The 230,686-nt window shown below is 62.4% G+C and carries 212 protein-coding genes, 5 tRNA genes, 4 pseudogenes and 1 riboswitch (2 of these 222 only partly in view); of the genes and pseudogenes, 80 read left to right on the top strand and 141 right to left on the bottom strand.

Annotation, left to right across the window (positions count from 1 at the left end; translation table 11 throughout):
• The 7 genes from puuE to BV82_RS08575 form a co-directional block, all read left to right on the top strand.
• Positions 1-639 carry the 3' portion of an allantoinase PuuE gene (puuE, locus tag BV82_RS08605; RefSeq protein WP_036994363.1) on the top strand. Its footprint begins 291 nt before the window's first position, so 639 of the gene's 930 nt are visible here — the last part of the coding sequence; the start codon falls outside the window, past its left edge; it ends in the stop codon at positions 637-639.
• Positions 636-1,151 (top strand): 2-oxo-4-hydroxy-4-carboxy-5-ureidoimidazoline decarboxylase, encoded by a 516-nt coding sequence (gene uraD / locus BV82_RS08600; RefSeq protein ID WP_010225129.1) that lies wholly within the window; start codon positions 636-638, stop codon positions 1,149-1,151. Before puuE ends, uraD begins: the two co-directional genes overlap by 4 nt.
• A gap of 104 nt (positions 1,152-1,255) precedes the next feature.
• A complete protein-coding gene (locus tag BV82_RS08595) occupies positions 1,256-1,759 on the top strand; it encodes an ureidoglycolate lyase (protein WP_010225127.1) in 504 nt (167 codons plus the stop codon).
• 50 nt (positions 1,760-1,809) lie between these two features.
• Positions 1,810-3,135, top strand: a complete 1,326-nt coding sequence (locus BV82_RS08590) for a urate hydroxylase PuuD (RefSeq protein WP_036994362.1) — start codon at positions 1,810-1,812, stop codon at positions 3,133-3,135.
• Positions 3,136-3,265: 130 nt separating this feature from the next.
• Entirely contained in the window at positions 3,266-4,621 is a 1,356-nt protein-coding gene (locus BV82_RS08585) for a nucleobase:cation symporter-2 family protein (RefSeq protein ID WP_036994361.1), read from the top strand.
• Positions 4,622-4,755: 134 nt separating this feature from the next.
• Positions 4,756-5,541, top strand: a complete 786-nt coding sequence (locus tag BV82_RS08580; protein ID WP_036994359.1) for an outer membrane protein OmpK — start codon at positions 4,756-4,758, stop codon at positions 5,539-5,541.
• 361 nt (positions 5,542-5,902) lie between these two features.
• On the top strand, positions 5,903-6,691 hold the full coding sequence (locus tag BV82_RS08575) for an outer membrane protein OmpK (RefSeq protein WP_010225111.1): 789 nt from the start codon (positions 5,903-5,905) through the stop codon (positions 6,689-6,691).
• Between the two features lie 107 nt (positions 6,692-6,798).
• Here the strand turns inward: BV82_RS08575 and BV82_RS08570 are convergent, their stop codons facing one another.
• On the bottom strand, positions 6,799-7,707 hold the full coding sequence (locus tag BV82_RS08570) for a DUF808 domain-containing protein (protein ID WP_036994357.1): 909 nt from the start codon (positions 7,705-7,707) through the stop codon (positions 6,799-6,801).
• Positions 7,708-7,853: 146 nt separating this feature from the next.
• Between BV82_RS08570 and BV82_RS08565 the strand changes: the two genes are divergently transcribed.
• Positions 7,854-8,462: a TetR/AcrR family transcriptional regulator gene (locus BV82_RS08565; RefSeq protein ID WP_010225109.1), complete on the top strand. Its 609-nt coding sequence runs from the start codon at positions 7,854-7,856 to the stop codon at positions 8,460-8,462.
• A gap of 108 nt (positions 8,463-8,570) precedes the next feature.
• Here the strand turns inward: BV82_RS08565 and BV82_RS08560 are convergent, their stop codons facing one another.
• Positions 8,571-9,011: a GlcG/HbpS family heme-binding protein gene (locus BV82_RS08560; protein ID WP_036994355.1), complete on the bottom strand. Its 441-nt coding sequence runs from the start codon at positions 9,009-9,011 to the stop codon at positions 8,571-8,573.
• 257 nt (positions 9,012-9,268) lie between these two features.
• On the opposite strand from BV82_RS08560, the gene gcl reads away from it, so the two are divergent.
• The 11 genes from gcl to BV82_RS08505 all read left to right on the top strand — a co-directional run bounded on the left by gcl (position 9,269) and on the right by BV82_RS08505 (position 23,073).
• Positions 9,269-11,044, top strand: a complete 1,776-nt coding sequence (gcl, locus tag BV82_RS08555) for a glyoxylate carboligase (RefSeq protein WP_010225104.1) — start codon at positions 9,269-9,271, stop codon at positions 11,042-11,044.
• A 57-nt stretch (positions 11,045-11,101) separates the two neighbouring features.
• Positions 11,102-11,884, top strand: coding sequence for a hydroxypyruvate isomerase (hyi, locus tag BV82_RS08550; protein ID WP_010225103.1), 783 nt, complete (start codon positions 11,102-11,104; stop codon positions 11,882-11,884).
• A 153-nt stretch (positions 11,885-12,037) separates the two neighbouring features.
• Positions 12,038-12,931, top strand: a complete 894-nt coding sequence (locus tag BV82_RS08545) for a 2-hydroxy-3-oxopropionate reductase (protein WP_036994351.1) — start codon at positions 12,038-12,040, stop codon at positions 12,929-12,931.
• A 172-nt stretch (positions 12,932-13,103) separates the two neighbouring features.
• Positions 13,104-14,384 carry a glycerate kinase type-2 family protein gene (locus BV82_RS08540; RefSeq protein ID WP_036994350.1) on the top strand — a complete coding sequence of 427 codons (1,281 nt, stop codon included), beginning with the start codon at positions 13,104-13,106 and terminating at the stop codon, positions 14,382-14,384.
• A complete protein-coding gene (gene pyk / locus BV82_RS08535; RefSeq protein WP_010225100.1) occupies positions 14,374-15,789 on the top strand; it encodes a pyruvate kinase in 1,416 nt (471 codons plus the stop codon). Before BV82_RS08540 ends, pyk begins: the two co-directional genes overlap by 11 nt.
• A gap of 141 nt (positions 15,790-15,930) precedes the next feature.
• Positions 15,931-16,818 carry an urea transporter gene (locus BV82_RS08530; protein ID WP_036994349.1) on the top strand — a complete coding sequence of 296 codons (888 nt, stop codon included), beginning with the start codon at positions 15,931-15,933 and terminating at the stop codon, positions 16,816-16,818.
• A gap of 44 nt (positions 16,819-16,862) precedes the next feature.
• On the top strand, positions 16,863-17,687 hold the full coding sequence (locus BV82_RS08525) for an ion transporter (RefSeq protein WP_010225098.1): 825 nt from the start codon (positions 16,863-16,865) through the stop codon (positions 17,685-17,687).
• A 93-nt stretch (positions 17,688-17,780) separates the two neighbouring features.
• Entirely contained in the window at positions 17,781-18,782 is a 1,002-nt protein-coding gene (locus tag BV82_RS08520) for a sulfate ABC transporter substrate-binding protein (protein WP_010225096.1), read from the top strand.
• Between the two features lie 159 nt (positions 18,783-18,941).
• A complete protein-coding gene (locus BV82_RS08515) occupies positions 18,942-19,328 on the top strand; it encodes a DUF2946 domain-containing protein (protein WP_036994348.1) in 387 nt (128 codons plus the stop codon).
• A 102-nt stretch (positions 19,329-19,430) separates the two neighbouring features.
• Positions 19,431-21,599 (top strand): TonB-dependent receptor, encoded by a 2,169-nt coding sequence (locus BV82_RS08510; RefSeq protein WP_036994347.1) that lies wholly within the window; start codon positions 19,431-19,433, stop codon positions 21,597-21,599.
• 10 nt (positions 21,600-21,609) lie between these two features.
• On the top strand, positions 21,610-23,073 hold the full coding sequence (locus BV82_RS08505; protein ID WP_010225090.1) for a PepSY domain-containing protein: 1,464 nt from the start codon (positions 21,610-21,612) through the stop codon (positions 23,071-23,073).
• A gap of 62 nt (positions 23,074-23,135) precedes the next feature.
• Here BV82_RS08505 and BV82_RS08500 read toward each other — a convergent pair whose 3' ends face one another.
• Entirely contained in the window at positions 23,136-24,065 is a 930-nt protein-coding gene (locus BV82_RS08500; protein ID WP_036994346.1) for a class I SAM-dependent methyltransferase, read from the bottom strand.
• 167 nt (positions 24,066-24,232) lie between these two features.
• Between BV82_RS08500 and BV82_RS08495 the strand changes: the two genes are divergently transcribed.
• Positions 24,233-24,886 carry a DsbA family oxidoreductase gene (locus tag BV82_RS08495; RefSeq protein WP_036994345.1) on the top strand — a complete coding sequence of 218 codons (654 nt, stop codon included), beginning with the start codon at positions 24,233-24,235 and terminating at the stop codon, positions 24,884-24,886.
• Here the strand turns inward: BV82_RS08495 and BV82_RS08490 are convergent.
• Both BV82_RS08490 and BV82_RS08485 read right to left on the bottom strand, forming a co-directional pair.
• A complete protein-coding gene (locus BV82_RS08490; RefSeq protein ID WP_036994344.1) occupies positions 24,883-25,788 on the bottom strand; it encodes a LysR family transcriptional regulator in 906 nt (301 codons plus the stop codon). The genes BV82_RS08495 and BV82_RS08490 overlap by 4 nt on opposite strands.
• Before the next feature lie 22 nt (positions 25,789-25,810).
• Positions 25,811-26,124: pseudogene (locus BV82_RS08485) on the bottom strand (methyltransferase domain-containing protein); the annotation flags it as partial.
• A 123-nt stretch (positions 26,125-26,247) separates the two neighbouring features.
• Here BV82_RS08485 and BV82_RS08480 point away from each other — a divergent pair.
• Positions 26,248-26,940 carry an alpha/beta hydrolase gene (locus BV82_RS08480; RefSeq protein WP_036994342.1) on the top strand — a complete coding sequence of 231 codons (693 nt, stop codon included), beginning with the start codon at positions 26,248-26,250 and terminating at the stop codon, positions 26,938-26,940.
• On the opposite strand, the gene BV82_RS08475 is transcribed toward BV82_RS08480, so the two are convergent.
• Positions 26,927-27,832, bottom strand: coding sequence for a DMT family transporter (locus BV82_RS08475; RefSeq protein ID WP_010225081.1), 906 nt, complete (start codon positions 27,830-27,832; stop codon positions 26,927-26,929). The genes BV82_RS08480 and BV82_RS08475 overlap by 14 nt on opposite strands.
• A gap of 131 nt (positions 27,833-27,963) precedes the next feature.
• Here BV82_RS08475 and BV82_RS08470 point away from each other — a divergent pair, with 131 nt between their 5' ends.
• Positions 27,964-28,401 (top strand): Lrp/AsnC family transcriptional regulator, encoded by a 438-nt coding sequence (locus tag BV82_RS08470; protein ID WP_010225080.1) that lies wholly within the window; start codon positions 27,964-27,966, stop codon positions 28,399-28,401.
• Positions 28,402-28,500: 99 nt separating this feature from the next.
• On the opposite strand, the gene BV82_RS08465 is transcribed toward BV82_RS08470, so the two are convergent.
• Positions 28,501-29,412 (bottom strand): transporter substrate-binding domain-containing protein, encoded by a 912-nt coding sequence (locus tag BV82_RS08465; protein ID WP_010225079.1) that lies wholly within the window; start codon positions 29,410-29,412, stop codon positions 28,501-28,503.
• A 35-nt stretch (positions 29,413-29,447) separates the two neighbouring features.
• Positions 29,448-30,689, bottom strand: coding sequence for a D-amino acid dehydrogenase (locus BV82_RS08460; protein WP_036994341.1), 1,242 nt, complete (start codon positions 30,687-30,689; stop codon positions 29,448-29,450).
• Positions 30,690-30,794: 105 nt separating this feature from the next.
• Here BV82_RS08460 and BV82_RS08455 point away from each other — a divergent pair, with 105 nt between their 5' ends.
• From BV82_RS08455 to BV82_RS08445, 3 genes are all read left to right on the top strand, one after another.
• Complete coding sequence (locus BV82_RS08455; protein WP_026001418.1) at positions 30,795-31,697, top strand: LysR family transcriptional regulator; 903 nt, start codon at positions 30,795-30,797, stop codon at positions 31,695-31,697.
• A 65-nt stretch (positions 31,698-31,762) separates the two neighbouring features.
• Entirely contained in the window at positions 31,763-32,512 is a 750-nt protein-coding gene (locus BV82_RS08450; RefSeq protein WP_051636714.1) for a hypothetical protein, read from the top strand.
• Positions 32,509-33,195: a hypothetical protein gene (locus tag BV82_RS08445; RefSeq protein WP_036994340.1), complete on the top strand. Its 687-nt coding sequence runs from the start codon at positions 32,509-32,511 to the stop codon at positions 33,193-33,195. Before BV82_RS08450 ends, BV82_RS08445 begins: the two co-directional genes overlap by 4 nt.
• Before the next feature lie 3 nt (positions 33,196-33,198).
• On the opposite strand, the gene BV82_RS08440 is transcribed toward BV82_RS08445, so the two are convergent.
• From BV82_RS08440 to BV82_RS08425, 4 genes are all read right to left on the bottom strand, one after another.
• Positions 33,199-33,861, bottom strand: a complete 663-nt coding sequence (locus BV82_RS08440; RefSeq protein WP_010225066.1) for a hypothetical protein — start codon at positions 33,859-33,861, stop codon at positions 33,199-33,201.
• A gap of 205 nt (positions 33,862-34,066) precedes the next feature.
• On the bottom strand, positions 34,067-34,477 hold the full coding sequence (locus tag BV82_RS08435) for a hypothetical protein (protein WP_010225064.1): 411 nt from the start codon (positions 34,475-34,477) through the stop codon (positions 34,067-34,069).
• A gap of 16 nt (positions 34,478-34,493) precedes the next feature.
• On the bottom strand, positions 34,494-34,832 hold the full coding sequence (locus tag BV82_RS08430) for an FKBP-type peptidyl-prolyl cis-trans isomerase (RefSeq protein WP_036994339.1): 339 nt from the start codon (positions 34,830-34,832) through the stop codon (positions 34,494-34,496).
• 120 nt (positions 34,833-34,952) lie between these two features.
• The gene (locus BV82_RS08425; protein ID WP_010225060.1) at positions 34,953-35,885 is read right to left on the bottom strand and encodes a DMT family transporter; all 933 of its coding nucleotides are present in this window, start codon (positions 35,883-35,885) and stop codon (positions 34,953-34,955) included.
• Between the two features lie 153 nt (positions 35,886-36,038).
• Here BV82_RS08425 and BV82_RS08420 point away from each other — a divergent pair, with 153 nt between their 5' ends.
• The gene (locus tag BV82_RS08420) at positions 36,039-36,932 is read left to right on the top strand and encodes a LysR substrate-binding domain-containing protein (protein WP_010225059.1); all 894 of its coding nucleotides are present in this window, start codon (positions 36,039-36,041) and stop codon (positions 36,930-36,932) included.
• Here BV82_RS08420 and BV82_RS08415 read toward each other — a convergent pair.
• From BV82_RS08415 to ccmA, 12 genes are read right to left on the bottom strand one after another with little or no spacing between them, the layout of a single operon-like run.
• On the bottom strand, positions 36,925-37,332 hold the full coding sequence (locus tag BV82_RS08415; protein ID WP_036994338.1) for a GFA family protein: 408 nt from the start codon (positions 37,330-37,332) through the stop codon (positions 36,925-36,927). The two genes, BV82_RS08420 and BV82_RS08415, sit on opposite strands and share 8 nt — an antisense overlap.
• Before the next feature lie 47 nt (positions 37,333-37,379).
• Positions 37,380-38,318, bottom strand: a complete 939-nt coding sequence (locus BV82_RS08410; RefSeq protein WP_036994337.1) for a 2-hydroxyacid dehydrogenase — start codon at positions 38,316-38,318, stop codon at positions 37,380-37,382.
• A 47-nt stretch (positions 38,319-38,365) separates the two neighbouring features.
• Complete coding sequence (locus tag BV82_RS08405) at positions 38,366-38,779, bottom strand: hypothetical protein (protein ID WP_010225056.1); 414 nt, start codon at positions 38,777-38,779, stop codon at positions 38,366-38,368.
• Between the two features lie 10 nt (positions 38,780-38,789).
• Entirely contained in the window at positions 38,790-39,992 is a 1,203-nt protein-coding gene (gene ccmI / locus BV82_RS08400) for a c-type cytochrome biogenesis protein CcmI (protein WP_010225055.1), read from the bottom strand.
• Entirely contained in the window at positions 39,985-40,461 is a 477-nt protein-coding gene (locus tag BV82_RS08395; protein ID WP_010225054.1) for a cytochrome c-type biogenesis protein, read from the bottom strand. Before BV82_RS08395 ends, ccmI begins: the two co-directional genes overlap by 8 nt.
• A complete protein-coding gene (locus tag BV82_RS08390; protein ID WP_010225053.1) occupies positions 40,458-40,991 on the bottom strand; it encodes a DsbE family thiol:disulfide interchange protein in 534 nt (177 codons plus the stop codon). Before BV82_RS08390 ends, BV82_RS08395 begins: the two co-directional genes overlap by 4 nt.
• Positions 40,988-42,961: a heme lyase CcmF/NrfE family subunit gene (locus BV82_RS08385; protein ID WP_174242323.1), complete on the bottom strand. Its 1,974-nt coding sequence runs from the start codon at positions 42,959-42,961 to the stop codon at positions 40,988-40,990. Before BV82_RS08385 ends, BV82_RS08390 begins: the two co-directional genes overlap by 4 nt.
• A gap of 11 nt (positions 42,962-42,972) precedes the next feature.
• Positions 42,973-43,431 carry a cytochrome c maturation protein CcmE gene (gene ccmE / locus BV82_RS08380; protein ID WP_010225051.1) on the bottom strand — a complete coding sequence of 153 codons (459 nt, stop codon included), beginning with the start codon at positions 43,429-43,431 and terminating at the stop codon, positions 42,973-42,975.
• Positions 43,428-43,604, bottom strand: a complete 177-nt coding sequence (gene ccmD, locus BV82_RS08375) for a heme exporter protein CcmD (protein ID WP_010225050.1) — start codon at positions 43,602-43,604, stop codon at positions 43,428-43,430. Before ccmD ends, ccmE begins: the two co-directional genes overlap by 4 nt.
• Positions 43,601-44,377 carry a heme ABC transporter permease gene (locus tag BV82_RS08370; protein ID WP_010225049.1) on the bottom strand — a complete coding sequence of 259 codons (777 nt, stop codon included), beginning with the start codon at positions 44,375-44,377 and terminating at the stop codon, positions 43,601-43,603. Before BV82_RS08370 ends, ccmD begins: the two co-directional genes overlap by 4 nt.
• Before the next feature lie 43 nt (positions 44,378-44,420).
• Positions 44,421-45,089, bottom strand: a complete 669-nt coding sequence (gene ccmB / locus BV82_RS08365; RefSeq protein ID WP_026001415.1) for a heme exporter protein CcmB — start codon at positions 45,087-45,089, stop codon at positions 44,421-44,423.
• Positions 45,086-45,718, bottom strand: coding sequence for a cytochrome c biogenesis heme-transporting ATPase CcmA (gene ccmA / locus BV82_RS08360; protein WP_010225047.1), 633 nt, complete (start codon positions 45,716-45,718; stop codon positions 45,086-45,088). The genes ccmB and ccmA overlap by 4 nt, the downstream gene beginning before the upstream one ends.
• A 163-nt stretch (positions 45,719-45,881) precedes the next feature.
• On the opposite strand from ccmA, the gene fliK reads away from it, so the two are divergent.
• Both fliK and BV82_RS08350 read left to right on the top strand, forming a co-directional pair.
• Positions 45,882-47,450, top strand: coding sequence for a flagellar hook-length control protein FliK (gene fliK, locus BV82_RS08355; RefSeq protein WP_036994336.1), 1,569 nt, complete (start codon positions 45,882-45,884; stop codon positions 47,448-47,450).
• Positions 47,447-47,779, top strand: coding sequence for an EscU/YscU/HrcU family type III secretion system export apparatus switch protein (locus tag BV82_RS08350; RefSeq protein ID WP_010225044.1), 333 nt, complete (start codon positions 47,447-47,449; stop codon positions 47,777-47,779). Before fliK ends, BV82_RS08350 begins: the two co-directional genes overlap by 4 nt.
• Positions 47,780-47,855: 76 nt before the next feature.
• Here BV82_RS08350 and BV82_RS08345 read toward each other — a convergent pair whose 3' ends face one another.
• From BV82_RS08345 to BV82_RS08065, 57 genes are all read right to left on the bottom strand, one after another.
• Positions 47,856-48,248 carry a DUF2802 domain-containing protein gene (locus BV82_RS08345; RefSeq protein WP_010225042.1) on the bottom strand — a complete coding sequence of 131 codons (393 nt, stop codon included), beginning with the start codon at positions 48,246-48,248 and terminating at the stop codon, positions 47,856-47,858.
• A 1-nt stretch (position 48,249) separates the two neighbouring features.
• Positions 48,250-48,729, bottom strand: coding sequence for a chemotaxis protein CheW (locus BV82_RS08340; protein WP_010225041.1), 480 nt, complete (start codon positions 48,727-48,729; stop codon positions 48,250-48,252).
• 64 nt (positions 48,730-48,793) lie between these two features.
• On the bottom strand, positions 48,794-49,663 hold the full coding sequence (locus tag BV82_RS08335) for a CheW domain-containing protein (protein WP_036994334.1): 870 nt from the start codon (positions 49,661-49,663) through the stop codon (positions 48,794-48,796).
• Positions 49,663-50,451 carry a ParA family protein gene (locus BV82_RS08330; RefSeq protein ID WP_036994332.1) on the bottom strand — a complete coding sequence of 263 codons (789 nt, stop codon included), beginning with the start codon at positions 50,449-50,451 and terminating at the stop codon, positions 49,663-49,665. The genes BV82_RS08335 and BV82_RS08330 overlap by 1 nt, the downstream gene beginning before the upstream one ends.
• Before the next feature lie 45 nt (positions 50,452-50,496).
• On the bottom strand, positions 50,497-51,384 hold the full coding sequence (gene motD, locus BV82_RS08325) for a flagellar motor protein MotD (RefSeq protein ID WP_010225033.1): 888 nt from the start codon (positions 51,382-51,384) through the stop codon (positions 50,497-50,499).
• 3 nt (positions 51,385-51,387) lie between these two features.
• Positions 51,388-52,128, bottom strand: a complete 741-nt coding sequence (locus BV82_RS08320) for a flagellar motor protein (RefSeq protein ID WP_010225031.1) — start codon at positions 52,126-52,128, stop codon at positions 51,388-51,390.
• Entirely contained in the window at positions 52,128-53,243 is a 1,116-nt protein-coding gene (locus tag BV82_RS08315; RefSeq protein ID WP_036994331.1) for a protein-glutamate methylesterase/protein-glutamine glutaminase, read from the bottom strand. The genes BV82_RS08320 and BV82_RS08315 overlap by 1 nt, the downstream gene beginning before the upstream one ends.
• Before the next feature lie 45 nt (positions 53,244-53,288).
• Positions 53,289-55,523: a chemotaxis protein CheA gene (locus tag BV82_RS08310; protein WP_036994329.1), complete on the bottom strand. Its 2,235-nt coding sequence runs from the start codon at positions 55,521-55,523 to the stop codon at positions 53,289-53,291.
• A gap of 12 nt (positions 55,524-55,535) precedes the next feature.
• Complete coding sequence (locus BV82_RS08305; RefSeq protein ID WP_010225027.1) at positions 55,536-56,324, bottom strand: protein phosphatase CheZ; 789 nt, start codon at positions 56,322-56,324, stop codon at positions 55,536-55,538.
• Positions 56,325-56,343: 19 nt separating this feature from the next.
• On the bottom strand, positions 56,344-56,718 hold the full coding sequence (locus tag BV82_RS08300) for a chemotaxis response regulator CheY (RefSeq protein ID WP_036990294.1): 375 nt from the start codon (positions 56,716-56,718) through the stop codon (positions 56,344-56,346).
• 103 nt (positions 56,719-56,821) lie between these two features.
• Positions 56,822-57,562, bottom strand: a complete 741-nt coding sequence (fliA, locus tag BV82_RS08295) for an RNA polymerase sigma factor FliA (RefSeq protein WP_010225024.1) — start codon at positions 57,560-57,562, stop codon at positions 56,822-56,824.
• Positions 57,559-58,392, bottom strand: a complete 834-nt coding sequence (gene fleN, locus BV82_RS08290; protein WP_016393812.1) for a flagellar synthesis regulator FleN — start codon at positions 58,390-58,392, stop codon at positions 57,559-57,561. Before fleN ends, fliA begins: the two co-directional genes overlap by 4 nt.
• 120 nt (positions 58,393-58,512) lie before the next feature.
• Positions 58,513-59,823 (bottom strand): flagellar biosynthesis GTPase FlhF, encoded by a 1,311-nt coding sequence (gene flhF / locus BV82_RS08285; protein WP_036994326.1) that lies wholly within the window; start codon positions 59,821-59,823, stop codon positions 58,513-58,515.
• An 11-nt stretch (positions 59,824-59,834) separates the two neighbouring features.
• Positions 59,835-61,964, bottom strand: a complete 2,130-nt coding sequence (gene flhA, locus BV82_RS08280) for a flagellar biosynthesis protein FlhA (protein ID WP_010225019.1) — start codon at positions 61,962-61,964, stop codon at positions 59,835-59,837.
• 169 nt (positions 61,965-62,133) lie between these two features.
• On the bottom strand, positions 62,134-63,270 hold the full coding sequence (gene flhB / locus BV82_RS08275) for a flagellar biosynthesis protein FlhB (RefSeq protein WP_036994325.1): 1,137 nt from the start codon (positions 63,268-63,270) through the stop codon (positions 62,134-62,136).
• Positions 63,271-63,272: 2 nt separating this feature from the next.
• Positions 63,273-64,055, bottom strand: a complete 783-nt coding sequence (gene fliR / locus BV82_RS08270) for a flagellar biosynthetic protein FliR (protein ID WP_036994465.1) — start codon at positions 64,053-64,055, stop codon at positions 63,273-63,275.
• A gap of 1 nt (position 64,056) precedes the next feature.
• Positions 64,057-64,326 carry a flagellar biosynthesis protein FliQ gene (gene fliQ / locus BV82_RS08265; protein ID WP_010225013.1) on the bottom strand — a complete coding sequence of 90 codons (270 nt, stop codon included), beginning with the start codon at positions 64,324-64,326 and terminating at the stop codon, positions 64,057-64,059.
• A gap of 21 nt (positions 64,327-64,347) precedes the next feature.
• Positions 64,348-65,100, bottom strand: a complete 753-nt coding sequence (fliP, locus tag BV82_RS08260) for a flagellar type III secretion system pore protein FliP (protein WP_010225011.1) — start codon at positions 65,098-65,100, stop codon at positions 64,348-64,350.
• Positions 65,100-65,543, bottom strand: coding sequence for a flagellar biosynthetic protein FliO (fliO, locus tag BV82_RS08255; RefSeq protein ID WP_420831748.1), 444 nt, complete (start codon positions 65,541-65,543; stop codon positions 65,100-65,102). The genes fliP and fliO overlap by 1 nt, the downstream gene beginning before the upstream one ends.
• 12 nt (positions 65,544-65,555) lie before the next feature.
• A complete protein-coding gene (fliN, locus tag BV82_RS08250; protein WP_010225007.1) occupies positions 65,556-66,020 on the bottom strand; it encodes a flagellar motor switch protein FliN in 465 nt (154 codons plus the stop codon).
• Between the two features lie 46 nt (positions 66,021-66,066).
• The gene (fliM, locus tag BV82_RS08245; protein WP_010225006.1) at positions 66,067-67,035 is read right to left on the bottom strand and encodes a flagellar motor switch protein FliM; all 969 of its coding nucleotides are present in this window, start codon (positions 67,033-67,035) and stop codon (positions 66,067-66,069) included.
• 9 nt (positions 67,036-67,044) lie between these two features.
• The gene (fliL, locus tag BV82_RS08240) at positions 67,045-67,539 is read right to left on the bottom strand and encodes a flagellar basal body-associated protein FliL (protein WP_010225005.1); all 495 of its coding nucleotides are present in this window, start codon (positions 67,537-67,539) and stop codon (positions 67,045-67,047) included.
• A 131-nt stretch (positions 67,540-67,670) separates the two neighbouring features.
• On the bottom strand, positions 67,671-68,981 hold the full coding sequence (locus BV82_RS08235) for a flagellar hook-length control protein FliK (protein ID WP_036994324.1): 1,311 nt from the start codon (positions 68,979-68,981) through the stop codon (positions 67,671-67,673).
• 91 nt (positions 68,982-69,072) lie between these two features.
• Complete coding sequence (locus tag BV82_RS08230; protein ID WP_010225003.1) at positions 69,073-69,420, bottom strand: Hpt domain-containing protein; 348 nt, start codon at positions 69,418-69,420, stop codon at positions 69,073-69,075.
• A gap of 25 nt (positions 69,421-69,445) precedes the next feature.
• The gene (locus BV82_RS08225; protein ID WP_036994323.1) at positions 69,446-71,161 is read right to left on the bottom strand and encodes an ATP-binding SpoIIE family protein phosphatase; all 1,716 of its coding nucleotides are present in this window, start codon (positions 71,159-71,161) and stop codon (positions 69,446-69,448) included.
• Positions 71,158-71,463 (bottom strand): STAS domain-containing protein, encoded by a 306-nt coding sequence (locus BV82_RS08220; RefSeq protein ID WP_036994322.1) that lies wholly within the window; start codon positions 71,461-71,463, stop codon positions 71,158-71,160. The genes BV82_RS08225 and BV82_RS08220 overlap by 4 nt, the downstream gene beginning before the upstream one ends.
• A 93-nt stretch (positions 71,464-71,556) precedes the next feature.
• Positions 71,557-72,009 (bottom strand): flagellar export protein FliJ, encoded by a 453-nt coding sequence (fliJ, locus tag BV82_RS08215; RefSeq protein ID WP_036994321.1) that lies wholly within the window; start codon positions 72,007-72,009, stop codon positions 71,557-71,559.
• 6 nt (positions 72,010-72,015) lie between these two features.
• Positions 72,016-73,377, bottom strand: a complete 1,362-nt coding sequence (gene fliI, locus BV82_RS08210) for a flagellar protein export ATPase FliI (protein ID WP_036994320.1) — start codon at positions 73,375-73,377, stop codon at positions 72,016-72,018.
• A complete protein-coding gene (fliH, locus tag BV82_RS08205) occupies positions 73,367-74,128 on the bottom strand; it encodes a flagellar assembly protein FliH (RefSeq protein WP_010224998.1) in 762 nt (253 codons plus the stop codon). Before fliH ends, fliI begins: the two co-directional genes overlap by 11 nt.
• 84 nt (positions 74,129-74,212) lie before the next feature.
• Positions 74,213-75,232, bottom strand: coding sequence for a flagellar motor switch protein FliG (gene fliG, locus BV82_RS08200; protein WP_010224997.1), 1,020 nt, complete (start codon positions 75,230-75,232; stop codon positions 74,213-74,215).
• Complete coding sequence (gene fliF / locus BV82_RS08195; protein WP_010224996.1) at positions 75,225-77,006, bottom strand: flagellar basal-body MS-ring/collar protein FliF; 1,782 nt, start codon at positions 77,004-77,006, stop codon at positions 75,225-75,227. Before fliF ends, fliG begins: the two co-directional genes overlap by 8 nt.
• 15 nt (positions 77,007-77,021) lie before the next feature.
• A complete protein-coding gene (fliE, locus tag BV82_RS08190; protein WP_010224994.1) occupies positions 77,022-77,348 on the bottom strand; it encodes a flagellar hook-basal body complex protein FliE in 327 nt (108 codons plus the stop codon).
• Positions 77,349-77,468: 120 nt separating this feature from the next.
• Positions 77,469-78,851, bottom strand: coding sequence for a sigma-54-dependent transcriptional regulator (locus BV82_RS08185; RefSeq protein ID WP_036994318.1), 1,383 nt, complete (start codon positions 78,849-78,851; stop codon positions 77,469-77,471).
• Complete coding sequence (locus BV82_RS08180; protein WP_010224991.1) at positions 78,851-80,062, bottom strand: sensor histidine kinase; 1,212 nt, start codon at positions 80,060-80,062, stop codon at positions 78,851-78,853. The genes BV82_RS08185 and BV82_RS08180 overlap by 1 nt, the downstream gene beginning before the upstream one ends.
• 204 nt (positions 80,063-80,266) lie before the next feature.
• Complete coding sequence (fleQ, locus tag BV82_RS08175; RefSeq protein ID WP_010224990.1) at positions 80,267-81,742, bottom strand: transcriptional regulator FleQ; 1,476 nt, start codon at positions 81,740-81,742, stop codon at positions 80,267-80,269.
• A 170-nt stretch (positions 81,743-81,912) separates the two neighbouring features.
• Positions 81,913-82,209 (bottom strand): flagellar protein FliT, encoded by a 297-nt coding sequence (gene fliT / locus BV82_RS08170; RefSeq protein WP_010224989.1) that lies wholly within the window; start codon positions 82,207-82,209, stop codon positions 81,913-81,915.
• Positions 82,210-82,222: 13 nt separating this feature from the next.
• Positions 82,223-82,618 carry a flagellar export chaperone FliS gene (gene fliS / locus BV82_RS08165; RefSeq protein ID WP_010224988.1) on the bottom strand — a complete coding sequence of 132 codons (396 nt, stop codon included), beginning with the start codon at positions 82,616-82,618 and terminating at the stop codon, positions 82,223-82,225.
• A gap of 133 nt (positions 82,619-82,751) precedes the next feature.
• Positions 82,752-84,158 carry a flagellar filament capping protein FliD gene (gene fliD, locus BV82_RS08160; RefSeq protein ID WP_010224987.1) on the bottom strand — a complete coding sequence of 469 codons (1,407 nt, stop codon included), beginning with the start codon at positions 84,156-84,158 and terminating at the stop codon, positions 82,752-82,754.
• A gap of 76 nt (positions 84,159-84,234) precedes the next feature.
• Positions 84,235-84,600, bottom strand: coding sequence for a flagellar protein FlaG (locus BV82_RS08155; RefSeq protein WP_026001413.1), 366 nt, complete (start codon positions 84,598-84,600; stop codon positions 84,235-84,237).
• Positions 84,601-84,671: 71 nt separating this feature from the next.
• Entirely contained in the window at positions 84,672-85,520 is an 849-nt protein-coding gene (locus tag BV82_RS08150; RefSeq protein WP_010224985.1) for a flagellin domain-containing protein, read from the bottom strand.
• Positions 85,521-85,962: 442 nt separating this feature from the next.
• A complete protein-coding gene (locus tag BV82_RS08145) occupies positions 85,963-86,892 on the bottom strand; it encodes a ketoacyl-ACP synthase III (protein ID WP_010224984.1) in 930 nt (309 codons plus the stop codon).
• 352 nt (positions 86,893-87,244) lie between these two features.
• On the bottom strand, positions 87,245-90,031 hold the full coding sequence (locus BV82_RS08140; RefSeq protein ID WP_081839630.1) for a glycosyltransferase: 2,787 nt from the start codon (positions 90,029-90,031) through the stop codon (positions 87,245-87,247).
• Positions 90,032-90,102: 71 nt separating this feature from the next.
• The gene (locus tag BV82_RS08135) at positions 90,103-93,657 is read right to left on the bottom strand and encodes a glycosyltransferase (protein ID WP_010224982.1); all 3,555 of its coding nucleotides are present in this window, start codon (positions 93,655-93,657) and stop codon (positions 90,103-90,105) included.
• Positions 93,658-93,728: 71 nt separating this feature from the next.
• Complete coding sequence (locus BV82_RS08130; RefSeq protein WP_036994316.1) at positions 93,729-95,297, bottom strand: flagellar hook-associated protein 3; 1,569 nt, start codon at positions 95,295-95,297, stop codon at positions 93,729-93,731.
• Between the two features lie 13 nt (positions 95,298-95,310).
• Positions 95,311-97,347, bottom strand: coding sequence for a flagellar hook-associated protein FlgK (flgK, locus tag BV82_RS08125; protein ID WP_036994314.1), 2,037 nt, complete (start codon positions 97,345-97,347; stop codon positions 95,311-95,313).
• Between the two features lie 10 nt (positions 97,348-97,357).
• The gene (gene flgJ / locus BV82_RS08120; RefSeq protein ID WP_036994312.1) at positions 97,358-98,557 is read right to left on the bottom strand and encodes a flagellar assembly peptidoglycan hydrolase FlgJ; all 1,200 of its coding nucleotides are present in this window, start codon (positions 98,555-98,557) and stop codon (positions 97,358-97,360) included.
• Between the two features lie 11 nt (positions 98,558-98,568).
• On the bottom strand, positions 98,569-99,678 hold the full coding sequence (locus tag BV82_RS08115) for a flagellar basal body P-ring protein FlgI (protein ID WP_010224970.1): 1,110 nt from the start codon (positions 99,676-99,678) through the stop codon (positions 98,569-98,571).
• 12 nt (positions 99,679-99,690) lie between these two features.
• Entirely contained in the window at positions 99,691-100,386 is a 696-nt protein-coding gene (gene flgH, locus BV82_RS08110) for a flagellar basal body L-ring protein FlgH (RefSeq protein ID WP_010224969.1), read from the bottom strand.
• Positions 100,387-100,440: 54 nt separating this feature from the next.
• Positions 100,441-101,226 carry a flagellar basal-body rod protein FlgG gene (gene flgG, locus BV82_RS08105; RefSeq protein ID WP_010224968.1) on the bottom strand — a complete coding sequence of 262 codons (786 nt, stop codon included), beginning with the start codon at positions 101,224-101,226 and terminating at the stop codon, positions 100,441-100,443.
• A gap of 45 nt (positions 101,227-101,271) precedes the next feature.
• Positions 101,272-102,012 (bottom strand): flagellar basal body rod protein FlgF, encoded by a 741-nt coding sequence (locus tag BV82_RS08100; RefSeq protein ID WP_010224966.1) that lies wholly within the window; start codon positions 102,010-102,012, stop codon positions 101,272-101,274.
• 190 nt (positions 102,013-102,202) lie between these two features.
• Positions 102,203-102,394 carry a hypothetical protein gene (locus BV82_RS08095; RefSeq protein ID WP_010224963.1) on the bottom strand — a complete coding sequence of 64 codons (192 nt, stop codon included), beginning with the start codon at positions 102,392-102,394 and terminating at the stop codon, positions 102,203-102,205.
• 72 nt (positions 102,395-102,466) lie between these two features.
• Positions 102,467-103,840, bottom strand: coding sequence for a flagellar hook protein FlgE (flgE, locus tag BV82_RS08090; RefSeq protein ID WP_010224962.1), 1,374 nt, complete (start codon positions 103,838-103,840; stop codon positions 102,467-102,469).
• A 31-nt stretch (positions 103,841-103,871) separates the two neighbouring features.
• Positions 103,872-104,594, bottom strand: coding sequence for a flagellar hook assembly protein FlgD (flgD, locus tag BV82_RS08085; RefSeq protein WP_010224961.1), 723 nt, complete (start codon positions 104,592-104,594; stop codon positions 103,872-103,874).
• A 15-nt stretch (positions 104,595-104,609) separates the two neighbouring features.
• Positions 104,610-105,053 (bottom strand): flagellar basal body rod protein FlgC, encoded by a 444-nt coding sequence (gene flgC / locus BV82_RS08080; RefSeq protein ID WP_010224960.1) that lies wholly within the window; start codon positions 105,051-105,053, stop codon positions 104,610-104,612.
• Positions 105,054-105,056: 3 nt separating this feature from the next.
• Positions 105,057-105,464 carry a flagellar basal body rod protein FlgB gene (gene flgB / locus BV82_RS08075; protein WP_010224959.1) on the bottom strand — a complete coding sequence of 136 codons (408 nt, stop codon included), beginning with the start codon at positions 105,462-105,464 and terminating at the stop codon, positions 105,057-105,059.
• Positions 105,465-105,689: 225 nt separating this feature from the next.
• Complete coding sequence (gene cheR / locus BV82_RS08070; RefSeq protein ID WP_010224957.1) at positions 105,690-106,517, bottom strand: protein-glutamate O-methyltransferase CheR; 828 nt, start codon at positions 106,515-106,517, stop codon at positions 105,690-105,692.
• Positions 106,518-106,569: 52 nt separating this feature from the next.
• Entirely contained in the window at positions 106,570-107,499 is a 930-nt protein-coding gene (locus tag BV82_RS08065) for a chemotaxis protein CheV (protein WP_010224956.1), read from the bottom strand.
• Between the two features lie 69 nt (positions 107,500-107,568).
• Here BV82_RS08065 and flgA point away from each other — a divergent pair, with 69 nt between their 5' ends.
• The 4 genes from flgA to BV82_RS08045 all read left to right on the top strand — a co-directional run bounded on the left by flgA (position 107,569) and on the right by BV82_RS08045 (position 110,144).
• Complete coding sequence (flgA, locus tag BV82_RS08060) at positions 107,569-108,321, top strand: flagellar basal body P-ring formation chaperone FlgA (protein ID WP_036994311.1); 753 nt, start codon at positions 107,569-107,571, stop codon at positions 108,319-108,321.
• 168 nt (positions 108,322-108,489) lie between these two features.
• Entirely contained in the window at positions 108,490-108,807 is a 318-nt protein-coding gene (gene flgM, locus BV82_RS08055) for a flagellar biosynthesis anti-sigma factor FlgM (protein WP_010224952.1), read from the top strand.
• A 45-nt stretch (positions 108,808-108,852) separates the two neighbouring features.
• Positions 108,853-109,320 (top strand): flagella synthesis protein FlgN, encoded by a 468-nt coding sequence (locus tag BV82_RS08050; RefSeq protein WP_010224951.1) that lies wholly within the window; start codon positions 108,853-108,855, stop codon positions 109,318-109,320.
• Positions 109,321-109,400: 80 nt separating this feature from the next.
• Positions 109,401-110,144 (top strand): flagellar brake protein, encoded by a 744-nt coding sequence (locus tag BV82_RS08045; protein ID WP_010224950.1) that lies wholly within the window; start codon positions 109,401-109,403, stop codon positions 110,142-110,144.
• A 64-nt stretch (positions 110,145-110,208) separates the two neighbouring features.
• Here BV82_RS08045 and BV82_RS08040 read toward each other — a convergent pair whose 3' ends face one another.
• The 4 genes from BV82_RS08040 to bkdR all read right to left on the bottom strand — a co-directional run bounded on the left by BV82_RS08040 (position 110,209) and on the right by bkdR (position 117,236).
• Entirely contained in the window at positions 110,209-111,546 is a 1,338-nt protein-coding gene (locus tag BV82_RS08040) for an MFS transporter (protein WP_036994460.1), read from the bottom strand.
• Between the two features lie 137 nt (positions 111,547-111,683).
• Positions 111,684-112,925, bottom strand: a complete 1,242-nt coding sequence (locus BV82_RS08035; RefSeq protein WP_174242322.1) for a glutamine synthetase family protein — start codon at positions 112,923-112,925, stop codon at positions 111,684-111,686.
• A gap of 227 nt (positions 112,926-113,152) precedes the next feature.
• Positions 113,153-116,623 (bottom strand): glycosyltransferase, encoded by a 3,471-nt coding sequence (locus BV82_RS08030; protein WP_036994309.1) that lies wholly within the window; start codon positions 116,621-116,623, stop codon positions 113,153-113,155.
• A 121-nt stretch (positions 116,624-116,744) separates the two neighbouring features.
• Positions 116,745-117,236 carry a Bkd operon transcriptional regulator BkdR gene (gene bkdR / locus BV82_RS08025; protein WP_010224946.1) on the bottom strand — a complete coding sequence of 164 codons (492 nt, stop codon included), beginning with the start codon at positions 117,234-117,236 and terminating at the stop codon, positions 116,745-116,747.
• 201 nt (positions 117,237-117,437) lie between these two features.
• Here bkdR and BV82_RS08020 point away from each other — a divergent pair, with 201 nt between their 5' ends.
• From BV82_RS08020 to vioA, 6 genes are all read left to right on the top strand, one after another.
• A complete protein-coding gene (locus BV82_RS08020) occupies positions 117,438-118,670 on the top strand; it encodes a 3-methyl-2-oxobutanoate dehydrogenase (2-methylpropanoyl-transferring) subunit alpha (protein ID WP_010224945.1) in 1,233 nt (410 codons plus the stop codon).
• A gap of 1 nt (position 118,671) precedes the next feature.
• Complete coding sequence (locus BV82_RS08015) at positions 118,672-119,730, top strand: alpha-ketoacid dehydrogenase subunit beta (protein ID WP_010224942.1); 1,059 nt, start codon at positions 118,672-118,674, stop codon at positions 119,728-119,730.
• Positions 119,731-121,002 carry a dihydrolipoamide acetyltransferase family protein gene (locus BV82_RS08010; protein WP_036994307.1) on the top strand — a complete coding sequence of 424 codons (1,272 nt, stop codon included), beginning with the start codon at positions 119,731-119,733 and terminating at the stop codon, positions 121,000-121,002.
• A gap of 2 nt (positions 121,003-121,004) precedes the next feature.
• Positions 121,005-122,390, top strand: coding sequence for a dihydrolipoyl dehydrogenase (lpdA, locus tag BV82_RS08005; RefSeq protein ID WP_036994305.1), 1,386 nt, complete (start codon positions 121,005-121,007; stop codon positions 122,388-122,390).
• Between the two features lie 259 nt (positions 122,391-122,649).
• Entirely contained in the window at positions 122,650-123,228 is a 579-nt protein-coding gene (locus tag BV82_RS08000) for a hypothetical protein (protein WP_145997586.1), read from the top strand.
• A 202-nt stretch (positions 123,229-123,430) separates the two neighbouring features.
• Positions 123,431-124,582 (top strand): dTDP-4-amino-4,6-dideoxy-D-glucose aminotransferase VioA, encoded by a 1,152-nt coding sequence (gene vioA, locus BV82_RS07995; protein WP_010224931.1) that lies wholly within the window; start codon positions 123,431-123,433, stop codon positions 124,580-124,582.
• Here vioA and BV82_RS07990 read toward each other — a convergent pair.
• Positions 124,559-125,338, bottom strand: a complete 780-nt coding sequence (locus tag BV82_RS07990; RefSeq protein ID WP_420831709.1) for a LysR substrate-binding domain-containing protein — start codon at positions 125,336-125,338, stop codon at positions 124,559-124,561. The genes vioA and BV82_RS07990 overlap by 24 nt on opposite strands.
• 118 nt (positions 125,339-125,456) lie before the next feature.
• Between BV82_RS07990 and BV82_RS07985 the strand changes: the two genes are divergently transcribed.
• Positions 125,457-126,083, top strand: a complete 627-nt coding sequence (locus tag BV82_RS07985) for a glutathione S-transferase family protein (protein WP_010224928.1) — start codon at positions 125,457-125,459, stop codon at positions 126,081-126,083.
• Positions 126,084-126,155: 72 nt separating this feature from the next.
• Here BV82_RS07985 and BV82_RS07980 read toward each other — a convergent pair whose 3' ends face one another.
• Entirely contained in the window at positions 126,156-126,611 is a 456-nt protein-coding gene (locus BV82_RS07980; protein WP_010224927.1) for a VOC family protein, read from the bottom strand.
• 286 nt (positions 126,612-126,897) lie between these two features.
• Here BV82_RS07980 and BV82_RS07975 point away from each other — a divergent pair, with 286 nt between their 5' ends.
• The 3 genes and pseudogenes from BV82_RS07975 (at position 126,898) to BV82_RS07970 (ending at position 137,505) form a co-directional block, all read left to right on the top strand.
• Entirely contained in the window at positions 126,898-127,113 is a 216-nt protein-coding gene (locus BV82_RS07975; RefSeq protein WP_010224926.1) for an Arm DNA-binding domain-containing protein, read from the top strand.
• A 96-nt stretch (positions 127,114-127,209) separates the two neighbouring features.
• Positions 127,210-127,300, top strand: a pseudogene (locus BV82_RS26685) (chemotaxis protein CheB); the annotation flags it as partial.
• A 638-nt stretch (positions 127,301-127,938) separates the two neighbouring features.
• Complete coding sequence (locus BV82_RS07970) at positions 127,939-137,505, top strand: VCBS domain-containing protein (RefSeq protein WP_215444973.1); 9,567 nt, start codon at positions 127,939-127,941, stop codon at positions 137,503-137,505.
• 83 nt (positions 137,506-137,588) lie between these two features.
• Here the strand turns inward: BV82_RS07970 and BV82_RS07965 are convergent.
• A tRNA-Arg gene (locus BV82_RS07965) sits at positions 137,589-137,665 on the bottom strand.
• 304 nt (positions 137,666-137,969) lie between these two features.
• Between BV82_RS07965 and BV82_RS07960 the strand changes: the two genes are divergently transcribed.
• Positions 137,970-138,161, top strand: a complete 192-nt coding sequence (locus BV82_RS07960; protein WP_010226675.1) for a hypothetical protein — start codon at positions 137,970-137,972, stop codon at positions 138,159-138,161.
• A gap of 3 nt (positions 138,162-138,164) precedes the next feature.
• Here BV82_RS07960 and phnN read toward each other — a convergent pair whose 3' ends face one another.
• Together phnN and BV82_RS07950 are read right to left on the bottom strand one after the other, a co-directional pair.
• Positions 138,165-138,761, bottom strand: coding sequence for a phosphonate metabolism protein/1,5-bisphosphokinase (PRPP-forming) PhnN (phnN, locus tag BV82_RS07955; RefSeq protein ID WP_010226673.1), 597 nt, complete (start codon positions 138,759-138,761; stop codon positions 138,165-138,167).
• 36 nt (positions 138,762-138,797) lie between these two features.
• Positions 138,798-138,989, bottom strand: coding sequence for a hypothetical protein (locus tag BV82_RS07950; protein ID WP_081492854.1), 192 nt, complete (start codon positions 138,987-138,989; stop codon positions 138,798-138,800).
• Between the two features lie 115 nt (positions 138,990-139,104).
• On the opposite strand from BV82_RS07950, the gene BV82_RS07945 reads away from it, so the two are divergent.
• Positions 139,105-139,431: an Arc family DNA-binding protein gene (locus tag BV82_RS07945; protein ID WP_010226671.1), complete on the top strand. Its 327-nt coding sequence runs from the start codon at positions 139,105-139,107 to the stop codon at positions 139,429-139,431.
• Positions 139,432-139,590: 159 nt separating this feature from the next.
• Here the strand turns inward: BV82_RS07945 and mgtE are convergent, their stop codons facing one another.
• The 8 genes from mgtE to alaS all read right to left on the bottom strand — a co-directional run bounded on the left by mgtE (position 139,591) and on the right by alaS (position 146,392).
• Entirely contained in the window at positions 139,591-141,033 is a 1,443-nt protein-coding gene (gene mgtE / locus BV82_RS07940; protein WP_010226669.1) for a magnesium transporter, read from the bottom strand.
• 388 nt (positions 141,034-141,421) lie between these two features.
• A tRNA-Arg gene (locus BV82_RS07935) sits at positions 141,422-141,498 on the bottom strand.
• Positions 141,499-141,574: 76 nt separating this feature from the next.
• Positions 141,575-141,651: transfer RNA gene (locus tag BV82_RS07930), tRNA-Arg, on the bottom strand.
• A gap of 77 nt (positions 141,652-141,728) precedes the next feature.
• Positions 141,729-141,805, bottom strand: a tRNA-Arg gene (locus BV82_RS07925).
• A 108-nt stretch (positions 141,806-141,913) separates the two neighbouring features.
• Positions 141,914-142,004, bottom strand: a tRNA-Ser gene (locus BV82_RS07920).
• 72 nt (positions 142,005-142,076) lie between these two features.
• Positions 142,077-142,265: a carbon storage regulator CsrA gene (gene csrA / locus BV82_RS07915; RefSeq protein ID WP_010226667.1), complete on the bottom strand. Its 189-nt coding sequence runs from the start codon at positions 142,263-142,265 to the stop codon at positions 142,077-142,079.
• 184 nt (positions 142,266-142,449) lie between these two features.
• A complete protein-coding gene (locus BV82_RS07910; protein ID WP_010226665.1) occupies positions 142,450-143,685 on the bottom strand; it encodes an aspartate kinase in 1,236 nt (411 codons plus the stop codon).
• An 88-nt stretch (positions 143,686-143,773) separates the two neighbouring features.
• Entirely contained in the window at positions 143,774-146,392 is a 2,619-nt protein-coding gene (alaS, locus tag BV82_RS07905; protein WP_036994269.1) for an alanine--tRNA ligase, read from the bottom strand.
• Between the two features lie 353 nt (positions 146,393-146,745).
• A riboswitch (FMN riboswitch) is annotated at positions 146,746-146,897 on the top strand.
• A gap of 92 nt (positions 146,898-146,989) precedes the next feature.
• On the opposite strand from alaS, the gene BV82_RS07900 reads away from it, so the two are divergent.
• Entirely contained in the window at positions 146,990-147,496 is a 507-nt protein-coding gene (locus BV82_RS07900) for a 6,7-dimethyl-8-ribityllumazine synthase (protein ID WP_010226662.1), read from the top strand.
• Between the two features lie 84 nt (positions 147,497-147,580).
• Here the strand turns inward: BV82_RS07900 and astE are convergent, their stop codons facing one another.
• The 13 genes from astE to acs all read right to left on the bottom strand — a co-directional run bounded on the left by astE (position 147,581) and on the right by acs (position 162,227).
• On the bottom strand, positions 147,581-148,588 hold the full coding sequence (gene astE / locus BV82_RS07895) for a succinylglutamate desuccinylase (protein ID WP_010226661.1): 1,008 nt from the start codon (positions 148,586-148,588) through the stop codon (positions 147,581-147,583).
• A 10-nt stretch (positions 148,589-148,598) separates the two neighbouring features.
• A complete protein-coding gene (locus BV82_RS07890; protein ID WP_010226660.1) occupies positions 148,599-148,889 on the bottom strand; it encodes a topoisomerase II in 291 nt (96 codons plus the stop codon).
• Positions 148,890-148,903: 14 nt separating this feature from the next.
• Entirely contained in the window at positions 148,904-150,253 is a 1,350-nt protein-coding gene (gene astB / locus BV82_RS07885; RefSeq protein ID WP_010226659.1) for an N-succinylarginine dihydrolase, read from the bottom strand.
• Positions 150,254-150,277: 24 nt separating this feature from the next.
• On the bottom strand, positions 150,278-151,744 hold the full coding sequence (gene astD / locus BV82_RS07880; RefSeq protein WP_162835454.1) for a succinylglutamate-semialdehyde dehydrogenase: 1,467 nt from the start codon (positions 151,742-151,744) through the stop codon (positions 150,278-150,280).
• Entirely contained in the window at positions 151,741-152,766 is a 1,026-nt protein-coding gene (astA, locus tag BV82_RS07875; protein ID WP_010226656.1) for an arginine N-succinyltransferase, read from the bottom strand. The genes astD and astA overlap by 4 nt, the downstream gene beginning before the upstream one ends.
• A gap of 74 nt (positions 152,767-152,840) precedes the next feature.
• Positions 152,841-153,860: an arginine/ornithine succinyltransferase subunit alpha gene (gene aruF, locus BV82_RS07870; RefSeq protein WP_010226655.1), complete on the bottom strand. Its 1,020-nt coding sequence runs from the start codon at positions 153,858-153,860 to the stop codon at positions 152,841-152,843.
• 132 nt (positions 153,861-153,992) lie between these two features.
• Entirely contained in the window at positions 153,993-155,213 is a 1,221-nt protein-coding gene (locus tag BV82_RS07865) for an aspartate aminotransferase family protein (RefSeq protein ID WP_036994263.1), read from the bottom strand.
• A gap of 305 nt (positions 155,214-155,518) precedes the next feature.
• Positions 155,519-156,499 carry a transcriptional regulator ArgR gene (argR, locus tag BV82_RS07860; RefSeq protein ID WP_036994261.1) on the bottom strand — a complete coding sequence of 327 codons (981 nt, stop codon included), beginning with the start codon at positions 156,497-156,499 and terminating at the stop codon, positions 155,519-155,521.
• Positions 156,500-156,597: 98 nt separating this feature from the next.
• Entirely contained in the window at positions 156,598-157,362 is a 765-nt protein-coding gene (locus tag BV82_RS07855) for an ABC transporter ATP-binding protein (RefSeq protein WP_010226650.1), read from the bottom strand.
• A gap of 66 nt (positions 157,363-157,428) precedes the next feature.
• Positions 157,429-158,127 carry an ABC transporter permease gene (locus BV82_RS07850; RefSeq protein WP_010226648.1) on the bottom strand — a complete coding sequence of 233 codons (699 nt, stop codon included), beginning with the start codon at positions 158,125-158,127 and terminating at the stop codon, positions 157,429-157,431.
• Entirely contained in the window at positions 158,124-158,813 is a 690-nt protein-coding gene (locus BV82_RS07845; protein ID WP_010226646.1) for an ABC transporter permease, read from the bottom strand. The genes BV82_RS07850 and BV82_RS07845 overlap by 4 nt, the downstream gene beginning before the upstream one ends.
• Before the next feature lie 90 nt (positions 158,814-158,903).
• Positions 158,904-159,689, bottom strand: a complete 786-nt coding sequence (locus tag BV82_RS07840) for an ABC transporter substrate-binding protein (protein WP_036994260.1) — start codon at positions 159,687-159,689, stop codon at positions 158,904-158,906.
• Between the two features lie 576 nt (positions 159,690-160,265).
• The gene (gene acs, locus BV82_RS07835) at positions 160,266-162,227 is read right to left on the bottom strand and encodes an acetate--CoA ligase (protein WP_036994259.1); all 1,962 of its coding nucleotides are present in this window, start codon (positions 162,225-162,227) and stop codon (positions 160,266-160,268) included.
• Positions 162,228-162,631: 404 nt separating this feature from the next.
• On the opposite strand from acs, the gene BV82_RS07830 reads away from it, so the two are divergent.
• Positions 162,632-162,892, top strand: coding sequence for a DUF2790 domain-containing protein (locus BV82_RS07830; RefSeq protein WP_036994258.1), 261 nt, complete (start codon positions 162,632-162,634; stop codon positions 162,890-162,892).
• A 125-nt stretch (positions 162,893-163,017) separates the two neighbouring features.
• Here the strand turns inward: BV82_RS07830 and BV82_RS07825 are convergent, their stop codons facing one another.
• Positions 163,018-164,574, bottom strand: a complete 1,557-nt coding sequence (locus BV82_RS07825) for a sigma-54-dependent phenylalanine hydroxylase transcriptional regulator PhhR (protein ID WP_010226638.1) — start codon at positions 164,572-164,574, stop codon at positions 163,018-163,020.
• A 281-nt stretch (positions 164,575-164,855) separates the two neighbouring features.
• On the opposite strand from BV82_RS07825, the gene phhA reads away from it, so the two are divergent.
• The 5 genes from phhA (at position 164,856) to BV82_RS07805 (ending at position 168,888) form a co-directional block, all read left to right on the top strand.
• Positions 164,856-165,644: a phenylalanine 4-monooxygenase gene (phhA, locus tag BV82_RS07820; RefSeq protein ID WP_010226636.1), complete on the top strand. Its 789-nt coding sequence runs from the start codon at positions 164,856-164,858 to the stop codon at positions 165,642-165,644.
• A 41-nt stretch (positions 165,645-165,685) separates the two neighbouring features.
• Positions 165,686-166,042 (top strand): 4a-hydroxytetrahydrobiopterin dehydratase, encoded by a 357-nt coding sequence (locus BV82_RS07815; protein ID WP_036994257.1) that lies wholly within the window; start codon positions 165,686-165,688, stop codon positions 166,040-166,042.
• A complete protein-coding gene (locus BV82_RS07810; RefSeq protein ID WP_036994256.1) occupies positions 166,042-167,235 on the top strand; it encodes an amino acid aminotransferase in 1,194 nt (397 codons plus the stop codon). The genes BV82_RS07815 and BV82_RS07810 overlap by 1 nt, the downstream gene beginning before the upstream one ends.
• A 227-nt stretch (positions 167,236-167,462) precedes the next feature.
• Positions 167,463-167,591, top strand: coding sequence for a hypothetical protein (locus BV82_RS26505; RefSeq protein WP_010226630.1), 129 nt, complete (start codon positions 167,463-167,465; stop codon positions 167,589-167,591).
• Between the two features lie 100 nt (positions 167,592-167,691).
• On the top strand, positions 167,692-168,888 hold the full coding sequence (locus BV82_RS07805; RefSeq protein WP_036994255.1) for an MFS transporter: 1,197 nt from the start codon (positions 167,692-167,694) through the stop codon (positions 168,886-168,888).
• Here BV82_RS07805 and arfB read toward each other — a convergent pair.
• The 3 genes from arfB to BV82_RS26560 all read right to left on the bottom strand — a co-directional run bounded on the left by arfB (position 168,885) and on the right by BV82_RS26560 (position 170,291).
• Positions 168,885-169,298 (bottom strand): alternative ribosome rescue aminoacyl-tRNA hydrolase ArfB, encoded by a 414-nt coding sequence (arfB, locus tag BV82_RS07800; protein WP_010226628.1) that lies wholly within the window; start codon positions 169,296-169,298, stop codon positions 168,885-168,887. The two genes, BV82_RS07805 and arfB, sit on opposite strands and share 4 nt — an antisense overlap.
• Positions 169,299-169,320: 22 nt before the next feature.
• Positions 169,321-169,527: a hypothetical protein gene (locus BV82_RS07795; RefSeq protein WP_010226627.1), complete on the bottom strand. Its 207-nt coding sequence runs from the start codon at positions 169,525-169,527 to the stop codon at positions 169,321-169,323.
• Positions 169,528-169,631: 104 nt separating this feature from the next.
• Complete coding sequence (locus BV82_RS26560; RefSeq protein WP_309475845.1) at positions 169,632-170,291, bottom strand: helix-turn-helix domain-containing protein; 660 nt, start codon at positions 170,289-170,291, stop codon at positions 169,632-169,634.
• 21 nt (positions 170,292-170,312) lie between these two features.
• Between BV82_RS26560 and BV82_RS07785 the strand changes: the two genes are divergently transcribed.
• From BV82_RS07785 to BV82_RS07760, 6 genes are all read left to right on the top strand, one after another.
• Complete coding sequence (locus BV82_RS07785) at positions 170,313-170,966, top strand: DUF1120 domain-containing protein (protein ID WP_036994252.1); 654 nt, start codon at positions 170,313-170,315, stop codon at positions 170,964-170,966.
• 276 nt (positions 170,967-171,242) lie between these two features.
• Complete coding sequence (locus BV82_RS07780; RefSeq protein ID WP_036994250.1) at positions 171,243-171,878, top strand: DUF1120 domain-containing protein; 636 nt, start codon at positions 171,243-171,245, stop codon at positions 171,876-171,878.
• 97 nt (positions 171,879-171,975) lie between these two features.
• Positions 171,976-172,614: a DUF1120 domain-containing protein gene (locus BV82_RS07775; RefSeq protein ID WP_051636705.1), complete on the top strand. Its 639-nt coding sequence runs from the start codon at positions 171,976-171,978 to the stop codon at positions 172,612-172,614.
• 325 nt (positions 172,615-172,939) lie between these two features.
• Complete coding sequence (locus BV82_RS07770; RefSeq protein ID WP_244993533.1) at positions 172,940-173,467, top strand: fimbria/pilus periplasmic chaperone; 528 nt, start codon at positions 172,940-172,942, stop codon at positions 173,465-173,467.
• On the top strand, positions 173,464-175,926 hold the full coding sequence (locus tag BV82_RS07765) for a fimbria/pilus outer membrane usher protein (RefSeq protein WP_051636704.1): 2,463 nt from the start codon (positions 173,464-173,466) through the stop codon (positions 175,924-175,926). Before BV82_RS07770 ends, BV82_RS07765 begins: the two co-directional genes overlap by 4 nt.
• An 80-nt stretch (positions 175,927-176,006) precedes the next feature.
• Entirely contained in the window at positions 176,007-177,125 is a 1,119-nt protein-coding gene (locus BV82_RS07760; protein WP_010226618.1) for a DUF1120 domain-containing protein, read from the top strand.
• 44 nt (positions 177,126-177,169) lie between these two features.
• Here the strand turns inward: BV82_RS07760 and BV82_RS07755 are convergent, their stop codons facing one another.
• The 6 genes from BV82_RS07755 to BV82_RS07730 form a co-directional block, all read right to left on the bottom strand.
• On the bottom strand, positions 177,170-178,591 hold the full coding sequence (locus BV82_RS07755; RefSeq protein ID WP_010226617.1) for an amino acid permease: 1,422 nt from the start codon (positions 178,589-178,591) through the stop codon (positions 177,170-177,172).
• Positions 178,592-179,291: 700 nt separating this feature from the next.
• Positions 179,292-180,422 carry a 23S rRNA pseudouridine(2605) synthase RluB gene (gene rluB, locus BV82_RS07750; protein WP_010223021.1) on the bottom strand — a complete coding sequence of 377 codons (1,131 nt, stop codon included), beginning with the start codon at positions 180,420-180,422 and terminating at the stop codon, positions 179,292-179,294.
• 150 nt (positions 180,423-180,572) lie between these two features.
• Complete coding sequence (gene scpB / locus BV82_RS07745; protein ID WP_036994248.1) at positions 180,573-181,352, bottom strand: SMC-Scp complex subunit ScpB; 780 nt, start codon at positions 181,350-181,352, stop codon at positions 180,573-180,575.
• Between the two features lie 15 nt (positions 181,353-181,367).
• On the bottom strand, positions 181,368-182,066 hold the full coding sequence (locus BV82_RS07740) for a segregation and condensation protein A (protein ID WP_162471132.1): 699 nt from the start codon (positions 182,064-182,066) through the stop codon (positions 181,368-181,370).
• A gap of 128 nt (positions 182,067-182,194) precedes the next feature.
• Positions 182,195-182,824 carry an L-threonylcarbamoyladenylate synthase gene (locus BV82_RS07735; protein ID WP_010223024.1) on the bottom strand — a complete coding sequence of 210 codons (630 nt, stop codon included), beginning with the start codon at positions 182,822-182,824 and terminating at the stop codon, positions 182,195-182,197.
• Positions 182,825-182,837: 13 nt separating this feature from the next.
• Positions 182,838-183,701 carry a PHP domain-containing protein gene (locus tag BV82_RS07730; RefSeq protein ID WP_010223025.1) on the bottom strand — a complete coding sequence of 288 codons (864 nt, stop codon included), beginning with the start codon at positions 183,699-183,701 and terminating at the stop codon, positions 182,838-182,840.
• 66 nt (positions 183,702-183,767) lie between these two features.
• Between BV82_RS07730 and BV82_RS07725 the strand changes: the two genes are divergently transcribed.
• The 6 genes from BV82_RS07725 (at position 183,768) to BV82_RS07700 (ending at position 187,867) form a co-directional block, all read left to right on the top strand.
• Positions 183,768-184,376, top strand: a complete 609-nt coding sequence (locus BV82_RS07725) for a septation protein A (protein WP_036994247.1) — start codon at positions 183,768-183,770, stop codon at positions 184,374-184,376.
• Between the two features lies 1 nt (position 184,377).
• On the top strand, positions 184,378-184,677 hold the full coding sequence (locus BV82_RS07720; protein WP_010223027.1) for a YciI family protein: 300 nt from the start codon (positions 184,378-184,380) through the stop codon (positions 184,675-184,677).
• 121 nt (positions 184,678-184,798) lie between these two features.
• The gene (locus BV82_RS07715) at positions 184,799-185,203 is read left to right on the top strand and encodes an SH3 domain-containing protein (protein WP_010223028.1); all 405 of its coding nucleotides are present in this window, start codon (positions 184,799-184,801) and stop codon (positions 185,201-185,203) included.
• A 7-nt stretch (positions 185,204-185,210) separates the two neighbouring features.
• The gene (locus tag BV82_RS07710; RefSeq protein ID WP_010223029.1) at positions 185,211-185,888 is read left to right on the top strand and encodes a response regulator transcription factor; all 678 of its coding nucleotides are present in this window, start codon (positions 185,211-185,213) and stop codon (positions 185,886-185,888) included.
• A gap of 119 nt (positions 185,889-186,007) precedes the next feature.
• Positions 186,008-186,469 (top strand): Spy/CpxP family protein refolding chaperone, encoded by a 462-nt coding sequence (locus tag BV82_RS07705; protein WP_010223030.1) that lies wholly within the window; start codon positions 186,008-186,010, stop codon positions 186,467-186,469.
• Between the two features lie 63 nt (positions 186,470-186,532).
• The gene (locus tag BV82_RS07700) at positions 186,533-187,867 is read left to right on the top strand and encodes a sensor histidine kinase (RefSeq protein ID WP_036994246.1); all 1,335 of its coding nucleotides are present in this window, start codon (positions 186,533-186,535) and stop codon (positions 187,865-187,867) included.
• 123 nt (positions 187,868-187,990) lie between these two features.
• Here BV82_RS07700 and BV82_RS07695 read toward each other — a convergent pair whose 3' ends face one another.
• Positions 187,991-188,545: an NAD(P)H nitroreductase gene (locus BV82_RS07695; RefSeq protein ID WP_010223032.1), complete on the bottom strand. Its 555-nt coding sequence runs from the start codon at positions 188,543-188,545 to the stop codon at positions 187,991-187,993.
• 100 nt (positions 188,546-188,645) lie between these two features.
• Here BV82_RS07695 and BV82_RS07690 point away from each other — a divergent pair, with 100 nt between their 5' ends.
• Positions 188,646-190,100 carry a TrkH family potassium uptake protein gene (locus BV82_RS07690; protein ID WP_010223033.1) on the top strand — a complete coding sequence of 485 codons (1,455 nt, stop codon included), beginning with the start codon at positions 188,646-188,648 and terminating at the stop codon, positions 190,098-190,100.
• On the opposite strand, the gene BV82_RS07685 is transcribed toward BV82_RS07690, so the two are convergent.
• Positions 190,057-191,136 carry an AraC family transcriptional regulator gene (locus BV82_RS07685; RefSeq protein ID WP_010223034.1) on the bottom strand — a complete coding sequence of 360 codons (1,080 nt, stop codon included), beginning with the start codon at positions 191,134-191,136 and terminating at the stop codon, positions 190,057-190,059. The genes BV82_RS07690 and BV82_RS07685 overlap by 44 nt on opposite strands.
• 161 nt (positions 191,137-191,297) lie before the next feature.
• Here BV82_RS07685 and BV82_RS07680 point away from each other — a divergent pair, with 161 nt between their 5' ends.
• Together BV82_RS07680 and BV82_RS07675 are read left to right on the top strand one after the other, a co-directional pair.
• Complete coding sequence (locus tag BV82_RS07680) at positions 191,298-191,609, top strand: Mpo1-like protein (protein WP_010223035.1); 312 nt, start codon at positions 191,298-191,300, stop codon at positions 191,607-191,609.
• A 96-nt stretch (positions 191,610-191,705) separates the two neighbouring features.
• Positions 191,706-192,302, top strand: coding sequence for an HD domain-containing protein (locus BV82_RS07675; protein ID WP_010223036.1), 597 nt, complete (start codon positions 191,706-191,708; stop codon positions 192,300-192,302).
• Here BV82_RS07675 and BV82_RS07670 read toward each other — a convergent pair.
• Complete coding sequence (locus BV82_RS07670) at positions 192,273-193,115, bottom strand: UDP-2,3-diacylglucosamine diphosphatase (protein WP_036994245.1); 843 nt, start codon at positions 193,113-193,115, stop codon at positions 192,273-192,275. The two genes, BV82_RS07675 and BV82_RS07670, sit on opposite strands and share 30 nt — an antisense overlap.
• A gap of 135 nt (positions 193,116-193,250) precedes the next feature.
• Here BV82_RS07670 and BV82_RS07665 point away from each other — a divergent pair, with 135 nt between their 5' ends.
• Positions 193,251-194,015, top strand: a complete 765-nt coding sequence (locus tag BV82_RS07665; protein ID WP_010223038.1) for an AraC family transcriptional regulator — start codon at positions 193,251-193,253, stop codon at positions 194,013-194,015.
• A 78-nt stretch (positions 194,016-194,093) separates the two neighbouring features.
• A complete protein-coding gene (locus tag BV82_RS07660) occupies positions 194,094-194,978 on the top strand; it encodes a DMT family transporter (protein ID WP_036994243.1) in 885 nt (294 codons plus the stop codon).
• Between the two features lie 3 nt (positions 194,979-194,981).
• Here the strand turns inward: BV82_RS07660 and BV82_RS07655 are convergent, their stop codons facing one another.
• On the bottom strand, positions 194,982-195,266 hold the full coding sequence (locus tag BV82_RS07655; RefSeq protein WP_010223040.1) for an Rdx family protein: 285 nt from the start codon (positions 195,264-195,266) through the stop codon (positions 194,982-194,984).
• A 70-nt stretch (positions 195,267-195,336) separates the two neighbouring features.
• On the opposite strand from BV82_RS07655, the gene BV82_RS07650 reads away from it, so the two are divergent.
• Positions 195,337-197,526, top strand: a complete 2,190-nt coding sequence (locus tag BV82_RS07650; protein ID WP_036994240.1) for a patatin-like phospholipase family protein — start codon at positions 195,337-195,339, stop codon at positions 197,524-197,526.
• A 6-nt stretch (positions 197,527-197,532) separates the two neighbouring features.
• On the opposite strand, the gene BV82_RS07645 is transcribed toward BV82_RS07650, so the two are convergent.
• Positions 197,533-197,967 carry a MarR family transcriptional regulator gene (locus BV82_RS07645; protein WP_010223043.1) on the bottom strand — a complete coding sequence of 145 codons (435 nt, stop codon included), beginning with the start codon at positions 197,965-197,967 and terminating at the stop codon, positions 197,533-197,535.
• Between the two features lie 118 nt (positions 197,968-198,085).
• Positions 198,086-200,224, bottom strand: coding sequence for a DNA helicase RecQ (gene recQ, locus BV82_RS07640; protein WP_010223044.1), 2,139 nt, complete (start codon positions 200,222-200,224; stop codon positions 198,086-198,088).
• A 245-nt stretch (positions 200,225-200,469) separates the two neighbouring features.
• On the opposite strand from recQ, the gene BV82_RS07635 reads away from it, so the two are divergent.
• Together BV82_RS07635 and BV82_RS07630 are read left to right on the top strand one after the other, a co-directional pair.
• Positions 200,470-201,057 (top strand): UPF0149 family protein, encoded by a 588-nt coding sequence (locus BV82_RS07635; protein ID WP_010223045.1) that lies wholly within the window; start codon positions 200,470-200,472, stop codon positions 201,055-201,057.
• Between the two features lie 10 nt (positions 201,058-201,067).
• Complete coding sequence (locus BV82_RS07630) at positions 201,068-201,433, top strand: YbaN family protein (RefSeq protein ID WP_010223046.1); 366 nt, start codon at positions 201,068-201,070, stop codon at positions 201,431-201,433.
• A 24-nt stretch (positions 201,434-201,457) separates the two neighbouring features.
• On the opposite strand, the gene BV82_RS07625 is transcribed toward BV82_RS07630, so the two are convergent.
• Positions 201,458-209,314: a retention module-containing protein gene (locus BV82_RS07625; protein WP_036994237.1), complete on the bottom strand. Its 7,857-nt coding sequence runs from the start codon at positions 209,312-209,314 to the stop codon at positions 201,458-201,460.
• A 379-nt stretch (positions 209,315-209,693) separates the two neighbouring features.
• Positions 209,694-209,876, bottom strand: coding sequence for a hypothetical protein (locus BV82_RS07620; RefSeq protein ID WP_162471131.1), 183 nt, complete (start codon positions 209,874-209,876; stop codon positions 209,694-209,696).
• Between BV82_RS07620 and BV82_RS07615 the strand changes: the two genes are divergently transcribed.
• Genes BV82_RS07615 through BV82_RS07605 form a run of 3 tightly spaced genes read left to right on the top strand, consistent with a single transcriptional unit; the run spans position 209,833 to position 214,761 of the window.
• Entirely contained in the window at positions 209,833-211,206 is a 1,374-nt protein-coding gene (locus BV82_RS07615) for a TolC family outer membrane protein (protein WP_010223049.1), read from the top strand. The genes BV82_RS07620 and BV82_RS07615 overlap by 44 nt on opposite strands.
• 40 nt (positions 211,207-211,246) lie before the next feature.
• Positions 211,247-213,394 (top strand): type I secretion system permease/ATPase, encoded by a 2,148-nt coding sequence (locus BV82_RS07610; RefSeq protein WP_249684610.1) that lies wholly within the window; start codon positions 211,247-211,249, stop codon positions 213,392-213,394.
• A gap of 11 nt (positions 213,395-213,405) precedes the next feature.
• Positions 213,406-214,761 (top strand): HlyD family type I secretion periplasmic adaptor subunit, encoded by a 1,356-nt coding sequence (locus BV82_RS07605; RefSeq protein ID WP_010223051.1) that lies wholly within the window; start codon positions 213,406-213,408, stop codon positions 214,759-214,761.
• A gap of 122 nt (positions 214,762-214,883) precedes the next feature.
• Here the strand turns inward: BV82_RS07605 and BV82_RS07600 are convergent, their stop codons facing one another.
• From BV82_RS07600 to BV82_RS07590, 4 genes and pseudogenes are all read right to left on the bottom strand, one after another.
• Positions 214,884-215,483: a tRNA-uridine aminocarboxypropyltransferase gene (locus BV82_RS07600; protein ID WP_010223052.1), complete on the bottom strand. Its 600-nt coding sequence runs from the start codon at positions 215,481-215,483 to the stop codon at positions 214,884-214,886.
• A gap of 78 nt (positions 215,484-215,561) precedes the next feature.
• Positions 215,562-216,536, bottom strand: a pseudogene (locus BV82_RS26680) (methyl-accepting chemotaxis protein); the annotation flags it as partial.
• 279 nt (positions 216,537-216,815) lie between these two features.
• Positions 216,816-217,121, bottom strand: a pseudogene (locus BV82_RS26675) (PAS domain-containing protein); the annotation flags it as partial.
• Positions 217,122-217,263: 142 nt separating this feature from the next.
• Entirely contained in the window at positions 217,264-218,157 is an 894-nt protein-coding gene (locus BV82_RS07590; protein ID WP_010223054.1) for a LysR family transcriptional regulator, read from the bottom strand.
• Positions 218,158-218,379: 222 nt separating this feature from the next.
• On the opposite strand from BV82_RS07590, the gene speB reads away from it, so the two are divergent.
• The gene (gene speB, locus BV82_RS07585; RefSeq protein ID WP_036994231.1) at positions 218,380-219,330 is read left to right on the top strand and encodes an agmatinase; all 951 of its coding nucleotides are present in this window, start codon (positions 218,380-218,382) and stop codon (positions 219,328-219,330) included.
• A gap of 145 nt (positions 219,331-219,475) precedes the next feature.
• Complete coding sequence (locus BV82_RS07580) at positions 219,476-220,855, top strand: sodium:solute symporter family protein (RefSeq protein WP_010223056.1); 1,380 nt, start codon at positions 219,476-219,478, stop codon at positions 220,853-220,855.
• Between the two features lie 54 nt (positions 220,856-220,909).
• On the opposite strand, the gene BV82_RS26500 is transcribed toward BV82_RS07580, so the two are convergent.
• Positions 220,910-221,035 (bottom strand): PA1414 family protein, encoded by a 126-nt coding sequence (locus BV82_RS26500; RefSeq protein ID WP_010223057.1) that lies wholly within the window; start codon positions 221,033-221,035, stop codon positions 220,910-220,912.
• Between the two features lie 123 nt (positions 221,036-221,158).
• Complete coding sequence (gene ptrR / locus BV82_RS07575) at positions 221,159-222,052, bottom strand: putrescine utilization regulator PtrR (protein ID WP_010223058.1); 894 nt, start codon at positions 222,050-222,052, stop codon at positions 221,159-221,161.
• Between the two features lie 106 nt (positions 222,053-222,158).
• Here ptrR and BV82_RS07570 point away from each other — a divergent pair, with 106 nt between their 5' ends.
• Positions 222,159-223,340, top strand: coding sequence for a YbfB/YjiJ family MFS transporter (locus BV82_RS07570; protein WP_036994229.1), 1,182 nt, complete (start codon positions 222,159-222,161; stop codon positions 223,338-223,340).
• Here BV82_RS07570 and BV82_RS07565 read toward each other — a convergent pair.
• Positions 223,291-224,217: a DMT family transporter gene (locus BV82_RS07565; RefSeq protein ID WP_010223060.1), complete on the bottom strand. Its 927-nt coding sequence runs from the start codon at positions 224,215-224,217 to the stop codon at positions 223,291-223,293. The genes BV82_RS07570 and BV82_RS07565 overlap by 50 nt on opposite strands.
• 109 nt (positions 224,218-224,326) lie before the next feature.
• The gene (locus tag BV82_RS07560; RefSeq protein WP_010223061.1) at positions 224,327-224,719 is read right to left on the bottom strand and encodes a hypothetical protein; all 393 of its coding nucleotides are present in this window, start codon (positions 224,717-224,719) and stop codon (positions 224,327-224,329) included.
• Positions 224,720-224,845: 126 nt separating this feature from the next.
• Here BV82_RS07560 and BV82_RS07555 point away from each other — a divergent pair, with 126 nt between their 5' ends.
• A complete protein-coding gene (locus BV82_RS07555; RefSeq protein WP_036994226.1) occupies positions 224,846-225,115 on the top strand; it encodes a hypothetical protein in 270 nt (89 codons plus the stop codon).
• Between the two features lie 91 nt (positions 225,116-225,206).
• Here BV82_RS07555 and BV82_RS07550 read toward each other — a convergent pair whose 3' ends face one another.
• A complete protein-coding gene (locus BV82_RS07550; RefSeq protein ID WP_036994224.1) occupies positions 225,207-226,532 on the bottom strand; it encodes a DEAD/DEAH box helicase in 1,326 nt (441 codons plus the stop codon).
• Positions 226,533-226,676: 144 nt separating this feature from the next.
• Between BV82_RS07550 and BV82_RS07545 the strand changes: the two genes are divergently transcribed.
• Positions 226,677-227,978 carry a mechanosensitive ion channel family protein gene (locus BV82_RS07545; RefSeq protein WP_036994223.1) on the top strand — a complete coding sequence of 434 codons (1,302 nt, stop codon included), beginning with the start codon at positions 226,677-226,679 and terminating at the stop codon, positions 227,976-227,978.
• On the opposite strand, the gene BV82_RS07540 is transcribed toward BV82_RS07545, so the two are convergent.
• The 3 genes from BV82_RS07540 to BV82_RS07530 form a co-directional block, all read right to left on the bottom strand.
• Entirely contained in the window at positions 227,919-228,797 is an 879-nt protein-coding gene (locus BV82_RS07540) for a carboxylate/amino acid/amine transporter (RefSeq protein ID WP_010223064.1), read from the bottom strand. The two genes, BV82_RS07545 and BV82_RS07540, sit on opposite strands and share 60 nt — an antisense overlap.
• 213 nt (positions 228,798-229,010) lie before the next feature.
• On the bottom strand, positions 229,011-229,610 hold the full coding sequence (locus tag BV82_RS07535) for an FMN-dependent NADH-azoreductase (RefSeq protein ID WP_036994222.1): 600 nt from the start codon (positions 229,608-229,610) through the stop codon (positions 229,011-229,013).
• Between the two features lie 109 nt (positions 229,611-229,719).
• Positions 229,720-230,034, bottom strand: coding sequence for a hypothetical protein (locus BV82_RS07530; RefSeq protein ID WP_010223066.1), 315 nt, complete (start codon positions 230,032-230,034; stop codon positions 229,720-229,722).
• Positions 230,035-230,083: 49 nt separating this feature from the next.
• On the opposite strand from BV82_RS07530, the gene BV82_RS07525 reads away from it, so the two are divergent.
• A protein-coding gene (locus tag BV82_RS07525; protein ID WP_010223067.1) for a PA3225 family LysR-type transcriptional regulator crosses the window boundary here: on the top strand, positions 230,084-230,686 show its 5' portion. 321 nt of this gene lie beyond the right edge of the window; the window shows 603 of its 924 coding nt (coding positions 1-603); its start codon is at positions 230,084-230,086; the stop codon falls past the right edge of the window.

The following is a 230,686-nucleotide window of genomic DNA, read 5'->3' as shown; positions in this document are numbered from 1 at the left end:
ACCATCTTCGCCGTGGCCATGGCCGCCCAGCGTCATCCGGACGTGATCCGCGCCATGGTCGAAGCCAGTCACGAGATCTGCAGCCACGGCTACCGCTGGATCGATTACCAATACATGGACGAGGCCCAGGAGCGCGAGCACATGCTCGAAGCCATCCGCATCCTCACCGAACTCACCGGCGAGCGTCCGCTGGGCTGGTACACCGGCCGCACCGGGCCGAATACCCGCCGCCTGGTGATGGAGGAAGGCGGCTTCCTCTACGACAGCGACACCTACGACGACGACCTGCCCTACTGGGAACAGAACAACCCGACCGGCAAGCCGCACCTGGTGATCCCCTACACCCTGGACACCAACGACATGCGCTTTACCCAGGTGCAGGGTTTCAACTGCGGCGAGCAGTTCTTCCAGTACCTCAAGGACGCTTTCGATGTGCTCTACGAAGAAGGCGCCGAGGCCCCGAAGATGCTCTCGATCGGCCTGCACTGCCGCTTGATCGGCCGCCCGGCGCGCCTGGCCGCGCTCAAGCGCTTCGTCGAGTACGCCAAGAGCCATGACCAGGTCTGGTTCGCCCGGCGCGTGGACATCGCCCGTCACTGGCATGCCACCCACCCTTTCCAAGCCGAGAAAGCACAATGACCGCATTCAAGACCCTGAAGCCTTCGAGCCTGGATCGCACAGCGTTCGTCGAAGCCTTCGCCGACATCTACGAACACTCGCCATGGGTTGCCGAGAAGGCCTACGACCTGGGCCAGTTGCAGGAAATCGAGCAGATCGAAGCCCTCCACCAGCGCATGAGCGACATCCTCCTGAGCGCCGACCACGCCGCTCAGCTGGCGCTGATCAACGCGCACCCGGACCTCGCCGGCAAGGCCGCGATCCAGGGTGAACTGACCGAATCGAGCACCCATGAACAGGCCGGCGCCGGTATCCACCAGTGCACCGCGCAAGAGTTCGAGCGCTTCACCGAACTCAACGATGCCTACAAAGAGAAATTCAAGTTCCCGTTCATCATGGCGGTCAAAGGCAGCAACCGGCACCAGATCCTCGCCGCCTTTGAGAAGCGCATCCACAACTCGGTCGAGGCCGAGTTCAAGGAAGCGCTGGCGCAGATCAACCTGATCGCCCTGTTCCGCCTGCTGCAGCTTTAAGGGCGTCGACCGCCGGGCTGGCCCGAGTGCGCTACGCGAGCGTACCCAGGGCCTGACCGGCGCAACAACGACACCCTCCACAACACAGAATAAAGAGAATCCGCATGCGCACTTTAGTGATTGAGCCCCTGAGCAAAGAAGCCTTCGCCCCTTTCGGTGACGTGATCGAAACCGACGGCAGCGACCACTTCATGATCAACAACGGCTCGACCATGCGCTTCCATCGTCTGGCCACGGTCGAAACCGCACAACCCGACGACAAGGCGATCATCAGCATTTTCCGCGCCGACGCGCTGGACATGCCCCTGACCGTACGCATGCTGGAGCGCCATCCGCAGGGCAGCCAGGCTTTCATTCCGCTGCTCGGCAACCCCTTTCTGATCGTGGTCGCGCCACTTGGCGATGTACCTGTATCGGGCCTGGTCCGTGCCTTCATCAGTAATGGAAGGCAGGGCATCAATTACCATCGCGGCGTCTGGCACCACCCGGTGCTGACGATCGAAAAGCGGGATGACTTCCTGGTGGTTGATCGCAGTGGCACTGGCAACAACTGCGATGAGCATTTTTTCAATGAGGATGAGCAATTGATCCTCGCCCCCCACCAATAAGAGAAGACCTGAGCACCCGGCTACAGGGTGCCAGGGTAGAGGTAAAGACTGTGGAAGCACATCTGTTGGAATGGCTGAACCTGAGCGTGCGTTGGGTTCACATGATCACTGGCGTGGCATGGATTGGCGCGTCGTTCTACTTTGTCTGGCTGGAAAACAACCTCAACCGGGCCAACCCGCGCGACGGTCTGTCCGGCGATCTCTGGGCCATTCACGGTGGCGGGATCTACCACCTGGAGAAGTACAAGCTGGCTCCGCCAAAAATGCCGGAGAACCTGCACTGGTTCAAATGGGAAGCCTACTTCACCTGGATGTCGGGTATCGCCCTGCTGTGCCTGGTGTTCTACTGGAACCCGACCCTCTACCTGCTGGCCCCTGGCAGCACCCTGAGCGGCGGTGAAGGCATTGCCATCGGTGTCGGTTCGCTGATCGCCGGCTGGTTCATCTATGACTTCCTCTGCGACTCGCCGCTGGGCAAGCGCCCTGGCCTGCTCGGCCTGGTGCTGTTCGTGCTGGTCATCGCCGCCTGCTACGGTTTCAGCCAGGTGTTCAGCGGCCGTGGCGCGTACCTGCACACTGGCGCGATCATCGGCACCATCATGGTCGGCAACGTGTTCCGCATCATCATGCCGGCCCAACGTCAGCTGGTAGCCGCCATCGAAGCCAACCAGACGCCGGACCCGCTGCTGCCGGCCAAGGGCCTGCTGCGCTCGCGGCACAACAACTACTTCACCCTGCCGGTGCTGTTCATCATGATCAGCAACCACTTCCCGAGCACCTATGGCAGCCAGTACAACTGGTTGATCCTGGCCGGTATCGCGGTGGCTGCGGTGTTGGTGCGTCACTACTTCAACACCCGTCATGACAGCAACAAATACGCCTGGACCCTGCCGGTCGGCGCCCTGGCGATGATCTGCCTGGCGTACGTCACCGGCCCAGCGCCGATGCCAAGCGCCCCTGAGCAGGCCGCCGCCAAGGTCGAGTACCAGCCGTTGCCGGAAACCGCCCTGGGTGGCAAGACCGCTGCCGAGAAAGCGGCTGAACAGGCCGCCGCCCCAGCCCAGCCTGCGGCATCTGCGCAAGCGCCCGCCGGTGCCACCGCCAAGCTCGACGATGCCGGTTTCGACAAGATCCACAGCGTCATCCAGGAACGTTGCACCGTGTGCCACTCGGCCAAGCCGACCAGCCCGCTGTTCAGCGCCGCGCCTGCCGGGGTGATGCTCGATACCCCGCAGCAGATCCAGCAACAGGCCGCGCGCATCCAGGCGCAAGCCGTGGCGACGCAGATCATGCCGCTGGGCAACATCACCCAGATGACCCAGCAGGAACGTGACCTGATTGGCGCCTGGGTCGCCAAGGGAGCACCGACCCACTGAGGCAGCCACACGCTGCCAGCTGTAAGCGACAAGCAAAAAGCTGCAAGCCAAGCGCAACCTCCTGCTTCTCCTTGAAGCTTGGCGCTTGAAGCTTGCAGCTCCAAGAATAAAAACAAAACCGAGGTGTTGCATGTCCGAGTCACGCAAGGCGTACATCCCTGTTGCGCCCCCACGACAGCCACTGCCCCTGTTCCAACTGTTCCTGGTGGGTCTGCAGCATGTGTTGCTGATGTACGGAGGCGCGATTGCCGTGCCGCTGATCATCGGTCAAGCCGCCGGACTTTCTCGTGAAGAAGTCGCTTTCCTGATCAATGCCGACCTGCTGGTCGCTGGTGTCGCCACCATCGTCCAGTCGTTCGGCATTGGCGCAGTCGGCATCCGCATGCCGGTGATGATGGGTGCAAGCTTTGCCGCGGTCGGCAGTATGGTGGCCATGGCCGGCATGCCTGGCGTCGGCCTGCAGGGGATTTTCGGTGCGACCATCGCCGCCGGCTTCTTCGGCATGGTCATTGCGCCGTTCATGTCCAAGGTCGTGCGTTTCTTCCCGCCGCTGGTGACCGGCACGGTCATCACCTCGATCGGCCTGTCACTGTTCCCGGTTGCGGTCAACTGGGCCGGCGGCGGTGCCGATGCCGCGCCCTTCGGCTCCCCCGTCTACCTGATCGTCGCCGGCCTGGTGCTGGCCACCATCCTGCTGATCAACCGCTTCATGCGTGGTTTCTGGGTCAATGTCTCGGTACTGATCGGCATGGGCCTGGGCTACATCCTTGCAGGTTCCATCGGCATGGTCGACCTCTCGGGCCTGAGTGAAGCGCCATGGGTGCAGGTGGTGACCCCGCTGCATTTCGGCATGCCGACCTTCAGCCTGGCGCCGATCCTGTCGATGTGCCTGGTGGTGGTGATCATCTTCGTCGAGTCCACCGGCATGTTCCTCGCCCTGGGCAAGGTCACCGACCGCGAAGTCACCCCCGGCATGCTGCGCCGCGGCCTGATGTGCGATGCCGGTGCGTCGTTCGTGGCCGGCTTTTTCAACACCTTCACCCACTCATCCTTCGCCCAGAACATCGGCCTGGTGCAGATGACCGGCGTGCGCTGCCGCTACGTCACCGTGGTCGCCGGCGGCTTTCTGATCCTGCTCAGCCTGCTGCCCAAAGCGGCGTTCCTGATTGCCTCGATTCCGCCTGCGGTGCTGGGCGGTGCGTCGATCGCGATGTTCGGCATGGTCGCCGCCACTGGCATCAAGATCCTCCAGGAAGCCGACATCGCCGACCGCCGCAACCAGTTGCTGGTGGCCGTCAGCGTCGGCATGGGCCTGATCCCGGTGGTGCGTCCGGAGTTCTTTGCCCAGATGCCACAGTGGATGGAGCCGATCACTCACAGCGGCATTGCCATGGCCACGGTCAGCGCCTTGATCCTCAACCTGCTGTTCAACATCCTCGGTGGCGCCGAACGCGCCGCCCACAACGATACCGTCCACCAGCACTGAGCCTTTGGGCGGCGCTTGCCGCCCGGCATCACCGAAGCATAGGCAAGGCCGTCGACCCGTGGGAGCGGGTCGGCCGGGGCGCTTCGCGCCAAAAAAAACCGAAAACCAACAATAACAAAGCCGGGAATCACAACATGAAAGGCATCACCACTTCCCTCCTGTTGGGTACCAGTCTGCTGGCCACCTTGCCAGCTGCCGCAGGGGACTTGCTGCTCTGGCACACCAACAGCCTCACCTACCTCTACGGCAAGGACTTCCAGGTCAACCCCGCGATCCAGCAGACGGTGACCTTCGAACATGCCAACAAGTGGAAGTACGGCGACACCTTCCTGTTCATCGACAAGATCTTCTACAACGGCGGCACCGACCGCAACAAAGGCAACAACACCTACTACGGTGAGTTCAGCCCGCGCCTGTCGTTCGGCAAGATCTTCGATCGCAAATTCGAGTTCGGTCCGATCAAGGACGTGTTGCTGGCCATGACCTACGAGTCTGGCGAAGGCGACAACGAGGCCTACCTGATCGGCCCCGGCTTTGACCTGGCGATCCCCGGCTTCAACTACTTCACCCTCAACATCATGCAGCGCAACACCGAAGGCAGCCGCCCGGGTGATCGCGTCTGGCAGATTACCCCGACCTTTTCCTACACCATCCCTGTGGGCAAATCCGACGTCCTGATCGACGGCTACATGGACTGGGTGGTGGACAACGACCAAAGCCGGCGCGGCACCTATCACGCCAACCTGCAGTTCAACCCGCAGGTCAAATACGACCTGGGCAAGGCCCTGAACCTTGGGGCCAAGCAGTTGTACGTGGGTATCGAGTACAGCTACTGGAAAGACAAATACGGCATCGAGAACAGTGGCCGGCTGGACACCAATCAGAGTGTTACCAGCGCTCTGGTTAAGGTTCACTTCTAAAAGCTGACCAAACGCACAGTTTTTGCCTCACCCGCTCCAGGACGGAGCACTTGAGGACCGGCGCGCAAGCCAGTAATCTGCGCGCCCCCTCGATCAGGGCAGGACGGATCCTGCCTGCGTTTGCTGACCGCTCAGTCAATGAATTCGGGCGGTTGGCAAGCGTCACGCCAACCTGAAATACCCTTTTCAACTGTTCAGAAAGACGTCGAGCAGGATTGCTTGTGACTGACCCGGAAGGTTGGTCCAGCTCTTGCCAAACGTCTGTGGCCAATCGAAAAAAACTGACCCGAAAGACAAGTATTTACCCAAAAGGTGCCACACCAGAGCACCACGAAGAATCCATCAAGGGAGCAACTACGCGATGCGTATTACCAACAGCCTGATCCTTGCCAGCGGCCTGCTGGCGGCCAGCACCGCCGCCACTGCCGGTGATCTGCTGCAATGGCAGAACAACAGCCTGACTTACCTGTGGGGCAAGAACTTTGCCGTCAACCCGTCGATCCAGCAGACCGTGACCTTCGAGCACGCCGATGCCTGGAAGTACGGCGACAACTTCATCTTCGTCGACAAGATCTTCTACAACGGTGGCAAGGACTTCAACAACGGCCCCAACACCTACTACGGCGAGATCAGCCCACGCCTGTCGTTCGGCAAGATCTTCGACCAGAAGCTGGCCTTCGGCCCGGTCAAGGACGTGCTGCTGGCGATGACCTACGAGTTTGGCGAAGGCGACACCGAGTCCTACCTGATCGGCCCGGGTTTCGACCTGGACATCCCAGGCTTCGACTACTTCCAGCTGAACTTCTACCAGCGCAACACCGAGGGCAGCCGTGCCGGTGACAACGTCTGGCAGATCACCCCGGTCTGGTCCTACACCATTCCTGTGGGCAAGTCCGACATCCTCATCGATGGCTTCATGGACTGGGTCGTGGACAACGACGCCACCAGCCGTCGTGGCACCTACCACGCCAACCTGCACTTCAACCCGCAGGTCAAGTACGACCTGGGCAAGGCGCTGAACTGGGGCGAGAAGCAGCTGTATGTCGGTTTCGAATACGACTACTGGAAGAACAAGTACGGCATCAAGGACAGCGACGCCTTCGATACCGATCAGAACACTGCCAGCTTCCTGGTCAAAGCGCACTTCTGATCAAAGAGGCAAAGCCCTTCGGGCTTTGATCGCCGGCAAGGCCGGCTCCCACAGGAGCGGTTCAACACCTGACCCTGTGGGAGCTGGCGTTGCCAGCGATGAGGCCATCAGCTTCTGACAGCACGCCAGAGCTTGCCGATCAGCGCAACCACTGCCAACACTGCAGCACCGGCGACAATCCCCACCCCGGCATTGAGCAGCGTACTGGTCAGCACCCCGCCGCGCCCTTCGCTGAAGGCTTCAATGGCATGGTGCAGTGGCGCCACGCCGTGGACCAGAATCCCGCCGCCGACCAGAAACATCGCCGCAGTGCCAATCACCGACAGGCTTTTCATCATGTATGGCGCCGCGCGCAGGATGCCGTTGCCGGTCGCCTTGGCCGCACTCGAGGCCTTCTGGGTCAGCCACAGGCCCAGGTCATCGAGCTTGACGATGCCGGCCACCAGGCCATAGACACCGATGGTCATGACAATGGCGATGCCCGAGAGCACGATGATTTGTTGAGTCAGCGGCGCATCGGCAACCGTGCCCAGGGTGATGGCGATGATCTCGGCCGACAGGATGAAGTCGGTGCGCACCGCGCCCTTGATCTTGTCTTGCTCGAAAGCCACCAGATCGACCGCAGGATCGGCCACCGCTTCCGTCAGCGCCACATGCTCGGCCTGGTCTTCTTCCTTGCTGTGGAGGAACTTGTGCGCGAGCTTCTCGAAGCCTTCAAAGCACAGGAATGCACCGCCGACCATCAGCAGCGGTGTCACCGCCCAGGGAATGAAGGCGCTGATCAGCAGCGCCGCCGGCACCAGGATCAGCTTGTTGAGGAACGAGCCCTTGGCCACCGCCCAGACCACCGGGATTTCCCGCTCGGCGCGCACGCCGGTAACCTGCTGGGCGTTGAGCGCCAGGTCGTCGCCCAGCACCCCCGCGGTCTTTTTTGCCGCGACCTTGGTCATTACCGAGACATCGTCGAGTACCGTGGCGATATCGTCGATCAATACCAGAAGACTGCTTCCTGCCATGTTTGCCTGATTCCAGCGGGTTGAGAGGGCCACAGTCTAGCTCAAAGTCGCCACCTTGAGCCGCTTGCGAACGCGGTGCTACCATGCGCAACCGCCCTCCCAGGCCCGGTGCCGCCAGCGGCCAGACACGAGGAACAGCGTCAACCATGAGCAGCATTCGCGAGCGCAACAAAGAACTGATCCTGCGCGCGGCCAGTGAAGAGTTTGCCGACAAGGGCTTCGCCGCCACCAAGACCAGCGACATCGCGGCCAAGGCCGGCCTGCCCAAGCCCAACGTCTATTACTACTTCAAGTCCAAGGAAAACCTCTATCGCGAGGTCCTGGAAAGCATCATCGAACCGATCATGCAGGCGTCGACGCCGTTCAATGCCGACGGCGACCCCAAAGAGGTATTGAGCGCCTACATCCGCTCCAAGGTACGCATCTCCCGCGACCTGCCGTTTGCGTCCAAGGTGTTCGCCAGCGAAATCATGCACGGCGCCCCGCACCTGAGCCCGAGCCAGGTCGAGCAGCTCAACGACCAGGCCCGGCACAACATCGAGTGCATCCAGGCCTGGATCGACCGCGGCCAGATCGCCCCGCTCGACCCGCATCACCTGATGTTCAGCATCTGGGCGGCGACCCAGACCTACGCTGACTTCGACTGGCAGATCTCGGTGGTCACCGGCAAGGCCAAGCTCGATGACAGCGATTATGAAGCGGCGGCGCAGACCATCATTCGCCTGGTGCTCAAGGGGTGTGAGCCGGACGCTTAGGCAAATTTGCCGAGATCCCTGTGGGAGCTGGCTTGCCAGCGATGAGGCCAGCGAGCGCTTTGCGCTCGATCGCTGGCAAGCCAGCTCCCACAGGTTCCGCGATAGGCCTTAAGCCGCTACACCGGCATCCGCCGTCAACCCCGCCTCCTCGACCGCACTGATCGCGCACTGCTCGTCGATATCCGAGGTATCGCCACTGATACCGATCGCCCCCAGCACCACGCCCTGCTGATTCCGAATCAGCACCCCACCCGGCGCCGGCACCACCGGGCTCTGGCCCAGGCCATTGAGCGCGGCAAAGAATGCCGGACGCTGTTGCGCGTCCAGCGCCAGCAGGCGCGACCCCTTGCCCAGGGCAATCGCGCCCCAGGCCTTGCCCATCGCCACTTGCGGGCGCAACAGGCTGGCGCCGTCTTCACGCTGCAGGGCCAGCAGATGCCCACCGTTATCCAGCACCGCCACGGTCAACGGCGCGGAGGAGATCTTGCGCCCGGCCACCAGCGCAGCGTTCACCAGGCTGACAGCGACTTTCAAGGTCAAAGCGTTCATGAAAAGGTCCTCTTGTTGTTAGAAGCCCTGAGGGCAGGTGTAAAAATCAATAGAACAAATAGAACACAATGGCGAACTTATTTGTATACAATATTTTCAGTGCGATGAACCAATTCTGACGAAATGCCATTTTTAAAGGCTTCCCGACGAAAGCACCGATCGCCGATGAAAATGGATTGACCAGAGTCGCTTGGCGTGAATACACTCTGGTGAAAAGCAATTTGTATACAATTACAAAATCAAAGAGGCACAAAACCATGAGCAAAATGAGAGCAATCGATGCAGCCGTTCTGGTGATGCGCCGCGAAGGTGTGGAAACCGCGTTTGGCATCCCGGGTGCAGCCATCAACCCCCTGTACTCGGCCCTGAAGAAAGTCGGCGGTATCGATCACGTCCTCGCTCGTCACGTTGAAGGCGCCTCGCACATGGCCGAGGGCTACACCCGCACCAAGGCCGGCAACATCGGCGTGTGCATCGGCACTTCCGGCCCTGCCGGCACCGACATGGTCACCGGCCTGTACAGTGCCTCGGCCGACTCCATCCCGATCCTGTGCATCACAGGGCAAGCGCCACGTGCGCGTATGCACAAGGAAGATTTCCAGGCCGTCGACATCACCAGCATCGTCAAGCCGGTGACCAAGTGGGCGACCACCGTTCTGGAGCCCGGCCAGGTGCCGTATGCGTTCCAGAAGGCGTTCTATGAAATGCGCTCCGGCCGCCCAGGCCCGGTGCTGATCGACCTGCCGTTCGACGTGCAGATGGCGGAAATCGAATTCGACATCGACGCCTACCAGCCGCTGCCCGTACAAAAGCCTGCGGCCAACCGCGTCCAGGTCGAGAAAGCCCTGGCCATGCTCGACAGCGCCGAACGCCCATTGCTGGTTGCCGGTGGCGGCATCATCAATGCCGATGCCTGCGACAAGCTGGTGGAATTCGCCGAGCTGACCGGTATTCCAGTAATCCCGACCCTGATGGGCTGGGGCATCATCCCCGACGATCACCCGCTGATGGTGGGCATGGTCGGCCTGCAGACGTCGCACCGCTACGGCAACGCCACCATGCTCAAGTCCGACGTGGTACTGGGTATCGGCAACCGTTGGGCCAACCGTCACACCGGCTCCGTTGACGTCTACACCGAAGGCCGTCGCTTCATCCACGTCGATATCGAACCGACCCAGATCGGCCGCGTCTTCACCCCGGACCTGGGTATCGTTTCCGACGCCGGCGCCGCCCTGGATGTATTCCTCGAAGTGGCCCGCGAGTGGAAAGCCGCCGGCAAGCTCAAGGACCGCAGCGCCTGGCTGGAAGATTGCCAACAGCGCAAATCGAGCCTGCAACGCAAGACCCATTTCGACAACGTGCCGGTCAAGCCACAGCGCGTTTACCAGGAAATGAACCAGGTATTCGGCAAGGACACCTGCTACGTCAGCACCATCGGCCTGTCGCAGATCGCCGGCGCGCAGTTCCTCCACGTCTACAAGCCGCGTCACTGGATCAACTGCGGCCAGGCCGGCCCGCTGGGCTGGACCATTCCTGCTGCGCTGGGCGTGGTCAAGGCTGACCCGACTCGCAAGGTCGTGGCGCTGTCCGGCGACTATGACTTCCAGTTCATGATCGAAGAGCTGGCGGTGGGCGCGCAGTTCAACCTGCCCTACGTCCACGTGCTGGTGAACAACTCCTACCTGGGCCTGATCCGCCAGGCCCAGCGCGGCTTCGAGATGGACTACTGCGTGCAACTGGCGTTCGAGAACGTCAACGCACCGGAACTCAATGGTTATGGTGTCGATCACGTCGCCGTGGTCGAAGGCCTGGGCTGCAAGGCCCTGCGCGTGACCGAGCCTGGCGAGATCGCCCCGGCCCTGCTCAAGGCGCAGAAACTGGCCGAAGAGTTCCGGGTACCGGTGGTGGTCGAGGTTATCCTCGAGCGCGTGACCAACATTTCCATGGGCACCGAAATCAACGCGGTCAACGAGTTCGAAGACCTGGCGCTGGTCGGCAACGACGCGCCAACCGCGATTTCCCTGCTCGACTGATCGCTGCGAAGGCCCTGATGCCGGGTGCACAGGGCCCCTTTTTGCAAGGAGACAACCATGCCACGTTTCGCCGCCAACCTGTCCATGCTGTTCACCGAGCAGGACTTCCTCGCCCGTTTCAAGGCCGCTGCCGACGCCGGCTTCAGCGGGGTCGAGTACCTGTTCCCATACGACTTCAGCTCGGCTGAAATCAAGCAGCAGCTCGATGCCCACGGCCTGACCCAGGTGCTGTTCAACCTGCCGGCCGGCGACTGGGCCAAGGGTGATCGCGGCATCGCCTGCGACCCGGCCCGCGTTGCAGAATTCCGCGCCGGTGTCGATCTTGCCATCGCCTATGCCCAGGTACTGGGCAACACCCAGGTCAACTGCCTGGCCGGCATCCGCCCGCAAGGCCCGGACTGCGCCACGGTGCGCACGACCTTCGTCGACAACCTCAAGTTTGCCGCCGACAAGCTGCAGGCCGCCGGGATCAAGCTGGTCATGGAAATGATCAACACCCGCGACATCCCCGGCTTCTACCTGAACACCACCCAACAGGCGCTGGAGATCCAGGCGCAAGTTGCCAGCAGCAACCTGTACCTGCAATACGACATCTATCACATGCAGATCATGGAAGGGGATCTTGCCCGTACCGTGGAAAGCAACCTGGCCAAGATCAACCACATCCAGCTGGCCGACAACCCGGGCCGCCACGAGCCAGGCACCGGCGAGATCAACTATCGCTTCCTCTTCGAACACCTGGACCGCATCGGCTACCAGGGCTGGGTGGGCTGTGAATACAAGCCGCTGACCACCACCGAAGCGGGCCTTGGCTGGCTGAAGACCCATAACGCGATCTGACGCACTGACGGGCCTCGACAATCCCTGTGGGAGCTGGCTTGCCAGCGATGAGGCCCTCACAGCTACACCGCATTGTTCCCATCGCTGGCAAGCCAGCTCCCACAGGGGCCCGGCCCGCCAGCCGAGATTGAATAATTACAAGAGGCATTTCTCATGGCTAAAATCGGATTTATCGGCACCGGCATCATGGGCCGGCCAATGGCGCAGAACCTGCAAAAAGCCGGGCACAGCCTGTTCATCTCCACCCACCACGATGCCGCGCCTGCCGACCTGGTCGCCGCTGGCGCCGTGGCCCTGGCCAACCCGAAAGAAGTGGCCCAGGAAGCTGAATTCATCATCGTCATGGTGCCCGACACCCCACAGGTGGAATCGGTGCTGTTCGGCGACAACGGCGTGGCCCAGGGCGTGGGGCCGAACAAGGTGGTGATCGACATGAGCTCGATCTCGCCGACCGCCACCAAAGCCTTCGCCGAGAAGATCAAGGCCACCGGCGCGACCTACCTCGACGCCCCGGTTTCCGGCGGTGAAGTCGGTGCCAAGGCCGCGACCCTGAGCATCATGGTCGGCGGTTGCCCGAATGCCTTCGAACGCGCCCTGCCGCTGTTCCAGGTCATGGGCAAGAACATCACCCGCGTCGGCGGCAGCGGCGACGGCCAGACCGCCAAGGTCGCCAACCAGATCATCGTTGCCCTGAACATCCAGGCGGTGGCCGAAGCCCTGCTGTTCGCCGCCAAGAACGGTGCGGACCCGGCCAAGGTGCGTGAAGCACTGATGGGCGGTTTCGCCTCTTCGAAGATTCTCGAAGTACACGGCGAGCGCATGATCAAGGGCACCTTCGATCCGGGCTTCCGTATCAGCCTGCACCAGAAGGACCTGAACCTGGCCCTGCAAGGCGCCAAGGAACTGAACATCAACCTGCCCAACACCGCCAACGCCCAGCAAGTGTTCAGCACCTGCGCCGCGATCGGCGGCGCCAACTGGGACCACTCGGCGCTGATCAAAGGCCTGGAACACATGGCTAACTTCTCGATCCGGGACGAAAAATAAGCTGCAAGCCCCAAGCTTCAAGCGGCAAGAAAAAGCAGGCCGCGCATCGATCTGCTTTCTCTTGCAGCTTGTAGCTTGAAGCTTGTCGCTACCAGCGCCCCTGGATATGCCTGCACGGAGGCGGATCCCGGGGCGCTGTCGATTCTGAAAAACAATAAGATTGGAGCCTGCCATGTCGGTCGATCCGCAACACTTTCTGCGCGAGCTGTTCGCCACGGCCATCGATGCCGCGCATCCCCGCCAGGTCCTTGAAGCCCACCTGCCCAGCGACCGCAGCGGTCGCGTTATCGTCATCGGTGCCGGCAAGGCCGCTGCGGCCATGGCCGAAGTCGTCGAGCGTGCCTGGAAGGGCCCGGTGTCCGGCCTGGTGGTCACCCGCTACGGCCACGGCGCCAGCTGCTCGAAGATCGAAGTGGTCGAAGCCGCCCACCCGGTCCCGGATGCCGCCGGCCTGGCCGTGGCCAAACGGGTGCTGGAAATGGTCAGCAACCTCACGGCTGACGACCGGGTGATCTTCCTCCTCTCCGGTGGCGGTTCGGCGCTACTGGCACTGCCCGCCGAAGGCCTGACCCTGGCCGACAAGCAACAGATCAACAAGGCCCTGCTCAAATCCGGCGCGACCATCGGCGAGATGAACTGCGTGCGCAAGCACCTCTCGGCGATCAAGGGCGGGCGCCTGGCCAAGGCCTGCTGGCCGGCCACCGTTTACACCTATGCGATTTCCGATGTACCCGGGGACCTGGCCACGGTGATTGCCTCCGGCCCGACCGTGGCCGACCCGAGCACTTCGGCCGAGGCCCTGGCGATCCTCAAGCGCTACAACATCGAAGCGCCCGCAGCGGTCACCGCCTGGCTGAACAACCCGGCGTCCGAGACAGTCAAGGCCGATGACCCGGCCCTGGCCCGCAGCCACTTCCAGCTCATCGCCCGCCCCCAGCAGTCGCTCGAAGCCGCCGCGGTCAAAGCCCGCCAGGCCGGTTTCAGCCCGCTGATCCTTGGCGACCTGGAAGGCGAATCGCGCGAAGTGGCCAAGGTCCATGCCGGCATCGCCCGGCAGATCGTCCTGCACGGCCAACCTCTGTCGCCGCCTTGCGTGATCCTCTCCGGTGGCGAAACCACCGTGACCGTACGCGGCAATGGCCGTGGCGGGCGCAATGCCGAGTTTCTGCTGAGCCTGACCGAAAGCCTCAAGGGCCTGCCCGGGGTCTATGCCCTGGCCGGTGACACCGACGGCATCGACGGCTCCGAAGACAACGCCGGCGCCCTGATGACCCCGGACAGCTACGCCCGCGCCGCGGCATTGGGCCTGTCGGCCAGCGATGAACTGGACAACAACAACGGCTACGGCTACTTCGCCGCGCTCGATGCCTTGATCGTCACCGAGCCGACGCGGACCAACGTCAACGATTTTCGCGCCATCCTGATTCTCGAGAGTGCCCGACATGACGCCTGATAAGAAAGTCAAAATCCTTGCCACCCTCGGCCCTGCGATCAAGGGCATCGATGACATCCGCCAGCTGGTCGAGGCCGGGGTGAACATCTTTCGCCTGAACTTCAGCCACGGCGAACATGAAGACCACGCCCTGCGCTACCAGTGGATCCGCGAGGTGGAGAGCCAGCTCAACTACCCGCTGGGCATCCTCATGGACCTGCAAGGGCCCAAGCTGCGCGTTGGCCGCTTTGCCGAGGGCAAGGTCCAGTTGCAACGCGGCCAGGCCCTGCGTCTGGACCTGGACAGCACCCCGGGCACTGCCTCGCGGGTCAACCTGCCGCACCCGGAAATCATCGCCGCGCTGGAGCCGGGCATGGACCTGCTGCTCGATGACGGCAAGCTGCGCCTGCGGGTGACCGCCAAGCACAGCGACGCCATCGAGACCGAAGTGCTCAACGGCGGCGAGCTGTCCGACCGCAAGGGCGTCAACGTGCCGCAAGCGGTACTGGAGCTGAGCCCGCTGACCGCCAAGGACCGCCGCGACCTGAGCTTCGGTCTGGAGCTGGGCGTGGACTGGGTGGCGCTGTCGTTCGTCCAGCGCCCGGAAGACATCGTCGAAGCGCGCCAGCTGATCGGTGACCGCGCCTACCTGATGGCCAAGATCGAGAAACCTTCGGCGGTGACCCAGTTGCGTGCCATCGCCGAGCTCAGCGACGCGATCATGGTCGCCCGTGGCGACCTGGGCGTGGAAGTGCCGGCCGAAAGCGTGCCGCAGATCCAGAAAAGCATCATCAACACCTGCCGCGAACTGGGTAAACCGGTGGTGGTGGCTACGCAGATGCTCGAATCGATGCGCTTCTCCCCGGCCCCGACCCGCGCCGAAGTCACCGACGTGGCCAACGCCGTGGCCGAAGGCGCCGATGCGGTGATGCTCTCGGCCGAGACCGCCTCGGGTGACTACCCACTGGAAGCGGTGCAGATGATGAGCAAGATCATCCGCCAGGTGGAGAATGGCCCGGACTACCAGGCGCAACTCGACGTCGGCCGGCCGAAAGCCGAAGCCACCGTGTCGGACGCCATCAGCTGCGCGATCCGCCGCATCAGCGGCATCCTGCCGGTGGCGGTGCTGGTCAACTACAGCGAGTCGGGGGCTTCGACCCTGCGCGCCGCCCGCGAGCGGCCACGGGCACCGATCCTCAACCTGACCCCCAACCTGTCCACCGCCCGGCGCCTGAGCGTTGCCTGGGGTGTGCACTCGGTGGTCAACGATCGCCTGCGCCAGGTCGACGAAATCTGCTCCACCGCGCTGGAAATCGCCCAGGCCCAAGGCATGGCCAGCCGTGGCGATACCCTGTTGATCACTGCCGGTGTGCCTTTTGGCAAGCCAGGGTCGACTAACACGCTGCGGATCGAGACCTTGATCTGAAGGTGAGGCCTATCGCGGGTCAAGCCCGCTCCTACAGGCCTGTGGGAGCGGGCTTGACCCGCGATGAGTGCAACACAAACCCCAGGTGGGACAACCCGGCCCAAAGAGGCGCCCCACTCCACATCAACCCAGACTGCCCCCATGTACACCAAGAATTTCGTCAACCCGTGCCCCGACTGGGCCACGGCCTTGCTCAACGGCTTCAGCCAGGTGCTGCTGCAGCGCAATCCGCTGTGTGGCCTGTGCTGCTTGCTGGCGATTACCCTGACCGCGCCCGACCTGGTCGGTGGCGCCTTGCTCGGTGCCCTCGCCGGGCTGCTGACCGCCCAGCGTCGCGGCTACAACCGCAGCGACCGCCAGGCCGGCCTGTACAGCTACAACGGCGTGCTGATCGGCCTGTTGATCAGCCATGCCCTGCCCTGGTCGGCGATCCTGCCGCCCCTGATCATCGCCGCCGGCGGCCTGAGCAGCATGCTCGTGCACCAGTGGCTCAAGCGCGCCGGGCCCCGGCAACTGCTGCCCGCCTACACGGCGCCGTTCGTCTTGCTCGGCTGGGCTGCGCTGGCCATGGCCGAACCCGCCAGCGCCGCCAGCACCAGCGTCGAGGCCAACCCGCTGTTCGCCCTGGCGCGCGGTCTCGGGCAGATCTTCTTGCTCGACCAGCCCCTGGCCGGAGGGCTGATCGCCATCGGCCTGCTGATTTCCAATCGCTACGCAGCAGTCTGGGCCCTGCTCGGCTCGGCCATCGGCGGCAGCGTGGCGTTGCTCGGTGGCGAAGCGATGGCGGCCTATAACGGCCTGTTCGGCTTCAACGCTGCCCTTGCCGCCCTGGCCTTCAGCCAAGAGCGCCAGCGGCCCTGGTTGCCGCTGCTGGCCATCGTCCTGGCGATTGCCCTGCAACCGGCGTTCAGCCTGCTGCCAGTGCCCGGTCTGACCGCGCCGTTCATCCTCGCCTGCTGGCTGCTGCACGGCGGTGGCCGCCTGCTGCGCCTGCCGGCGTCCCACAGCCGGCGTCGCTTGCACAGCTGAGGTGCAGCCCCTAGGCTCTGCCCATCTGCCTTTGGAACGAGCCTATGGACACCCCTTCGAGCTGGCGCGAGCGGCTCTACGTCATCGTTTTTCAAACCGACACGGTCGCCGGCCGGCGCTTCGACAGCATCCTGCTGCTGATCATCCTTGCCAGCCTGGTCACGGTGATCCTCGACAGCATCGACGAGGTGCACCAGCGCTATGCCGGGGTACTGGCGGCCATCGAATGGGGTTTTACCGCGATCTTCCTGGTCGAGTACCTGATCCGCCTGTACTGCTCGCCCAAGCCCTTGCGCTACGCCTTCAGTTTTTATGGCCTGGTCGACCTGCTGGCGATCGTGCCGGGGATCATCGCCCTGTACTACAGCGACGCCCAGTACCTGCTGATCATCCGCGTCATCCGTATGCTGCGGATCTTTCGCGTGCTCAAGCTCAGCCCGTACCTCAAACAGGCCCATTACCTGCTCGCGGCCCTGCGCGGCAGCAAGCAGAAGATCATCGTGTTCTTGCTCAGCGTCTCGACCCTGGTCACCGTGTTCGGCACCCTGATGTACGTGGTCGAGGGCCCCGAGCATGGCTTTACCAGCATCCCCAAGGGCATCTATTGGGCCATCGTCACCCTGACCACCGTCGGCTTTGGCGACATCGTGCCCAAGACCCCGCTGGGCCAGGTGCTGTCATCGATGGTGATGATCACCGGTTACTCGATCATCGCCGTGCCCACCGGGATTTTCACTGCGGAGCTTGCCAACGCCATGCGCGGCGAGCAACTGCAGCACGACTGCCCGGTGTGCCGGAAAAACAGCCATGAACACGGCGCCGCGTTCTGCTCGCGCTGCGGCAATGCGCTGTTCAGGAAAACGCTATAAGCAAAGCACTTTTTAATCTTTTAGCGCCTAAAGCCCAACCGCTATAGTCGCTGGCATAATGCCTTTAACGCCAACTCGAACAAGGAATGCGCAGTGAAAAAACTCTTCAGTGCCTCGCTTCTGGCCGCCGGCCTCGCCTTCGGCTCCCTGGCCCAGGCCGCTCCGGCACCGTTGCTGAACGTCTCCTATGACGTGATGCGCGACTTCTACAAGGACTACAACGCCGCGTTCCAGAAGCACTGGGAAGCCGAGCACAAAGAGAAAATCACCGTGCAGATGTCCTTCGGTGGCTCCAGCAAGCAGGCCCGTTCGGTGATCGATGGCCTGCCGGCCGACGTCATCACCATGAACATGGCCACCGACATCAATGCCCTGGCCGACAACGGCAAACTGGTCCCGGATAACTGGGTCACGCGCCTGCCGAACAACAGCGCGCCGTTCACCTCGGCCACCGTGTTCATCGTCCGCAAGGGCAACCCCAAGGCCCTGAAAGACTGGCCCGACCTGCTCAAGGACGGTGTCCAGGTCATCGTGCCGAACCCGAAAACCTCCGGTAACGGCCGCTACACCTACCTCTCGGCCTGGGGCTATGTGCTGAAGAACGGTGGTGACGAGAACAAGGCCAAGGACTTTGTCGGCAAGCTGTTCAAGCAGGCACCGGTGCTCGATACCGGTGGCCGCGCCGCCACCACTACCTTCATGACCAACCAGATCGGCGACGTGCTGGTGACCTTCGAGAACGAAGCCGAGATGATCGCCCGCGAGTTCGGTCGCGATCAGTTCGAAGTGATCTACCCAAGCGTTTCCGCCGAGGCCGAGCCGCCGGTGAGTGTGGTCGACAAGGTGGTCGACAAGAAAGGCAGCCGCGCCACCGCCGAGGCCTACCTGAAGTACCTGTGGTCGCCAGAGGCTCAGGAAATCGCCGCCAACAACTACCTGCGTCCGCGTGATGCGGCGGTACTGGCCAAGTACACCGACCGCTTCCCGAAAGTCGACTTCCTCTCGGTGGAGAAGACTTTCGGTGACTGGCGCACCGTGCAGAAAACCCACTTCAACGATGGCGGGGTTTTCGACCAGATCTATACCGGACAGTAAGGGCCTCATCGCCGGGCAAGCCCGCTCCTACTGAATGTGTAGGGGCGGGCTTGCCCCGCGACAGCTTCGCGCAATACAACCCGCCGCCGCAGAAAGTCACCGAACAACAGGCCTGATTCGGCTTTAACGCCTGCGGGCATCGGTGCTAAAGTCGCGGCCATGAACCGCACCCCCTCCGACCGCCCGCTGATTGCCTGGACCTTGTACTTCTGTGTCCTGTTCAATCTGTTCGCCTGCGGTTTCGGTCACGGGCAGATGATGGGCTTGCAGCTCAATGGCATTGGCGGCGCCTACTGCTCAGCCATGGGCAGCGCCGGGCCGACACTGAAAAGCGATTTCGGCGATCAGGCAGTAGCCGGCTGGGACAGCATGCAGACCTGCCCGGTGTGCGCCGCCGCCGTGGTGTGCCTGGGCCTTGCGCTGGTTATCGGCTGGCTGCTGGCGGTCAGCCGTGTACGCCGCTATCACCGCGAACTGCGCAGCAAGGCGCCGCCGCGTTATTGCTGGCCCGCCGCCAATCCCCGCGCCTCCCCGCTTCTGGCTTGAACCTCCTGGCTGCTCCCCGTGCTGCCTGAAACCGGCCGTTTTTTTGCTGCGCTTGCCTGACAGGTGCAGGCGGCCGTTGGCTCAATTTCCAGAGTGTGATTCATGCCCTACTCCTATCGCCTGTCCGGTTGCGCGGCACTGCTGTGCGCGCTGTCCTTCAATGCTGTGGCCGAGGCGCCGCTGACCTTGCCTGACCTGCGCATCAACGGCCGCGCCGACGCCGAAGACGGCGTACTGCTCGACACCCCTTCGCAAACCGGCTCGCGCCTTGGCCTGACGCCACGGGAAACCCCGGCTTCGGTGAACATCGTCAACCGCCAGCAGATCCAGCAGCGCGGCGCCCAGACCACCCAGGACGTACTCAACGGCGTGCCCGGCATGACCGCTGCCTCGCCGCCCGGCTCGGCAGGTTCGGTGGCGTACCGGGGTTTTTCCGGGGCGCAGATCACCCAACTGTTCAACGGTATCAGCGTGCAGTACGACTCCATCGCCGCGCGCCCGGTGGACAGCTGGATCTATGACCGGGTCGAAGCCGTCGGCGGGCCGTCGAGCTTCCTCTTCGGTGCCGGTGCCGTCGGCGGCTCGATCAACTACATCACCAAGCTGGCCAGTCGTGACGAGAACTTCAACGAAGGGCGGATCACGTACGGCTCCTACGACAGCAGCGAAACCTCGTTCGGTTTCAACCATGCGCTCAACGACGGCGACGGCATCCGCAACTATGCGCGCCTGGATTTCAGCCACAGCAAAAGCAATGGTTATGTCGATCGCGAAGAGCGCGATGCCTGGACCGTGGCGTTCTCGCTGCTAACCGACATCAACGACCAGCTGTCCCACACCCTGGCCGTGGAGTATCAGAACGAAACGGTCGACAGCCCCTATTGGGGCAGCCCGGTGCTCAACCCGCTGGGTGGCGAAATGAAGGTCGACGAGAGCCGCCGCTTCGAGAACTACAACGTCGAGGACGGCCGCTACGAACAGCGCGTGCGCTGGCTGCGCTCGATCACCGACTACCGTTTCAACGACACCACCTCGCTGCGCAACACGCTCTACCACTACAACACCGAGCGTAACTTCCGTAACCTCGAAACCTACGCCTACAACGCCGACAACAGCCGGGTAAACCGCTCCAACGCGCTGCTGCAACGCCACGACCAGGAACTCAACGGCAACCGCTTCGAGCTGCTCCACGAAGGCCAGTTGTTCGGCTTGAACAGCCAGTGGTCGGCGGGCCTGGACTACAGCCACAACGTGCAGATGAGCTACCCGCGCTCGATCACCGGCATTTTCGACAGCGTCGACCCGGCCACCTTCGAACCCGGGCATTTCTATGATCTGAACGGCATGGTCCCGGGCTATCAGAAGAACCGCGAGAACACCGTCGACACCTGGGCGGCTTTCGTCGAGAACCGTCTGCAACTGACTGAGCGCCTGTCGCTGCTCACTGGTTTGCGCTACGACCATATCGACCTCGATGTGCATAACTACCGCACGGTCGATGCCAACAACCCGCTGGACTTCCAGCGCAGCTACGAGCCCACCACCGGGCGCATCGGCCTGGTCTACGAGCTGACCCCGGCGGCCAACGTCTACGTGCAGTACAGCACCGCCGCCGACCCGCCCTCGGGCATGCTCAGCACCGCCAGCTTTGCCTCGGTACGCGACTTCGACCTGAGCACCGGCAAGCAACTGGAAGTGGGCAGCAAGTTCAGCTTCCTAGACGGTCGTGGCGCCGCCACCGTCGCCGCCTACCAGATCGAGCGCAAGAACCTGGCCACCGCCGATGCCGTCAACCCCAGCGTCACCCAGCCGGTGGGCAAGCAGTCTTCGCGCGGGGTCGAGGTGGCCGCCTCGCTGCATGTCACCCCGAAGCTGTTGGCCGAGGGTAACTTTGCCTATGTCGACGCCCAGTACGATGAGTTCAACGAGAACGTCGGCGGTCGCTCGATCTCGCGCAAGGGCAACACGCCGACCAACATCCCCGAGCGGGTTGCCAACCTGTGGCTGACCTACGACATCGCCCCGAGCTGGCAAGTCGGTGCCGACAGCCGCTACGTGTCTTCGGTGTACGCCGATGCGGCCAACACCCGTTACGCGCCGTCGTACACGGTCTTCGGCGCCTTCGTCGGCTTCAAGGTCGATGACGACACGCGCATCACTGCCCGGGTACGCAACCTGACCGATGAGGTGTACGCCCGCTGGACCTCCTCGAGCATGCTCTACCTCGGTGCCCCGCGCACCCTTGAGCTGGCCGTGCAGACGCACTTCTAGGACGCCACCGATGAAACGTTACCTGTACCTGTGGCACCGCTGGCTGGGCATCGGCTTGTGCCTGTTCATGGCGCTGTGGTTCTTCTCGGGCATGGTCATGCTGTATGTCGGCTACCCCAAGCTGACCCCGCGCGAGCACTTCGCTCATCTGCCAGCATTGCGCCTGACAGACTGCTGCGTCGACCTCGGTACTGCCCTGCGCAGTGCCGATGCCGAACGCAGCCCCGCGAGCATCCGCCTGAGCATGGTGGCCGCGCAGCCGCGCTACCTGTTCAGCTATCCGGGCCGCGCCAGCGTGGCGGTGGATGCCCGCACGGGCCAGCGCCTGCAACCGATCGAGCGCGAACAGGCCCTGGCCAGTGCTCGTCAGTACGACGCCGTGGCCACGGCCAGCTATCGCGGCGCAGTGTTTGAGGACCTGTGGAGCCACTCTCGCGCCCTCGACGCCGAGCGCCCGTTGCAGCGGGTACAGCTCGACGATGGCGAGCGCACCCTGCTGTACATCTCCGGGCACACCGGCGAAGTGGTGCGCGATGCCAGCGCCGTGGAACGCGGCTGGAACCTGGTCGGCGCCTGGCTGCACTGGCTGTACCCGTTGCGTGGCATCGGCGTGGACGGCCTGTGGAGCAATCTGGTGATCTACCTGTCGCTGGCCGCCACGCTGATGGCAGTGCTCGGTGCGGTGATCGGCATCCTCCGTTGGCGCCTGCGCAAGCCCTATCGCAGTGGCTCGCGCTCGCCCTACCGTGGGTTTGCCCGTTGGCACCATATCGGCGGCTTGCTGTTCGGCGTGCTGGCGATCACCTGGATCTTCAGCGGCCTGATGTCGATGAACCCGTGGCGGCTGTTCAGCAGTTCAGTGCCGCTGAACGTTGCGGCGTATCAAGGCGGGCCGTTGTCGGCGGCGGCTTTTCCGGTGTCTGCCAGTGAAGCGCTGATGCGCTTTGACCAACAGGGCTTCAACGCACGTGAACTTGAGTGGCGCTTGATCGCTGGCGCGGGATACCTGGTCGCTCATGACGGCGCCGGGCGCACCCGGGTGCTGTCGATGGCCGACGGCCAGGTGCTCGAGCGCCTGCCCAGGGAGCTGCTCGAGCATGCAGCGCAAGCGTTACTGCCACAGGGCCAGATGCACAGCGAGCAGCTAGAAGCCTACGACTTCTACTACTACGCCAGGGCCGAACAGAGCATGCTCGGGCACCTGGAAAAACGCTTGCCGGTGTTGCGCGTGCGCTTTGCCGACCCGCAGCAGACCTGGCTGCATCTGGACCTGTACACCGGCGAGGTACTGGGCGTGCTCGACCAGCCGCGGCGCGTGTCGCGCTGGTTGTTCTCGTTGCTGCACAGTTGGGACTGGCTGCCGCTGTTGCAACAGCGCCCGCTGTGGGATGCCTGGATGATCGCCTTCAGCCTGGGCGGGTTGGTGCTGAGTGTCAGTGGTGTGGTGCTCGGCTGGCGACGGTTAGCCAAGTAGGAGCGGGCTTGCCCCGCGATGCGCGATGGCTGACAGAATGCTATCGCGGGGCAAGCCCGCGCCTACACAAGGTCCCTGAACACCAACGCCTTGAGCCCGCCCGCCGGATCGCTATCGGGGAACTCCGGCGGGTTGGCCAGGCGTTCGACGAAGGTCAGCCCCGGCGCTTCTGCGGCCATGCCGTCGACGAGGAAGTCCGGGCCGATCGCCGGGTCGTTGACGCAGGCCAGCACCGTGCCGCCGTCGTTCAACAGTTCCGGCAGGCGCCGCAGGATCTTGCGGTAATCCTGGGTCAGGACGAAGCTGCCTTTCTGGAAGGTCGGCGGGTCGATGATGATCAGGTCATAGGGCCCGGACTTGCGCACCTTGCCCCACGACTTGAACAGCTCATGGCCAAGAAAACTCACCTTGCCCAGGTCATGGCCGTTATGCCGATGGTTGTCGCGCCCGCGGCTCAACGCCGAACGCGCCATGTCCAGGTTCACCACCTGCTCGGCACCACCGGCAATCGCCGCCAGCGAGAACCCGCAGGTGTAGGCGAACAGGTTGAGCACGCGCTTGCCCACCGCCTGCTCGCGCACCCAGCGCCGGCCATAACGCATATCGAGGAACAGCCCGGTGTTCTGCTTAAGGCCCAGGTCCAACTGATAACGCAGGCCGTCCTCATCGATCAGCCAGTGCTCACAGGGTGTGCCGAGCAACCACTGCCCGGGGCTGTCCGGCAGGTAGCGATGCTGGAGCAGAATCGCCTGGCCACTCCAGCAGGGTGCTTCGGCCAGGGCCAGGAGCATGTGCTCCAGCGCCGGCAACTGGCCCTCGGGCGGCTCGCGAAACAGCGACACCAGCAGCACGCCCTGCAACCAGTCCACTGTGATCTGCTCAAGCCCCGGCCAGCAGCGCCCGCGCCCGTGAAACAGGCGGCGGGTTTCGGCCGGCGCCGGGTCAAGGGCGGCGAGCAGGTGCTGGTGGAGGGTGTCGATCACAGAGGTCATGGGCAGATTCAATCGGGTAAAGCTGCCTATTCTACCCTGCCCCGCCGGTGACAGCAGGCCGTTCGGCCATTGATGAACACGATGGGTGAGTGTGGCCGGTTTTTGTCGCTTTTTTTGCCCGCCGCCGTTGCCGATAGTGCCCGTACCTTCACTCGCGGATCTTTGCCATGTCTACCCTGCAAATCGAATTCTTCCACGATGTCGTCTGCGCCTGGTGCTTTGTCCTGGCCCCGCGCCTAAAACAGTTGCAAGCCGAGTTCGAGCTGGATATCCAGCACCGCAGTTTCATCCTGCAAAGCAGCCGCGAGGCGATGATCCAGCGCTTTGGCTCGATGCCCCAGGCCAAGGAAACCATCCTTGATCACTGGCAGGCCTGCGCCCGCGCCGAGGACGAAAAACGCATCAACATCCCGGGCATGCGCGAGCAAGACTTCGAATACCCCAACGGCCTGCTCGCCGCCACTGCCTGCCAGGCAGCCCATGCGCTGGCTGGCAATGCCGGTCACGAACTGATGTTCGACCGCCTGCAGTGGGCGCACCTGGTCAAGAACCGCAACATCGGTGACAAGGCCACTGTGCTGGCAATCGCCGCAGAGGCCGGCTTCGATCCACAGGCCTTCGCCCACAGCTTGCAGCACGATGCGCCTGCGTTGCTGGAGCGGGATCTGCGCCAGGGTCGCGAACTGGGCTTGCGCTCGGTGCCCTCGCTGGTGATCGCCGAGCGCTTTCGCTTGTCTGAATGCCTGACCCTGAAGCAGTTGCGCCAAGTGCTCAGCGACATCCGCGACAACCTGGACAAGACCGAGGCGATTTTGTCTTAAGGTGCGCAGCGGCTATTGCAGCGCTGGCATAGCTCCCCCAGCACCTGCACCAGCAGTTGCACGTCGGGTCTGTGCCGCAGCGCTTGCGGGTAGCCAATGTACAGCGGCACTTCCCGCTGGCGTTGATGCTGCAGCGCCACGCGGCGCAAACGCCCGGCAGCCAGCGATTCATTGATCGCATGCTCGGGCAGCCAGGCAAAGCCCATCCCGCGCTCGACCAGGGTGCAGGCCGCCGCCAGGCTGCTGACCGTCCAGCGCTGGGAGGTGCCGAGCCAGCCGCTGTTCTGCGGATGGCGGGTGCCCGAGTCACGAATCACCACCTGCCGATGCGGCTGCAAATCCGCAAGGCCCAGCTCGCCCTGGCTGGCGGCCAGCGGGTGATCGGCGCCGACCACGCAGACCAGTTTTACCGTCAGCAGCAATTCTTGCAGGTAACCAGCGGGCAGGCTGCTGGCAATTCCCAGCTCGACCTTGCCGTCTTCCAGCAGCTCGCCCGCACCAGACAATGCGGTTTCATACAGGCGAATACGATAGTCCGCGAAAGTTGCCGAATACCCCTGCAAAGCCTCTTGCAACAGCTCGAGCGGGAACAGTACATCGACCGCCAGCGCCAGCTCGTTGAACAACCCCGGCTGGTACTGATTGGCCAATTGTTCAAGCTTTTGCGCCGCGCCGAGCAAATGCTTGGCCTGGGGCAGCAACGCCTGGCCCAAGGGGGTCAAAACCGCCTTGCGACCCTCGATGATGAACAGCTCATGGCCGAGCAGCACCTCCATGCGATTGACCGAATGACTGACCGCCGACTGGGACTTGAACAAATGCTCGGCAGCCTGCAAAAAGCCGCCGCACTCGACCGTGGCGACAAATGCACGCCACTGCTCGAGGCTGATTTTGGAAAACATGCCTACCTCCCTGTATGCGCGTTCAACGTTGCGCGGCCACCAGGCACAGCATGGGCCGTTCCTGCTCTTCGGCCAATGCCGGGCAGGCCTGGACCTGTTCAGCGCTCGGCCCCCACTCCTGCACATGGGCCAGGGTGAAGCCGGCGCCTACCAGCTGATTGAGCAAGGTGCCCGGAGTGCGGTGATACTTGATCACGCCATCGGGCGCAAGGCCGCGTGCACGTTGGCGAACAGACGCGGCAGATCGTCGATGTAATGCAGGGTCAGGGAGCTGTAGGCAAGATCGAAGGCGGCCTTGGGCAATTCCAGGGTGTCGAGGTCTGCGCGCGAGTGCCTCGGCTGGCTGTAGCCATGGAAAAAGTCCGGGTTGTCGTAGATGTTCTGGGCCATCGGCGCGGTCCTTCATAAGCAGTCATAAGCATCTACACTAGCATTCCACCCCTGCACTGGAGAACGATCATGAGCGAGACCCCGTCCATTGTCCTGGTCCATGGTTTCTGGGGCGGCGCCGCCCACTGGAGCCGGGTCATCCTCGAACTGTCACGCTTGGGCCACCGTAACCTGCATGCCGTGGAAATGCCCCTGACCTCACTGGCCGACGATGCCGAACGCACACGCAAGATGGTCGCCTCGATTCCGGGCAAGGTGCTGCTGGTCGGGCACTCCTACGGCGGCGCGGTGATTACCCAGATGGGCAACCAGGCCAATGTTACGGGCCTGGTCTACATTGCCGCCTTTGCCCCTGAAAAAGGCGAAAGCCCAGGCAGCATCACTGCCAACAACCCGCCTGAAGCGGCAGCCAACCTGCAGCCGGATGGCGATGGCTACCTGTGGATCAAACCCGACAAGATGCATGAAAGCTTTTGCCAGGACCTGAGCAAGGACGAAGGGCTGGTCATGAGCGTGACCCAGAAGGCGCCGCTGGCCAGCACCTTCGGCGACACCATCGGCGACCCTGCGTGGCAACACAAACCCACCTGGTACCAGCTCTCGAGCCACGATCGGATGATCCACCCGGACAACCAGAAACTCATGGCTGAACGCATGCAACCCAAGGAGTTGCTCACGCTGGACGCCAGCCATGCCTCGCTGGCCTCCAGGGCCGCCGAAGTGGCAGCCCTGATCGACCGTGCGGCGGTCAGTCTGGCTTGACCGCCGGAGCCTTGAGCGCGGGCTTGAACCACCAGCCTTGCTGCATACCGGCCGCGGCCAGCAGGATCGCGGCTACCCCCAGCCATTGCAGCGGCTCCAGGCGATGGCCGAAGGCGAACCAGTCGACGAAGATCGCCGCGATCGGGTAGATGAACGACAGCGCCCCGGTCAAGGCGGTCGGCAGCTTCTGGATCGCCCCGTACAGCAGCACGTACATCACCCCGGTGTGAACGATGCCCAGGGTCACCAGGCTGGCCAGCGCGCCGGCATCGCCCGGCAGGCCGCGGGTGTTAGCCCAGGGCGCCAGCAAGAGGATGCCGGTGCACACCTGGATCAGGGCAATCAGGTGCGGTGGGGTGCCGCTCAGGCGCTTGATGATCAGCGCCGCCAGCGCATACAGAAACGCCGCGCCCAGGGCCAGGGCAATGCCCAGCAGGTAGTCGTTGCCGCTGCCGCCCTGGTTGCCATGGGCACTGACGATCGCCAGCATCCCGGCAAAGGAAACCGCCAGCCAGAACAGCTTCGGCACGGTGATTTTCTCGCCGAGAAACAGCGCCGCCAGACCCACCAGCATGAACGGCTGGACGTTGTATACCGCCGTGCCGATGGCAATCGAGGCCCGCGAGTAGGAGGCGAACAGCAACACCCAGTTGCCGACGATGGCCACGCCACTGAGCACCGCCAGGGCGAAGGTGGTCAAGGTCAGGAGATTGGGCTTGAGAAAACCCATGGCCAGGCAAATCAGCAGCAAGGTGCCGGCGCCGAACACGCAGCGCCAGAACACCACATCCAGCACCGGTTGCCCGGACACCAGCACGAACCAGCCAATGGTCCCGGAAATCAACATCGCGGCGACCATCTCAAGCGACCCACGGCGTATTGAACTGTCCATCACTCACCTCCTTGACGATGGGCAAATTATGACAAGGGCCCCAGCGCCGGTTCCAGTAGATAAAACAGGCTAGACTGAACCTCTACCTTTACTATCAAGGCAGATTTGGTTTTTTGCCTAACGAGGCCAGTATGACCGACGACATCGACCAGCTGTTGATCAAGGCGCTGATGGAAGACTCGCGGCGCTCGCTTAAAGCCCTGGCGCAGCTCAGCGGCCTGTCATCCCCCAGCGTCAGTGAACGCCTGCGCCGGCTTGAAGAGCGTGGCGTACTCACGGGCTACACGGTGGAGATCGACCCGCGCTGTTTCGGTTACCAGTTGCAGGCGATCGTGCGGGTGCGGCCGCTGCCAGGGCAACTGCAGGAGGTGGAGCGGCAGATCATGGCCATCCCCGAATTCACCGAATGCGACAAGGTCACCGGCGACGACTGTTTTATCGCGCGCCTGCACGTGCGCTCGATGGAACAGCTCGACACCGTGCTGGACAAGCTCAACAGCCATGCCGAAACCAACACCGCGATCGTCAAGAAGACCCCGGTGAAACGACGCTTGCCGCCAATGGCCTGAAGCTGTATGCACTCGATCCTGTGCTGACCGCACTGGCCTCATCGCCGGCAAGGCCGGCTCCCACAGTGGAGTTGTGTGTACCCTGCAGGGCCGGCGGCGTTACTGCACCGGCTCACTCGACGGCCTGGCAATCAGGCCCTTCAATTCACTGGTCATCGGAAACTCCAGGTTAAGGCCATTGGGCGGGATCGGCTGCTGGAACCAGCGATTGTAGATGCCCTCGATGCGCCCGCTGCGATAGACATCCGCCAGCGCCTCGTTGACCAGCGCCAGCAGGCCCTCATCGCCCTTGCGCACCATGCAGCTGTAGATCTCCTTCGATTGTGCCTCGCCCACCACCACCCAGTCATGGGGGTTGCGCGCCTTGGCCCGCTCGCCGTACAGCAGCGCATCATCCATGTAGAACGCCGCCGCGCGCCCGGACTGCAGCATCATGAAGGCCTCGCCATGGTCCTTGGCGCTGATCACCGAGGCGCCAAGGTTGTGCTCCAGGTTGTAGTTTTTCAGGTACTTCTCATTGGTGGTGCCGGCGGTGCTGACCACGTTCTTGCCCTTGAGGTCATCAAGGCCCTGAATGCCGCTGTCCTTTTTGGTCAGCAACTGGCCTTTGACGAAGATAAAGCCATACGAGAAATCCACCTGTTTCTGCCGCTCGGCCGTGACCCCGGTGGTACCGCACTCCAGATCGACCGTGCCGTTCTGCACCAGTGGAATGCGCGTCTGCGAGGTCACCAGGTTGTAGCGCACCTTGAGCTGTGGCACTGCCAGCTTGGCCTGCAGGTGCTTGACGATTTCAGCCGCCAGGTCGACCGAATAGCCCATGGGTTTGCCGCTGTGATCGCCCACATAAGAAAACGGAATGGACGAGTCGCGATAGCCGAGGGTGATGCTGCCGGATTCGGCGATCTTCTTCAGGCTGCCGGTGAGCGGCGGCGTTTCGGCCAGAATGGGCTGCGCGAAGCACAATGACAGGGCAAGCAGAGCAGGACGGTGCAAACGGGTAATCGACATCGGGACACTCCTTGCGGTTGTTGTTCTTGTTCAGTTCAGGCCGCCCGTGGGGTAAGGCCGTGCAGGTCGATCGACGGCGTACGGCCGCCTATCAGTTCGGCCAGCAGCCGGCCACTGGCACAGGCCAGGGTAAAGCCCAGGGCGCCATGACCCAGGTTGAGCCACAGATTGCGGTACGCCGTGGCACCGAGCAACGGCACGCCACTGGGGGTTGCCGGACGCATCCCGGCCCACTCGCAGGCATGTTGGTAGTCGGCGGCCTCGGGCAAGGTCGCCACGGCCAACTGGCGCATGCTGGCCAGCCGCGCTGGATCGGGCGCTTCATCAAAGCCGACGATATCGACCATGGCGGCGATGCGCAGTTGGTCTTCAAGGCGGGCATAGACGATCTTGCGGTCATAGTCGGTGATGCTCACCTGGGGCGCCTGCTGCCCGGCCTTGATCGGCGCGGTCAGGCTGTAGCCTTTGAGGGGATAGATTGGCAGGTGCAACCCGGGCAGGCCGAGGCTGGCACTGCGGTGCCCGGCACACAGCACCAGGCGCTCCACCGGCAAGACCTGCTCACCCAGTTCCAGCGCCTGCACCACCGCGCCGCTGTAACGGATGCGCGTCACCGTCTGCCCGAGCCTCATGCGGCATTGCCCCGACGCCTGCAAGCGCTCGACCAGGGCCAGGCAGAAGCGGTGACAATCGGCGACCTCCTCATCGGCGGTAAACACCCCGCCGATGAAAGGGGCATTGGCCAAGGCCGGCTCCAGCGCGCCGATCTCTTGCCCATCAAGCACGCGCTGGCCTTGCGGGTCGAGCAGGTGCTGGCGGGCATGCGCGAAGCTTGCGCGGTTACGAAAGGTCACCAACTTGCCGTTACGCCGCCAGGCGAACCCATCCAGCGCGTCTTCCTCGCGCCATTGCATCAACGTGCTCTGACTGTGCAGGGCCAGGCGCAGCAGGTGTGCGGCATTGGCACGATTGACCGAACTGCGGCATGCGGCCATGAAGGCCCCCATCCAGCGCCATTGCGCCAGGTCCAGACGCGGGCGCAGTTTCAGTGGCGAGTCGCGGCGCAGCAGCCAGCCCAGCGCTTGCAACGGCACCCCGGCATCGGCCAGGGGTGCAACATAGCGATAAGACAACTGCCCGCCGTTGGCAAAGCTGGCGCCGCCGGCAAGGCTGTCACGTGCCTCGATCAGGTCGACGGCAAAGCCGTCACGCACCAGGGCGTAGGCCGTTGCCAGACCAATGACGCCGCCGCCGATCACCGTTACCCGCTGTGCCATGTGCTTTCATCCGCCAATCCGAAGGCCTTCAGACTAGGCCCGGTGACAGCCTGGCGATAATGAATAAAAATGGGTAAAGCATAAACAAAGGTTATGGGCCGCCCCATGCGCTTGCGTCATATCGAAGTGTTCCAGGCCATCCGCCAGACCGGCTCCATCAGCGGCGCCGCGCAGTTGCTGCACGTGACGCAGCCTGCGGTGTCGAAGATTCTCCAGCACGCCGAAGCGCAGCTGGGCTTCCCGCTGTTTTTGCGCGTGCGCGGCAAGTTGCAGATCACCCCGGAGGCCCTGGCGCTGGAACGTGAGGTCGATAAGGTCAGCGACAGCGTTGAGGGCGTTCGCCGCCTGGCCGCCAGCCTGCGCCGACAACCGGGCATGACCCTGCGTATCGGGGCAACGCCGGCCTTGGCCCTGTCGCTGTTCCCCCCGGTGATCAGCCAGTGGGCCGAGCGCCATCCACAGTCCGAGTGCGAACTGTCGAGCTTGCACAGCCGCGAGCTGGTGCAGCAGTTGCTGATGCGCGAGATCGACGTCGCCCTGACCTTGCGCCATCCCGAACATCCCGGCTTGAATGTGCAGCCCCTGGCCCATGGCATGCTGGTGGCACTGGCGCCGAAGGGCTATTGGCGCGAAGACCGCCAGGGCGTACCGCTGGCGGTTGAAGCCCTGGCCGATGCGCCGTTGATCGGCCTGAGCAGCAGTGACCCGCTGGCCGCCCAGGTCGGCCATTACCTGAAGAGCCTGGAGCCGGCACCGCGAATCAGCATCCGCGTACAGACCTATTCCCTGGCCCGGGCCATGGTCGAAGCCGGTGCAGGGCTGGCGTTGATCGATCCGTTTACCGCCCAGGGCTCGGCGCAAACGCTGGTGCGGCCGTTGAATCCCGCCCTGCCCATTACCCTGTATGCCTTGACCCGTGCCAACGAGAGCCAGCCGCATACCCTCGACGACCTGTTGCGGCTATTCAGCGAGCGGGCCCATGAACAGATCGCCCGGGTCAGCCGCTAGCCATGCCTTGAAAAGCGCTGGCAAGCAGCCCATCCTTGCGCCCCTACCCTTGCAAGGATCGCAGCATGGTTCGCCTGTTCATTACCGTTGCCACGCTGCTGAGCAGCGCCGCCGTCCTGGCTGTGCCGCCCGTGCACGTCTATCAGGGCACCCAGGGCGACACCGAAATCGAAGTCGCCCTGACCTACGACGCCCAGCACAAGACCATCGAGGGTTACTGGCTGGAACCGCAGCGCCAATGGCTGATCCCGCTTGAGCGCACGCCCTACGACCATCGCTTGCCGCTGCTGATCAACATCCTGAACAACCCTGACCTGCCCTCCTGCGCACTGCTGATTCAGCCTTTCGTCTTTACCCACGACCGCGAGCTGCGCGGTGCCCGGGTGAACCTGCGCACCCGCGAACGGCAAACCCTGCAGCTCAAACGTGTTACGCGTTTCAGCGACCGCCAGGATTCGTCCTGGCAGGGCCAATTGCTGCAACTGCCATTGGACGGGCGCCGGCTATTTCGCGTGCACGCGCACAAGGGCGCAGGCGAGTACGTCGGCACTGTCGATAGCATCAGTATCATTGATCGCACCAGCGGCCAGCCCGTGCAGGTCATCGACAACCTGGCGTTGTTCTTTCAAGGCAGTGCCAGCCTGAGCTTTGCCGACTTCAACGGCGATGGCGTGATTGACTTCAAGGCCACCCCGGTGGGCCAACTGGCCAGCGGTGGCGCTGCCGGCAAGGCCGTGCAGTACTACGTCTATCAACCGGCCAGCGATCGCTACGCGCTCAAGACTGAGCAGCAAGCCATGGAGCGCAACCGATGAGCACACTACGCAAGTGCCTGCTGGCCGTCGGGCTGCTCGGCCTGAGCCTTGGCGCCCAGGCCTACCAGTCGGTGTACCACGGCACCTTGGGCAAGCAAGCGATCACCCTGGTGATCGAGAAAACCAACGACTACAAGCACGGCTTCTACTTTTACGATCGCTATCGCACGCCGATCCGCCTCAAGCGCTCGGTGAACTACAGCCGCCAGTTGTTCATGGATGAACTGGACAGCGGCGGCTTGCCCACCGCTCGACTGAGGTTCTACAACCCCGATGGCAACGCCGCCAGAGAGCCCATGCTCGGCACCTGGACAGCCTACGCCAATGCCAGGCAGTTGCCCCTGGAGTTGCGCCTGGTGGCTGACTTCGGTCATCAGCAAGCCTGGCCTGCCGGCACCCCGTCATTACCCCAGGCGGCGTCCACCGAGCGCTTCTATTTCCAGATCCCGCTGGCCGATGACCATGACCGGGTGAAAACCATCGAGGTCATGGAAAAGGCCAGCGGCAAGCGCGTGCAAACCCTCGAGGTCGATCTGCCCGACTGCCACAGTCAGGGCATTGACACCCTCAAGGTGCGGCTCGAGGGCGGCAGCACCCAGGTGTTGCTGGAAGCCAGCAGCTATTGCCTGGGCAAGGTATTTGAGTGGCGCGAAGCCAAGGGCCAGTTCGAAGCACTGAACTGAGGATCAGCTCGGACAGGTGTGCTCGCCGTTGTTCAGGCCCTGCTTGTAGTTGCGGCTGAGCAGGCTGGCCTTGCCGTCGTGCCAGGTCAGGGTCAGCACATACATCGAGTCGAAATCGCCGCCGTCCCAGTCCTCGGTGATCACCCGTTTCTCCCCCAGCGCCTTGCCGGCCACGCTGTTGATCAGTTCCGGCAGGTAGCCGTGAGACCAGGCGGTGTAGACGGTGGCGTTGCGGTATTTGTCCTGCAGCAGCTCGTCGGCCAGCTCGCCGGTGTCATTGGCAGCGAAGTCGATATTGACCGGCAGGCCGAGCTTGATGGCGCTGGGGCTGATGGTCATCAGCGGGCGGATGTAACTGTAGGCGTCGTCCTTGCTGCCCTCTTCAACCTGCCGGGACGGGTTGGCGGCGAACACGTAGTCGGCCTTGCCGAATTTCTCTGGCAATAGCGTGGCCAGGTCCAGGGCACGGTTGAGGCCCTGGCAATTGAGCTGCCCCAGGCCTTCGCCGGGTTTTTCGGCGTGACGCAGGAACACCAGGGTCTGCACACCGTCCACAGGTTCGGCGCGACTTTCCACCGCCTCGACGGCCAGCAGGCCGACACCGGCAAGCAGAGCAAGGGACAACGCGGCGTGACGGTGACGCATGAACAGGGACGGCAACTTCATAGGGCTCTTCACAGCAAAAGGGTTGAGGCTGACCCGCCTGTGCCACCCCGCGGCCGAAGCCGCGGGGGGATCCCTGTCTGATGTTCCGTCCATGGAATCGGGCATGCTTCAGAGTGCAAGAATGCCGATTGGTTCGATCCCTGAAGGCTCGGCCCTGAGCCTGAGGCCACTGTAGCGTGGTGATGTTGCTGAATTAAGACGGCTGTCAGGTGCCGATGGCGATGAACCACTTCGGTTTCATCCGGCCGAAATCCTGCCGGCGGTTGTGCTTGAGGGCCTTCTTGGAGTCCAGCACGTAACACTCACCGGCCTCACGCACGAACACCACCCAATGCCAGAAGGGCCGACCGTTGTGCAAGCGCCATTTGATCGCCAGCAGTGCCCGGTTGGGCAGCGCCTGCCAGTTGCTGAACAGGGTCTGCTCGGCATTGGCGGTAATGCCCAGGTGGCTCAGCAAGCGCCGTACGTAGGTGGCGTCGGACCACAATTGCGGGTCCTCGGCATGAATACCGAGTGAATTGGCCAACTGCCGGGCCTGGGCATAATCGATCTGCGCCAGGGCGGCGCAGGCGGCAATACCGCAGCCAGAAGGCTGCTCTTGAATGACTGCATCCATGCAGGGTGCTCCTGTATCAATCGTCGCGGGTAAGGACTTCGAGCAGTTCGATCTCGAAGGTCAGGTCCGAATTGGGCGGGATCGCGCCTACGCTGCGCTCGCCATAGCCCAGATGCGCCGGCACCAGCAGCTTGCGCTTGCCGCCGACCTGCATGCCCATCAGGCCCTGGTCCCAGCCCTTGATCACCCGGCCGGTGCCGATCACGCACTGGAACGGCTTGCCGCGGCTGTGGGAAGAATCGAATTCGCTGCCGTCGGCGAGCCAGCCAGTGTACTGGGTAGTGATCAGCGCGCCCTTGACCACGGCCTTGCCATCGCCTGGCTGGATATCGATGATTTGCAGTTCGCTGCTCATGCTTGACCTCGTTGAAGCGGAATATGCCTTTGGTGGGCAGCGTTTTCGCAGGGTTGGCGGGGTTTTGCAAGGCCCATGACCATCATGGCATCGCGGGGCAAACCCGCTCCCACACGGGCCTCAGGCAGTCGCTGGCGCCCTGCCCGGCTCATGCTGGCGCATCGACCAACACACGCCGCCGATCACCAGGACAATCGCCGCCCCCTCCAGCAGGCTCGGGCCGCTCTGGCGCCAGATGAAGGCGTAGAGCAAAGCGAACAGGGTTTCGAAGACGATCAACTGGCCACTCAGGGTCAGCGGCATACGCTTGGACGCGGCATTCCACAACACCGCCGCCAGCCACGAGCCGAACACCGCGCACCCCAGGCTGTACAGCCAGAACAGCGCCCAACGCTCAGGCGGCGCCTGGACCTGCAACGGGGCCGGCTGCCACAGCGCCAGCACCGCCACCAGTACCAGGCTGAACACGCCGGTCATCACTCCGCTGAGCACCGACCACTGATGGCTATCAAAATGCCCGCACTGCTTGAGGTAACGGCTGTTGTGCACCGCGTACCAGGTCCAGCAGGCCAGCGCGCCCAGGGCATAGAGCACACCGGCAAGCTTGTCGGCCACCGCCCCGGGCTCCAGCGCAAAGGTCTGCAGGTTGATGCAGAGCATACCGGCAAGGATCAGGCCCAGCGGCAGCAACAATTGCCGCAGCGCCACCCCGCCGCTGTCGTGGCGGCCATACAGGGTGATGGTCAATGGCAGCACGCCGACGATCAACGACGCCGGCGCCACGCCCAGCCGCTGGATCGCCGCCACCAGGCAGATGAAATACAGCAGGTTGCCGATCAGGGCCAGGCGGCCGATCATCCACAGGTCGCTCAAGGTCAGACGTTTCAGGGCTTTGCGCATGGGAATCGCCAACACCAGCGTCACCAGGCCGAACAGCACGAAGCGCGCGCAACTGAGCAGCACCGGGCTGAACTCCGGCAACAGCTGCGGCACCATCAGCACCAGCCCCCACATCGCACCGGCTGTACCGGCATAGACCACACCCCGTTTCACGTGCCTGCTCCTGTTCAAAGAAGTGCGCAGGCTACCGCCTGGATAACGCCTGGACAAAAGATCATTCGGCATGCAGGCATTCCCCTGAGGAATACCTTTAACGCTGAAAGCATCGACCTTATGATTCAGCCATTCCCCAGACCGGATCGCCACATGAGCCGCTTCAGCCGTCACCTGCCACCATTGGACACCCTGATCGCCTTCGAGGCCGTAGTGCGTACCGGCAGCTTTACCCGTGCCGCCAGCGAGCTGTACCTGACCCAGAGCGCGGTGAGCAAACAGATCAAGGTGCTGGAGGAGCACCTGGGCGCGGTGCTGTTCGAACGCCGTGCCCGGGGCATTGCCCTGACACCGGCAGGCGACGGCTTCAACGCCATCGTCGAGCCCATGCTCGAAAGCCTGCTGGCCAATGTGCTGCGCCTGAAAAGCGGCCACGGCAGCCGCAACGTCAGCGTCATCTGCACCCACGCGGTGGCCCAGTACTGGTTGTTCCCGCGCTTGCTGCGCTTCAACGAGCAGCACCCGGAGCTGACGGTGAACATTCACGCCAGCAACGAAATCAGCGAGAGCGATATCGGCAACTACGACTTCGGCATTCTCTACGGCCATGGCCACTGGAGCTCGCTCAAGGCCAGCAAGCTGTTCGACGAAACCATCTACCCCATTGCCAGCGTCAAACGGGCCCTGCCCGCCGTGCATTCACTCAGCGAGTTGCAGGCCTTGCCGTTGATTCAACTGGATGCCTCGGCCTGGAACTGCCTGGACTGGCAGGACTGGTTCGCCCATCAGGGCCTGCGCTACCAGGCGCCGGCAAATGCGGTGACGTTCAACCAGGTCAACCTGGTGTTCGATGCGGTCATGCAGGGAATGGGCGTGGGCCTGGGCTGGGAGTTCATGGCCCGCGAGCGGATCGACACCGGTTCGATCCGCCAGGTGTCAGCGTTTGTCGTGCACACCGGGCAAGCCGACTACCTGGTGCACGACAAACAGGCCCTGCGCTCGCCGGCGGCCCAAGTGTTCGAGGCATGGTTACTGGCGCTTAGCTGAACATGGCCTCGACCTGCGCGGCGGTCATTTCCTCGGTCCGGTTGGCAAAACAGTAGTAGCCCGGTTTCTTGTCGACATACACCTGCAGATCGAAGATCCAGTCGGTATCGCCCTCCAGCACACCGACCGACACCGCGTCGAAGTTGCCGGATTTCAACCGGTACAACAGGTGCGTGCCACACGTGCCACAGAAACCGCGCTGGGCCCAGTCGGATGAGTCATGGAACACCGGCTGGCCGCGGGTGAACTGCACCGGCTCAGCGCAATGCACCGACAGGAACGGCCCGCCGCCCCACTGCCGGCACATGCTGCAATGGCAGGCGTTGACGCTGGCTTTCTCCAGGCTGACGCTGAGTTTGACGGCGCCGCACAGGCAGCGGCCGTGTTTTTCCAGGGACATGGTCAAGGCTCCTTGCTGGGAGAGGTAGCCGGCAAGTCTAGCAGCTGTTATCCACAGACCGGGGTCAACACCGGCGCGCCGGCAAAGAATGCCTGCAGGTTCTTCAACACCAACTGCACGGTATCGCACGCAGCCTGCGGCGACTGACCGGCGACGTGCGGGGTCAGCACCACATTGCCCAAGGCCTTCAAGGCATCAGGTACTGCGGGCTCTTGATCGAACACATCCAGCGCCGCGCCAGCAATCACCCCCGACGCCAAGGCCTCGACCAGATCGGCCGTATTGACCACGCTGGCACGGGCGATGTTGACCAGAAAGCCGTCCGCGCCAAGGGCTTCAAGAACCGGTTTGTCGACCAACTGGCGGGTATGGGCGCCGCCCGGGGTGGCGACGATCAGAAAGTCCGATGCGCGGGCCAATGCCAAGGGGCTGTCGCAGTAGTGATAAGCGGCATCGGTACGCGGATTTCGGTTGTGGTAACTCACCTGCATCTCGAAGCCCTGCGCCGCGCGCTTGGCAATCGCCAGGCCGACTGCGCCCAAACCGAGGATCCCCAGGCGCTTGCCGCTGACCGACGGACTGATCACCCGGTTCCACTCACCACGGCGAATCGCGGCATCAGCGCGGGGAATGTCGCGCACCACCGCCAACAGCAAGGCCATGGCATGGTCAGCGACCGCCGTGGCATTGGCGCCGGCACCATTGGTCACGGTGATGCCGCGCGCAGCAGCCGCTGTCAGGTCGACCTGCTCGTAACCGGCGCCGATCACGCAGATGATCTTCAGTGCCGGCAAGGCGTCGATCTCGTCGGCATACAGGCCCAGCGGACCACGGGTCAGTACCGCGTCGATCTCCCCGCCATGGCGGGCAATGGCCTCGGCGCGCAAGGCCGGGGTCTGCGCGCGAATCAGGCGAAAACCGTTGTTCTCCAAGAGCGGCAGGTAGTCGTCGACCGTTTCTACCAGCACCAATACCGTCTGAGTCATGCCATGCCCCCGGGCTATTCGCGAGGGGGCATTATGCGGACTTCAGGCTACTGGGCGAAAGCCCGGCCCAGGCCGCCCGGCACGCCACTGCTGTCGGTTTCCTGCCACGGGCCGTTGAGGTTGGTCGACCAGCTCCAGCCGTTGTTCCAGCGGTAGTAGGTGCGCTGGCGGTAGAAAGTGTTGGGCTTGCCGTCGAGCACGTACACGCCCAGGCGCGGGTCCCAGTGGCTGGCGCCACCGGGCGGTGGCGCAAAACTCGGTGAAGTGCGCTGCACCGGCTTGGGCACCGGGGTCACGGCTGGCTTGCTCGGCACCGCGCCCGGCTTGGGCGCAGGCTTGGTGCTCGGGCCCGGCGGCAGGGTCTCGATCGGCGGCGCGGTGGGTTCGGAGGGCTGATGAACGGTACATGCACTCAAGCCCACAACCAGGGATAGAAGGGTCAGGCGGGCGATGCTGTTCATAGTCGATCTCTTACTGGTCCGGGCGGTCGATGGTCAGGTGCTGCGCAGTGGTGGTGCTGCTGGCCAGGGGAGCACCCTGCCCGATCCATTCGCCACGGGTCGGCTGGCCAGCACGAGAGATGCGCGCAACCAGTTGGACTTCAGGGAAGCTCGACAGTTTCATGTTCGGCATCATCGCGTCGCTGTCGCTCAGCTCGACCTCGATCGGCAACTGGGCCACGGTCACCCGCTTGGCCGCCAGCGGCATCGGCGGGCCTGCACTTGCGCGGGCGAAGATGAACACGGTGTCATCGGGCCTGACCTTGTCCTTGAGCGCCGCCGCCAGCTCCACCCGTACCTTCAGGCGTGCCGTGGCCTGCTCGGCGACCGCCGGTGCGGCCTTGCCCTCGCCGGCCTTGAGCTTCTCGCTGGCGCGCTCGATCCCGCCCTGCAGCGCTGCCCGCGACGCATCGCCCTCGGGCAATTGCGCCAGCAGGCGGTTCCAGTAGCCGATGGCTTGCTGATAGTGCTCGCTCTCGAAGGCGGCGATGCCGAGCAAGCCGAGGCTGGTGACTTCGTTCGGGTCGGCCTTGAGCGCTTCGTCGGTCAGGGCCTGGGTCTGGGCATTCCACTGCTTGTTGTTGGCAAAGTACAACGCCTGGGCCCACTGCCCGAGCAGCTCCGGCTCACGTCCGGCAACCGCCACGGCACGTTCGAAAACCTTGGCCGCGTCACCTGGACGCTCCTGGGCCATGTAGGCACGACCGAGGAAGTACAGGCCTTCGGCCGAATCCGGCTGGGCCTTTACCGCCAGCTCCAGGCGACGGGTCATTTCTTCCATGGATTGCGGCGCCTTGGCAAACTGCTGGGTCAGCTCGACCTGCTCGCTGGCGCCAAAGTGCAGGTACAAGCCCAGGCCCATCAACGGCACCAGCACCGCGGCCAGCAGCGGCAAGGGCTTGCCCAGGCGGCCCAGGCGTTGCGGTTCGGCGCCCTCGGTATCGGCCAGCAGCTCGCGCGCGGCCTCGTCGCGGCCCTTGCCGAACTGCTCGGCATCGAGCACACCCGCGGCCTGCTGGGCAGCCAGCTCGGCGACGCGCTCCTGATACAGGGCAACGTTGAGGGCGGTGCGGTCTTCTTCCTGCTGCGCACGACGGCCGCGCAACACCGGGATCAGCAAAAAGCTCAGGGCTACCAGCAACAGCAGGCCTGCAGCAAGCCAGAAATCAGTCATGGTTGTGTTCTTTGTCCAGCAATTTGGCGAGGCGCTCGCGCTCCTCGGGGGAAAGGTCGGCGTTACCTGCGCCAGCCTGGCCACGACGCTTGCGCACGATCAGCGCGAGCACGGTAAAGCCGCCCAGCAGCAACACGCCGGGGCCGAACCAGAGCAACCAGGTGCGGGCACTCAAGGCCGGCTTGTAACGGACGAAGTCGCCGTAACGATCAACCATGAAGTCGACGATCTGCTGGTTGCTTTTGCCTTCGCCGAGCATGCGGAAGATCTCCCGGCGCAGGTCGGCGGCAATCGGCGCGTTGGAGTCGGCGATGTCCTGGTTCTGGCACTTGGGGCAGCGCAGTTCCTTGGTCAGCTCGTGATAACGGGCGCGCTCGGCCTCATCGGCAAATTGATAGGTGTCGATCGCCGCCTGGGTCACCCCGGCCAGGCTCAGGCCGAGCACAGCGGCTGCCAGCCAGCGCTTCATGGCTTGGCCTCATCGACCAGGCTCTGGTATTGCGGCGCCAGTTGCTCGCGCCAGACGCTGGCATCGACCACGCCGACGTGCTTGTAGCGGATGATGCCCTTGGCGTCGATCAGGAAGGTTTCCGGCGCGCCGTACACCCCAAGGTCCAGGCCCAGGCTGCCCTGCTCGTCGCGGATATCCAGCTGGTAAGGGTTGTGGAACTCGGCCAGCCACTTGAGAGCGGCGGCGTTGTCATCCTTGTAGTTGACCCCGTGGATCACCACGCCCTGCTCGGCCAGCTTGTTCAGGTACGGGTGCTCGACCTTGCACGACGGGCACCAGGTGGCCCAGACGTTGACCAGCGCCGGCTTGCCGAGCAGGTCGGCTTCGGTCAGCGGCTTGCCGTCCACCGATTGCAGGGCAAAGGCCGGGAACGGCTTGCCGATCATCGCCGACGGCAGTTCGCTCGGGTCGAGGAACAAGCCGCGGTAGAGAAACACCGCCACCAGCAGAAACACCGCCAGCGGCAGCACCATGATCCAACGCTTCATGCAGTTGCTCCAGACATGCCCAGTGCCTCACGCACACGGGTTTTCACCTTGACTCGATAACGCCCGTCGAGCGCCGCCAGCAGGCCACCGAGGCCGGTCAACAGGCCGCCCAGCCAGATCCAGCGCACGAACGGCTTGACGTGCACCCGCACGGCCCAGGCGCCGTTGTCCAGCCGCTCGCCGAGAGCGACATAGAGGTCACGGGTGAAACCGGCATCGATACCGGCTTCGGTCATCATCGACTGCTGCACGGTATACAGGCGTTTTTCCGGGTGCAGCACGCTGATCTCGCGGCCGTTCTCGATCACCCGTACGGTGCCCTTGTCGGACGTGAAGTTCGGCCCTTCGAAGTGCTTGGCGCCTTCGAAGATGAACTGGTAACCGGCCAGCTCCACCGACTCGCCCGGCGCCAGGCGCAGGTCGCGTTCGGCACTGTTGTTGCTCGACAGCACCACGCCCAGGGCACACACCGCCAGCCCCAGGTGCGCGACATGCATGCCCCAGTAGCTACGGTTCAAGCCCCGCAGGCCCTTGAACAGGCCTTTGTGGCGGGTTTTGTCGAGGATGTCGCGGGCACCGGCGAGGATGATCCACGCGGCCAGGGCGAAGGTGGTCAGCACCTGCCAGTCGAAATCATCCACCAGCAGGCCGCCGATCGGCGCCAGCACGGCGCTGGCGATCAGCACCGGGGTGAGCATGCCCAGCAGCCATTTGCTCGGGGTGTCTTTCCAGCGCACGATCACGCCCACCGCCATTACCACCATCAGCAGCGCCATCAACGGGATGAACAGCGCATCGAAGTACGGCGGGCCGACCGACAGCTTGGCCCCGGTCAGGGCGTCGAGGATCAACGGGTACAGGGTGCCCAGGAGGATCATCGAAGCCGCCACCACCAGCACCAGGTTGTTGGCCAGCAGCAGGGTTTCCCGCGACCACAGGGCAAAGCCGACCTGGCTCTTGACCACCGGTGCGCGCAGGGCGAACAGGGTCAGCGAACCACCGACCACGAACAACAGGAAGATCAGGATGAAGATGCCGCGCTCGGGGTCCGAGGCAAAGGCATGCACCGAGGTCAATACCCCGGAACGGACCAGGAAGGTGCCCAGCAGGCTCAAGGAGAAGGCCGCGATGGCCAGCAGCACCGTCCAGCTTTTGAACACGCCGCGCTTCTCGGTGACCGCCAGCGAGTGAATCAGCGCGGTGCCGACCAGCCAGGGCATGAACGAGGCGTTCTCGACCGGGTCCCAGAACCACCAGCCGCCCCAGCCCAGTTCGTAGTACGCCCACCAGGAACCGAGGGTGATGCCGATACCGAGGAAGGCCCAGGCAACGATGGTCCACGGCCGCGACCAGCGGGCCCAGGCGGCGTCCAGACGGCCGCCGAGCAAGGCGGCAATGGCGAAGGCAAAGGCCACCGAAAAGCCCACGTAGCCCATGTACAGCATCGGCGGGTGGACGATCAGGCCGATGTCCTGCAGCAGCGGGTTGAGGTCGGCGCCGTCGCTCGGTACCTGCGGCAGCAGGCGCTTGAACGGGTTGGAGGTGATGATCAGGAACGACAGGAAGCCGACGCTGATCATGCCCATGACGGCCAGCACCCGCGCCAGCATCACCTGTGGCAATTGCCGGGAGAAGATCGACACGGCAAAGGTCCAGCCGCCGAGGATCATCGCCCAGAGCAGCAGCGAGCCTTCGTGGGCGCCCCACACGGCGCTGAACTTGAAGTACCAGGGCAAGGCGCTGTTGGAGTTGTTGGCAACATAGGCGACCGAAAAGTTGTCGGTCATGAAGGCGTGGCTCAGGCAGGCGAAGGCAAATGCCAGGAAGGCGAACTGGCCCCAGGCCGCCGGGCGCGCCAGGCCCATCCACAGGCTGTCGCCACGCCAGGCGCCAAGCAACGGAACGCTGGCCTGGACGCAGGCGAAGCAGATCGCCAGGATCATCGCCAGCTGGCCCAGTTCAGGAATGATCAGTGCCGCATTCATGGCTTGGCTCCGGCATCGGTGGCGGCGGCCTGGCCGCTTTCCTTGAGGGCCTTGGTGACTTCCGGCGGCATGTACTTCTCGTCGTGCTTGGCCAGCACTTCATCGGCCACCACCACGCCTTCGGCATTGAGCTTGCCCAGGGCGACGATGCCCTGCCCTTCGCGGAACAGGTCCGGGAGGATGCCGCGGTAGGTGATCGGCACCGACTTGTTGAAATCGGTGACCACGAAGCGCACGTCCAGCGAGTCGCCAGAGCGTTGCAGCGAACCTTTCTCGACCATGCCGCCGGCGCGGATACGGGTGTCCAGCGGTGCTTCGCCGTTGGCGATCTGGGTCGGGGTGTAGAACAGGTTGATGTTCTGCTGCAGGGCGCTCAGGGCCAGGCCCACGGCGACGCCGATGCCGGCCAGCAGGCCGAGGATGATGAACAGACGCTTTTTACGCTGCGGATTCACGGTTTGTTCTCCCGGCGCAGACGGCGCGCCTGTTCTTGCAGGTAACGACGCTTGGCCAATACCGGCGAGGCGACGTTGAAGGCCAGCACCAGCAGGCAGATGCCGTAGGCTGACCAGACGTACAGGCCGTGATGGCCCATGGCGAGAAAATCACTGAAGGAGGCAAAGCTCATCGCGCCATCTCCCGACCCAGGCTGTTCATTACTTCCTCCCTGACCCAGCTGGCGCGCGCCTCGCGCTTGAGCACTTCAAGGCGCATGCGCAGCAACAGCACGGCGCCGAAGAAGCAGTAGAAGCCCAACACCGACAGCAGCAGCGGCAGCCACATTTCGGCGGGCATCGCCGGCTTTTCGGTGAGGGTGAAGGTGGCGCCCTGGTGCAGGGTGTTCCACCACTCCACCGAATACTTGATGATCGGAATGTTGATCACCCCGACAATGGCCAGCACCGCGCAGGCCTTGGCCGCGCTCTCACGATTACTGATTGCATGGCTCAGGGCAATGAGACCGAAGTACAGGAAAAGCAGGATCAGCATCGACGTCAGTCGCGCATCCCAGACCCACCAGCTGCCCCAGGTCGGCTTGCCCCAGATGGCGCCGGTAACCAGCGCCACGGCGGTCATCCAGGCACCGATGGGCGCCGCGCACTGCAGGGCAACGTCGGCTATTTTCATCTTCCAGACCAGGCCCACCACACCGGCCACCGCCAGCATCACGTAGCAGGACTGGGCGAGCATCGCCGCCGGCACGTGGATGTAGATGATCCGGAAGCTGTTACCTTGCTGGTAGTCCTGCGGCGCGAAGGCCAGGCCCCAGACCATGCCGACGCCGATCAGCAGCAGGGCGGCAATCGCCAGCCACGGCAGCATCCGCCCGCTGATGGAATAGAACCATTTGGGTGAACCCAGTTTGTGAAACCACGTCCAGCTGATTGCGCTGCTTTTCATCACGGTACATCCAGGGTCTTTGCTGGGCAGTGCCCAGACCTCATTATTCGCCGACGCTGATCTTCAGGCCAGCCGCTATTGCAAAGGGTGCCAGAGTTACTGCCAGGGCGGTCAGGCTGCCAAGCCAGAGCAGATAACCGGTCGCCGGCATAGCTTGCAATGCCGCCTGCAAGGCGCCACTGCCCAGGATCAATACCGGGATATATAACGGCAAAATAAGTAGCGCCAGCAGCAGGCCGCCACGTTTCAAACCGACTGTCAGAGCCGCACCCACGGCGCCCAACAGGCTCAGTACCGGGGTGCCGAGCAAAAGCGATGCCAGCAGTACCGGCAGGCAGGCTGCAGGCAAACCTAGCATCAGTGCCAGCAAGGGTGCCAACAATACCAGTGCCAGGCCGGAAAAGGCCCAGTGTGCCAGCACTTTCGCCAGCACCAGAAGAGGCAGGGGGTGCGACGAAAGGACCCACTGTTCGAGCGAGCCATCCTCGAAATCACTGCGGAAAAGCCCGTCCAGCGAGAGCAGAACCGATAAAAGCGCTGCCACCCAGACCAGTCCCGGAGACAAGGTTTGCAACAATTGAGTCTCAGGACCGACCGCCAACGGGAACAGGGCGACGACGATGGCGAAGAACACCAGCGGGTTGGCAAGTTCGGCGGGACGTCGGCACAACAGACGCGCTTCACGACGCAACAACAGCACAAACACACTCATGCGGCCCACTGCCCCAGGTTCAGTTCACGGTAACCGGACGGTTTGCGTTCCAGCGTGTGGTGGGTGGTCAGCACGACCATGCCGCCCTGCTCGCAATGGGCGGCCAGGTGCGCTTCAAGCTGGGCCACGCCCTGCTTGTCGAGGGCGGTGAAGGGTTCGTCGAGAATCCACAGCGGCGGGCTGTCCAGGTACAGGCGGGCCAGGGCCACGCGGCGTTGCTGGCCGGCCGACAGGGTATGGCAAGGCACGTCTTCGAAGCCACGCAGCCCGACCGCGTCCAGGGCCTCGCGGATTGCCGCAGGCGCTGCCGGGCGATGCAGGGCGCAGAGCCAGGCGAGGTTTTCCTCGGGGCTGAGCACGTCCTTGATACCGGCGGCATGGCCGATCCACAAGAGGATGCGCGCCAGCTCGTTGCGCTGCTCGGCCAGCGGTTTGCCATCGAGGCGGATCTGCCCGGCCGTCGGGCTCATGAGGCCGGCCATCAGGCGCAGCAGGCTGGTCTTGCCACTGCCGTTGGGGCCGCTGATCTGCAGCATGTCGCCTGCGCCCAGGTGCAACTCGAGGTTTTCGAAGAGCATTCGCCAGTCGCGCTCGCAGGCCAGGCCCACGGCTTGGAGATGAGGGGTCACGGTTTCGCCTTATGCTTGGGATGCCTGTCTCAAGTCGGTCCCGGCCTTGCCGTTATACTGGCAACGACGATGTGGCCCGGCCGCGCTGATCGCCAAAGATCGGGCGGCATTATACATGTGATGTCCTACTGTAAAGAGGGCTATTTCAACAGGTTGCGAGCGGATGACAGGCGAAATCAATAACCTAGCTGCACTGATCCCGGCCAACCCGCCGCTACGCGCGGCAATGACCGCCGAACTGTTGCGCCTGCTGCAGCCGCAACAGGCGCTGCTGGCCCCGGGCGAAACCGCCAAGGCCGAAGTGCTGACCCTGCGCCAGGTCGGTCAGGACTTCCAGATGCTGCTCAAGCTCACCCTGGACAACGGCAAGCAGACCAACGTCCAGGCCAGCAGCACCCTGCCCCTGGCCCAGGGCAGCCAGCTGACGGTGAGCCAGAGCAGCAGCGCCAACCTGACCATCAGCGTGCAGCAGGCCATTGCCAGCAACGTGGCCACCCTGACCCGCATCGACACCCGCGAACTGCCGGTGGGCTCCCTGCTGCAAGGCAAGGTGCTGACAAGCCAGGCACTACCGCAGAACGCCGGCCAACTGGCGCAGTTCCGCTCGCTGGTAACCCTGCTCGGCGGCCCCCAGGCCGGTGCTACCCTGGCCATCGACAGCCCGCGCCCATTGCCGGTAGGCAGCTTACTCAGCGCTCGGGTGCAGAGTGATCAATCACTGAGCTTCGTACCGCTCAGCGGGCGCCAGGAGCAACTGGCGATCAGCCAGCAGCTAAGCACCCAGCAAAGTCGCCAAGCGTCCCTGCAGGGTTTGCTCAATACCCTGCAACAGCTACCACGCGACAACAGCCAGCCCAACGAACTGCGCGCCACGGTAGACAAACTATTGGCCAGCCTGCCGGATGTGCGCCAGCTCAGCGACCCCAAGGGCCTGGCACAGGCCTTGAACAACAGCGGCGTGTTTCTTGAGGCCAAGCTGCTGGCCGGGCTGCCAGCCGCGCTTGCCCCCGACCTCAAGGCCCAGGTGGTGCGCCTGGTGGCGCAACTGTTGCCGGGGCTGCCCGGCAACGCCACGTTCAACCCGGGCGCTGCCGCCAGCACCCTGGCCCAGGTGATGCCCGGCATGGTCCGCAATGCCCTGGGCATGCTCGGCCAGGTCAGCCCGCGGCCACATCCCGGTGGCTTTCCCCTGCCCTCGCGCTTGCTGCAGAGCCAGGACGGTGAAGGTGACCTTGAGCATTTGCTGCGCCTGGCCGCTGCAACCATCTCGCGCCTGCAAAGCCATCAGTTGGCAAGCCTGGAACAGACCGGCACCACCGCCGATGGCAACCTGCAGACCACCTGGCAACTGGAAATCCCGCTGCGCACCGGCCAGGACTTCATGCCCCTGCAAATGAAACTGCAGCGCGAAGAAACCCCGGAGCAGCAAAGCGACCCGGAACGCGAGCGCCGCGACCCGCTGGAGATGCTCTGGCGCATCGAGCTGTCTTTCGACCTGCATCCGCTGGGGCCACTGCAAGTGCAGGCGCAAATCAGCCAAGGCAGCCTGTCCAGCCAGCTGTGGGCCGAACTGCCGAGCACCGCGCAGCTGATCGAAAGCCAGCTCGGCCACTTGCGCGAGCGTCTGCTGGCGCGCGGCCTGAACGTCGGCGAACTGCAGTGCCATCACGGCACACCGCCCCAAGGACCACGCACGCACCTGGAACAACGCTGGGTGGATGAACAAGCATGATTGATAAAAGCCCACGCCAGGCCATTGCCCTGACCTATGACGGCCAGCAGGCCCCGACCCTCAGTGCCAAGGGCGACGACGAGCTGGCCGAGGCAATCCTGGCGATTGCCCGCGAGCACGAAGTACCGATCTACGAGAACGCCGAACTGGTGCGCCTGTTAGCGCGCATGGAGCTAGGCGACCAGATTCCCGAGGCCCTGTACCTGACCATTGCCGAAATCATCGCCTTCGCCTGGCAGCTCAAGGGCAAGGTGCCGGTGGGCTTTGTTGACGAGGGCCCGCAGGAGCGCGATATCACCCCTACCGACCTGAGATTGCCGGGGCCCTGAAAAGCATCGCGGGTCAAGCCCGCTCCTACACGTACCGTAGGAGCGGGCTTGCCCCGCGATCAATTCACTGCAACCCTCAGCTGCGGTGCAACTTGCTCATCAACTCCGCCTCAGCCTGGGTCAAGCCACAGGACTGGGTCAGTTCATCGACGCTGGCACCCATGCCCACCAGCCGCGCCGCTTGCGCGAACGACAGGCTGTTGGGGTCACGCTGCTCCAGTTGCAGGAGCTTGTCCGGCAAGGGGGCAACCACCGCCCGCAGCTCGTGCAAGGCTTCGCCCATGCGCACGCTGCCGTTCTGGTAGTCGTCCAGGCGTTTGCCCAGGTCCTTGATGCGCTGGTCGCGCACGGCATCGCCCTGGGCCTGTTGCGCGGCCAGCTCACGCTGGCGCTTGCTGTAGTTCAGGAAGAACCACAGGCTGACCGCCCACAGCAGCGCCAGAAATATGACTGCAACCTCAAGGATCAACTCAGATGTTCTCCAGCTCGGACCACTCTTCCTCGGTCATCATCTTGTCCAGCTCGACCAGGATCAGCAGTTCGTTGTTCTTGTTGCACACGCCCTGGATGAACTTGGCCGATTCCTCGTTGCCGACATTCGGTGCGGTCTCGATTTCCGACTGACGCAGGTAAACCACTTCGGCAACGCTGTCGACCAGGATGCCGACCACTTGCTTGTCGGCCTCGATGATGACGATACGGGTGTTGTCGGTGATCTCGCTGGACAGCAGGCCGAAGCGCTGGCGGGTGTCGATCACGGTAACCACGTTACCGCGCAGGTTGATGATGCCCAGCACGTAGCTCGGGGCCCCCGGGACCGGGGCGATCTCGGTGTAGCGCAGGACTTCCTGCACCTGCATCACGTTGATGCCGTAGGACTCGTTGTCCAGTTTGAAGGTCACCCACTGCAGGATCGGATCTTCGGAACCTTGTGCAGACGATTTTTTCATTCCCCTATCCCTCAAAATCCGCCATCGGCGGTGTGCTCAGTGCGGTCGCGGCAGATGCGGCCGATTATTTATGGTTGTCGTGCAGCTGCTTGACTGCGCCACTGGCGATCAACTCGGCCAGTTCGGCGACGTCGAGCAGCGCGCACATGTGTTCGATTACGGTACCGGCCAGCCATGGCCGCTGGCCGCGCTGGCTGCGCCATTTGATCTCGTTGGGGTCCAGGCGCAACGAGCGGCTGACCTGATGCACCGCCAGCCCCCATTCGTAGCCCTGAACCGAAATCACGTACTGCAGGCCCTGGCGAAAGTCATCCCGATAACGGTCGGGCATGACCCAGCGGGCGGTGTCCAGGACCTTGAGGTTGCCACTCTGGCTGGGCAGGATGCCGAGGAACCAGTCCGGCTGGCCGAACAACGGTGTCAATTCGTGGCCAGCCAGCGAGTAGATCGAGCCCAGGCACACCAGCGGTACCGCCAGGGTCAGCCCCGCGACGTCGAACAACAGGCATTCGAACGGCTCGGCGGCCCAGGCCGGACGGCCGTCGATAGTGGCCGGCGGTACCGGTTGATTGGGGGCTGGCGGCAGGTGCACGTCCACCAGCGGCTCGACCGGCGCAACCTGGGCAACCTCGGCCAGCGGCTGGGGCGCTTCGACTACGGGCTCGACTACCGGCTCGACCACCGGTGGCAAGGTCAGCGGCAACACCGGCCGCGGCGGTTCGGCAAATGGCCGTGGCGCAGGCGTCACCGCCGCCTGGGCCGCAACCTGGGCATCACGGGCCTGCTCTTCACGTACCGCCGCCTGGAATTCGTCCGGCTCGACCGATACCGGCAGCACCTCGTCGAGTTCTTCGGTGGCCTCCTGCAGCAAGCCATCGAGGTAGCTCTGCAAGGCCAGTTGTGGCCGGCTGGCAAGCTGTTGAGGGCGATTCATCAGGCCACCTGCAAGGCAAGGTTCTGCGTCAGCAGGTGCTTGAGCAACGCACGGTAGGCCACCACGCCGCGGCTTTTGCCGTCGAATTGCGACGGCGTCTGCCCGGCCCGGCTGGCATCACGCAGGCGCGTGTCGACCGGGATGTAGCCCTGCCAGATATGTTCGGGGTAGGCGTCGCGCAGCACCCGCAAGGTGCCCATGGAGGCCTGGGTTCGGCGGTCGAACAGGGTCGGCACGATGTGATAGGGCAAGGCCTGCTTGCGCGAGCGGTTGACCATCGCCAGGGTACTGACCATGCGCTCCAGGCCCTTGACCGCCAGGTACTCGGTCTGCACCGGGATCACCAGTTGCTGGCTGGCCGCCAGGGCGTTGACCATCAGCACGCCGAGCAATGGCGGGCTGTCGATGATGGCGTAGTCGAAATCCTGCCACAGCTGCGCCAGAGACTTGGCGATCACCAGGCCCAGGCCACTCTGGCCCGGCGACTGACGCTCGAGCACGGCCAGGGCGGTGCTCGACGGCAACAGCGAGATCTTCTCGTCACCGGTCGGCAGCAGCAATTGCCCGGGCAAGCCTTCGGGCACCGTGCCCTTGTGCAGGAACAGGTCGTAGCAGCTGTGCTCCAGCGCATCGGGGTTATGCCCGAAATAGCTGGTCATCGACCCGTGCGGGTCGAGGTCGACGACAACCACGCGCTTGCCCGCCTCGGCCAGCAGGCCGGCCAGGGCGATGGACGTGGTGGTCTTGCCGACTCCACCTTTTTGATTGGCTACTGCCCAGACTCTCATTGCGTTGCTTCCTCCCGGTACGGCAGCCTGCCCTGCCGGGATCGGTTATAGGGTCGGTGACGGGGAATTGACGCGATTGTCGCCCACCGTCGGTGCTACCGCTGCCGGTGCAGTTTGTGTGCCAGCCCGCTTCATGGCCGCATCCGGGGTGGCATTGGCGCTGCCAGTACCGGTCAGGCTGCGGCGAACCTCCAGGTTGCGCGAGATCACCAGCACCACCCGTCGGTTACGCGCGCGGCCTTCGGCGGAGTCGTTGGCGGCAATCGGCTGGAACTCGCCATAGCCGACCGAGGCCATGCGCGCCGGGTTCACCCCTTCCATGGCCAGCAGACGGACGATACTCGCCGCCCGCGCCGACGACAGCTCCCAGTTGGTCGGGTACTGCGCGGTGCGAATCGGCAGGTCATCGGTAAAGCCTTCGACATGCACCGGGTTGGCGAACGGCTTGAGGATTCTCGCCACCTTCTCGATGATGTTGAACGCCACATCGCTGGGCATGGCATCGCCGCTGCCGAACAGCAGCGAGGAATTGAGTTCGATCTCGACCCACAGCTCGTTGCCGCGCACGGTCATCTGGTCGGATTTGATCAGGTCGCCGAAGGCGTCGCGCACATCATCGGTGATGGTCTTGAGGGGGTCGCTGCTGGCCTGCGCCAGGCCCGCATCGACCTGCTCGCTGTCCTTGATCAACGGCTCGGCCGGCTTGACGCTGAGCGGGCGCTCGTCGCCGATGGGGATCGGCTTCATGCTTCGCTCGGGGTCGTTGAACACGCCGATCAAGGCCTGGGAAATGACCTTGTACTTGCCCTCGTTGATCGAGGAAATCGAATACATGACCACGAAGAAGGCGAACAGCAAGGTGATGAAGTCGGCATAGGACACCAGCCAGCGTTCGTGGTTTTCATGCTCTTCGGGTTGTCGACGGCGCGCCATGTGTTACTCCATGAAGCCCTGAAGCTTCAGCTCGATCGAGCGCGGGTTCTCGCCTTCGGCGATCGACAGCAAACCTTCCAGGAGCATTTCCCGGTAGCGCGACTGGCGCAGGGCCAGGGCCTTGAGCTTGTTGGCGATCGGTAGCAGGATCAGGTTGGCACTGGCGACACCATAAATGGTGGCGACGAAGGCCACGGCAATGCCATTGCCCAACTGCGACGGGTCAGCGAGGTTGCCCATCACGTGGATCAAGCCCATCACCGCACCGATGATACCGATGGTCGGTGCATAGCCGCCCATGCTTTCGAACACCTTGGCAGCCTGCACATCGCGGCTTTCCTGGGTGTAGAAGTCGACCTCGAGGATGCTGCGGATGGCCTCGGGTTCAGCGCCATCGACCAGCAACTGCAAACCTTTGCGCGCGTACGGGTCCGGCTCGGCATCGGCCACCCCTTCAAGGCCCAGCAGGCCTTCCTTGCGCGCGGTCAGCGACCAGTTGACCACCCGATCGATGCCGCCGGCCAGGTCGACCCGTGGCGGAAAGATAATCCAGCGCACAATCTGCAGCGCACGCTTGAAGGCACTCATCGGCGATTGCAGCAAGGCTGCCGCCAGCGTGCCGCCAAGCACGATCAACGCCGCCGGACCGTTGAGCAGCGCCGACAGGTGACCGCCTTCGAGGTAGTTGCCACCAACGATGGCGACAAATGCCAGGATGATCCCGATTAGGCTCAAGACATCCATCAGACGCAGGCCTCGACCAAGTGCTTGCCGATCTCGTCCAGGCTGTACACCGCGTCTGCCAGGTTGGCTTTGACGATGGCCATGGGCATGCCATAGATCACGCAGCTGGCTTCATCCTGGGCCCACACCGTGCTGCCGCCCTGTTTGAGCAGGCGCGCGCCTTCGCGGCCATCGGCGCCCATGCCGGTGAGCACCACCGACAGCACCTTGTCGCCGTAGGACTTGGCCGCCGAGCCAAAGGTGATGTCCACGCACGGCTTGTAGTTCAGGCGCTCATCGCCCGGCAGGATCTTCACCGTGCCGCGACCATCGACCATCATCTGCTTGCCACCCGGGGCCAGCAGGGCCAGGCCCGGGCGCAGGATGTCGCCGTCCTCGGCTTCCTTGACGCTGATCTTGCACAGCTTGTCGAGGCGTTCGGCGAAGGCCTTGGTGAAGGCCGCCGGCATGTGCTGGATCAATACGATCGGCGCCGGGAAATTGGCCGGCAGCTGGGTCAGAACCCGCTGCAGGGCCACCGGGCCGCCGGTGGAGGTGCCAATGGCCACCAGCTTGTACGGCTTGCGCTTGGGCGCTGGCGACGCACTGGCCGCCGCTGCGCTGGCACGTGCCGGGGCTGCGGCGCGTGGCGCAGGCGTGCTGCCCAGGCTGCTGACGCTCGGCTGGGGGCTCGGTGCCGGGGCTGGCGCGGGGCTGGCGTAGGCGCTGAAACGACGGTTGCTGCGGGAAATGGTATGAACCTTTTCACACAGCAGTTGCTTGACCTTCTCGGGGTTGCGCGAGATGTCTTCGAAGTTTTTCGGCAGGTAATCGACCGCACCGGCATCCAGGGCGTCAAGGGTAACGCGGGCGCCCTCATGGGTCAGCGAGGAGAACATCAACACCGGGGTCGGGCAACGCTGCATGATGTGACGCACAGCGGTGATGCCATCCATCATGGGCATTTCATAGTCCATGGTGATGACGTCGGGCTTGAGCGACAGCGCCTGGTCGATCGCTTCCTTGCCGTTGGTCGCGGTACCGACGACCTGGATAGTCGGGTCCGCTGAAAGAATTTCCGAGACACGGCGGCGGAAGAAACCGGAATCATCCACCACCAGGACCTTGACTGCCATAAACACTCCATTAGGGGGCGCGGCATATGCGCCGCGCCACCAGAATCAAATACGCCGGGCGGCGTAACGCTTGAGCATGCTCGGAACGTCGAGGATCAGCGCAATGCGCCCGTCACCGGTAATGGTGGCGCCCGACATGCCCGGGGTGCCCTGGAGCATCTTGCCCAGCGGCTTGATGACCACTTCTTCCTGGCCCACCAGCTGATCGACGACGAAGCCGATACGCTGCGTGCCCACCGAAAGGATCACCACATGGCCCTCGCGCTGCTCTTCATGAGCGGCCGAACTGACCAGCCAGCGCTTGAGGTAGAACAGCGGCAAGGCCTTGTCGCGCACGATCACCACTTCCTGGCCGTCGACCACGTTGGTGCGCGACAGGTCGAGGTGGAAGATCTCGTTGACGTTGACCAGCGGGAAAGCGAACGCCTGGTTGCCGAGCATGACCATCAGCGTTGGCATGATCGCCAGGGTCAGCGGCACCTTGATGACGATCTTCGAACCCAGGCCCTTGGTCGAGTAGATGTTGATCGAGCCGTTGAGCTGGGAAATCTTGGTTTTCACCACGTCCATGCCCACGCCACGCCCGGACACGTCGGAGATCTCGGTCTTGGTCGAGAAGCCCGGGGCGAAGATCAGGTTGTAGCACTCGGTCTCGCTCAGGCGGTCGGCGGCGTCCTTGTCCATCACCCCGCGCTTGACCGCGATGGCGCGCAGCACGTCGGCGTCCATGCCCTTGCCGTCATCGGAGATCGACAGCAGGATGTGATCGCCTTCCTGTTCGGCCGAGAGCACCACCTTGCCGCCACGGGACTTGCCAGCGGCTTCGCGCTCTTCCGGGGTCTCGACACCATGGTCGACGGCGTTGCGCACCAAGTGCACCAGCGGGTCGGCCAGGGCCTCGACAAGGTTTTTGTCGAGGTCGGTCTCTTCACCGACCAGCTCCAGGTTGATCTCTTTCTTCAGCTGCCGGGCCAGGTCGCGAACCAGGCGCGGGAAGCGCCCGAAGACCTTCTTGATCGGCTGCATGCGGGTCTTCATCACCGCGGTCTGCAGGTCGGCGGTGACCACGTCGAGGTTCGACACAGCCTTGGACATGGCCTCATCGCCGCTGTTCAGGCCCAGGCGCACCAGGCGGTTACGCACCAGCACCAGCTCGCCGACCATGTTCATGATCTCGTCGAGCCGCGCGGTATCGACCCGAACGGTGGTCTCGGTTTCGCTGGCTGGATGCTTCTCGGCAGCCGGTGCGGCCTGGCGTGCAGGTGCAGGCGCAGGTGCCGGTGCAGCCGCTTTGGCAGCCGGGGCTGGCGCAGCAGCCTTGGCGACCGCTGCCGGCGCAGGCTTGGCCGCAGCCTTGGCTGGCGCTGCGGTGGCGGCAGGTGCAGCAGCGGCTACGGCATCCGGGGCGAACTTGCCCTTGCCGTGCAACTCATCGAGCAGCGCTTCGAACTCGTGCTCGGAGATGTGCTCGCCGTCCGCGGCAGGCGCGGCGGCAGGCGCAGGGGCGGCAGCGGCGCCCGGCAGTGCATCGACGGCAAAGGTACCCTTGCCGTGCAACTGATCGAGCAGCGCTTCGAATTCGTCATCGGTGATATCGCCACTGGCGTCGCTGCCAGCAGGTGCTGCGGCGGGTGCTGGCGCGCCGGCACCGAGGTTGTCGGCGGCGAACTGGCCCTTGCCGTGCAACTGGTCAAGCAGCGATTCGAACTCGGCGTCGCTGATTTCGTCACTGCCAGGTTCGGCCACCTGGGCCTCGGCTTCGGCCTTGACCGCGTTGAGCGAGTCGAGCAGCTGTTCGAATTCGGTGTCGGTGATATCCGCCTCGGCCTCGGCCGCTGGCGCTTCAACCACCTCGGGTTCAGCCGCAGGTGCCGCCACTTCGTCTTCCCCGGCAGGCTCGGCCAGGCGCGACAGCGCCGCCAGCAGCTCGGGGGTGGCAGGTGTGATATCGGTGCGTTCGCGCACCTGGCCGAACATGCTGTTGACCGTGTCCAGGGCTTCCAGGACCACGTCCATCAGTTCGGCGTCAACGCGCCGGGCACCCTTGCGCAGGATGTCGAACACGTTCTCGGCGATATGGCAGCACTCCACCAGCTCGTTGAGCTGGAGGAAGCCGGCGCCCCCTTTTACAGTGTGAAAACCGCGAAAGATCGCATTGAGCAGGTCGGCATCATCCGGACGGCTTTCCAGCTCGACCAGTTGCTCGGACAGTTGCTCAAGAATTTCGCCGGCTTCTACCAGGAAATCCTGAAGGATTTCTTCATCGGCGCCGAAGCTCATTAAACGTGCTCCCTAAAAACCCAGACTGGACAGCAGATCGTCGACATCGTCCTGACCGGACACGACGTCTTCACGCTTATCGGCATGAATCTGCGGACCTTCACCCCGAGTCGGATGTTTTTCTTGATCTTTTTCAGCGCGCAGCTGCTGGTGGTCATGTTCGATACCGGCAAAACGGTCGACCTGGCTTGCCATCAGCACGAGCTTGAGCAGATTGCTTTCTACTTCGGTGACCAGCGTCGTGACGCGCTTGATCACCTGGCCGGTCAGGTCTTGATAGTCCTGAGCCAGAAGGATGTCATTGAGGTGCCCGGCGACCTTGCGGCTGCCCTCCTCGCTACGCGTCAGGAAACTGTCGACGCGTTTGGCCAGCTCACGGAACTCCGGTGCCGCCACTTCGCGGCGCATGAAGCGCTGCCAGTCGACGCTCAGCGCCTTGGCCTCGTCGCTCAGTTCGTTGAGTACCGGCGTGCTGGCTTCGACCAGGTCCATGGTGCGGTTGGCCGCGCCCTCGGTCAGCTTGACCACGTAGGACAGCCGTTCGGTCGCATCGGTGATCTGCGACACTTCCTCGGCCTGCGGCATGTGCGGGTCGATCTGGAAGCTGACGATCGCGCTGTGCAGCTCGCGGGTGAGTTTGCCGACTTCCTGGTACAGGCCTAGGTCACGGGTCTGGTTCAGCTGATGGATCAGTTGCACCGCATCGCCGAACTTGCCTCGTTCCAGGCTGTCGACCAGTTCCTTGGCGTGTTTCTTGAGTGTCGACTCAAACTCGCCCAAGGATGATTGTGTTTGCTCCATAGCGCCCCCGTGGCGTACCTCAGCTATTGACGCGCTCGAAGATCTTTTCGATCTTTTCTTTCAGCACCTGGGCGGTAAATGGCTTGACCACATAGCCGTTGACCCCGGCCTGGGCGGCTTCGATGATCTGCTCGCGCTTGGCTTCGGCAGTCACCATCAGCACCGGCAGGTGCTTCAGGCGCTCGTCGGCACGCACCTTGCGCAGCAAATCGATACCGGACATGCCAGGCATGTTCCAGTCGGTCACCAGAAAGTCGAAATGGCCGCTTTCAAGCATCGGCAGCGCGGTGTTGCCGTCGTCGGCTTCCTGGGTGTTGGTAAAGCCCAGGTCACGCAACAGGTTCTTGATGATCCGCCGCATCGTCGAAAAGTCGTCCACGATGAGGATTTTCATGTCTTTGTTCAATTAGACCTCCAAGCAGTCTTTAACGCGTTCAGCGCGGAACGCGCATTCAATCAATTCGGCACTACATTTCACGACTGCATCGAACCGGTGTTCAACGCGCCCGCCATTCCCCCAGGCGGCCACGCAAACGTGCCGCGCACTGGCTGTGCAACTGGCTGACACGCGACTCACTCACCCCCAGGACCTCACCGATCTCCTTGAGGTTGAGTTCTTCGTCGTAGTACAGCGCCAGGACCAGACGCTCACGCTCCGGCAGGTTGGCGATTGCATCGGCCAAGGCTGCCTGAAAACGCTCGTCCTCCAGATCGCGCGAAGGCTCGAGCTGGGCACTGGCACCGTCCTCGTGCAGGCCTTCATGTTCGCCGTCCTGCAACAGGTCGTCGAAACTGAACAGGCGGCTGCCCAGGGTGTCATTCAAAATCCCGTAATAATCATCGAGACTCAATTGAAGTTCGGCAGCAACTTCGTGATCTTTAGCGTCGCGGCCGGTTTTTGCTTCAATTGCACGAATCGCGTCACTGACCATGCGGGTATTGCGGTGTACCGAACGTGGCGCCCAGTCGCCCTTGCGCACTTCATCGAGCATGGCCCCGCGAATACGGATGCCGGCGTAGGTCTCGAAACTGGCCCCCTTGCTCGCGTCATACTTGTTGGCGACTTCGAGCAGGCCGATCATCCCGGCCTGGATCAGGTCCTCGACCTGCACACTGGCCGGCAACCGTGCCAGCAGGTGGTAGGCGATACGCTTGACCAACGGCGCGTAACGTTCGATCAACTCATACTGGGCATCACGCGAAGCCTTGCTGTACATCCGATAACCGCTGGCGTTCATAGCACCGGACCCGCACTCGTCGGTTGCACCAGACGCTCGACGAAGAACTCCAGGTGCCCCCGTGGGTTGGCAGGCAGCGGCCAGCTATCGACTTTCTGGGCAATGGCCTTGAACGCCAGCGCGCACTTGGAACGCGGAAAGGCTTCATAGACCGCTCGCTGCTTCTGCACCGCCTTGCGCACGCATTCGTCGTAAGGCACCGCACCGACGTATTGTAGGGCGACATCGAGGAAGCGATCAGTGACCTTGGTCAACTTGGCGAACAGGTTGCGCCCTTCCTGCGGGCTCTGGGCCATGTTCGCCAGGACACGGAAGCGGTTCATGCCGTAATCGCGGTTGAGCAGCTTGATCAGCGCATAGGCGTCGGTGATCGAGGTAGGTTCGTCGCACACCACCAGCAGTACTTCCTGGGCGGCGCGGACAAAACTGACTACCGAGTCACCGATACCCGCAGCGGTATCGATCACCAGTACATCGAGGTTGTCGCCGATCTCGCTGAAGGCCTGGATCAGGCCGGCGTGCTGGGCCGGGGCCAGGTGCACCATGCTCTGCGTACCCGAAGCCGCCGGCACGATGCGCACACCGCCGGGGCCTTGCAGCAGCACATCGCGCAGCTCGCAACGGCCTTCGATGACATCGGCCAGGGTGCGTTTGGGCGTCAGGCCCAACAGCACGTCAACGTTGGCCAGCCCCAGGTCGGCGTCCAGCAGCATGACCCGACGGCCAAGCTCAGCCAGCGCCAATGACAGGTTCACTGACACATTAGTCTTGCCGACGCCACCTTTGCCGCCGGTCACGGCGATCACCTGTACGGGATGCATGCTACCCATGTTTGTTCTTTACCTTGTCTTACTTAGACCGAGGCCACATGACTGGGCTGCGCTTTCAACACCTGAAAAATGCCTGGCAGACCATTGATGTAGGTACTTTGCAACGTATTCATATTCACCTCAGCCCACGCGTTTGCCGGAGCTGTGGTAGAGATCAGCGAACATGTCGGCCATGGCCTCTTCGCTGGGCTCGTCCTGCACCTGCACACTCACGGCACGGCTGACCAACTGGTGCCGGCGCGGCAGGTGCAGGTCGTCAGGAATGCGCGGGCCATCGGTAAGATAGGCCACCGGCAATTCGTGACTGATCGCCAGGCTCAATACTTCGCCGAGGCTGGCGGTTTCATCTAGCTTGGTCAGGATGCAACCGGCCAGGCCGCAGCGCTTGTAGCTGTGGTAGGCGGCGGTGAGCACCTGCTTTTGGCTGGTGGTTGCCAGCACCAGGTAATTCTTGGCCTGAATCCCGCGTCCGGCAAGGGTTTCAAGCTGCATGCGCAGCGCCGGGTCGCTGGCCTGCAGGCCGGCGGTATCGATCAACACCACGCGCTTGCGCAGCAGCGGGTCGAGGGCCTGGGCCAACGACTGGCCCGGGTCGACGTGAGTGACCGAGACGTTGAGAATCCGCCCCAGGGTCTTGAGCTGCTCCTGGGCACCGATGCGAAAGCTGTCCATGCTCACCAGGGCCAGGTTCTGCGCGCCGTACTTGAGCACATAGCGCGCCGCGAGCTTGGCCAGGGTGGTAGTTTTGCCCATGCCGGCCGGACCGACCATGGCAATGACACCGCCTTCTTCGATAGGTTCGATTTCCGGCACTTCAATCATGCGTGCAAGATGCGCCAGGAGCATGCGCCAGGCGTGGCGCGGCTCTTCGATTTCGGTGGTCAGCTCGAGCAGTTCACGGGCAATCGGGCCGGACAGGCCAATGCGCTGCAAGCGACGCCAGAGGTTGGCCTGCTGTGGCTTGTTGCCCTGCAACTGGCTCCAGGCCAGCGAGCCGAGCTGCACTTCAAGCAGTTCGCGCAGGCCCGACAACTCCGAACGCATCGAGTCGAACAGGCGTGGATCGATCGGGGCAGCCGCCGGCGCAGCAGGCACCACCGGCGCTTCGACCTGCGGGTCGATCAACGGCTCGGAAGCGGTCAGCGGCAGGCCGGCAAACAGCTGACGGTTGGCGTCTTCGCTCTCGCTGCGACTGCTCAGTTCGGCCTGGGCGGTGACGATGCGCGACTGGGTCTTGCGCAGCTCGTCTTCAAGCTCGACGTTCGGCACCCGCGGCGCCAGGGCGGACAGCTTGTAGTCCAGCGCAGCCGTCAGCTCGACACCGCCAGCAATCCGTCGGTTGCCGATGATGGCGGCCTCGGCCCCCAGCTCATCGCGAACCAGCTTCATGGCCTGACGCATATCGGCGGCGAAAAAACGCTTAACTTGCATAACCCACTACCTCAGCCGTTCGGGCCCACTGTGGCGACGATGGTAACTTGCTTGTTGTCAGGTATTTCCTGGTACGCCAAAACATGCAAATTCGGTACAGCCAGGCGACCGAAGCGCGACAGCATGGCTCGTACCGGTCCTGCGACCAGGAGGATCGCCGGCTGCCCTTGCATCTCCTGACGCTGGGCGGCTTCGATCAACGAACGCTGAAGCTTTTCGGCCATGCTCGGCTCCAGAAGAACACCGTCTTCCTGGCCTTGCCCAGCCCTTTGCAAACTATTGAGCAAAATCTGTTCCAATCTTGGCTCAAGGGTGATGACAGGCAGCTCGGACTCAACGCCGACAATGCTTTGCACGATAGCGCGACACAATCCGACGCGCACCACCGCCACCAATGCGGCGGTATCTTGACTCTTGGCCGGGTTGTTGGCGATAGCCTCGGCAATGCTGCGAATATCGCGTACCGGAACCTGCTCGGCGAGCAATGCCTGCAGGACCTTGAGCAGCCCCGACAATGAAATGACGCTCGGCACCAATTCTTCGGCGAGCTTGGGCGAGGCCTTGGCCAGCACCTGCAGCAACTGCTGCACTTCTTCGTGACCGATCAGCTCGTGACAGTGCTTGTGCAGGATCTGGTTGAGGTGGGTGGCGACCACGGTACTGGCGTCCACCACCGTGTAGCCCAGCGACTGCGCCTGGCTGCGCTGGTTGATGTCGATCCACACCGCTTCCAGGCCAAAGGCCGGGTCGCGAGCGGCAATGCCGTTGAGGGTACCGAACACCTGCCCCGGGTTGATCGCAAGCTCGCGGTCCGGGTAAATTTCGGCCTCGGCCAGGATCACCCCCATCAGGGTCAGGCGGTAAGCGCTGGGCGCCAGGTCGAGGTTGTCGCGAATGTGCACCGTAGGCATGAGAAAGCCCAGGTCCTGGGAGAGCTTTTTGCGCACCCCCTTGATCCGCGCCAGCAACTGCCCACCCTGGTTGCGATCGACCAGCGGAATCAGCCGATAGCCGACCTCCAGGCCGATCATGTCGATCGGGGTGACGTCATCCCAGCCCAGCTCTTTGGTTTCCATGGCGCGCTGTGGCGACGGCAGCAGGTCCTGCTGGCGTTGCACCTCTTCCAGGGCCTTGACCTTGGCCTGGTTCTGCTTGCGCCAGACCAGGTAGGCGCCACCGCCGGCCAGCAGGCCCAGGCTCAAGAAGGCGACGTGCGGCATGCCCGGGACCAGGCCCATGACGATCATCAGGCCGGCGGAGACCGCCAGGGCCTTGGGCGAGTCGAACATTTGCCGGTTGATCTGCTTGCCCATGTCCTCGGAGCCCGAGGCGCGGGTAACCATGATCGCGGCCGCAGTGGACAGCAACAGCGATGGCAACTGCGCCACCAAACCGTCACCAATGGTCAGCAAGGCATAGACCTTGCCGGCATCGGCAAAGGTCATGTTGTGCTGGAACATGCCGACGGCCATGCCGCCGATCAGGTTGATGAACAGGATCAGCAGGCCGGCGATGGCGTCACCGCGGACAAACTTGCTGGCACCGTCCATCGAACCGTAGAACTCGGCCTCCCCGGCCACTTCGGCGCGGCGCGCCTTGGCCTGGGCCTGGTCGATCAGACCGGCGTTGAGGTCGGCGTCGATGGCCATCTGCTTGCCGGGCATGGCGTCGAGGGTAAAGCGCGCGCTCACCTCGGAAATACGCCCGGCACCCTTGGTGACCACCACGAAGTTGATGATCATCAGGATCGCGAAGACCACGATACCGACCACGTAGTTGCCGCCGATCACCACCTCGCCGAAGGCCTGGATCACCTTACCGGCGGCTTCGTGGCCATCGTGACCATGGAGCATCACCACCCGCGTGGACGCCACGTTGAGCGCCAGGCGCAGCAAGGTTGCCACCAGCAGGATGGTCGGGAACGCGGCGAAGTCCAGCGGGCGCAAGGCATAGACGCAGACCAGCAGGACCACGATCGACAGGGCGATGTTGAAGGTGAAGAACACGTCGAGCAAAAACGGCGGGATCGGCAACATCATCATTGCCAGCATCACCAGCAGCAACAGCGGCACACCCAGGTTGCCCCGGCCTAGACCGACCAGGTTGCTACGGGCACTGTTGATTAACTGAGAGCGATCCACCGGTATTCCTCGTTAGCTCAAGCAAAACTTTGACGCCTTTGAGGCGCGCTGCGCTGCCTTTGCAAGAAGCTTTCCAACTTTGCTGAACGAGGTGGTTTGAGTGGCCCGGGGCTGCTGCGCAGCCATCGCCGGCAAGGCCGGCTCCCACAATGAATCTGCGTAGACTTGGTCAGGAGTCGCGACGCAAATCCGGCGGGATCGGCAGGTCCTTGAGCGGCTCCGGCGGCTTGCCCTTGCCGGCGCGGTACTGGCGGATCTGGTAGACATAGGCCAGCACCTGGGCCACTGCCAGGTACAAGCCGGCAGGAATCTCTTCTTCAAGCTCGGTGGAGTAGTAGATCGAACGCGCCAGCGCCGGCGATTCGAGCACCTGGATCTTGTGCTCGCTGGCGATCTCGCGAATCTTCAGGGCGATGAAGTCGGCACCCTTGGCCAGCAACAGCGGCGCCGAGCCCTTCTCCGGGTCGTACTTGAGCGCCACCGCATAGTGGGTCGGGTTGGTGATGATCACGTCGGCCTCGGGGATCGCCGCCATCATCCGCCGCTGCGAAGCTTCGCGCTGCAACTGGCGAATACGCTGCTTGACCTCGGGCTTGCCCTCGGAGTCCTTGTACTCGTCACGCACTTCCTGCTTGGTCATCAGCAGCTTCTTGTGCGCCTGCCAGAGCTGGATCGGCACATCGACGGCGGCAATGATCAGCAGGCCGGCGGCCATCCACAGGGCACTCCAGCCCACCACCTGCACGCTGTGAATGATGGCCTGCTCCAGCGGTTCGTTGGCAATCGCCAGCAGGTCATCGCGATCGGCCGAGAGCACCGCCAGGGCGACGATGAGAATCATGAAGAACTTGGCCAGGGCCTTGAGCAGCTCGGACAAGGCGTTGACCGAAAACATCCGCTTGATCCCCGACAGCGGGTTCATGCGGCTGAACTTCGGCGCCAGCGAGCTGCTGGAAAACAGAAAGCCGCCCAGCGACACCGGGCCGATGATCGCGGCAATCAACAACACCAACAGCACCGGCTGGGTTGCCAGCAGGGCGATCTTGCCGGACGCCATGAGAAAGATCCCCATGGAGCGCTCATCGATGAGCACCTCGCGCGACAGTGTGAAGTTGGTGCGCATCAACTCCATCAGGGTTTGCGCCAGGCCACCGCCAAACGCCAGCAATGCACCCGCCCCGGCCAGGGTCACCGTAACAGTGTTGAGCTCCTTGGAACGGGCGATCTCACCCTTCTCGCGGGCGTCCTTCTTGCGCTTCTCGGTGGGGTCTTCTGTCTTGTCCTGACCGCTTTCGCTCTCTGCCATGCTCAGCGCGCCCGTGCCAGTTCACGCAGCCATTGCAGGGCCTCGGAGGCCAGCGAATGGTAGTGAGGAATGATATCGGCCAGGGTAATCCAGAAGATCACCAACCCCAGTACCAGGGTCAGCGGAAAGCCGATGGAAAAGATGTTCAGTTGCGGTGCTGCACGCGTCATCACACCAAAAGCAATGTTGACCACCAGCAGCGCGGTAATCGCCGGCAACACCAGCAGCATCGCCGCACCCAGCACCCACCCCAGGCGCCCGGCCAGGTCCCAGAAATGGTTGACCAGCAAGCCGCCGCCCACCGGCAAGGTGGTAAAGCTTTCGGTCAACACCTCGAAGACCACCAGATGGCCGTTGATAGCGAGGAACAGCAAGGTCACCAGCATGGTCAGGAACTGGCTGACCACCGCGACGTTGACACCGTTGGCCGGGTCGACCATGGAGGCGAAGGCCATGCCCATCTGGATCGCGACGATCTGCCCGGCAATCACGAAAATCTGGAAGAACAACTGCAGCGCCATCCCGAACAGGGCGCCGATGATGATCTGCTCGGCAATCAGCAGCAGGGCCTTGAGGTCCAGCGCATTGACCTCAGGCATGGGCGGCAGCCCAGGGACGATCACCACGGTAATCGCCAGGGCGAAATACAGGCGAATGCGCGCCGGCACCAAGGTGGTGCCAAAGATCGGCATGGTCATCAGCACAGCGGTGACGCGAAACAGCGGCAGGATGAAGCTGGCCACCCAGGTACTGATCTGCGCATCGGTGAGCTCGAGCACGGCCAGGTCAACCAATCAGTTGCGGAATGCTGCCGTACAACGACAGGATGTATTCCATGAACTTCTGCACCAGCCAGGGCCCGACCACGATCAGGGTGATCAGCATGACCAGCAGGCGCGGCAGAAAGCTCAGGGTCTGTTCGTTGATCTGCGTGGCGGCCTGGAACATGGCCACCACCAGCCCCACCAGCAGGCTCGGCACCACCAGGATAGCCACCATCAGGGTGGTCAGCCACAGCGCGTCACGAAACAGGTCGACAGCCACTTCAGGGGTCATGGACTACTTCTCCTCGCGACGTCAGACGCCGCCGAAACTGCCGGCCAGGGTACCCATGATCAGCGCCCAGCCATCGACCAGGACGAACAGCATGATCTTGAACGGCAACGAGATGATCAGCGGCGAGAGCATCATCATACCCATGGCCATCAACACACTGGCGACCACAAGATCGATGATCAGGAACGGGATGAAAATCATGAAACCGATCTGGAACGCGGTCTTGAGCTCGGAAGTGACGAAGGCCGGCACCAGGATGGTCAGTGGCGCCTGATCGGGGCTGGCGATGTCGGTGCGCTTGGACAGGCGCATGAACAGGTCCAGGTCACTTTCGCGGGTTTGCGCCAGCATGAAGTCCTTGAGCGGCACCTGGGCCTTGCTGATGGCATCCTGGGCGCTGAGCTTTTCGCTCAGGTACGGCTGCAGGGCATCCTGGTTCACCCGGTCGAACACCGGCGCCATGATGAACATCGTCAGGAACAGCGCCATGCCGGTCAGGATCTGGTTCGACGGGGTCTGCTGCAGGCCCAGGGCCTGGCGCAGAATGGAGAAGACGATGATGATGCGGGTGAAGCTGGTCATCAGCACGACGAACGCCGGGATGAAGCTCAGCGCCGTCATGATCAGCAGGATCTGCAGGCTGACCGAATACTCCTGCTGCCCGTCTGCCCCGCTGGACAGGGTGATCGCCGGGATCGACAGCGGATCAGCCGCCAAAGCCATTGGCGCCGCCAGCAACAGCGCCAGCGTCAACATCATGCGCAACGCGCCCATCACGATCTTCCCTTCTGATCCTTGCCCATCAGCTCCATCAAGCGCTGGGCGAATTCTGGTGTTGCCTGACGCGCGCTGACGGGCACTTCGACTGGCTCGGCCAATACATGCAAGGCCTCGATTGTGCCTGGCGAATGGCCGATGAGAATCTGCTCCTTGCCAACCTGTATCAGCAGCAGGCGATCTCGCGGCCCCAGCGCACGGCTGCCGAGGATCTCGATGACCTGAGCACTGCCCGGTGCGGCGTTCTGCACCCGGCGCAGCAGCCAGGCGAGCAAAAAGATCAGCCCCAGCACCAACAGCAAGCCCAGCACCAGCTGGGTCAACTGCCCCGCCGCGCTGCCGCTCGCCGTCGGCGCCACCACGGCAGCGGCCGGCTGCGTAACGGCGGCCAGGGCGACATCCACATACAGGCCACCACACAGGGCCAGGCCGTTGCGCAGGAGCCTGCTCACTCAGCGCAACTTCTTGATGCGTTCGCTTGGGCTGATCACGTCAGTCAGGCGGATGCCGAACTTTTCGTTGACCACAACCACTTCGCCATGGGCGATCAGGGTGCCGTTGACCAGCACGTCGAGCGGCTCACCGGCCAGGCGGTCGAGCTCGATCACCGAGCCCTGGTTGAGCTGCAGCAGGTTGCGGATGTTGATTTCGGTGCTGCCCACTTCCATGGAAATGCTCACCGGGATATCCAGGATCACATCCAGGTTCGGACCATCGAGGGTGACCGGCTCGTTGCTGCGCGGCGAACTGCCGAACTCTTCCATGGCCAGGCGGTTGGGCGATGTATTGCCGGCATCGGCAGCCAGCAAGGCGTCGATATCGGACTGCCCGGCGTCGCCGGTTTCTTCCAGGGCCGCAGCCCACTCATCGGCCAGGGCCTGCTCCTCCGGGGAGGTGATATCGTTTTCGTTAGCCATTTTGTCCTCGACGGGCAATCAATTCGGAGTTGGAACCACAAGCGCCTCAGCGGCGCTCGATCGGATCGATAATCTGCAGGGCCAGGTTGCCCTTGTGCGAACCCAGCTTGGCCTTGAACGACGGCACGCCGTTGGCCCGCAGGATCAGTTCTTCCGGCAGCTCGACCGGAATCACGTCGCCCGGCTGCATGTGCAGGATGTCGCGCAGCTTGAGCTGGCGACGGGCAACCGTGGCACTGAGCGGCACGCTGACGTCCAGCACGTCTTCGCGCAGGGCCTTGATCCAGCGCTCGTCCTGGTCGTCCAGGTCGGACTGGAAACCGGCGTCGAGCATCTCGCGCACCGGCTCGATCATCGAGTACGGCATGGTCACGTGCAGGTCACCGCCGCCGCCGTCGAGCTCGATGTGGAAAGTCGAGACCACCACCGCCTCGCTCGGCCCGACAATGTTGGCCATGGCCGGGTTGACCTCGGAGTTGATGTACTCGAAGTTGACCGGCATGATCGCCTGCCAGGCCTCCTTGAGGTCGACGAAAGCCTGGTCCAGGACCATGCGCACCACGCGCAGCTCGGTCGGGGTGAACTCACGCCCTTCGATCTTGGCGTGACGACCGTCGCCGCCAAAGAAGTTGTCCACCAGCTTGAACACCAGCTTGGCGTCGAGGATGAACAGCGAGGTACCCCGCAGCGGCTTGATCTTCACCAGGTTGAGGCTGGTAGGCACGTACAGCGAGTGCACGTATTCGCCGAACTTCATCACCTGCACGCCGCCCACCGCCACGTCGGCGGAGCGACGCAGCAGGTTGAACATGCTGATGCGGGTATAGCGAGCGAAGCGCTCGTTGATCATTTCCAGGGTCGGCATGCGTCCGCGGACGATCCGATCCTGACTGGTCAGGTCATAACTTTTGACACTGCCGGGTTCGGCATTGCTTTCGGTTTGCACCAACCCATCGTCGACGCCATGCAGCAAGGCATCGATTTCATCCTGGGACAGCAGGTCCTGCACGGCCATCTGGGGCTCCTACTGCAATACGAAATTGGTGAACAGCAGCTGGTCGACGACCGGCTTGCCGACTTCCTTCTGTGCCACTTCCTGGACACTGGCAGTGGCTTTCTGACGCAGCATCTCCTGACCGACCGGGCTGGCCAGGGTGTCGAACCCCTGCCCCGAGAACAGCATGACCAGGTTGTTGCGGATCACCGGCATGTGCACCTTGAGGGCATCCAGTGCAGCCTGGTCGCGGCCTTGCATGGTGATGCTCACCTGCATGAAACGCTGGCGGCCGTTCTGGTTGAAGTTGACCACGAACGCTGGCGCCAGGGGCTCGTAGATGGCCGCAGGCTTAAGGTTGGCCAGGGCCGGATCGACGGCCGGCTTGCTCTCGGACTGGTGCAGGAAGAACCAGGTGGCACCAACCGACAGACCGACGGCCAGCAACAACGCCAGTACCAACAGCAGGATCAGCTTGAGTTTGCCTTTTGCGGCGGGGTCTTTCTCTGCTTCGCTCTTCGCCATGCCAATAATCCGTCATTCATCGGAGATTTCAGTCACATGGCGAGGGTTGAGCAAGTGTTATGCCAACCTGGAAGGGCAAGGCTGCGCCTTGCATCGCTGGCAAGGCCAGCTCCCACAAAGACCGCAGCCAATCAGGCGTAGTAATCCACCGCGCTGGAGCCCACAACCGACTGCTGCTCGATCGGCATTGCGCCCGGTGCAATTTCAGCGGATTCACCAGCTTCATTGCGCCGCGCCGCCACACCACTGAACTTCGGTGCATCCTGGGCGCCCTGCTGCTGCCCGCCACGGGACTGATCGGCGACGTTGACGTCCGGCTGCCCCAACCCCTGCTGGGCGAACATTTCCTTGAGCCGGTGCACCTGGTTCTCCAGCGCTTCGCGCACCCCGGCATGACCACTGACAAAGGTCACCTGGGCCTGTTGTTCCGGCGCCAGGTTGACGCGGATGTCCAGGCGCCCCAACTCGGCGGGCTCAAGCTTGATATCCGCCGACTTGAGGTTCTGGCTGGACAGGTACATGACCCGGTTGACCAGGCCTTCGGTCCAGCCGCCCTGGTTCATCGCCAACGGCTGGTTGAGCGGCGTCGCCACCGGCACGGCATTGGCAGTCTTGGCCGTGGCCGCCTGGGTCAGGCTGCTCAGGCGCTCGGCAAAGTTGTCGACGCGGGTATCGCTCGAAGCACTTTTCAGGTCCTTGAGCCCATCATCGATCAGGCCGCTGAAGGCTTTTTCGCCCGGCTCACCCTGCTCGGCATCGGCACCCGGCTTGTCCAGCAGGGCCGCCAGGGTATTGACGGCAGGCTGGGCAGGCATCGCCTCAGGCTGGGCAGCAGCAGGCTTGGCCGCGTGGGTGGAGGTAGTGCCCTGGGCCTGGGCACTCTGCTCCAGGGCCAGGCGCAAGGCCGGCAGGTCGGCCAGAGGGTCTGCCTCAGGGTCAAAAGCAGCCTGCGGTTCAAGCACAGCTTCTGCTGCCGGCGACGCCACGACCGCAGGCTGTACCTGAAGCTGCGCAGCAGCCTGCACCACTGGCGCGACCGCTTCGGCCTGGGCCTGAATCAGTTGGGCGCCCGGCTGCGCATCGGTCACCTGGCCAGCCACCAGGCTGGAGTCGAGCAAGGTCGGATCTGCGCTCAGCGCCGGATCCGCTTCAGCGCCATCCTGCTCCTCAGGCAACTTTTTGCCGCTATCGGCAACCTTCGCGTCATCACCGGCGGTTTTCTTGCCGTCGCTGACGGAGGCAGGCGTGGCGCTGGCGTTTTCACGCAGCGGCGGGTCGCCAGCCGTAGCGTTCGCCTCGCGAGACTCCTTGGCATACACCTGAGAAAAGCCGCCAGCCTTGTCGTTGGAGGCCTGCGGCGATTTTTCCGGCGCGCCGGTAGCGACGCGCGATGGCTTTGCCGGCGCACTGGCTTGCAGCAGGGAATTGGAAGCGACGGGCATGTAGGCGTCTCCACTACAGGGGTCGAAAGCGTAAGTTGGCGAAGTTCACGCAAAAGTCGCGCCAGGTTCCATTACTGACGCCACAATTTGCTCAGCCGATCGATACGCGCCGACGCTCTTCGCGATATAACTGACGCACCGCCGAATACTCGCGGTCGATCTGATTGATCAGATCCTCGATCCCCTGCAGCGGCCCATTATTGACCCGGTCTTCCAGCTGCCGGCACAACTCGGCCAACGCCAAGGCGCCCATGTTGCTGCTACTGCCCTTGAAGCTGTGCGCGGCATGCGCCAGCTCGTCGGCGTTTTTCGCTTCATGCAACTGGCTGAGGCGTTTTTCGGAATCGTCAAGAAAGGTTTCCAGCAAGTACAGGTAGCCATCTTCCATGACCTCCTGCAAATCGCTAAGCACCTTGCGATCGATGTGAATGTCGGACACTTGCTCACTCCTTGATCAAGTTGGATTATGCCTGAGCCTCCCAGGCGAACTCCACGCATGCGCGGCGCCCCTCGTCGGCCCATTCGGCACGCCGGCTCAAGCGGCGCACGAGATTCAGCCCGCGCCCGCACAACCCTTGCTCGGACACAGGCCTGGCCAGCACTTTACTCACATTGAAGCCCTTGCCGCTATCTTCGACCTCGATAATCAGACGCCCGCCCTGACCAAGAGGTTCAACCCGCAGGTGCACGCGGATGAAGCCTGCGCTCAGCGCCTGTAGACGCTCGTTGCGCATCTGGTAATAGGTGGCAAAGCTGCGCGCATCGCGCTTGAGCGCAGAATCCAGGCCCAGCACCCCGTGCTCCAGGGCATTGGAATACAGTTCGGTCAACACGCTGTGCAGCGCCCCGCCCTGAGCCCGCAGGCCGTGAATTTCCTGCAGCAACTGCTGCAGGTAAGGCAAGGGGTTGAAGCGCTTGAGCGTCTCGGCACGAAACTCGAACTGCAATGACCAGTCCAGCGGGCTGGACTGGCCACTATCAGAATAGATCACAGGCAACGGCGACGACAGTTGCGGCTCCACCACCTCGATATCCAGCAGGCTGACGTCGTCGCGCGAGCGCCCGCGAAAGCCGTCGAGCGCCTGCAGCACCTCTTCGAACAACAGCGCCGGCTGACGATTGGCCGCCAGCACCCGGCGCAAGCGCTCGACGCCAAACAACTGGTCGTTTTCATCACTGGTATCGACCACCCCGTCCGACAGCAAGAACAACCGCTCTCCCAACGCCAGCGGCAGCACCTCGGTGGTGTCGTCGAACTGCTCAGGCGCCAGGATGCCCAGCGGCAGGTGCCGCGACACCAGCGGCTGCGGCTCGCCCCCACTGGCCGGTAACAGGTAGCCGTCGGGCATGCCGCCATTCCACACTTCGACCACCCGCCTCTGGAAGCTCAGGTTCAGCAGCAGCGCACAACAGAACATGTCCACCGGCAGAATGCGCTTGAGCTTGGCATTCATCTCCCGCAGGGTTTCGGCCAGGCCGTAGCCCTTGGCCGTCATGCCGTAGAACACTTCGGCCAGGGGCATGGCGCCGACCGCGGCCGGCAAGCCATGCCCGGTAAAATCCCCCAGCAATACATGCATGTCGCCAGCCGGCGTGTAGGCGGCCAACAGCAAATCACCGTTGAACAAGGCATAGGGCGATTGCAGGTAGCGGATGTTCGGCGCACTCAGGCAGCCGGCATGGGCCACCTGATCAAATACCGCCTTGGCTACCCGCTGCTCGTTGAGCAGGTGATTGTGATGCCGGGCAATCTGGTCACGTTGCTCAAGCACTGTTGCCTGCAGCCGGCGCAAGCGGTCCATGGCCTTGATTTTGGCGGCCAGGATCACCGGGCTATAAGGCTTTGCCAGAAAATCGTCGCCACCCGCCTCCAGGCAGCGCACCAGCGCCTGCTCTTCGCTCAACGACGTCAGAAAGATGATCGGCACCAGCGCCTCACCCGCCAGGGCCTTGATTTTCCGGGCCGCCTCGAAGCCGTCCATCACCGGCATCATGGCATCGAGCAGGACGACATGCGGGCGCCGCTCGGCGAACAGGGCAACCGCCTGCTCGCCATTCTCGGCAGTGAGCACCTGGTGCCCCTGCTTGCGTACGATGGTGGCGAGCAGCAAGCGATCGGCCGCGCCATCTTCGGCGATCAGTACGCTGAGCGCCTCGACATCAGCACAGACCTGGTTCAACTGATGTCAAACAACTTGTCAAAGTTGGAGATAGCCAGGATTTTGCGCACGTCGGAACTGGCATTGACCACCCGCACATCCGACTCGTCACCCCCGGCATGATCACGCAGCAACAGCAGCATGCCCAGCGCTGAACTGTCGAGGTAGGTCGCCTCCTTGAGGTCTACCACTACCGACTCCGGCCTGGCTGGCTTGTGCTCATAGGCATTGCGAAACTCCTGATGCTTGCCAAAGTCAAAACGCCCTTTGACCTTGATCGTCAGCTTTTTCCCATCCTGGGACACCACAGATTCAACTGCCATGTAGGCGATTCCTTCCGTTACGACGATTACAGACAACTAGAAGGTTTAGCAGCCCAGCCACCCAGCGGCAACCCTTGGCGACCAATACCTGCCTCAGTAGCGGTCGTGACGCGGCAAACGCTGGGACAGTTCGTCGAGCAGCTTCTGCTCACGTTTGTCTTCGGCCATTCGCGCTTCATCGATATAGCGCTGCACCAGCTTGCGCAAGCCCTCGACCCGGGCGTAAGCCTGCTGCCAGGTGCCCCGGGCGTTCTTCAGGTTGCTCTGGTGCCAGGCCAGGCTTTGGCGCTGCTGGGTCATGGCAGCTTCCAACTGACCAAGGAAGCTCTGGTAGTTGACCAGCCAGCTACCGGACACGCCCTGCCCGCCACGGTTGATCCACTGCAACTGGTAATCTTCGCGAAAGCGGTCGAGCTCACTGAGCTTGGCCTGGGCCATGTTCACCTGCTGCTGGAACTGCCCCAGGCGCTGGGCAGCCTGACGCTCGGCGTTTTCGGCCATTTCCACCACTGGCGCCAGGCGCGCGGCACGACTGGGCTGGGCCATGGCCTATCAGCCGCCAGTCGCAGGCTGGGCGAACACGCTGGCCAGATGCTCGCGGCTCTGTTGCATGCCAACGTTTTCGTTCAGGCCCTGGCGCAGGAAATGCACCAGGCGTGGCTGCAGGGCAATGGCCAGGTCGGTCTCGGCATCGCCGCCGGCCACATAGGCACCGACGCTGATCAGGTCGCGGCTTTGCGACAGGCGCGACCACAGCTGCTTGAACTGCTGCGCCTCGGTCATCTGCTCGGGGCTGACCACCTGCGGCATGACCCGGCTGATCGAAGCCTCGATATCAATGGCCGGGTAGTGCCCCTCCTCGGCCAGACGCCGGGACAGCACGATGTGGCCATCGAGGACACCCCGCGCCGAGTCGGCAATCGGGTCTTGCTGGTCATCGCCTTCGGACAGCACGGTATAGAAGGCGGTGATCGAGCCACCTCCGGCCTCGCCGTTACCGGCGCGCTCCACCAGCTTGGGCAGCTTGGCAAACACCGATGGCGGATAACCCTTGGTGGCTGGCGGCTCGCCGATGGCCAGGGCGATTTCCCGCTGGGCCTGGGCAAATCGGGTCAGTGAATCCATCAGCAACAGGACGTTCTTGCCCTTGTCGCGAAAATACTCGGCGATGCGCGTGCAGTACATGGCGGCGCGCAAGCGCATCAATGGCGCGTCATCGGCAGGCGATGCCACCACTACCGAGCGCTTGAGGCCTTCCTCACCGAGAATGTGCTCGATGAACTCCTTGACCTCACGCCCACGCTCACCGATCAGGCCGACGACGATGATGTCCGCCTCGGTGAAACGGGTCATCATGCCCAGCAGCACACTCTTGCCCACGCCGGTACCGGCAAACAAGCCCAGGCGCTGACCGCGGCCAACCGTCAACAAACCGTTGATGCTGCGAATACCGACATCCAGCGGCTGGCTGATTGGGTCGCGATTGAGCGGGTTGATGGTCGGACCGTCCATTGGCACCCAGTCTTCGGCCTTCATTCCGCCCTTGCCATCCAGCGCCCGACCGGCGCCATCGAGCACCCGCCCGAGCATGCTCATGCCCATGGGCAGGCGGCCACTGTCGGCCAGCGGTACCACGCGCGCACCGGGCGCGATGCCGGCAACGCTGCCAACCGGCATGAGAAATACCTTGCCGCCGGCAAAGCCCATGACTTCGGCCTCGACCCGCACCGGGTGATAGCTGTCGTCGTTGATCACCACACAGCGGCTGCCAACGGCCGCACGCAGGCCCTCGGCTTCCAGGGTCAGGCCGACCATGCGCAGCAGGCGGCCTTCGACCACCGGCTGAGACGGTAAATTGACGGCATCGGCGTAGGCGCCAAGGCGCTTGCCAAAACTGGTTCGCTCAAGGCGCATCGGCGTTGCCCAGGTCAACCTGCAGGTCTGGCGCGGCCGGGTGCAGGCCTTGGTCATGGAGCTGATCAAAGAGTTGCGCCATGGCTTTCTCGATACGGGTTTCCATGGTCGCGTCGATGCGGCTGTGATCGGTTTCGATGCGGCAGCCGCCCGGCAGCAACGCCTCGTCTTCGAGCAGCTTCCAGCGCTCTTCGTGGCGCTCGCGCAGGGCCTTGGCCAACTCGAAGTCCTGCGGGTTGATATGGATGCGGATGTTCTCGGCGCCCATTGGCAGCAGTTTCAGCGCTTCACGCAGCACCTGGCTGATCTGGCTGGAATCGCTGCGCAGTTCGCGGCCAATGACCTCGCGGGCGATATGCCCGACCAGGTGCACAACGGCCTTTTCGATCTGGCTGTCCTGTTCGGCGATGGGTTCGAGCAAATGCCCCATGAGCTGTTCAAGGCTGGCCAGCTTGGCGCCCAGGGCCTCTTCGGCTTCCTGGCGGACCTTGAGCTGGGTGCTGTGAAAGCCCTCGCGCTCACCCGTGGCAAAGCCTTCGTTGTAGGCTTCCTGGCGGATGCTTTCGAGCTCTTCGAGGGTCAGTGGCTGGACTTCTTCCAGCGGTACTTCTTCGATTTCTTCCTGAACCTCTTCAGGTTCCGGCTCTGGCTCCGGTTCTGGCTCGGGATCGAAGCTGGGCAGCGCCCAGCGATCGAAGCCCTCGAGATCGTTGGCGCGAATCAGCTCACTGAGGTGCTCGTTGGTTGACATGATTTCACGCACTCGTAAAGCATCGCGGGTCAAGCCCGCTCCTACAGGACCTCTGTAGGAGCGGGCTTGACCCGCGATAAGGTCTTAGATCATCTCTTCGCCGCCCTTGCCACCGAGGACGATTTCTCCGGCTTCGGCCATACGGCGGGCGATGGTGAGGATTTCCTTCTGTGCCGTCTCGACATCGCTGACCCGCACCGGGCCCTTGGCCTCGAGGTCGTCGCGCAGCAGCTCGGACGCACGCTTGGACATGTTCTTGAAGATCTTCTCCTTGACCTTCTCGTCGGCGCCCTTGAGCGACACCACCAGCACGTCGGAAGACACTTCACGCAACAGCGCCTGGATACCACGATCGTCGACATCGGCCAGGTTGTTGAAGACGAACATCAGGTCTTCGATCTGCTCGGAGAGTTCGCCGTCGATGTCGCGGATCGCATCCATCAACTGGCCTTCGACGGAGCTGTCGAGGAAGTTCATGATGTCCGCAGCCCGCTTGATACCACCCAGGGTGGTGCGCGCGGCGTTGGAGTTGCCGGAGAACTGCTTCTCGAGGATCTGGTTCAGCTCCTTGAGCGCCGCCGGCTGCACGGTGTTCAGCGACGACACGCGCAGGATGATGTCCAGGCGCACCTTGTGGTCGAAGTTGCCCAGCACTTCACCGGCCTGATCCGGGTCCAGGTAGGCGACCACGATGGCCTGGATCTGCGGGTGCTCGTAGCGGATGACATCGGCCACGGCGCGCGGCTCCATCCACTTGAGGCTGTCCAGGCCGCTGGTGTTGCCACCCAGCAGGATGCGGTCGATCAGGCCGTTGGCCTTGTCCTCGCCCAGGGCCTGGGTGAGCATCTTGCGGATGTAGCCGTCGGAGCCAACGCCCAGGCTGGTCTGGTCGCCGACGATCTCGACGAACTCGCTCATCACCTGCTCGACCTGCTCGCGATGGACGTTGCCCATCTGCGCCATGGCCACGCCGACCCGCTGCACTTCCTTGGGGCCCATGTGCCGCAGCACTTGCGCGGCATCGGTTTCACCCAGCGACAGCAGCAGGATCGCGGCCTTGTCGACGCGGGTCAGTTTGGCGGTAAGGGCTCGGTTATCACTCATCGGCGTTGATCCACTCTTTCACGACCTGGGCCACACGACCCGGGTCTTCGGCCACCAGGCTCTTGATTGCATTGAGCTGTGCGTCATAACCCTCGCTCGGGCTTGGCAGCAGAATGCTTTGCGGACCACCCAGGCTGACGCGGTCGTTGGCCAGATCGCCATCCAGACCGAGCATGCCGCCCAGTTCCATGTCGCCATCGGCACCGGCGCCTTGCTTGCCATTGCCGGTGATGTTGTTGAGGACCGGACGCAGCACGCCGAACACCAGGACCAGGATGAACAGCACACCCATGACCTGCTTGATGATGTCCCAGAACCATGGCTGCGAGTAGAACGGAATTTCGCTGATCACCTCGCCACGGTCGGCGGCGAACGGCACGTTGATCACGCTGACGCTGTCACCGCGGCTGGCGTCGAAGCCCACCGCGTCCTGCACCAGGCGGGTAAAGCGCGCCAGGTCCTCGGCAGCCCACGGCGTGCGGGCGGCATCGCCGGTGGCCGGGTCGACCTTGAGCTGGTCATCGACCACCACGGCCACCGACAGGCGGGTCAGGCGCCCCTGCTGCTGACGGGTATGGCTGATGGAACGGTCCAGCTCGAAGTTCTTGGTCGACTGCTGACGCTTGTCGGCCGGGTACGGCGCGAGCATCGGCTGGCCGGTGGCCGGGTCCATGATCTGCTGGCCGTTGGCATCGAGCAGCGGCTGACCCGGCTGAATGGCGCTGGCAGCGGTTTGCGTGCCGCCGGTGGTCTGCGGCGCCGAGGCCGGGCCGGGTGGCTGGTTGCTCAGGGCACCGGGCACACCTTGCGGCCCCATGCTGCTGGAGCGTTGTTCGTTGACCGACTGCTCGCTGCGCAGCGCCGGCTGGTCAGGGTTGAACTGCTCGGAGGTCGACTCGACCGCGCTGAAGTCAACATCGGCCGACACTTCAGCCTTGTAGCGATCGTTGCCCAGCACCGGCTGGAGGATGTTGTGCACACGCTGGGTCAGCAGGCCTTCCATGCGGCGACTGTAGTCAAACTGCTTGCCAGCCATGGTCAGCTCGGAGTTTTCCGCCTGATCGGACAGCAGGTTGCCCTTCTGGTCGACCACGGTGACCTGGGACTTGTTCAGCTCCGGCACGCTGGTCGCCACTAGGTTGACAATGGCCATCACCTGACCGGCTTCCAGGGCGCGCCCCGGGTACAGCTCGACCAGTACCGAAGCGCTGGGCTTGCGCTCGTCACGTACGAACACCGAACTTTTAGGAATCGCCAGGTGCACGCGGGCACCCTTGACGTTGTTGAGGCTGGAGATAGTCCGCGCCAGTTCGCCTTCCAGGCCACGACGGTAACGGGTGGCCTCCATGAACTGGCTGGTGCCCAGGCCCTGCTCCTTGTCGAGGATCTCGAAGCCGACATTGCCATCGCTCGGCGCCACGCCGGCGGCAGCCAGCTTCAGGCGGGCACGGGAAATATCGTCGGCCTTGACCAACAGGGCCCCGGAATTGGGTTCGACGTTGTAGGGGATGTCGGCAGCGGCCAGGGTGTCCATGACCTGCTTGGTGTCCATGCCGGCCAGGCTGCCGTACAGCGGCCGGTAGTCCGGCTGCTGCGACCACAGCACCACGGCAAAGCCGATCGCCACGCTCGCGGCCAGACCGACCAGCAGGCCGACCTGACGCAGCATCGGCATCTGCGAGATGTTTTCCAGGAACGACATGCCGAACAACGGCGGCTTGGGCGCTGACCCGCTGCTTTTGGCGGGCACGTTATCGACGACTGCTTCGGCCATGACTCAATCTCGCCCTTATACCGGCATCTGCATGATGTCTTGATAGGCCTGCACCAGCTTGTTGCGCACCTGGGTCAAGGCCTGGAACGACACACTGGCTTTTTGCGAAGCGATCATCACGTCGGTGAGGTCTACGCCGCTTTTACCAATTTCGAAAGCGTTGGCCAACTGCGTGGAGGCCTGCTGGGTATCGCTGACCTTGTTGATGGCCTGCCCCAGCATGTCGGCAAAATTGCTCGAACCGAGCTCTGGCGCAGCCGCAGCCTTCGGCATCGACATGGCGTCCATTTGCATGGCCCGCATGTCCAACATCAATCGATTAAATTCAACACCTTGGCTCATGGACTTCTCTCTCCGACGGCCCGCATTTTTTTGACACTCACGCAGCGGATAGGCAGGACATAGCAACAAGAGTGCCAGCTCTGCCCGCGGCCCGAACAAAAACTCTAATTCAACACCCTGTCAGCTCGCGTAGAGGCTGGCCTCGACATCCATGCCGGCATCACGCATCTGCGCCAGCTTGTAACGCAGGGTGCGCGGGCTGATACCCAGGCGCTCGGCAGCCTCCTTGCGGCGGCCCCGCTCGGCGCGCAGGGTGTCGATGATCATCTGGAATTCGTGGCGGCGCATGTCATCGCCCAACCCGCCTGCGGCCTCGACCTCAGCCTCGACCGGCGCAGCCGTCATGACGGGCGCTGCGGCAAATACCGGCAAGGCACCGGCAAGACAGAAATCCGCCGCTTCGATCACCCCGCCCTGCTGCAGGATCAAGGCCCGCTGGATGGCGTTGTCCAGCTCGCGCACATTGCCCGGCCAGGCATAGCCCTGCAGGCAGGCCTGCGCCTCGGCCGACAGGCGCACCGGCGCGTGCTTCATTTTATTGACGTGGCGCGCCAGCAAACGTTCGGCCAGCGGCAGAATATCGGCGCTGCGCTCGCGCAGCGGCTTCCAGGCCAGCGGGAACACCGACAGGCGATAGAACAGGTCCTCACGAAAACGCCCCGCCGCCACTTCGCCCGCCAGGTCGCGGTTGGTGGTGGCGACCACGCGAATGTCCAGGGCAATCGGTTTGCGCCCACCGACCCGCTCCACTTCACGTTCCTGCAGCACCCGCAGCAGCTTGGCCTGCAGCCCCAGGGGCATCTCGGAAATCTCGTCGAGCAGCAAGGTGCCGCCATCGGCCTGCTCGAACTTGCCGGCCTGGGCGGCAATCGCGCCCGTGAACGAGCCTTTCTCATGACCGAACAGGGTCGCTTCGAGCATGTTGTCGGGGATGGCTGCGCAGTTAATGGCCACGAACGGCTGATTGGCCCGTGGCGACTGCTGGTGAATGTAGCGCGCCAGCACCTCTTTGCCGGTCCCGGACTCGCCCGAGATCAGCACGGTCGAATCGCTTCGCGCCACCCGCGCAGCCAACTCCAGCAACTGCGCACTGGCTGGCTCGCGCGCCACCGGCCCTTCGCTGTCAGCGGCACTGGCCACCCCCAGGGCGTGACGCGCCACCAGCTCAAGCAATGCCTTGGGTTCGAACGGCTTGACCAGGTAATCCGCTGCCCCCTGGCGCATGGCCTCGACCGCACGCTCGACGGCGGCATGAGCGGTCATCAACAGCACTGGCAAGTACGGCTGGCGAGCACGCAACAGGGCGAGCAACTGATGCCCGTCCATCCCCGGCATGTTGACATCACTGACCACCAGGCTGAACGCCTCGCTGGCAACCACCTCCAGCGCCTCCTCGGCCGAGCCCACAGCCTGGTGGGCAAAACCGCCCAGCTCAAGCGTATCGGCCAATGCCTGACGCAGGGCGCGGTCGTCTTCGACCAGCAGCACCTTGATTGCTTTCATTACTCTGTCTCCGCCTGCTGCGCGCCGATCAGCGGCAGGCTGATCCGGGCACAGGTGCCGCGACCCGGTCGCGAACGTAATTGCAAACTGCCCTGATGGGCGCGCACCACCGCCTTGACCACCGCCAGGCCCAGCCCGGTACCGGTGGCCTTGGTGGTCAGGAACGGCTCGCCCAGGCGCGCCAGCAAGGCGCTGTCGATACCGCCACCGGCATCGCTGATGCACAGGTGCAGCACCTGCTCGCGCCGATACAGGTGAACCTTGAGCCGCGCAGGCTCGCCACTGGCCTGCACCGCGTTTTCGACCAGGTTGAGCAGGGCGCCGACCAGGGTGTCGCGATTACACAGCAACTCGCCCAAGTGACTGTCGCACTGCCAGCGCACGGCATGCCCCTGGACATGGGTCTGAGCCGCCTGCTGCAACGCCTGGAACAGCGCCTTGGGTGTCAGCCGATCGGTCAGCGGCAACTCACCGCGGGCAAACACCAGCATGTCGCGCACCTGGTGCTCCAGTTCATGCAGGCGCTCCTTGAGGCTGCCGGCAAATCGCTGCTGGGTTTCAACCGGCAGGCTTTGCTCGGCCAGATGGCTGGCATAGAGCATGGCCGCCGACAACGGCGTGCGAATCTGATGAGCCAGGGAGGCAACCATGCGCCCCAGGGACGACAGGCGCTCGTGCCGGGACAGTTGGTCTTGCAGGCGACGGGTTTCGGTAAGGTCGTTGAGCAGCACCAGTTGCCCAGGCTCGGCATCCAGCGAGCGCGTGGCGATCGACAGGCGCCGGCCATCGCGCAGCGACACCTCATGACCGTCATCCTCGCGCGGGGCAAAACTGCGGGCAATCACCTGGCGCCACAGCTCGCCCACCAGCGGCTCGCCGAGCAGGTCACAGGCCGCTGGATTGGCCTCGCGCACACGGCCCAGGCCATCGATGACAATGACCCCGCCCGGCAACAGGTCGAGCAGGTTCTGCAAACGGTTGGCCAGGCGCTCCTTCTCGGCGAGCTCGGCCATGCGCTGGGCACTGACCACTGCCAGCTCACCCTTGAGTTCGGTGACCCGGGCTTCGAGCAGGTTATAAGACTCACTGAGCTGGGTGGACACCTGATCGAACAAGGCAAAGGCCTGCTCAAGACCGAGGCGGCTTTCCTGCTCGGCGGCGTTCGGCCCCTTCGGTTCAGGGACACAGGAGATGGTGGCGACCTGGGGCATCGTGCTCTCTCGCGTGACTGACCGTCATAAAACGGTATGGTGTCAGCGATATAGCAATAGCCGTGCCGGATAGTTTCAGAGTGGCTGCGAGCAACGCTGCAGGGCGCTGGCAAAGGCCGATGGGGCGGGCTTTACAGCCCTTTGAAAGATAGGGTTATTGGCCATGATGAGCGCGCTACGCAACTCATCATGGCGACACAGGCGTCAATCCTCCGCCTGTTCATCCCCGTCGCGACGGCTCATGCCGTACTTGCGCATCTTCTCCACCAAGGTCGTGCGGCGAATGCGCAGGCGCTCGGCGGCGCGGGCGACGATACCGTTGGCATCATCCAGCGCCTGCTGGATCAGACCCTGCTCAAGCCCACCGAGGTAGTCCTTGAGGTCCAGGCCTTCAGGCGGGAGCATGGCGTGGCTGGCGAAGTTCGGCGTATGGCCGTTGATGGCCACGCGCTCTTCCAGGTCCGAGCGCAGGCTGTCGACCAGTTGCTCGTCTTCGTCGTCGACGTAGCGGAACTTCTTCGGTAGCTCCGACACACCGATGACCCCGTACGGATGCATGATCGCCATGCGCTCGACCAGGTTGGCCAGTTCACGGACGTTGCCCGGCCAGCCATGACGGCACAGCGACATGATCGCCGCCGAGTTGAAACGGATCGAGCCACGCTTCTCGTGCTCCATGCGCGAGATCAGCTCGTTCATCAGCAACGGAATGTCCTCGACGCGCTCGCGCAGCGGGGCCATCTCGATGGGGAATACATTGAGGCGGTAATACAGGTCTTCGCGGAAGGTACCCACCTCGATCATGCTTTCGAGGTTCTTGTGGGTCGCGGCGATGATGCGCACGTCGATGCTCTGGGTCTTGTTGCTGCCCACGCGCTCGAAGGTGCGCTCCTGCAACACGCGCAACAGCTTGACCTGCATCGGCAACGGCATGTCGCCGATCTCGTCGAGGAACAGGGTACCGCCATTGGCCAGCTCGAAACGCCCGGCGCGGCTGGTGATCGCCCCGGTAAAGGCGCCCTTTTCGTGGCCGAACAGTTCGCTTTCAAGCAGCTCGGCCGGAATCGCGCCGCAGTTGACCGGCACGAACGGCGCTTCGCGGCGCTTGGAATGGTAGTGCAGATTGCGCGCGACCACTTCCTTGCCGGTCCCCGACTCGCCGAGGATCAGCACGCTGGCGTCGGTGTCCGCCACCTGCTGCATCATCTGCCGGACGTGCTGAATGGCCCGGCTGGTACCGACCAGGCTGCGGAACAGATTGGGTTCGCGCTGGCGACCGCGCTCGCGGGCCTGGTCGTACATCTCGCGATAGACCTGGGCACGGTGCAGCGAATCGAGCAATTTGCTGTAGCTCGGCGGCATTTCAAGGTTGGAGAGAACGCGACGGCGCAGGTCTTCCGGCAACTCGGCAGAAGAAATTTCGCCCAAAAGCAGAACCGGAAGGAACTCATCCCACCCAGCCACTGTCTTAAGCAAGCCCATCAGACTTGCCGGAGCATTCACGGCCCCGATCAGGACACAGAGCACTTCACGACTGGATGACAACGACTCGACAACCTGCTGCCAATCATGGCTCGAGCAGGGCAAATTTTCTTCGCCAAGAAAATTCAACACTACTGCCAGATCACGGCGGCGAGCGCTATCGTCATCGATCAGGAGAATTTTGGTTTCACGCCACATGCAATAACAACTTCCCTAGTCATCTCGGCGCCCTTGTAAGGGCAAGCTCGACATCATTCCGACTGAACGGTCAGTGTTCGGACGTCTGAAATTAGAAAACAGCCACTAGTTAAGTCAAAAAACCGTACATAGTCAAATTTATGGCGCACTGCTTTTTGTTTTGCCCAGTTTCAGCTGAACAAATGGTATACCTTTGCCGCGTTTTTGGCTTGTCGGATCTGCATCATCTCATCGACTATTGATTGACGCTCCCCGCTTGCAACCTCGATTAATTCCTTGTACACGCCCAGCAACTCTTCAAGCTTGCTGCGCAGCGTCAGCTCATCGACCGACGCCTCGGCCAGCACGTCATCGACACACAGACGGCAACTGACGTCGAGCTCGCTGATCGCCTCCCAGTCGCGACTGGCCAGGGCCCCGAGCAATGCCTCGCGGGTTTGTTCGATACGTTCGAGCACGACACTCATGGCAATCTCCTGTTCAGACGTCGGCGGGCTGCTCGCCGATAGCGTCCCAACCTTCCTTGACAGTAATCAACAACCGGGCCACCTCATTGAGGATCTCCGGGTCGTTCTGCACGTTCGCCTCGACCAGGCGCTTGCTCATGTACGAATACAGGTTGTCCAGGTCGGTCAGCGAGTCAGCATGGTTTTCCAGGTCCAGGCCTTCGCGCAGGCCGCCAACGATACCTATGGCCTTGCCGATCAGGATGCCGCGCTGGGCCACATCGTTGCGCGCCATGGCGCCCTTGGCCTGGGCAATTCGATCCAGACCACCCTGCATCAACATCTGTACCAGACGGTGCGGGCTGGCCACGGAGGTCTGGGCCACGCCGTTGACTTTCTGGTACTGCCGAAGGGCCAACATCGGATTCATGCTCTACCTCGTCACCGCAAAAAAGGTTTCATATACCGCTTGTATCGCCTGCGCGTCAAAAAACTTTAGCGCGTACGGCAAAAAGCCCGGAGTCCCCCTAGGGATACTGCCGGGCTTGTGTCACCGCGCTGAATCAGGAGTTTTTCTGCTGCGCCTCGATCGAGGCGAACATCGAGGCGATGTTCTTGCGCTGCGCCTCGAGCTTGCCGACCAGGGTATCCATGGCCACATAGCGCTTGGTCAGCGACTCGGTGAGCGAGGTGATACGACGGTCAAGCGCCAGTTGCTGATCGGACAGGTCCTTTTGCAGCTTGTCCAGGCCGGCCTTGCGCGAGTCGAGGATGCCGCCCGTCTGCAGGTACGGCTCGACAGCCTTGGTCATGTTCGCGAACACGCCATTGGTGCCGGTGAACAGCTCCTGCACGTCAGGGCCGAGCTTTTTATCCTTCATCGCCGCGTCGTACTTGGTGGAGTTGAACTCCAGGGTACCGTCCTTGGCCGTGTTGATACCCAGCTGACTGAGCGTGGTCAGGCGACCACTCCCCGACGGGGTAGACAGCTGCTTGCGCAGCTCGGACAGCAGCGAGCGAGTGGTCGGATCGCTGGTCAGCGGCCCGAGTACGGTTTTGCCGTCTGCATCCTTGGACACCGCGCTCAGCGCATTGGCGGCCTTGACCAGCGTATTGTAGGCATCGACAAAAGCCTTGACCGATGTCTTCAGGCCTTCGGTGTTTTCACCGACAGTAACCTTGATTGCCTTGTCCTTATCAAGCCCGGTGACCTGGAGCAGCTCCAGGCTGATGCCGCTGATGGCACCATCAACGGTATTGGTCTTGCTGGTAACCGGCAGACCATCGATGGTCAGCTTGGCGCTCTGGGCAACGCCGTCGATATAGCCGGCACCGTTACTCGCCATCGAGACAGTGCCGTCGATCTTCAGCTCGGCAATGCCATCGACCGAGATGTCGGTACCCTCACCGGTCTTGGTCGAACTGAACACCAGGCGCGAGCCGTCCTTGCCGTTGACGATGTTGGCACTGATGCCCTTCTCGGCCAACGAGGTGTTGATCGAGTCGCGCACCGTCTGCAAGGTCGCCCCTGGGCCAACCTTCACGGTATGGATCACACCATCCTGGGTGATGGTCAGGTCACCTTCAGGTATCGACGTGCTGGCACCGCCGGTAAAGTTCTGACTGGCCACCTTGGACGAGGTGGCGAGTTTTTCGACCAGGACCGAGTAGGTACCCGGTACTGCGGTATTGTTCGAGGTCGCCTTGACCGTGGCGTCGCTGCTGGAGGTCGCGGTATAGGCATTGAAGGACGGAGCCTTCGGATCATTGAGCTTTTTCATCGCTTCCTGGTACACAGAAAGCGCACTCTTGAGCGACGCTACCCCGGAAAGCATGGCCGTGTTGTTGGCGGTCTGGCGCTTGATCTGATTCGCCTTGGGATTGGTTTCCGCCTTGACGAGCACATCAACGATCTTGTTGATGTCTACGCCGGAACCCAGACCGACACTCGGTAAAATTGTACTCGCCATAACTACTCCCTCATGGTTACGCGCCGCCCTAGCCTTGCCAGGCTAGCGAACTTGCCACTCAACTGCCAGGTCAGCTTCAGACCTTGGCGTTGAACAGCAGGCTGTTTACATCGCTCAGACTGTGAGCGATCTTCAACGCCTCTTCCGAAGGAAGTTGGCGGATCAGCTCTCCGGTCTCACTGGCGATGACTTTAACTACAATTCGGCCGGATTCTTCATCCGTGGAAAATTCAAGGTTACGTCGCGATGAAGCAAGGAACTTCTCGATATCCTTGACCGCGTTCTTCACCTTCTCAGCTTCGGACAAGCCTTTGTCGGCAGCATCCTTGGCCGGCGTGATGGCTTCAACACCCGCTACGGGCTTCGCCGCAGGGCGTTCGGTGGTCGCTTCGACCGGCTTCACCGTCGGGTACGACAGGTTCAGCTTGACGCTCATATCCATGTCACCACCTCTCAATGCAAAAGGCGGAGGAGCGCCGTAGTTGCACTCCTCCGCCGATAACCACTAGGAGATTAGCCCAGCAGCTTCAGTACCGCCGACGGCAGTTGGTTGGCCTGGGCCAGAACCGAAGTCGAAGCTTGTTGCAGAGTTTGCTGCTTGGTCATCTGAGCAGTTTCAGCGGCGAAGTCGGTATCTTGTACACGGCTACGAGCAGCTTCGGCGTTCTCGTTGATGTTTTGCAGGTTGTTGATGGTGCTGGTCATACGGTTTTGTACAGCACCCAGCGCAGCGCGGGAGTCACCGATGGTGCCGATAGCCTTGTCGATTGCAACCATGGCAGCCGAGAAGTTGGTTTCGGCAGTGGCGCTGTCGCTACCGGCGATGGTGATGGCGCTGGTGATACCCAGGTCGCTGGCCAGGAACTTACCGGTCAGGTCGATCTTGATCTGGTTTTCAGCACCAGTGTTGGAACCGACCTGGAAGGTCATGACGCTAGCCGAACCGTCCAGCAGGTTCTTGCCGTTCAGCTGGGTGGACTGGGCGATACGAGTCAGTTCCGCAGTCAGCTGCTTGAACTCGCCGTCCAGCGAGGTACGGTTAGTCGAGTCGTTCGAGTCGTTTCGCGACTGTTGAGCCAGTTCACGCATACGCTGCAGGATGTTGACCTGCTCTTGCATCGCGCCTTCAGCGGTCTGGGCGATCGAGATACCGTCGTTGGCGTTTTTGATTGCCATGGTCTGACCGCGGATCTGCGAGGTCATACGGGTAGAGATCTGCAGGCCAGCGGCGTCGTCTTTGGCGCTGTTGATTTTCAGGCCGGAGGACAGACGGCTCATCGAGGTGCTCAGAGCGTCGGAAGCGCGGTTCAGGTTCTTCTGAACGCCCAGAGAGGTAGTGTTAGTGTTAACGGTTAATGCCATGACGAATTCCTCGTGTTTGGGATACTGCGGCTTCCGGCCCTGGCATCCGCCGGGTGTGGCCTAGAGAACCTTCGTAATAGTTATCGTCGTCTGGCGCGGTTGCTTTAGGGCTTTTTAGAAATTTTTTAATGGCACCCTGCCACCCCAATGAAATCAAGGGTTTGACGCCAGAAAAATCGCTTACTGGCCAACACCCGGGTTGAAAAAAGGGTTCTTCACGGCATTTCGGGGACTATGATTTTTGGGATGGGATGGGATGTTGAGGTTGCGGGCTTATCCATTTTGGATGGCGCTGCTGCCGCCCCCTTCCAGAATGGATAAGTCCACAGCCTGAACAACCCAACCCAAGGATCATGGTCCCCAGGATTCCGTAAAGCCCCCCCCCAAAAAAAAAGCGCCACCGGTGAAACCGGCAGCGCTTTTTTTACCGCAAGGCTCTATATCAACCCTTGCGCTCGATGATCGCCGAACCCCATGACAGGCCAACGCCAAAACCACTCAGGGCAACACGCTGGTGCTGCGAACCCAGCACATGCTTCTCCAGCAGCAGCGGAATGCTCGACGACACGGTATTACCGGTTTCGACCATGTCCTTGACGAATTTGTCCGGGTCATCCTCGAACCGACGCGCCACCGCATCGACAATTGCCGCACTGCCCTGGTGAATGCAGAACAGGTCGATATCCGCCGGTGCCAACTGGCTTTCGCCCAGCAACTCATGCAGGTGCGCCGGCACCTTGAGCAAGGCGAAGTTGAACACCTGGCGGCCATTCATGAAGAACACCCCGTCGCTGACCTTCAGATGCGCGGCACCACCACCATCGGTACCGAACTTGGCCTTGCCCAGCTGCCAAGGGGCGCCCTCGCCCATCCAGGTCACGGTCGCCGCATCACCAAAGAGCATGGTGGTGTTGCGATCTTCCGGATCGACGATCTTGGAGTACGGATCAGCAGTGATCAGCAGGCCGTTTTTCAGCCCTGCCGCTTCCATGAAGCCTTTCATGGCGTAGAGGCCATAGACATAACCCGAGCAGCCCAGGGAAATATCGAAGGCAGCGACATGGGTCGGCAGGCCGAGCTTGTCCTGAACGATGGCAGCGGTGTGCGGCAACCCTTCTTCGTCGCCATTCTGGGTAACGACGATCAAGGCATCGATGGACTCAGGCGCCAGGCTCGGATTGGCAGCGAACAGGGCCTTGACCGCCTCCACACACAGGTCGGAGGTTTCCTGGCCTGCTTCTTTGCGCGGCAGAAAGGTCGAACCGATCTTGCCGAGAATGAACTCTTGGTCCTTGGCGAACTTCGCACCCTGGGCGTAGTTGTCCACACCCTCGACAGGTACGTAACTCGCAATGCTTTTGATGCCAATCATTGTGGCTTCCCGATAGATATGCGGATTTTCACGGGCACTGGAACCGGATAACCCGGGGTGTTGCGAGCCTGCGCAGCCCCCGCTCGCCAGTACCGCCCGACGACTCAATAGATTAAAGATGCCCGTTTCGACTGCCAAGTCACTGTTGCGCAATCATTACTCAATACAAAGCGACGGCCAACCGGAAAAACCAGGCCAAACAGCACGAAAAGGAAAGGTGTCGCGCAGAAGTCCAAGGCGTATGTGCAACATTGTCAGCCGGCATCTGCGCGGGGCATTGCACCCCGACTGCCTGCTGCGGCGAGCAGCAATGAAAAAGCCGGGTCTAAGACCCGGCTCCTGTACACGGCGTTCAGGCCAGTTCGGCCAACCACTCCAGCTCAGCCGGCTTGCCGACCGTTGGCGAACGCGAGATATCGACCGCGTTGCGCACATCGACCACTACCCGAGTGCTGAACGCGGCGGGCCAGCGTGCACTCAGCGCCTGTGCATCCAGGGTCGGCACACCCGCATTGAGCATTTGCGCTTGCGGTGTCCACAGGACCAGCTGACCGGCCTGGCCGACCTTCAGGCACAGATCGACATCGGCCCCTTCAATGTCATCCAGGCCAGCGCACTGCTCAAGCAACGCCTTGCCGATCATCAGGCAATCATCGGATACCGCCTGGCAACTGCGCACCGCCGCCAGCCCCAGCGCCGCCACAGCAGCCTGGCGCGCCACGCCTTGCCAGGCCCCACGCACCTGCTGGCTGGCCAACAGCTCATAGCCGCCATGGCTGATCAAGCCCTCGGCGTCATGCATCTGGCAACCCACGACCCCCACTTCAGGGCGCTGCGCCTGGTTGAGCAAAGCTTCGATCCAGGCCGGCGTGACCACCTGGCAGCGGCTGGACATCAGCACCAGGTACTCGCCCTGGGCCTGCTTGGCCGCCATCTTGACCATTTGCGCACGGGTGCCGGCGAACTCACTGGCCATCAACTTCACCCGGCCACCCAGCCCCTGGAGGTTGCCAAGGCTTGCCGCCGTCGCCTCAGCACTGGCCGCATCGGTCATTACGATCACTTCGTAGCGGGCATAGCGGGTCCGCTGGACGATGCTCGCCAAGCTGCGCTTGAGCTGCTCAAGGTCCGAGTCGATCGACAGCAGAATGCTGACCTGAGGGGTGGTCGGGTGACGGAAATCGATCTGCAAGGCGCCATCTCGCCCCTCACTGACCTGCCCCCGGTAACCGAGTACGCTCAAGTGACGCTTGAGCGTTGCCTGCGCGTCGGCCTGCATCGCCTCGCCCGCCTGCTGGCCGATGACCAGGTACTCATCCAGATGGGCCAGGCCTGCAACGCCATTGCGCTCAATCAGGCGCAGCAGGACATCGAACTCCAGCGCCGCCTGGCAGGTTTCGCTGTAGCCACCCAGCTCGACAAGGCTTTGCCGACGCACCAGCCAGTGGCGAGACATCAAGTCCGGACGCGCGCGCAACAGGTCCAGGTTGGCCCCCGGACGCACCACACTGAGCAAGCGGCCCTGCTCATCACGCTGGACTTCATTGGCACAGATGGCCTGGCAGGCTTGCGCCGCAGACAACTCCACCTGCAGACGCAACAGCCCGCCTGGTGCCAGCACATCACCCGCTTGCAGTTGCAGCAGCCAGGCGCTGGACAACTGCTCCACCACCTGATTGAGGTGAGCGACCAGATTGCTTGCAGTGACGCGGATGAAATGCAGCGTATCCTTGGCAGTGGTAATGGCGGGCAACGCACCGGCCTTGAACACCACTATCTTGAAATCACGCAAACCGCTGGCCAGCAAGCTGTCGAAGGTGGCTTGCAGGGCCGCGTCGTTGTTCTCCAGATCCACCACCAGGAAGGCGATCTGTGGCGACTGGATCGAGCCCAGGTGGGCCTGAATACGCTGACGAGCGTCGCTGTCCGGGGTTGCAGCAGCAATGGCCGCGAGCACTTGCCCCGAAGGTGATGCCGCCAGTCGTGCTTGCAGATCGGTCGCCGGCAACTGATCGAGCTGCGCCACCCAGTGGTGCAGATGGGGGACGAAATCCTGCTCTTCATCACTGCCCAATGCACCGAGCAGGTTGTGGCAGACGCCCGGATTGAAAACGCCCAACTCAAAGGCCTGCCAATAACGCGCCTTGAGACTTTCGGCGCTGTCATTCGGATGCCGGACCATCAGCACCTGCTGCTGGACCCAGACCCCCTCCAGCGCCTCAGTGTGAACCTTGCCAGCCGGCCAGGCGTGGAGGAAAAACTCCAGCTGACGCAACTGCTCGAACAGCGGCGCGGTGTAGTACGGCATCTCGACATACTGCACAGGTTCGAATACGCACTGCGGCGCAGCCACTATGCTGATCCAGCGCGAGGTGACCACGCGCGGCGCCTCAAGCCCCGCCCAGGTGCTGGCGACGAATGCCGTCAGCGCCTCAAAGCCCTTGGCGTCAGCGCACACCGCGCCCTGCTGGGCATCCCACTGACGAATCTGACGCACGGCCAGGGCCTGCCGCTCTTCGCGTGCAAGCTGCGAAAGCGCAGAGGGACTGTACTCGGCGACCAGGGTGGTTTGCTCGACGACCGTGGCCACACCCTGGGCCAGCAGGCCAAAGGATACCGCCACACACCAGGCTTCGAAGCCCAGGTCGACCGGCACACTGCGCAGCAACGCTTTCAGGGCCTCGACCCTGACGACCGAGCGCCAGGCCTGCAGCCCGTTGTCACCGTACAGGGCAATACGCTCGCATGCGTCGCCGACCACCGCCGCCGGCGCAATCGCGCCACCCAGCTTATGGTAGGCAACTTCACTGTTACCAGGCCGGTAACCCAGCGCATAGCCGTGGGCCATCAGGCAGTGCGGGGCATCACGCAGAGACTGCACCAGCGATGCAGTGGCAGCGGCCAGGAGAAAGTCGCTGTCTGGCGTCAATACCACGAACGGTGTGCTCAAGCGCTCCAGGGTATCGAGCAGTTGCGCCTGCCAGCCCTCGGCATCGGTGCCTTGCACCGCAACCTCGAACAGCGCATGGCCCGGGAAGTTCTGCCGGTAGTAGTAGCCGGCGCGCTCACGGTAACTGGCGTCGCCTTGGCCCAGCAGTACGATACTGAGGTCTTGCGCCCCGGCAGTCGAATCGATCATTTTTTCGCCCATAGCGCACCCAATACTCTCGTTGTTCTGGTTCGGGCCGGCACAATTGCCGGCCGCATTCATCAATCGGCCAACCAGGCGTTGGCCCAATGCTGCAGGTTGTCCTGGGTCAACACGTAGTCGCGCAACACGACCTCGCGCAGTTCATCCCCCATCCGATAGCTGGCCTGCGGATCGGCCAGGTGCATGCGTATCGCCTCCAGCCACGCCTGCGGCGAATTACCCAACACCCGGGTGCAAGGCAGGTAGCCCTGGTACGCCTTGGTATCGGCACACACCACCGGAAAACCGCAGGCGCCATATTCAAGCAGGCGCAAGTTGCTCTTGCAGTCGTTGAACAGGTTCGACTCCAGCGGCGCCACTGCCAGGTCCAGGTTGAGGCCGGCAAGTTTTTGCGGGTAATAGGCCAGCGCGATACCGCTATGAAACTCTTTGATATAGGGCCGCAGCAGGTCCGGACACATGCCGAAGAACACCCAGTCCACCTCGTCGGCCAGCGCCTTGACCACGTCGGCGATCAGTTCCAGGTCGCCGCGGTGACTGGTGCCGCCGGCCCAGCCCACGCGCGGCTTGATCGAGGTCTGCCGGCGGCTTTTCAGTCCGCTCCACAGGTGCGAGGCGAGCATGTTCGGCACCACGCGAATATCGTGGTGCATGCTCGACAAGGCATCGGCCAGCGGCGCGGTCGACACCACTACCCGATCGCACATGGCAATCCCGCGGCTGACCATTTCACGCATGTTGCCCGGCATGTGGCGGGCGTGCGCGTTCTTCTTCGGCACATCAATGATGTAATCGTCGATCTCGTAGATGCGCCGCGCATTGGAGAAGCGCTTGATTCGCTCAAAATCCTCAAGTGAGCGCGGCATGTAGCGACACTGCAGAATCATAACGTCGGGTTGATGACGACCCAGCGCAATCGTGTTTGGCGTTCCGTAGTCCATCTGCCCCTGGATCCAGCCAGCATTCTCCAGCTCGGTAAAGGGCTGCGCGACGCGGTAATGGCCAACGGCAGTGTTGTTGATCGGCAGTGCCATCACATATGGCAGGATGCGTTTGCTGAACGGATCCCAACCGCTGCGTAACCCGGGGTCGAGGTTGTAGCTGGACATTCTCAGGCTGAGGTTGCGGTTGTAGGCACTGTCATTGGCCACATTCGGCAACCAGCGCTCATAGAAGGCGTCCTGGTCATGGTCCTTGCGCACCGGGCTCGACAGCCCAGACACAGGCAGCCGGGCGATCAGTGCATACGGGGTCCAGACCACCAGATAGCCATGGTTGCGAACCCGCAGGCACAAGTCGGCGTCGAACAGCGTGGACTCGAACGCCGCGGCATCCAGCCCCCCAAGCTCAGCGAAGATTTCCCGACGCACCAGCAGGCAGTCGGCACTCACCGCACTCAGGTTCTGCACGGCAATCAGCCGATTCATGTAGCCACTGGCATCGGACGACTGACCAACGAATGGCGTGCTGGCCGCCCCATACAAACCGAGCACCAGCCCGGCATTCGCTACAAAGCCTGCCGTGCTGACCTGCTTGGGCCCCACCACCCCCACTTCCGGGCGCTGGGCCTGGGCAAGCATTTCATTCAGCCAATACTTGTCGAAGAACACGCTGCCGACATCGGTCAGCAGCAGATAACTGCCCTGGGCGTACTCACTGGCTTGGTTGAACATCTGCGGGCCATCTTTGGCGACCACCGGCACGATCCGCAACTGATCGCTACCAAGGTGACGCATGGCCTCGAGCCATCCCTGGACATCCGCAGGCTCATCGCCAGTGACCGCCAGTAACACTTCATAGTGCGCGTAGGCGGTATGTTCGAATATCGATTCGACACAGCGTATCAGGGCACGCAAATCCTGCCCGGCAGCGATGAGGACTGACACCAGGGGGGTCTGCTCATGCAGATACTGAACCCGGGCAAGCATCGAGCCCTCGGCACTGATCACCTCGGCAGCCACCCCCAGGCGCTGCAGATGCGCCTTGAGGACCTTGGGTGCCTGGTCTATGCAGCCTGGATCGACCTGCCACTGGGCATAACCGTCACGGCATTGCACCAGCAGCTCGGCGACATGCTCGACAACGTGCAAGCCATGGGCTTCGACCAGCCGCCAGAGCATGTCTTGAGGTGCCAAACCTTCGAATTCAGTGGCAAACCCGCCCACTTCAAGCAAGCGGTTTCGCTCGAAAGCCAGCATGCGCCCGACATAGGGGAAGGTGCGCATCAGGTCGAGGTTGAAGTCCGGCTTGAAAATGGGCTGGCCAGCCTGCAGGCCATCGTCGGTACCTTCATCGGTGTACAGGCAATAGCGGTCAGCATGCAGGGCCATGCGCTCGGCCATGATCACCAGGGCATGCGGATGCAGGCGATCACCCGCTTGCAGCAGGAAGATCCAGTCAACGCCATTGGCCTGCGCGAGGCGCTGGTTGAGTTGCTCGAAAGGGTTGCCGCGCAAGGCAATATGCTCAACCCCGGGTTGCGCCAGGCCAGTACCGAAAACCCAGACCTGGCTGGCGGCATAAGACTGCTCGCCAACGCTGGCCAAGGTCGCTTTCAGCGCCGATGCATTATCCTGGGGATCGAAGACCACCACGGCGATGCGCGGCTGCAGTGGCCATTGCTCGATACGCTTGGGCAGCAAACGGGTCTGTGCCGGCGACAGCGTGCGGCAACTCAGCCACTCGCTATAGAGCTCGGCAAAGCTCGTACTGTACGTACCCACCTGCTGCTGGAACCCGGCAATCTGCCCGGCATAGAACCGCGTCAGCTCGAACTCTTCCCAGTCCTGTTCTTCACCAGCCTGATATTCCTCGATCGGCTTGAAGCGCAACCAGCCGGCCGCTGGCGCCGGTTCGCTGGTGCGCGAGAGCAGCATCTGCGAAAGCCATTCGGTTTCACTCTTGAACGCCAGGGTCATGCTCGCATGGTTGCTCAAACGCCCTGGATGCATCCGTTCCATGCTGAGTAACGAGACCAGATACCCCAGGTGACCGCGGCGCAACAGGCAGATGAACAGGGCGAAATCCAGGCGCGCCTGGAAACCACCCTCCTCGACCAGCATTGGCAAGAGCTCTTGCACCTGATCACGACGCATCAGGGCATGACTGATACCCCCGAACAGGTTCGACACGTTGGCCTCGATGGCCTCAAGCAAGTCCCCACCCTTGATCACCGCGCTGCACTGCGATAGCAGACAGTTGGCCGGACGCGGCGGCAGCAGCGTTTCATCAGCGGCGCAGATCAGCCGATGGTTGACCACCAGGCTGACTTGCGGGCAATCGATCAGCGTCTGTGCCTGCTGGCTGATACAGCCGTCGACCAGCCAGTCGTCATCGCAAAGGAACTTGATGAAGGCCCCGCGCGCCTGCGCCAGGCCGCTCAGCAAGTTACGGGCAAACCCCAGGGTGCGCGGGTTGCGTACATAGCGCAGCTCACAGCTCGCCTGCCCGGCCCACTCATCGAAAATGGCCTTGACCTCGTCGCCCGGACTGTCATCACAGACAATCACCTCAAGATTGGAGTAACGCTGGGAGATGGCACTGATCAGGGTGCGGGTCAGGAATTCGGGGTTGAAGGCGGGAATGACGATACTGACGAGAGGCAGTTGGTTCATGAGGACAGACCTGGAGAAGGCCCCGGGTGACGGCTGGCGTCACCCGGGTGAATACAACGCGAAAGGATCAATCAGAGGCGGTTGAACAAGCCAAGTCCGGCAAGCTTGCTGAAGGCCAACTGCGAGGCTTGCAGCATGTTCTGCTGAAGGTTCAGACGAATCAGCACTTCAGCCGGATCGGCTTCACGGATCGAACTCTGGGTGATGGTATTGGCCGATTGCAGCGCTTCGTTGGTCTCCGCCTGGACGTCCAGCGCCGCGCCGCGCCCACCGACCGAACTGATCGATTCAGCGACCTTGTCCGCTGCACTGGCCAGGTTGGCAATGGCCGAGTCCATCGACGCGAGGAAGTTCTGACGCGCGACCGGATCCTTATCGACCGGGCTTTCCAGCGCGGTACGCAACTGCTTGATGGTGTCCAGGACGTTCTGGTTCTGGTGGTTGTTGACCTGCACCGAGAACTGGTCGCCCGTTGCCGGTGCGCCACTGAACGAGAAGTCGACACCCATGACCCGCGTCGGGCTGACCGTTGTATCGCCGCTGCCCAAGGGCCGGCTGTCGGCGGTCATCGGCTGAGCGTAGACATCAAAGGTGGTGGCGGTCTTGAACTTGATGACCGCGCCACCGCCTGGGAATGCGGCGTCATACTTGGCCTTGTCGCCAATCACCACGTTGCCCAGCTGGGCCATGGAGGTGTTGCCCGGGCTGCGCGAGCCGCCGATCTCGTCCGGCTTCGAGCCCAGGGTGAAGGTATGCCCGGCGATGGCGGCATCCGGATTGGCTTCATCGCCCGGCTTGAAGGTAATGCCCAGGCGCAGGTCGACACCGCGGAAGCTGATGTAGTCGTCGTCACCCTTGGGATCAAAGGTACCGCCTTTGCTGGCCTCCAGCGTCACGTCATTACCACCGGCGTCGGTGACTTTGAACTGGGTGCTGCTGGTGAATTCGATCGTGTACGGCTCACCACTGCGGAAGCGGTCGTTATAGATGGTGCTGCCCGACACCTGGCCATTGGACAGGCTGACGCGTCCGTCATTCGGGGTCGGCGCGGTCATCGTAGTCTGGCTGCGGCTGGTGTTGAGCGCTTGTTCGAAGACGCTGTAGCCGCTCTCGTTGGAAGCAACGCTGAGCATGTCGCCAACCTGCAGGCTGGTGGTGCCCTGGTCACCCTTGTACGAGTACGTGCCATCGGCGTTGCGTTCGAACGGCTTGGTATCGCCACGGGAGCCGGAGAAGATGTACTTGCCGTTCTCGTCGCGGCTGTTCATCAGGCTGAACAGCTGCTCTTCGAGCTGGGTCAGCTCTTGCGCGTTGGCCAGGCGATCCTTGTCGGTCATGTTGCCGCTGCCGGAGCTGATCGCCAGCTCCTTTACCCGCGCCAGCACGTTGGTAATGCTGGTGAGGGTGGTTTCAGAGGTGCTCAGGCTGCTGCGAAGGCTGGCGATGTTGCCGCTGTACTGGTCGATCATGTTGCTTTGCTGCTCGAGTTGCAGCAGGCGAGCAGCGCCGACCGGATCATCGGCGGCAGTACGGATGCGCAGCATGTCACTGGCTTGCTGCTGGGATTCGACAGCCTTGGCGAAGTTACGCTGATAGTTCGAAGTACTGTTGTTATAGAACTGGGCGGTAGAGATACGCACGGTCTACGTCTCCTTAAAGGCTGTTGATCAGCGTGCTGAAAGTTTCCTGGGCGATCTTGATGATCTGCGACGAGGCCGTGTAATACTGCTGGTACTTGATCAGGTTGCCGGTCTCTTCATCCAGGTCGACACCCGACACCGAGTTACTGGCTTCGCTGGCCGACTTGCGCAGGGCACCGGTCGCATCACTGTCGAGCTTGGCCTGGGCAGTCTTGCCGCCAACGTTCTCGACCAGCTTGCCGTAGGCATCGGTGAAACTGACGCCCCTGCCGTTATCGCCCAGGTCGATGGTCTGTTTGGTCTGCAGGTCAATGACTGCCTGGCCGTTGCGGTTGTCGGCAGAGCCGGCACCGGTCATGGCCACGGTGTAGTTGTCACCCTTCTTCGGCGCACCGGCCACGGTCATGTCGAAGCTGAAGGTCGCCGCCGGCGTGACGGCGTTGCCATTGGCATCGACGATCGGCACGTTGATCTGCAGCTTGTTTTCCTGCCCCGGAATGATGGTCCCGCTCGCGATCGGATCACCCTTGGCGTTGTGCACGGTGTAGGTCTGCGGGACGGTCTTCTCATCGCCGAACACCAGCTTGACCGGCGTCGAGTACTTCAGACCGTTCTCCAGCGCCAGGCGCTGGGTCGAATCGTAGATATCCAGCTTGGACGTCAGGTTCGGCTGGCCGATGATCCCGGTCCCCTGGTTACCCGCGCCACTGGTGGCATTGAGCGACGCCGCCAGGGCAATGCGCTTGGGATCGGTGAGCACGGTATCGATGCTGCCGGCCGCCCCGCGAGTCGGGGTGATCTTGAACGAATCGCCAGCCTGCACCGCACCGCCATTGAGGTTCAGGCTAAAGCCATCGATCACCTTGGGCGGATTGTCGTTAAGGTCGAAGGACCCCATGTCGGTACCGTCAGGCAGTTTCTTGACGCTGTAGCCGGTCGCGCTGGTGAAGGTCACCTGATAGTCGCTGGTGGTCAGCTTGCCGGTGTTCTTGATAGTCACATCAAGGTTGCCGGAGCCTGCACTGTTACCGGCCTTGGCAATGCTGCGCTGGCTGATCAGGGCCGCGCTGTTGATGTCATTGAACATCGACGCGCCGAAGTTGCCGTTCTTGTCGATCCCCTGGGCCAACTGGCTGTTGATCTGATCGGCAACCACCAGCGCGACCCGCCCCAGCTCGTTCAGGCTCGGGTCGAGCACATCGGTGCGGTAGCGCAGCACGCCGCCGATTTCACCACCGGTGACGCTGGCGGTGATATCGATCTTGGTAGTACCGCGATTGAGCTGCAGGTTCATCCGCGTCGGATCGGTCGGGCTGGCGACCGTGGACAGGGTATTGGTGCTCGTACCCAACACCAGCGACTGGCCGTTTTTCAGGTAGACATCCAGGTTGCCTTCGCGCTCGGTCACATCCACGCCCACCAGCTCGCTGAGCTGGCGCACCGCTTCGTTGCGCTTGTCGAGCAGGTCGTTGGGGCTGCCCTGCACCACCGAGACCCGCGAGATCTGGTCGTTGTACTGGGCAATGGCTGCGGTCAGGTTGTTGACCTGGGTGCTCATCGACGACAGGTTGCCGTTGAGGTTGCTGTTTTGCTGGTTGAGCTGCGCGGCGATGGTATTGAAGCGCTTGCTCAGGGCCTGGGCACTGGTCAGCAGCAACTGCCGCGAAGCATCTTCGGTAGGTTTGGCCGCGGCATTTTGCAGCGACGAGAAGAAGCTTTTCAGGGCACCGGTAATACCGGTGTCCTTGTCCGACAGGAGTTTGTCGATCGGCCCGATCTGGTCCAGATAGGCATTGCTGTCGCTGCTCAGCGACGAGGTGGTCCGCAGCTGGTTTTCCAGGAAGTTGTTGTACACCCGGCGCACGTCCGCCAGGGTGGTACCGGTTCCGATGAACACATGGCCTTCGCGAATCGAGCCTTTTGTGCTCTGGATATTCTGCTGGCGCGAGTAACCGGCGGTATCGACGTTGGTGATGTTGTTACCCGTGGTGTGCATACCTGACTGGGCATTGCTGGCACCGGATAAGCCGATATTGATCAAACTCGCCATGGTTCAAACCTTATAGTTTCGTTGTAGTACCGACAGCCGCATAGCTCTCGTACGACTTCATCTGTTTTGCGATCTGCGAAATCTTGCTGGCGTAGTCCGGGTCGGTTGCATACCCGGCCTTCTGCAGCTCCCGCACAAACTGTTCTGGCTTATCGGCCGACTTCACCGCTTCTTTATAGCGCGCGTTGTTCTGCAGCAGGCTGACCAGGTCATGGAAGCTGTCCTGGTAGGAGTCGTAGGAACGGAACGCTGCGGTCTCCTTGACGAACTGGCCGTCGCGGAACTCGCTGGTGATCGCCCGCGCCTGGCCGCCCTGCCAGTTGCCGGTGGCCTTGATGCCGAACAGGTTGTGGCTGCTGCTACCATCGGCCTGACGCATGACCGACTTGCCCCAGCCGGTTTCCAGCGCAGCCTGGGCCACCAGGTAGCGCGGATCGATACCGATGCGCTTGGCGGCTTGCTCGGCCATCGGCAGCATGGTGGCGACGAACTCATCGGAGGAGCCGAATGCGCGCTTGGCCGGCGCCAATGGCGGCTGGGCCACGGCGCGACCATAGATGCGCATCGAGCCCGGCGCGGCAAAGCTCTGCGCCGACTGCCAGTCACCCTTGACCACGGCATCGGTCATCGCCGTGGTGCGCTGCGGCAAGGCCGCGGTGTTGGTGGTGGCTGCGGCGGCACCGGCCGACGGCACGATGCCAGCCAGCAGGCGATCGGTCAGCTTGCCCGGCAGTGCCAGGCGCCGCGAATTGAGTGCGGCCATGTCGTTGCGTGCGGCCGTGGCGTGTTCACCGCGCTCAGGCTCGGCCACCTTGGCCGCCCACAACGGACGCTGCTGGATATCCACCCGCGGGAACGGGCTGTTGTTGCTCGCGGCACTGGCCTTCTGCTTGGACAACTGACGCATCAGCACTTCCTGCAAGCCGATACCACCGCCCTCGCGGGACATGCTCACCGCCAGTTGCTGGTCGTACATCTGCTGGTACTGCTTGGTGGTCTCGGTGTTGAGCGGGTTGTCCTTGGCCAGTACATCGCTGGCCGAGCGCATCGACTTGAGCATCTCGTTGAGAAACAGCGACTCGAACTCCTGGGCCACCTTGCGCAGGTTGGCGTCGCTGTCGCGATCGCCGACCTTCAGCGAGTTCAGGCGATTGAGGTCGGTGTAGGCGCCACTGTCGGCAGCATTGAAGGCGCTTTTCGGCATATCCATGGTCCGCCCCCTCAGATCACGATCAGGTCGGCTTGCAAGGCGCCGGCCTGTTTCAGGGCTTCGAGGATCGCCATCAGGTCACCGGGCGCGGCGCCCACCTGATTCACCGCGCGGACGATTTCATCCAGGGTGGTACCCGGGCCGAACTTGAACATCGGCTTGGCTTCCTGCTCGGCATTGACTCGCGAGCGCGGCACTACGGCAGTCTCACCATTGGAGAACGGCCCAGGCTGGCTGACGATCGGGTCTTCGGTGATGGTCACCGTCAGGCTGCCGTGAGTCACCGCCGCGGGCGAGACCTTGACGTTCTGGCCGATGACGATGGTGCCGGTGCGCGAGTTGATGATGACTTTGGCCACGGCCTGGCCCGGATCGATTTCGAGGTTCTCGAGAATCGACAGGTAGTCGACCCGCTGGCTTGGATCGAGCGGCGCAGTGACTCGCACCGAACCACCGTCCAGGGCCTGGGCCACACCCGGGCCGAGCAGCTCGTTGACCTTGTCGACGATGCGCTTGGCGGTGGTGAAGTCCGGGCGATTGAGGTTCAGGGTCAGGCTGTTGCCCTGGTTGAAACCGCTGGGCACGGCACGCTCCACCGAGGCACCGCCAGGAATGCGGCCAGCCGACGGGACGTTGACGGTGATCTTCGAGCCATCGCGGCCTTCGGCATCGAAACCGCCGACCACCAGGTTGCCCTGAGCGATGGCGTAGACGTTACCGTCGATACCCTTGAGCGGGGTCATCAACAGGCTGCCGCCGCGCAGGCTCTTGGAGTTACCGATCGACGAGACGGTGATGTCCACCACCTGCCCCGGCTTGGCGAACGCCGGCAGGTCGGCATGCACCGACACCGCAGCGACGTTCTTCAGCTGCACGTTACCCGACCCCGGCGGCACCTTGATGCCGAACTGCGAGAGCATGTTGTTGAAGGTCTGCAGGGTGAACGGCGTTTGCGTGGTCTGGTCACCTGTGCCGTTGAGCCCCACCACCAGGCCGTAGCCGATCAGCTGGTTGGTGCGCACGCCGGAAATGCTGGCGATGTCCTTCAGACGCTCGGCCTGCACGGCGAACGCAGTGGACAGCAGAATCGTAGCGGCAATCAGCTGCTTGAAGTTGAACATGGTCATCCGAACCTAGAAAGGCCAAAGCGGGCTGATGAAGAACCGGTCAAGCCAACCCGGCTGGCTGGCATCGGCGAACGAGCCGGTGCCCGAGTAGGTAATGCGCGCATCGGCAACACGGGTCGAAGGCACGGTGTTGTCGGTGGCAATGTCATCGGCACGGATCATCCCGGCGATGCGCACCAGCTCGTCGCCGGTGTTGAGGGTCAGCCACTTCTCGCCGCGCACGGCAATGATGCCGTTGGGCAGCACGTCGGCAACGGTGACGGTGATCGAACCGGTCAGGGTGTTGCCCTGGGCCGCCTTGCTATCACCCTTGGTTGAGCGGTCGCCGCTGTAGCCGGCGCTGAGGCTGAGGTCGCCATCACCAAACGGATTGTTGGTGGTCACGCTGCTGCCGAACAACGAGGTCAGACCGAGTTCGGCCTTGCTGTTCTTGTCGATCTGCGAGTTGGCATTCTTGCTCGCCTGGGTGCGCTCGTTGAGGGTGATAGTGATGATGTCACCGACCCGGAAAGCCTTGCGGTCGCTGTACAGGTTCTGTTCGAAACCGGCCTGGTAGATCGAGCCGTTGTTGGCCGCCGCCGGCAATGGCGTGCGCGGCAATACCGGCGCGTAGTAGGGATCGTTGGGCTTGGGCGTCGGCGCGACGCAACCGGCCAGCAAGGCGACCCCACTCAGGGCTAGTATGCAAAACAAACGACTCATGACTCTGACCTCACGGTGTAACAGGCGCCGTTCAAGCGACCTCGAAGACTTCACTTACAGGTTCTGGGTAACGTACGAGAGCATCTGGTCGGCGGTGGAGATGACCTTGGAGTTCATTTCGTAGGCACGCTGGGTAGTGATCATGTTGACCAGCTCTTCCACGGTGCTGACGTTGGAGTTTTCCAGGGTCTGCTGCTGCACCACGCCAAAACCGTTGAGGCCCGGGGTACCGATTTGCGGCGCGCCGCTGGCGGCGGTTTCCAGGAACAGGTTGCTGCCCATGGCCTGCAGGCCGGCCGGGTTGATGAAGTCGGCGGTCTGGATGTTGCCGATGATCTGCGCCGCCGGGTTGCCGGCAGTGGTGATCGACACGGTGCCGTCCTGGCCGACGGTGAAGGTCTGCGCCTCGGGCGGCACGACGATCGCAGGCTCCAGGGCAAAGCCGTTGGCCGTGACGATCTGGCCATCGGAGTTCAGGTGGAAGGTACCGTCACGGGTGTACGAAACAGTGCCGTCCGGCTGCAAAATCTGGAAGAAGCCACGGCCATTGACCGCCATGTCCAGCGGGTTCTCGGTGGTCTGCAGGCTGCCGGTGCTGAAGTTCTTCTGGGTGCCGACGATGCGCACACCGGTACCGACTTGCAGGCCCGACGGCAGTTCGCTGTCCTGGGTCGACTGGGCACCCGGCTGACGCTTGATCTGGTAGAGCAGGTCCTGGAACTCGGCACGATCACGCTTGAAGCCGGTGGTCGAAACGTTGGCCAGGTTGTTGGAAATGGTGGTCAGGTTGGTGTCCTGGGCGGACAAACCGGTTTTACTGACCCAAAGAGCCGGAAGCATGCTGTTCTCCTCGCGCGCCTGTTTTACGGCGCTACGTCTGTGTAATTAGCCGATTTGCAAAACCCGAGCCATGGCTTCGTCGCCTTCCTTGGCCGTGGTCATCATCTTGACGTGCAATTCGAATTGACGGGACAGCGCCAGCACCGAGGTCATTTCCTCGACCGCATTGACGTTGCTTGACTCCAGGAAACCGGAGACCACCTGGACGTTGGCATCGGCAGCGGCAGGCTGGCCGTTCTTGGTATGGATCATGCCGTCCAGGCCCTTGGTCATGTTCTTCAGGTCCGGGTTGACCAGCTTGATGCGGTCGACCTCGGCCATCACCCGCGGGCCTTCGCCCATGGCGCGAATACTGATGGTGCCGTCCTGGCCGACCTCGACCTTCTGCTCTGGCGGCACGGCAATCGGACCGCCGTTGCCCATCACCGGCATGCCGTTGCCGGCCCGCAGCACGCCCAGACCGTCAATGTTCAGGCTGGCGGTGCGCACATAGGCTTCACTGCCATCAGGGGCCTGCACGGCGATAAAACCGTCACCGCCGATGGCGATATCCAGGTCGCGACCGGTCTCCTGCATCGAGCCCGGGCTAAAATCGGTGGCCGGGCGCTCGGTCATGGCATAGGCCCGCGCCGGAAAGCTGTCACCAAACACCGGCATCGAACGCGCCTGCTCCAGGTCGCGCTGAAAACCGCTGGTGGAAATGTTCGCCAGGTTGTTGGCATGGGCCTTTTGCGCCAGCGCGTTCTGGCTGGCGCCGGTCATGGCCACGTATAGCATCTTGTCCACAGTCATCCTCCGCTGCGCTGGCGAACACTTGCCGTCCGCCGCTGCTCTGCAGTGCCTGTAGCAAGTTTCAAACCAACTTTTACAAACAACGGAAAACGCCCGGCAGACAAGGGCTTGAGCGGCGCACGAAGAGAACCGCGAGAGAAGCGCCGTCGAAAATACGGCGCCGGTTTGCCGCTAGCGGCAAGTTTCAGTAGTCACGGCAACCGGCATTGTTGAACGGCCCGGCAAACAGCTTCCAGCCCGGCCCCGGGGAAAACTGCGCGCACACCAGGCGACCGTCGGCCTGGCTTTCCCAGCGATACCATGGCGCCATATCGGCCCAGGCCTGAGCGCCCAGCACTCCCGCGAGCAGCAAGGCAACACTTAAACGTCGCAGCATGATCCTTACCCTTGAAACGACAGACCCCTTCCGAGAAAGGGGTCTGTCCATACTCAACTCACGCCACCCGAATCAGGTCATCTGAATGATGGTCTGCATGATGGTGCTCTGGGTGGAGATGGTTTTAGCGTTGGCCTGGTAGTTGCTCTGCGCCTTGATCAGCTCGACCAGCTCGTTGGTCAGGTTGACGTTCGAGGCCTCCAGCGCGTTGGACTTGATCGCACCCAGGGTGCCAGTGGTCGGCGCATCGATACCCGGAATGCCCGAGGCGAAGGTTTCTTTCCAGCGCGTACCGCCCATCTGCTCCAGGCCCTGCTCGTTGGCGAAGCTGGCGATGGCCACCTGGCCAATGGCGCGAGACTGCTGGTTGCTGAAGCTGGCGAACATTACACCGGTGGAGTCGATGCTCAGGCTGGAGAGAATGCCGGTGGCATAGCCGTCCTGGGACTGGGACATCCGCGCCGTCTCGGTGTTGTAGGAGGTGGTGCTGTTCATCGACAGACGCATGCCATCCGGGTTGCCGCTCGAACCGTTAGGACCCCACGTATTGGTAGTCTTGTTATACACCGCCGGAATCCAGCCCTTCATGGTGAAGGTGTTGTTGGCCACACTGAACTCGTACTGACCTGGCGGCGTGGTCGGCACACCGGCGGCACTGGTGGACATGGCCTTGATGCTGCCATCGGAGTTGAAGCTCATGGTGCCGGTCAGTGGCGTGGCGCTGGCCGGATCGTAGGGGTTGCGACCGTCGACCAGGGTGTACATGGTCCACTCGTTGGTGTCGGTCTTGCGGTAGTACTGCTCCATGACGTGCTCGTTACCCTGACTGTCGTAGACCTTGGTCGGGAACGACTTGGTGTAGGTGCTTTCGTCAGTCGGGTTGAACGGCGCGTTGGGGATAGTGGCAGCCGGGTTGCTCGGATCAGGCTTGGTCAACGGAATCGGCGATGCCGACGAGTTCAGGTTGATACCCTGGTCGATCAGCGTGGTCGACTTCGGCGCCAGCGCCGAGGTGTCGATCTTCAGATCGGTCAGCACGCCCTTGGCAATCTTGCCGGTGGAGTCAGCGGCGTAACCCTGCAGGCGGATACCGTCTGCGGTGACAACGTAGTTGTCCTTGTTGGTCTGGAACGCACCGGCACGGGTGTAGCTCAGCGAGCCATTGTCGCTGAGGACGAAAAAGCCCTGCCCCTGAATACCCATGTCCAGCACGTTGCCGGTGTTGTTGACATCACCCTGGCCAAACTGCTGCGACACCGCCGCCAGGGTCACGCCGTTACCGACGGTCTTGCTGCCGACGCCGAGCTTGCTCGCCGAATAGGCGTCAGCGAACTCGGCACGGGACGATTTGAAGCCGGTGGTGGCAACGTTGGCGATGTTGTTGCCGGTCACGTCCAGTTGCTTGTTGGCTGCATAGAGACCGCTAAGGCCGATATTGAAAGACATCTTTCCACTCCTTGTGCCGCGTTAGCCGGCTCTATATACCGATGGTTTGGACTTTGGACAGGGCAACGCTGCCCAGGCCGGCGAGGTTGAGCATCAGCTCGCCACCCGTCTGACTGATAGTGACGCTGCTGACCGTGGCCGGCAGCAAGGTGTACATCTCCACCTGCTTGCCCTCGACCTTGGTCTTGGCGGCAAAGCTGTAGGTGCCCGGGTCGACTTTCTGGCCCGCGTCGTTGGTACCGTCCCAGATGAACTCGGCGTTGCCCGCCTTGGTTTCGCCCATCTGCAGGGTCTTGACCACCTTGCCATCCTTGTCGGTGATGGTGATGGTCGCGGCACTGATGCTCTGTGGCACCACCACGGAGCCGGTGAAGCTCTTGGTGGTGTCGACCACCGCCTTGTCGCTCTGGGTGATGACCGAGCGGCCGACCAGCGACGAGGCCTGCAGGGCCTGGGACGACTTGTAGTTGCCGGTGATCGCATTGACCGACTCGTTCAGGCTGGTAATGCCTTCCAGGCTACTGAACTGCGCCAGCTGGGCGACGAATTCACTGTTGTCCTGCGGGTCGAGCGGGTTCTGGTGCTGCATCTGGGTAACCAGCAGCTGCAGGAACGCATCCTTGCCCAGGGTTTGCTTGTTGCCGGCCTTGGCGGCGACGGTGCTGCCCAGGGAACTGGTCTCAGTGGTCTTCTTGCCGGAAGACTTGATGACGTCGTTCAGGCTGAGCGTGCTGTCTTTGACGGTAGTAGCCATTGGCTTAGTCCTTTATCACTGACCCAGGGTCAGGACCTTCTGCATCATGGTTTTAGCCGTGTTCATCAGCTCGGCATTGGTCTGGAACGAGCGGCTGGCGGAGATCATGTCAGCCATTTCTTCCACCACGTTGACGTTCGGGTAGTAGACATAGCCGTCCTTGTTCGCCGCCGGATGATTCGGCTCGTAGCGCGCCTCGAGGTTGCTCTGGTCTTCGACCACGCCAAGCACCTGCACGCCCTGCCCTGCAGCGTCCTGGTCCTGGAACAGCGATTGGCTGACACCGGCCTGGGCCTGCTGGAAGGTGGTGGCGAATACCGGATGACGGGCGCGGTAGGTCTGGTCGATGCTCGACGAGACGGTCTCGGCGTTGGCGATGTTCGAAGCGACGGTGTTCAGACGCGTGGTCTGGGCGCTCATGCCGCTACCGGCAATGTTGAAGACACTGGCGAGGGACATGACTTACTCTCCGCGCAGGGCCGATACCAGCCCTTTGAATTTACTGTTGAGCAGCGTGAAGCTGGCCTGGAAGCCCACGGCGTTTTCCGCGTAGCTCGATTGCTCGAGCTGGGCATCGACGGTGTTCTGGTCGATCGACGGTTGCATCGGCGTACGGTACTGCAGGGACTCGTCACCCATGCTCAGGCCTTCGGCCTCGATGTGCCGGGCGTTGGTACGATCCAGCGAGAAATGGCCCTTGCTGGTCTGCTCGGCCTGGGCCGCCAGGACCGAAGCGAAGTCCATGTCGCGCGCCTTGTAGTTCGGCGTGTCGGCGTTGGCGATGTTGTTGGCCAGCACCTCGGCGCGCTGGGCGCGAAAGCCCAATGCCTTTTCGTGGATGCCGAGCGCTTTGTCGAAGCTGATGCTCATGTCGGGGAAACCTTCGAAGGTTTTTCGTTGACTGAGCTAGAGCAAGAGCCATGCCAAAAAACAAAACCCCGTAAATACGGGGCTTTGAGGCGTTTGCCGCTGGCGGCAATGCCAGAAAAGTGGCAAAAGAGCGGCAAGCGGCAAGCTTCAAGCGGCAAGAACAAGCCAGGCGGTGCACGATCTGCTCTTTCTTGCCGCTTGAAGCTTGTGGCTTGCCGCTAAGGCCTATTTGGCCTGATAAATGATCCCCGGGCTGCACTGGACCATCTGGTAATGATCCGGCAAGCCATTGAGCGCCTCGGAAGCGCCAAGGAACAGGTAGCCACCCGGCTTGAGCGTGCCGTGAATGCGCAGGAGGATGTCCTTCTTGACCTGGGCCGAGAAGTAGATCAGCACGTTGCGGCAGAACACGATGTCGAATTTGCCCAGGCTCGCGTAGCTGTCGAGCAGGTTGAACGAGCGAAATTCGACACGACTGCGGATCGGCGCCTTGATCGCCCAGCGCCCCGGCCCCTTGACGTCGAAGTAGCGCTGCAGGCGCTCCTGGGACAGACCGCGGGCAATCGCCAGGCTGTCGTACTCGCCGGTCTTGCAGTTGGTCAGCATCGAGCCGGACAGGTCGGTGGCAACGATCTGCGCCCCCATCTTCAACTGGCCGATATTGCTGCGCTCGAACTCGTCGATGGCCATGGAGATGGAATACGGCTCCTGCCCCGACGAGCAGGCCGCCGACCAGATGCGCAGGCGCTGACCGGGGTTGGCCTTGATCTGCTCGGGCAATACCTTGTTCTTGAGCACTTCAAACGGATAGGTGTCGCGAAACCAGAGGGTTTCGTTGGTGGTCATGGCATCGACCACCTGCTCGCGCAAGCCACTGCGCGGCTGGCTCTGGATCCGTTGCACCAGTTCGCTCAGGGACTTGATGCCCTGCTGCTCCATCAGCTTGTTGAGACGGCTGGAGACCAGGTATTGCTTATTTTCGCCCAGCAGGATGCCACAGGCTTTTTCCAGGAAGACCCGGAACTGTTCGAAATCCAAATTACCCGTAGACAATGATGCCGCCTCTTAAATCGTATGTACCGCCAGGGGCGATCGCCCCTGGCCGTTAGTGCGTGGCCTTGATCCGATCAACAACGCGCTGGGCGAGGTCGTCCGGCCGGAATTTGGCCAGGAAGTCATCGGCACCGACCTTCTTGACCATCGCCTGGTTGAACACCCCGGACAGCGAAGTATGCAGGATGATGTGCAACTTTTGCATGCGCGGGTCGCTGCGAATCTCGGCGGTCAGGGTGTAGCCGTCCATCTCCGGCATCTCGATATCGGAGATCATCATCAGGAACTCTTCTTCCGGACGCTTGCCCTCGTCGACCAGCTTGCGCAGGTAGTCGAGCGCCTGGCGGCCATCGTTGAGCGCCACCACCTCGACGCCGACGGTCTGCAGGCAACGGCTGACCTGCTTGCGCGCCACCGACGAGTCATCGACCGTCAGCACCCGCAGCATCACCGCCTTGTCCTGCACCTCGGCATCGACCACACCGGCGGAAATCGCCTCGGAGGTCGGCGCCACTTCGGCGAGGATTTTCTCCACGTCGATGATTTCGACCATCTTGTTGTCGACCCGGGTCACTGCCGTCAGGTAGTGATCGCGCCCGGTGCCCTTGGGTGGCGGATGGATCTCCTCCCAGTTCATGTTGACGATGCGCTCCACCGAATGCACCAGAAACCCCTGGGTCTTGGTGTTGTACTCGGTGATGATGACGAAGCTCTTGCTTGTTTCTTCACTCAGACCGGGCATCCCGGTCGCCATCGCCAGATCGAGGATCGGGATGGTTGCCCCACGAATATTCGCGACCCCGCGCACTACCGGGCTGGACTTGGGCATCACCGTCAGGTTCGGGCATTGCAACACTTCCCGCACCTTGAACACGTTGATGCCGTAGAGCTGCTCGCCATTGAGGCGAAACAACAGCAGCTCCAGGCGGTTCTGCCCTACCAGTTGCGTGCGCTGGTTCACCGAATCCATTACACCAGCCATGCCAGACTCCTTCACCAAACGCTTCGAGCTTCGTACCCAGTCGGCACGCGCTTTGCTTTTTTTAATCGTATGAACACGAAAACGACATTTTTCCGACGCCTGACCCGCCACCTGCCCGGCTTCCTTGCTGCGCTGTGCCTGCTGGCCCCTGGCGTTCGAACTCTGGCTGACGCTTTCACCTTGCCTGAACAGCTTATCGGTGTCACCCAGGGGTTTCTTGAATTCACCGTAGAAGACTATCTGGCCACCAGCCAGACCGAGGGCCGCTACGAGATCCAGGTCAACAACCTCGACCCGCGCCTGCGCATGCCGCTGTGCGACCAGCAACTGGGCGCCTCGCTGGAGAGCCCGGCGCAGCCATTGGGCCGTGTCACCGTGCGGGTTCGCTGCGACGGCAGCTCACCGTGGACGGTGTTCGTGCCCGCCCAGGTACGCCTGTTTCGCAATGTCGTGACCGTGGTCCGCCCGCTCAAGCGCGACAGCATTGTCGGTGAACAGGACGTAGCCCTGCGCGAGCGCGATGTAGGCATGCTCAACCAGGGTTTTCTCGGCAACCTCGACCAGGCAGTCGGGCTCAAGGTTATCCGACCAACGGTCATGGACCAGGTACTCCCCCCCCAGCACCTGGAGCAGGCCGAGGTGGTGCGCAAGGGTGATCAGGTGGTGATTACCGCGCGCAGCGGCAGCCTGGCCGTGCGCATGCCCGGCGAAGCCCTGAGCAAGGGCGGCCTGAGCGAACAGATCCGGGTGCGCAACCTCAACTCCAAACGGGTGGTCAAGGCCAGGGTGACCGGCCCGGGCCAGGTGGAAGTGGCCATGTAAGTACTTGAATCAGGAACAACACTGGCGATCAGGAACTGCTTTTCCTAAACTGTGTCCCATTGGGTGCCCAGAACTGGCCGCGCAGGCCGCCGTGCATTTGCGCCTAAAGTTTCTTTCGGGTTGGCCGAAAACAAGGCAAGCGTCCAAATACCCAGAGGTTTTCTGATCATGGTCATCGACTTCAGTCGTTTGAATAACTCCCCGTCGGTTGCCGGCGGCGTGCGCACTGGCAGCAGCCAGGAAAGTACTGCCAGCACGGCTTCGGCCAAGGCCGGCAGCGCCGTTGAGCACAGCGCCAGCGGGGAAACCGTACACCTGAGCCACGAGGCCCAGCAGTTGCAAAAGGTCAGCGACAAGCTGCGCGACCAGCCGATTGTCAACAGCGCCCGGGTGGCCGAGTTGAAACAGGCTATCGCCGACGGCAGCTACCAGGTCGACAGCAACCGCGTCGCCAGCAAACTGCTTAATTTCGAAGCCCAGCGCTAGCCCCTGGCGCGCTGACTTCAGGACGCTTGAACCAAAGAGCCAGCCATGCACGACACCACTCTGCTGCAACTGATCGAGAGCGATATTGCTCCAGCGCAAGATCTGCTCGAGTTACTGCAAACCGAAGCCGCTGCCCTGCACGGTCGCGACATGCCGCTGCTGGAAAACATCCTGGCGCGCAAACAGTCGCTGGTGATCCAGCTCGATCAGCAAGGCCGCCGACGCAGCGAGCTGCTGGCCAGCCTGGGTCTTTCCCAGGACCGCGAGGGTGTTGCCCAACTGGCCAGCCAGTCGCCTCTGGGTGAACTGCTGCTGCAACAACTGGACGCACTGGGCAAATTGCTGGGCGACTGCCAGGCAGTCAATGAGCGCAACGGCCGCGCCATCCTGCTCCAGCAGAGCACCACGGCCAACCAGATCAAAATCCTCATGGGCGGCGAAACACCGTCGCTTTACGACAGCCGTGGGTCAACCTCTCCCCTTGCCAAGCCACAGGCACTCAGCCAGGCTTGATTCCCTGTATCAAGGCACGGAACATACTGGCAAAATGCCGTAACTTGCGTGTGACGTTTTTGCCTGGAGATTGATTAACCGTGTTCAATGAAGCAGAAGCTCCGCAGCCTCCGAAGGTGCTGACTACCCCTTTGGAAATTGCCGCCAACTTGCGGTCGCTGCAAGAGAGCCATGACCCGCTGATCATCACCTTCCACGAACGCAGCCAGCGTTTTCAAAGCTATGTGGTCGAAGTCGACCGCGAAGGCAATCGCCTGGCCCTTGATGAAATGATCCCCCGTGACGGCGAACGCTACCTGCAGAATGGCGAACCGTTTCGCGTCGAAGGCTTTCATGATGGTGTGCGCATCGCCTGGGAGTGCAACACCCCACTGAGCATTGTCGAGGCCGACGGCCATCGCAGCTACCGCGGCACCCTGCCCAGCGAAGTGGCCTATCACCAGCGCCGCAATGCCTTTCGCGCGGCACTCAAGCTTACCCAGCTAGTGGATGTTGTCCTCGACGGCGACAAGCTCAAGGGCAATGGTGCCCTGCGCGGCAAACTGCTGGACATTTCCGCCACCGGCTGCAAGTTGCGCTTCGAAGGCAATGTCGAAGAGCGCCTGCAACTGGGCCAGGTCTACGAAAAGTTCGCCACCGGTGTGCCGCTGGGCTTGTCTCAGGTTGAGGTGGAACTGCGCCACTTGCACTTCGAAGAGCGTATCAACGCCACCTTCGCTGGCGTACGCTTTCACAACCTCAACGGGCAGATGCAGCGCAAGATTGAAACCTTTGTCTATCAGTTGCAGCGTGAAGCGCGGCGCTTCGATAAAGACGACTACTGAGTCGACCCCTATCGCGGGTCAAGCCTGCTCCCCCGTGTGGGAGCGGGCTTGACCCGCGATGGCATCACACCTGCATCGGCTTGACCTCTTCAGCCACAACCTCAGCTTCAGCCCCCTCCTCCGCCTCGGTATCCTCTGCTGCCACCGGCGTCTGCATCTGATCCTGCACCACCTGCTCGTCAACCCGTGGGTCCAGCGCTGCCGACAATGGCGAACCGGCCGCCGGCATGGCCACGTGATGCAGCGGCGCGTCGTCGACCTGGTGCAGGCCGGTAACCGCTTTCGGACGGATGCGCCAGACCAGCACCAGGGCGAAGAAGACGAAGAAGGCATAGAGCATCTGGTTGCCCAGCACCTTCATCAGCACCCCGGCCACCAGCGGCCCGATACTCGCGCCTACGCCATAGGTCACCAGCAGCATTGCCGTCAGCGAAACCCGTCGCTCGCTCTCGACGTGGTCGTTGGAGAACGCCACCGCCAGCGGGTACAGGCAGAACTGCAGCAATGACACGGCAAAGCCGACTACGAACAGCACCTCCAGCGGCACGCTGGGCATGATCGCCAGCGGCAAGGCGACAATCGCCAGGCCCACCGCAACACTGCGAATCAGCACGGCGCGGTCGTAGCGATCGGACAACCAGCCCAGCGGCCACTGCACCAGCAGCCCGGCAAAAATACAGCAGCCCATGAACAGACCGACCTGCTCGGTACTCAACCCCTGCTTGGCTGCATACAACGGTGCCAGGCCATAGAAGGAACCGACAATGAGCCCGGCACCGAGCACCGTACTCAGCGACTGCGGCACACGCTTGATAAAGAAGCGCGGCTCCATCGGCGCAGGCCGCAGCGGCGCCGGGTGAATCCGCCGAGTGAGCGCCACCGGCACCAGGCACAGGGCAAAACACATGGCCACCAGCATCAGCAGCTCAAGGCCCAGCTGCGGGTGCGCCACCAGAATCAACTGGCCGAGCACCAGCCCCAGATACGATGCGATCATGTAGCCACTGAATACCGCACCACGCTGTTTGGCGTCAGCCTGCTCGTTAAGCCAGCTCTCGATGACCATGTACTGGCACATCATCCCCAGGCCGACGATGACCCGCAGTACCACCCAGGCCGGCAACCAGCTGACCAGACCATGGCCGAGCACCGCCGCCCCGACGATACCGGCGCAGGTAGCGTAGGCACGGATATGCCCGACCCGGGCAATCAGCCGGTGGCCGATCTTGCCGCCCAGGGCCAGGCCGAAATAGTTGGCGGCCATCAGTGCACCGACCCAGAGGCTGTCGACATGATCGGCAGCCAGGCGCAGGGCCAGGTAGGTACTCAACAAGCCGGAGCCGATCAACATCATCAGCGCCGCGAAATACAGCGCGCGAAAAGACTTCCAGATCTGTCGCATCAGCGTCCCGATTGGCTCCTTGAGCGGATGGAAAAACTGCTTGAAAGCATAAGTGAAAAAAACCGCCTTGCCGTCGGCGAGCATAAAAAAACAGGTGGCAGAGCGTTTTCGAAAAATGTCCGCCACCTGCCTTGATGCTATGCCTGGGCGGCCAGTACGCGGCGCTCCCACGGGGTGATCTCATCGAGGAAACTGCTCAACTCCAGCGTCTTGGTGGCGATGTAGCCTTCGATGAACTCCTTGCCGAACAGTTCCCGCGCCAAGTCGCTACGCTTCAGACGCTCCAGGGCCGCATGCAAGGTACATGGCAGGCTCAATTGATCCGGCACCTCGAACTCGCCCTGGATAGCCGGGGCGGGTTCGAGCTGCCGCTCGATACCGTGCAGGCCCGCCGCCAGGCTTGCGGCGATCGCCAGGTACGGGTTGGCGTCAGCGCCCGGCAAGCGATTCTCGACCCGTCGCGCCTCCGCCGAGCTGGCCGGGATGCGCAGGCCGGCAGCGCGGTTGTCTTCGGACCAGCAGGCATTGTTGGGCGAGGCATAGGGGTGACACAGGCGCTGATAGGAGTTCACGTTCGGCGCGAACAAGGCGGTGAAATCCGCCAGGCACGCCTGCTGGCCGCCGATGAAGTGATAGAAGGCCGGCGTCGGTTTGCCCTGTGCATCGCTGAACACATTGCCGCCGCCCGCCACCTCGACCACGCTCTGGTGAATGTGCATGGAACTGCCCGGCGTGTGCGCCAGCGGCTTGGCCATGCACACCACGGTCAGGCCATGCTTGAGCGCAACTTCCTTGAGCAGGTGCTTGAACAGCAGGGTCTGGTCGGCCAGCAGCAGCGGGTCGCCGTGCAGCAGGTTGATCTCGAACTGACTGACGCCCATCTCGTGCATGAAGGTATCGCGCGGCAAGCCCAGGGCGGCCATGCAGCGATAGACCTCGTTGAAAAACGGTCGCAAGCCGTTGTTGGAACTGACGCTGAACGCCGAATGACCTTGCTCGCGGCGACCATCCTTGCCCAGCGGCGGCTGAAACGGCTGGCTGGGATCGCTGTTGGGGGCGAAGACAAAAAACTCGAGCTCCGTCGCCACCACTGGCGCCAGGCCACGGGCAGCGTAACGGGCGAGCACGGCCTTGAGCAGGCCGCGAGTGGACAAGCCCGAGCTTTCACCACTGAGCTCTAGCGCATCACAAATCGCCAGGGCCCGGGGCTCATCGCTCCAGGGCAGGCGATAAATATGGTGTGGATCGGCCACCAGCGCCAGGTCGCCGTCGTCGCTGCCATAGAAGCGCGCCGCCGGGTAACCGCCCATGATGCATTGCAGCAGAACGCCGCGGGCCATCTGCAGGCGGCGACCTTCGAGAAAGCCTTCGGCGGTCATCACCTTGCCGCGAGCAACGCCATTGAGGTCCGGGGTAATGCACTCGATTTCATCAATGCCCGTCAATCGCTCGGCGAGAGAACGTTGGCCATTGCTCGTCATGACTTGGTCCTTGTTATCTTTAACAAGCCGCGAACGGCGACCCCTCAACATAGTCTCGGGGTGTTAAAAATATCAAGCACTCACACCAGGGCAATGCCATTGGCATTGCCCTGTAGAGACAAGCCTCAGTCGCCGAGCCAGGCGCTGCGCCATGCATCCAAAGTCCCCTGGTCAAGCATCCACTCACGCTGCACCGCCGCCCGCAATTGCAGACCCGCCTGGCGCAATGCGGAGCGGTCAGCCAACTGCGCACGGATGGCCTGTACCCAGTCAGCGGGACTGTTGTTGACGCGAGTGACCGGCAACGTCGTGCGATAGCCAGGCATGTCACTGCAGACCACCGGGAAGCCGCAGGCACCATACTCCAAGAGACGCTCAGGGCCCTTGAACTCGCTGCCCAGGCTCGCCCGCAAAGGTGCCAGGGCCAGATCCAGATTGAGGCGGGCCAGCGCCTGGGCACGCTGTGCTGGCGCAACAACGGGATGAAGCTCCTTGATATGCGCACGCAGCGCGGGCGGACAGCAGCCATACATGACCCAGTCGACCTCTGCCGACAGGGCCTCGATCACCTCGGCAATCGAGGCAAGATCGTCCGCCTCCGCCGGCGCCCCAAACCAACCCACCCGCGGCCGCGCCGGACGCTGCGCCGCAGGTTCCGGCAGCAGCCACTGCTCAGGGTCCAGACGACTTTCGATCAAGCGCACATCTGCATGCAGATGCCGCCCGACCTCGGCCATCATCGAAGTCGCCACCACCACCCGGTCGACCTCAGCCAGCATTTCACGCAGCAACTGCATGTCTTCACGGGACTCGGGCAGCACATCCAGCTCGTAGACCCGGGCAGCGCTGGAGTACGCCTTGATGCTGCGCAGCGCCTGGAGCTTGGCCGGCTCTGCACGCCCGTGCATGACGATCACCTGGGCACCAAAGCGTTCGAGCTCGACAGCCCCGGGCAGGGTTCCAACCTGAGCGGTCTGAATCGTTGCCAGTTGTTGATGGCGGTGCAGCGGCTGGCCCAGACGATCCCAGGCGCTGTAGCTTTGCTGATCGACATGGGCCAGAACGACCGGCGCGCCGAGGCTGAACAACGGCCGCCAGTTCAAGGCCAGCGAGCCGAGCATGCTGGCGCTGCGATCATCCAGCGAAACATTGCCGTTGCAGGCCGGGTCGCGGGCAAGCTTCGCCAGCCAGCGCTCACACAGTGCACGCTGGGTCGTGCCGGCAAACGGCGCGAGCTCGGCAGTGTTCATGTACAGGCAGCGCGCCGCCCACACCGTCAGATAGCCATGCTGCCCCAGGCGCAGGCACAGGTCGACATCGGCGCCTTCGTCGGCGAAAGCCGACGCATCGAAGCCGCCCGCCTCGGCAAACAAGGCCGTACGCACCAACAGGCAATCCTGTGTCACCGCGCTGTAGTTCTGGTCCAGCTGCAGACGACCGAGGTAACCGGACGCTTCGCCGCTGTCACCGGCAAACACCCGGCCGGCCCCGGAAAACACCCCGGGAAGCAAACCGGCGTGGGAAATTTTGCCGTCCGCCGAAAAACCCTTGCCGCCGACCACTGCCACTTCCGGGCGCAAACCGTGATTGAGCAGGTGCTGCAACCATTGCCCCTCGATCACCGCCGATTGGCTGGAGAAGAACAACAGCAACTCACCCGAGGCGTACTCGGCACCGAGGTTCCTTGCCGCACTGGCAGTGCACAGGCTTTCGGCACGCACGATGCGCAATTGCCCCGGGGTGAACTGTTCGACATCCTGCAACCACTGGCTGACCTCCTGCGGCGCGTCACCGCACTCAACCACCAGCAATTCGTAGTGCGGGTACTGTGTATGCTCCAGCACGCTGGTGAGGCAGCGCTCCAGTGCCGCCAGATCGCTGTTGGCGACGACCACGATCGAGACCAGGGGCTGATGCACATGCCCATAATCAATGGCAAAGCGGCCCTCACCGAACGCCGACACCTGGGCATCACTGTAGCCACGCGCATCCAGGTGCTGCGTGATTGCCAAGTGCCCGGTATTGGCCTCAATAACGGGCGGCCGGCTGAACAACAGCGGTTCTGGAATGTGCCCGAAACCATTGATGCCATGCTGGTTGACCAGGCGCAGAATCAGCTCGAACTCCATCGCCCCAGCGAAGCCTTCGCTAAAGCCGCCACAGGCCAGCAGTGCCTCTCGGCTGAACAGCCAGTGGCCAGCCATCACCGAAGGATTGCTGAGCAAAAAGTCCAGGTTGAAGCCCGGCCGCAACCCTACGCTGACCTGCCCCTTGGCATCACGCGTGGCGTAATCTGCGAACACCGCCGCACAGGCTGCAGCACCCGGCAGCTCGAGGGCGACGCAAGTGAGGCCGGCGGCGGTAAATTCCTCCCCTGCCCGGGCCAGCAGCACCCAATCACAGCGGCTTTGCTCAAGCAACTGGTTGAGCTGGGCAGCCAGTGCGTGCGGCAGCAGCTGCATCAACGTGCAAGGCGAAGGGCCAGCCTGCACTTGCGGGTCGGCGCTGAGCACCATGACCTGCGGGGTATAGGCCGAATCCTGGCGATACAGGCTGTCAAGCGTAAGCTGCAGCGCCTGGCGGTCAGCGTCAGGGTCGAGGACAATAATGCCGATGTTCGGCTGCTGTGCCCGGCCCTGCAAATGCTCGGCAAGCAACCGGCGATGTTCAGCACCCAGCACACGCCCGTCCATCCAGTGGGCAGTGAACAGCGCCGTTTGCACACGGATCGAGTTATCGATGATCATCTTCATGAGGTTGACCGGCTGGAACAGCGAGCCGGGTTGCAGCGGTGCCACATCAACCATCACACCGCCTGAAGGATCAGCCCAGCCCAGCTCATAGACGCTGCGGGTAAAGTCCTTCTGCCCTTGGCCAGCCTCCAATTGGGCCCAATTGACCCGACTGAACTGCTGTTGCGACACCCGATAGCGGGTCAATGGCCGCTCCAGCAAGGCCAGGTTGCCCCGCTGGAACAAGCGCGCCGCCATCGCCATGTCACCGAAGCCGACGATCAGTTTCCCCTGCAGCGACATCACCTGGTCGCCGAATGCCAGCAGATCCTCGCGTCGGCACAGCATGCAGCTCGGCTCACCGATGAAGTTGAGCGGGTAGCGCGCCAGGAACGCGACCAGTTGCGGCCCATCGATCACCACATCGTCAGCGAAGGGGAACATGTACGGCAATTTCGGCGGGGTGATTTCACCTTTCTCGTTGATCACCAGCCGTCGCGAGGATGCCAGGGCGATCGAGGGATCGCGCTCCATGACCTCGACCAGCGTGGCAACGCAATCGGGCAACAGCTCGTCGTCATCGTGCAGGGTCTTGATGTACTTGCCACGCGCCGCCTCGACACAGGCGACGGCATTGGGGATCTCACCAAGCGGCTGCTCGTTGTAGATGTAATGAATCGGTACCCGGCTGCTGTCGCGATAACGCTCGACGATCGCCGCGATCGCACCGCTGCGATTATCGTCGCAGATCACGATCTCGAGATTTTCGTACGTCTGGTTACAGGCGCTCTGCAGCGCTACCTCGAAGTAGTCAGACTTATAGGCGGGAATAACAACGCTGACCAGCGGGTTCGACGTAAGCATAGGAATTCAGGCACCACCGACAAATAGACAGGACACCCGCGCCGAACAGCCAAAAAGCCGACACCGCGAGCCGCGCCTAGCGCCAAAGCAAGTTCCAAGCCAGCGCGTTATGGGCGCCTGGCTACACGGTCCCCGGCAGGGTCAGGCCATTCGCCGGTAGCGGCAAGGCGGTCTTGTAGCGCACCTGCTTCAAGGCAAAACTCGAACGGATGTTGGCCACCCCCGGCAAACGGGTGAGGTAATCGAGAAAGCGCTCCAGGGCCTGGATGCTTGGCAGCAGAACGCGCAGCAGGTAGTCCGGATCGCCGGTCATCAGGTAGCACTCCATGACCTCCGGGCGTTCGGCAATCTCCTCTTCGAAGCGGTGCAGGGATTGCTCGACCTGCTTCTCCAGGCTGACATGAATGAACACGTTCACATCCAGGCCCAATACCTCCGGCGCCAACAAGGTCACCTGCTGGCGAATCACCCCCAGTTCTTCCATGGCCTTGACCCGGTTGAAGCAGGGTGTCGGCGAGAGGTTTACCGAGCGCGCCAGTTCGGCGTTGGTGATGCGGGCATTTTCCTGGAGGCTGTTGAGTATGCCGATGTCCGTACGATCCAGTTTGCGCATGAGAGAAAGTCACCTGTTTTTTGTCTTTATAAGGAATGTTTATCCGCAAGCCGCAGCAAAGGCAACGAACTTGAGAAAAATATTCTTCAGGCGCCGGAATATCATGTAGGGCAAGACTGACTAGCTGGTCACAAGCCAGATGTCAGTAGCGACCGCTTCAAAGCTCAACAAAAACACAAGACAGAGCGAGCGTAAAAAAGCATGAACGAGTACGCCCCCCTGCGTTTGCATGTGCCCGAGCCTACAGGCCGGCCAGGCTGCCAGACTGATTTCTCCTACCTGCGTCTGAACGATGCCGGCCAGGTCCGTAAACCTCCCGTCGATGTAGACGCCGCCGATACCGCGGACATCTCCTACAGCCTGATCCGGGTGCTGGATGACAAGGGCAATGCCCTGGGCCCCTGGGCCGAGGACGTCAGCCCCGAGATCCTGCGCCAGGGTATGCGCACCATGCTCAAGACCCGGCTGTTCGACAGCCGCATGGTGGTGGCCCAGCGGCAGAAAAAGATGTCGTTCTACATGCAGAGCCTGGGTGAAGAAGCCATCGGCAGCGGTCAGGCCATGGCCCTGAACCGCAGCGACATGTGCTTCCCCACCTACCGCCAGCAAAGCATTCTCATGGCCCGCGACGTGTCGTTGGTGGAGATGATCTGCCAGCTGCTGTCCAACGAGCGCGATCCGCTCAAGGGTCGTCAGTTGCCAATCATGTACTCGGTGCGCGAAGCCGGCTTCTTTACCATCAGCGGCAACCTGGCGACCCAGTTCGTCCAGGCGGTCGGCTGGGCCATGGCCTCGGCCATCAAGGGCGATACCAAGATCGCCTCGGCCTGGATCGGTGACGGCGCCACCGCCGAATCGGACTTCCACACCGCGTTGACCTTCGCCCACGTCTACCGCGCGCCGGTGATCCTCAACGTGGTCAACAACCAGTGGGCGATCTCCACCTTCCAGGCCATCGCCGGTGGTGAATCGACCACCTTCGCCGGTCGTGGCGTGGGTTGCGGCATCGCCTCCCTGCGGGTCGACGGCAACGACTTCATCGCGGTCTACGCCGCCTCGCGCTGGGCCGCCGAACGGGCCCGTCGCGGCCTGGGCCCGACGCTGATCGAATGGGTCACCTACCGCGCCGGCCCGCACTCGACGTCGGACGATCCGTCCAAGTACCGCCCGGCCGACGACTGGAGTCACTTCCCCCTGGGCGACCCGATCGCCCGCCTCAAACAACACCTGATCGCCATCGGTCACTGGTCCGAGGAAGAGCACCAGGCGGTCAGCGCCGAGCTCGAAGCCGAGATCATCAAGGCGCAGAAGGAAGCCGAGCAATACGGCACCCTGGCCGGCGGCCAGATGCCGAGCCCGGCGTCGATGTTCGAGGATGTCTATAAGGAGATGCCGGAGCACTTGCGCCGGCAGCGCCAGGAACTGGGGATCTGACATGAACGATCACAACACTTCAATCCAGTTGGAAACCGCCATGGCGACCACCACCATGACCATGATCCAGGCCCTGCGCTCGGCCATGGACATCATGCTAGAGCGCGATGACAACGTCGTGGTGTATGGCCAGGACGTCGGCTACTTCGGTGGCGTATTCCGTTGCACCGAAGGCCTGCAGGCCAAGTACGGCAAGTCGCGGGTCTTCGATGCGCCGATCTCCGAAAGCGGCATCGTCGGTACCGCCGTGGGCATGGGTGCCTATGGCCTGCGCCCGGTGGTGGAAATCCAGTTCGCCGACTACTTCTACCCGGCCTCCGACCAGATCGTCTCGGAGATGGCCCGCCTGCGCTATCGCTCGGCCGGCGAGTTCGTCGCCCCGCTGACCCTGCGCATGCCTTGCGGTGGCGGCATCTATGGCGGCCAGACGCACAGCCAGAGCCCCGAGGCGATGTTCACCCAGGTGTGCGGCCTGCGCACGGTGATGCCGTCCAACCCTTACGACGCCAAGGGCCTGTTGATCGCCTCGATCGAAAACGACGACCCGGTGATCTTCCTTGAGCCCAAGCGCCTGTACAACGGCCCGTTCGACGGCCACCACGACCGCCCGGTAACCCCGTGGTCGAAACACCCGGCCAGCGCCGTGCCGGACGGCTACTACACCGTGCCGCTGGACAAGGCGGCAATCACCCGCCCGGGCAAGGACGTCACCGTGCTGACCTACGGCACCACCGTGTATGTATCCCAGGTGGCCGCTGAAGAGACCGGCGTCGACGCCGAAGTCATCGACCTGCGCAGCCTCTGGCCGCTGGACCTGGAGACCATCGTCGAGTCGGTGAAGAAGACCGGCCGTTGCGTGGTGGTCCATGAAGCCACGCGCACCTGCGGTTTTGGTGCCGAGTTGATCGCACTGGTCCAGGAGCACTGCTTCCATCACCTCGAAGCCCCGATCGAACGCGTCACCGGTTGGGACACCCCCTACCCGCACGCGCAGGAGTGGGCGTATTTCCCCGGCCCTTCGCGAGTGGGCGCGGCATTGAAACGGGTCATGGAGGTCTGAATGGGCACGCACGTCATCAAGATGCCGGATATCGGTGAAGGCATCGCACAAGTTGAACTGGTGGAATGGTTCGTCAAGGTCGGCGATACCGTCACCGAAGACCAGGTCGTGGCCGATGTCATGACCGACAAGGCCACCGTCGAAATCCCTTCGCCGGTCAGCGGCAAGGTCCTGGCCCTGGGCGGCCAGCCCGGTGAAGTCATGGCGGTGGGCAGCGAGCTGATCCGCATCGAAGTCGAAGGCGCCGGCAACGTAGGCGCGGGCTTGCCCCGCGAAGAGGCCCCGGCGATCACCGCAAAGGCCCCGGAACCTGCCGCCAAACCGGCTGCACCAGCACCTGTTGCAGCACCCGCAGCCGCAGCACACCAGCCCGCCGCTATCGTCCCGCGCGAAGCTCACGAGCGCCCACTGGCCTCGCCTGCGGTACGCAAGCGCGCCCTGGATGCCGGTATCGAGCTGCGCTATGTACACGGCAGCGGCCCAGCCGGGCGCATCCTTCACGACGACCTCGACGCGTTCCTGGCCCAGCCAACCACCCGCAGCCAAAGCGCCCCTGGAGGTTACGCCAAACGCAACGACAGCGAACAGATCCCGGTGATCGGCCTGCGCCGCAAGATTGCCCAGCGCATGCAGGATGCCAAGCGTCGCGTCGCCCACTTCAGCTACGTCGAGGAAATCGACGTCACCGCCCTCGAAGAGCTGCGTCAGCACCTGAACAAGAAGTGGGGCGACAGCCGCGGCAAGCTGACCCTGCTGCCGTTCCTGGTGCGCGCCATGGTCGTCGCCCTGCGCGAATTCCCGCAGATCAACGCCACCTACGACGACGAAGCCCAGGTCATCACCCGCCACGGCGCGGTGCATGTCGGCATCGCCACCCAGGGCGACAACGGCCTGATGGTGCCGGTGCTGCGTCACGCCGAAGCCGGCAGCCTGTGGAGCAACGCCGGCGAGATCGTGCGCCTGGCCAATGCCGCCCGCAGCAACAAGGCCAGCCGTGAAGAACTGTCGGGCTCGACCATCACCCTGACCAGCCTTGGCGCCCTCGGCGGCATCGTTACCACACCGGTGGTCAACACCCCGGAAGTGGCGATTGTCGGAGTCAACCGCATGGTTGAACGGCCAATGGTCATCAACGGCCAGATCGTCATTCGCAAGATGATGAACCTCTCCAGCTCGTTCGACCACCGAGTGGTCGATGGCATGGACGCGGCACTCTTCATCCAGGCCATTCGCGGCCTGCTCGAACAACCTGCCCGCCTGTTTGTGGAGTGACCATGCAACAGACGCTCAACACTACCCTGCTGATCATCGGCGGCGGCCCCGGCGGTTATGTCGCCGCCATTCGCGCCGGCCAGCTGGGCATTCCCACGGTACTGGTCGAAGGCCAGGCCCTGGGTGGCACCTGCCTGAACATCGGCTGCATTCCGTCCAAGGCGCTGATCCATGTCGCCGAGCAGTTCCACCAGACCCAACTGCACAGCCAGCAGTCGAACCTGGGCATCAAGGTTTCACCGCCGAGCCTGGACATCAACCAGAGCGTGGCCTGGAAAGACGGCATCGTCGATCGCCTGACCAGCGGCGTTGCCGCCCTGCTGAAAAAGCACGGGGTCAAGGTGATCCATGGCTGGGCGCAGATCCTCGACGGTAAGCACGTCGAGGTCGACGGCCAGCGTATCCAGTGCGAACACCTGCTGCTGGCCACTGGCTCAAGCAGCGTCGAACTGCCGATGCTGCCACTCGGCGGCCCGATCATCTCCTCCACCGAGGCCCTGGCACCGAAAGCCCTGCCCAAGCACCTGACCGTGGTTGGCGGCGGCTACATCGGCCTGGAGCTGGGCATCGCCTACCGCAAGCTCGGCGTCGAGGTCAGCGTGGTCGAAGCCCGCGAGCGCATCCTGCCGACCTACGACAGCGAACTGACCGCGCCAGTGGCCGAGTCGATCAAGAAGTTGGGGATCAAGCTGTACCTCAAGCACAGCGTCGAAGGTTTCGATGCCGACAAGCAGGCATTGCAGGTACGTGATCCGCAGGGCGAACTGCTGCAACTGAGCACCGACCAGGTACTGGTCGCGGTCGGTCGCAAGCCTCGCACCCAAGGCTTCAACCTCGAGAGCCTGGCGCTGAAGATGAACGGTTCGGCGGTTGCCATTGATGAGCAGTGCAAGACCAGCATGCTCAACGTCTGGGCCATCGGCGATATCAGCGGTGAACCGATGCTCGCCCACCGGGCCATGGCCCAAGGCGAAATGGTTGCCGAAATCATTGCCGGCAAGTCGCGGCGCTTCGAACCGGCCGCCATTGCCGCGGTGTGTTTCACCGACCCGGAACTGGTGGTGGTCGGCAAGACCCCGGAACAGGTCGAGCAGGAGGGCCTGGACTGCATCGTTACGCAGTTCCCGTTCGCCGCCAACGGCCGGGCGATGACCCTGGAATCGAAAAACGGGTTCGTGCGCGTGGTCGCCCGTCGTGACAACCACCTGATCCTTGGTTGGCAAGCGGTTGGCGTTGGCGTCTCGGAGCTGTCCACCGCCTTTGCCCAGTCACTGGAAATGGGCGCCTGTCTTGAAGATGTGGCCGGGACTATCCACGCTCACCCGACCCTGGGTGAGGCGGTGCAGGAAGCGGCACTGCGTGCCCTGGGTCACGCCCTGCATCTGTAGACACTGAAGCGGCTGAGGCCGATTTGACCCGCTGCCCTGCGCAGCGGGTCCTTTTTCATTTCGCCCACCGGCGGCGATTTGAATTGACTTGCCGCAGACGGCAAGGGTTGTCCTCTTCGAGGCAAAGCATGCTCCGCATCCCTCCCTGGCGTATAGCGCCACCCCCCGAAAATACTAGCTCTTGGCCCTGCCAGAAGAGCTGGCACAAGACTTGCCACTGACCGAAGGTCAACTTGTATCCATCAAGGAGAGTGATCAGGTGAGTAGCATCAACGCAGTCGGCGCTCAGCCGCTGGCCATCAACCCGACCCGTGGCGTGGCCGAAGCAGCTGCCGCCGAACAGGCCCAGTTCCGCCCGCCCGTACCAATCAGCAGCGCCGACCGGCAGCAGCACAGCCATGCCAACACCTCGCAGCAAAGTGCCGAAGATGCCCGCGAGGAGGCCTTCGCCAAGCTCAAGGTGCAGCTGCAGAACCCGGATGTGGACATGCGTGAGCAAGCCAGTATCGGCAACAGCGAAACCGGCAAGAGCGCCGCCCAGGAATTTCGCGACTACATGGCCCTGAGCCCGGCACAGAAGATCAAGCTCAAGCTGCTGAACGAACTGGGCATCAGCAAGGAAGAGTTCGAGGCCTTGCCGCCTGCCGAAAAGGACAAGATCGAACGCAAGATCGCCGAGCAGATGAAGAAGCAAACCGAGCTGGAGTCCCTGGCCAGCCTCAACGCTCATCTGCAAGCGCCTGAGCTGTCGAGCAAACTGGTGGCCAACCTGACAGCGACCCAAGGTGCCAGCCAAGGCTCTGGCGATGACCATCGGGAAAAAGACTTCAGCGCCTGACCCTCCTCCCCGCTGCTGCCGCGCGCGGCGGCAGCGCCCTACCGAGCCAATGTTGGCCGACTTCTTGCTGAGCCAGGGTAATCACAGTCAATTGTCGGATTCATGGCGCCCACGCCGGTTGATCCAGACCATGACTCGGTGCCGTGGCGTAGCCCCAGCAATGCCATGTGCCATTTTTCAGTCATCACGAGCACCCATTGCCATGGCCGAATCCGTTCCCGTCACCAGCCCGCTGCTGCCACCGCTGGAGGAGTTCATTCCCTACCTGCAGCAAATCTGGGACAGCAAGCGCTTGACCAACGGCGGCCCCTTTCATGAGCAACTGGAGCAGGAACTGGCCGATTACCTCGGGGTGAAACACATCTCGCTGTTTTCCAATGGCACCCTGGCCCTGGTCACCGCGCTGCAGGCACTGCGCATCACCGGCGAAGTCATCACCACGCCCTACTCCTTCGTCGCGACCGCCCATTCGCTGCTGTGGAACAACCTCAAGCCGGTCTTCGTCGACATCGACCCGCTGACCAACAACCTCGACCCCAAACGCGTGGAAGAAGCCATCACTTCGGCAACCACCGCGATCCTGCCAGTGCATTGCTACGGCATTCCCTGCGATGTCGAAGGCATCCAGCGGGTCGCCGACACCTATGGCCTGAAAGTCATCTACGATGCCGCCCATGCCTTTGGCGTTCGCGACAATGGTGCGAGCGTGCTCAACCATGGTGACTTGTCGATCCTCAGTTTTCATGCGACCAAGGTGTTCAACACATTCGAGGGCGGCGCCATCATCTGCCCCGACGCCAAGATCAAGCAGCGCATCGATTACCTGAAGAACTTCGGCTTTGCCGATGAAGTCACGGTCATGGCGCCCGGCATCAATGGCAAGATGAACGAAGTGCAGGCGGCCTTCGGCTTGCTGCAGTTGCGTCACATCGATGATGCCCTGGTCCGCCGCCGGGCGGTGTTCGAACGCTACCGCCAGGCCCTTGAAGGCGTACCAGGCGTGCGCCTGCTGGAGCCACCGGCAGGCCTGGAATGGAACTACGCCTACTGCCCGATCCTGATCGATGCCGAGCGTTTCGGTTGCAGCCGCGACGCGCTGTACCAGCGCTATCGGGACCAGGACATCCTCGTACGCCGTTACTTCTACCCGTTGATCAACGAGTTCCCGATGTACCGGGGCCTGCCAAGCGCCGACCTCAGCGGCCTGCCTCATGCCTGGCAGGTATCGCGTCAGGTACTGTGCCTGCCGATTCATCCGCAGCTGTCCACCGAGATACAACAGCAGATCATCGACCTGGCGCTGGCCTGCCATGCCGAACAGACCCGCTCTTCATCTACCGCGCTTGAGCTCTGATCCAGTCAATGAACGCCAGCACCTGGGGCCGCTGCAAGGCATCGGCCCGGCACACCAGGTAATAGGCAAAGCGCGCAGCAGCAGAAGGTCATCCTCGAAACTGGCCCCACGCATGGCCCGCGGATCATCAGCAACGCCATGGGCCTGCAACCACAGCTGCCAGTCGGCGCGATCGGCATCGTGCAGCAACGGGTACTTCAAACAATCGGCAGGCCGCTTCAATACCGGGCCCTGCGCCAGTAGCCGGGGGCTGGCCACCGGCAGCAGTACCGGCGCCATCAGCCGGATCGACTCCAGCCCCGGATACTGGCCCAGCCCATGGCGCAGGGCGACGTCAATGCGCTCACGCTGAAAATCCACCCGCTTGGCCGAGGCTTCCACACGCACCTCAATCTGCGGATGCAGAGCATTGAAATGCCCCAGACGCGGCACCAGCCAGGACGCCGCAAAAGACGGCACAGTGCTGATGGTCAAGGTCTTGCCCGGCGCCAGTTGCGCCAGCAATGCCAGCGATGCCTCGATCTGATCGAAGCCTTTAAGCAGCCCCGGATACACTCGCGCGCCGGCCTCGCTCAAGTGCACGCCATGCCGGCCGCGCACGAACAGCACCACGCCCATGCGCTCCTCGAGCAGGCGCACTTGCTGGCTGACCGCCCCCGGCGTTACCCCCATCCGTTCGGCGGCCGCCTTGAGGCTGCCCAGACGCGCCGCTTCAGTGAAGGCCCGCAATGCCAGTAACGGTAGGACCGCGCCCATTTTTACCTCTCCATGGTTTAGAAAATCTATCGCCTAAACGCAGGATTGATCGTTTTTCAATCAGCCAAGGCCCGCCTAGCATAGCCCTCATCAAAAACAGTAACCAAGGAGATGGGACATGCAGTTGATCCTTTATAGCGATAGTTCACCTAATGGCTTCAAGATCACCATCGCCCTGGCGGAACTGGAGCTTCCCTACACCCTCAAGCACGTGCAGATCGACCGTGGCGAGCATCGTCAGGCTGATTTTCTCAAGCTCAACCCCCACGGCCGCATTCCAGTGCTGGTTGACCCTGAGCACGACATCACCCTGTTCGAGTCTGCGGCGATCCTGTTGTACCTGGCACAAAAGTACGGACGCTTGCTGCCGGACAACCCGAGCGAGCGCTGGGCAGCAATCACCTGGTTGCAGTTCCACGCGGCGAGCATGGGACCGATTCTCGGCCAGCGAGTGCATTTCGAACGGTTCGCCAAACACCCCTGCCCCGATGCCATCGCTCGCTACCGGCGCCTGAGTGAAGAACTGTTCAGCACCCTCGATCAACGCCTGGCCGAACACCCCTGGCTTGCCGGCAGCGAGTACTCGATCGCCGACATTGCCACCTTCGGCTGGACCCATATCGCCCGGATCATCGAGTTTGATTTCAGCCAGTACCGACATTTGAGCGCCTGGCACGAACGACTCGGTCAGCGCCCTGCCGTCCAGCGCGGCATCCACCTGCCGGCACCCGCCACGGGCCCCTGAAACGCAATAGAGCCGCTGTTTTGCGCCGTTGCCATTGAGGCAGGATTGGTAGATCGCTGGAAACTACAGCGCTCAATCGAACGCGGCCTGGATGAACAGCTCCAGCGCCTTTTCTTCGAGAATCTCGATAGAGAAATGCCCGAAACGCTTGGGCAGCCAGATGATGCGTGTTCCGGACGGGGATTGCAGGTCGCTACGGGCCAGTGGATTGCCGTTCTCGTCTTCTGGCTGCACGCCGTCGGCCTGCAGTTCGTCGTAGGCCTTCTCGATGTCCGGTGTCGAGTAACAGTGGCGATAAATCATGCCCTCGCCCTGGATATCCAGCAATTGCTTCAAGTTCCCTGCCGATGGCTGCACCAGCATGAAACGCTCCTGACCTATCAGCGCAATCGCGTACCGTACACTCAGGCCACCTCGCTCCCACACCAGTGTTCTGGAGATTCTGGCTTTGAGTATCTTTGCGTAGTAGGCGCAGGCTTCGTCGAGGTTCTTGACCAACACATCGACATGGCTGAACTTCAACTCCATTGCACGACTCCAGGCAAAATGACCAACAGGAACCGGGCAACTTTAGAACAGAGACGCAAACCGATGTGCATCAGGCTGGTCGAGTGACAGCGGATTACGCTGCACGCCTTGAAAGGATGGTGTCCCAGGCAGGATTTGAACCTGCAACCTTCCCCTTAGGAGGGCCAAATAAACATACTCAATATCAATAGCTTACCCTTAAAAACAGACACTTATAGTTTGGTTGCATCCGGTAAAACCGCCTGATGTTGTAAGTTCTGCTGCCATGCTGCTGTCACGGTGAGCCATGAAAACCAAGTTCAGCCAGAAGTTGCTCAACGGCCTGAAGCCTGAGAATAAGCCCTACCGCGTCCACGACACCAATCAGCCCGGGCTTTTCATCCGCGTGCTGCCCAGCGGGCACATGAGCTATATGGTCACCTGGGCACGGAACAAGAACGTCACCCTTGGCCGTGTCGGCAAGATGACGCTCGAGCAGGCCCGGCAGGAAGCTGCCCGCTAGTTGGCCGATGCCCACGAGCACGGCGAACAACTGGCAGTCCCCCAAGGCCGTAAAGGTGCGACCTCCCCTACCCTGCGCGCCTTCATAATATAGGCGCCGGAAAACGCCGAGTTCGACGGTATGCCACGAGCAGCCATCGAGACCGGCATGGTCGATCTGGCGCTGCCTGGTGGAAATACCGCAAAAGCAGAGACTCCGGCGGGGCTTTTCTAATAGATGAACGATGAGATTTGATGGGTACCAACGTTTTATGACTCAGCCAGCCCACGTCCCATTGGGGTTTCAGCTCATTCGAGACACGCCATTGTTGAGCGCCCACGGTCCATTCGCCAAAAACAAATCGACATAATATTGACACCAAAACACCCATCCGTCGGAATATTGGCACGCCGCACTGTTAACTGCGCTTAACACCTTTACAAAGCCTGACCCCACAACTAAACAAACATCAAACTGATATCAGGAATGGCCGTATCCCTGAGTCGGTGCTACCCAAAACACGGCCTCACCCAGCCTTTCTCCAGGAGACCCTTCCACATGGGTACTCTCAGTCTATTGCGTGCCATGCGCAGCGCAGCCCCAGGCTGGCGTCCACGTTCGCCCGACTTGTCCTGCGATGCGCGGCTCAAGCGCGGCGAACGTTTCCACCCCCGCAATACCTGCGCGCCTCTGCCGGCAGCGCTTGTCCCGTCAGCTGGCCGACGATGTCCGACGGCCGCCTCGCACCGCCCAAGAACAACCTGAGCGGCGCAAGAACGGGACATCGTCCTGTTAGCAGTCCCTAGCGATTCTAAAAATAAAAAATGGCATTTTCGGGAGAAAGACATGGCTACCACCACAACGACCAGCGGCGGCACCGTTACTTCGCTTTCCAACACTCCGCAGGCGCAGGACGACATTTTCACTACCGGTGTAATTGGCGCGAGCACCGCGGCCATCACTGAAGACCTGCTGAGAGTCATATACCTGGACGTCATGTCCAATGACCTCGGCGGCAACGCAAAGACACTTTGGTCACTCGATGACGCGACCAGTCTTTCTACTGCCACCAAGATTTATGCGCCGGCCGACCTCCTGATCCAGGACACCGGCAGAATTGAGGCGACGAGTACTGACACCAGTTTCAACGGGGCAAAGATCTGGATTTCGTCGGATGGCAAGGTCGGCTACGACGCCGCTACGTTGTCGACTGCTTTCAAGGCACAACTCCAGTCGCTTGCTGCCGGAGGCACCCTGACAGACAGCTTTACCTATGCGATTCGTCTGGGCAACGGCACGCTCAGCTGGGCCACTGCGCAGGTGCAATTCGCTGGCGTGAATGACGCTGTGACAATAAGCATCGGCGCACAGTCCGGCACGGTAACCGAAGAGGGAGCTACGACGCTGAGCCCGACCGACTCGCTGAATACGACAGGCACTATTGCTTTTAACGATGTAGACCTGAGCGACACACATACCGCCTCTTTCGTGGCTGCGGGAGGCAACACCACAGCGCTGGGCAACTTCGTCCTTGCGCCAGTGAGTGAAGCGGCCAACGCGGCAAACGGCACCGTTAACTGGACTTACACCCTGAATAATGCGGCGGCCCAGCACCTGGCTCAGGGTCAGACTGCTACCGAAACCTATGTGGTCACCCTCAATGATGGGCATGGCTCGACGACAACGCGGGATGTAACTATCACCATCACCGGCACCAACGACCAAGTACAGATCACCAGTGGCGTGCAGGCCGGCGATGCCAAGGAAGACAGCGGCGACTACGCGGCCAGCGGCAGCATCACCTTCACTGACGTCGACCTGATCGACACCCATAGCGTCAGCGTCACGCCAGGTGCTTCCGGCTATCTGGGCACTTTCACCACTAACCCACTGAGCGACAGCACCGGCACGGGCAGCGGTTCTCTTGGCTGGAACTTTGCGGTGAACAACTCCGCATTGCAGTTCCTCGGCCAAGGCCAGAGCGTCACCCAAACCTATAACGTGGTAATCGGCGACGGCGCGGTGCAGACCGTGAGCATTACGATTACCGGCACCAACGACCAGCCGACGCTGACGATTGTCGACAGCACTGGTGCGATGAACGAAGGCAACGGCACGGCCACCCTGAGTGACAGCGGTGCCCTGAGCTTTGCCGATCTGGACAACGCCGACACAGTGACCGTGTCGCAGACCGCTAACAACGACATCGTCTGGAGCGCCGGCGTGCTCAATGCGGGCGTGGCCTCGGCGCTGGTAACCGGTTTCTCGGTCGACCAGAACAGCTGGGATTACAGCAGCAATCAGAACCTCGACTTCCTCGGTGCGGGTGAAACCATCGCTTTCTCGTACGCGGTGGTCGCGACCGACGATAGCGGCGCGGCTAACGCTGCCTCGTCGACACAGACTGTCACCATCACTATCACCGGCACTAACGACGCGCCCGTACTCAGCTTCGCAACGGGCAATGATGCCGGTGCAGTGCAGGAAGACACCACACTCAGCGTGAGCGGCCAGTTCAGTTCCGCCGACATCGATCACGCTGCCACCGCGACCTGGAGCATCGCCGGTACGGATACCGGCACTTACGGCTCGATCGTAGTCGACAGCACCGGAAAATGGACTTACACCTTGGCCAATGGCACCGATGGCGTCGCCAGTGCGGTGCAGTCGCTGAAGGCGGGCGAGAGTCACGATGAAGTGTTCAGCGTGCAGGTCAGCGATGGCCTGGGTGGCGTGGACACTCAACTGGTGACCGTTACCGTCAGCGGCACCAACGACGTCGCCGTACTGTCCTCGGCCAGCATCACGCTGACCGAAACCAATGCCCCACTGAGCACCAACGGCACCCTGACCATCAGCGACGTCGACAGCGCCGCAACCTTCGTCGCCCAGACCAACACCGCCGGCAGTTACGGCCAGTTCTCCATCGGCACCGACGGCGCCTGGAGCTACGTCGCCGATAGCGCCCACAACGAGTTCGTCGCCGGCACCACCTACACCGACACCTTCACGGTACTCAGTGCCGACGGCACCGCGACCGCAGTGACGGTGACCATCAACGGCAGCAACGATGCTGCCGTGCTGTCCTCGGCCAGCGTCACGCTGACCGAAGCCGATGCCCCGCTGACCACGGCTGGCACCCTGACCATCAGCGACGTCGACAGCGCCGCGACCTTCGTCGCCCAGTCCAACACCGCCGGCAGCTACGGCCAGTTCTCCCTCGGCACCAATGGTGCCTGGAGCTATGTCGCCGACTCCGCCCACAACGAGTTCGTCGCCGGCACCACCTACACCGACACCTTCGCGGTGAGCAGTGCCGACGGTACCGCGACCGCAGTGACAGTGACCATCACCGGCAGCAATGACGCTGCCGTGCTGTCCTCGGCCAGCGTCACGCTGACCGAAGCCGATGCCCCACTGACCACCAACGGCACCCTGACCATCAGCGACGTCGACAGCGCCGCGACCTTCGTCGCCCAGACCAACACCGCCGGCAGTTACGGCCAGTTCTCCCTCGGCACCGATGGTGCCTGGAGCTACGTCGCCGATAGCGCCCACAACGAGTTCGTCGCTGGCACTACCTACACCGACACCTTTGCGGTGAGCAGTGCCGACGGCACCCTCACGTCGGTCACCGTGCATATTCTCGGCAGCAACGACGCTGCCGTGCTGTCCTCGGCCAGCGTCACGCTGACCGAAGCCGATGCCCCGCTGACCACGGCTGGCACCCTCACCATTAGCGACGTCGACAGCGCCGCGACCTTCGTCGCCCAGACCAACACCGCCGGCAGTTACGGCCAGTTCTCCCTCGGCACTGACGGTGCCTGGAGCTACGTCGCCGATAGCGCCCACAACGAGTTCGTCGCCGGCACCACCTACACCGACACCTTCGTGGTGAGCAGTGCCGACGGTACCGCGACCGCAGTGACAGTGACCATCACCGGCAGCAATGACGCTGCCGTGCTGTCCTCGGCCAGCGTCACGCTGACCGAAGCCGATGCCCCGCTGACCACGGCTGGCACCCTGACCATCAGCGACGTCGACAGCGCCGCGACCTTCGTCGCCCAGTCCAACACCGCCGGCAGCTACGGCCAGTTCTCCCTCGGCACCAATGGTGCCTGGAGCTATGTCGCCGACTCCGCCCACAACGAGTTCGTCGCCGGCACCACCTACACCGACACCTTCGCGGTGAGCAGTGCCGACGGTACCGCGACCGCAGTGACAGTGACCATCACCGGCAGCAATGACGCTGCCGTGCTGTCCTCGGCCAGCGTCACGCTGACCGAAGCCGATGCCCCGCTGACCACCAACGGCACCCTGACCATCAGCGACGTCGACAGCGCCGCGACCTTCGTCGCCCAGACCAACACCGCCGGCAGTTACGGCCAGTTCTCCCTCGGCACTGACGGTGCCTGGAGCTACGTCGCCGATAGCGCCCACAACGAGTTCGTCGCTGGCACTACCTACACCGATACCTTCACGGTGAGCAGTGCCGACGGTACCGCGACCGCAGTGACAGTGACCATCACCGGCAGCAATGACGCTGCCGTGCTGTCCTCGGCCAGCATCACGCTGACCGAGACCGATGCCCCGCTGACCACGGCTGGCACCCTCAGCATCAGCGATGTCGACAGCGCCGCAACTTTCGTCGCCCAGACCAACACCGCCGGCAGTTACGGCCAGTTCTCCATCAGCACGGGCGGTGCCTGGAGCTACGTCGCCGATAGCGCCCACAACGAGTTCATCGCCGGCACCACCTACACCGATACCTTCACGGTGAGCAGTGCCGACGGCACCGCGACCGCAGTGACAGTGACCATCACCGGCAGCAATGACGCTGCCGTGCTGTCCTCGGCCAGCGTCACGCTGACCGAAACCGATGCCCCACTGACCACCAACGGCACCCTGACCATCAGCGACGTCGACAGCGCCGCGACCTTCGTCGCCCAGTCCAACACCGCCGGCAGTTACGGCCAGTTCTCCATCAGCACGGGCGGTGCCTGGAGCTACGTCGCCGATAGCGCCCACAACGAGTTCGTCGCTGGCACTACCTACACCGATACCTTCACGGTGAGCAGTGCCGACGGTACCGCGACCGCAGTGACAGTGACCATCACCGGCAGCAATGACGCTGCCGTGCTGTCCTCGGCCAGCATCACGCTGACCGAGACCGATGCCCCGCTGACCACGGCTGGCACCCTCAGCATCAGCGATGTCGACAGCGCCGCAACTTTCGTCGCCCAGACCAACACCGCCGGCAGTTACGGCCAGTTCTCCATCAGCACGGGCGGTGCCTGGAGCTACGTCGCCGATAGCGCCCACAACGAGTTCATCGCCGGCACCACCTACACCGATACCTTCACGGTGAGCAGTGCCGACGGCACCGCGACCGCAGTGACAGTGACCATCACCGGCAGCAATGACGCTGCCGTGCTGTCCTCGGCCAGCGTCACGCTGACCGAAACCGATGCCCCACTGACCACCAACGGCAGTCTGACCATCAGCGACGTCGACAGCGCCGCGACCTTCGTCGCCCAGACCAACACCGCCGGCAGTTACGGCCAGTTCTCCCTCGGCACCGATGGTGCCTGGAGCTACGTCGCCGATAGCGCCCACAACGAGTTCGTCGCCGGCACCACCTACACCGATACCTTCACGGTGAGCAGTGCCGACGGCACCCTCACCTCGGTCACCGTGCATATTCTCGGCAGCAACGACGCTGCCGTGCTGTCCTCGGCCAGCGTCACGCTGACCGAAACCAATGCCCCACTGAGCACCAACGGCACCCTGACCATCAGCGACGTCGACAGCGCCGCGACCTTCGTCGCCCAGACCAATACCGCTGGCAGTTACGGCCAGTTCTCCATCGGCACTGACGGTGCCTGGAGCTACGTCGCCGATAGCGCCCACAACGAGTTCATCGCCGGCACCACCTACACCGATACCTTCACGGTGAGCAGTGCCGACGGCACCGCGACCGCAGTGACAGTGACCATCACCGGCAGCAATGACGCTGCCGTGCTGTCCTCGGCCAGCATCACGCTGACCGAGACCAATGCCCCACTGAGCACCAACGGCACCCTGACCATCAGCGACGTCGACAGCGCCGCGACCTTCGTCGCCCAGTCCAATACCGCTGGCAGTTACGGCCAGTTCTCCATCGGCACTAATGGCGCCTGGAGCTACGTCGCCGACTCTGCTCACAACGAGTTCGTCGCCGGCACCACCTACACCGACACCTTCACGGTACTCAGTGCCGACGGCACCGCGACCGCAGTGACAGTGACCATCACCGGCAGCAATGACGCTGCCGTGCTGTCCTCGGCCAGCATCACGCTGACCGAAACCGATGCCCCGCTGACCACCAACGGCACCCTGACCATCAGCGACGTCGACAGTGCCGCAACTTTCGTCGCCCAGACCAACACCGCCGGCAGTTACGGCCAGTTCTCCCTCGGCACCAATGGTGCCTGGAGCTATGTCGCCGACTCCGCCCACAACGAGTTCGTCGCCGGCACCACCTACACCGACACCTTCGCGGTGAGCAGTGCCGATGGCACCCTCACCTCGGTCACCGTCCACATCACTGGCAGCAACGACGCGCCGGTAATGACGGCTGGTGGGTCTCTGTCATACACAGAAAACCAAGTAGCGACGACGATCAACTCGGCGCTGACGGTCACCGATATCGACAGTAGCAACCTGACGGGCGCGACAGTATCGATCACCAGTAACTTCGCCACGGGTCAAGACGTACTCGCGTTCACCAACCAGAACGGCATTACCGGCAGCTACAACGCTGGCACTGGCGTGCTGACACTGACCGGAGCTGCTACGGTGGCGCAGTATCAGACCGCGCTGCGCTCGGTGACCTACTCCAACAGTAGCGACAACCCTTCAACGACGGCGCGCACCATTAGCTTCCAGGTGGATGATGGGACGGCGGCCAACCATGCCAGCAATGTCGCAACAACGACCGTCACGGTGTCGGCAGTCAACGAAGCACCGACGACTTCTGGCTTGGCCATAACCGAGACGTCGATCAGCTTCGTCGCGGCCGACCCGGACAATGCGACGCTGTCGCTGCAGAGTCCATTTGCCGCAGCATTCGGCAACCCCTCGATCACCAGCGGCGCCAGCACGAATCTGTCCCCCGTGGAGCAAGGCTCCGTGGTGTCGGGTACCTTGCAGGTGAAAGATGGCAGTGTTGCGGCGAGCGTGGTGGAACTCTATCTCGGCACGAGCGCGGGCAACAACTTCCAGGCGGGCAGTTCCGATACGGCGATCTACGGCTTCGGTGGCACGGACAATCTGTCCGGCGGTGCCGGTGCTGACTGGATTTTTGGCGGCGCGGGCAACGACGTGATCGTTGGCGCGGCGAATGACCGCCTGCTCGACGGCGGCACCGGAACCGATACCCTCAATGTCGGTAGTGTCTTCATCAATACGAGCGACAGCCAGATCGCGAACATTGAAAGCATACAACTCACCGCAGCGTCAGGAGTACTGATCCTGAACGCTCAAACCGAAAGCTTCACCATCTTTGGTACTTCGGGTGCCGATCAAATCGTCACGGGCAGCGGGAATGACACGATCTTTGGCACTGACAACGACACACTGCTGGATGGCGGTACTGGCACCGACACCCTGGGTACGGGTCCCAACTTCACGAGCACAAGCGACGGGCAAATTACCGGTATCGAGAATGTATTGATCGGAACGGCAGCGACCCTGAACCTCTCCAACCAGACCGAAGGCTTCACCATTACCGGTTCTTCGGGTGTCGACACCATCACCGGCGGCACAGGTGCAGACAGCATCAGCGCGGCGGGTGGCAACGACATCATCAACGGTGCGCAGAACGACACGCTGCTCGACGGCGGAACCAATACCGATACGCTCAACGTCAGCGCGAACTTCACCAGCACCAGCAACGCCCAGATCGCCAATATCGAAAACGTGACGCTGACGGTTTCAGGGCTGACGCTCAACCTGGGCAACCAGACCGAAGCCTTCAATATCAATGGCTCATCCGGCGTCGATAACATCAGCGGCGGCAGCGGGGCCGACACCATCAACGGCCAGGCGGGCAACGATACGCTGACCGGTAATGGCGGGGCTGACCAATTCCGGTTGCGCACCAACGGTGGCACGGACACGATCACCGACTACACGGACAACATCGACAAGATTGGCTTCCTGGGTGGTGCCGTGACGGGTGGTGTCGGCTTCACAACCGCAGGGAGTTCGGCCGGTACAGCGCTGCTCTCCGCCGACTTTCAAACTCGCAACAGCATCAGCAACATCAACAACAATGACGACAACAAGATTGATCTGATCGACGCGAGTTCGCAGACGACGTCACAGATCACAACCGGCACTGGCGGCGGTGCCACCAACACCTACGTGATCGTATTCAACTCGACGACCGGCAAGGGCGAAATCTGGTTTGACACAGACTGGAGCAATACGGCGAGTCGGGTACAAGTGGCAACGCTGAACAACGTTACAACGTTGGCCGGGGTCGCTAACATCACAGCCTCAGACATCGTTGTCCATGACAGTATCCTCGGTCCAGCCGGTGTTGCCGGCAGCCCGATTAACCTGGGCCTGACCGATGCGGTGACTCACGCAGATGTCACCACGGTGAGCATTTCCGGTCTTCCCGCAGGCTGGACCCTGAACCAGGGCACCGACAATGGCAACGGCACCTGGACGGTGGACCAGAGCAGCCTGGACACACTGACGGTCACAACAGCGGCGGATTTCGTGGGCGCCAGGGTTTTGCCAGTCACCATGACCTGGACCAATGCCGATGGCACGGTGGAAAGCGAAGTCATTCGTGACAACGTCGAGGCCTACGCCCCCGGCTCGCCAATCTTCGCCTTGTCAGCGGACGACAACCTCACCGGTTCCAGCAGCGCCGACCTGTTCGTGTTCGCCCAGCCGATCGGCAATAACGTCATCCATGGCTTCGATGCGGCGGCGGACAAGATCGACTTGATCGGCTTCACCGGTGTCACTGGTTATGCTGACTTGAGTATCGCTAACGACGCAAACGGCGATGCGCTGGTCAACATCGGCTCCGGCCAGACGGTCACCCTGAAAGGTGTCGATGCGGCGGACTTGTGCGAAGCGAACTTCCAGTTCGATGTGGACCCGCTCACCAACAACGCCGGTACCCTCAGCATTGCCGACGGCGCGATCATGCCGTTCGGTGGCAGCATCCATAACACCGGCACGATCGAGCTCGGCTCTGCCGGCAGTGCGACCCACCTTGAGATTCTGTTTCGTGGCGCAACCTTGACCGGTGGCGGTCAGGTGCAGCTATCCGACAGCGCGCAGAACGTGATTTTCGGTGGCAGCGCCGACACCGTGCTGACCAATGCCGACAACCGCATTTCCGGTGCCGGCCAGTTGGGCGCAGGGCAGATGGTGCTGGTCAATGCGGGGCTGATCCTGGCCAGCGGGCTGAACAGTCTGGTGCTCGACACCGGCACCCACACCATCACCAACAGCGGAGTGCTGGAATCTACGGGTACAGGCGGCATGACGGTGGCCAGTGCGGTCGACAACTCCGGCCACCTGTGGGCCAATGGTGGCGACCTGCACCTGCTGGCCGACGTGACCGGCAATGGCAATGCCACCATCGACGGCGACGCAACCCTGAGCTTCGATGGCACCGCCCATACCTCAGTCGCCTTCCACGGCGAAGGTGCAGGCACGCTGGTGATCGCACAGGCCGAAGCGGCGAGCTCGCTGGTCGGCATCCTCGGTCTGGAAAGCGATGACATGCTGACCTTCGGCGATCTCGCCTTCGGCGCCAACACCCAACTCAGCTACAACGCCAACGCCTCTGGCGCCGGCGGCCTGCTGACGGTGGATGACGGTGTGCACCGGGCTGAAGTGAATCTGCTGGGGCACTACTCGGTGAATGACTTCCAGGCCACCGACGGCGGCGAGGCCGGCACCCAGGTCAGTTACCACGGCGAATCCAGCGGCACACTGGTGGGGAGTATGGCGGCGGACGTACTCAGTGGCGGCGACGGCAACGACATCATTGTGGGTCGTGGCGGGGAGGATACTCTCAGCGGTGGCGCGGAAGCCGATGTGTTCGCCTACTTCAACGTGAATGAAGGCGGCGACCATATTCTCGACTACAACTTCGCCGAAGGTGACACAGTCGACCTCTGCGCATTGCTCAGTGCCAACTTCGTTAGCGGTACCAGCCAGGTGTCCGACTTTGTCCAACTGGCGCAGTCCGGCAGCGACATCACCGTGAAGGTGGATGTCGATGGCGCAGCCAATGGTACGAACTTCGCCGATGTGGCGGTCCTTGCCAACACGGGCACGAGCGGTACCGATCTGGTGCGCACCTGGTTTGGGGAGGCTGACCATACGCTGACGGCTTGATGTTGGGCTGGAGTTGAATCCAACGCTGCAGACAGCCACAAAAAAGCCCCACCAGATCACTCTGTGTGGGGCTTTCAAATTTATGGTGTCCCAGGGCAGGTTCGAACTGCCAACCTTCCCCTTAGGAGGGGGATGCTCTATCCAATTGAGCTACTGAGACGCAAAGCGGGCAACGAGCGTCGCGCGGCAAGGACGGCGTGCATGTTAACCAGCAGGCCGGCGTTTGTCATGTCATCCGTGGGGCTTTTTGCCTGTGGGCTTTATCCGCCCGGATGCCCTGATCGTGCAATCTGCAATGAGGCAGTCAGCCATCATTGCAGTCTGCACGAAAAAGCCGACCAAAAATCAACACAACCCACTGATTTTTAAAGGAAAAAATGATAATAAAAGCTGGTATGCAGTGTGCATTGTCTACTTCATAGAAAGTGGCTCGGGGTCAGCCCTCACTTTTGCGGAGTATGCCCATGAACAGCACCCTGCTTGTGCTCAATGCGTTGGCTCTGGCCGCCCTGGTTGGCCTGATTGTGCAACCTGACGGTATTGCCGTGCCTGCGCAGGCGGCGCCATCGATGAAGGCGCAGCTGGCGGTGTTCGCTACCCAGCCCGCGCCGGTACAGAACGCACCCAGGGTCAGCAGCGAACGGCTGGTATTCTAGGGCTCAGTTCGCGCCAAGCAAGCCTTGTTCGCGCAACAGCGCGAGCAAACGCTGTACCGCAACGGCCAGCGACGTGGAGTTGTCGAGTACCTGTACCTCGCCGTCCTCTACCCTCACCTGCTGGGCACGCGCCAGACGCAGCTCGATGTCTTGCGCAGATTCCCGTGCGCGATCCAGCAAGCGCTGGCGCAATACGTGGTGATCCACCCGCAGCAGCACCGCTAACAGATCCGGGTAGCGTTCACGGGCCTGCTGCAAATGCACGCGCGAACCATTGACCAGCACCGCATGCCCCTCGGTCAGCCAGGCATCGATCTGCACCGGTATGCCATACGCCAGGCCGTTGGCCCGCCACTGCAGGGCAAAAGCGCCCTCGGTGCTCAGGCGCTCGAACTGTTCAGCAGATACACCCAGCGCATCTTCGCCTTTGGCCTCGGCCGAGCGGGTAATCACGCGCCGGGCAACGTGCACGTTATGGCGTTGAAGTTCGTTGCGCGCCGCATCAATCAGGGAATCTTTTCCGGCCCCAGAGGGTCCCATCAGGTACACCAGTCGGCCCGGGGTTGCTGTACGCTGCGTCGCGCTTGCGTCATGCTGCATAGCCACTATGCTCAATGGTAGGAAAGCACACGCATTCTAGACGCTTTCCGTGGCTGTTTCCGCTTGTTGCATGCTGTAGCCGACGAAGGTCTGAATAACCGGAAACCGAGAAAATGAAAACTTTTCAAACCAGTGCTCATTTCTGATAATTGGTACTGGCAAAACGCCTTTATCCGGTTCAATATTTGTCACAGAATTGACGCCAAGGAACCGGCGATAATGAGGCATGATTCACACCTCATTCACAATTCAGGTTGAACATTTTGACGCCGGGATGGTCGTAGTGACATCGTGCGGCCAATTTCGAGAACCGCTTCCCCCTGAACTAAAACCGGTCAATTATATGCGCCCAATGAAACAGGCTATTTACTCAAGCCGCACCGCTGACAAATTCGTCGTCCGCCTCCCCGACGGAATGCGTGAGCGCATTGCCGAGGTAGCGCGCAACCATCACCGCAGCATGAACTCGGAAATCATCGCTCGCCTGGAGCAAAGCCTTATTCAGGAAGGCGCACTGGGTGAAGAACTGAGCATGCGTCTGGACAGCCCGGAACTGTCCCTGCACGAACGCGAACTGTTGCAACGTTTCCGCCAGCTTTCCCATCGCCAGCAGAATGCGCTGGTGTCGTTGATTGCCCATGACGCCGAGATGGCCGCTGACGCTTCCTGATTCCGCGGCTCAATCCCCCAAGGCCAATGCTCGCGCATTGGCTTTTTTTGCCTGCGGCGCGCCGATCACACGCCTGGCCAGTTGCAAAGCAGCCAGGGCAGTAAACGCCAGGCAAAAAAAACACCCCTCGCGAGGGGTGTTTTTTTGCCTGATGGCCAATCAGAGCAGGAAGATGGTGGCAAGGCCAAGGAAGATAAAGAAGCCACCACTGTCGGTCACTGCCGTGATCATCACGCTGGAGCCCATCGCCGGATCGCGACCCAGGCGCACCAGGGTCATCGGGATCAACACCCCCATCAGCGCCGCCAGCAACAGGTTGAGGGTCATGGCGCCGGTCATCACCACGCCGAGCGACCAGCTGTCGTACAGCAGGTAGGCGACCACCCCGATCACCCCACCCCAGATCAGGCCGTTGATCAGCGACACCGCCAGCTCCTTGCGCATCAACCGCGAGGTGTTGCCGGGGCTAACCTGGTCCAGGGCCATGGCGCGCACGATCATGGTGATGGTCTGGTTACCGGAGTTGCCGCCGATACCGGCAACGATCGGCATCAACGCCGCCAGTGCCACCAGTTTTTCAATCGAGCCTTCGAACAGGCCGATCACTCGCGAGGCAACGAAGGCGGTGATCAGGTTGATCGCCAGCCACGCCCAACGGTTGCGCAGCGAGCGCCAGACCGAGGCGAAGATGTCTTCTTCTTCGCGCAGACCAGCCATGCTCAGCACTTCGTTTTCGCTCTCTTCACGAATCAGGTCGACCATCTCGTCGATGGTCAGACGGCCGATCAGGCGATCGCTCTTGTCGACCACCGGCGCGGAGATCAGGTCGTAACGTTCGAACGCCTGAGCGGCATCGTAGGCGTCTTCGTCCGGGTGGAAACTCACCGGATCGCTGGCCATGACCTCGGCGACTTTCTTCTCCGGGTCGTTGACCAGCAAACGCTTGATCGGCAGCACACCCTTGAGGATGCCGTCGTAATCGACCACGAAGAGTTTGTCGGTGTGGCCTGGCAGCTCCTTGAGCCGGCGCAGGTAACGCAAGACGACTTCGAGGCTGACGTCTTCGCGGATGGTGACCATCTCGAAGTCCATCAGCGCACCGACCTGATCCTCGTCGTAGCTCAGAGCCGAACGCACGCGTTCGCGCTGCTGGGCATCGAGGCTTTCCATCAGCTCGTGGACAACGTCACGGGGCAGCTCTGGCGCCAGGTCGGCCAGTTCGTCGGCGTCCATTTCCTTGGCGGCGGCGAGCAGCTCGTGATCGTCCATGTCGGCGATCAGGGTCTCACGGACCGAGTCGGACACTTCCAGGAGGATGTCACCGTCGCGCTCGGCCTTGACCAGTTGCCAGACGGTCAAACGATCGTCCAGCGGCAGGGCCTCGAGGATGTGAGCAACGTCAGCGGAGTGCAGATCGTCGAGCTTGCGCTGCAGCTCGACCAGGTTCTGGCGGTGAACCAGGTTTTCTACCAGGTCATGGTGATGACCTTCCTGACGGTGGGTCAGGTCTTCGACCACGCGTTGACGGTGCAGCAGTTCGACCACCTGGGCCAGGCGATCCTGCAGGCTCTCTTGCGTCTTTTTTACTTCGATTTCAGTCATAGGCGAACTCCACTCCCAGCAGCGGAGCACGCCGGGAGGATCAATCAGTCAATTCTTGATTGGCAAAACTTGCTATTGAGTAACTACTGGGTAAGTCCATGGTGGGATTCCACAAGCCCCGGCGGGGCTGACGGGCGCAATCATACACCGCTTGAGCTGTCTGAGTGCTGAAAAAATCGCGGCTAGAACAATCGTTTGCGAGACATTGTTGTGACAACGTGTGCAGCCAACAGTGCGACGGCGGCAACGCGAAAAAAAACACATCGGGGTCGGCAAAAAATGGCGCGGGGCAGGCACGGCAACGATGACAGTTTATGTATCGCGCCTTACCGGAAGATGAACGCCGGAAAGCAAAAAGCCCGCCTTGATAGGCGGGCTTTCTGTTGTATGGTGCACTCAGGAGGATTCGAACCTCCGACCGCTCGGTTCGTAGCCGAGTACTCTATCCAGCTGAGCTATGAGTGCAGGTTGGCGCTTGATGGACCAGATCACCTCTGGTTACAGCTAAAGCAACTTTCAAATTGAAAATGGCTTTGATGTATGGTGCACTCAGGAGGATTCGAACCTCCGACCGCTCGGTTCGTAGCCGAGTACTCTATCCAGCTGAGCTATGAGTGCAGGGTTGGCGCTTGATGGACCAGATCACCTCTGGTTGCAGCTGAAGCAACTTTCAAACTGAAAATGGCTTCGTCGTATGGTGCACTCAGGAGGATTCGAACCTCCGACCGCTCGGTTCGTAGCCGAGTACTCTATCCAGCTGAGCTATGAGTGCATTTGTTACCGCGCATTATAGGCCGCTAAATCATTTTGCCAACCACTTTTTCGTTTAATTTCAACGACTTAGGCGATTCAGGCAGATTACAGCGTCCTACATGAATAATGGCGGAGAAGGGGGGATTCGAACCCCCGATACCCTTGTGAGGTATACTCCCTTAGCAGGGGAGCGCCTTCGGCCACTCGGCCACCTCTCCGCAACACGGGGCGTATAATAACCAGACCCTTCCCCGTTTGCAAACTCTTTTTTGAAAAAAACTCGATAAAAATTAATGGGTTGGTTCTTCGTCCTTCTCTTTCTTGATCCGCAGGTAGATTTCCTCACGGTGGACGGCCACTTCTTTAGGGGCATTTACCCCGATCCGCACTTGGTTTCCTTTGACGCCGAGCACGGTCACGGTGATTTCGCCGTCGCCAATGATCAGGCTCTCGGCGCACCGACGAGTCAGAATCAACATAGCTTTCTCCTCACGCAATTCAGTTCAGGGATAACAGTCTGCAAAAAAAAGGGCTTCAGCCTACAACCCGTGACGGCTGCCGACCTACGCCTAAGTATTGACTAGCGCGAGCAAAAGCACAGATTTCTCACACCAGCCAGAAAAACGAAGGGCGCGGCCAAGCCGCGCCCCTGAGGCAGTCGCCTTACTCACCCTGTCGGGCAGGGGCGTCCAGCTCGAAGGCGGTGTGCAGGGCGCGCACCGCCAGCTCCAGGTACTTCTCTTCGATAACCACCGAGACCTTGATCTCGGAAGTGGAGATCATCTGGATGTTGATGCTCTCCTTGGCCAGCGCTTCGAACATGCGGCTGGCCACACCGGCGTGGGAACGCATGCCGACGCCGACGATCGAGACCTTGGCGATGTTGGTGTCACCCACCACTTCGCGGGCGTTGAGCTCCGCGGCAGTCTTGTCCAGGACCTTGTGGGCCTTGTCGTAGTCGTTGCGATGCACGGTGAAGGTGAAGTCGGTGGTGTTATCGTGCGAAACGTTCTGCACGATCATGTCGACTTCGATGTTCGCGGCACTGATAGGGCCGAGGATCTTGAAAGCAACGCCCGGGGTATCCGGTACGCCACGAATGGTCAGCTTGGCTTCATCGCGATTGAAGGCGATGCCGGAAATGATCGGCTGTTCCATGGATTCCTCTTCATCAATGGTAATGAGGGTACCCGGACCCTCCTGGAAGCTGTGCAGCACGCGCAGCGGGACGTTGTACTTGCCGGCGAACTCGACAGCGCGGATCTGCAACACCTTGGAACCGAGGCTGGCCATTTCCAGCATCTCTTCAAAGGTGATCTTGTCCAGGCGCTGGGCCTGGGCCACCACGCGCGGGTCGGTGGTGTAGACACCATCGACATCGGTGTAGATCTGGCACTCGTCAGCCTTCAGCGCTGCCGCCAGGGCCACGCCGGTGGTATCGGAGCCACCACGACCAAGGGTGGTGATGTTGCCGTGCTCGTCGACACCCTGGAAACCTGCGACCACCACCACGCGGCCGGCCTTGAGGTCGCCACGGATTTTCTGATCGTCGATCTGCAGGATACGCGCCTTGTTGTGCGCGCTGTCGGTGAGGATCCGCACCTGGTTACCGGTGTAGGACACCGCCGGAATACCGCGCTTGATCAGGGCCATGGCCAGCAAGGCGATGGTCACCTGCTCGCCGGTGGAGACGATCACATCCAGTTCACGCGGAACCGGCTGATCGCTGATCTTCTTGGCCAGGTCGATCAGGCGATTGGTTTCACCGCTCATCGCCGACAGTACAACCACCAGGTCATCGCCGGCTTCGCGGAACTTCTTGACCTTGTCGGCAACCTGCTCGATTCGCTCGACTGTGCCGACCGAGGTACCGCCAAATTTCTGTACGATCAACGCCATTTCAAAGCCGCCTCAGCCCATGAAGGGCACCCAATAAACATTCAAACGACGCCATGGCCCGCCACTAGACAGCGGGCCGATGTACGCCTTAAACGCCCTGCTCCACGAATGGCACGGTCAGGGCCAGCGCGTTGTCCAGCGCTGCGGTGTCTACGCCACCACCTTGCGCCATGTCCGGACGACCACCGCCCTTGCCACCCACCGCGGCAGCGGCTTGTTTCATCAAATCACCGGCTTTGAGTTGGCCAGTCAGGTCCTTGGTCACACCGGCAACCAGTACGACCTTTTCCTCATGGACACTGCCGAGCAGGATCACTGCGCGGCCGAGTTTGTTCTTCAGCTGATCGACCAGCGCCAGCAGCGCCTTGCCGTCCTGGCCATCGAGACGCGCGGCCAGGACCTTGACGCCCTTGACCTCGACGGCTGCGTTGGACAGGTCGTCGCCAGCAGCGCTGGCGGCCTTGGCCTGCAGTTGCTCCAGCTGTTTTTCCAGCTGGCGGTTGCGCTCGAGCACGGCCGAGAGCTTGTCGATCAGGTTGTCGCGACTGCCCTTGACCAGTTGCGCGGCTTCCTTGAGCTGCTCTTCGGCAGCGTTCAGGTACGCCAGTGCGGCAGCGCCGGTGACCGCTTCGATCCGGCGTACGCCGGAGGCCACGCCACCTTCGCTGATGATCTTGAGCAGGCCGATATCACCGGTACGCTTGGCGTGGATACCGCCGCACAGTTCGACGGAGAAATCGCCGCCCATGCTCAGCACCCGCACGCTGTCGCCGTACTTCTCGCCGAACAGCGCCATGGCGCCCTTCTGCTTGGCGGTTTCGATATCGGTCTCTTCGGTTTGCACCTCGGAGTTCTTGCGCACTTCGCGGTTGACGATGTCTTCCAGGGCCTTGAGCTGCTCTGGCTTGACCGCCTCGAAGTGACTGAAGTCGAAGCGCAGGCGCTGGCTATCGACCAGCGAGCCCTTCTGTTGTACGTGATCGCCCAGCACCTGGCGCAGCGCCGCGTGCAGCAGGTGGGTGGCGGAGTGGTTCAGCGAGGTGGCGTGCTGGACATCGGCATCGACGCGGGTCTGCACCTGAGTACCGACGACCAGGGTGCCGCTGGCCACCACACCGTGGTGCAGGAAGGCGCCGCCGGTCTTGGTGGTGTCGCGCACGTCAAAGCGCACATTGCCGGCCTGCAGGTAGCCGGTGTCACCGACCTGGCCGCCGGATTCGGCGTAGAACGGCGTGCGGTCGAGGATGACCACGCCCTCCTCGCCTTCGCCCAACTGTTCGACGACTTTACCGTCCTTATAAAGAGCAACGATGTTGGCGCTGCCTTCGGTGGCGCTGTAGCCGGTGAACTCGGTGGCCACATCGACCTTGACCAGGGTGTTGTAGTCCAGGCCGAAGGCGCTGGCGGAACGGGCGCGCTCACGCTGGGCTTCCATCTCGCGCTCGAAGCCTGCCTCGTCGATGGTCAGCTCGCGTTCGCGGGCGATGTCGGCGGTCAGGTCCATCGGGAAACCGTAGGTGTCGTACAGTTTGAACACCACGTCGCCCGGTACCACGGTACCCTTGAGCTCGGCCAGGTCCTGCTCGAGGATCTTCAGGCCCTGCTCCAGGGTCTTGGCGAACTGCTCTTCTTCAGCCTTGAGCACGCGCTCGATGTTGGCCTGCTGCTGCGTGAGCTCAGGGAAGGCTTCGCCCATCTCGGCCACCAGGGCGGCAACGATCTTGTAGAAGAAGCTGCCGGTGGCGCCCAGCTTGTTACCGTGGCGGCAGGCGCGACGGATGATGCGGCGCAGCACGTAGCCACGGCCTTCGTTGGACGGCAGCACGCCGTCGGCAATCAGGAAGCTGCAGGAACGGATGTGGTCGGACACCACCTTGAGCGACGACTGCTCCTGGTTGGCGCAGCCAATGGCGGCGGCCGAAGCGCTGAGCAGGTTGCGGAACAGGTCGATCTCGTAGTTCGAGTGCACGTGCTGCATGACCGCACTGATACGCTCCAGGCCCATGCCGGTATCCACCGACGGCGCTGGCAGCGGGTGCAGCACGCCATCGGCGGTGCGGTTGAACTGCATGAAGACGTTGTTCCAGATCTCGATGTAGCGATCGCCATCTTCTTCCGGCGAGCCGGGTGGGCCGCCCCAGATGTCGGCGCCGTGGTCGTAGAAGATCTCGGTGCACGGGCCGCACGGGCCGGTATCGCCCATGGTCCAGAAGTTATCGGAGGCGTATGGCGCGCCCTTGTTGTCACCAATGCGCACCATGCGCTCGGCCGGCACGCCGATCTCTTTGGTCCAGATGTCGTATGCCTCATCGTCGCTGGCATAGACGGTGACCCAGAGTTTCTCTTCCGGCAGGTTCAGCACCTTGGTCAGGAAGGTCCAGGCGTAGGTGATGGCGTCACGCTTGAAGTAGTCACCGAAGCTGAAGTTACCCAGCATTTCGAAGAAGGTGTGGTGACGGGCGGTGTAGCCGACGTTTTCCAGGTCGCTGTTCTTGCCGCCGGCGCGCACGCACTTCTGGCTGCTGGTGGCGCGGGTGTAGGCGCGCTTTTCCTGACCAAGGAAGCAGTCCTTGAACTGGTTCATCCCCGCGTTGGTGAACAGCAGGGTCGGGTCGTTGCCCGGAATCAAGGAGCTGGAGGCAACTCGGGTGTGTCCCTGCTCTTCGAAGAAGCGAAGGAAGGCTTCACGGATTTCTGCGCTTTTCATAGGTTCTTCCACGGAAACGGCGGCCTTAAGGCAAATGCTTGCGTCAAATTGACGAAACGACGGCAAAGGGCCGCATTATATCGGGCCTTCGGCTTGGGTGCAGTGTGTTTATGCTATAGAAACCGTCAATTGGACGGCCTGCAACGACAACGACAGCGAAAAACCGCTCACCGCCACCCCGCCGGGCCTCTACGGGCCTGATTTTGATCTGGTGACACGGTATTACTGGGGCCGCACACAGCAATTGGCAAGGTTTCCCGGATGAAATGTCATTCATCCGGGAAAAAACGTTAGCAGCCTATACGTTTACCTGACATCTGTGCTAATAATTCCCCGCCGCCGAGTATCGACGGCAACGTTCTCAGGGCGGGGTGCAATTCCCCACCGGCGGTAATTGCGCGCAACGCGCATAGCCCGCGAGCGCTTGCAGGCCAGCCTGCAAGGTCAGCAGACCCGGTGTGATTCCGGGGCCGACGGTCATAGTCCGGATAAAGAGAGAACGGGATAGGTGCAGCCGCGCCTGTCGTTGTGCACCTGCACGGCGAAATCCCCTTCGATCCAGCGCCCTGTTTCTCATACAAACAGGAGTCCGTTTCAATGCAACCCACCGCAATCGATAGCAAGAACCCTTCCCACGAGCGCATCGCCTTCATCCAGGCCTGCTGGCACAAGGAAATTGTCGACCAGGCACGCAAGGCCTTTGTCGAGGAAATGGGTAAACAAGGCTATCAGGCCAGCGACATCGACTTCTTCGAAGTCGGCGGCGCCTTCGAGATCCCCCTGCACGCCAAGCTGCTGGCCCGTGGCGGTCGCTACGCCGGTATCGTCGCCGCCGGCCTGGTGGTCGATGGCGGCCTGTACCGCCACGAGTTCGTTGCCCAGTCGGTGATCAGCGGCCTGATGCAGGTGCAACTGGAAACCGAAGTACCGGTGTTTTCGGTGGTGCTGACCCCGCACCACTTCCATGCCGGCGATGAGCACCAGAACTTCTACTTCGAACATTTCCTGGTCAAGGGGGCCGAGGCGGCCAAGACCTGTGCCGATACTTTGCAGAAGTTGCGCGCTCTGCGCCGCAATGAAGTGCCACAGAAGATGGCCGGCTGAGAATGCCGCTGGAGGAGCGGGCTTGTCCCACGATGCGATGCAGCAGGTAGATCGCAATCGCGGGGCAAGCCTGCCCCCACTCAATCAGCCCAGCTGTTCGGGGTTGGCGGGGACGATCAGGATCCCCGCCCGAAGGCCATTCTTGACCTTGGGGTTGGGGAAGATGATGCGGGCGCCCTGCTCCTCGACGATCCAGCGCGTATCGGCGATGTCCTCGGCCAGCAAGTAGCCTGGCTCAAGCTCGGAGAAGTTCTCGATATCCGCGGGCAGGTTCAGACGAAAGTGCTCGCTGTGCTTGATGATTTCGCGAGCCACGCTGAACAGCTGCAAACCATCCAGTGCTTCAGGCGCTTCAGGCTCAGTGCCTTCAATGATCTGTTTCAGGCGGGTTTCCAGGCGCTCGAGGTTGACCTGAGCGTTTTGCCCGAACGGCCGTGCCTTGCCCAGCTCCAGGGTAAAGGCTTCGGCCTCAAGCTGCTCATAGGTATAAGCGGTGAAGGTGATCGAGACCTTGCTTTGCAGCAGCACCGCCTCCATGCCGGCCGCGCCCAGGCGCGCCAGCTCGCGGCGCGAATGCTGGCGACCGTCCTTGTACGGATAGAGGGCGAACTGCTCGATCTTCGACCCGCGAATGGCAGTGTGCAGGTCGTAATGCAGGCGACTGCGCCCAGGGATGCTGAAGAAAGTCGCCGCCAGGCGCTCCAGTTCACAGGCACGCAGGGCTTCGGCACCACTGGTCTGATCGTGGCGGCCATTGAACAGGCGGTTGACGTCCTGCTCGATGTAACGCTCACCGCGGCGAATCGCCTCGGGGTTACCGAACAGGAAGAGAATACGGGCACAAGGCTTGAGATCGCCACGGGCGATGTCGTGCAGCAGCCGATCGAGCAACTCGATCGGTGCGGTTTCGTTGCCATGGATGCCTGCCGACAACAGCAGGTCCAGGCCATTGTCACGGGCTTCGGGTGGGCGCACTTCGAGGGCGCCCTCACCGAGCCAGCGCATACGTACGCCGTCGACAGTCAGCTGGGTCTTCTCTGCCGGTTCGCGACCGGCCAGGGTCAGTTCAAGCAGTTTGCCGAGGGCGAGCATGGGCTATTCCTTAGTGATGGTGGCCGCAATCAGGACCATGGACGTGATCATCATCGTCGCCGGCATCGGCCGGTTCCATTTCCAGCTGCAGGCTCACCAGGTTGGTGGCCAGTGGGCGCAGCAGCAGGTTGGCGTACTCGGTGTCGTCTTCTTCGACGTCGACGCCGATCAGCAGCTGACCACGGCCATCCTGCTGAATCCATACCTCCTTGCCTTGCCAGACCACCGCAAAGCGGGTGCAGGAAGTTTCCAGCTGGGTACCATCGTCATCTTCAAGGATCAGCTGCAGGGCGTCGGACATAGTCGAATTCTCTCTCAAGGTTGGAGTTGGAACGGATAGACCGAACCCAGTTTGAGGATCTGGGTCAGCTCATCCAGTGCCGTACGACATTCCAGCAACAGCTGCGGATCGGCCAGGTCGGTTTCGCTCAGGCGATCGCGGTAGTGCTTGTCGACCCACTGGGTCAGGGTGTCGTACAGCGGTGCGGTCATGATAACGCCTGGATTGACCGCCGCCAGTTCCGTTTCATTCAATGCCACGCGCAAGCGCAGGCACGCCGGCCCGCCGCCGTTCTGCATGCTCTGCTTGAGGTCGAAGACCTTGACCTCGCCAACCGGCCCGCCGGCGCTGGTCAGGGCGCTCAAATAAGCCCAGACCCGCTCGTTGTTGCGGCACTCTTCCGGCACGATCAGCAGCATCGAACCATCGGCGCGAGACAGCAACTGGCTGTTGAACAGGTAGGAACGCACTGCGTCCTCTACCGTGACAGCCGAGCGCGGTACGCAGATCGCCTTGAAGTTACCGCCCCGTTTAGCCAGTTTAGCCTGCAGTTGGGCAAGCATCGCCTCCGTCTCGAGGAAGGCGTCCTCGTGGTAGAACAGCACTTCGCCGTTACCCACCGCGATCACATCGTTATGGAACACGCCCTGGTCGATCACCGCCGGGTTCTGCTGGGCGTAGACCACACCCTCCTCGCTCAGCCCGTGCAGGCGTGCGACGGCTTGCGAGGCTTCGAGGGTCTGGCGCGCCGGGTACTTCTGCGGCGCCGGATAACGGGTGTCGAAGGCGCTGCGGCCATAGACGAAGAACTCGACGCCGGCCTCGCCATAGCTGCGGCAGAAGCGCGTGTGGTTGGCCGCGCCTTCATCACCGAACTGCGCCACGGCCGGCAGCGCCGCGTGGTGGGCAAAGTGCTGCGAATTGGCGAACATGGCGCCGAGCACGCGACTGGTTGTCGGGTGCTCGATGCTGCGGTGGTATTTGCAGTTGAGGTTGGCGGCGGTGAAATGCACGCGGCCGTCAGCGGTGTCGGCACTCGGGCTGACCGTGGCGGCGTTGGCCACCCACATGCTCGATGCCGAGCAACTGGCGACCAGCAGCGGCATGGCCTCTTTGGCTGCCCGCTCGATCACTTGCGCGTCAGTGCCGGCAAAGCCCAGGCGACGCAACGCGGCCACGTCCGGACGCTCCTGCGGGGCCAAAACACCCTGCTGGAAGCCCATCTCCATCAACGCCTTCATTTTCGCCAGGCCCTGACGCGCCGCTTCCCGCGGGTTGGACGCCTGCTGGCTGTTGCTTTGCGAAGCAACGTTGCCGTAGGACAGCCCGCCGTAGTTGTGCGTCGGTCCGACCAGACCATCAAAATTCACTTCAAACGATTTCATCGGCAAGGCTCCGTGGACCTTTTGTTATAGGGAGACGCCTGGCGTCAGTGTGGCGGGCAGGGTCAGGCTGGCGGTCTCCAGCGAGGCTACCGGGTAAGCGCAGTAATCGGCCGCGTAGTAGGCACTGGCGCGGTGGTTGCCGCTGGCCCCCACACCACCGAATGGCGCGCTGCTGGCGGCGCCGGTCAACTGCTTGTTCCAGTTGACGATACCGGCACGGCTTTGCAGCCAGAAGTACTGATAGCGCGCGTGGGAATCGGACAACAGGCCGGCTGCCAGGCCGTACTGGGTGTTGTTGGCCTCGGCGATCGCCGCATCGAAATCGCTGTAGCGAATCACCTGCAGCAGCGGGCCGAAGAATTCTTCGTCCGGGCGATCCGCTACCGCGCTGACATCGATGATGCCTGGGGTCAGCAAGGCCGCCGTGGCCTGCGGCTGGGTCATTTGCAGCAGCGCGATACCGCCGTTGCCCAGCAGTTGCGCCTGTGCATCGAGCAATGCCTTGGCCGCGCCCAGAGAGATCACCGAGCCCATGAACGGCGCCGGCTGCTGATCAAACGCACCGACAGAGATGTTCTTGCTCACCTCGACCAGCCGCTTGAGCAGCGCATCGCCCCAGGCGCCTTGCGGTACCAGCAGGCGGCGCGCACAGGTGCAGCGCTGGCCGGCGGAAATGAACGCCGACTGGATAATGGTGTACACCGCGGCGTCCAGGTCTTTGACCTCGTCGACCACCAGCGGGTTGTTGCCGCCCATCTCCAGGGCCAGGATCTTGTCCGGACGCCCGGCGAACTGCTGGTGCAGCAGGTTGCCGGTGCGGCTGGAGCCGGTGAAGAACAAGCCGTCGATGCCCGGGTTGGCGGCCAGGGCCACGCCGGTTTCGCGGGCGCCCTGGACCAGGTTGAGCACACCCGCCGGCAGGCCGGCCTCGATCCAGCACTTGACCGTCAGCTCGGCGACTTTCGGGGTCAGCTCGCTCGGCTTGAACACCACGGTGTTACCGGCCAGCAGCGCCGGCACGATGTGACCGTTGGGCAGATGGCCGGGGAAGTTGTACGGGCCGAACACCGCGACCACGCCATGGGGCTTGTGCCGCAGCACGGCGGTGGCATCGGCCAGCGGGCCGCTCTTTTCACCGGTGCGCTCGCGGTAGCTCTGTACCGAAATCGCCACCTTGTTGACCATGCTGGTCACTTCGGTCGCAGCTTCCCACAGCGGCTTGCCGGTTTCTTCACCGATGCAGCGTGCCAGTTCGTCGGCATTGGCCTTGAGCGCGGCGGCAAAGGCCTCGAGCACGCTGATGCGCGCGTCCAGCGACTGCAGCGCCCAGCCGGCAAAGGCCTGGCGTGCGGCCTTGACCGCACTGTCGACCTGCTCGGCATTGGCGCCCTGGCCTTGCCAGACAACCTGTTGGCTGACCGGATCGAGCGATTGCAGCGCTTCACCCTGCCCTGCCTGCCAGCTACCGGCGATAAAGTGAGTCGTCATTATTTGGCCTCCCGGGCAGCGGACAGTGGTACGGCACGCACCTGGTCACCGGCGCTCAGGCGCAGGCGTTTGGCGGTCTGTGGATCGACCACCAGGGTGCCGGCCGCCAGGCGCGCAGGTGCGGCGGTGATGCGGCAGTCTTCGCGCTTGCGGTTGTGGATGATGAAAGGGGTTGCGTCGTCGCCCGGGGTGCCAACGGCCAGTACCAGCGCCTGGCTGTCGTGCACGGCGCGGATCTTCGACGTTTCGCACTCCACCGCGGGGCCCGCGTCGAAGATGTCGACATAGCCCTGGTAGCTGAAGCCTTCGCTCTTGAGCATTGCCAACGCAGGCTCTGTGTCGGTATGCACCCGGCCAATCACACTGCGCGCCGCTTCCGAGAGGAAGCAGGTGTACAGCGGGAACTTGGGCATCAGCTCGGCGATGAAGGCCTTGTTGCCAACGCCGGTCAGGTAGTCGGCCTGGCTGAATTCCATCTTGAAGAAGTGCCGGCCCAGGCTTTCCCAGAACGGCGAGCGCCCCTGCTCATCGGACATGCCGCGCATTTCGGCGATGATCTTGTTGCCGAACAGCTCCGGGAACTCGGCGATGAACAACAGGCGCGCCTTGGCCAGCAGGCGGCCATTGAGACCACTGCGGTGATCGCCACGCAAGAACAGCGAGCACAGCTCGGAGTTGCCGGTCAGGTCGTTGGCCAGGAACAGGGTGGGGATTTCCCGATAGATGTTCAGTTCCTGGGACGCGCTGACGGTCAGGCCGACCCGGTAGTTGTACCAGGGCTCACGCAGGCCCACCGCACCGGCGATGGCGGAGATCCCCACCACCACGCCTTCGTCGTTTTCCAGCACGAACAGGTAATCGGCATCGCCACGCTCGGCTTCGCCACGGAAAGTCTTCTCGGCCCAGCCGACCCGGTGTGCCAGGCGCTCTTCGTTGGCCGGCAAGGTGGTCAGGCCGGTGCCGGTGCTGCGCGCCAGCTCGATCAGCGCGGGTAAATCGCTGCTGCGTACGGGACGAACGATCATGCTATCTCCTCGGGCGGCGGCCTTGGGCCTGCCGCAAAACTCGACCTGGGTGCTCGGTTATCGAACCGCAGGGATCAAACCGCGACCAGACGCACGCTGGCGCCTTCGCCGACGCCCAGGGCTTCGGCGGCTTCAAGACTCAGGCTGACCGGCTTGCCAGGTGCCCAATCGAGCTCCAGCAGCACCGCACGGTAATCCTGCAACTGGCCGTTGCAGACCAGGTACGGGCGCCCACCCTTGCTGGCGGTATCGTCCAGCTTGACCGGCATCACCCGGCTCTGGGCAATCGAGCGGATCCCGGAAACCCGCGCATGCAGGGTCGGACCGCCGTCGAAAATGTCGATGTAGTGATCGGTCTCGAAGCCTTCGCGCATCAGGATGTCGAAGGTGATCTGCGCCCGCGGGTGTACCTGGCCCATGGCCTCTTGCGCGGCATCCGGCAGCAGCGGCACGTAGATCGGGTAATGGGGCATCAGCTCGGCCAGGAAGGTCCGGCTCTTGAGACCGCACAGGCGCTCGGCCTCGGCGTAGTTGAGGTCGAAAAAGTTGCGCCCGATGGCGTCCCAGAACGGCGAATCGCCATGTTCGTCGCTGTAGCCGACGATCTCGGTCACCACCGATTCGGCAAAGCGCTCCGGGTGGGCGGCCATGAACAGCAGGCGGCCACGGGAGTTGAGCTCGGCCCAGCCGCTGCCGACCAGTTCCGGCAGCACGTAGAAGCTGGTCAGCAGGCTGTTGCCGGTCAGGTCGTGGCACTGCGACAGGACGTGAATCTTGTTGTGGATCTTCAGCTCCCGCGACGCATGCACGAAGGTCTCGTTACGAAAGCTGTAGAACGGCTCGGAATAGCCGGCCGAGGCAACGATGGCCGAACAGCCGACCAGCTTGCCGGTGCTGCTGTCTTCGAGGACGAAGAAATAGCTCTCCTCGCCATTGAAGCTGACTTCGGCAGCGAAGGACGTTTCCGAGGCGGCAATCTTGTCGCTCAGGCGACCGGCATCATCCGGCAAGGACGTGACACCAATGGGGCTGTCTGCGGCAAGACGCTGTACTTCGCCCAGATCAGCCATTTGCGCGGGGCGCATCACCAGCATGGTGTCACTCCTTTCGGGAAAACAGGCCGACATCCGCCGGCTCAGAGAAAAACAGCAGGCGCCCGCAGGCACCTGCTCTGGAATTCGGTTTCACCGGCCCCGCAGGGCCGATGAAAGGACCAAAGGCTTGAATCAGCCCTGAGTCAGTTTTGCCGCAGCACGCTCGAAACGGTCCAGGCCTTCGTCGATATCGGCATCTTCGACCACTAGGCTCGGGGCAAAACGCACCACGTCAGGGCCGGCTTGCAGCACCATCAGGCCTTCTTTCTCGGCAGCATTGAAGACGTCCTTGGCCTTGCCTTTCCAGGCTTCGGACAATACGCAACCGATCAGCAGGCCAACGCCACGCACCTGGGTGAACAGGCCGTACTTCTCACCGATCTGCTCCAGGCGCGCCTTGAACTTCTGGTGCTTGGCCTTGACGCCGGCCAGCACTTCAGGGGTGTTGACCACATCCAGCACCGCATTGGCTACGGCACAGGCCAGTGGGTTGCCGCCGTAGGTGGTGCCGTGGGTGCCGACGGTCAGGTGCTTGGCCAGTGCTTCGGTGGTCAGCATCGCGCCGATCGGGAAACCGCCGCCCAGGCTCTTGGCGCTGGAGAGGATGTCCGGGGTCACGCCGTAGTGCATGTAGGCAAACAGCTCGCCGGTACGGCCAACGCCGGTCTGCACTTCGTCGAAGATCAGCAGCGCGTTGTGCTTGTCGCACAGCTCACGGGCGCCTTGCAGGTAGGCAACGTCTGCCGGCACCACACCGCTCTCGCCCTGGATCGGCTCGATGACCACGGCGCAAGTCTTGTCGGAGATCTGCGCTTTCAGCGCTTCCAGATCGTTGTACGGCACGTGGCTGATGCCAGTGATTTTCGGCCCGAAACCGTCGGAGTACTTCGGCTGGCCGCCGACGCTGACGGTGAACAGGGTGCGCCCGTGGAAGCTGTTCACGGTGGCGATGATCTCGTGCTTCTCGGGGCCGAAACGGTCGTGGGCAACACGACGGGCCAGCTTGAACGCGGCCTCGTTGGCCTCGGCGCCGGAGTTGCAGAAGAACGCGCGGTCGGCGAAGGTCGCGTCGACCAGCTTGTGCGCCAGGCGCAGGGCCGGCTCGTTGGTGAACACGTTGGACACGTGCCACAGCTTGTTGGCCTGCTCGGTCAGGGCGCCAACCAGCGCCGGGTGGGCATGGCCAAGGACGTTAACGGCGATGCCGCCGGCGAAATCGATCAGCTCGCGGCCCGCCTGATCCCAGACGCGGGAACCCGCTCCACGGACGGGGATGAAAGCCGCCGGTGCATAGTTGGGGACCATCACCTGGTCGAAATCGGCGCGTTGCACCGGAGCTTGCTCAACGGACATCGGAGTCTCCTGAAGAGGAACGCCTGCCTGGAACTGGCGAGCGATGGGGGGATTGTAAGGACAGATCGGCGCCTGACCTTGCCGCCAAGCGACAACTTCTTATAGCGCCAAACCCTGTTTTACCAAGGCTTTCGGCAATGCGACAAATAGGATCGCAAAGGCGCAGTTTAAACGGTGTGAGGGATGCGGGGACACAACTGTATTCGGGCTGCTGCGCAGCCATCGCCGGCAACGCCGACTCCCACAAGGGACTCTGCATACACAACAACAGCGGGAGCCGGCGTTGCCGGCGATAGCAGCGGCGATCAACCGCGCTCGGCGGGCACCGAAGACAGTTCGAACGGGCTGCTGCTACGTCGCTGGTTGCGATCTTCACGCGGCGTTGCGCCAAAGAAGTTGCGATAGGCACTGGAGAAATGCGGCCCCGAGGAGAAGCCACAGGACAGCCCGATCTGGATGATCGACTTGCTGGTCTGCATCAGCATCTGCCGTGCCTTGTTCAGGCGCAGCTCCAGGTAGTACTGGCTCGGCACGCGATTGAGGTATTGCTTGAAGATCCGCTCCAGTTGACGACGCGATACACACACATGCTGGGCGATCTCGTCGGTGGTCAGCGGCTCTTCGATGTTGGCTTCCATCAGCAGCACGGCCTGGGTCAGCTTCGGATGGCTGGAGCCGAGACGGTTTTGCAGCGGAATGCGCTGGCGCTCGCCGCCTTCGCGAATTCGCTCGACCACCAGCTCTTCAGACACCGCACCGGCAAGCTCGGCACCATGATCGCGAGCCAGCACCGCCAGCAGCAGGTCGATGACCGACATGCCGCCGCACGCCGTCAAACGGTCCCGATCCCAATCGAACAAGTGGCTGGTGGCAATGACCTTGGGGAAGCGCTCGGCGAAGTCATCCTGCCAGCGCCAGTGCACCGCAGCCCGATAACCATCGAGCAGGCCCAACTGCGCCAACGGGTAAACCCCCGCCGACAGGCCGCCGACCACGCAACCGGCACGCACCAGCTGCTTGAGTGCGCTGGCCAGGCTCGACGCCACGGCCTGGGGCGGCTCGTCAGCCAGCAAAAACAGCTTCTGGCAACCTTCGAGCTTGCCGGCCCACGGCTCGCCCGGCAGGCGCCAGGCACCTTCGCTAGGTGCTTCAGCCTGCAGGAACGACAGCTCGTAGACCACTTCCGGATGAACCTTCTGGGCAACCCGCAACACCTCTTCCGCCAGCGCCAGGGTCAGGGCCTTGGTGCTGGGCCAGATGAGAAAACCGATTCGCTGGGTGGTCATGGGGTGCGGTCCGAAACCTGAAAAAGGTCAAGAAGTTAGAGCCTGGTCATGCTGCGCGTACGATGCAGCATGACCCATTTTGGTGCAAAACGGCAATCTTACTTCAGGCTGCCCGAAAGGAACTGTTGCAGACGCTCCGATTGCGGGTTGACCAGCACTTCGCGCGGGTTGCCGCTCTCTTCCACCAGGCCCTTGTGCAGGAACACCAGCTGGTTCGACACCTCGCGGGCAAAGCCCATTTCGTGGGTGACCACGACCATGGTCCGGCCTTCCTGGGCCAGCGACTGCATGACCTTGAGCACATCACCGACCAGCTCCGGGTCGAGCGCCGAGGTCGGCTCGTCAAACAGCATCACCTCCGGCTCCATGGCCAGCGCCCGGGCAATCGCCACGCGCTGCTGCTCGCCACCGGACATATGCCCAGGATAGGCGTCCTTGCGGTGGGCGACACCCACCTTGGCCAGGTAATGCTCGGCTTTTTCCAGGGCGTCTTTTTTCGACATGCCCAGCACGTGCACCGGCGCTTCGATGATGTTTTCCAGCGCGGTCATGTGCGACCACAGGTTGAAGTGCTGGAACACCATCGACAGGCGCGAACGCATGCGCTGCAACTGCTTGGGATCGGCGGCCTTGAGCGCGCCGTCCTTGTTGGCCACCAGCTTGAGTTCTTCGTTGTTGAGCAGGATCTTGCCCGCGTGCGGCTGCTCAAGCAGGTTGATGCAGCGCAGGAAAGTACTTTTGCCCGAACCGCTGGAGCCGATGATGCTGATCACGTCGCCTGCCTTGGCCGCCAGGGACACGCCCTTGAGCACTTCGTGACTGCCGTAGCGTTTATGCAGATCTTGGACTTCGAGTTTGTACATGCTGTCGATTCTCACAAAGCAGTCAGTCTTGAGCTAACGCTCAGGGCGAAATAATAGGCGCAGGCCTCAGTGCTTGCGCGGCGCCAGGTAGCCGAGCCAGCGGCGCTCGGCCAGCTTGAACAGGCGCACCAGAATGAAGGTCAGGCACAGGTAGAACACGCCGGCAGTGATGTAGGCCTCGAACGGCAGGTAGTACTGGGCGTTGACCGTGCGCGCCGCACCGGTGATGTCGATCAGGGTGACGATCGACGCCAGGCTGGTGGTCTGCAGCATCATGATCACTTCGTTGCTGTACTGCGGCAGCGCCCGGCGCAGGGCCGATGGCAGGAGGATGCGGCGGTACATCTTGACCCGCGACATGCCCATGGCCTTGGCCGCCTCGATCTCGCCGTGCGGCGTGGCCTTGAGGCTGCCGGCGATGATCTCGGCGGTATAGGCGCTGGTGTTGATGGCAAAGGCCAGGCAGGCACAGAAGGTCGCACTGGACAGCCACGGCCAGAGGAAGCTTTCCCGCACCACTGCGAACTGGGCCAGGCCGTAGTAGATCAGAAACAGCTGCACCAGCATCGGCGTGCCGCGGATCACATAGGTGTAGAGCCAGGCGCTCATGTTCACCAGCGGCTGCTTGGACACCCGCATCAGCCCCAGCGGGATGGCCGCCAGCAAACCGAACAGCAGCGACAGCGCCAGCAGCTTGAGGGTGGTCAGCAGGCCGCTCAGGTACAGCGGCAGCGCTTCCCAGATGACGTTGTAGTCGAAAATCATAGATCAGCCGCCTTTACGCCAACCGAGTAGCGCTTCTCGAGGTAACGCAGGGCCAGCAGCGAAACACTGGTGATCACCAGGTACAGCGCCGCTACCGCCAGGAAGAAGGTGAAAGGCTCGCGGGTGGCGTCGGCCGCCTGCTTGGCCTTGAACATCATGTCCTGCAGGCCGACCACCGAAATCAGTGCGGTAGCCTTGGTCAGGACCAGCCAGTTGTTGGTGAAGCCAGGGATCGCCAGGCGAATCATCTGCGGCACCAGCACCCGGAAGAAAATCTGCAGGTTGCTCATGCCATAGGCCATGCCGGCTTCGGCCTGCCCCTTGGGAATGGCCATGAACGCGCCACGGAACGTTTCCGACAGATAGGCACCAAAGATGAAACCCAGGGTGCCGATACCCGCCATCAGCGGATTGAGGTCGATATAGTCGTCAAAGCCGAGCAAGGGCGCGACGCGGTTGAGCAGATCCTGGCCGCCGTAGAAGATCAGCAGGATCAATACCAGATCGGGAATCCCGCGGATCACGGTGGAATACAGATCGCCGAGCCAGGCCAGCCAGCGCACTGGCGACAAACGCAGCGCCACACCGATCAGACCGAGCACGATGGCCAGGGCCATGGACGACAAGGCGAGCTGTAGCGTCAGCCACGCTCCGTCGAGGATGACTGCCCCGTAGCCTTTCAACATGATGAGGTCCTCGACCTTAGGGATGAAAAAATGGTGCAAACCTCAGAGTCTCTGCTGCTTGCACCATTGAACAGGTGAAACGTCGACGATTTACTTGGCTTCAGGGCCGTAGATGTCGAAGTTGAAGTACTTGTCCTGAATCTGCTTGTACTTGCCGTTGGCACGGATGGCCGCGATGGCAGCGTTGATGCGATCCAGGTTGGCCTTGTCGCCTTTGCGCACGGCGATACCGATGCCGTCACCAAAGTACTTGGCGTCGGTGAACGACGGGCCAACGAAGGCGAAGCCCTTGCCAGCGTCAGTCTTCAGGAAACCGTCTTCCAACAGCGTAGCATCGGCCACGGTGCCATCCAGACGGCCAGCGGCGACGTCCAGGTAGATTTCATTCTGGGTGCCGTAAGGAACGATGGTGGCGCCTTGCGCACCCAGCACTTCCTTGGCGAAGCGGTCGTGGATCGAGCCGCGCTGCACGCCGATCTTCTTGCCCTTCAGTTCAGTCAGGCCTTCGCTGACGGCAGTACCTTCCTTCATCACCAGGCGAGCCGGGGTCAGGTAGTACTTGCCGGTGAAGTCCACGGACTTCTTGCGATCGTCGGTGATCGACATGGACGACAGGATGGCGTCGATCTTGCGCACCTTAAGTGCCGGAATCAGGCCGTCGAACTCTTGCTCGACCCAGGTGCACTTGACCTTCATCTCTTCGCACAAGGCGTTGCCGATGTCGTAGTCGAAGCCGACGATGCTGCCGTCCGGCGCCTTCGATGCGAACGGTGGGTAGGCGGCCTCGATCCCGATTTTCAACGGTTTCTCATCAGCCAGCGCTGCCAGGGAAAACACGGACAGCGCCAAGGCGCCAAGCAGTGCGAGTTTCTTCATCTGGAACTCCATCGGTAAAGGGCAATACAAGGCAGGGTTGACGACTGCCCGATATGCGAATGGGTACAACGCGAGCTGCGCAGGGTCGGCATTGAAGCAGACGCGACGAGCGAGTGATCGGCATTTTAACGACAGCTCCGAAGCCGATATTTCTTCAATGCGACAACTAGTTACAGAAGCGCAGGAACGCAGGGCCGGAGATATTGACAGCTTTCGCGGAATATGCAAAAGCAAAAGACAAATAACCAATCAATGAAGCAATAAGCGGGCCTATTATTGGCAAAGCCTTCTAATCCGGCAAGCGTAGCGTTTCAGCAGGCCGAAAAGCACCGGCAAAACGCCCCGAAAATGCCCCCTGGCGTTTCGCTTTGCCCCGCTTTTGTGCGAAAGCGGTGACAGAAGGGTTACCGATGATTGTCGAAGTAACAGAATGAACAAAGCCCCGCCGGCAGATGCCAGACGGGGCATTTGAGTAACACATGAGGGCCTCATCGCTGGCAAGCCCGCTCCCACAGTGGAAACATCACCCTGTGGGAGCCGGACTTGTCGGCGACAGGCTGCGAAGCAGCCTCAGACTCAGGCCGAAGCCTTGTTCATGTCCTTGTGGGTATCGATCAGGTGCTGCACCACACTCGGATCGGCCAGGGTCGAGATATCACCCAGGCCTTCGTACTCGGCCGTGGCAATCTTGCGCAGGATGCGGCGCATGATCTTGCCCGAACGGGTTTTCGGCAGCCCCGGCGCCCACTGGATGACATCCGGCGAGGCGATCGGGCCGATTTCCTTGCGCACCCAGTTCTTCAGCTCCAGGCGCAGTTGCTCGGTTGACTCGACTCCACCGTTGAGAGTGACGTAGACATAGATGCCCTGCCCCTTGATGTCGTGCGGCACACCAACCACGGCAGCCTCGGCGACTTTCGGGTGGGCGACCATGGCGCTTTCGATCTCGGCGGTACCCATGCGGTGGCCGGAAACGTTGAGCACATCGTCAACGCGACCGGTGATCCAGTAGTAGCCGTCTTCGTCGCGGCGGGCACCGTCACCGGTGAAGTACATGCCACGGAAGGTCTTGAAGTAGGTATCGACGAAGCGGTCGTGATCGCCGTACAGCGAACGCGACTGGCCCGGCCAGGAATCGAGGATCACCAGGTTGCCTTCGGCAGCGCCCTCGATCAGGTTGCCGAGGTTATCCACCAGCGCCGGCACCACACCAAAGAACGGGCGGGTCGCCGAGCCTGGCTTGAGCGCGGTAGCACCTGGCAGCGGGCTGATCAGCACGCCGCCGGTCTCGGTCTGCCACCAGGTGTCGACGATCGGGCAACGCTCCTTGCCGACGGTGTGGTAGTACCAGTTCCAGGCTTCCGGGTTGATCGGCTCGCCCACCGAACCCAGCAGGCGCAGGCTGGAGCCATCGGCACCGGCCATGGCGGCCTGACCTTCGGCCATCATCGCGCGGATCGCGGTCGGTGCGGTGTAGAGGATGTTGACCTTGTGCTTGTCGACGATCTTCGACACGCGGGTAATGTCCGGGTAGTTCGGCACGCCCTCGAACAGCACGGTGGTCGCGCCGTTGGCCAGCGGGCCATAGACGATATAGCTGTGACCGGTGACCCAGCCAACGTCGGCGGTGCACCAGTAGACTTCACCCGGGCGGTAGTCGAACACCCGCTCGTGGGTCAGCGCGGCATAGACCATATAGCCGCCAGTGGTGTGCAGCACGCCCTTGGGCTTGCCGGTGGAGCCGGAGGTATAGAGGATGAACAACGCCTCTTCGGCCCCCATTTCCTTCGGCGCACAGTGGCTGGAGGCAACCTTCATCAGGTCTTCGTACCAAATGTCGCGGTGCTGGTGCCAGGCGATGTCGCCGCCGGTGCGCTTGCAGACGATGATCTTCTGCACGCTGCTGGTTTCCGGGTTGGTCAGGGCCAGGTCGACGTTGGCCTTGAGCGCGGTACGACGGCCACCACGCAGACCTTCGTCAGCGGTAATGACGATCTTCGATTTGCAGTCGATGATGCGCCCGGCCAGCGCTTCAGGCGAGAAGCCACCGAACACCACCGAGTGGATCGCACCGATACGGGCACAGGCCAGCATGGCAACCACGGCCTCGGGGATCATCGGCATATAGATAGTGACCACGTCACCACGGTGTACATCCTGACCGCGCAGGGCGTTGGCAAACTTGCACACCTGCTCGTGCAGTTCGCGGTAGGTGATATTGCGGTGCTCGGAAGGGTCGTCGCCCTCCCAGATGATTGCAGTTTGATCGCCACGCTCGGCCAGATGGCGATCCAGGCAGTTGTAGGAAACGTTCAGAGTGCCGTCAGCAAACCATTTGATATCGACATGGTGATCGTCGAAGGAGGTCTGCTTGACCTTGGTGAAAGGCTTGATCCAGTCGAGGCGCTGAGCCTGCTCGCGCCAGAAGCCGTCCGGGTTGATCACCGACTGCTGGTACATGGCCTTGTAGGTCGCCTCGTCGGTCAACGTGTTGGCCGCGACCTCGGGACGAACGGGATACAGGGGAGCCGCACTCATCTTTGTTACCTCGGTGTAATAGTTGTTTTTGTATGACCTCGTTGTAACTGTACCAGACTGCGCCGGCCATTCGACGTTGGTAGTAACGACCTCGTCTTTTCTCCCTGCGGCCAGCAGCGAAGCGTCAAGGCCGGGCGTGCACGGCGAAAAATAAAAATATCCCGGCAGCCTGCCAGACGATTGTTACAGTTTCTGCCAACAGTGTTTATCAAAACCGTGGCTGTTTAAGCGCAGGCCGCACTCCTAGAATTCACCTCGCCAGCAACGGCACCACGATTAACTTTCTTGTAGCCCCCCACGAAGGGAAGTTAATCGGCAACTAATCGTGATAGTTGATCCTGTTGTACACGCGGCGCCACAAGCGCTGCGTGCCCCCTTACGACCTTAGACAGGTAAAAATGAAGATGAAAGCTTTACTGGTATTGGCACTGGGTAGTCTTTGCAGCGTGGCCATGGCCGAAGAAGTTGCACAAGGCGGCGCCGAGCAGATCCCGGTTGAACAGTACAGTTACTCGCAGCACCTGGACATCGCCAAAGTCATTTCCATGAGCGAAGTACCGAATGTCTGCGAAGTGGTCCCGGCGCGCATGACCTACGAAGACTCCCAGGGCAAGCGCCACATACTCGAGTACCGGGTGATGGGCAACGGTTGCTCGAACGGCTGAGCCAACGGCTCGACCGCCTGCAGCGCCTCGGTTGTTAATCAACGAGGCGCGCTGCACTCATTGAGCCTCATGCGTGCAACTAACAACCTGCCGTTATTCCCCTTACTTTATTAACAGCGGATTAATTAATCCGATTTGCCAACGCCATGTTCACGCAACTTGTTGGCAATGGTTGTATGGGAAACACCCAAGCGTTTACCCAATGCCCGACTGCTGGGAAATTCGCTCAGCAAACGTTCCAGTACCGCTTTCTCGAAACGCCCGACTATTTGCCCCAGGTCGCCCTCAAGGGAGAAGTCACCCAGCGGCTGACGCCCACCGTACTCCGGCAAGCGAATATGTTCGCTCTTGACCACCCCGCCATCACACAGCGACACCGCCTGGAACAACACGTTCTCCAACTGCCGTACATTGCCCGGCCAGTGGTACTGGCTCAGGCGCTCCATTGCTGGCGGTGCAAGCTTGGGCAGTGAGCAACCGATCTGCCGGCTGGCCTGATCGAGAAAGTGCTCGACCAGCGGCGGCAAGCCATCCAGGCATTCGCGCAATGGCGGAATATGCAGGGAAAGAACGTTGAGACGATGGTAGAGGTCCTGGCGGAACTCGCCACGGGCACACAGCTCGGACAGGTCGACCTGGGTCGCACAGATCACCCGCACGTCCAGATATACCTCTTCATCGCTGCCTACACGACGAAAGCAGCCGTCCTGCAGAAAGCGCAGCAGTTTCACCTGTAAGCGCGGGCTCATCTCACCTACGCCATCCAGGAACAAGGTGCCGCCAGCCGTCAGCTCCAGCAATCCGAGCTTGCCCTCGGCCCGCGCCCCTTCAAAGGCGCCTGGGCCATAACCGAACAATTCGGTCTCGGCCATCGATTCGGGCAACCCCGCACAGTTGAGCGCCATCAACGGCGCCTGGCCACGGGGGCTGGCCAGGTGGCAGGCGCGGGCCAGCAACTCCTTGCCGGTACCGGTTTCACCCTCGATCAGCAGCGGGGCATCCAGCGGCGCCATGCGCCGCGCCTCGCGGACCACCGCCGCCATGACCCGCGAGCTCTGGAAAATGCTGTCGAAGCCGCGCAGCTCCTGCTTGCGCACGTTATAAATGCGCTCACCGATGCGGTCAGCGCGGTGCAGGGTCAATACCGCGCCGGCCAGCGCCTCGCTGTCATCGTGCTCGGATTGCAACGGCGCGATGTCGGCGAGAAACACATCGCCCTTGACCTTGACCCGCAGGCCATTGATACGCGACTTGTTGGCACGCACCAGTTCCGGCAGGTCGAAATCCTCGGCATAACGCGACAGCGGAATGCCCGGCACCTCATCGACCCGCACCCCGAGCAACTGCGCCGCCGCACGGTTGGCGGCAACGATGGAACCGCCCATGTCGATCGACAGCACCGGGAAATCCAGGGCGCCGAGCAGGGCATTGAGTTCCATGTGCCGGCGCTCGCTGGGCATCAGGCCTACACGCTTGACCCCGAACACCCCGGCAATCGACTCGAATTTTGGTCGCAGGGCCTGAAACTGCAGGTTGATCAGGTTCGGGCAGTGCAGATAGATGGCATTGCCATGCTCGCCGCCGACCTCGCCGCGAGCGACGTTGATGCCGTACTCAACCAGCAGGTTGAGAATGTCGCGCAGGATGCCGATGCGGTTCTGGCAATGCACTTTAATACGCATGAAATGTCCTACTAGAAGGCCTGGTACGCGGCACGACAGCGATTTTTTTTGCAGCGACCGAATAATTGTCGTAAAGATTATGTGACAGACAGCCTGACTTTCAAGGAGCAAACCCCCTGATTTATCGGGATTCCGCCAATTTCGTAAAGTTATCGTTACAAATGCGAGTAACTATCACGGCACATCAGCCGCCAGGACGCTACAACCGGCACGCTAGCAGGGTAACACTAGGGGTAATGGCTTGATCACATAACAAGAATGGCCCCCAGCAGGAGAGCAGCATGAAACAGACGCAATACGTGGCTCGCGAGCCCGATGCGCAGGGTTTTATCGACTACCCGCAGCATGAACATGCGGTGTGGAACACCCTGATCACCCGCCAACTGAAGGTGATCGAAGGCCGCGCGTGCCAGGAATACCTGGACGGCATCGATCAACTGGGCCTGCCGCACGACCGCATTCCGCAATTGGGCGAGATCAACAAGGTGCTGGGTGCCACCACTGGCTGGCAAGTTGCCCGCGTCCCCGCACTGATTCCTTTCCAGACCTTTTTCGAACTGCTGGCCAGCAAACGCTTTCCGGTGGCGACGTTCATTCGCACCGAACAAGAGCTCGATTACCTGCAGGAACCGGACATTTTCCATGAGATTTTCGGCCACTGCCCGCTGCTGACCAACCCCTGGTTCGCTGAGTTCACCCACACCTATGGCAAGCTCGGCCTGCAGGCTACCAAGGAAGAGCGCGTGTACCTTGCCCGCCTCTACTGGATGACCATCGAGTTTGGCCTGGTCGATACCCCGCAGGGTCGCAAGATCTATGGCGGCGGCATCCTGTCCTCACCGAAAGAGACCGTCTACAGCCTGTCCGGCGAACCTGAGCACCAGCCGTTCGACCCGCTGGAGGCCATGCGCACGCCATACCGCATCGATATCCTGCAGCCGCTGTACTTTGCCCTGCCTAACCTCAAGCGCCTGTTCGACCTGGCCCACGAAGACATCATGGGCATGGTCCACACAGCGATGAAGATGGGCCTGCACGCACCGAAGTTTCCACCCAAGGTCGCCGCTTGAGCGACCTTGCAAACCAATAACAACCACTTGCGGAAAACCTTATGAACGCCTTGAACCAAGCCCACTGCGAAGCCTGCCGTGCCGATGCGCCACAGGTCAGCGACGAAGAACTGCCGGTACTGATCAAGCAGATCCCGGATTGGAACATCGAAGTCCGTGACGGCATCATGCAGCTGGAAAAAGTCTTCCTGTTCAAGAATTTCAAGCACGCCCTGGCCTTCACCAACGCCGTTGGCGAAATCTCCGAGGCCGAAGGCCATCACCCAGGCCTGCTGACCGAATGGGGCAAGGTCACCGTGACCTGGTGGAGCCACTCGATCAAGGGCCTGCACCGTAACGACTTCATCATGGCCGCGCGCACCGACGAGGTCGCCAGCACCGCCGAAGGCCGCAAGTAATGCACTTCGGCGCCATTGGGCGCGTACCCGGCGATCCGATCCTCGGGCTGATGGAGGCGTATGCCAAGGACAGCAACCCGAACAAGTTCGACCTCGGTGTCGGGGTGTTCAAGGATGCCCAGGGCCTGACGCCGATTCCGGCGGCGGTCAAGCAGGCCGAACAGCGCCTGCTTGAACAGCAGACCAGCAAGAGCTACGTCGGCGGTCATGGCGATGCGGCCTTTGGCCGGCTGATCGGCGAACTGGTGCTGGGCAGTGATTCGTCGCTGCTGAGCAACCAGCGCGCCGGCGCCACCCAAACCCCGGGCGGCACCGGCGCCCTGCGCCTGGCGGCGGAGTTCATCGAACACTGCCTGCCGGGCCGCGGCATCTGGTTGAGCGATCCGACCTGGCCGATCCACGAGACCATCTTCGCCGGTGCCGGCCTCAAGGTCAGCCACTATCCCTATGTCGGCACGGACAACCGTCTGAACGTCGCCGGGATGCTGGCCGCCCTGGAAGTCGCGCCTAAGGGCGATGTGGTGTTGCTGCACGCCTGCTGCCACAACCCGACTGGCTTCGACCTGAGCCAGGACGACTGGCGCGCCGTGCTCGAGGTGGTGCGCCGCCGCGAGCTGCTGCCGTTGATCGACTTCGCCTACCAGGGCTTTGGCGATGGCCTGGTAGAAGACGCCTGGGCGGTACGGCTGTTCGCCGCGGAACTGCCCGAGCTGCTGATCACCAGTTCCTGCTCGAAAAACTTCGGCCTCTATCGTGACCGCACCGGCGCCCTGCTGGTGTGCAGCCATGATGCCGAAAAGCTGGTGGATGTGCGCAGCCAGCTGGCCTTGCTGGCGCGCAACCTGTGGTCGACGCCACCGGACCATGGCGCGGCGGTAGTGGCGCAGATTCTTGGCGACGCCGACCTCAAGCGCCTGTGGGTCGAAGAAGTCGAGGCCATGCGCCAGCGCATCGCCGAGCTGCGGGTCGGGCTGGTCGAGGCCCTGGCACCCCATGGCCTGAGCGACCGTTTCGCGCATATCGCCAAGCAACGCGGGATGTTCTCCTACACCGGTTTGTCGCCGGAGCAGGTCAAGCAGCTGCGTGAACGGCACAGCGTGTACATGGTCGGCACTGGCCGGGCGAACATCGCCGGCGCCGATGCGGCACGCCTTGAAGCACTGGCTGCCGCCATCGCCGACGTCTGTCGCTAAAAGCATCGCTGGCAAGCCAGCTCCCACAGGTCATGCATACACCGGACCTTGTGGGAGCTGGCTTGCCAGCGATCGGCTGCGCTACAGCCCCGGAAGATCCCCTGATCGTCAACACCAATCAGCAGGAAAATTCATACTGTCATTCAGACTCCTGTATCCTGCACAGGCTTTCACAAGCCCATGCGCGCCTTGCGCAGCCTTTCCACACACTTGCGAGGAACGACGAGATGCATGAAATCCCGAATCTTCCCTTCCCAAGCCTGAACCCAGAAGAGCAGACTCCTGCCACTCACAGCGCCGAAGCAGCCCAGGCTGACCACGACGGTGACGAAACCTCCAGCGCCGACCAGGAATAATCGCGCAACGATCAGACTGTGTGAAAACGGCTGATGCAGGGACCACCCCGTCAACACGTTTTCACACCGTCAAGAATTCCTCTTCTACGAAAGCCCGCACATGCCCGACTCACCGCGCCCCCTTGCGGTCACCCTGCAAGTCGTCTCCATCGTCCTGTTTACCTTCATCGGCTACCTGAACATCGGCATCCCCCTGGCCGTGCTGCCCGGCTACGTGCATAACGACCTGGGCTTCGGCGCCGTGGTTGCGGGCCTGGTGATCAGCGTCCAGTACCTGGCCACCCTGCTCAGCCGTCCGTATGCCAGCCGCATCATCGACAACCAGGGCAGCAAGCGCGCGGTGCTCTACGGCCTGGCCGGCTGCGGCTTGAGCGGCGTGTTCATGTTGATTTCGGCGTGGCTGCAGCATGCGCCCTGGCTGAGCCTGGCCAGCCTGCTGGTCGGGCGCCTGGTGCTGGGCAGCGCCGAAAGCCTGGTCGGCTCCGGCGCCATCGGCTGGGGCATTGGTCGGGTGGGCGCGCAACACACCGCCAAGGTGATTTCCTGGAACGGCATCGCCAGCTATGGCGCCTTGGCCATCGGCGCACCGCTGGGCGTGGTGCTGGTGCAGCAGTTCGGCTTGTGGAGCATGGGCGCCAGCATTTTGCTGCTGTGCGTGCTGGGCCTGGCCCTGGCCTGGCCGAAAACCGCCGCCCCTGTGGTTGCCGGTGAACGCCTGCCGTTTCTGCACGTGCTTGGCCGGGTGTTCGGTCACGGCTCGGGGTTGGCCCTGGGCTCGATCGGCTTTGGCACCATCGCCACCTTCATCACCCTGTACTACGCCAGCCACAACTGGAACAACGCGGCGCTGTGCCTGAGCCTGTTCGGCGCCTGCTTCATTGGTGCCCGACTGCTGTTCGGCAACCTGATCAACCGTATCGGTGGCTACCGGGTGGCGATCGCCTGCCTGTCGGTGGAAACCCTCGGCCTGCTGCTGCTCTGGCAGGCTCCGAGTGCCGAGCTGGCCCTGGCCGGTGCGGCGTTGAGCGGCTTTGGTTTCTCGCTGGTGTTCCCGGCCCTGGGGGTCGAGGCAGTCAATCTGGTGTCCGCCTCCAATCGCGGCGCGGCCGTGGGCGCCTATTCGCTGTTCATCGACCTGTCGCTGGGGATCACCGGGCCGCTGGCTGGGGCGATTGCTGCCGGATTCGGCTTTGCCTCGATCTTTGTCTTTGCCGCTGGCGCGTCTTTCTGCGGTTTGCTGCTGAGCCTGTACCTGTATCGCCAGGCCCGTCTGCAGCCACCACGACACCTGCTTTAATAATCGATCTTGCCGCGCCCGGCCTTGATCGCTCCACGCTTGCTCTTGGTGTCCAGGCGCCGGGTTTTCGAGCCCAGGGTCGGCCGGGTCGGGCGCCGCGCCTTTTCGACCTTGGTCGCCGAGAGAATCAGTTCGCGCAGGCGCTCCAGCGCATCGGCCCGGTTCTGCTCCTGGGTTCGAAACTGCTGGGCCTTGATGATGATCACCCCGTCACGGGTAATGCGACTGTCGCTCAGCGCCAGCAGACGCTCCTTGTAAAACGCCGGCAACGATGAGGCCTGGGTGTCGAAACGCAGGTGCACGGCGCTGGAGACCTTGTTGACGTTCTGCCCGCCGGCGCCCTGGGCGCGGATGGCAGTCAACTCGATCTCGTCGTCCGGGATCTGCACCGCGTTGGATAACTGCAACATCACACATCCTTTGATCAAACATTCAGGCCGACTCAGGTATTCGGCAGCGCTCGCGCTCGGCCTCTTGCGCCCCCTGGCACAACACTTGCGCTACCCGCTGTACGCAGCCCTGATCCACCGGGGACAACTGGCGAAACAAAATCAGCAGCTCGTTTTCGACTTCACTCAAGCGTTGCACAGGCGAAGCGTCACTTTCCGTGTTGAATGCGCAGGTTTTATGCTCCGACATGATCACCCTTCCCTAGCGAGACTGAATGCATCGACGTTACGAGCAATTCTCTGCGAACCCACTAGGACCGTTCCGAGCGTTTCGTAGGAAAATTGAGATAATAGCTATACGCCACTACCTTTTGCGTCGTGCATGGCCCCGACAATTCTATGCACAACTTCTTGGTCGGCGATAGCCAATGACCGGTATTGAGCCAGCAAGCGCTGTTCCGGCTCGTTCAACGAAGCGCCGCCATCAATCGTGCGCACGCCGGTAATCACGTAGCGCACATCGACCCCTGCCCCCGCAACTGCCGCCAGGTACGCCGCGTCCGGGTTGCGCTCGCCTTTTTCATAACTGCCCTGGGTATTGCGGTTGACCCCGCCAAGCTGGGCGAAATCATCCTGACGCAAGCCCAGACGGGTACGTTCCTGGCGCAATCGTTCTCCGCTCTCTGCCGATTTCGGTGCAGAATTTGCACAATTTTTCAAACAAAACCCCTTTACACGAACATTTTTTTGGGCATAATCGGCATCCGAACACCACAGACAGCCTTGCCGAGCACTATGCTCCCGCTGTTTACCTCGGGCAAGGCCAAGCAAAGCACATAAAACCAAACATTCGCACGTTCCATCGTCTAACAAAAACGTGTGAAAAATCGTCACGGATGACACAGGATCAGGGATTCGTCCCTGGTAACTGGCAGAGCAAGCTTGCCTTGCGCTGCCTGAAGAACCATCCGCTGCCGATTCCTGCATAAGACCCACAACGGCACGGAGGTTCATTCATTTTCAAAGGACCGAACAATGAACACCAAGCCTTTGTGTACCCTGACCGCGCTGCTGACCTTCGTCAGTGCAGGCGCACATGCCAGCAGCACTGACGTCAATATCAGCGGCACCCTTACTCCGGCAGCGTGTACGCCGTCGCTTTCCGCAAACGGCCAGGTCGATTTCGGCAATATTTCCATGCCCGAACTGCCGCCCCAGCCCGTGATTCCCGATCACTCGGCCCTGCCGCCGCGCAACCTGACCTTCACCGTCGTCTGTGACCGGCCAACCCGTTTCGCCCTGATAGCCACCGGCAATCGCCGCGACAGCACCTCGATGCCAATGCCCAAGGCATTCGGCTTAGGCACCACCACCAGCGGTGAGTCCCTGGGCTTTTACAGCGCCGTATGGGCGGACAGTGATGCGACCCTCGACAATCTGCCAGCCGACACCCTCTACTCCGAAGACAAAGGCAGCACCTGGACTCGCATAGCCGGTGGCGGCTTCGAGCACCAGGGCGACAAGCCAGACTCACGCCTGGGCTTTGCCCGGCGCAGCCAGAACAGCCCGTCAGCCGCAGAGCTACTGAATCTGCGACTGGAAGTCACGGGTTGGTTGCGCAACGACATAACCCACGTCGATGAAGCCCTGCTGGATGGCCACATGACCATCGAGCTTCAGTACCTCTGAAGACGGCAAAGCAGGCAAGACTCGAAATAGCCGGGAACGGCTGCCTTCGCTCGGAAAACGCCGGTGTGGTCGATCAGCACCTTCTCACCAGCCTGACCTCAAGAGGACTCGAGCTTCTACCCATAGGCACGACACCCTAATAACAGCCAAGCCTGGCCGACAAGAACCCGGCACACGCCCAAGCCACTGCCTGCCGAACGACAGGGAGCGGGCAACTGCGCGCGCAAAACGGGTCACAGCAACACTTAAAACACCAACATCCAGAAGGAAATCACTGTGAAAAAGTCCGTACTGACCCTAGCGGCCCTATTGAGCCTGGCCACCGCCAACGCCATGGCCGCCACCACCGACCTGAGTGTCACCGGCACCATTACCCCGGCGGCCTGCACGCCAACCTTGAGCAATGGCGGCGTGGTTGATTACGGCGTGCAGTCGCTGTCAAACCTTGAAGAAACCTCAACCACCTACAAGCTCCCCGCCAAAAGCCTGAACTTTGCCATCGAATGCAGTGCACCGGCCGCCATCGCCGTCATCGCCAACGACAATCGCCGCGAAAGCGCGGGGCCCAACCCTTGGCTGTTCGGCCTTGGCATGTATGAAGATCAGCCAATCGGCATCTACTACATGCATTGGGACGACGAAGAAACCCTGATCGACGGCGGCAGCGGCATGAACCTGATCTCGCGTGATGCTGGCAACACCTGGGACAGCCACCGCACCGCCACCCTCGTCGATGCCGGCCGGGGCCCGGACGAAAGGATTTCTTTCTCCAACCAGACAGTCAGCAGCCCAACAGCAGTCACCAGCGTAACCATGAACATGAATGTAACAGGCCACATAAACAAGGACTTGTCGTTCAACGACAACGTAACACTGGACGGCAGCGCAACCATCGAGATCGTCTACCTCTGAACCTTGCCCGAGCGCTTGAAACGACAGCCCGTAGCGCAGCAAGCAGACCGTTTGCCAAACGGGCGACAGCCAATACCCACACTGAAAGGAAATCGCTGTGAAAACCTCCGTCCTCTCCCTTGCTGCACTGCTTTGCCTGGCCACCACCCACGCCATGGCCGCCACTACCGACCTGACAGTCACCGGCACCATCACCCCGACCGCCTGCACACCGACCTTGAGCAATGGCGGGCAGGTGGACTACGGCGTTGTATCGCTGGCAAACCTTGGGGAAACAGGCAACTACTACCTCCTTCCAGCCAAAAACCTGTCCTTCGCCATCGAGTGCAGCGCGCCGACCAGCATTGCCGTTATTGCCAGCGACAATCGTCGCGACAGTGCGCCCTCAGAGTCGAACCGGTTTGGACTTGGCATGCATGAAGACCAGCAACTCGGCAATTTTTTTATACGCTGGATAAACGGCGGCACCCTGGTGGATGGTGAAACGGGCTACCACCTGGATTCGCTGGACGGCGGTACCAGCTGGATCCCCGCGTCGACTCTCATCCTAAGCGACTTTGGCAAGGACTCGGGCTTCCGGGCCTCTTTTGCAAACCAGCCTTCACCGTCGGCGCCCAGTGCAGTCACCAGCGTCAGTATCAACCTGGAAGTCAACGGCTTTCTCAACAAGAGCCTGACGTTAACCGACAACGCTCAGCTTGACGGCAGCGCGACCCTCGAGGTCGTGTACCTCTGATCGTCATCCGTGACCAAGGGCGCGAACACGGAACGCTCGCCGCCCACCTCTGACATCCGGCTCGCGCACTCCCCGATCACGCCTGATGGAAGCAGCCCGGGGAGCTGCGCCCGACGCCCAGCACTGAACAGCGACCATGATCAAAGCGTGCAAACTCGTTGCAGGCCCCCTGCTGCCTGCAATTCTTCTCTGCACCCTACCCCTGCCCCAGGCATACGCCGACGGTATGGTGCCCAGAACCTCAGTGGTCATCGTCGAAGAAGCCCGCGCCAGCGGCAGTGAATTCGTGGTGACCAATACCGACCCATAAGCCGCCCTGCTGGCGGTGTTCATCGAGAACCCAGCTGAAGACAACGACAACCTGCTGGTGGTCCAGCCCACGGTCGCCCGGGTGGAAGCCGGCAAGGAACAACAGGTGATCTTCCACTATGTGGGCAAGGAGCCTCTGCACAGCCAGCGCCTGCGCCGGGTGATCTTCGAAGGCATTCGCGAAACCGCTCCCGGTAGCACCCAGAACATGCGGGTCAACTTCGGCGTGCGCCAGAACCTTCCGGTCATCCTTCACCCCAAGGGCTTGGCACGCAACAGCGAGCCCTGGAAAGGGCTGGTCTGGCGCGTGGATGGCAAGCAATTGCGCGTAGAGAACAACACGCCTTACGTCGTTCGCCTGGCCCAGGAGCTGCAACTGCTGCCTGGTCAGCACTCACTGGACCTGGGCCGCAACTACGTCCTGGCCCACGAAACCATCACACTCGACTTGCCTGATGCCGCCGCCGCGGCCACTACCGTGCGCTTTCAGCCGGCCACGGTTTATGGCTTTGCGGTCGACCCCTTCGAGGCAAGCATCCTGTGAGCACCCCCGATGACGCCCTGGGCAAAAAGCGCCCGCGCGAGCAACTGATACTCGGCCTGTGCCTGACATTGCTGGGCCTGGATACCCTGAAACCTGCGCAGGCGGCCAATGAACCCGTTCACGCCGAGCACAGCGTGTTCGACCAGGAAGTGCTGCGCCAGCGTGGCATCGATCCGAAGCTGGCGGCCTTGTTCGGCCGACAAACGCGCTTCCCGCCCGGCCGCCAGCAAATCAGCCTGACGGTCAATGGCCGCGACAAGGGTGCCACCCAGGCCCGCTTCAGCCAGGACGGCAGCTTGTGCTTCGATGACGCGTTGCTGGCATTTGCCGGGATCGAGCGCCCCGCCGACTGGCCCACTACCCTGGACGAGCAGGATGCCCCGGTCGATCCGGCCTGCCTCGAACTGGGCGAGGCCTTCCCTCAGGCGCAGGTCGAGCTGCAGCCAGGGCAACACCGGGTGCAGGTCGTCGTCCCCGACCAGGCCCTGGTGCAGCACCGTCAACTGTCGCAAAACTATAACCAGGGCGGGGTTGCCGGCCTGCTGAACTACGACCTGTTCAGCTCGTTCAACCGCTACGACGGCCAGTCCAGCCGTTACGCGGCAGCCAACACCGAACTGGGATTGAACATGGACAACTGGATCCTGCGCAGCCGCCAGGTGCACAGCCGCTTCGACGGCAAGGTGCACAGCGAAATGCTCGACACCTATGTACAGCGCAGCTTCGCCGAGCATCGCAGCCTGTTCCAGGCTGGCGAAATCAGCCTGGTCAACCCGGTGCTCAACGGCGCGCAGATCATCGGGGCGCAGGTAACCCCCGAATATGGCCTGCTCTCGCAACTGGACAATGCCAGCGTGCAAGGCATTGCCAACAGTCAGGCGCGGGTCGAAATCCACCAGAACGGCGCATTGCTGTACAGCACCGTGGTCCAGCCCGGGCCGTTTACCATCAGCAACATTCCGCGCATCACTTCGCGTTCGGACCTTGAGGTCACCGTCATCGAGACCAACGGTGAGCAACGACGCTTTCGCGTACCGGCCAACCTGACCGCCAGCGTTCGCCCGCAAACCGGTTTCAGCGTCGGCGCCGGGGTTGTGCGCAGCCACGGTCATGACAGCGACGACCCAGCAGTGGTGAGCCTGGGCCAGACAGGCGCATTGGGAGATCGCTCAAGCCTGAGCAGCGGCGTGATCCTCGCCCAGGGGTACCGGGGACTGGGGGCCAGCGTGGGCACAGTACTTACCCCCCAGCTCAACGGCGAAGTCTTTACCCTCGGCTCACAAGCAACCACGCTGGACAAGAGCGGCGCCCAACTGGGCGGTCAGCTCAACTGGCAACTGAATGAGCAATGGTCGAGCCTGGTGGCCGGCAATCATCGCACCCGTGGTTACCGGGAGCTGCTCGACAGCACCAACCGGGACAACGAGGAGCACTGGTCCAGCTACCGTGATCAGCTCAGTACCAGTTTGCGCTGGGCTAGCGCCGCCCTGGGCAGCTTCAACCTCGGCTACACGCAAACCACCTATTACGAGCATGACAGCAATCAACGCCTATTTCTGTCCTGGGGCAACAGCTACGGTGGGCTGACCCTGTCAGCCACGATGGAAAAGTCCGTCGGCAGCAGCAATGGCTACAACGACGATGCCCTGTACTTCAGCGCCAGCATTCCGCTGGACGGCAAACGCCGTTTGCGCAGCAGTGTCCGCCACAGCGGCGGGCACAGCAACAGCACGCTGGCCTACAACGAACAGGTAAACGACAGCTTCGGCTATCGCCTGGGCGCCGAGCATCGTTCGGGAGATTCCAGTACGCTGGCCAGCGCCGGCCTCTCGGCCTTGCCGCGCTATACCCAGCTGGACCTGAACTACAGCGGCGACGGTGATAACAGCAACTACAACCTGGGCCTGCGCGGAGGCGTTGCAGTGCACGGCGCAGGCATCACACCAACGCCCTACCCGATCCGCGATACCTTTGCCATCCTCTCGGTCACCGATACCCCCGGGGTCAAGGCCAGCACCCCCAGCGGCCCGGTGTGGACCGACCATACAGGGCATGCGGTGATTCCCGCCCTGGCCGCCTACGGTCGCAGCCCGGTCCAGATCGATACCCAGAGCTTGCCGATCAACATCAATGTCGATGAGGGTGCCGGCGTGCTGCGCGCCCACCGTGGCGCGGTGCCGCGCCTGAGTTTCAGGGCCTGGAGCACGCGTCGGGTGCTGCTGACCCTGCTCGACAACAGCGGCCAGCCGCTGGCCAGCGGTGCTTCGGTATTCGATGACCGCGGCCGCTTCATCAACCTGGTGCAGCCCGGCGGCCTGGTGTTCATCGATAACAGCGATGACATTGGCCACCTGATCGTCAGCGACCATCAGGCCAAAGAGTGCCGAGTCACTCTGGAACCGGACACTGGCAACACCACCGACAGCTACTACACCCAGGCTCAACGCACATGCAGTTGAGCCCCAGCGACGACCTGCCCCTGGCAATCAGACCTTGTGTCGTCAGCCTACTCGGCAGCCCGAAGAGGATGCGCCAGCACATGAACACCCTCCCCCCCCTGCTATTGCTGTTCGTCTTGCCACTGTCGGCCATGGCGGCCGAATGCCGGCTACAGGTCAGCCCTGATCCACTGGACTACGGGACGCTTGATCGAAGCCGACTGGAAGCCGGCAGCCCTGGCCTGGCATTGGCGAAAAAGACCGCGCAACTGAGCATGAGCTGCAACGACCCTGCCGACCTTAGCCTGTTCTACAGCGCCAACGGCCTGGACAAGGAGCGCTTCGCGCTGGCGGGCTCGGGCCACTATCGATTGCAAGCCAGCGATGCCTTTGTCGACGGCGTGCGCGTGGACCTGGCCCGCCTCGATCAGCCCGGGGCAGTTCCGGCCCCGGCCAACGCCCACCTGAACTGGCAGCCACGCAGCGGCATCACCCCGGTGGCGGCGGGTAAACCGCTAAAAGGTCGCAACCTCAACCTGACCCTGGTGCTTGAGGGCGAACTCGATGCCCAGGCCTTTGCCGTGCGTGAGTCGACGCAGTTCAGAAGCACCGGGCAACTTCACGCCCCAGCGTCGGGCAGCACAGCCGAACTGGCCATACACTGGCAGATCATCCCAGCAGCCTGTACCCCGAGCCTGTCCCAGGGAGGCGTAGTGGACTACGGCAGGATCACCAGCCAAAGCCTGAACAGCGACCGGCGTACGCGCCTGCCCACCCGTCAATTGAACCTGTCGATCAATTGTGACAGCCCGGCGCGTTATGCCTTGCGCATGCACGACAACCGTGACGGCAGCTCGCTGGTCAACTCGCTGATTTTCTATGGCCTGGGACGCGATGGCGCCGAGAACAGGATCGGCTTGTATGAAGTACAGTTCGACCCGCAGTCGATCACTGCCGACCAGCTAGCGGCGGTTTACCTGACCCAATCCACTGCCGGCGGCATCGGCTGGAGCGATTCGGGCAGCGAGCCGAGGAGCATTGCCGATACCACCGTACTCGGCTTCAGCGATGAAGCCATGACCGCGAAGGGACCGGTGGCCATTCGCAACCTCAACGCGACAGTCAACATACTGCCGGTGATCGCCCCGACCAACGAACTGGACAACCGCCAGGATATCCAGCTCGATGGTTCAGGCACCCTCGAAATCATCTACCTGTAAAGCAAAACGCCCCGCGCAGCGGGGCGTTCGTTCAACCATTTGAATCAGCGCTTGAGCGGTGCAGGGCTGGCTGCGACCGTGGCTTTGCTGCGGTTGGTTTTCAGGCTATAGCACACGCCCATCACCAGCAGCCAGACCGGAATCGCATAGACCGAGATCTGGATGCCCGGGATCTGCAGCATGATGCCCAGGATCAGCACCACGAAGGCCAGGCAGATGTAGTTGCCATAGGGGTACCACAGCGCCTTGAACAGCGGCGTCTGGCCGGTCTTGTCCAGGTGCTGGCGGAACTTCAGGTGCGAGTAGCTGATCATCGCCCAGTTGATCACCAGGGTAGCCACCACCAGCGACATCAGCAGCTCCAGTGCATGCTGCGGCATGAAGTAGTTGAGCAGTACGGCCACCAGGGTCACTGCAGCAGAGGCCAGGATCGAGCGTACCGGCACACCGCGCTTGTCGATCTTCGACAGGCTGGCCGGAGCATCGCCCTGCTCGGCCATGCCGTAGAGCATGCGGGCATTGCAGTAGGTACCGCTGTTGTACACCGACAACGCCGCAGTCAGCACCACGAAGTTGAGGATGTGCGCGGCAACATCGCTACCGAGCAGCGAGAACACCTGCACGAACGGGCTTGCACCATAAGTGCCACCGGCCGAGTCCAGGCTGGTAACCAGGCTGTCCCATGGCGTCAGCGACAGCAGCACCACCAGGGCACCGATGTAGAAAATCAGGATGCGGTAGATCACCTGGTTGATCGCTTTGGGGATCACGGTCTTCGGCTTGTCGGCTTCAGCGGCGGTGAAACCGAGCATTTCCAGGCCACCGAAGGAGAACATGATGATCGCCAGGGCCATCACCAGGCCGCTGACACCATTGGGGAAGAAGCCGCCATGTTCCCACAGGTTGCTCACCGAAGCCTGCGGGCCGCCGCTACCACTGACCAGCATCCAGCTGCCCAGGGCGATCATGCCGACAATGGCCAGAACCTTGATGATCGCGAACCAGAACTCGGCCTCGCCAAACACTTTGACGTTGGCCAGGTTGATCGCGTTGATCAGGATGAAGAAGGCTGCCGCCGAGGCCCAGGTCGGAATCTCTGGCCACCAGTAGTGCACATACTTGCCGACTGCGGTGAGTTCCGACATACCGACAAGGATGTACAGCATCCAGCAGTTCCAACCGGAGAGAAAGCCGGCAAAACCACCCCAATACTTGTGCGCGAAGTGACTGAAGGAACCGGCTACCGGCTCTTCAACGATCATTTCACCCAGCTGGCGCATGATCATGAAGGCAATGAAGCCACAGATCGCGTAGCCGAGAATCATCGACGGGCCCGCCGATTTCATCACCCCGGCCGATCCCAGGAACAGCCCGGTACCAATTGCACCGCCCAGGGCGATCAACTGGATATGGCGATTTTTCAGGCCGCGTTTCAGCTCGCCTGAATGCGTGTTTTGTCCACTCATGAACGAAGTCACCTGCTTGTTTTTATCTGTGACGGAATCGGACCCACCGCGCTCGTGGCGCAGCGGAATTAACAAGGTGGTTACCTTGAAGGTTCTTGGACGAGGGTTCAGGTCGCGGGCAAGAGCCCTGGACGCATCAACCGGGTGTCAGCAAGAGTGCGAGGTACGCATTGGGGTCACAGTTAAAACGCGGCGCATTGTATACCCCTGCAGACGCGCAGGGGTCAACACGTTGCGTGACTGTCTGACGACAAAACGCACCGTTCCTGAGGAAAGGGTCAAGCCTGGGGGGGTAATTGGCGTACATAGCGCCTCCATTTGTTCTTATCAATGCCTGGCTCTCCGGCCCGGCTACGCACCGCAATGGCGCCTATCTCACCGCTGCGCAGACCTGCGGGCAAGCTGTTGACGGTTACGTAAAGCGCCCCGCCCCGGGCGACTCGGAAAGTTCTGTTTACAGCAGAAAAAAAATCGCAGGAACAGCCCAATAACCGGCAAGCCTTTGTAACGAAATATTTACAAGGTGGTTTAAATTCTTTCCACGCCTTACGGAAGTATCTGTAAGACAAGGAAATTTCGAGCAAAAAAAAGCCAACCCGAAGGTTGGCTTCTTCAACACTGTAGGAACGGGCTTGCCCCGCGATTACGATTTATCCGATCCAACGCAATCGCGGGACAAGCCCGCGCCTACCCACCCACCTTACGGGCGTGGTTTGTTGCGGGTGCTGCCCGGACGCTTGGGTGCCGGCTTGCCGCGCTTGTTCATGTCGCTTGGGCGCTCGGCCACCGTGCTGCTGCCACGGCCACTGTCCTTGCGCGGGGCTTCGCCACGCGGTTGGCGGGCTGGACGCTCCTCGCCCCGCGGCTGACGGGCAGGACGTTCGGCTTCACCACGGGGCTGACGTGCAGGGCGCTCACCAGCAGTGGCTGCATCCTGAGCCGGACGCAAGGTGCGCACGCGCTCGCCACGCCCCAAAGGACGGGTGGACTTGCGCTGCAGGCGCTCGAGCTTGTCCTTGGACTTGTGGTTCAACGCCGGCATGGCCACCGGAGTCAGGCCCACTTCAGCCGCGAGGATGTCGACTTCCTGCTGGCTCATTTCGCGCCAGCGGCCCATCGGCAGGTCGGAGTTGAGGAACACCGGACCGAAACGCACGCGCTTCAGGCGGCTGACCACCAGGCCCTGGGATTCCCACAGGCGACGTACTTCACGGTTACGGCCTTCCATCACCACGCAGTGGTACCAATGGTTGAAGCCTTCACCGCCAGGTGCTTCCTGGATGTCGGTGAAACGCGCCGGGCCGTCTTCGAGCACAACACCGGCCTTGAGGCGGGCAATCATGTCTTCGTCGACTTCACCCCGCACACGCACCGCGTACTCACGGTCCATTTCATAGGACGGGTGCATCAGGCGGTTGGCCAGTTCACCGTCGGTGGTGAACATCAGCAGGCCGGTGGTGTTGATGTCGAGGCGGCCGATGTTGATCCAGCGCCCTTCTTTCGGGCGTGGCAGGCGGTCGAACACGGTCGGACGGCCTTCCGGGTCGTCACGGGTGCAGATTTCGCCGTCGGGCTTGTTGTACATGATCACTCGGCGCACGGTTTCGGCGGCTTCTTCGCGCTTGATCAGGCGGCCGTCGACCGAAATCGCATCGTGCAGGTCGACGCGCTGGCCAAGGCTGGCATCGACGCCATTGACCTTGATCCGGCCCTGGCTGATCCAGGCCTCGACGTCACGGCGCGAGCCCACGCCGATACGGGCGAGCACTTTTTGCAGTTTCTCGCCTGATGGCGGCAATGGCTGGGCTTCTTGCAGGTCTTTTTCACTCATGCTGGGCACCTCCCGGTGTATTGACAAAAATCTGGTATGGCGGACAAGCGCCAAAAAGGGTCGCGAATCATACGCTGATCGCGGCGTGAACGCACCTGAGACTAGTCGAAATTGCAAAAGTTGCCGGGACTCTGCGCCCGAAGGCCGAGGTTACTGATGCGGCGCCTGCGGTTCGGTTTCCAACGGCTCGGCATCGAGGTCGAGCGGTGTTTCGTCGATCAAGTCATCGAAGTCGGTCTTGAGCCCTTCTTCCATGGCGTCCAGCTCGGTCAGCAAGCTGCGGAAGCTGGTTTCTTCCGGCGCCTCCTGCGGCTCGGCGCTGGCATCGGCCAGGGCCTGCAGGTGCGCCGGCACCGGCGCGTCGTCCAGTTCCAGCACAGGTTCCGGCGCAGGCTCCATCTCGCGCAATTCGGCCAAGGGCGGCAACTCGTCGAGGTTCTTCAGGTTGAAGTGGTCGAGAAAGGCCTTGGTGGTGGCGAACATCGCCGGTTTGCCGGGCACTTCACGGTAACCGACGATACGAATCCATTCGCGTTCGAGCAGGGTCTTGATGATGTTGGTATTGACCGCCACGCCGCGCACGTCTTCGATCTCGCCGCGGGTGATGGGCTGACGGTAGGCAATCAGCGCCATGGTCTCCAGCAGTGCCCGGGAGTAGCGCTGCGGGCGCTCTTCCCACAGCCGGCCGACCCAGGGCGCGTAGTCCTCGCGAATCTGCAGGCGGAAACCCGAGGCCACTTCCTTGAGCTCGAAGGCGCGGCCATTGCAGGATTTGCGCAGCACCTCCAGGGCCTTCTTGAACACCGCAGGCTCCGGGCGCTCAGCTTCCTCGAACAGCTCATACAGGCGCTCGAGGGATTGCGGTTTGCCCGAGGCCAGCAAAAAGGCCTCGAGCAGGGGCGCCAGGTCGCGCGGTTCATTCAGGTTCATGGGCTTGCTCAGTTGTTACTCGGCGCGGGCGCGGACATGGATCGGCGCAAAGGGCTCATTTTGCACCAGTTCGATCAAGGATTCCTTGACCAATTCGAGAATCGCCATGAAGGTCACCACCACCCCGAGCTTGCCCTCCTCGGCCGTGAACAACTCGACGAAGGGCACGAAACCGCCGCCCTTGAGACGTTCAAGCACTTCGCTCATGCGCTCGCGGGTCGACAGCGCCTCACGGCTGACCTGGTGGCTTTCGAACAGGTCGCCACGGCGCAGCACTTCGGCCATCGACACCAGCAGCTCTTCCAGGCTGACCTCGGGCAACAGTTTACGCACCTTGGCCTGTGGCGCGTCCAGGCGCGGCACGACGACCTCGCGGCCGACGCGGCTGAGGCCATCGATGCCTTCGGCGGCGGCCTTGAAGCGTTCGTACTCCTGCAGGCGACGGATCAGCTCGGCGCGCGGGTCGGCCTCTTCCTCCTCGACCTCGGCGGAACGCGGCAGCAACATCCGCGATTTGATCTCGGCGAGCATCGCCGCCATCACCAGGTACTCGGCGGCCAGCTCCAGGCGCACGGTCTTCATCAACTCGACGTAGCCCATGTACTGGCGGGTGATTTCCGCCACCGGAATGTCGAGGATGTCGACGTTCTGCTTGCGGATCAGGTACAGCAGCAGGTCCAGTGGGCCCTCGAAGGCCTCCAGGAACACTTCCAGGGCATCCGGCGGGATGTACAGGTCCACCGGCATCTCGGTCATGGCTTCGCCATACACCAGCACCAGCGGCAGTTCCTGCTGAGCCCCTGCTTGCGGATCGATGCTCGGCTCGGTGATGGTCGCCTGGCTCACGCTTCGACCATGAACGGCGCAGGATCGCCACAGCCGACGCGGATCACTTCCGGCTCGTCACCGGCCAGGCTGATCACGGTCGAGGCCTTGAGGTCGCCAAAGCCGCCATCGATGATCAGGTCGACGTGATGCTCCAGGGCCTGACGGATCTCGTAGGGGTCGGTCATCGGCTCGTCTTCGCCGGGCATGATCAGGCTCACGCTCATCAGCGGCTCACCGAGTTCTTCGAGCAGGGCCAGGGCGATCGGGTTGGACGGCACACGCAGGCCGATGGTGCGGCGCTTTTCGTGCAGCAGCAGGCGCGGCACTTCACGGGTGGCGTTGAGGATGAAGGTGTACGGCCCCGGCACATGGGCCTTGAGCAGGCGAAAGGTGGCGGTATCGATCTTGGCGAACAGGCCCATCTGCGACAGGTCGCAGCAGATCAGCGTGAAGTTGTGGTTCTTGTCCAGCTGGCGCAGGCGGCGAACCCGTTCAACGGCGTTCTTGTCGCCGATCTGGCAGCCCATGGCGTAGGAGGAATCGGTGGGATAGACCACCACACCGCCCTTGCGAATGATTTCGACGGCCTGTTTGATCAAGCGCGGTTGCGGGTTTTCCGCATGAATCTGGAAAAACTGACTCACGTTCTCTTCCTGTTCAGACTGCCGCGATAGGCTGCTCATATTTGAATCGGCGCCACAGGGGTGGCAGGTCCTCTGGCAATGGCCGGTAGACACCGATCTCGCCCCAGGTGCCCGGGCCATGGAAATCACTGCCGGCACTGGCCAGCAGACCGAATTCACGGGCCAGGATCGACAGAGTGCCTACCTGTTCAGCCGGCATCATGCCGTTGACCACTTCCAGCGCCTGGCCGCCTGCTTGAATATAGTCGGCAATCAGCCGGCGGCGCTTGCTGCGGGTTAAATCGTAGTGCATCGGATGGGCCAGGCTGACCCAGGCATCGGACTGGCGCAGGGTCTGGACGGTGTCCTCCAGGGTTGGCCAATGCAGCTTCACATCGCCCAGCTTGCCGGCCCCCAGCCACTTGCGAAACGCCTCGGCGCGGTCTTTTACATAGCCTGCGCGCACCAGGTACTCGGCAAAATGCGGGCGCGCCGGGGCATTGCCGCTGTCGCCCAGCTCCTGCTGAATGGCCCGGGCACCCTCGAGCGCACCCTTCATGCCCTTGAGCGCCAACCGTCGGTCGATTTCTTCCGAACGCAGCCAGCGACCACGGTGCAGCGACTCGACCGCGGCCTGCAATGGCGCGGCGTCGAGCGGGAAGTTGTAGCCCAGCACGTGGATGGTCGCCCCGCCCCAGGTGCACGACAGCTCGATGCCGCTGACCCACTGCATCCCCAGCGCCTGGGTCGCGGCGCGCGCTTCGAGTTGGCCCTCGAGGGTGTCGTGATCGGTCAGTGAGAGCATCCGCACGCCGTGCTCATGGGCCCGGGCAACCAGTGCCGTTGGCGACAAGGCGCCGTCGGAGGCCGTACTGTGGCAGTGCAGATCAACATTCATAGGTGGCGCTTTCGCTGTCATTGATGTTTGTTATTATGCCGACACATCCTGCTTCTGGCTGCCACTGTGAAACAATTCATCGATTTCATCCCGCTGCTCCTGTTCTTCATCGTCTACAAGCTCGAACCGCGTGCCGTCGAATTCGCCGGGCACAGCGTCGAGCTCGGTGGCATCTACAGCGCCACGGCGATGCTGATCATCAGCTCGCTGGTGGTCTACGGCGCCCTGTTCATTCGCCAGCGCAAGCTGGAGAAGGGCCAGTGGCTGACCCTGGTCGCCTGCCTGGTATTCGGCGGCCTGACCCTGGCCTTTCACAGCGAAACCTTCCTCAAATGGAAGGCGCCGGTGGTCAACTGGCTGTTCGCCCTGGCCTTTGCCGGCAGCCACTTCATCGGTGACCGGGTGCTGATCAAGCGCATCATGGGCCACGCCCTGACCCTGCCGGAGCCGGTATGGACGCGCCTGAACATCGCCTGGATCGGCTTTTTCCTGTTCTGCGGCGCGGCCAACCTGTTCGTCGCCTTCACCTTCCAGAGCATCTGGGTCGACTTCAAGGTGTTCGGCAGCCTGGGCATGACCGTGCTGTTCCTGGTGGCCCAGGGCGTCTACCTGTCCCGTCACCTGCACGACAGCGACCCCAGCACCCCGCCTTCAACCCCTAAGCACGAGGAATGACATGCTTTACGCCATCATTGCCACAGACGTAGCCGATTCGCTGGAAAAACGCCTGGCCGCCCGCCCGGCGCACATCGAACGCCTGCTGCAGCTCAAGGAACAAGGCCGTGTGGTCCTGGCCGGCCCGCACCCGGCGATCGACAGCAACGACCCCGGCGCCGCTGGCTTCACCGGCAGCCTGATCGTCGCCGAGTTCGACTCGCTGAGCGCCGCCCAGGCCTGGGCCGATGCCGACCCGTACATTGCCGCTGGCGTCTACGCCAACGTCATCGTCAAGCCGTTCAAGCAAGTCCTGCCGTAATCCCCTGGGGCGGTGGCCGAGCAGGCACACCGCCCTTTGCAGCTTTCGCTGCGCAACTGCTCATTATTCTCGCCTGATGGCCGACAACCTCCTGAACCACTCAATGGAATCAGGAGTTCCGATGCGTCAAGGTCCGTTGTCCCTGCTGCTGTGCCTGTTGCTGCTGACCCCCTTCGCCCAGGCCGAAGAGCCCGCCGGCTCCAGCACCCCGTTGTCGCTCAGTGCCGGTAGCCAGATCACCGAGCTGCAACAGCGCCTGAAGGAAAGCGAGCGCTTGCGCGAAACCCTGGTCCAGCAACTGCACAACGCCGACAGCGAACGCGAAAGCGCCCAGCTCACCCGCCTGCGCCAGGAAAACCAGCGCCTGAAACTGGCGATCAAGGAATCACAGGCCAGCGCCGCACCGAAACTCATCACCGACCAGCAACAATGGTTTTTGATTGGTGGCGCAGTTGCCCTGTTTGCGGCACTCTGCGGTATCTTTGCCAGTGGCGGACACAGAAAGCGTCGGCAATGGTTGAATTGAGTGAGTCATGAGCGAGCTGTTACTGATTGATGATGACCAGGAACTCTGCGAGCTGCTCGGCAGCTGGCTGACCCAGGAAGGTTTCGTGGTACGTGCCTGCCACGATGGCCAGAGTGCCCGCCGGGCCCTGGCTGAACAAGCGCCGGCCGCCGTGGTGCTGGATGTGATGCTGCCCGACGGCAGCGGCCTGGAACTGCTCAAGCAACTGCGCAGTGAGCACACCGAATTGCCGGTGCTGATGCTCTCGGCCCGTGGAGAGCCGCTGGACCGCATTCTCGGCCTGGAACTGGGTGCCGACGATTACCTGGCCAAACCCTGCGATCCGCGCGAGCTCACCGCCCGTCTGCGCGCCGTGCTACGCCGCAGCCACCCGAGTGCGACGCCCAGCCAGGTGGAAATTGGCGACCTGTGCTTCAGCCCGGCCCGTGGCGTGGTCAGCATCGATGAGCACGAACTGACCCTGACCCTCTCCGAAAGCCGCATCCTCGAAGCCCTGCTACGCCAGCCCGGCGAGCCGCTGGACAAGCAGGAACTGGCACAGCTCGCCCTGGGCCGCAAATTGACCCTGTACGACCGCAGCCTGGACATGCATGTCAGCAACCTGCGCAAGAAGATCGGCCCGCACGCGGACGGGCGCCCGCGCATCGTTGCCCTGCGCAGCCGCGGTTACTACTACAGCCTGTAATGTCAGCACGGCGACCAGGCGTCTTTACTCAAGCTTTACCCTTGCCTGACCGCCACTGACCTTGATCTCTCTAGACTGGGTACATCCGGTAATCACCGGCCTCAAAAAGGAGAGTTACCATGCGCAAGACCCTTATCGCCCTGATGCTCGCTGCCGCCCTGCCTACCGTCGCCATGGCCATGCCTGATGCTGGCGGCCCTCCGCACGGGGAGCATCATAGCGAGCACCAAGGCGAGTACCACCGCGGTGGCGGCGAGCACCACCGCGGTGGAGCGCCTTTCGCCCAGCTGGACCTGAGCCGCGAACAGCGCCAGCAGATCGGCAAGCTAATGGGCGAGCAGATGAAGAGCCGCCACGAAATCACCCAGCGCTACCTGGAAAAACTCCCGGCCGCCGACCAGCAGGCCCTGAAAGATGAGCTCAAGGCCAAGCGAGACAAAACCCAGGCCGAGATTCGTGCCCTGCTCAAACCCGAACAGCAAAAGCAGTTCGACGAAATGAAGAAGAAGCAGGATGAACGCCGCGCCGAATGGGCCGAGTTCAAAGCCTGGAAAGCTGAAAAAGCCAAAAAGGCCCAGTAAGCTGTCAGTCGCCCGCCCGGCCTGCCCCAGCAGACCGGGCTTTTTCCGTTAGAGGTGTCTCTTTTGCGTTCATTGTTCTGGCGCATCCTGGCCAGTTTCTGGCTGGCCATCGCCCTGGTTGCCGGGCTGTCGATCCTGCTCGGCCACATGCTCAACCAGGACGCCTGGATTCTCAGTCGCCATCCAGGCCTCAGCACCCTGGCCAAGAACTGGACCCAACGCTATGAGCAGCAAGGGCCGGAACATGCCCAGCATTACCTGGAACACCGCAAGCGCCGCTACAACATCGACGTGCAGGTACTCAATGACAGTGGCGATGCCGTGGTACCTGGGACCTTCCCGCGCCGCGCCGCCGCTTTCGAAGCACGCCGCCACAATGACGAAAGGCACCTGCCGTGGCGACGCCTGACCGAGGAGTACACCAGCCCCGACAGCGGTGAGACCTACCTGTTTATCTACCGCATTCCGCACCCGGAGCTGGACGCCTGGCACCGCGACAGCCTGCTCTGGCCGCTGAGTGCGCTGGGGATTGCCTTGGTGGTGCTGACCCTGTTCAGCCTGCTGGTGACCCTGTCGATCACGCGCCCCCTGAGCCGCCTGCGCGGCGCCGTGCATGACCTGGGGCAAACCGCCTACCAGCAGAACAGCCTGGCACGCCTGGCCAACCGCCGTGATGAGTTCGGCGTGCTGGCCAATGACTTCAACCGCATGGGGGCTCGGCTGCAGAGCCTGATCGGCAGCCAGCGCCAGCTGTTGCGCGATGTATCCCATGAACTGCGCTCGCCCCTGGCACGCCTGCGCATCGCCCTGGCCCTGGCCGAACGCGCCGGACCCGAGCAGCGCCAAGCCCTGTGGCCACGCCTGACCCGCGAGTGCGACCGTCTGGAAGCGCTGATCAGCGAGATTCTGGTGCTGGCCAGGGTCGACGCCGAACAAGCACGGGCTGAGCCGGTGGACCTCGATACGCTGTTGGCGTCGGTGCACAAGGACGCGCAACTGGGCGCGCCGGAGCAGGAGATCCAGCTGCAGCATGAAACCGGGCTGTACCTGCAAGGCTGGCCGACCCTGCTTGAGCGGGCGCTGGACAACCTGCTGCGCAATGCGGTGCGCTTCAATCCTGCCGGGCAGCCGATCGAAATCACCGGGGTACGGGATAACGACAGGATTGTACTGAGCGTGCGCGACCATGGCCCCGGCGTGGCCCAGGAGCATCTGGCGCAGCTGGGCGAACCGTTCTTCCGCGCGCCCGGGCAAAGCGCCGCGGGCCACGGCCTGGGGCTGGCCATTGCGCGCAAGGCGGCGGAGCGCCATGGCGGCAACCTGAGCCTGGGCAATCACCCGGAAGGCGGGTTTGTGGCCAGGCTGGAATTGCCGCTAGTCGGGCCGGGCAAGGCTTGAGAATGCCGGGGCTGCTGCGCAGCCCATCGCTGGCAAAGCCAGCTCCCACAGGTCCGGTGCACACAGGTCCACTGTGGGAGCCGGCCTTGCCGGCGATAGGGGCGGCACAGCCCCTACAAAAACTTACCCCCAGGCACTGACGAAGTCAGCGGTCGCCAGCACCGGCGCCGTGCGCGGCTCATGCTGCGGCGTACCCAGGTACAGGAAGGCGATGATCTCTTCGTTATCCGCCAGCCCCAGCCCTTTGGCCACATGCTTGCTGTACGACAGCTCACCGGTGCGCCACACCGCACCGATACCCTGGGCATGGGCGGCCAGCAGAATGCCATGGGCCGCACAACCGGCCGCCAGGCGCTGCTCGGACTGCGGCACCTTGAAATGATCCTGCAGGCGCGCGACCACAACCACCAGCAACGGTGCCCGCAAGGGCATGGCCCGGGCCTTGTCGAGGGCCGCGTCGCTGGCGTCACCGTTGAGTTTCACCGCGTCGGCCAGCAACTGGCCAAGCTTGAAGCGCGCCTCGCCCTCGACCGTCAGAAAGCGCCAGGGCCGCAACTGGCCGTGGTCCGGCGCACGCAGGGCGGCCCGAAACAGCGCCTCGCGTTGTGCGGCATTAGGTGCCGGGTCCATCAGACGTGGAACCGAAACACGGTTGAGCAATGCGTCGAGAGCCTCCATTGGCTACCCCTTGTGAATAAATGTCAGGCTATTCTAGCGTTTACTTAAAAAGGTCCATAGGTAGAATGGCGCCCTTCCGTTTCGAGTCAGAGCAGATCACATGGCGTTGCCGACCTTAAGGATCATTGGTTTCATCATCGGCATCTTCCTGATCACCCTGGCGATCAGCATGGTCGTGCCCATGGCCACCCTGGTGATCTTCGATCGCACGGGCGACCTGCCGTCGTTCCTCTGGGCCAGCATGATCACCTTTGTTGCCGGCCTTGCCCTGGTCATCCAGGGCCGCCCCGAGCACGTGCACCTGCGCCCCCGCGACATGTACCTGCTGACGGTCAGCAGCTGGCTGGTGGTGTGCATCTTCGCTGCCCTGCCGTTCTTGCTGACCCAGCACATTAGCTACACCGATGCCTTTTTCGAAAGCATGTCCGGTATCACCGCCACCGGCGCTACCGTCCTTAGCGGCCTCGACAGCATGTCGCCAGGCATCCTGATGTGGCGCTCGCTGCTGCACTGGCTCGGCGGTATCGGCTTTATCGCCATGGCCGTGGCGATCCTGCCGCTGCTGCGTATTGGTGGCATGCGCCTGTTCCAGACCGAGTCCTCGGACCGCTCGGAAAAGGTCATGCCGCGCTCGCACATGGTCGCCAAGTCGATCGTGCTGGTGTACATCGGCATCACCACCCTCGGCGCCCTGGCGTTCTGGCTGGCCGGCATGAACGTCTTCGATGCGATCAACCATGCCATGTCGGCGATTTCCACCGGTGGCTTCTCCACCTCCGACCAGTCCCTGGCCAAATGGGACATGCCGGCGGTGCACTGGGTCGCGGTGGTGGTGATGATTCTTGGCAGCTTGCCGTTCGCCCTGTACGTGGCGACCATCCGCGGCAACCGCAAGGCACTGATCAAGGACCAACAGGTGCAGGGGCTGCTGGCCATGTTGCTGGCCACCTGGCTGGTGCTGGGCACCTGGTACTGGGCCACCACCGACCTGCACTGGCTCGATGCCCTGCGTCACGTGGCGCTGAACGTGACCTCGGTAGTGACCACCACCGGTTTTGCCCTGGGCGACTACAGCCTGTGGGGCAACTTCTCGCTGATGCTGTTCTTCTACCTGGGCTTTGTCGGTGGCTGCTCGGGCTCGACCGCCGGCGGGATCAAGATCTTCCGCTTCCAGGTCGCCTACATCCTGCTCAAGGCCAACCTGAACCAGCTGATTCACCCTCGGGCGGTGATCAAGCAGAAGTACAACGGTCACCGTCTCGATGAAGAGATCGTGCGTTCGATCCTGACGTTCTCGTTCTTCTTCGCCATCACCATCTGCGTCATCGCCCTGGCCTTGTCGCTGCTGGGCGTCGATTGGATGACGGCGCTGACCGGTGCCGCCAGCACCGTATCGGGCGTTGGCCCGGGCCTTGGGGAAACCATAGGCCCGGCGGGCAACTTCGCCACCCTCCCGGATGCGGCAAAGTGGATCCTGGCCTTCGGCATGCTCCTTGGCCGCCTGGAAATCATTACGGTGCTGGTGCTATGTATGCCGGCGTTCTGGCGTCACTGACCGATCCATTCTCCAGCGGGGCTGTCGCGGCCCCGCTCAAACGCGCCCGGTACTCGCCAGGCGTGGCGTTGAACCAACGGCGAAATGCCCTGAAGAAATTGCTCGGGTCGGCAAAACCCAACAGGTAGGCGGCTTCCAGCAGGGTCATGTTGGGTTGCGCCAGGTACTGCTCGGCAAGCTCCCGACGGGTATCGTCCAGCAACGTCTGAAAACTCGTGCCCTCTTCCTGCAAGCGCCGCTGCAAGGTGCGCTGCGACAAGTGCAGGGCCTGGGCGATGGTTTCACGCTTGGGCTCGCCCTGGGGCAGCACCCGGCACAGCACCTGGCGTGCACGGTGGGTGACGCGGCTTTCCGAGAAACGCGCCAGGTACTCGCCGGCAAAACGGTCGTGCAGCACGGCCATGGCTTCATTGGCGGTTGGCAGCGGCGCCTCCATGTCGGCGCGCTCGAACACCAGCGCATCGTGCGGCGCGCTGAATTCCAGCGGGGCATGGAAGGCAGTCTTGTAAGGTGTCAGGTCCTTGGGCTGCAACCCCTGGATCAGCACCCGGCGCGGCTGGATCACCCGCCCGCTGAGCCAGCTGCACAGCGACAGCGCGCAGGCCAGCGAGGCTTCGGCGCTATGCCGGGTAGGCGGCAGGTGATCGCCATGGACGGTAAGAATCAGCGCATAACCATCGGGCTGCAGACGAAAACTCAAGTCGGAGCTTTCAGCGATGATCCGCTGATAGCGCACCAGCCGCTCGAAACCTTCGGCCAGGGTGCGGCTCGACATCAGCGCGTAACCGACCACATGAAAGGACGCCGGGCGTACCACCCGTGCCATGTTCAGGCCGATCGCCTGGTTGCCGGAAAGATCGACCGCCAGTTGCCAGAGGCGGGTCATGGAATCCTGGGTGAAACGTGCGTCGGGGTCGTCGAGCGAAGCGAAATCCAGGCCAAGTTGCTTGAACATGGCACGGCAATCGAGCCCTTCCAGTTCGAGTGCCTTGACGATCCCTGATGCCCAGCTTGCTGAAGTGGTTCTTTCGCTCATGGCTGGCTTCTTTTCTTACCGGCAAGCCGCTCCTGCGGCGAACTCAAAGGATACTCAATTGGCGCCTATTGTCACTGCTCTGTCGTGTTACTCACTCTAGACTCAGATCAGGCTCCACGCCGTGTATCTTCGTCAGGTCGAGAAGCCTCTGGAGCAATGTCGTGAACAGCCCTCAGCAGTTTCGCAGTTTTGCCGAGTTCTACCCTTACTACCTGAGCGAGCACAGCAACCCGATGTGCCGCCGCCTGCATTTCGTCGGCACCAGCCTGGTCATCGCCGTGCTCGCCTTTGCCGTGGGCAGCGGCAGCTGGCGGTCGCTGCTGGCCTTGCCCTTTGCCGGTTACGGCTTTGCCTGGGCCGGGCACTACTTCTTCGAGAAAAACCGCCCGGCCACCTTCACACACCCGCTGTACAGCCTGATCGGCGATTTCGCCATGTACCGCGACATGTTGCGCGGCAAGATCAGCTTCTGATTTCGGCCCGCAAGGCCAGAAACCCGTCCCGCGCGGCCACTGTCCCGACCAGCGGTGCGGGTAGAGTGCCTTGAAACACCGCGTCTCGGAGCGCCGATGAATCAGCAGGCTCGTTTCATTCACATGCAGGACGGTACCGAACAGGACTGGGCAATCATTGCCGATGACTTTCGGGCCTATGCCAGCCAACTGGCCAACCGCATCCTGGCGCACTTGCGCCTGCTCGATGGCGACTTTGGCGGCTTTCCCATCGACCGCCTGAGCCATTCGCTACAGACCGCCACCCGCGCCTGGCGCGACGGGCGTGACGAGGAGTACGTGGTCTGCGCGCTGCTGCACGACATCGGCGATACCCTGGGCAGCTACAACCACCCGGATATCGCCGCCGCCATCCTCAAGCCCTTCATCAGCCCGGAAAACCTGTGGATGGTGGAGAAGCACGGGATCTTTCAGGGCTACTACTTTTTCCACCACCTGGGCATGGACCGGCACCTGCGCGAGCAATTCCAGGACCATCCGCAGTACCAGCAAACCATCGAATTCTGCGCCCGCTACGATGCAGCGGCCTTCGATCCGGCCTACGACAACCTGCCCTTGAGCTTTTTCGAGCCCATGCTGCAGCGCCTGTTCGCCCACCCTCGGCAGTCAATCTACAGAGCTGCGCTACAGCAGCCCGCCGCCGCCACCGCCTGAGTCAACCAGCGCCGCAAGCCCGGCTTGGCGCCGGGCGGCTTCGGCCTGGGCATCGGCCAGGCGATAGAGCTCGATGCTGCCATCCCAGTGCTCGATCAGCGCCGTGCACGACTCGACCCAATCGCCACAGTTGAGGTAATCCACCTCGCCGACCTTGCGGATCTCGGCATGGTGGATATGCCCGCACACCACACCGTGGAAACCGCGCTTGACGCATTCATGAGCGATGGCCTCCTCAAAGTCGCTGATGAAGCTGACGGCGGTCTTGACCTTGTGCTTCAGGTACGCCGACAACGACCAGTAGCCGTAGCCATAGCGGGCACGCCAGTGGTTGAGCCAGCGGTTGAGGGTCAGGGTGAACTCGTAGGCCGAATCGCCCAGAAACGCCAGCCAGCGGTGATAGCGGGTGATCACGTCGAACTGGTCGCCATGAATCACCAGCAGGCGCCGGCCATCGGCCGTCAGGTGCTCAGCCTGGTCGACCAGCTGGATATTGCCCAGCACCAGTTGGGAGTAGCGGCGCAGGAACTCGTCATGGTTGCCGGTGACGTAGATCACTTCGGTGCCACGCTTGCTCATGGTCAGCAAGCGGCGGATCACGTTGGTGTGCGCCTGGGGCCAGTACATGCCGCTGCGCAGCTTCCAGCCATCGATGATGTCGCCGACCAGGTAGATGCGGTCGGCCTGATAGCCCTTGAGAAACTGCGACAGGTGCTCGGCCTGGCAATCCCGGGTGCCCAGGTGCACGTCCGATATCCACAAGGTGCGTACGCGCTGTTTGCGCGAGGGTCTGGCAAGCTCGGCACGGGTCATCGGCAGGCTCCGGGAAGGTTTGCGCCAGCTTGCCAAGCGGTGGTTAATCGAAAGTGACCATCAAGTGTCGATCTGATGACATGCCCGCCCCGCCGCTCAGCCTGTACACTGCGGCGATTGCCGGAGGACCTTTCGATGAGCAGCGGCCCGATTCTTTCCCTGCGCCATTATCGCCACGACCTGATCGCCCATAGCCACGAACACCCGCAATTGGTGTTCGGCCTGCGCGGGCGCCTGGAGTTCGAGGTTGAAGGCCGCGGTGCGCGGCTTGATCGCCAGGACCTGATGGTGGTCCCGGCCGGCAGCCACCACACCTGCGGCAGTGCCGCCGGCAGTGATTGCCTGGTGCTGGATATCCCCGCCGACGATTGGCTGAGCCAGCGCCTGGGCGCGCACCTGGATGCCAGTCAACGCCTGCTGGAGCGGGCCGGGTCATTGAACCTGGACCATCGCCAGCAGCAACTGGTGGACTGGCTGGCGGCAAGCCCGATCAACGACCCGCTCATTGCCCAGCAGGGCGCGGTATTGCTGCTGGCCAGCCTGAGCAGCAGCGCGGCACCGACAACGGCGACACCGTCACTGCCGTACGCCCGCTTCGACGCCCATATCGAGCAGAACGCTGCCTACCCGCTGCAGGTAGCCGACCTGGCGCGCCTGGCCGGGCTGTCCAGCGCGCGCCTGCATGCGCGGTTCATGGCCGAATGCGGGGTCACGCCCATGGACTATGTGCGCCAGCGCCGCCTGCTGCGTGCACGCCAGTTGCTGCGCAACACCCAGTTGCCGATCGGCGAGATCGCCTGCCAGGTCGGCTACAGCTCGCAAAGCGCCTTTGCCGCCGCCATGCTCAAGGCCTTTGGCCGCTCCCCCGGCGCCTTGCGGCGAGACTCTGAAGACAATTGACGCGAGGACCGCGACAGACAGTGGCAGCGACCGGCTCGTAAACTGACGCCGCTGCCCTGCCCTACCACAAGGACCACCATGAACCACCGCACTGCCCTCGGCGCCCTGCACATTGGCGCATTGTTCTTCGGCCTGACCGGCGTGTTCGGCAAACTGGCCAGCGCCGCGCCTGCGATCATCGTCTTCGGCCGCGCCGCCTTTGCCGTGCTGGCCCTGGGGGTGTTCGCAGGCGTCACCCGCCAGGCCTGGCACCCCCTGCAAGCGCGGGACTGGCAACGTCTGGCGCTGGGTGGCGTATTGCTCGCCGGGCACTGGGTGAGTTTTTTCATCGCAGTAAAAGTTGCCGGCGTCGCCATCGCCACCCTGGGCTTTGCCAGCTTTCCGGCCTTTACCGTGATCCTTGAAGGGCTGCTGTTTCGCGAACGCATCCGCAGCAACGAGATCATCCTGGTGCTGCTGGTGAGCATCGGCCTGGTGCTGGTGACCCCGGACTTCGACCTGGCCAGCCAGGCCACGGGCGGTCTGCTCTGGGCCCTGCTTTCAGGCCTGTTGTTTGCGCTGCTGTCGCTGACCAACCGCGCCGGTTCCGGGCGCATCCCGGCGGTGCAGGCAGCGCTGTGCCAGAACGCCGTGGTCGCCTTGTGCCTGCTGCCAGCTGCGGCGCCCGCGCTGGGCGCCGTCAGCGCCATGGACTGGCTGTGGATCGGCCTGCTCGGGGTATTCTGCACCGGCGTGGCCCACAGCCTGTTCGTCGCCAGCCTGGCGGTGATCAAAGCGCGCACCGCCGCCGTAGTGTTTGCCCTGGAGCCGGTCTACGGCATCGCCATGGCCTGGGTCATCTTTGCCGAAACTCCGACCTTGCGCATGTTGCTCGGTGGCGTGCTGATCATCCTCGCGATCGTTGTTTCCAGCCGTCTGGCGGCCAGCAACCCACCAGCCAAGACCGTGGCCGTAGAGGGTTAAGGATCAGGGCCGGTCGCTGTGACCGAGGTCGCGCTGCGGATCGATCTGGTCGCGCACGCGCTGCTTGAGCACCTTGGCTTCGGGGAAGCCGCCATCAGCCTTGCGCTCCCAGATCTGCACACCATCGCAGGTGATCCGGAAGGTGCCGCCCGTGGCAGGCTCAAGGGCCACCCGGGCCAAGTCATCGCTGAAGGTGCTCAACAGTTCCTGGGCCAGCCAGGCGGCGCGCAGCAGCCATTGGCATTGGGTGCAGTAGGTAATGACAATTTCCGCTTTAGGCGTGGACATACACTGAACGTCTCCTGACAGGTGGGCATGCTTATACTAGCGGTCTTTAGCCTTCGCTCCGAGAGCCATGATGCACCGCCTGCTGTTATCCCTGCTGCTGTTGTTCGTTTCCCTCCCGCTGCTGGCAGCCGAAGCGCCCCGACCGAAAGTCGGCCTGGTACTCTCCGGCGGTGCTGCCCGTGGCCTGGCGCATATCGGTGTGCTCAAGGCCCTGGAAGAACAGGGCATCAAGGTCGATGCCATTGCCGGCACCAGCATGGGTGCGGTGGTGGGCGGCCTGTACGCCTCCGGCTACAAGGTCGAGGAGCTGGAAAAACTGGCGCTGGGCATCGACTGGCAACAGGCGCTGTCCGACGCTCCGCCGCGCAAGGACGTGCCGTTCCGGCGCAAACAGGATGACCGCGACTTCCTCGTCAAACAAAAGCTGAGCTTTCGCGACGACGGCAGCCTGGGCCTGCCACTGGGGGTGATCCAGGGCCAGAACCTGGCGCTGCTGCTGGAAAGCATGCTCGCCCACACCAGCGACACCCGCGACTTCGACAAGCTGCCGATCCCCTTTCGCGCCGTGGCCACCGACATCGCCAGCGGCGAGAAAGTGGTATTCCGCCGTGGCCACCTGCCCCAGGTGATTCGCGCCAGCATGTCGATCCCGGCGGTATTCGCCCCGGTCGAGCTCGATGGCCGGCTGCTGGTCGATGGCGGCATGGTCGACAACATCCCGCTGGACGTTGCCCGCGAAATGGGCGTGGATGTAGCCATCGTCGTCGATATCGGGACCCCGCTGCGCAGCCGCAAGCAACTGACGACCGTGGTCGATGTCCTCAACCAGTCGATCACCCTGATGACCCGGCGCAACTCCGAGGAGCAACTGGCGGCCCTGCACCGCGACGATATCCTCATCCAGCCACCGCTGTCGAGCTTTGGCGTCACCGATTTCGGCCGCGCCCAGGACATGATCGACGTCGGCTACCGCGCGGCCCGCGCCCTGGATGCACGCCTGGCGGTGCTCAAGCGCCCGCCAACTACCGATGGTGAGCTGCTGGCCGCCCGTTCACCGAGCCAGCGCACCCCGGTGATCACCGCCATCCGCATCGAGAACGACTCGAAAGTCAGCGACGACGTAATCCGCTACTACATTCGCCAACCCATCGGCGAGCCGCTGGAACTGGGCCGCCTGCAGACCGACATGGGCACCCTCTACGGCCTGGACTACTTCGACCGGGTGCAATACCGGGTGGTGCACAAGGGTAACGACAACACCCTGGTGATCAACGCCCGTGGCCGTCGCGGCGGCACCGACTACCTGCGCCTGGGCCTGAACCTGTCGGACGACATGCGCGGCGACAGCGCCTTCAATATCGGCGCCAGCTACCGGGTCAATGGCATCAACACGCTCGGCGCCGAATGGCTGACCCGCGCCCAGATCGGCGACCAGCAGGAGCTTTACAGCGAGTTTTATCAGCCGCTGGACGCTGGTTCGCGTTACTTCATCGCCCCATACATCGACCTGGGCTCGCAGAACATCGAGGCCACCCTGGACGACGACCCGATTGCCGAGTACCGCCTGGAACGCTACGGCTTCGGCCTCAACCTGGGGCGCCAGATCGGCAACAACGGTGAAGTGCGTTTCGGCGTTGGCCAGGCCTGGGGCCAGGCCGAGGTGCGCATCGGCGACCAGGACCTGCCCAAGGTCAACTTCAACGAAGGCTTCTATGAGCTCAAGTATTCGTTCGACACCCTCGACAACGTCTACTTCCCCCATAGCGGCGAAGACATCAACCTGACCCTGCGCCAATACGACCCGAACCTGGGCTCGGACCAACGTTACCGGCAGTGGGATTTCAATCTGGACAAAGCCATGAGCAGCGGCCCCAACACCTGGGTGGTGGGTGGCCGTTACGGCAGGACCCTGGATGATGCCGAGGTGGTCACCTCAAGCTTCGTGCTCGGCGGCGCCCGGCAACTGTCGGGTTTTCGCCAGGACTCGGTGTCCGGGCAGAACGTCAGCCTGATGCGCGTGGTCTATTACCGCCGCCTGACCCCGCGCGCCTACCTGCCGCTGGACTTCCCGCTGTACCTGGGCGGTTCGCTGGAACGCGGCCGGGCCTGGAACAACGACAACGAATTCGACAGTGGCTACATCAATGCAGCCAGCATCTTCGTCGGTTTCGAGACGCCCCTGGGGCCGCTGAACTTCAGCTACGGGGCCAATAGCGAGAATCAGAAGGCGATGTACCTGAACCTGGGTCACACCTTCTGAGGGGGCTCAGGACTTTTCCAGGTTGGCCAGGATTCGTGCATGGACGCGCATGCAGATGCGCAGTTCCTCTTCGTCGACGCCGACAAACAGCTCGGCGCGCAGGGCGTTGGCAATGGTTTCGATCTGCTCGATCAGCGGCGTGGCCGGCGGGCAGAGGACGATCTTTTTCGCCCGACGATCCTCCAGCACCGCCTGACGGCGTACCAGGCCCTGGGTTTCCAGGCTGTCGAGCAGGCGAGCCAGGGTCGGGCCTTCGACCCCGACACTCTGGGCCAGCTCGCGCTGGGTCGGTGCTTCGTCGAATCGGGCCAGATGCAGCAGCACCAGCCAACGGGCCTGGGACAGGTTCAGCCCGGCCAGGCGGCGATCCAGTTCGGCGCGCCAGCCGCGGGACATGTGTGCCAGCTGCATCCCGAATTTGTGTTGGTCGGTCAACGGCATAGAGAAACTCATCATCAGAACTAATTATTAGTCAGCTAATCATGACCGTGAGCCGCAAGCAAGGCTCATACGGCTGGCAGTGCTTGGATAATCGTTATAAATGATGACAAAGCCGGGTTTACATCTCGAATTCAGCCGCCAGCGCAGCCCGCACGCAATACAGCACGCCTTCGGGCACCCGTGCGCCAAACTGTTCGGCAATGGCTGACACCGGCGGCAGCTCGCCTTCACCATCGAGGAAGGCATCCTGTATCTCGCCCAACAACTCTTCCGGCAGGTCCAGGGCCTGGTCCAGCGACAGTTCCTGGCGGCCGATGGCTTCGGCGAGCAAGCTGTAGACGTTCTTTTCGCTGCAGTTCAACTGCCCGGCGATCTGCATCGGGGTCATGCCGGCACGGGCCAGGCTGACCAGTTCGTGGCGCAGGTCGGTGACGATCTTCGGCGCCTCGACGCCACCGCCCAGCACTTCGAGGAAGGCTTCGCCGTAGCGCTCCAGCTTGCGCGCGCCAACACCGCTGACCCGGCCCATTTCGCTGAGGCTGGTGGGCTGGCTGCGTAGCATTTCCAGCAGGGTCGAGTCGGGGAAGATCACATAAGGCGGTACGCCGTGCTCTTCTGCCAGCTTGCGCCGCAGCGCCCGCAGGGCTTCCCACTGCTCGCGCTCGTCGCCGCGCACCAACTGGCTGGCCGGGCTGCCGCCACTGCTGGCGCCGCCCTTGCTGCTGGTTTGTGGCTTGAGGTCCTTGCGCAACTCAAGGCTGACTTCGCCGCGCAACAACGGCCGGCAGCTGTCGGACAGGCGCAGGCCACCGTAGCCTTCGAGGTCGATGTCGGCCAGGCCGCGTGCCACCAGCTGGCGGAACAGCGAGCGCCAGTCGTGCTCGGAACGGTCCTTGCCAACGCCATACACGGCGAGCTTCTCGTGGCCGAAGTTGCGGATCTTTTCGTTGTCGCGGCCCAGCAAGACATCCACCAGGTGGCCGACGCCATAGCGCTGACCGGTGCGATAGACCGCCGACAGCGCCTGGCGCGCAGGCTCGGTGGCGTCCCAGGTCTGCACGCCATCGATGCAGTTGTCGCAATGACCGCACGGCTGGGGCAACTCTTCGTCGAAGTAGTTGAGCAGGGTCTGACGGCGGCAGCGGGTTTCTTCGCACAGGGCCAGCATGGCATCGAGCTTGTGTTGCTCGATGCGCTTGTGGCGCTCGTCACCCTCGGAGTTCTGCAGCATCTGCTTGAGCATCACCATGTCCTGCAGGCCGTAGGCCATCCAGGCATCGGCAGGCAGGCCGTCACGACCGGCACGGCCGGTTTCCTGGTAGTAGGCCTCGAGCGACTTGGGCAGGTCCAGGTGGGCGACGAAGCGCACGTTGGGTTTGTCGATGCCCATGCCGAAGGCGATGGTGGCGACCATGATCAGGCCTTCCTCGTTGAGGAAGCGCCGCTGGTTGGAGGCCCGGGTCTCGGCAGGCAGGCCGGCGTGGTAAGGCAGGGCCGGGAAGCCCTGCTCACACAGGTAGGCGGCCACATCGTCGACCTTCTTGCGCGACAGGCAGTAGACGATACCGGCGTTGCCACGCCGCTCGCCGAGGAACGCCAGCAACTGCTTGCGTGGCTGCTCCTTGGGCACGATGCGGTAGAAGATGTTCGGCCGGTCGAAACTCGACAGGAAACGCTCGGCGTTCTGCAGGTGCAGGCGGGTGACGATCTCTTCGCGAGTGCGCATGTCCGCGGTGGCGGTCAGGGCAATGCGCGGCACATTCGGGAACAGTTCGGCCAGTTGCCCCAGTTGCAGGTACTCGGGACGGAAGTCATGGCCCCATTGCGATACACAGTGGGCTTCGTCGATGGCGAACAGGGCGATGTCGAGGGTGCGCAAGAAGTCGAGCATGCGCGGCTGCACCAGGCGCTCGGGGGCCAGGTAGAGCATCTTCACCTCGCCCCGGCGAATACGCCCGGCCAGCTCGCGCTGCTGCTCGGCGCTGAGGGTGGAATTCAGCGAGGCGGCGGCGACGCCCAGCTCGTCGAGGGTCGCCACCTGGTCATCCATCAACGCGATCAGCGGTGACACCACCACCGCCAGGCCCGGGCGCAGCAGGGCCGGGACCTGGAAACACAGCGACTTGCCGCCGCCGGTGGGCATCAGTACCAGCGCATCGCCACCCTTGGCCACGCACTCGATGATCGCACCCTGGCGTCCCCGAAAGCTGTCGTAACCGAAGATGTCCTTGAGGACGCGCTGAGCCTGTTCGAGCATAAAAACTCCAAAAATCGCAGAACCATCCTGGGCACAGGCTGGACGAAAAACCCGCTGGCAACACGCAAAAATGCGTAAGCGGCTTTTACCCGACCCCCGAGTTGCGAGGGCCCTAGGATAAAAACCGGGCATTATACCGGAGCCTGCGACCTTGCAGGATGCTCTGCGATAGACGTCTTCCTTTGCATCGTTTGCGCTGCAAGGTGCTAGAATTCAGTATCGTTTATTCCCAAGGTAGCCCCGTAATGTCCTTCGCCGAGCAACTGACCCGCCTGCAAGCCTTCCTCGACGCCGACGAGCTGCACGAAGAGGCGCTGGACTACGTGGCCGCTCACGGCTTCCTGACCGCGCTGTCGATTGGTGCCGAGGAAATCCCCGAGCGCGAATGGATCGATGCCCTGTTCGCCGAAGAGCCGCATTACAAGGACGACGCCCAGCGTCAGGACATCGAAGCCACGCTGATCCAGCTCAAAGCCCACGTTGCCCGCCAACTGGCCAGCGACGAGGAATTCGAGCTGCCTTGCGACCTGGACCTGGGTGACGACCCGGATGACTCCGACCTGCGCGGCTGGTGCATCGGCTTCATGGAAGGCGTATTCATGCGCGAGGAAGCCTGGTTCGAGACCGCTGAAGAAGAAGTCAGTGAAATGCTCCTGCCGATCATGGTCGGTTCCGGCCTGTTCGATGAACAGCCAGAGTTCGCCGACATCGCCAGCGACGCCAACCTGATGGACGACATGATCGTGCAGATCCCGGAAGCCCTGACTGCGCTGTACCTGTTGCTGCACGCACCGGACGAAAAACCGGCACTGCTCAAGCCTCGCCACCACTGAGTCGGCGTCAATGCGCTACCTGCTGCTGGCCACCGGCTGGCTCAGCGTTGCGCTGGGGGTGATCGGGATCTTCCTGCCGGTACTGCCCACCACCCCGTTCCTGCTCCTGGCCGCTGCGTGCTTTGCGCGCAGCTCGCCGCGCTTTCACCACTGGCTGGTCAACCACCCCAAGCTCGGGCCGTGGATTCGTGACTACCTCAGTGGCGAAGGCATTCCCCTCAAAGGCAAGGTCTACGCCATCGGCCTGATGTGGCTGAGCATCGGTTTGTCCTGCTACCTGGTGCCGCTGATCTGGGCGCGGGGGTTCATGCTCACCAGCGCGGTGCTGGTGAGCATTTACATCTTGCGGCAAAAGACCCTGCGGCGTCCGTCCTGAGCCAGCTCCCACAGGTCTACACAGTCAGACGGTGTCCACCTTCAACGAATTATCATTGAGCATGCCGTTGATGATCGTCGCCGTGTCCTGCCCTGCCGCAATCACCCCGCCGGCCCCTGCCGTCACACCATAATGCTGGGCCAGATTGACGCCCTCCAGGTCGATGGTCTGGGTTGGCGCCGCCCCCGCCACCGAGCTGACCTCGATGGTCGATACCACGCTGGCGCCACTGCCAGTGACCTTGAAGTGCAGGTAATCATCCAGCGACGCTGTCGTCGCATTCTCACCCTGCAGCAGTTGCGACAGGTCCAGGTGATCGGTGCCCGGGGTAAAGTCGGTGACCACGTCATGGCCGCTGTTGCCCTGCTGATACAGGAAGGTATCGCTGCCCGAGCCTCCCGTCAGGGTGTTGTTGCCCGGCCCGCCGATCAATACATCGTCGCCGTCACCCCCTATCAGGGTGTCGTTACCCAAGCCGCCATTGAGCACGTTGGCATTGTCGTTACCGGTCAGGCTGTCGTCGTAGTCCGAACCGATCAGGTTTTCGATCGCCGCCAGGGTGTCAGTGCCCGCGCCACCGGTATTCTGCGCACCGGCTGTACCCAGGTTGACCGTCACCGCACTGCCTGCACTGGCATAGCTGGCGGTGTCGATACCCGCGCCACCGTCGAGCAGGTCGTTGCCGGCACCACCGATCAACAGGTCGTTGCCATCGCCACCGTAGAGGAAATCGTTGCCATCCCCACCGATCAGCACATCATTGCCCGCCCCGGCATTGAGGGTGTCGTTGCCGGCACCTGCCAGCAGGGTGTCGTCGCCGCCGGTACCGGTGAGGGTGTTGCCCACCTGGTACGTGATGTCGACATTGCCGGTGCCGGTGCCGCCATGCCCGTCGCTGACGGTGTAAGTGCCGTAGGCGGTTTCGTTCTGCGTATTGGAATAGTCGACCGTCATGGTCAACGCGTAGTTCTCCGCAGCGGTGGAACCGTTACTGTTGGCCAGGTTGACCAGGTGGATGCTGTAGACACCAGCATGGCTGGCGGTGAAGGCGCCACCGTCAGCGATGGTCTGATAGCTGCCGCTGTCATCCTTCCACTCCATCAGGATGTTGCCGGCCGCCAGGTTGTGATCGAGGGTCAGTGTCTCGCCTTTTTTCAAGGTGACGGTCAATACGTCCTCATCGTTGGCGTTGCCCCCGTTCACTGCCCCCAGGTAACCATTGACGATCAAAGCCGCGGTCATGCTATTGGCCGGGCCGCTGAAAGAGCTGCGCGGCAGATCCCGCAGCCGGTTGCCGCTGCTGCTGTTGGTACCGTTGAAGTTCACCGTCGGTGTACCGCTGCCCACCGTAAAGCCCGTGCCCGTGGCCTCCCAGCCGGTATTGAAGGTGGTAGTCGAAGGCACGCTGAGGCGGTCATGGTTGGCATCGCTGTCGTTGGCCAGCAACGCCTCGGCTGGCACGGTGATGCTGCTCGAAAGGATGTTGGTGATGATATGGTCGGCCCCGGCCACTGGCGCGGTATTGGCATAGACATTGATCACCAGGTTGGCGCTGGCGGTATCGCCATCGTTGTCACTGACCACGAAACCGATCTGCTCGACCTGGCTGCTGCCGCTGTCTTTAGGTGGCGTGTAGGTAAAATCGCCGGTGTCCATGTCGACCACGATGCTGCCGCCTATCGCGGTCTTCACGGTGATGCTGTTGGTACCGGTATCGAAGGTGCCGCGGTCCGCCGCACCGCTGGCGGCATAGGAACCTGCGCCGCTGTTGCCCGCGGGATCGAAGGTGTAGGTAGTGCCGTCAATCACCAACGACTTGATGAAGCCGCCGTCAGCGCCAAACTCGCCGCCACTCATCAGGCTGCCGGTGATCGGCGCGCCCTGTACGGTGCCGGACAGCACCGAATTGAGCTGGTTGAGGTCGGTGACCACGGTGGCATTGGTGTCAGTGTGGGTACTGCCATCGTACGCCAACGGATTGAGGTTGCCGGCGTTGACACCACCGCCAAGGCCAATGGCGTAGGACTTGATGCCGTTGCTGTCGAGGAAGCTCTCCCAAGCCGCTTCCCGTACCGCAGTGATGGAATGGCCCGAGGTCGGTTCGCCATCGGAGAAGAAATACACGATGTTCTGCGCACCGGTAATTTTGCCACCCGTGGTGTAGGCCGACTGCGCCGAGTTGACTGCCGAGTCGTAATAGGTCGAACCACCCGCACTCAGGCCGTTGACGATAGCCTTGGCCTGGTCGACGGTCACCCATACGGCTGAAGGCTGGCTGGCCCCCGTCGAGAACGTCACCAGCTGGACCTTCACGTCGCCCATTTCGTCGTACTTGTCGAGCAAGGCATTGATGGCCTGCTTGGCCAGCTGCATGCGCGTCAGCCCTGGCACGCCAGAGGCTTCACCCATACTGCCGGAGACGTCGATCACCAACAGCAGGTTGGAGTCCACCTGCCCCGGGGTAACCGAGCGTTCGGCCCCCACTGCACTCGGCACATCGTCGACGATCTTCACATCGATCGTCGCATTGGCTGAACTGCCATCGGTGTCGGTGGCGACGACATTGATGCTCTCGTTCAGATTATTGATGCCATTGGCGTTCGGGTGGTTTTCGCTGTCGAGCAAGGTGTAGGTGTAACTGACCACTCCGGTAGCCGGGTTGTAGCCGGTGATGGTGATGGAGTTACCCAGCGGCGTAGTCCCCGTCTGCGGGAAGCCATTGACAACGCCGCCACTGACGACGCTGACACCACCGACGGTCAGGCTCTGCAGGCCATCGGGGGCCGTCACGGTGAAACTGCCGGACTGGGTCAGGGCCGGAGAGTCGGGGCTGGTGCCGTCACTGAGGTTCTTCTCGTAGACCGTCAGCTCACCGCCATTGACGTTCAGGCCGTCAAGGGTCACCGGGTTGTCCAGGTTGCTGACATTGAGTTTCAGCGTCGCCGTGCTGGTATCGCCATCGGCATCGCGCAAGGTGTAGGTGAAACTCTCGACGCCATTGCCACCGCCATGCAGGTTGATGAAGTCCTGGTCGCCAGGGTTCAGGGTGTAGGTGTAGGAGCCATCGGCTGCCAGTACCAGAGTGCCGTAGGTACCAGTGAAGGTGCCTGGGGTAATCGGTCCGGTTACGCGGTCGGCACCTTGAACGTCATTGGTCAGCACATTACCGGTCAAGGTCAGCTGCACTTCGCTGGCAGTGGCCGCGTTAGTGTCATTAACGGCGCTCGGCAGATCATCGACGATGTTGACGTCAATACTGCCTGTGGCGCTGCTGCCGTCGGTATCGGTGGCGGTTACGGTGAAACTTTCGCTGAGGCTGTTGGCACCGTTGGCCGTAGGGTGATTCTCATTGTCGAGCAAGGTGTAGCTGTAAGTCACCAAGCCGGTGGCCGGGTTGTAGCCGGTGATGGTCAGGGTGTTGCCCAGTGCAGTGGTCGCCGATTGCGGGAAGCCGCTGGCCACCCCGCCGCTGACTACACTAATGCCGCCGACGGTCAGGGTTTGCACGCCGTCCAGCGCCGTCACGGTAAAGCTGCCGCTCTGGGTCAGGGCCGCATTGCTTGGGTTGCTGCCATCGCTGAGGTTGCTCTCGTAGACGGTCAGTTCACCACCGTTGACATTTAGGCCGTCGAGGGTCACCGGGTCGTTGAGGTTGCTGACGTTGAGTACCAGGTTGGCGCTGGACACATCGCCATCGGCATCGGTCAAGGTGTAGGTGAAGGTCTCGATGCCGTTGCCGCCACCGTGCAGGTTGAAGAAGTCCGGATCAGCGGTATTAAGCGTGTAGGTGTAGGAACCGTCGGCAGCCAGCACCAGGGTGCCGTAGGTACCGACGAAGGTACCAGCAGTAATTGGCCCGGTCGGCACACGGTCAGCACCCTGTACATCATTGCTCAGCACGTTGCCGGTCAGGGTCAGTTGGTTCTCGGTGGCGATAACAGCATTGGTATCGCCCGCTGCGCTCGGCAGATCATCGACGATGTTGACGTCGATACTGCCTGTGGCGCTGCTGCCGTCGGTATCGGTGGCGGTTACGGTGAAACTTTCGCTGAGGCTGTTGGCACCGTTGGCATTCGGGTGCGCCTCGTTGTCGAGCAAGGTATAGCTGTAAGTCACCACCCCGGTGGCCGGGTTGTAGCCGGTGATGGTCAGGGTGTTGCCCAGCGCCGTGGTCGCCGATTGCGGGAAGCCGCTGGCCACTCCGCCGCTGACTACAGTAATGCCGCCGACGGTCAGGGTTTGCACGCCGTCCAGCGCCGTCACGGTAAAGCTGCCGCTCTGGGTCAGGGCCGCATTGCTTGGGTTGCTGCCATCGCTGAGGTTGCTCTCGTAGACGGTCAGTTCACCACCGTTGACATTTAGGCCGTCGAGGGTCACCGGGTCGTTGAGGTTGCTGACGTTGAGTACCAGGTTGGCGCTGGACACATCGCCATCGGCATCGGTCAGGGTGTAGGTAAAGGTCTCGATACCGTTGCCGCCACCGTGCAGGTTCTTGAAGTCGGCGTCGTTGGTGTCGAGGGTGTAGGTGTAGGAACCGTCAGCAGCCAGCACCAGCGTGCCGTAGGTACCCGCGAAGGTACCGGCGGTAATCGGCCCGGTCGGCACACGATCTGCGCCCTGCGCGTCGTTGCTCAGCACGTTACCGGTTAGGGTCAACTGATTCTCGGTGGCGATAACAGCATTGGTATCGCCCGCTGCGCTCGGCAGATCATCGACGATGTTGACGTCGATACTGCCTGTGGCGCTGCTGCCGTCGGTATCGGTGGCGGTTACGGTGAAACTTTCGCTGAGGCTGTTGGCACCGTTGGCATTCGGGTGCGCCTCGTTGTCGAGCAAGGTATAGCTGTAAGTCACCACGCCGGTTGCAGGGTTGTAGCCGGTGATGGTCAGGGTGTTGCCCAGCGCCGTGGTCGCCGATTGCGGGAAGCCGCTGGCCACTCCGCCACTGACCACGTTGATGCCGCCGACGGTCAGGGTTTGCACGCCGTCCAGCGCCGTCACGGTAAAGCTTCCACTCTGGGTCAGGGCCGCATTGCTTGGGCTGCTGCCATCACTGAGGTTGCTCTCATAGACGGTCAGTTCACCACCATTGACGTTCAGGCCGTCGAGGGTCACCGGGTCGTTGAGGTTGCTGACGTTGAGTACCAGGTTGGCGCTGGACACATCGCCATCGGCATCGGTCAGGGTGTAGGTAAAGGTCTCGATACCGTTACCATCACCATACAGATCAATGAAGTCCGGATCGGCAGTGTTCAGCGTGTAGGTGTAGGAACCGTCAGCAGCCAGCACCAAAGTGCCGTAGGTACCCACGAAGGTACCAGCAGTAATGGGTCCGCTCGGCACGCGGTCCGCACCCTGCACGTCGTTGCTCAGCACGTTGCCGGTCAGGGTCAACTGGTTCTCGGTGGCGCTGATGGCGTTGGTATCGCCCGCTGCCGTCGGTACATCGTCGACGATATTGACGTCGATGACGCCACTGGCAGTGCTGCCATCAGTGTCGGTCACACTGACCGTGAAGCTCTCTCCCAGGCTGTTAGTGCCATTGGCCGTGGCGTGGGCTTCGTTGTCGAGCAAGGTGTAGCTGTAGGTCACCACGCCAGTCGAGGCATCGTAGCCGGTGATGGTCAGGGTATTACCCAACGCCGTGGTCGCCGATTGCGGGAAGCCGCTGGCCACCCCGCCGCTGACTACAGTAATGCCGCCGACGGTCAGGGTTTGTACGCCGTCCAGCGCCGTCACCGTGAAGCTACCCGTCTGAGTCAACGCAGGCGCATCCGGGCTGCTGCCGTCGTCCAGGTTCTTCTCGTAGACGGTCAGTTCGCCACCTTCGACGTTCAAACCATCGAGGGTAACGGGATCGTTGAGGTTAGTGACGTTGAGCACCAGGTTGGCGGTGGACACATCGCCGTCAGCGTCAGTCAGGGTGTAGGTAAAAGTCTCGACACCATTACCGCCGCCATGCAGGTTGAAGAAGTCCGGATCGGCTGTATTGAGCGTATAGGTGTAGGAACCATCAGCAGCCAGCACCAGGGTGCCGTAGGTACCGACGAAGGTACCGGCGGTAATGGGCCCGCTCGGCACGCGGTCCGCGCCCTGCACATCGTTGCTCAGTACGTTGCCGGTCAGCGTCAACTGGTTCTCGGTGGCGATGGCGGCGTTGGCATCACCCGCTGCCGTCGGCACGTCATCGACAATGGAAACATCGATACTCATGCTCGCGCTGCTGCCATCGGTGTCGGTGGCAACCACATTGAAACTCTCACCAAGCGAGTTGCTGCCATTGGCCGTGGCATGCGCCTCACTGCCGTTCAGGGTATAGCTGTAGGTCACTTCACCGGTAGCCGGGTTGTAGCTGCTGACGGTCAGGGTATTGCCCAGTGCGGTCGTGAGCGATTGCGGGAAGCCATTGACCACCCCGCCGCTGATCACATTGATGCCGCCAACCGTCAGTGATTGCAGGCCATCCGCTGCGGTCACGGTAAAGCTGCCGCTCTGGGTCAGCGCCCCGGCATCGGGGCTACTGCCAGCCGCCAGGTTTTTCTCGGACAGCACCAGCTCGCCGCCGTTGATGCTCAGCCCGTTGAGCTCCACCGGATCATTGAGGTTGGTAACGTTCAGCACCAGGTTGGCGCTGGACACATCGCCATCGGCATCGGTCAGGGTGTAGGTAAAGGTCTCGATGCCGTTACCACCACCCTGCAGATTGAAGAAGTCCGGATCGGCAGTGTTCAGCGTATAGGTGTAGGAACCGTCGGCCGCCAACACCAGAGTGCCGTAGGTACCGGTGAAGGTGCCGGCGGTGATCGGCCCGCTCGGTACTCGGTCTGCGCCCTGCACGTCGTTGCTCAGCACATTGCCGGTCAGGGTCAGTTGGCTCTCGGTCGCGGTGACGGCATTGGTATCGGCCAGCGCCCGCGGCACATCGTCAATCACTGCGATGTCCAGTGAGCCACTGGCGACGTCGCCATCGGTGTCACTGACCAGTACCGCGATGGTTTCGCCGAACCCGTTGGCGCCAGCGCCGCTCGTGTGGGGCTCGGCACCGTTGAGGGTGTAGCTGTAGCTGACCACACCGGTCGCAGGGTCGTAGCCGGTGATGGCCAGCCCATTGCCCAGGCCGGTGGTGATCGACTGGCCGACACCCGTCACTGCACCCGCAGTAACAACGTTGATGCCACCGACATTGAGGTTGAACACCCCATCCGGCGCCTGCACCGTGAAACTGCCCACCTGGGTCAGCGCCGCCGGATCGCTGGCCGACCCCTGGGGCAGATGGGCCTCGTTCAACGACAGTTCGCCGCCCTCGACGGCGAGCCCTTCGATGCTCACCGGGTTGTCGACCACAGGCAGCGGCGGTGCGTCGTTATTGGTGTTGATCAGGCCGACGTCCAGCTCCGGCAACTCGGGAAAGCCATTGAAACCTGCAGTAGGAAAGCCAATTTGCGGATCAACGCGCCCGGCCACCTCATCGAGAATCACAAAAGTATGCCCGCCCCCCAGTGCACCCGGGGCACCACCAGTACCTGGGCCCGCCGCAGTGGGGTCGGCGTCCTGGGTCGGGTCGGCACCGGCGGCGATGGCTTGCTGGAGTTTTTCCACGTCAGTCAGCTGGGCCTGGCTAGGGGTCAGCGCCTGCGGTGTGTCGACATGAGGCGCGTGGTTGGCCAGTAGCTCAGGGGTCAGGGTCAGACTGCTACCGCGGCCAAGGGTCAGTTCAGCACCGTTCTGCAGGTGGACGGCGACAGCGCCCGCCAGGCCTGTGTCCAACTGCTCACCGGCATACAGCCGATCGCCTTCAACCAGCGCCCGGCGGCTGCCATCGCTGCCTACAACGAAGACTTCGCCCACCACCTTGCTGACGATACCGATTAACTTAGCCATGAGCGCACTCCTCCACTGCAAGTCGGTTGATTGCAGCAAACGTGCGCTGAACATTGCGTGACCACCCCGGCGGGATTACCCCGGGCTAGCGCTGAAACAGCCCAGCAGGCGCTATGATTTCAATGAAATCAATAACTTCGCCTGCCAGTGCCGTGGTGAACGTGATTGAACGAAGTGGCCAAGTGACATGTGCCAATAAATTGTCGCCAAACTTCGCCCCGCCTCCATCCCCTCCGCTACATCCATGCCCTTTGCTGCAAAACACGGGAACTTCCTCTGACGCCCGAAAAAATGCACCCTAGCGCTGATTCCACGGGCGGTTTGATATGAACAATGTCTCGAATTTCTTAGACCGCATAAGTTTTTTTTCGCATAACTCTTATGAAAAAATCTTCTTAGCTGCACGCGTAAATGTTCTTAGCTCTGTTGTTACAAGCCTGATACGGTTTAACCTCAGGTTTTCGTCACTTTTTTGACGAATCGCAGGACCATTACTAGAAATCAGGGAGATGTAACCCATGCGCGTTTTGACCCCCATCACCAGCGCAATTCTGTTGGCCATGGCATGTTCCAGTGCCCAGGCGATGTCAATTAATGAAGCTGTGCAAAGCGCCGTGGATAACCATCCGGAAATCAATGCCAGCAGGAACAGCCGGTTGTCGGCCGATGAAGATGTGAAGTTCGCCAGAGGGGGCTACTTCCCGACGGTCGATTTGGTGGCCGGTTATGGTCGCCAGCGTTCCGACAACACCAATACCCGTGGTTTCAACACCGACGGCAGCCGCAACCATAATAAAGAGACGCTGACCTACACCCAGTCGGACCTGCGTCTGCGGCAGATGTTGTTCGATGGCTTCAACACCCCCAACGAAGTCGGCCGTACTGAAGCTGTGGTCAACTCGCGCGCCTACTACACCCAGGCCACCGCCGAGTCGATCGCCCTGCGCACCGTCGAGGTGTACCTGGAAGTGCTCAAGCGCCGCGAGCTGGTGACCCTGGCCAAGAACAACCTGCAAGCCCACTTGCGGGTCAACGATCAGATCAGCCTGCGCAGCGAGCGCGGCGTCGGCAGCAACGCTGACCGAGATCAGTCCACTGCCCGTCGCGCCCTGGCAGAAAACAACCTGTACACCGCCGAAGTCGACCTGGCCGACGCCGAAGCCAACTTCTATAGCGTCGTTGGCCGTTCCGCCGATGAGCTGGAAACCCCGGTGACCATCAAAGGCGAAGTACCTCCCGACCTGGGTGCCGCGCGCCAAGGCATGCTCGATAACAACCCTTACCTGAAGTCCGCCCAGGCCGACGTCAATGCGGCCGAGCAGCAATACGAAGTGGCCAAGTCGCCGTTCTACCCGCGCCTGGACGCGGTGCTGGCCACCGGTGCCAACAACAACACCGCAGGTCAGGTCGGCCACGACAACAACGACTGGCAAGCCGGTGTCGAGCTCAGCTACAACCTGTTCCGCGGCGGCAGCGACAAGGCCCGCCTGCAGTCCGATGCACACAAGATCAACCAGGCCATGGACATCCGCAACAATGCCCTGCGGACCCTCAACGAAAACCTGGCCCTGTCATGGAACGCCATGAACAACGCCCGCGTACAACTGCCAGCAGCGCGCGAATACGCCGAGACCACTACCCGCGTGCGGGCCGCCTACCAGGACCAGTTCGGCCTCGGCCAACGCACCCTGCTCGACCTGCTCGACAGTGAAAACGAGCTGTACAACGCCAACCGCCGCTACACCGAAGTGCGCTACACCGAAGAGTTCTCCATGTACCGGGTACTGGCCAACATGGGTGAGCTGTTGAGCAAGCAGCGCATCTCGCTACCAGCCGAAGCGATCGCCAAGAGCGAAGTGAAGAGCGAGGCGCGCTTGCCCGATATGCGCTAATCCCCTCCACCCGCTACAGGAGTAGGCGACCGTGACCAGCATGCAATCTGCGAGCTCGGCAATAGATCCGCGCCAGAGTTTCGATGACCCGTTACTCGATGGCTTGCTGATCCTCTGCAAGCTGCACGGTTGCACCGCCAGTCGCGCCGGCCTGAGTGCCGGCCTGCCGCTGCCCGAGCAACGCCTGAGCCTTGAGCTGCTGCCCCGGGCAGCGGCACGGGCCGGGCTGCAGGCACGTGTCCTGCGCCGTGAGCTGGGGGCGATCTCGGCGCTCAACCTGCCTGTGCTGTTACTGCTCAAGGACGGTCGCTGCGCAGTGCTGCGCCGCTGGGGCGATGACGGCCGGGCGTTGATCCTGCCGTGTGAAGCCGAAGGTGGCGAGCAGTGGGTCAGCCGCCAGGAACTGCTTGAAGCCTACGCTGGGGAAGCGCTGTTCGCCCGCCCCCGCCACGAACTCGAAGACCTGCGTGCGCCGTTGATGCCGCGGGTCAACGCCTGGTTCCGCGACACCCTGAAGCTGTCCCGCTGGCTCTACAGCGACGCCATACTCGCCAGCTTGCTGATCAACCTGTTGGGGCTGATGGTGCCCTTGTTCGTCATGCAGACCTACGATCGGGTGGTGCCCAACCAGGCCACTTCGACCCTTTGGGTGCTCACTGCCGGCCTGCTCATCGGCACCCTGTTCGAATTGACCCTGCGCGTGGTCCGCGCCCACTTGCTCGACCAGGCCGGGAAAAAGACCGACCTGATTCTCTCTGCCACCCTGTTCGAACGCATCACCGGCATGTCGATGAAAGCCCGCCCCGCGACCGTTGGCGGTTTTGCCCAGAGCATTCACGACTTCCAGGGCTTGCGTGAATTTCTCACCGCCGTAACCCTGACCAGCGTCATCGACCTGCCCTTCGTGGTGCTGATGCTGGCGGTGATCGGCCTGCTCGGCGGCTGGCTGGTGGTCATCCCGCTGATCGCCTTCCCGCTGACCATCCTCTTCGCCTTGTTCATTCAGGTGCGCCTGCGCGATACCGTGCAAAAAAGCCTGGCCCTGGGTGCCGTGCGCCAGGCGCTGCTGATCGAAACCCTCGGCGGCCTGGAAACCCTCAAGGCCTGCAGCGCCGAAAGCGAGCGCCAATACCAGTGGGAAAGCACCCATGGCGCCCTCACCCGCCTCGACGCCCACGCCCGCAACCTGTCGGCCATCGCCACCAACGGCACCCTGTTCATCCAACAGTTTTGCGGCATGGCCACCATCGTTGCCGGGGTTTACAGCATCATTGCCGGCAACCTCAGCGTCGGTGCCCTGGTTGCCAGCTACATGCTCGGCAGCCGGGTACTGGCACCGCTGGGGCAGATCGCCGGGCTGATCACCCGCTACCAGCAGGCACAACTGACCATGCGCAGCACCGATGCGCTGATGGCCTTGCCCCAGGAACGCCAGGCCGGCCAGCAGCCGCTGGAACGCACCCACCTGCACGGCGCCCTCGACGTCAACCACGTGAACTTTCGCTACCACGGGCAAAACGCCGCCGCCCTCAACGACATCAACTTCAGCGTCAAGCCGGGCGAGCGCATCGGCATCATCGGCCGCAGCGGCTCCGGCAAAAGTACCCTGGCACGCCTGCTGATGGGCTTCTATGCCCCGGATGAAGGGCAAATCCTGCTCGACAACATCGACCTGCGCCAGCTGGACATCGCCGACCTGCGTCACCAACTGGGCTATGTCGCCCATGACCTGCCGCTGCTGGCCGGCAGCCTGCGCGACAACCTGACCCTCGGCGCCCGCTATGTCAGCGATGCGCGCATGCTCGAAGTCGCCGAACTGACCGGCGTCAGCGAACTGGCCCGCCAGCACCCGCAAGGCTTCGACCGCCCGGTGGGCGAGCGCGGTCAACTGCTCTCCGGTGGCCAGCGCCAGGCCGTGCTGCTGGCCCGGGCGATGCTGCTCGAACCGCCGATCATGATCCTCGACGAACCCACCAGCCACATGGACAACAGCAGCGAAGACCAACTGCGCCAGCGCCTGCATGGCTGGGTGCAGGGCAAGACCTTGCTGCTGGTCACCCACCGCACCTCGCTGCTCAGCCTGGTCGACCGCCTGCTGGTGCTGGACAACGGCAAGATCGTTGCCGACGGGCCGAAGGACGCGGTCATCGATGCACTGCGCAAAGGCCGCGTTGGCGCGGCACTCTAGGGGGTCCATCCATGTCCGTAAGCCAAGGCCTGCGCAGTTACTTCCAGAGTTTCGGCAAGACCGCCGAACGCGAGTTCATGCCCGACGTGGCGGGCGCCACGCTGCAGGATTCGCCGCGCCTGTCACGCATCACCGTATGGCTGGCCGCAGCGTTGTTGCTGGTAGCGCTGCTCTGGGCCAAGTTTGCCGTGCTCGATGAAGTGACCATGGGCGAAGGCAAAGCCATTCCGTCGAGCAAGGTCCAGGTGATCCAGAACCTTGAAGGCGGCATCGTCACCGAAATCTTCGTGCGCGAAGGGCAGATGGTGAACAAGGGCGATACCCTGCTGCGCCTGGACGACACGCGCTTTTTGTCCAACAAGGGCGAGAGCGAGGCCGACCGCTTTGCCCTCACCGCCCAGGTCGAGCGCCTCTCGGCCGAAGCCGAAGGCCGGCCGTTCCAGCTCTCCGAAGAGGTACGCAGCAAGGCACCACAGGTGGCGGAAGACGAGCTGGCGTTGTATCAGTCGCGCCAGCGCCGCCTGAACAGCGAGAAGCAGACCCTCAACGAACAACTGCGGCAGAAAACCCAGGAACTGGCCGAGTTCCGCTCCAAGGTCGAGCAGTACCGCTCGGCCCTGGCGCTGCTGCAGCAAGAGCTGAACATGTCCACGCCCCTGGTCGGCACCGGGGCAATCTCGCCGGTAGAGATCCTGCGCCTCAAGCGCAGTACTGTGGAAGCCCGCGGCTCGCTCAACGCCACCAGCCTGGCGATCCCCCGCGCCGAAGCGGCAGTGGCCGAAATCAAGAGCAAGATCGAAGAGTCTGAAGCCGGGTTTCGCTCGGAGGCCGCCAAGGAGCTCAACGAAAAACGCACCGACCTGTCGAAGATCACTGCCTCGAGCATCGCCATCGACGACCGGGTGACCCGCACCACGGTGGTTTCGCCAGTACACGGGATCATCAAGCTGCTCAAGGTCAACACCATCGGCGGCGTGGTCCAGCCCGGCAGCGACCTGCTGGAAATCGTGCCGCTGGAAGACAACCTGCTGATCGAGGCCAAGGTACGCCCACAAGATGTTGCCTTCCTGCACCCCGGGCAATCGGCGATGGTCAAGTTCAGCGCCTATGACTACACCATTTATGGCGGCCTCAAGGCCAAGCTCGAGCTGATCAGCGCCGATACCGTCACCGATGACAAGGGCAATGCCTTTTACCTGATCCAGGTACGTACTGACCGCAACCATCTGGGCGGTGACAACAAACCGCTGCTGATCATCCCGGGCATGACGGCCACGGTGGACATCATCACCGGGCACAAGAGCGTGCTCGACTACCTGCTCAAGCCGGTGCTCAAGGCACAGACCGAGGCGATGCGCGAACGCTGAGGCGTTCGGGAACTGCTGAGTGCAGCTCATCGCCGGCAAGGCCGGCTCCCACAGTGAGTGTGTCTACCGGTCTTGTGGGAGCTGGCCTTGCCAGCGATCGAGCGCGAAGCACTCGCAACAGGTCAGCGCAAATGATTACGCTCGTACGTCTCGCGCCCCATCGCCGCGATCTGCCCCTCGATCAGCGCCTCGAACGGCTTTAACAACGCATCGAAACCCTGCGGCGCCTCCAACACGTTCAATGCCTGCACCACCGCCTCCAGGGTCGACAACGCGCCCGGCTGCGGTGCCTTGCGCAGGCGATAACGCGACGGCAGCACTTGCGCCAGGGTCACCCGCGGCAATCCGCCCAGCAACGGATTCAAATGCAGCAACTTGCTCGCCTTGCGCCAGGTGCCATCCGGCACCACCAACTGCCACGGGCGATCATCCTGGCCGTCGGCATAAGCCTCCAGCGGCAACGCCTCATCCCCCGGAAACAACAACGCACTGCGATACCCCGGCGCCTCAAGCAGCTCAGGCAGGTCCTCGAACACTTCCCCCACCCGCAACTGCGCATTACGCAAGCCAAGCGCCGCCAGCTTGGCGGTATTGAGGGCATGGCGCACTTCACTGGGATGCTGCAGCAACAGCACGCGGGTGCGGCTGCCCAGGGACGGGATCAACGGACAAAGACAATGAGCTTGTGGGCGCAAACAGCGCTCGCAGTGGATTCTGGACATCGGGTTCTCCTGAGCGGGCAAAGTGTGCCACAGCAGCCCCGAAAAAAGCCCACTTCCCTGTGGGAGAGACGCAAAGCGTCAGCGGTTGAAACGTTCAGCCAGGCTGTACAGGTAATCGGCCATGCGTTCGAGGTCCTGGCTGATCTCGGCGCCCTGCTTGGCCTGCCCGGCGCTGTGATCGCAGAGCTGGGCGATGCGGGTGATCTGTTGGTTGATGTCCTCGGCGACATGGCTCTGCTGTTCCGAGGCGGTGGCCATCTGCTGACTCATACCGGTGATGCGGCTGACCGCCTGGGTGATGCCCACCAGCGCCGACTGCACCGCCTCGACGCTGTGCACACTGTCGCGAGAAATCTGCTCGCCTTTGCTGGCACTGGAGACCGCCCGCTCGGCGCCGGCGCGCAACGAGGCGATGATCTGGTGGATCTCCTCGGTCGAGGTGCGGGTACGCTGAGCCAACGAACGCACTTCGTCAGCGACCACGGCGAAGCCCCTGCCCTGCTCGCCGGCCCGCGCCGCTTCAATGGCGGCATTGAGCGCCAGCAGGTTGGTCTGCTCGGCAATCGAGGTGATGACATCGACCACGCTGCCGATCGACTGGGTCTGGTCGGCCAGGGCATTGACCGCCTGACCGATGTCGCTGACCGCCTCGGCCATGCTGCCCATGGCGCGCAGGCTCTGCTGCGCCAGGTCACTGCCCTGCTGAGCCAGGTGGTCGGCGTCAGAAGCGGCGGTGGCGGTGTTCTGCACATTGTGGGTCACTTCCTGGATGGTCGCCGCCATTTGCGCGATGGCCGTGGCCGACTGGTCGGTTTCGCTGCGCTGGCGGTCGAGCATCTGCGCCTGGGCGCCAGACAAATCGGACGACTGCGCGGCACGCGCCTTCACCCCCACGCCAGCATCCACCAGCCGGGTCAGTGCCGTTTGCAAGCGCGCTTCTTCACTGAGGATTGCCAGGTCCAACTGGCCCTGCAGGCCGCTGTTGTCGCTATAGGTCAGGGCCACCAGAGGGCTGGTGAAGGCTTTCGGGTGCTCGCCCAGGGTACGGCGGATCACCCGGTTCTGGCGTGCCTCGATCAGGTACCAGGCGCTGAGCAAACTGGCCATCAATACGCCCAGCGCAGCGTACTGCGGTAGCCACAGGTAGCTGATCGCCGAAAGCACACCCGCCGCCACCAGTGGCCAGCCATGTTCCAGGCTAGCGCCAAGTCGCGCCGCCAGCGGTACCGGGCTTCGCCCCTGGCGCAACCGCGCATACAGACTTGTCGCGCGGCGGATCTGCTCGCGGCTCGGTACCGAACGCACCGACTCGTAGCCGCTGATCCGGCCGTTCTCGTAAATCGCCGTGACGTAGGCACTGACCCAATAAAAATCGCCATTCTTCGAGCGATTTTTCACCACCCCCATCCAGGGTTTGCCCTGTTTGATGGTGTCCCACATGTGGCCGAACACTGCAGGTGGCATGTCCGGATGACGCACCAGATTGTGTGGCTGACCGAGTAATTCCTCGTAGGTAAAACCGCTGATGGCGACAAAGGCATCGTTGCAATAGGTGATACGGCTGTTGAGGTCGGTGGTGGAAATCAGCCGTTGTTCGCTCGGAAAGGTTCTTTCATGCTCAGTGACGGGCAAATTCATGCGCATCTGGGCGATCCCTGCAAAGGAAATGATGGGAAATTTCATCAAGCCAATACAGGTTTAGCAGAGCAATTACGGGGTTGCGGCCGATACTTTCAGGATTTTTTGCAGCAGTGACTAAATTTTTCAGTGACTGTTTCGTTCAGGCAGACGTGAGTTGCGCCTTGAGCAGATCGCGGAAGGTCTGAATCAAGGGTTCGCGGCTGCGGCCACGGCGAATGATCATGGAGAACGGCGCCTGATAGCCGAAGGTCGCCGGCGATAGTACCCGCAAATCGCCCTTATCGGCCCAGGCCTGGGCGTAGTGCTCCGGCAGGTAGCCGATATAGGCGCCCGACAACACCAGAATCAGCTGCGCCTCCATACTTTCCACGGTCGCCGCGCTGTGCTTGAAACCGTGGCGGGCAAGCTCTGCCTGGCTCCAGTAGCCGCGACCGACCATGCGCTGCTGGGTGATCACCTGCTCGGGAATGCGCCGCTCGTTGAACAGCGGGTGGCGGTTGCTGCAATACAGCCAGTGCTGCTCACGGTACAACGGCTGATACACCAGGCCGCTCATGCGCGTGGAAAAGGCGCCGATGGCCAGGTCCAGGCGGTTGTCCTGTACCCCCAGTTGCAGCTCGTAGGGGCTCGATACCGAGAGGTGCAAGTGCACCGCCGGGTGTTCCTGGCTGTAGGCGCCAATGGCTTCGGCCAGGGGCAAGGCCCGATCACCCACCGTGGAGTCGATCACGCCCAGGTTGAGGGTGCCGCGCAATTCGCCCTTGAGCGCCGCCGCGTACTGCTCGAAGCCGTCCATTTCCGCCAGCAGGCGCAAAGTCTCCTGGTGGAACAGTTCGCCCTTGCTGGTCAGGCTGAAACCACCGCGGCCGCGATGGCAGAGGACGATGCCCAGCGCCGCCTCCAGCTGGCTCATGTAGGTACTGATCGCCGAGGTCGACAGGTTCAGCTCGCGCTGGGCATTGGCGAAACCCTGATGACGCACGACGCTGACAAAGATGCGCAGGAGTTTCAGGTCAGGCAAGGCAGAGGCCATCTGATCGCGGTCCGCTGAGTGACAGATGGCCGGATTCTAACCCCAACACTGGCATTAGTTCAGAAAAACCTGAACTAAGTATTTGCCTGTAGCGATTCTTTTCATCCACTACCTTTTGCAGACTCTGCCGCAATGCACCTGCTTGCCGGCATTTCAGGGGTTGCCCCGGGCCAGCCAGACAGGTTCCAACAACTAGAACAATCGAATCGATGAGGCCCGACCGTGGACAAGATTCTGCACCAACCACTGGGCGGCAACGAAATGCCGCGCTTCGGCGGCATCGCCACCATGCTCCGTCTCCCTCACCTGCAAAGCGCCGAAGGCCTGGATGCCGCGTTCATCGGCATCCCCCTGGACATCGGCACCTCGCTGCGCTCCGGCACCCGCTTCGGCCCACGGCAGATCCGCGCCGAATCGGTGATGATCCGCCCGTACAACATGGCCACTGGCGCTGCGCCCTTCGATTCGTTGTCGGTTGCCGATATCGGTGACGTGGCGATCAACACCTTCAACCTGCTCGACGCCGTGCGAATAATTGAAGAAGCCTACGACGAAATCCTCGAACACAACGTCATCCCCATGACCATGGGCGGTGACCACACCATCACCCTGCCAATCCTGCGGGCGATCCACAAGAAGCACGGCAAGGTCGGGCTGGTGCACATCGATGCCCACGCCGACGTCAATGATCACATGTTCGGCGAGAAAATCGCCCACGGCACCACTTTCCGCCGCGCCGTCGAAGAAGGCCTGCTGGACTGCGACCGTGTGGTGCAGATCGGCCTGCGCGCTCAGGGCTATACCGCCGAAGACTTCAACTGGAGCCGCAAGCAGGGCTTTCGTGTGGTTCAGGCCGAAGAGTGCTGGCACCAGTCGCTGGCGCCGTTGATGGCCGAAGTGCGCGAGAAAGTCGGCGGCGGCCCGGTGTACCTGAGCTTTGACATCGACGGTATCGACCCGGCCTGGGCGCCCGGTACCGGCACCCCGGAAATCGGCGGCCTGACCACGATCCAGGCGATGGAAATCATCCGCGGTTGCCAGGGCCTGGACCTGATCGGCTGCGACCTGGTGGAAGTCTCGCCACCTTACGACACCACCGGCAACACCTCGTTGCTCGGTGCCAACCTGCTGTACGAAATGCTCTGTGCACTGCCGGGCGTGGCTCGCCGCTAACGGTTGCACACCAGGAGTTGCAACAGGGCAGGAGCCATGACAGTCGGGCCGCAACGACGGCCCACTGAGTAGACGAATGACCCGGCGCCAGGCTTGCCTGGCGCCGGGGTCGATCTCACCATAATAAAGATAATTGGAGACACCCATGGCCTTGGACATATTCGTTGTTCTGATCTACGCGGCCGGCATGCTCGCGCTTGGCTGGTTCGGCATGCGCCGGGCAAAAACCCATGAAGATTACCTGGTGGCCGGGCGCAACCTGGGCCCAAGCCTGTACATGGGCACCATGGCCGCCACGGTCCTGGGCGGCGCTTCGACCGTCGGTACCGTACGCCTTGGCTATGTACACGGGATTTCCGGCTTCTGGCTGTGCGCCGCACTGGGCCTGGGCATCATTGCCCTGAACCTGTTCCTGGCCAAACCACTGCTGCGCCTGAAGATCTTCACCGTCACCCAGGTGCTGGAAAAACGCTACAACCCCATGGCCCGCCAGGCCAGCGCAGTGATCATGCTCGCTTACGCGCTAATGATCGCGGTGACCTCGACCCTGGCCATCGGCACCGTCCTGCAAGTGCTGTTCGACCTGCCGTTCTGGGGCGCGGTGCTGCTCGGTGGTGGCGTGGTAGTGGTGTACTCGACCATCGGCGGCATGTGGTCGCTGACCCTGACCGACATTGTCCAGTTCGTGATCAAGACCGTCGGCCTGATGTTCGTCCTGCTGCCCATCTGCCTGTACAAGGTCGGTGGCTGGGATCAACTGGTGGCCAAGCTGCCCGCCAGCAACTTCAGCCTGACCACCATCGGCTGGGACACCATCATCACCTACTTCCTGATCTACTTCTTCGGCATCCTGATCGGCCAGGATATCTGGCAACGAGTGTTCACCGCCCGTGACGAGAAGGTCGCCAAGTACGCTGGCACCACCGCTGGGGTTTATTGCGTGATCTACGGCCTGGTGTGCGCAGTGATCGGCATGGCGGCGCATATCCTCCTGCCGGATCTGGACAACGCCAACAACGCCTTTGCCGCAATCGTCAAATCCGCCCTGCCTGACGGCATCCGCGGCCTGGTGATTGCTGCTGCGCTGGCGGCGATGATGTCGACCGCCAGTGCCGGCCTGCTGGCAGCGTCCACGGTACTGACCGAAGACCTGCTGCCGAAACTGCGTGGCGGCAAGCAGTCGAGCCTGGGCATCAACCGCCTGTTCACCCTGCTGACCGGTATTGCCGTGCTGGGTATCGCCCTGGTGGTGACCGATGTCATCAGCGCGCTGACCCTGGCTTATAACCTGCTGGTGGGCGGCATGCTGATTCCGCTGATCGGTGCCATCTACTGGAAACGCGCCACCACCGCAGCGGCGATCACCAGTATGAGCCTGGGCTTCGTCACCGCTCTGGCGTTCATGATCAAGGACGGGATGGATGCCAACACGCCGATCTACTACAGCCTGGCGATCGGCCTGGTGAGTTTTGTGCTCGTCAGCCTGATGTCGCGCCGCCCGGTAGGCGCCGTCAACCTGGCCTGACCTGCAGATGCAGCACGGCCGTCGCATCAGCAATGATGCGGCGGCCGACGTGTTTTAGCGACGTGGCTGGCGCTTGCGCTGTTCTTCGTCGGTTGGAATCGGCACCGGCTGTAGCGGTGGCGGGATCAGGCCCAAGGCAGCGGCCAGGTCGTGGAGCCAGTTGAACAGATGGTTTCTCATAACTCCCCCTTACGGGTCAGCCTGCACGGCGAACAAATCCTGCGATGCTTCATACAGATCATAGCCCGATGTCTTACATTGCGCATGTTGAAAACATACGACCAAAGCCAAGTTTGATCTCCCTCAAGCACTGACCGCCAGCCCCGGCGCCTGTGCAACTGTTTCCCCTTGTTGCAAATCGATCCAGGCACTCAGGTTCGCCCCGCGCATGCCCTTGCGCCACATCAGCCAGGTGGTGGCCTGGCCGAACGGCGCCTGCAGGCGATGCACCGCCACCCGCTCCCTGCCCGGCAGGCTGTCGAGCATCGACTGGGCCATCAGCGCCACCCCTGCTCCGGCGATTACGCAGGCGAGCATGCTTGGATATGACTCTATCTCCATGGCCCGGCCCATGGCCGCATGATCATGGGCATACCAGGCTTCCAGGCGCATCCGGTAGGAACAACCCTGACGAAAGGTGAACACCGCCCGCCCGGCGACATCGCGGGCACTGCGCACTGGCGCATGGCCGGGCTCGGTGATCAGCACCAGGGTTTCATCGCACAGCGGTACCCCATCGAGCCCGGCCAGGGCTAGCGGTCCATCAACCAATGCCGCGTCCAGGCGGCCACTGAGCAAGCCTTCGAGCAACTCGCCGCTGGGCGCCGCCTGCACCTGCAGGTTCACCGCCGGATAAGCGCTGTGGTACCGGGCCAGCAGCTCCGGCAGGTGAATCGCCGCAGTGCTGTACATCGAGCCGAGGACGAACTCCCCGGCGGGTTGCCCGCCCTGCACGGCGGCAAAAGCTTCATCATGCAGGGCAAGCATGCGCCCAGCGTAATCGAGCAGCACCTTGCCCGCCGGTGATAGCTGCAAACGCTGGCGTTCACGGCGGAACAGCTCGACGCCCAGTTGCTCTTCGAGCTGGCGCAGGCGGGTCGACAGGTTCGACGGTACCCGGTGCAGGCGCTCGGCAGCGCGGGTCACCGAGCCCTCCTCGGCCACCGCCTGAAAAATCCGCAACTGGCTGAGCTCCATGAGCCATTCTCCAAAACAGAATAAGTTCCTCATCATTATTCAATTTTATTGAAAGTCAACCGGCTTTAGCCTGACGGTCATCCACGCCTGTGCAGGAATCGCCGCCATGTCGCCACTTGCCCGCCTTCTCGCCTGTGCCGTTGCCCTGATGATGGCCATGGGCATTGGCCGCTTCGCCCTGACCCCGCAGTTGCCGCACCTGATCAGCGAAGGCCAGATCAGCCTGACCGCCGCCGGCCTGATCGCCGCCGCCAACTACCTGGGGTATTTCCTCGGTGCGCTGGACGCCATGTTCGCCCGCCGCCCGGGCCAGGTCAGCGCGCGCCTGCACGCAGGGCTGTGGCTGTGTGTAGTGCTGACCCTGGCGTCGTTCTGGGCCAGCGGCTTCTGGGCCCACCTGCTGCTGCGCTTTGGCACCGGCGTGGCCAGCGCCTGGGTGCTGGTCATGCTCACCAGCCTCAGCCAGCAAGTGGCGGCGGCCAGCAACCGGCCACGGCTGGGCGCCCTGGTATTTGCCGGGCCTGGCGTGGGAATTTTGCTTACCGGCATGCTGGCGCTGGTCGCCAACCTCAAGGGCCTGGGTTCGGCACCTTTGTGGCTGATCTACGCGGCGGTTGCGCTGCTGATGCTGCTGGTCGTGCTGCCAGCGCTGCCACGTCCGCAGCCAGACATGCCTGCTGGCAGCCCGGCGCTCGCCCAGCCCGCCGCACAAGGGATGGGCCGTTTGGGCGGGGTGTATGCGCTGTACGGTATCGGTTACATCATCCCCGCGACCTTCATGTCGCAGATGGCCAGCGCGCGCTTTCACGGGCACTGGCTGGCTGATCTGTTCTGGCCCGGCTTCGGCCTGGCGGCAGCGCTGGGCGTGGTGCTGGTCAGCCTGCGCCGCCCGGGCATGGGCAGTACCTCACACTGGCTGATCGCAACCCTGTGGCTGCAGGCCGCCGGCGTGTTCGCTTGTCTGCTGGGCAACGGCCTGGGCCTGGCGCTCGGGGTGGTCCTCTGTGGCGGCCCGTTCCTGGCCTGTATGCAACTGGTAATGCAACGCTCGCGGGAGCTGGCGCCGCAGGCAAGCCAACGCAATGCCGGGTTGCTGACCGCCTGCTTTGCCCTCGGCCAGCTCAGCGGGCCGTTGCTGGCGGCGCTGAGCAATCAGTTTGCCGGCAGCCTGCAAGCCGCGCTGGTCATCGCGGCCAGCGGCCTGTTACTCGCAGGCATGCTGCTGTTGCGCGCGCAGGCTAGCCGAGCAGGCTGCGCAGGCGTCGGCGCACCCACTGCTCAGCGCTGACCAGGGTCACCCCGAGCAGCACCATGATCGCCCCGAGGACGAAGTTCAGGCTCAGCGGCTCGCCGAGCAGCAGCACCCCGAAGGTCACCCCGAACAACGGGGTAATAAAGGAGAACACCGCCAGGTTCGAGGCCAGGTAGCGGCGCAGCAGCCAGAACCAGGTCAGGTAGCTGAAGAACGACACGATCAGGCCCTGGAACAGCAGGCTGCCGATCGATAGCGGGGTGAACTGCACGTGGGTAACCTGACCACTGGCGACGGCTATCAGCAGCAAGCCGACGAAACCGACCGCCAATTGATAGAACAGCGTCAGAGTCGCCGGGGCTTCAGACAACCGCGAAGCACGCACCACCACGGTGGTTGCGCCCCAGGCCAGGCCCGCCAGCACACCGAAGGCATCACCGAGCAACATGCGCCCGTCCAACTGCGCCAACGAGATACCACCTGCAAAAGCAAAGGCAATGCCGCCAAACGCCAACAGGATGCCCAGCCACTGCAAGGGCCGCAGCCGCTCGCTCGGCAGCATGAAATGCAGGCCCAGGGCAGTGAACACCGGTGCGGTGTAAAGGAATACCGACATGTGCGCCGCCGAGGTCAGCTTCAGGCCTTCGGCGATGAACAGAAACTCCAGGCCGAACAGCGCACCGGCCAGCAGACCGCCACGCCAGGTGCTGGCTACCTGATCCCAGCCGCCGCGAAAGCACATCAGCAGGCCGACCAGCACCGCTGCCATGCCCGAGCGCATGGCCTGTTGCATGACCGGGGCGATATCCGGCGCGGCCCACTTGATCATGACCTGCTGGATACCCCAGATCAGGCACAGTACCAGCATCACTTGCAGGGCAAAGGCATCGGTATTGCGGCGGCTGACGCTCATCGGGCGCCCCCGGAATCAGGCATCGACATGGCAGGTTCTCGGCAGAAGTGGATCCATCGCCGATTATCAGCGGCAGCGGCCGCTCAATGCCAGCCTTGTGTTGCCTGCTTCAGGCAATCTGCGCCCTGGAGGCCAATTGATCGAAGGTCGTTTCGTCCAGGGGATCGTCCTGTTCATCCAGTACCTGACGCGGGTGAGCGTTGCCCGGAATGCTGCTGTCCAGCAGGCTCAACAGCCGCGAGCCGCGTTCGGTGAGGATGAAGTTCTCGCCGTTGCCGCCCTCGTCTTCCGGGCGTGACGCAAAATAACCGCGCTCGAACAGCAGCTTTTCGTACTCACATGCCTTGGTTTTCAGATGATCGAGATCGCCAGGGGCCGCACCCTCGGCCGCCAGCTGGGCCGCATGCTGCTCGGCGTAGGGCCTGGGGGTAAAACTGTGCCCGGCGCTGTTCTGCGCTTCGTGCAACAGGCGTTCGATCAGGTCCCAGTCATAGGTGGTCATTGGCATAGCCTCAATCAGGGGTTTATAAGATTGTGACCGGTGCGCGCGGCTGCGGTTCGACTGAACTTTCGCCGCCCGGCCGGGCTCAACCGCAGGACTTCACCTTGATTGCACAGGAGCCTGCCGATGAAGACCCTGTTGAACATTGCCGCTGCCGCTAGCCTGATGCTGGCCCTACCCAGTTGGGCGTGCACGCTGGAGGAAGCGACGGCCAAGCGCGAAGAACTGGCCAAGGAAGTGAGCAAGCTCACCGAGCAAAACCCGCAGAAGGCCAAGGAGATCAACGACGAGTTGCAGAAAATGGAGCTGGGCACCGCCAGCAAGGACTTGCCGGACAAGTGTCAGCTGATCGACAAGCGGATGCAGGAACTGAAGGCCGCTGAGAAGAAGACTTGAGATTGGGGTGAAGCTATCGCTGGCAAGCCAGCTCCCACAAGGACGGCAAAGAACCTGTGGGAGCCGGTTTTGCCGGCGATGAGGCCGGCGCTTACTCCGCAGTCGGCGTCGGCTTGCGGCGCTTGAGCGGTGCCAGGCCATCGGCGCTGGCCAGCGGGGCGTTAGGCTTCGGCTTGGCGGTCGGCTTGCGCTTGGCTACGACCTTCTTGTCGCCTTTCTTGTCAGCTTTTTTCTTCTTCACACCGGCCGCCTTGCCCGAGGCCTTGACCTTCTTCGGCCCGGTGTACGTACCTTTGACTTCCTTGATCACCCGACGCTCGAAGCTCTGCTTCAGGTAGCGCTCGATGCTCGACATCAGGTTCCAGTCGCCGTGGCAGATCAGCGATACCGCCAGGCCTTCGTTACCGGCACGGCCGGTACGGCCGATGCGGTGCACGTACTCGTCGCCACTGCGTGGCATGTCGAAGTTGATCACCAGGTCCAGGCCGTCGACGTCCAGGCCGCGGGCGGCGACGTCGGTGGCAACGAGGATCTTGGCGCCGCCCTGCTTCAGGCGCTCGATCGCCAGCTTGCGGTCCTTCTGGTCCTTGTCGCCGTGCAGCACGAACGCCTTGTAGTCCTTGGCCACCAGGTGCCCGTAGATGCGGTCGGCCATCACCCGGGTGTTGGTGAAGATGATCGCCTTGTCGTAGGTCTCGTTCTGCAGCAGCCACTGCACGATCTGTTCTTTGTGCTGGTTATGGTCGGCGGTGATGATCTGCTGGCGGGTGCCTTCGGCCAGCTGGCTGACGCTGTTGAGCATCAGGTGTTCAGGGGTTTTCAGCACTTTGCCGATCATGTCGCGCAGGCCGGCACCGCCGGTGGTGGCGGAGAACAGCATGGTCTGTTCACGGTTCGGGCATTCGTTGCACAGGCGCTCGACGTCTTCGGCAAAGCCCATGTCGAGCATGCGGTCGGCTTCATCGAGCACGATGACCTGGACATGCTCCAGGTGCAGGTTGCCGGCATTGAGCTGCTCGAGCAGGCGACCCGGGGTGCCGATCAGCACGTCCGGCACCTTGCGCAGCATCGCTGCCTGTTCCTTGAAGTCTTCACCGCCGGTGATCAGGCCGGCCTTGATGAAGGTGAACTGGGAGAAACGCTCGACTTCCTTGAGGGTCTGCTGCGCCAGCTCGCGGGTCGGCAGCAGCACCAGGGCGCGAATTTCGACACGTTTTTGCTTGAGGTCAACCAGGCGGTTGAGCATCGGCAGGACGAAGGCCGCAGTCTTGCCGCTACCGGTTTGCGCCGTCACCCGCAGGTCACGCCCTTGCAACGCCAATGGGATGGCCGCTGCCTGCACCGGCGTCGGCTCGACAAATTTCAGCTCGGCCACGGCTTTGAGCAGGCGTTCGTGCAGGGCGAATTGGGAAAACACGGGTGTACCTCGGGCATGTGCAAAAAATTCAGTTGCATAGGGTAACGTTTTCCGGCGTCGGAGCCGAATTTCTTTTGGCAACTTCTTGCCAATACGCGCTCTAATGGCCTTGTTTTCGACTTGCGGACCCTCTACGACACCGTTATGGACATTCAACAGCTGTGGCAAAACACCCTGGACCTCTGGGGCACCCTCGATCAACACCCGGTGCTGCACGCCGGTATCGGCCTTGGCGTCCTGCTGGCGGTTGCCCTGGTGCTGGGCCGGGTAGCGCGTTTCCTGGTGCTGCACGCCGCCCGCCTGCTCGGTCGCCAGCCGGCCCTGCACTGGGTCAACGACCTGCGCGAGAACAAGGTGTTCCAGCGCCTGGCCCAGACCACCCCGTCGCTGGTGGTGCAGTTTGGCCTCAAGCTGGTGCCGGAGCTCAGCGCCACCAGCCAGCATTTCCTCGGCAACGTTGCCCTGGCCTTCACCATCCTGTTCCTGACCCTGGCCCTGAGCGCCCTGCTCGACGCCCTGCTGGACATCTACGCCCGCACCGAGCACGCCCGTACCCGCTCGATCAAAGGTTACGTGCAGTTGGCCAAGATGGTCCTGTTCGTGTTCGGCGCCATCGTCATCGTCGCCACCCTGATCGACCGCTCGCCGCTGTTGCTGCTCTCAGGTCTGGGTGCGATGTCGGCCGTCATCCTGTTGGTCTACAAGGACACCCTGCTGTCGTTCGTCGCCAGCGTGCAACTGACCAGCAACGACATGCTGCGGGTCGGCGACTGGATCGAGATGCCCCAGGTCGGCGCCGATGGCGATGTGGTGGACATCACCCTGCACACGGTCAAGGTGCAGAACTTCGACAAGACGATTGTTTCCATTCCCACCTGGCGCTTGATGTCCGAGTCGTTCAAGAACTGGCGCGGCATGCAGCAATCGGGCGGGCGGCGGATCAAGCGCAGCTTGTTCATCGATGCCGGCGGCGTGCGTTTTCTGACCAGCGCCGAAGAGCAGCGCCTGTCCGAGGTGCGCCTGCTGACCGACTACATCGCCCGCAAGCGCAACGAACTGCACAGCTGGAACGAGGCCCAGGGCCCGGTGGCCGAGCTGTCGGCCAATCGCCGCCGGCTGACCAACGTCGGCACCTTCCGCGCCTACGCCCTGGCTTATCTGAAAAGCCACCCGGACATCCAGCCGAACATGACCTGCATGGTCCGCCAGATGCAGACCACCGCCCAGGGCGTGCCGCTGGAAATCTACTGCTTCACCCGCACCACGGCGTGGGCCGAGTACGAACGCATCCAGGGCGACATCTTCGATTACCTGCTGGCGGTGTTGCCGGAGTTCGGCCTGAGCCTGTACCAGCAACCCAGCGGCAACGACCTGCGCGCCGGCCTGTTACCCTCGACCTTGCCCAGCCAGCAGCGGGCGCTGAGTGCCGAGACGACTGAACCATAGCGACGCCAGGATCACCGCCCCGCCGATGAACAACCGGCCCAGCGGCTCGTGCTGGTTCCAGATCAGCAGGTTGAGCAGCAAGCCGACCGGTACATGCAGGTTGTTCATCACCGCCAGGGTGCCGCCTGAAACCAGGCAGGCGCCCTTGTTCCACCAGTACAAACCCAGCGCCGTCGGGCACAGGCCCAGAAACAGCAGCACCAGCCATTGCACGTCGGTGCTCGGCAGGTGCTGGGTGTTACCGAACAGCAGGAACGCCGGCAGCACCACCAACAAGGCGCCCAGGTAGAAATAGCCGAACCGCCGGTAGTGCGGCAGGTCGCTGGGGTTGCGCGCGATCAGGTGGCGGTACAGTACCTGCCCGGCGGCATAGGTGAAGTTGGCCAGTTGCAGGAGCAAAAAGCCCATGAAGAAGTCCGGGCTGATGCGGTCAAAGCGAATCACCGCCGCACCGGCAACCGCCACCAGCGCCGCCACCAGCGCCCAGGGGTTGAAACGCCGGTTCAGGGCATCTTCGATCAGGGTCACGTGCAAGGGCGTGAGAATGGTGAACAGCAGCACCTCCGGCACTGTCAGCACGCGAAAGCTCAGGTACAGGCAGACATAGGTGATGCCGTATTGCAGCGCACCGATCAGCAGCATCGAACGCATGAAGCGCGGTTCGACCTGGCGCCAGCGAGTCAGCGGCAGGAACACCAGCCCGGCCAGCAGCACCCGCGCCAGCACGGCGAAGTAGCTGTCGACATGGCCGGCCAGGTACTCGCCGATCAGGCTGAAGGAAAACGCCTGGATCAACGCGACAATCAATAAATAGCCCATGTGTGCCCCTTGCTGTGGAGGCGGCGACCTTAGCGGTTAGCGGCAAACCCGGCAATAGTCGAAGGCCCTGCGGGCCGTATCGCTGGCAAGGCCAGCTCCCACAGTGCTTGCATGCAATCGCGAAATAAAAAAGCCCGGTCCTGCACAAGGCAGTGACCGGGCAGGCACACCCAAAGGAGCAACAGGTGTCAGGCGGGAAAATTCATTGCCGGCTCATGCCACCGCAGCGAGCTGCGCCTTGGCCTGGTTCAGGCCCTTCTCGTGGAAATCGCCGCCCATGTTCAGGCCTTCTGCGTGGATGAAGGTCACGTCATGGATACCGATAAAGGCCATGACCTGGCGCAGGTAAGGTTCCTGATGATCGCTGCTGGCACCGGCATGGATACCACCACGGGCGGTGAGGATGTAGGCGCGCTTGCCGGTCAGCAGGCCCTGCGGCCCGGTTTCGGTGTACTTGAAGGTGATGCCGGCACGCAGTACATGGTCCAGCCAGGCTTTAAGGGTGCTGGGAATGGTGAAGTTGTACATCGGTGCGGCCAGGACCAGCACGTCGGCCGCCAGCACTTCATCGGTCAACTCGTTGGAGCGGGTCAGGGCCTGCAGCTCATCGGCATTGCGCTGGGCTTCGGGCTTCATCCAGCCACCGAGCAGGTTGCCATCCAGGTGCGGCACCGGGTTGACGGCCAGGTCGCGCAGGGTGACCTGGTCGGCCGGGTGGGCGGCTTGCCACTGGCTGACGAAGTCACGGGTCAGTTGCCGGGAGATCGAGTCCTGCTGGCGGGCGCTGCTTTCGATGACGAGTACACGGGACATGGGGCTTGCCTCCATCGGCGAGTTCGGTAAGTCGATGGAGGCAAGATTAATGATTGACCTATCGATAAAAAAGCGTAAAAACTGGGTCCAACCTATCAGTTAAATTGTTTTATTCCGGTTTGCAGCTCAAGGCGATACGCAGCTTGATGATTTCCCGGTTGAACTTGGCCGTGGCATCGACGCTTTTTTTCGCCGGCACCAGTACGCGGCGCACCCGTGGCGCTTCCGGACCGTTGCGAAAGGACACCTTGCACTGCGCGGCAACGTCACCATAGTTGTTCAGGGTGATCGAGCCAATGTCACGGTCGGTGTCGTAGGTGGTGTAGTCGACCTTGACGCCGTCGATGTCCTTTTCCACGTCGATGGGATAGGCCAGGGCCGTGAGCGGAAGCAGGGCCAGCAATACAGCACAATATTTCTTCATACGACGCTCTCCATGAAAGAGCGCCAGCTTAGGACAACAGGAGCCGAAGATGAAAGCGCCGCGCGTAACCCTGGACCAGTGGCGGACCCTGCAGGCGGTGGTCGATCATGGTGGCTTTGCCCAAGCCGCCGAGGCCCTGCACCGCTCGCAATCCTCGGTGAGCTACACCGTGGCGCGCATGCAGGACCAACTCGGCGTGCCGCTGCTGCGCATCGACGGGCGCAAGGCCGTGCTGACCGAGGCCGGCAACGTGCTGCTGCGCCGCTCGCGGCAACTGGTCAAGCAGGCCAGCCAGCTCGAAGACCTGGCCCACCATATGGAACAGGGCTGGGAAGCCGAAGTGCGCCTGGTGGTCGATGCCGCCTACCCCAACGCCCGCCTGGTCCGCGCCTTGAGTGCGTTCATGCCGCAAAGCCGTGGCTGCCGGGTGCGCCTGCGTGAAGAGGTGCTGTCCGGGGTCGAGGAAGTCCTGCACGAAGGCGTCGCCGACCTTGCCATCAGCGGCTTCAATATTTCCGGCTACCTGGGCACGGAGCTCAGTTCGGTCGAGTTCGTTGCCGTTGCCCACCCCGAACACAGCCTGCACCGCCTGGGTCGGGAACTGAGCTTCCAGGACCTGGAAAGCCAGTTGCAGGTGGTGATCCGCGACTCC

The sequence above is a fragment of the Pseudomonas donghuensis genome (assembly GCF_000696345.2).
Classification (GTDB): Bacteria; Pseudomonadota; Gammaproteobacteria; order Pseudomonadales; family Pseudomonadaceae; genus Aquipseudomonas; species Aquipseudomonas donghuensis.
Note: the sequence above shows the minus strand (reverse complement) of the source record. Positions and strands in the feature narration are given on the sequence as shown.

Coding starts and splice junctions, on each gene's coding strand:
- flgA (WP_036994311.1), top strand. CDS start 107,569: ATGAACACGAAAACGACATTTTTCCGACGCCTGACCCGCCACCTGCCC.
- arfB (WP_010226628.1), bottom strand. CDS start 169,298: ATGTTGCAGTTATCCAACGCGGTGCAGATCCCGGACGACGAGATCGAG.
- BV82_RS08020 (WP_010224945.1), top strand. CDS start 117,438: ATGAACGAGTACGCCCCCCTGCGTTTGCATGTGCCCGAGCCTACAGGC.
- BV82_RS08575 (WP_010225111.1), top strand. CDS start 5,903: ATGCGTATTACCAACAGCCTGATCCTTGCCAGCGGCCTGCTGGCGGCC.
- BV82_RS08185 (WP_036994318.1), bottom strand. CDS start 78,851: ATGAAAGCAATCAAGGTGCTGCTGGTCGAAGACGACCGCGCCCTGCGT.
- BV82_RS08565 (WP_010225109.1), top strand. CDS start 7,854: ATGAGCAGCATTCGCGAGCGCAACAAAGAACTGATCCTGCGCGCGGCC.
- BV82_RS08350 (WP_010225044.1), top strand. CDS start 47,447: ATGATTGATAAAAGCCCACGCCAGGCCATTGCCCTGACCTATGACGGC.
- BV82_RS08495 (WP_036994345.1), top strand. CDS start 24,233: ATGTCTACCCTGCAAATCGAATTCTTCCACGATGTCGTCTGCGCCTGG.
- BV82_RS07690 (WP_010223033.1), top strand. CDS start 188,646: ATGGCGTTGCCGACCTTAAGGATCATTGGTTTCATCATCGGCATCTTC.
- BV82_RS08095 (WP_010224963.1), bottom strand. CDS start 102,394: ATGCTGCGACGTTTAAGTGTTGCCTTGCTGCTCGCGGGAGTGCTGGGC.
- BV82_RS07865 (WP_036994263.1), bottom strand. CDS start 155,213: ATGTCCGTTGAGCAAGCTCCGGTGCAACGCGCCGATTTCGACCAGGTG.
- BV82_RS07560 (WP_010223061.1), bottom strand. CDS start 224,719: ATGACCACCTATGACTGGGACCTGATCGAACGCCTGTTGCACGAAGCG.
- BV82_RS08305 (WP_010225027.1), bottom strand. CDS start 56,324: ATGGAGCAAACACAATCATCCTTGGGCGAGTTTGAGTCGACACTCAAG.
- fliT (WP_010224989.1), bottom strand. CDS start 82,209: ATGAGTGTCGTGCTCGAACGTATCGAACAAACCCGCGAGGCATTGCTC.
- BV82_RS08370 (WP_010225049.1), bottom strand. CDS start 44,377: ATGAAAAGCAGCGCAATCAGCTGGACGTGGTTTCACAAACTGGGTTCA.
- alaS (WP_036994269.1), bottom strand. CDS start 146,392: ATGAAAAGCGCAGAAATCCGTGAAGCCTTCCTTCGCTTCTTCGAAGAG.
- BV82_RS08140 (WP_081839630.1), bottom strand. CDS start 90,031: ATGATCGATTCGACTGCCGGGGCGCAAGACCTCAGTATCGTACTGCTG.
- BV82_RS07890 (WP_010226660.1), bottom strand. CDS start 148,889: ATGTCCGACGCCCTGCAGCTGATCCTTGAAGATGACGATGGTACCCAG.
- flgC (WP_010224960.1), bottom strand. CDS start 105,053: ATGTCCCTCGCCAGTGTCTTCAACATTGCCGGTAGCGGCATGAGCGCC.
- BV82_RS08460 (WP_036994341.1), bottom strand. CDS start 30,689: ATGGCACAGCGGGTAACGGTGATCGGCGGCGGCGTCATTGGTCTGGCA.
- BV82_RS07990 (WP_420831709.1), bottom strand. CDS start 125,338: ATGGGCGCGGTCCTACCGTTACTGGCATTGCGGGCCTTCACTGAAGCG.
- BV82_RS07605 (WP_010223051.1), top strand. CDS start 213,406: ATGTCCGTAAGCCAAGGCCTGCGCAGTTACTTCCAGAGTTTCGGCAAG.
- BV82_RS08320 (WP_010225031.1), bottom strand. CDS start 52,128: ATGGATGTCTTGAGCCTAATCGGGATCATCCTGGCATTTGTCGCCATC.
- BV82_RS07855 (WP_010226650.1), bottom strand. CDS start 157,362: ATGTACAAACTCGAAGTCCAAGATCTGCATAAACGCTACGGCAGTCAC.
- BV82_RS08335 (WP_036994334.1), bottom strand. CDS start 49,663: ATGAATCGCCCTCAACAGCTTGCCAGCCGGCCACAACTGGCCTTGCAG.
- flgB (WP_010224959.1), bottom strand. CDS start 105,464: ATGAGCATCAGCTTCGACAAAGCGCTCGGCATCCACGAAAAGGCATTG.
- BV82_RS07830 (WP_036994258.1), top strand. CDS start 162,632: ATGAAAGCTTTACTGGTATTGGCACTGGGTAGTCTTTGCAGCGTGGCC.
- BV82_RS07565 (WP_010223060.1), bottom strand. CDS start 224,217: ATGAGCGTCAGCCGCCGCAATACCGATGCCTTTGCCCTGCAAGTGATG.
- fliQ (WP_010225013.1), bottom strand. CDS start 64,326: ATGACCCCTGAAGTGGCTGTCGACCTGTTTCGTGACGCGCTGTGGCTG.
- aruF (WP_010226655.1), bottom strand. CDS start 153,860: ATGCTGGTGATGCGCCCCGCGCAAATGGCTGATCTGGGCGAAGTACAG.
- BV82_RS07720 (WP_010223027.1), top strand. CDS start 184,378: ATGCTTTACGCCATCATTGCCACAGACGTAGCCGATTCGCTGGAAAAA.
- BV82_RS07825 (WP_010226638.1), bottom strand. CDS start 164,574: ATGCGTATTAAAGTGCATTGCCAGAACCGCATCGGCATCCTGCGCGAC.
- BV82_RS08180 (WP_010224991.1), bottom strand. CDS start 80,062: ATGCCCCAGGTCGCCACCATCTCCTGTGTCCCTGAACCGAAGGGGCCG.
- fliD (WP_010224987.1), bottom strand. CDS start 84,158: ATGGCGAGTACAATTTTACCGAGTGTCGGTCTGGGTTCCGGCGTAGAC.
- fliA (WP_010225024.1), bottom strand. CDS start 57,562: ATGAACGCCAGCGGTTATCGGATGTACAGCAAGGCTTCGCGTGATGCC.
- BV82_RS08570 (WP_036994357.1), bottom strand. CDS start 7,707: ATGGCAGGAAGCAGTCTTCTGGTATTGATCGACGATATCGCCACGGTA.
- BV82_RS08490 (WP_036994344.1), bottom strand. CDS start 25,788: ATGTTTTCCAAAATCAGCCTCGAGCAGTGGCGTGCATTTGTCGCCACG.
- BV82_RS08540 (WP_036994350.1), top strand. CDS start 13,104: ATGTCGGTCGATCCGCAACACTTTCTGCGCGAGCTGTTCGCCACGGCC.
- BV82_RS08470 (WP_010225080.1), top strand. CDS start 27,964: ATGACCGACGACATCGACCAGCTGTTGATCAAGGCGCTGATGGAAGAC.
- fliK (WP_036994336.1), top strand. CDS start 45,882: ATGACAGGCGAAATCAATAACCTAGCTGCACTGATCCCGGCCAACCCG.
- BV82_RS08415 (WP_036994338.1), bottom strand. CDS start 37,332: ATGTCCCTGGAAAAACACGGCCGCTGCCTGTGCGGCGCCGTCAAACTC.
- BV82_RS08135 (WP_010224982.1), bottom strand. CDS start 93,657: ATGAACCAACTGCCTCTCGTCAGTATCGTCATTCCCGCCTTCAACCCC.
- BV82_RS08035 (WP_174242322.1), bottom strand. CDS start 112,925: ATGACCGCCGAAGGCTTTCTCGAAGGTCGCCGCCTGCAGATGGCCCGC.
- BV82_RS07985 (WP_010224928.1), top strand. CDS start 125,457: ATGCAGTTGATCCTTTATAGCGATAGTTCACCTAATGGCTTCAAGATC.
- BV82_RS07590 (WP_010223054.1), bottom strand. CDS start 218,157: ATGGCCTCTGCCTTGCCTGACCTGAAACTCCTGCGCATCTTTGTCAGC.
- BV82_RS08310 (WP_036994329.1), bottom strand. CDS start 55,523: ATGAGCTTCGGCGCCGATGAAGAAATCCTTCAGGATTTCCTGGTAGAA.
- BV82_RS07730 (WP_010223025.1), bottom strand. CDS start 183,701: ATGAATGTTGATCTGCACTGCCACAGTACGGCCTCCGACGGCGCCTTG.
- BV82_RS07975 (WP_010224926.1), top strand. CDS start 126,898: ATGAAAACCAAGTTCAGCCAGAAGTTGCTCAACGGCCTGAAGCCTGAG.
- argR (WP_036994261.1), bottom strand. CDS start 156,499: ATGACCACCCAGCGAATCGGTTTTCTCATCTGGCCCAGCACCAAGGCC.
- BV82_RS08455 (WP_026001418.1), top strand. CDS start 30,795: ATGCGCTTGCGTCATATCGAAGTGTTCCAGGCCATCCGCCAGACCGGC.
- BV82_RS08220 (WP_036994322.1), bottom strand. CDS start 71,463: ATGGCAGTTGAATCTGTGGTGTCCCAGGATGGGAAAAAGCTGACGATC.
- scpB (WP_036994248.1), bottom strand. CDS start 181,352: ATGAACCTGAATGAACCGCGCGACCTGGCGCCCCTGCTCGAGGCCTTT.
- fleQ (WP_010224990.1), bottom strand. CDS start 81,742: ATGTGGCGTGAAACCAAAATTCTCCTGATCGATGACGATAGCGCTCGC.
- BV82_RS07570 (WP_036994229.1), top strand. CDS start 222,159: ATGTCGCCACTTGCCCGCCTTCTCGCCTGTGCCGTTGCCCTGATGATG.
- BV82_RS26500 (WP_010223057.1), bottom strand. CDS start 221,035: ATGAGAAACCATCTGTTCAACTGGCTCCACGACCTGGCCGCTGCCTTG.
- BV82_RS08445 (WP_036994340.1), top strand. CDS start 32,509: ATGAGCACACTACGCAAGTGCCTGCTGGCCGTCGGGCTGCTCGGCCTG.
- fliG (WP_010224997.1), bottom strand. CDS start 75,232: ATGAGTGATAACCGAGCCCTTACCGCCAAACTGACCCGCGTCGACAAG.
- BV82_RS07545 (WP_036994223.1), top strand. CDS start 226,677: ATGGACATTCAACAGCTGTGGCAAAACACCCTGGACCTCTGGGGCACC.
- flgH (WP_010224969.1), bottom strand. CDS start 100,386: ATGAGTCGTTTGTTTTGCATACTAGCCCTGAGTGGGGTCGCCTTGCTG.
- BV82_RS26560 (WP_309475845.1), bottom strand. CDS start 170,291: ATGAACCTCCGTGCCGTTGTGGGTCTTATGCAGGAATCGGCAGCGGAT.
- BV82_RS08435 (WP_010225064.1), bottom strand. CDS start 34,477: ATGGATGCAGTCATTCAAGAGCAGCCTTCTGGCTGCGGTATTGCCGCC.
- BV82_RS08300 (WP_036990294.1), bottom strand. CDS start 56,718: ATGAAAATCCTCATCGTGGACGACTTTTCGACGATGCGGCGGATCATC.
- BV82_RS07555 (WP_036994226.1), top strand. CDS start 224,846: ATGAAGACCCTGTTGAACATTGCCGCTGCCGCTAGCCTGATGCTGGCC.
- BV82_RS07705 (WP_010223030.1), top strand. CDS start 186,008: ATGCGCAAGACCCTTATCGCCCTGATGCTCGCTGCCGCCCTGCCTACC.
- BV82_RS08500 (WP_036994346.1), bottom strand. CDS start 24,065: ATGACCTCTGTGATCGACACCCTCCACCAGCACCTGCTCGCCGCCCTT.
- astB (WP_010226659.1), bottom strand. CDS start 150,253: ATGAAATCGTTTGAAGTGAATTTTGATGGTCTGGTCGGACCGACGCAC.
- BV82_RS07670 (WP_036994245.1), bottom strand. CDS start 193,115: ATGACCCGTGCCGAGCTTGCCAGACCCTCGCGCAAACAGCGCGTACGC.
- BV82_RS07795 (WP_010226627.1), bottom strand. CDS start 169,527: ATGTCGGAGCATAAAACCTGCGCATTCAACACGGAAAGTGACGCTTCG.
- BV82_RS07675 (WP_010223036.1), top strand. CDS start 191,706: ATGAATCAGCAGGCTCGTTTCATTCACATGCAGGACGGTACCGAACAG.
- fliS (WP_010224988.1), bottom strand. CDS start 82,618: ATGAATCCGATGTTGGCCCTTCGGCAGTACCAGAAAGTCAACGGCGTG.
- BV82_RS08545 (WP_036994351.1), top strand. CDS start 12,038: ATGGCTAAAATCGGATTTATCGGCACCGGCATCATGGGCCGGCCAATG.
- BV82_RS08395 (WP_010225054.1), bottom strand. CDS start 40,461: ATGAAGCGCTGGCTGGCAGCCGCTGTGCTCGGCCTGAGCCTGGCCGGG.
- fliI (WP_036994320.1), bottom strand. CDS start 73,377: ATGCGCCTTGAGCGAACCAGTTTTGGCAAGCGCCTTGGCGCCTACGCC.
- BV82_RS07600 (WP_010223052.1), bottom strand. CDS start 215,483: ATGTCCAGAATCCACTGCGAGCGCTGTTTGCGCCCACAAGCTCATTGT.
- BV82_RS08390 (WP_010225053.1), bottom strand. CDS start 40,991: ATGAAGCGTTGGATCATGGTGCTGCCGCTGGCGGTGTTTCTGCTGGTG.
- BV82_RS08050 (WP_010224951.1), top strand. CDS start 108,853: ATGCACGACACCACTCTGCTGCAACTGATCGAGAGCGATATTGCTCCA.
- lpdA (WP_036994305.1), top strand. CDS start 121,005: ATGCAACAGACGCTCAACACTACCCTGCTGATCATCGGCGGCGGCCCC.
- BV82_RS08505 (WP_010225090.1), top strand. CDS start 21,610: ATGAAACGTTACCTGTACCTGTGGCACCGCTGGCTGGGCATCGGCTTG.
- BV82_RS07710 (WP_010223029.1), top strand. CDS start 185,211: ATGAGCGAGCTGTTACTGATTGATGATGACCAGGAACTCTGCGAGCTG.
- hyi (WP_010225103.1), top strand. CDS start 11,102: ATGCCACGTTTCGCCGCCAACCTGTCCATGCTGTTCACCGAGCAGGAC.
- BV82_RS07910 (WP_010226665.1), bottom strand. CDS start 143,685: ATGGCGTTGATCGTACAGAAATTTGGCGGTACCTCGGTCGGCACAGTC.
- fliL (WP_010225005.1), bottom strand. CDS start 67,539: ATGGCGAAGAGCGAAGCAGAGAAAGACCCCGCCGCAAAAGGCAAACTC.
- BV82_RS07695 (WP_010223032.1), bottom strand. CDS start 188,545: ATGGAGGCTCTCGACGCATTGCTCAACCGTGTTTCGGTTCCACGTCTG.
- BV82_RS07960 (WP_010226675.1), top strand. CDS start 137,970: ATGAACAGCACCCTGCTTGTGCTCAATGCGTTGGCTCTGGCCGCCCTG.
- BV82_RS08580 (WP_036994359.1), top strand. CDS start 4,756: ATGAAAGGCATCACCACTTCCCTCCTGTTGGGTACCAGTCTGCTGGCC.
- BV82_RS08115 (WP_010224970.1), bottom strand. CDS start 99,678: ATGTTCAACTTCAAGCAGCTGATTGCCGCTACGATTCTGCTGTCCACT.
- ccmB (WP_026001415.1), bottom strand. CDS start 45,089: ATGAGTGTGTTTGTGCTGTTGTTGCGTCGTGAAGCGCGTCTGTTGTGC.
- BV82_RS07715 (WP_010223028.1), top strand. CDS start 184,799: ATGCGTCAAGGTCCGTTGTCCCTGCTGCTGTGCCTGTTGCTGCTGACC.
- BV82_RS07900 (WP_010226662.1), top strand. CDS start 146,990: ATGCAACCCACCGCAATCGATAGCAAGAACCCTTCCCACGAGCGCATC.
- BV82_RS07620 (WP_162471131.1), bottom strand. CDS start 209,876: ATGGCCAACAGAATTGCGCTGGTGATGGGGGTCAAAACGCGCATGGGT.
- BV82_RS08530 (WP_036994349.1), top strand. CDS start 15,931: ATGTACACCAAGAATTTCGTCAACCCGTGCCCCGACTGGGCCACGGCC.
- csrA (WP_010226667.1), bottom strand. CDS start 142,265: ATGTTGATTCTGACTCGTCGGTGCGCCGAGAGCCTGATCATTGGCGAC.
- flgE (WP_010224962.1), bottom strand. CDS start 103,840: ATGTCTTTCAATATCGGCCTTAGCGGTCTCTATGCAGCCAACAAGCAA.
- flgG (WP_010224968.1), bottom strand. CDS start 101,226: ATGCTTCCGGCTCTTTGGGTCAGTAAAACCGGTTTGTCCGCCCAGGAC.
- BV82_RS07970 (WP_215444973.1), top strand. CDS start 127,939: ATGGCTACCACCACAACGACCAGCGGCGGCACCGTTACTTCGCTTTCC.
- fliP (WP_010225011.1), bottom strand. CDS start 65,100: ATGGGCGCGTTGCGCATGATGTTGACGCTGGCGCTGTTGCTGGCGGCG.
- fliN (WP_010225007.1), bottom strand. CDS start 66,020: ATGGCTAACGAAAACGATATCACCTCCCCGGAGGAGCAGGCCCTGGCC.
- flgD (WP_010224961.1), bottom strand. CDS start 104,594: ATGGCTACTACCGTCAAAGACAGCACGCTCAGCCTGAACGACGTCATC.
- BV82_RS08465 (WP_010225079.1), bottom strand. CDS start 29,412: ATGTCGATTACCCGTTTGCACCGTCCTGCTCTGCTTGCCCTGTCATTG.
- flhB (WP_036994325.1), bottom strand. CDS start 63,270: ATGGCAGAGAGCGAAAGCGGTCAGGACAAGACAGAAGACCCCACCGAG.
- BV82_RS07950 (WP_081492854.1), bottom strand. CDS start 138,989: ATGCCTCATTATCGCCGGTTCCTTGGCGTCAATTCTGTGACAAATATT.
- BV82_RS08475 (WP_010225081.1), bottom strand. CDS start 27,832: ATGGACAGTTCAATACGCCGTGGGTCGCTTGAGATGGTCGCCGCGATG.
- phnN (WP_010226673.1), bottom strand. CDS start 138,761: ATGCAGCATGACGCAAGCGCGACGCAGCGTACAGCAACCCCGGGCCGA.
- BV82_RS07760 (WP_010226618.1), top strand. CDS start 176,007: ATGAACACCCTCCCCCCCCTGCTATTGCTGTTCGTCTTGCCACTGTCG.
- flgM (WP_010224952.1), top strand. CDS start 108,490: ATGGTCATCGACTTCAGTCGTTTGAATAACTCCCCGTCGGTTGCCGGC.
- BV82_RS07945 (WP_010226671.1), top strand. CDS start 139,105: ATGCGCCCAATGAAACAGGCTATTTACTCAAGCCGCACCGCTGACAAA.
- flhF (WP_036994326.1), bottom strand. CDS start 59,823: ATGCAAGTTAAGCGTTTTTTCGCCGCCGATATGCGTCAGGCCATGAAG.
- ccmI (WP_010225055.1), bottom strand. CDS start 39,992: ATGACTGATTTCTGGCTTGCTGCAGGCCTGCTGTTGCTGGTAGCCCTG.
- BV82_RS08450 (WP_051636714.1), top strand. CDS start 31,763: ATGGTTCGCCTGTTCATTACCGTTGCCACGCTGCTGAGCAGCGCCGCC.
- BV82_RS08585 (WP_036994361.1), top strand. CDS start 3,266: ATGTCCGAGTCACGCAAGGCGTACATCCCTGTTGCGCCCCCACGACAG.
- BV82_RS07650 (WP_036994240.1), top strand. CDS start 195,337: ATGCACCGCCTGCTGTTATCCCTGCTGCTGTTGTTCGTTTCCCTCCCG.
- BV82_RS08420 (WP_010225059.1), top strand. CDS start 36,039: ATGAGCCGCTTCAGCCGTCACCTGCCACCATTGGACACCCTGATCGCC.
- BV82_RS07810 (WP_036994256.1), top strand. CDS start 166,042: ATGCACTTCGGCGCCATTGGGCGCGTACCCGGCGATCCGATCCTCGGG.
- BV82_RS07815 (WP_036994257.1), top strand. CDS start 165,686: ATGAACGCCTTGAACCAAGCCCACTGCGAAGCCTGCCGTGCCGATGCG.
- BV82_RS07850 (WP_010226648.1), bottom strand. CDS start 158,127: ATGATTTTCGACTACAACGTCATCTGGGAAGCGCTGCCGCTGTACCTG.
- motD (WP_010225033.1), bottom strand. CDS start 51,384: ATGGCGCGCCGTCGACAACCCGAAGAGCATGAAAACCACGAACGCTGG.
- BV82_RS07755 (WP_010226617.1), bottom strand. CDS start 178,591: ATGAGTGGACAAAACACGCATTCAGGCGAGCTGAAACGCGGCCTGAAA.
- uraD (WP_010225129.1), top strand. CDS start 636: ATGACCGCATTCAAGACCCTGAAGCCTTCGAGCCTGGATCGCACAGCG.
- BV82_RS07635 (WP_010223045.1), top strand. CDS start 200,470: ATGTCCTTCGCCGAGCAACTGACCCGCCTGCAAGCCTTCCTCGACGCC.
- BV82_RS07625 (WP_036994237.1), bottom strand. CDS start 209,314: ATGGCTAAGTTAATCGGTATCGTCAGCAAGGTGGTGGGCGAAGTCTTC.
- BV82_RS07615 (WP_010223049.1), top strand. CDS start 209,833: ATGCGCGTTTTGACCCCCATCACCAGCGCAATTCTGTTGGCCATGGCA.
- BV82_RS08515 (WP_036994348.1), top strand. CDS start 18,942: ATGAACCGCACCCCCTCCGACCGCCCGCTGATTGCCTGGACCTTGTAC.
- BV82_RS07980 (WP_010224927.1), bottom strand. CDS start 126,611: ATGGAGTTGAAGTTCAGCCATGTCGATGTGTTGGTCAAGAACCTCGAC.
- ptrR (WP_010223058.1), bottom strand. CDS start 222,052: ATGGAGCTCAGCCAGTTGCGGATTTTTCAGGCGGTGGCCGAGGAGGGC.
- BV82_RS08405 (WP_010225056.1), bottom strand. CDS start 38,779: ATGAACAGCATCGCCCGCCTGACCCTTCTATCCCTGGTTGTGGGCTTG.
- BV82_RS08235 (WP_036994324.1), bottom strand. CDS start 68,981: ATGCCCGTCGCTTCCAATTCCCTGCTGCAAGCCAGTGCGCCGGCAAAG.
- BV82_RS07580 (WP_010223056.1), top strand. CDS start 219,476: ATGGCCTTGGACATATTCGTTGTTCTGATCTACGCGGCCGGCATGCTC.
- mgtE (WP_010226669.1), bottom strand. CDS start 141,033: ATGACTGAAATCGAAGTAAAAAAGACGCAAGAGAGCCTGCAGGATCGC.
- BV82_RS08510 (WP_036994347.1), top strand. CDS start 19,431: ATGCCCTACTCCTATCGCCTGTCCGGTTGCGCGGCACTGCTGTGCGCG.
- BV82_RS08330 (WP_036994332.1), bottom strand. CDS start 50,451: ATGAGAGTCTGGGCAGTAGCCAATCAAAAAGGTGGAGTCGGCAAGACC.
- BV82_RS08560 (WP_036994355.1), bottom strand. CDS start 9,011: ATGAACGCTTTGACCTTGAAAGTCGCTGTCAGCCTGGTGAACGCTGCG.
- BV82_RS08145 (WP_010224984.1), bottom strand. CDS start 86,892: ATGATTGGCATCAAAAGCATTGCGAGTTACGTACCTGTCGAGGGTGTG.
- gcl (WP_010225104.1), top strand. CDS start 9,269: ATGAGCAAAATGAGAGCAATCGATGCAGCCGTTCTGGTGATGCGCCGC.
- BV82_RS08440 (WP_010225066.1), bottom strand. CDS start 33,861: ATGAAGTTGCCGTCCCTGTTCATGCGTCACCGTCACGCCGCGTTGTCC.
- bkdR (WP_010224946.1), bottom strand. CDS start 117,236: ATGCGCAAACTGGATCGTACGGACATCGGCATACTCAACAGCCTCCAG.
- BV82_RS08430 (WP_036994339.1), bottom strand. CDS start 34,832: ATGAGCAGCGAACTGCAAATCATCGATATCCAGCCAGGCGATGGCAAG.
- BV82_RS08065 (WP_010224956.1), bottom strand. CDS start 107,499: ATGGCTGGTGTAATGGATTCGGTGAACCAGCGCACGCAACTGGTAGGG.
- BV82_RS08015 (WP_010224942.1), top strand. CDS start 118,672: ATGAACGATCACAACACTTCAATCCAGTTGGAAACCGCCATGGCGACC.
- astE (WP_010226661.1), bottom strand. CDS start 148,588: ATGCTCGCCCTCGGCAAACTGCTTGAACTGACCCTGGCCGGTCGCGAA.
- fliE (WP_010224994.1), bottom strand. CDS start 77,348: ATGAGCCAAGGTGTTGAATTTAATCGATTGATGTTGGACATGCGGGCC.
- astA (WP_010226656.1), bottom strand. CDS start 152,766: ATGATCGTTCGTCCCGTACGCAGCAGCGATTTACCCGCGCTGATCGAG.
- phhA (WP_010226636.1), top strand. CDS start 164,856: ATGAAACAGACGCAATACGTGGCTCGCGAGCCCGATGCGCAGGGTTTT.
- flgJ (WP_036994312.1), bottom strand. CDS start 98,557: ATGGATATGCCGAAAAGCGCCTTCAATGCTGCCGACAGTGGCGCCTAC.
- fleN (WP_016393812.1), bottom strand. CDS start 58,392: ATGGGTAGCATGCATCCCGTACAGGTGATCGCCGTGACCGGCGGCAAA.
- BV82_RS07660 (WP_036994243.1), top strand. CDS start 194,094: ATGAACCACCGCACTGCCCTCGGCGCCCTGCACATTGGCGCATTGTTC.
- BV82_RS07685 (WP_010223034.1), bottom strand. CDS start 191,136: ATGAGCGAAAGAACCACTTCAGCAAGCTGGGCATCAGGGATCGTCAAG.
- BV82_RS08150 (WP_010224985.1), bottom strand. CDS start 85,520: ATGGCATTAACCGTTAACACTAACACTACCTCTCTGGGCGTTCAGAAG.
- BV82_RS08040 (WP_036994460.1), bottom strand. CDS start 111,546: ATGCGACAGATCTGGAAGTCTTTTCGCGCGCTGTATTTCGCGGCGCTG.
- BV82_RS08410 (WP_036994337.1), bottom strand. CDS start 38,318: ATGACTCAGACGGTATTGGTGCTGGTAGAAACGGTCGACGACTACCTG.
- recQ (WP_010223044.1), bottom strand. CDS start 200,224: ATGCTCGAACAGGCTCAGCGCGTCCTCAAGGACATCTTCGGTTACGAC.
- BV82_RS08340 (WP_010225041.1), bottom strand. CDS start 48,729: ATGAAAAAATCGTCTGCACAAGGTTCCGAAGATCCGATCCTGCAGTGG.
- BV82_RS07785 (WP_036994252.1), top strand. CDS start 170,313: ATGAACACCAAGCCTTTGTGTACCCTGACCGCGCTGCTGACCTTCGTC.
- acs (WP_036994259.1), bottom strand. CDS start 162,227: ATGAGTGCGGCTCCCCTGTATCCCGTTCGTCCCGAGGTCGCGGCCAAC.
- BV82_RS07535 (WP_036994222.1), bottom strand. CDS start 229,610: ATGTCCCGTGTACTCGTCATCGAAAGCAGCGCCCGCCAGCAGGACTCG.
- BV82_RS07665 (WP_010223038.1), top strand. CDS start 193,251: ATGAGCAGCGGCCCGATTCTTTCCCTGCGCCATTATCGCCACGACCTG.
- fliH (WP_010224998.1), bottom strand. CDS start 74,128: ATGTCAACCAACGAGCACCTCAGTGAGCTGATTCGCGCCAACGATCTC.
- BV82_RS07530 (WP_010223066.1), bottom strand. CDS start 230,034: ATGAAGAAATATTGTGCTGTATTGCTGGCCCTGCTTCCGCTCACGGCC.
- pyk (WP_010225100.1), top strand. CDS start 14,374: ATGACGCCTGATAAGAAAGTCAAAATCCTTGCCACCCTCGGCCCTGCG.
- BV82_RS07630 (WP_010223046.1), top strand. CDS start 201,068: ATGCGCTACCTGCTGCTGGCCACCGGCTGGCTCAGCGTTGCGCTGGGG.
- BV82_RS07540 (WP_010223064.1), bottom strand. CDS start 228,797: ATGGGCTATTTATTGATTGTCGCGTTGATCCAGGCGTTTTCCTTCAGC.
- rluB (WP_010223021.1), bottom strand. CDS start 180,422: ATGAGTGAAAAAGACCTGCAAGAAGCCCAGCCATTGCCGCCATCAGGC.
- fliM (WP_010225006.1), bottom strand. CDS start 67,035: ATGGCCGTGCAGGACCTGCTGTCCCAGGATGAAATCGATGCCTTGCTG.
- BV82_RS08480 (WP_036994342.1), top strand. CDS start 26,248: ATGAGCGAGACCCCGTCCATTGTCCTGGTCCATGGTTTCTGGGGCGGC.
- fliJ (WP_036994321.1), bottom strand. CDS start 72,009: ATGGCCCAGCCCAGTCGTGCCGCGCGCCTGGCGCCAGTGGTGGAAATG.
- BV82_RS07845 (WP_010226646.1), bottom strand. CDS start 158,813: ATGTTGAAAGGCTACGGGGCAGTCATCCTCGACGGAGCGTGGCTGACG.
- BV82_RS07805 (WP_036994255.1), top strand. CDS start 167,692: ATGCCCGACTCACCGCGCCCCCTTGCGGTCACCCTGCAAGTCGTCTCC.
- BV82_RS07840 (WP_036994260.1), bottom strand. CDS start 159,689: ATGAAGAAACTCGCACTGCTTGGCGCCTTGGCGCTGTCCGTGTTTTCC.
- flgK (WP_036994314.1), bottom strand. CDS start 97,347: ATGGCGAGTTTGATCAATATCGGCTTATCCGGTGCCAGCAATGCCCAG.
- BV82_RS26505 (WP_010226630.1), top strand. CDS start 167,463: ATGCATGAAATCCCGAATCTTCCCTTCCCAAGCCTGAACCCAGAAGAG.
- BV82_RS08030 (WP_036994309.1), bottom strand. CDS start 116,623: ATGCTTACGTCGAACCCGCTGGTCAGCGTTGTTATTCCCGCCTATAAG.
- BV82_RS07645 (WP_010223043.1), bottom strand. CDS start 197,967: ATGCCGTTGACCGACCAACACAAATTCGGGATGCAGCTGGCACACATG.
- fliF (WP_010224996.1), bottom strand. CDS start 77,006: ATGGCCGAAGCAGTCGTCGATAACGTGCCCGCCAAAAGCAGCGGGTCA.
- BV82_RS08595 (WP_010225127.1), top strand. CDS start 1,256: ATGCGCACTTTAGTGATTGAGCCCCTGAGCAAAGAAGCCTTCGCCCCT.
- BV82_RS08155 (WP_026001413.1), bottom strand. CDS start 84,600: ATGGATATGAGCGTCAAGCTGAACCTGTCGTACCCGACGGTGAAGCCG.
- BV82_RS08010 (WP_036994307.1), top strand. CDS start 119,731: ATGGGCACGCACGTCATCAAGATGCCGGATATCGGTGAAGGCATCGCA.
- ccmD (WP_010225050.1), bottom strand. CDS start 43,604: ATGAGCTTTGCCTCCTTCAGTGATTTTCTCGCCATGGGCCATCACGGC.
- BV82_RS08315 (WP_036994331.1), bottom strand. CDS start 53,243: ATGGCAGTCAAGGTCCTGGTGGTGGATGATTCCGGTTTCTTCCGCCGC.
- BV82_RS07655 (WP_010223040.1), bottom strand. CDS start 195,266: ATGTCCACGCCTAAAGCGGAAATTGTCATTACCTACTGCACCCAATGC.
- BV82_RS07610 (WP_249684610.1), top strand. CDS start 211,247: ATGCAATCTGCGAGCTCGGCAATAGATCCGCGCCAGAGTTTCGATGAC.
- BV82_RS08525 (WP_010225098.1), top strand. CDS start 16,863: ATGGACACCCCTTCGAGCTGGCGCGAGCGGCTCTACGTCATCGTTTTT.
- vioA (WP_010224931.1), top strand. CDS start 123,431: ATGGCCGAATCCGTTCCCGTCACCAGCCCGCTGCTGCCACCGCTGGAG.